Raw genomic sequence first — 230,686 nt, forward strand, 5'->3', positions numbered from 1 at the left:
CGGCTTCTTGATTGTTTATTCAGAGGATATAAAGCTGATTTTCCCTTTCCATTTTTTGTTAGATGAAGGGTCACTTTCTTATTGCCTTTTTTAGGTTTTCTGGGGATCAGTATTTTCAGGATAGACTGAATGTCAATGATCTATGCGACTTTTCAAACTGTTATAACGTCAGACTTCATATAATTTGTTTTTGACTGACCCTAGAAAATAAAACAGCGGTAGGCCAAGGATAAGAAAATAAAATCCTAGGCTGTCGCTGTATCATTGGATTAACGTGTTCCAATAGTTCAATGACAAATATTTATGCTGGTTTTTATCTCGACTTAAAGTGACGAAGTCGCTGGCTGCGATTGCTAATATTCTTTTGAAATAGCTATACCTAGTCCCTTACGAATTGCCTACATTAGAGGGGCGATATGTCCATTTTGATTTTCCGCAAAATAAGAGTGAGCTTATGCTTGAGTAACATCAACACGCTATGCAAAATGAAACTTTTTCCATAATAAATCGTCTATACTTCTAATATGAAGAAGAGGTGAAAATGATGAAAAACCTGTCAAAAATTATGTTGTGTAGTGCTCTCGGAACGATGATTGCTTTAGGAACGGCTTATGCAGGATCTAATTTGAATTTACTTATCAATGGACATGGCGTTGTGACGGAAAAGCTGGATCTTCAAGTCAAAGATGGCAAAGTGCTTGTTCCTATCGATCGTCTTGCGGAAGAATTTAAAGGCAAGGCGGTCTACGATGCTGATAAGAATGAAGTTCAAGTGACGCTGCCGGATTCCGCTCAACAAGCGATTCAGATCCAACGTTTGGAAGCGGCGCTGGTCCCCTCTACAGCAAAAGAAGCCTTAGATACTTGGGTCAAAGGCATTCAGACTCGCAATGGAGCGCTGCAATTCGCTGTTTTCTCGCCTGAACTACGTTCCAAAACCAAGAAAGAATTCGAAGATTACAAGTGGAATACGGGCGGCTCCAGTCCGCATATGTCTGAGATCGATAAGCTCAAAACAAAATCTCTGAATAAAACGACGACTCAGTTCTCATTCGATTATGGCCTTGTTGCTTCCAATTGGGAAGGCAAGGGCTCTGCGGTTGTCACCGTACAAAAACTTACATCCAAAGGTTATGAAGGTTGGTTTATTACGAATATTAAAATGAAAGACCCGAGCGATACAGGTATCACGATCGGTATCGAACCGTTTAAGAAATAATTGATCCCAATATGATATATCGAACTAAAGCCCTGACACCCTGTTGTCAGGGTTTTATTTATAATCAAGCTTATAAGAAAATCAAACCAAGCGATTAGGTTTTTTAATACAATGACTGCTATTGCAGCGGAACACAGGGGATATTCCTTTGCTGGTAAGCTGATATCCTCACGCCGACTTGGTGGATTCTAATACTTAAGAAAACAATAAGGGAGCATAATGAAACTATACAAAAGACAAATTTGCGTTGCGATTTTTTCAATAAGCATGTTTTGTATAAATTTAGATCCAACATACGCTAGCATTCTTACATTATCTGCTTAGTTATCAAAAAATTTTGAATTTGTTTCATATGGTAGGTTTCATGAGATATAAAGAATTCTGTTAAGTATGTTCCAATAGTGAATCCCCGATCTCCCGGGTAAACTACAGAAAATTGATTGTCTTCCAGCTTCATTAAATTATTTATCATTATTTGGCGATTCTTAATTGTTTCTTCGATGATTTCTTTCTTATTTCTTCCCTCTCCATAAATAATGGATTGTTCATTAAATCCTAAATAGTCCGGATGTTCTCTTAATTCAGGAGATTTACTTTTTAATAAATTTGGGAATGTGACGTTATTAAAATAATCATCCCATTTCATGATATGGGTAATAACATCATGAATTCTCCATTTCCCTTCACCAAGGGGTGAAAACCATATTTCATCCTTTACGTTATCTAAAGATCCTACGAACGACACAAATTCATCTAATTCAGAAATTAATTGTAGTCTCATTTTCTTTCCCCTTTGTAAATTCATCTAGGGAAATTATACCACAACACAAGAATGTATGTTCTGTTTTATATTCTAAATCTTCTTTTATGCACTTGCACTGGTATCAGTATGCATGACATCAATCTCCCTTGGATAGCGCTTCTATCTTAGGAAAATCGATTTGTCCAGCTGCTCTCGCTTCTCTGCATCTCAGTTGCCAGTCGGATACTCTTCAGCCGCCAACCGGATCGAGGGGCGAATGCACCAATCATGAGTCACGCTTTCCTCAATGAAAACAGAATATAGATCGATTCAATTTCATGGAATTCTTCCAAAACCCACGAGGTTTTAGTTAAAATTCGCTGCAACCCCTCCAGCCCAAGATAGCGGATTTGCACGCCAATAAACTCTGTAAATCCAAGGTATCCCGGATTTACATGCGCCCGATCAAAAATTAAGGAACCCGTGACCCGGGCATCTGCTGGGGAGGTGGTAAACAAATGGTTTAGATTCTCAATGATATCTGAATCCGAACCGTACTCAAATAGCCCGCCCTCCGATGAACAGAACTGAATCCATCCGGCTCGTTCCAAACTCAACTTCAGCAGTTCCTCTGGTTGGCTCCAATCATAATGAATGATATTGAGGGTAATGTCCAGACCATAGAAGCGTTCCCCCGGCTGCTTCAGAACATCGATGCATCGTTTTGCGAAATTGGGTCCGTAGGTATCGATATCTAATATGTTGATCTCAATCTTCCGTCCCTTGAGTAGATCCGGATCCGATTCCTGAATTAGAATCAGAGTGTTGATACTGTCGGTTGCCGCACCTCCAGCGATATTGAAGAAGCAAAGGTTCCGTTCAGGGAATTGTTTGAGTTGGGGCTGCAAAATTTTCGATTGGTGCCGGCAAAGATCCCTCAGCCTGATCCGAAGTCCCATAAAAGAGGTTTGCTTCACCGCCCATTTGTCCCGGAAGCCTAATTTTATCCCCCGGCTTAACTCGGGACCAAGTTTGTACACCAGGGTACGCATGCCGCTAAGATATGAATTGTCAACACTCGACATTTTCACAAATATGTTCTGAATAAAGCGAGGCATCTTCTTTAATGATTCAATACTCCGGGCTGACTTGAGACAGTTCAAATGATACGCCTGTTCATCAATACTTGCGTTGAAAAGGGGATGAGTAATATCCAGTATAGGTAATTGAGTTTCATTCTCGAAAACTGCATAGGGAATGCGCTGATCTTGATTTGCCTTCATCATTTTCAACCCAAGTTCGCGTTTGCTATACTGATAGCAAATATCGTGGTTTTGGGAGGATAGTATGAACGAATTAGAGCAGATTGAACAGAAGTACAATTTTACGTACCCGAAACTATATAGACAGTTGTATTTAGACGGTATGTTGGATTCGGGCGGAGAATATGGGCAGGATTGGAACGCAAAGTATTATGCCAAATTAGCCCAAAACCCGCCTATGCTGTTTTTCGGCTTTGACTTTGAGTTGCTGAAATGGAACAGTATCGTTGAAGAAATCGAAGCATTCAAAGACCCTAACGATTATCGTCAGACGAAACCAGAGTTTCAGTTTGTTCCATTTGGTCGACAAAAAAACGGAGATTTGTATGTGTTCCAATTTGATAGACAAAACGGTGAGGATGTACCTGTTACGTTGGTTTACCACGATGATATTACCGCTGTTGTTTTGGCGAAAAATTTACAGGATTTTATTTTTCGGGACTTGCTTGAAGATTTAACGAGTATGAAGTATTCCCATACAGCAAGTGGCGATTTGAAAGTCAATTCTGTCAACCTATTAAGAACACACCGAAAGTATTTAAAGCATAGTCAAGTTGAAAAGTTGGAAGAAATATATGGTAGAGATGTTCTTGAATACATAGAAACGACCTCAACAGGGCTTGAGTTGCAACTGGAAGGGTTAATCTCAAACGATGAATTAGAACAGGTGTTAAAACAGGAGATTAATTTCGACGCGCTCGACAACGAGTTTGAGTATTGCAATTCATAGACACGCACAAGACGTCAGACCATCTACGGGCTGACGTCTTCGCTTTGTCTTTCCGATTTGGTTTATAAACATAGAAATGCTGTTTCGAATTGATTAGCGCAGGGGAATCGTGCTTTCTTAAAGTCTTTTCATAATATCTTTCTTCTTCAGACCATTCTTTTTAGCTTTTGCATGCCAAAAAGAGTGTGTCGCTGCAAATCGCCAGGCAAAGCGTGGGAAATTGGGACTGAACAGCAAGGATTCATCACTTCCCTGCGAATGTATATTTTTTGCCAGTCTCTCCATTGCCCTTCCTAGATTTTTTAAAGGGCCCTGGCCAAGTGGTACCTTTTCGATAAAACCCATCATTTCACCAGCGCCTTGTCCGATTCCTTGTCCAAAATGAAGGCCGGATCGTACACACCAATTTTTGATGATTTCAAGAGCAATGCAAGTTTGCTTCCCCTCATAAAATCCATTGTTTACAAGGGCATAAACGTAAATTTCCTTTTTCCGTTCTGCTTTCATATACCCTTCAAGCGTAGTCAGCATCCTTAATAAATGCGAAGGTATTGCATCGAAGTATAGAGGAAATGCAAAAATCAGTGTATCCATGTGGCAAAGCTCGATGTATTGCTCATCGGTAAGCGGTCTTTTATTTATGGTATAGTGTGATATCTCATGCTCGGAGATTATCAGGGGTTCAAGTGCTTTGAGCATCCTGCCCGAATTGCTCTTTCCTAACTTGGGGCTTCCATTTATCATAGCGATTCTCATTATATAACCCCCTTGATTGTTTGCAAGCTGTTATGGAAATACATCTTGTTTCCTATGGAATTTAAGTTCACGCTGTTCGCTGCAACCAGAGCTTTTGCGGTTTCCTTTTCTGCGTTGGTTATGTCATTTCCATAAAAATGTACCGATAGAGTGAATTTGTTATCATACCGGAATCGGTGATGGGTTTCTCCATTTTTGATTACGAAATAAGGAAGAAGATATGGTAAGCTCCTATCCACAATATTGCACACAAAGGGGCTGTAGCTCCCATAAACACATTTACTGATGATAACCAGCTCATTGCATTTTGAAAGAAGTTCGCCCATATTGTCATAACCATCCTTTATAACGCATTCTCCCGGTGTTCTGATCCAGCATCCAAAGCAACCAATGCATTTACGGATTGTGCCATTGTCTGATATAACCGTTACGTCTGTATTTGGGTTATCATACAACGCCATGAATTCTTGTTGATTCAAATCATGGATAATCATTTTCATCATTCTATCTCCTTAATACAATTGTTTATAAAAACATGAATCCAGTCCCCGGAATATCGAATACCCTGATTGGTAAGCAGCGAGGCTATGCCGTGTACCATTGACCAAAGAACAATCAATTTTTCGGAATAAGCTTTCTCTGGCAATCCTATGCTGTGAAACATTTGATACGCCGTTGTCCTGAATAAAGCAAATGGCGGATAATCATTGGCGTTATCATTGTCCAAATCAATGGTTAATCCTGAGTGATAGAAAAGAAACTGAAAATATTGCGGATTTTCAATGAAAAAAGAAATATAAGCCTGCCCTAGCAGCGAGGTCGCTTCGAGACTGTTTTCCTGTCCACGAATTGATGTACGCATCTTATCCATAAATCGCTCCGTTACATGCTCGCCCATAGCATATATCAGCTCGTCTATATCTTTAAAATGACTGTATGGTGCGGCATGACTGACGTTGCATTTCGCTGCGACCTTACGCAGGGAAAAACCTTTTAACCCATCTTCATTAATAAGCCCTATCCCAGCTTCGATAAGTTTATTTCGCAAATCACCGTGGTGATATGGTTTTTCTTTCATTTGATATATACTTCCTTTCACATAACTTGACACTGTAAAGATCATAATAAACAATCTTTACAGTGTCAAGTTGAACTTTCGAATCCCTCTTTCACTTCCTCGCGTATTAATTTCCGATAATGTTCATGTATTCACGGAAAACCCCAGCCTTAGATTGCTCTTCAGGCTGGGGCTTTGATTGATGTTGCGTCTTAATGCTAAATCAAACGTTTTTCGTAAAACACAATTGTCATTTTATCGTTAACTTGCACTAATTCCCCTGTCTTTTGATAACCTAATTTTTCATAGAGATAACAATTCCCCTGCTCTTGTAATATGGTATCCAATTCCCAAATTCGCGCATCGTTATATATATCTTCGATTATAGAAAATACCTTGTGTGCAATTCCTTTCCCTTGATGCTCAGGCAAAATAAATATTGGGCTGACGCGATAGATTTTATTCTCTTTCCTTACAATTCTAATTGCACCTATTGAAATATTTGAACTTTTTATAATGTAATAATCCGTAAACGATTGATTTAATCGATCAATTATTCGTTCCACAGATTCATTAGCAGGGCTGGTTTCATAATCTTGATATTTATGTAACAACGGCATAAATGATTTAATTTGCATTTCATGAATCATCGATGCTTCATTAAGGCCTGATTTGAATAACGTGATGTCCATTTTATTACTCCTTCCGGATGCCTTTGAATGTCTTTAATTCATACCAATATATGATCAAGAATAAGATACTACCTGGTAAAAACGTAATAAAATATATCCATTTAGGTGCAAGTCCTGTCGGAGATAAAATACCTCCACACATTATAATGAAACTAACTAAAGATCGAAGCCGAAAGTCTTCCTCTATATTCATTCTTCAACATTCCCATTATTACCAAGGACTCATAATTTTCTTCTGATTTAATACATTCCCTCAACAAGCCTTCTACCTTAAATCCGGCCCACTCATATACGTGTCTTGCTCTATTATTATGTTCTTTAACATCCAACCAAAGCCTATGCGCTTTAAGATGATTAAACACGTATTCTTGTATCAGCTTCATTGTTTCCTTCCCATAACCTTTACCCTTATCACCTATATTAATTCTAACTATTTCAATACAACCGTTTTGATTTGATATTCCTGATAATATTAAGTATCCAATCTTCTGACTATTTGAGTTCTCAACAATAATATATAAAAAATCATCGCTTCCCAATGCATCCTGGTGTTTATCCCTGGTCCAAGAAATAATATATTTCTTGCTATCTGGATGTTTTTCTAATGAGATAATGAAGTCTAAGTCCTCTATTTTGGCTCTCCTAAATTGAATGTTTTTCGATCTTATTAAGTACTCTAAGGTCAAATCATATCCTCCTATCATATTTAGTAGCTCTTTCACAAGTTTTCACACTGAGCCTTCTTCGATTTGCTCAATCAGACTCATCAATTCCAAGAGATCGGACAGTTCTGCAGTCGGGTTCACCTTCATCTGCTTCAACATTTCTTTATCGGATCGATAAGCTATAAACCTTATCCCTGCACTAATAGATGCCTTTCCATCTATCCATGAATCGCCTATAGAGAGCCATTCATTCGCTGAGTTCTTAAATTCATCCAACACTCGCAAATATCCATCCGGTGAAGGCTTCAATGATTTCATTAACTCCCTACCAATAATGAAATCAAAATATTCATAAATACCATTATCTCTTAATGCGATTTCTGCAGCTTCAACAGAATTATTTGTTACAATTGCAAGGTGATATCTACCTTGAAGTTTATTAAGGATCTCCACTGCACCGGGCTCCAAGTCTGCCCCCTGCATTCCACACACTTCATGTTTCTTAGCAATATCCCACATTTCATTTCGTAACACTTCAGTCATTCGATTCGTTTGTATTGCTTCTTCAACAATAGTTGATGTTGTATGGTAATCAAGATTATATCCAGCGGGTAGGATCTCTTTCGATACGAGAAATTGATAGGTTTCATACTTCATGGCTTGGAAGTCAATTTTTGAGCTTAAAATCGTATTATCCATATCAAATACAATGCCTTTTAATTGATGCCTCATAGGATACCTCATTTACAAGATGTGTTCTTAAAAAATCAATCACATTTTCAAAGGCGCTTTGAACTTGTAGGTCACTAAAGTTCTGATCAAAAACATGATCCGCTCCTTTTATAGTTATTAGCTTTGTAGCTACTCCCTTTTCCTTTAACTTCTTGTGCATTAATACTGATTGTTCGTAGGGAACATCTGTATCTTGATCACCATGTAGCAATAATGTTGGGGGGAAATCTACCGTTATATTATTGATTGGGTTATATTGAATTAATTTAGTATAATCATGTTCATTATTGATTCCCGTTACTTCTTTTAACCAGACACCGTGCTGCCGGCAATATAAATAATAATTAAATCGTTCCCATTGGCCATTCGTAACTTCACGATCCCCGACATGCTGACAGGCTGTATAAAGTGAATCGATCACTTTAGGTCTAATATCAATTGTTCCAATTAATAAGCTGAGATAGCCACCAGCTGAACTCCCCATAACCGCAATATTACTTACATCGAAATCATACCATTCGATTGCTTTCGTTCTTACCCAATTAATTGCGTCTTTTATGTCTTCTATGATTCCTCAAACCCAGTTTCAGGAGCAAGTCGATAATCAATATTGATTATACTAAAGCCAGATCGTCTGAAATATTCAAATTGATCGGAGGATAACCATGATCTTGCCCCAAAAATTAACGCCCCTCCATGAATATACAAGATCACCGGAGAATTCCTACCTTGATAATAAATATCTGCACTTATAGAGCAACTATTTACTTCTTTATAGATCTTCGTATCTTTCATGACTTTTTCCTCCTTTCGATCTTACGCCGCATTCAGCTATCTACCGTTCTTGTATTCACGAAAACACCCCAGCCTTAGATAACTCTTATCTTAGGCTGGAGCGTTTGTCGTCTGAGCACTTCCATGATTATACATCTAACAATCAAGAGACGTCACTGTCTCATATTCTTTGATTAAGAATCTTTCGTTCCAATGATCATCTTTATACGTTCTCGTTCTTCGTTCTTATCCAGGTACTCAAAAAATCCAAGACGATTTCCCCAAGGATCTGTAAAGGATCCCCATTTGACTGGAACCTCTGGTCTTGAGTAAATTTCAAAATCATCTATTTCTAACACACCAACAAGCCTATCTTTTTCAGCTTCAATATTCGTTGTCCCCAAACGTAATGATCCATTTCCTTCAGTAGGTATTCCTTCTGCAATCTGTAACCAACATCCGGGAATCAGTTCCCACTCCGCAAACCCTTCATGTGGAATAAAATCAGGCTTTCTATGTAAGAGTGTTTCATACCACTTCTGTCCTTCTTCCATGTTTGATACCCGAAATTGAGTAGTCATCTCAAAAATCATTGTTAGCTCCCTCCCAAATACCATTAAAATAACTTTTTTACCATATGTACTTCATACTCATTTCTATCAAATTCTTTATACTCGTTTTTCTTATAAAAAGAAATTGCATCGTGCCAGGAATTTGTCGTTTCTAACACAATTCTCTTGAATCCTTTAGCTTGTGCTCTTCTTTCAATCTCTTTTAACATTTTTTGAGCTATTCCATTTCTTCGATATTCTTTTTGTACTGACATTCTAACAATTCTTCCTGTATCAACCTCTTCACGAATTAATGCACCAGTGCTAATAACTTTTGCATTTATTCTGCCAACCAAAAAGTGATTTCCTCTACAAATATAATTAAGGACGATTTCATTGAGATCTTGATTTAATGAATCATCCAATGTTCCAAATCTCTCCTTTAGTCCAGCTAAAACAATATGTTTAGCATGTTCTTGAGTGTCTTTACTTACTTCTTCGATTACAAGAGTTTGATATTCTTCTTTCAATTGAAATCTCCATCCTTGAATTGCTTGAATTGAAATAAATTGAATTTCAGATAACGTTGTAGTATCTACGAACCCGAGAGGCTTAAGAGAGCTCATGCGACCGAGCAGTAGTTGGTGCAGGGTTGTCCTGAGTCTGCTTCTCCGAAAAATGCCTCGGGCAGACCTGTAATGTAAAGTCATTTCCATCTTCGATCAGACCCAAAAAACATCATTTCTATCTATCTCTATTAATTGTTTCTCAAAGTCTTTATTTGGTTTAATATCATCAATAAAATGCCATTTTTTCTTACTGTCTTGCCAATAGACCTTCCAATAAGATTCTTGTAGCCTTAATTGAGCAATTGGATATTCAAAACGTCTTCCCATGTATCCCGGTCTTTCTTGGCTTAATGTTACTGTATCTCCCCTAAACTTATAATGAATTTCAAATTCATTCTTTAAATGTTCGGGGATTTTCTTTTCGATATAGTTTTCAAGTATTTTTTCAATTCTCTTTTTAGTAAAAGCATCCAGCATTTTGATCACTCCGTTATTTAATTATCAAGCTATTGTTTTCTCTTAGGGTTCTTGTTTCTATGAACTCGAGTGTCTTAAAAGAACTCATCGACTGGATCCAACGGCTCGGATGATAATCCCTTCTTAGTCATTCATGATGAAAACCCAACCTTGGCGTACATATGTCGCATCCTTTTTAGATAACGTTATAGTATTCACCATGTTCCTTCACCTTAAGCCGCAATGCGGTTAGGTAGTGGAGAGATAGCTGTCCACTGATTACGCTTCCTTGTTATTGCCAATTACATCACCGAATCCACATCTAACTCCGGGTGAACCAAGGGTCGCATGGCCCAAAGTGTGAATATTGTGTTAGACGAACCCACTCTGACTCCGCTTTCAATTTCATTTGCTATTCATTTAATTGAATTGCTCCCCACATGTTCCCATTGAGATCTACGAATTTAAGAACCCATCCGAATCCTTCATCTTTATAAAAAGTAATTTCAGCTCCAATTTCTTTCAGATAATCATGGAACTGATGAATTTGCTTGGTGTTGTAGAGCAATACAGGCATCTCTTGTCCATTAAATATGAAGTTAGCACTTGTTATCTCATTGGTTTCCCACAACATTAACATTGGCCCTTCTTCCAATGTTAAAAAGGCATGATGATGCTCTTTAGACTTTCCTGATAATTTGAATCCAAGGTGCGATACATACCACTCAATTGATTCATCCAAGTCTTTGACTGGAATTTGCATGTGTTCTAACTTTGTTAGAAAAGCAGCGTTCATCCTCTTCACTCCTAAAATGTGGTTTTATCTAACGTTTTGTATTCACGAAACGCCCCAGCCCTAGAAAGCTTATATCTTAGGGTGGGGCGTTTATTGTCTGATCGACTTCCATGATTATACATCTGATAACCGAAGGGCGAGAGCCCTGCAACGTGAATACAGTGCTATATGATGTGTGTGATATTCTTTCAATAAACAACTTGACTTTTTTTAGTAGAGATATATTACAACTGATAGAAAAATGGGAATAATGATTGCTTTTACTCTACTCATTATAATTCATATTCCTGTATATCCTTTTTAAGTATCCTGAACGCTTTGTTACTTGGAACAATTAGATAGCTTTAAATATTCATGCTTCAAAATACTCATCATTATACGATCTACATATTGGCCATTTTTATAGACTTCGTCTCTTAGTATGCCATCCTTCTTGAAACCAGCCTTTTCATAAGTCCGAATAGCACCAGGATTATCAGCATCTACCGTTAAATACACCTTATGAAGGTTTAAACGCTCGAACGCAAAACCCAGGACAACACCTGTCACTTCTGTAGCGTAACCTTGCCCCCATACCGTTTTGTCCCCAATCCAAATACCAAATTCAGCATGCTTGGACCAAGGATGGATGTTAAACAATTGGGTACTGCCAATCGCGATGCAGTCTTCTTTTATTATGGTAAAATAGACAGCTGATAGATCTGTTTGTGCGAACCTCCGTGTACGTTCTCTGACCACTTCAGGTGTTAGGGGCATACCACTCCCTGATGGTAACGTTCGGTTAACTACAGGATCAGACAGCCATGCATATCGTTGTTCCCAATCCTCTTCAACAACAGGCCTTAATGTTACTCGTTGTCCGTATAGCATATTTCCCCTCCGTGTACCTGGATTGGTACATATTTTAGCCCACAATTATCCGAAGTAAAGCCACGCCCACCTAAGATTCAACTGTAGTTATATTTCACCTTTTTTCACATCTGCGTACAAGCGTTCCTATACTGGAAATAAAAAACAAATCCGACTCTATCATTCCCTCGAATATCGATTTTCGATCTCTTGTTTAAATACTTCTATTGGCTTGGAGTAATTAATCGGTTTATAAAAACTATCATTATTCCATTTATTTAGCTCAATATAATTTGCAAAATCGAAACTTATATTCTGCATTATTAACACTACGTCATTCATTGTGCTTATTACACTTCTGTTATTTGTGGTTGTAAATATAATATCTGCACAATCATTCATATATTGATTTATTCTTGCCTCATCAAGGTTTTCACTAATTAAATAGTCGGTTAATTCTTTCAAAAAGATATTTTTTAGGTTTTTATATTGAGTACTCCTTACTCCTACTATCGTCAAACTAAGTCTTGATAAATCATTCATAAAGATAAGGTGCTTTCTCCTATTTACTACAACTACATTCGCATGCCAGCTAAAAAAAGAATCAGAACTGTCTATTTTTGTTATTGTTCTTTCAATTTTCAAGTCTTGTAATAATTTTTTAGTCCCTCTTGATCACAAGCACAAAAATCACCTCTATTTTTGATTGATTTCAATGCCTATTTAACATATGGGTACCCAATCTCTTCAAGATCATCTACAATATCTGCTATCTCTAGATCTTTATTAAGTTGCTTAAGCACACTATTATCTATTGGTTCTAATTCAAACATCCTTCTAACTAGAGCTAATTCTAAATCAATTTCATAATACTGAGATGCCCAAGAATGATAATATTCGGCCCCACCTAACAAGATCTGTAATAAGCCACAATATTCTTCACTATAATCCTTACTACCCAACCACTGTTCTTTCTCATATTGAGTCCAAATAATAAATGTTGTTTCTTCAAATACAAACGCTGGCTCATTTAAGAAATCACGAAATGTGTCAGGAACCCCGTTAAATATTTTTTCTATATTATTTTCATTATTAATCTCATATTCTTTATCGAATCCTTTAATAATCAAACCGTTTTTATTGAACAATGCAAAGTAATGATCACCTCCTCCATCTCTCATTGACCCCATCTGTTCGTTAGTATCCCACTTCGAGTTGAAGGAATAATATCTATACTCCCACTCCGGCATTAGAATTGCGTCTAGCATTGCAGCTGCTTTGAAGATACTCCTGCACTGTTCTATTCGAGGAAGTCCTTCTATACAATAGTACTTCTGATCTTTCACATTAATCATCTGCCTTATGTTTACGATTTTTCATAACGTTCCATTTATAAGTCATTTCCATATATCTATCTTGCAGTTCTATACCCCCTCTTCTCTTATTGAGCTTTTGGTCTCTTTATCAATCAAATCTATTTCGAAACTTATGTTACTATAGCCATCAATTACTTCTAGTATCGAATTATTAACAAAATAAAATATACTTTACAAAATAATAGGTTTGTACCTCATTGCTTTATCGACTATCTCTTCTGGGCTATATTCGATATCACTCCAAAATATTAAATCTGAGACCTGTGGATCTGGCACATTACTTTCAAGTAAATTCATCATCTCATCTATTTCGTGCTCTGATCCTTCACATTCCATAATTTCCCTTACGAGATTAATCAATTCATCTCTACTTAATTTTTTGGTCATTCTTTACCTCTCAAATAAAAAGTTCTCTATTATGTTATCTGCAGTCTGTGTCATCCCCGAAATGCTCCAGAAACTTCATTTCATTCTCTTTATTAAATTCATTTTTTTTATTTCTTCTTTTTCCACTGGTTTTATGTTTTGAAAATAGTCCGTTCTTATTAAATTATTTATAGTGTTCAGTATTTCTTTTTCATTAACTGTCTGAACCAATATTATGTTTGGTTCGATCTGATAGTATCCATACTGTTTAATTTCTTCTTCAAAATCTTGAATCAATCGTATTTGATCATACACGTTTATATGAAATACATCATCTTGAAGCTCTATATATATACATCACTTCTGTATCCTTTACTTTCAACTTCCCAGATACTGCGTTCACTATCATCTAGATAATACAAATTATATGCTTCCATGAGTTTGTCCCTTTTGTTTTATTTGTCCTTTTACTTATTAACACAGATTTCACCAAGCGTCCTTATTCACGAACCCGAGGGGCTTAAGGGTGCGCATGTTTTTAAGTATAGTAAGGTTATAATTTCGCTATAACCTCGTCAATGTTATCCCATTCATAAATTAATTCATTCAGAACATTTCCCCCAATTATTATCTGAGTTGAATCACATAATTTAGCACCATAATGTTCATAAAAATAGCGGGTCTTGTTATCTTCTAGAACATCAACAAAAATGTTTTGATATCCTAAAAATTTGAAATGTAGAAACAGTTGTCTGAGTAATTCTTTCCCTAAACCTCTTCCGTGATATTCCTTAAGTATGTATATAGATGTTAAGTCACCTGAATTAGGAACTGTATTTGTTTCTCTCTTACCACAAGCTGCAAATCCAATAATTTCTCCTTCTGGGTTCTCTACTAGAACTACAAAATCATCTTCTTTTTCAATGTTTTTGATCCATAAATCAGTTCTTTTTTTATATGATAATTTTGACAAGAAATCATCTGGGATAACACCTTTGTAAGTTGTTCTCCAACTATCCACATGAACTTTTGCAATTCCTTCTGCATCGTTTATCGTTGCTTTTCTTATTCGCATAATATAATCACCTCTTAGGATTAATTAATGCAGATATTACAAACACTTATCCATAACTATATATAATGAGTAGTAACATCTCTTCTGTTGAAATTTATTCACGATGATTTCTTATAACCTTTTGGCATCTATGCCTTCCTGATATACGTAATAATCTTTTTTACAAAATCAGATCTCAAAATATTGATATCTTATCTTAAGACCTTCTTCCATCTCTTCTTTTTCTTGAAATTCGACATTCATATATTCATAAATTTTTCTCCAAAATTGAATTGCGGGAATATTATTAGATAGTTGGCCTATTGCATACCTTCCAGGACATTGTTGAAATAAATCTTGAACAGCCTGTTTCCCTAAGCCTTTCCTACGATATTCCTTTAAAATGAAAAACGAATTAATCAAATAATCATATCGTTCTGGATTCGTATATGGAGAGCTTTGAAGTAAAATGAAACCGATAATATCATCCTCATGCTTAATAAAAAATGGAAATAAACCTTCCTTCTCAAAAAACCATTCAAAAGCATCAAATTCAAATAAACCACTCTCTTGATTAAATTCCTGTTCTTCGTTAAATTCCGATAAGTCATGAAGAAACAATGTCATCAGGTGTTTTAAAATTATTTTCTGATTCAACTCAACTTTGACTACTGACATCTCAGATTCACCTCAATAATAGGACTTCAAGAATTTCCTTCTTCTAAGTATAACTTCGAAACCTCTTATTGGAAATATAATCCTCACAAAACAAAAGGGCACATCCACCTACTTATAATGGATGTACCCCCAATATACATAACTTCCTCGATCAAATCCGGTCATCTAGATGACGGTACTGCAACCGATGCGTCCCTGAACCGAGCGTCGTTTCATATTCTTCAACAGGCTCCCAGATCTGGTTGTCGATTCGCAGTGTCGCAGTCGTATTGGCTGGAATGCTCACCGTCAGTTCGACCATACCATCCTCCAGCTTCCACTCGATCACAATTTCGCCGTACGCCGTCTCCCGCTTCACTCGCAGCCAATCTAGCCCATAACCGAAGTTCGGCTGCAAATAGAAATGCTTATAAGCAGGCTGCGCCTCATCGATTTCCAAGCCGACGACATAGCGGTACACCCACTCGATAATGGAACCGTAGGCGTAATGGTTGTAGGAATTCATACTGTCATTCCATAGCGAGCCATCCTCCTTAATGCCGTCCCAATGCTCCCATATGGTGGTTGCGCCTTTCTTGATCGGATAGAACCATGACGGATAATCCTCTTGGAATAATAGCTTGCACGCAAGCTCGTGATGTCCCCATTGACTCAGGACGAGGTTCAAGTAAGGTGTCCCTAGAAATCCGGTCGTCAAATGATCCTTCTCTTGCTTCAACAATTCCACCAAGCGCTTCACAGCGCGTTCCCTCACGCGCTCACCAGCTAGATTGAACATCAACACCAGCACATGTGCGGTCTGCGTATCAGATGCCAGCCTGCCATTTGGCGTGATGAACTCATCCTGCAGCGCTTGAAGAATATGCCCGTGCAAGCTGCTATAGTACTGAGCATCCTCCACTTCGCCCAGAATAACCGCAATCCGCTGCAGCAAGGAGGTCGAATATGCATAGTAAGCAGTCGCTATAAAGCTCTTATCCGTGCTGCCGTCATAGGTATCGGGCTTCGCATCCAGTGCAAGCCAATCCCCCAAATGATAGCCGGTATCCCATATATACTCGTTGTCACCTTGCTCGCGTATGTAGTCGATATACCTTTTCATACTATGATAGTTCTGCTTCAGTATGGACTTGTCCCCATAGTGCAAATAGTGCACCCATGGAATAATAACTACGGCATCCCCCCAGCCAGCCGAAGTATCCCAATCGAAATCCTCCCACTTGCTGAAAATATCCGGTATCGTAACCGGAACGGCGCCATTCTCATGCTGCTCCAGACGAACATCCTTAAACCACTTCGCGAAGAATAAATTGACATCCATTAGATGTGCGCCTGTACCGATGAAGACTTGAGCATCCCCCGTCCAGCCAAGCCGATCATCCCGCTGCGGGCAGTCTGTTGGCACATCGAAGAAGTTCCCCCGCTGCGACCATTCCACATTATGATGGAGCTGATTCAGCAGCCGATTCGATGTCTCGAAAGCAGAGGCCACAGGCATATCCGAATGCAGCACCACCCCTTCGAAATCCTCAAACTTCGGAGTTTGGAACAAGCCGCTGACCTTCACATAACGAAAGCCTTGATACGTAAAATGCGGCTCATAGGTTTCCTCCTCTACCCCCTTGGCGATATAGACGATCTGCTGTTTCGCCTTGCGCAGATTACCTGTGTAGAATACTCCGTTGCTGTCCAATATCTCAGCATGCTGTAGTACAATGTGAGCGCCAGCATAAGCATGGCGAACTGTAAAACGAACCCAGCCCACCATATTCTGACCCATATCAATTAACCATTCATGGTTCGGCAGCTTCGTGATTGTAACAGGCTTCAGCCGTTTCGTGACGCGAATCGGCTCATTCACTTGGGCCGTTAATATGTATTTGGCATGGTCAATTACTTCTACACACGCAGAGGATCGATGAACCTGCTGTTCTAGTCGCGCATCATATACTTCCCCATCATAGATTTCCGACATCAATATCGGTGATTCCGCAACTGTCCAGCTCTCATCCGTAACAATGATTTCTTCAGTTCCATCCTCGTACCAAATATGAAGCTGTGCGATCAATGCCCGCCGTTCCCCATAATTGTTGCGGCCGCTGCGCACCGTGAGTCGCCCTTTGTACCAGCCATTGCCGATCAGTACGTGCAATCTATTATTGTGCCCCAACTGCTGTGTCACATCATAGGTCTGATATTGCAAATGACGATCGTAGCTCGTCCAGCCTGGCGTGAAGTAGCTGTCTCCGATACGCTCCCCATTTAATGAAGCTTCATATACTCCTAGACTACTTATATAGAGTCGTGCCTGCCGTATCGGCTTATGAACAGCAATATCTTTCTCAAATGACATTACCTGCGTCTGTTCCTGTGGAGACGCAATCCAGTCGGCAACCCAGCCTTCTTCAGCTTCCAATCCTGTCTCCCAATAAGCCAAATCAGACCAAGCTGATGATTCACCATATTGATCCCACACGCTTACCCGGTAATAGTAACGTGTCTCTGGCTCTAGCTGCAGTTCTTCTAATGGAATACACAGACACTGTTCAGACTCTACCCTCCCTGTATCCAGCAACATAACTTCGAAACTATCATCCAACGCGACCTGAATATGATAAGCAGCCTGCAGCACGTTTCTACGATCTGAATCTAACTGCCAGCTTATCGACACCATTCCTAATTCAATGCCAATGGGATTCTCTTTGTTCTCACACCGTACCTTCTTCACTATGAGCATAGTCGTCACCTGATTTCATGGAGTAATAGAAACATAGTACTGCTGCATATTTCCATAAATTATACCTTCAAGTCAATATATTTGGAATAACTATTAAAAAAAATCTATTATTATTGAAGGAATGTGCTAGCTGCCATTCAGCCTTTTCTCATGCTCCGACCTTTCATATGCAGCAAAAAAGACGCGTCATTGCCCCAAACCCAGCTGCGCGTCTTCTCCAACATTTATTTGTATAAGCCATGATCCAGTCGCAGTCCATATCTCACTTCTATTTCCCATTGCTCGATCTCCAACTTAAGCTCGCCGATCAATGCAGCTCATCCGCATGATGATCATCTACTTCACCTGCTTCCGCTGCAGTTAGAACATGCAGTGCATCAGCTGTACGCAAGTCTTCTTCCTCCATGTACCAGGGTGGTTCCACCGCAATTGCAGAGTTCGTCTCGCTTGCGGTTCCATCCCACTCAGACTGAGTACTCTCAGCCTCCTGCTTCGGCATTGAATTCACAGTCCGCTTCGCAAGAAGCTCCTCCTTCACTTCCGATGCCAGCTCTTGATTCCGCACCCACCGTGCAATAATCCCGTTCATCTCACGCGCTTGCTTCGTCGGAATTTGGTGCTTGGCCCCCTTCAGCCAATACAAATGATAATGCGGCAAATATCGCTGCAGCTTAACCGCATAACGATGGAAACCTTTGTCCTTCTCGCCATAAATCAGCAGCATAGGCGCCTGAATGCTCTTCAGCTGCTCTGTGCAGCGATGCTTCAATGACGCTTGATAATATTGCTTCCAATTCGATACATCCCCACGCATCGCCGTACGTTTCAAGTTCCGGTATGTCGTCCGGCTGTCGGCATTTCCGAAAGAGATAGCCCACGCAAGCAATGACTTGGCTCTCATCGCCGTCAGTGCGATCGCAAGCGCAATTCTTCCTCTTAGCCAATAATCGCTTGCTTCCGCCATCGTACTCACAAGAATGCCGCCCTTGAATCGATGCGGATGTGATAATAGCGCCTGAAGCGCTACGGCTCCGCCTGTCGAGTAACCACAAATATAGGCCTGCTTAATGCCAAGCTCGTCAAGCAGCTTCACCATATCTTGGACAATGAGCGGATACGTAATGGTTTCCTTGGAAGCATCACTCTCCCCATGGCCGCGAATATCGAAGGTGATGACTTGATGAGTAGACGATAATTGCGCCGCTTGATATCGAAAGTTGGCCGAGGTCAACAGTGGCGGATGAATGAACAATATGGGCGTACCTGTGCCATACGTATGGTAGTGCAAATGAATTCCATTGATAAGCCTCTTGGGCATCAGTCTCACCTCGTAACGAATATAGAGGTAAAGATACCCTTTCTTTGCTCGATCTATGCACATTTGCACGTATACCCGCTGTTCAAGAGTACGCACAAAGCGAGCCAACATGCACAAACGCACAATTAGTCTCCCACCCATATTTGTGCATTTTTCTCACGAGACAGTACAGGTGTACAGACTCAATTCCAAGTTCCCCAATATAATGTACCATCTTAACAGAAGGAGTTGTTATTCATGACATGTCCTCGTCCGTTCTGCCCGCCAGCAGAACCAATCGTATGTCCGCCAAGACCAGTAATTCGTGATTTCTTCCATCCTCAAATACTGCCTATCATTCATCCGATCGAAGTGATCAACCGTCATCATTGCTGCCCGATTCCAAAGCATGTATTCACGGTTGTCGAAAGAGAAGAAGTTGTAGGCCCTGTAGAAATCAGAAGCGTGAAAAATGGCAAGCGTACTGTTGGCACTCGCGGCGTTCGTCCAAAAACAAAGCGCAAATAACATCACAATCGTCTTCACCTGATTTTCTAACTACGCATCTTCCTATTTGACAGGTTTATTGTCAAAAGAGCCGGTTCACGGCTCTTTTTTTTATTGATTCCCTATTGGACATGCACAATAACATTGCCACATCGGTACATGCTTTTAGCGACAACGTCCTTAGATTGGATTTGGCTGGGATGCTCCAGCAGTTTTGGTAAATGACCTAATCTGGCCGAAATGCATGGCTTCATGACTTAACAAGAAGAAGAACATTTGGCTAGCCTTCGTAAATTGAAGAAAAGGATTGACCAAGTCGAGATCCCAGTTTCCCACAATTCGCTCACAGATCATATGACGCTGTGCCTCCAAATGGGTGATGATCTCCGCCAGAGCAGGAGCATCCCCATTCCATTGCGAAGGACTTGTTCCATTGGCGAAATAGCCCACATAATGTTCAGGCAAGTGCTTTTCCTTAAAGACATTCTGGAAAATTCCTTGATCCCATGCCACAGCAAGGTGACCCGCATGCCAACGGATAGAGTTATTGCACCCTGCTGGGATCGTATCGACAATTTCCACGTCTACCTTATTCAAAACTTCGATTACCCATCCTCTCCAAGTTTGGAAACTATTTAGCACCTCATGCTCCAAATGAACTGCTTCCACAATACTTCACTCCAATCTGAATAAAAGAGTCAACCCTTCTCCTTACATATATCGCATTTGCCGTTATTTCAATGCCTAAAATTATGAATTTCCATCGAATTCTTTCCTAAGCTTTCCTAAAATCGATCGCGTGTTACTCCCTTGTGTCTCACATCAATATATCCAAGCTGTCCTGTGTGAAATTCATTCGCGCGGCACAAAAGCATGGGAGTACAGCGTTATTGAATCCTGCTGATGAAAAAAGAAAGAAGACAGCTGTCATCAGCCGTCTTCCACCTTGGTACGATCATCGGTTGTTTATTCTGCTACTCATGTGAACCTTGTGTTTGACCGACCGCCGTAATGCAGCGGAGCACAGCCGCTGGGAACTCGCGCGGTTCGAAAAGATTCAATATGCTGCACAGCATCTGCCGCTACGCATCTGAATCTTTCTCGACGTGGCCGACAAGGCGATCCAATCTTGCAATTTGGAAGCCGTATTCATACATGGCCGCGGCAACAATGGACAACCTTAGCATCTCACTGCCATCTTGGGAACATAGCTTCATCGTGATCTGCATGAACCGCTCATTATCTTCCTCCATCTTATCCAGTTCCAAGCTGTTCGGCTTTACCTTGTCTTCGAACTTCAACAGTACATGCTCATGACATTTAATCAGCATTTCCAAGTGTTGATCGAACAATTGATTCGTCTCCGGCTCACGAGCTGCTTGGAAGTAATGTTCATCGATAGCTTCCAGCACCTCAATTCCGCTGCGGAGCGTATGCAGCAGCTGCTTATATACTACCAACTCGCGTGAGCGGCTATACTTCGCTCGCTTCAGCTTCTTCGTCTCTTCTTCGAACAGCTTATACTTATCGGCGAGTACCTTCAGTGAATCCACCAGACTTTGCTTCTCTTCCTGGAACACGGATTCCTTCATTTCATCCGAGATGACGGTTCTCAGCAGCAGCGACATTCGACTGAAGCATGATTCAATCAACGTAATGAACTGTGCCTTCGGATTCGGCGGGAAGAACAAAATATTAATAAGACAAGCAGAACCAATACCGATCAATATCTGCGCGAAGCGAAGCAGGGCGAAATCCCATTGACCTGATGCTTCCATAACGGCAATGACGGTCACGAGCGTCAACCCTACTGTCTCTTCCATTTTCATTTTCAGACAAATCATAATGACCAGTACGCATACAATACCGACGGCAATCGGCTCATGCGAGAAATACATCCCTGCCAATAAGGCGATTGCAGCGCCCAATGTATTCGTCTGGAGCTGTTCAAGAAAATATCTCCATGAACGATAAATCGAAGGCTGCATCGCAAATATCGCGGCAACGGCGGCGATGACCGGGGTTTTGAACTGGAATATTTGACTAATGAACAACGCTAGCGTAACCGCAATCCCTGTCTTCAGCACTCTGGCTCCGAATGCCATCCCTCAATCCCTCCATTTCTGCTAGACGGCACTCACACTCCCTTATTGTATACACGAATCCATCCAGCTTCAAGACAAGGTAGGCGGCTAATAAAATGGATCACGCCTAAATATTCTGCTCTGTTGTTGTTTCTTCGCCCAGCACCGCAGCGATAGTCGACGCAGCTGCTTCTGAATGCGATAAGGGAAAATGATGCCCGTACGGCAAGCGAACTAGACGCTCATCTCCCTCGAGTAAGGCAGGCAGCTGATGCAGCCTCTCCTTCTCCCCCCATACGATTCCTACGAGCGTACTTGCCAGCTTTACTTCTTTGGGCGAAGTCATCGTTTTCGGCAATTGATGATAGATGGCTTGCATGATAGAAGCATTCGCATTAGCAATCCGAGGAGAACGAAAACTAGCCTTCATTCTTGACACATACCCATGTGGAATTGACGACGCATGTTCGAACACTTCCTCGCGTAGCATTGCCTTATTCATTAACGAAGCAGGCATGTGCTTCAGCATAAAAGCTGCAAGTGTGCGTCCGCGGCTGATAAACGCCCTTACAGCACCACGCGGCCGCTGCAGCACAGGCTGCAGCATAATCAGCTCCTCCACACTGCCATGTAACCGAATGGCACATTCATTCGCTACCCACGCACCATAAGAATGACCTATCAGGGTTACGGGCTCTTGAAGCTGAATGGCCGCCGCAACGCTGTCCACAATGCCCGTTGCCAGATTTCGGTCAGCCCCACCAATTGAAGGTGAGCGACCGAACCCCGGCAAGTCAGGAACAATTAGTGGACGGCCCGTTCGCTGATACAGTTCAGCTGCCAACGGAAGCAGATCGTCTGCTTGACTAAGCCAGCCATGCAGCAGTACAATCGGCACTCCGCATCCTTCCCTTATCCACGCAGCCATCGAACCGAATCGACCTCTGGCGAAGCTTCTCCCCCCTTTGTCTTCCGGAAATGTGAGACGGTAATCCATATCTGCAATAGCAAACGGTAATATGTCTCTGCAATCCAGTGGTGTACGATTCGAACCCTGACGTATCGAACTCTGATGCAGCAGTTGCTTCGTCGAATCATTATTGAAGCTGCGATCCGTTACGAACGCCAATGATTGCGACGGAATGCCCGTCAGTTTTTCCCCACCATATCTCATAATGGCCGATAGCAACCGGATTGGCATAGACATCACTGGCGCTCCTACGTGGAGCTGCCGAGCAATTTCGCGTAATAGCTCCTTCATATTTGGTTGTTCGGCCTTATCACCAACAAGATTGTATGTTGCTGATTGATGAGTTGAATTCGCCTGATCCCTAGCCAGCAACACAATAGTTTCTGCGACCTCGTCATTCGTTACAAGAGGCAGCCAATAATGCTTCCCTCCTGGAACGACCGGCATCAATCTGCTGCGAACCGCCTTCACTAAGATCCCAAGGCCATCCAGCTGCGGCGTACTTCCAGTTGGCCTAGCACCAATAACGGTGCTAGGATTGACAACAGATAGCGAATAGCCAACGCGAGCAGCCTCTTGACGAATCCACAGATCCGCCATGAACTTCATACGTTCGTAAGGGGCAGCATCGGGCGGCACGAACCGACTCACATCATCAATGGAAAGCCCGCTAACATTCGTGTCTTGTTGAAAGGGGCTCATATAGCCAACTACATGAATGAAGCGTCGAAGTCCCTTGCTACCATGAATCTCTTCCGCTAACCGACTTATTGCCTGAGCACCGTGAAGGAAGGTTCGCTCTGCTGTTGAACTTGATTGAGTAATCTGCATCGCTCCACCGGCATGGATCAATACATCAGATTGCCTCGCTAATTGCCAATCCTCCTTCTTCAATCCCAGACATTCCTGCTCCAAATCCCCCTCGATGAACACAATACGGCTTCTTACCGATTCTGAATACTGCTGGAACAGCTTTTCTGCTCGTGTCGCGGAACGTACGAGAAGAAGCAGCCTCTCATCACCATCCTTCAACTGCCGGATTACCTCTCTCCCAATAAACCCCGTTGCCCCAGTAATCAAGATCGTTTCCTTGTTGTACATCATGTTATTGCCCCCTCTGATAATTAGTACTACTCAGTTCTAATTCACGTCAAAAAAAAGCCTCGCCTCAGCGAAGCAGTTGAAAAAAATGTGCAACCGTATGCCGGACACTCGGCAGGCTTGGTTCTGTATCACCTAGCAGCAGTGCCCCTTCTATCGCGGATAGCAGTACAACTGCCAATCCATACGGATGATGATGGCTTGCAATCTCTCCGCATGCTCTTGCCTGCTCGAACATCCGCTCGAACAAAGGCAGCTGCTGAGCGAAGAATTGTCCGATCTGCTGCCGAACCTGAACCGCATCAAGCGGGCTCTGCATGAATAACGACATGAAGGGACATCCCACTTGAACATCACACTGCTCATGCTGCTGCGCAGCAGCATCCACAAATGCCAGCACCCTCTCTTCTACGGTTAGATCGCTTCGTTCAAGCAGGCTTTCTAGCAACTGTTCATATTGTCCCATCCAATAGACGAGCACTGAACCAAGTAGTTCCTCTTTGCTTTTGAAATGGTAGTAGATGTTCGACTTAGACACATTGCTCGCATGCATAATCTCATCCATGCTCGTATAGGCATACCCTTGGCGCAAAAATAGCGCTGCAGCCGTGCCAATGACTCGATCTCGATTCGATAATGGTGGTATTCGTTTTCTCTCATTCATAATTAGTACTATACAGTACTAAACCAATATTTACAACCACTATTCACGGTTTTTATCTTTCCATACACGAACAGCCCTTGCTTCGACAGCAAGGGCTAAGTGTGATTGTTCACGGATGCATACAGCTGAGGACTTATGTAACCATCAGCGTAATAACTAATAATTCATACAGCACCAGCGGCAAGATAACGTTATTATACATGTAAGCATTGTATAATCCTCGCTGCATAACCGGCTGCTGCGTCTGTACGTACACAATTCCCCGATCCACATTTACAATAACACCATCACAGATAAATCCGTCTATTGTCTGAATACGGACGAATCGATTCATATACGAATGGCATATATGATGCAACTTTTCACGAGTATCTCGCAAGCACTGCAAGTGAGATCCATCCGCTTGATATATAACTTGCGGCTCGGTTTGAGATGGAAGCGACTGATCGGATGATGGCTTCGAAGCATTCATAGCATACGACCTCCATTCTGTTCGAATGTCACACACTTCCACCTTATGTCTCATACCGTCCGATCATGACCGATTTGCATACATTCTCACCGTATGAACCGCCTGCTCCATCGTTACCAGAGCTGATGTGCTGGCATCTGGATGTACAAGTTCTACCTTCCCTTCCGCAATATGCTTGCCGATAACGATACGCATTGGACAGCCAATTAGATCCGCATCGGCCAGTTTCACGCCGAACCGCTCATCGCGATCATCCCACAGCACAGTCGCACCAAAGCTGCTCATATCCTCAGCCAATCTCAATGCTGCTTCAGCTTGTGCTGCATCCTTCATCGATACTGGAATGACATGCACCAAGTATGGCGCGACAGACACCGGCCAGCGCAGCCCTCGTTCATGCTGCATCTGCTCCACGATTGCACTCATCATGCGGGATACGCCAATACCATAGCATCCCATCAGAAGCGTCTGCATTTGACCCGACTTGTTCATCACCTGTGCGCCCAGCTTATCCGTATACTTCGTTCCGAGCTCGAAGACATGCCCTAGTTCAATTCCACGATGGAACGACAGTGCATGACCACAATGTACGCATCGTTCTCCCTCCACGACATTCCGATAATCGCCTACCATAGTAAGTGCATAATCTCTCCCAGCCTTCACATGCATCAGATGGTAATCCTGCTCATTCGCTCCCACAACCGCGTCTTCCACGTGAGCCGCATCCTTATCGACTATGCACTTGATCGTCAATCCAACTGGCCCTGCAAATCCTGTGGGAGCGCCTGTTACTCGCATGACTGTCTCGCCATCAGCGAGTTCCAGCTGATTGGCTGTCAATGCTCGCATGACTTTCGTTTCATTTACTTCATGATCCCCGCGAACGAGCACCGCAACTGGCTCACCATCTGCCACATATAACAATGTCTTTATCGTTTGAGACGATTCCACTTGCAAATAGGCTGTTAACTCTTCAATTGTTTTCACCCCAGGGGTGTGGATACGTACAGGCAAATCCGCTGTCGATGCCTCTCCTGTTGAACGTGCTTCCTCAATTTGGACAGCCTTCGTGTCGACATCCTTCGTATGTCCAGCTTCGACCGAATCGGGAAGCACTTCGATATTCGTCGCAGATGCAGAGTCAGACTGACTTACAGCCTTCTCAAGGTTCGCGGCGTATCCGCAATGCCCACAAGACACAATCGTATCTTCACCAATGCTGGTTAGTGCCATAAATTCATGTGTTCGTCCGCTTCCGCCAATCGCGCCAGCATCTGCCTCCACTGCACAATACGTTAGATTCAGACGCTGCATCACCCGATGGTATGCGTCAACCATTCGATCATATTGAGCTTGCAGCGACTCTGCATCTAGATGGAAGGAGTAAGCATCCTTCATGATGAATTCCCTGCATCGCAATAATCCATGTCTAGGCCGTCGTTCGTCACGATATTTCGTCTGAATTTGATACAGTGTAAGCGGCAGCCTCTTATACGAATTGACTTCATCTCGCACCATTGCCGTAACGACTTCTTCATGTGTCGGGCCGAGCACGAACTCCCGTTCATGGCGATCACACAGCCGCATTAGCTCTTCACCATATACCTCATACCGTTCCGATTGCCGCCACAGGTCTGCAGGCTGCATCGCTGGCATGAGCATCTCCTGAGCACCTGCCCGCTCCATCTCTTCTCGAATCAGCCTCTGTAAATTCCGAAGCACCTTCCAGCCAAGCGGCAAATACGAGTATACGCCCGCCGCAACTTGCCGCATGTAACCGCCTCTCAGCAGCAGCCGATGACTGGCAGTCTCCGCATCTGAAGGCATATCCCGCATCGTAGATAAGAACAATTCACTCTGTTTCATCTCAATCCCCCTCTTCTTCTCTCCATAATAAAACAACGCACCCATCCCATAAGGGACGAATGCGTTGTCGTGGTACCACCCTAATTCAGCAGTCGGCATATACCGACAGCTCTCACATGTTCCATAACGGGCTTGCGCCCGGCAGATCGAATCTGCAGCTGCAAAGTAGGAAGAATGAAGCTGCAAGGGAATCATTGCACCAAGTTGACTCCTCTCTGTACGTGCATCTCGTTCACTCTCATGTCTTTGGTCGTCGCTTTTCGTGGTTATATTTTCTAAATAAATTACATGTTCTGTTACTCGGTGTCAAGTATCTCATCCACCGATACCCGATTACCGCATCACCCAGTAGCCCAACTTCAACAATAAACCCAGTACCAATAACGCGATACCGACTCCCCGCTTCTCTTTGTCGTTGTTGAAGGCATATACGCCTCCCACTAAGATTCCGACAATTGGGTAAATAGCGGTGGCTATGATTACGATCAAGAGTGAAGTGCAGCCTATATTGCGCTCTGACGCTTGCTCTTCGCTAGGTCGATCATCTGACTTCTCACTGGCGATCTGATTCGAAATCATGGGACCACAATTTTTACACTCCGTGGAGCCTTGCTCTACATTTCCATTACACTCAGAGCATGTAAGCTCCACTTGCTTCACAGCCAAGATGCCGTTGTATTGCTTATCTTCCTCTGGCGTTCCCTGTAAGGAGGCGTCCTTCAGGGAGTGACTGCAGACGATGCATACCGATGCGGACTTTTCGTTCGAATACCCACAGTTGCTGCATATTTGGATCGCCATGCGCGATGCACTCCTTCCGTTACCCAGCCAAATCTTGAATACGCACTGATTCCGTTATAAAGCAATTGCAAATTGACACAATCCGTTCCGAATAACCTTTACGCTCCTTTAGCGGCTAGGCTACTGCTACAGCTACAGCTGCATGAACGCTGGGAAATGCTCCTGCAAGCCCTGCTTCAGTACATCAATAGGCTGCATGCCGATATCCGCTAAATTACTCAAGGCAATAAGCACCGAATCCGACTTCGCATCCCGAATCATCGTACAGCTGTAGCCCGATAATCCCCCATTATGATACGAGATATGCGGTCGATCCGGATATACGACCCATCCGTAGCCATAACTGCGTTCCTCATCAATTCGAGCTTGCGGCGTGAAGATCGCATCGATTGACTCCGCATTCGCCACTTGGCCTGAGCGAAGGGCACGATCCCAGCGGAACAGGTCTTCGGTAGTGGAGAAGACAATGCTTCCTGCACTGTTATGGCTTGGTATATCTTCCTTCCAAGCGAGTTCTCCCCCTCTATAGCCGATCCCCATGTTTGGCTCACTGCGAAGTATATCCATACGTCCACCTGTTCTTGTCATACCGAATGGCTCGAAGAATTCCTTCTCGATATACGCTTCATACGGTTGATCCGACAGTCTCTCTACAATCAGTCCAAGCAGCGCATAACCGAAGTTGCTATAACGATACGTCCCTTTTGCACCGGATGGCGTGACAGTATCGAGCGCCAGCGTATGCAATGGCCTTAGATCCTCATGTACATTCCAATCAATTAACGCATCTTCGTCCAATCCAGAGGAGTGAGTGAGCAGCTCATGGAGCGTAACATCTGCAAGCCCTGTACACTCAGGTACATACTTCTCAAGCTTATCTTTTACACGAAGCAGCCCTTGCTCCTGCAGCTTCATAATGGCTGTTGCCGTAAATTGCTTGGCAATTGATGCAATTTTGAATACTGTATCCTTATTAATGGGCTGCCTCTCTTCCACGTTCGCTAGGCCGTACCCTTTACTTATGACAATCTCACCCTGTGACGCCAGCAAGATCGATCCGTTATATCCCTGCTTCTCTAACAATTGATCCACCCAAGCTGCCAACTCCATAACGGTCTTATCCCCTTCCCAATGTTCTTCACAGCTTGCTGCTCTGAAGATGAACTCTACTAGTGAGTACTACGTCATTACTGACTTCGATATCTATGGCCGGGTTTCCTTCATTTTCTAATCAACGTCACAAAAACGCCTCCCATGCTGATAGCGAGAGGCGCTTTACAAGATTAATTAAGGTATGGAGTTGTTCCACATTTGTGACGGATCACGATCTGACTATTCCAATTGCACAAATGCCCCAACGATGCCCTGACAGCTTCAGCATCAAGAAACAAGCTTCAGCCCAATTGCTGCTCCAAGTACCATGGAGATGAATAAGATTCTCTTCCAGTCGCGGGACTCCCCGTAGAAGAGCATCCCGAGGATGGCACCCCCAGATGCTCCGATTCCCGTCCATATCGCATACGCCGTCCCCATCGGGAGCGACTTCATCGCAATAGACAGACAAATGAAGCTAGCACTGAAAGCTGTCGCCATAAAGACGAAGGATTGCCAGTTGCGATCCTTGTTCAGCTTACTAATCATCGCCACACCAAGCATTTCACATAAGCCTGCTGCAATGAGACTTATCCAAGCCATTAGGATTCAGCTCCCTTCGCTTCGCTCTCATTCGTCACCAGCTTTAATCCCATCACACCTGCTAGCATCACAAGGATAAGCAGCACTTTGATCATCTTGAACGGCTCTCCAAAGAAAGCCATCTCTGCGAATACAGTTCCTGCAGTTCCAAGTCCAACGAATACGGCATATACCGTCCCTACAGGGAGCTTCTTGCCTGCCATAATCATCACATAGAAGCTGACAATAATTGAAATGGCCGTACCTCCCCATTCCCATACATTGTTCGCGTGCTTCAATCCGATCACCCAGAAGACCTCAAAGAAGGCGGCAATAAATACGTAGATCCAATGCTTATTCATGTGTTGCTCTCTCCCTTCCTTGCTATCTCTATAACGAGCACTATTCCATGACTGCATCCCACAGATGCAGCTTACTCCACTCTTAAATTTCCTTATCTCTTCTCAATCAAGAGATTCATTGTTCATACCACTTCACGAACTAGTCCCGTGTCAGGCTGCGCCAATATATGCGCCATGAAGCATCGAAGCGACGTCGGAATCTGTCTGGGCCACCAAGCAGCATTTCAACGAGAATGCCATCAACAAGACACATATAAGAAGCGGTCATCATCTCCATATCCAGCTGATCAATCTCCGCTCGCTCCACTCCTAGCTTGAACACGGCCATAAGCTCCCGTTCCATCTGATCCAGATGGGCGTTGACCAGTTCCATAACTCGCTCCTGCATGATAACAGGCGGAAAGAACATCACCCGCAGCAAGAATTTCAATTGATTGCTCGTTTCATAGCGTGCCTCATACTGTTGAATCCATCCGTACAGCACATCCTTAATCGGATGCTCACGGTGAGTCTGAATGTACCGCTGCAAGTGTCCCATTTCCTCTTGTACTGCACGGCGGATTATGCTAACAAACAGATCATCTTTATTTTTGAAATGAGCGTAAATAGATGGCGTCTTGATGCCTACCTGTTCCGCGATATTCGCAAGGGAAGCCCCTTCATAGCCATGTTCTGCAAAATGATTCAACGCGACCTCAATAATTCGGTTAGCTGTCATTCTACTCATCTCCTTCAGACTAACTAATACTCGTTAGGTAATGCACGCAGCGTTCCCTCGTGTAAATACGACGACATATCTATAGCCTAACTAATATTCGTTAGGTAGATCTTTTCACATCTTTTCTCTTTTGTCAACCACGAGTTTCGATACTTAAATATCCTTTTATACATTTAAAATATAATACATCTTCTCTATCCAGAGCTTCACAGGGCATACCTTGAAATGAATAAAGCATCTCTTCCTAGAAATGACGAACAGAAAGTTCAAATGTTTATCCTAATGACATCCAAAAGTGCGAAGCAAAACCTGATCCCATTTTCCGATAAATAGGGATTGAACGCTACATAGGATACAAAAGCAGCCATTGAACAGATGAACCTCCCGCTTATCACTCCGGAATTTTGTAAAATTGCGATAATGACAGTAGCATCAAGAGCCTAATCTGTATGTGACCTGTGCTGAGCCGGGAGACAATCTCCGCGGCTCATCTGTCGTCTACAGATAGACAGGTTCAGATTACGAGTACAAACCAACCCACCACCCCTACGAAATTCATGCCTTACATACGCATAATCAACGAAGTGATGATGATGCGATTCTCTTTTTCACAATTCACATCGATACATCGCCCTACATATGTTCTGGCGCTTCAACGCCAAGTAGGTTCAGCCCCGCTTCAAGCACATGTGCCACCGCTGCGACGATACGCAATTTGTGGCGACGCTCGATCTCATTCTCCACCAGAATCTGCTCCTGATGGTAATAACGGTTGAACTGCTTGGCTGCATCAAGCAAATACCTAGCGAAGATGGACGGCTCATTGCTGTCCACCGCCATCTGAAGAGCACGCTCATACTTGCTGAGAGACTTCAAGCAGATCCATGCTTCTTGACTTACTCCTCCCGCCGCAGTTGATTTCATGCTCGATTGTTCACCTGCGCACTCAGATGCATCCTTGCCAAGCACCCCAGTATCCGCTGGACAATCAGAGTATGACGTCCATCCCCCTTTGATGAGCAAGCTCTTCGCTCTGACGAGTGTGAACTGTACATAAGGGCCGGTTTCGCCTTCATAGCGCAGCGCATCCTCCAGGTTGAAGTCAACAGACAGCATACGGCTGCTCTTCAGGTCACCGAAAATGATCGCACCAATCCCAACCTTCGATGCCACCTTGGCTTTCTCTTGCAGAGATGGATTCTTGTCTTCGATAATTTGCAGCGCGCGATTCTCTGCCTCATTCAATACCTCATCAAGGAAGATAACCTTGCCCTTGCGCGTAGACATCTTCTTCCCTTCAAATGTCATCAACCCGAACGGTACATGCGTACATTCCTGTGCCCATTCATATCCCATCTTGCCAAGCACAGCGAATACCTGTTGAAAGTGCAGCTGCTGCTCCGCGCCAACTACATAAATCAGCTTGTCAGCCTTCATAACTTCCTTACGATAGATAGCCGTTGCCAAATCACGTGTCGGGTAAATTGTTGTTCCGTTTGATTTCAAAATCAGGCATGGCGGCATACCCTCATCATCCAAACGAACGACCATCGCCCCATCACTTTCTTCGAGCAATTGAAGCTGCTGCAAATGAGCGACGACCGCATCCATCTTGTCATTGTAGAAGCTCTCGCCAAGAACGTGGTCAAAGTGAACGCCGAGTCGTTCGTACATGCGATTGAATTCGACCATACTTGCGTTAACGAAATACGTCCACAGCTGTACGGTCTCTGCATCGCCCGCCTCAAGTTTGCGGAACCATTCGCGCGCCTCGTCTTCCAGCTCCGGCTGCTGCTCCGCCACCTCGTGGAATCTGACATACAGCTTCAAGCTCTCACGGATTGGATCTTGGCGCAGCGTACCATCATCCCCCCACAGCTTATAAGCCGTAATCAGCTTGCCGAATTGGGTACCCCAATCCCCAAGGTGATTCACCTTCAACACCTCGTATCCTGCTGCTTCATACAGGTGAGCGAGCGCATTTCCGATCATCGTAGAACGCAGATGACCGACACTGAACGGCTTCGCAATATTCGGGGACGACATATCAATAACGACACGCTGCCCCTCTCCGATCGACAGCTTGCCGAAAAACGGCTCCTGCATGCGAGCAAGACAAGCCTCGCCATAGTAATCCTGATCAAAACTTATATTCACATATCCACCAGAGGCTTCCGCTCGCATCCGAATGTTATCGCTCTCTTGATTAATGCGTTCAGCAAGCTCCACCGCAATCTGTTGTGGAGAACGTCTCCACTGTTTCGCCAGTGGAAAGCAAGGGAACGCCAAGTCGCCGAGCTCGCTCTGCGGAGGTACTTCCAAGGCACGTTCGATGTCTGCCCCGTTCATGTTCATAATAGGTTCTAGCACTTGCGCGGCAATTTCTTTTAGCATAAGTTCGTTCTCCTCCTGTTGTTGGTTACGGTTCGCAACACGTCAAAAAGCCCCCGTCTACAAAGAGACGGAGGCTTGAATCCCCGTGGTACCACTCTACTTGACCCTACCCGGAAGCTTGCTGCTCCGAAAAGAGTCCACTCGATAAATAACGGCTGTCGCCGGGCTCCCCTACGTCCCCATATAAGGCAGTTCACAGAGCCAACTCCCGGGTCCGCTTCCTCTTCATTCCGTATCGGCTTCCACCATCCCGATTCGCTGCAGCACGGATTGTGCAGAGTACTCTCCCGTTCATCGTTGTTGCGTCGATTTTCATTTTACACATTATATCCAGAACAATTAGGAAAAATCAACCTATTACATGTATTATTTCAGAAAAATATTCCTTACTCTGCCGCCATTCGAGTACGTAACGTCATGGCCAGTAGTGATTCACATCGAATACAAGTCTCATTCTACTACTATCCGTCCAGCTTCGATTACCGCATTGTATACTTGCGATCCTCAGTTCCATTCAATTCGACCGAAATATCTAGATAAGATTGCTCAATAAATTGGCATACATCCGGATAGATTAGAGGCTTGCCTGTTATATAGCGGCGATCTGGCGTTCCATGATCACGTATTAACAATTCACTGATCACTCTTGCACTGCCAACACCGGTCTCCACATATTGCTTCACGGCCGCCCGTTCAGCAGCAGTAAGCCCATTCTCAGCATTACTAACTACTTCTTGAACCACAGCAGCAGGCTCGGGCTCCGTCCACGACCATAAGTCGAACTCCTCTAGAATCGGTGCAGGAGCAGGTGCAGGTGCAGGAGCTGCGCTAGGCTCGCTTGTCTTAGGCGAAGGTGAAGAATTCCTCACCACCGGCTTGCGTCGCAGCATATTGATCTGCTTGTCCAACAAGGGCAGTCCAACCGACAATTGCCGTTGTAGCTGTTCAGGCAAATCTGCCACAGAATAGGCATCTGGAGCAGGTCGCCAATCGTTGGCTATTTTCAATAAGATCTCATCAAGCTCATAATCAATGGCCTCGAATCCCTTCTTAATTGTCGCCACGATTGCAGCATCAATCCCTAAGTGCTCCTTCAAGTGCTCAATGCCGAATTTTTTGATCTCACCTGTTTTCCGGTTTTTCACCTCATGCTGATATCGAAGAGAACGGCCGCATTCGCATCGCAGCTCTGGACTTATCGTCCCCGCATCTTTATAACCCGTATAAATCCAATCATCTAACAGCGCCTCGATGTCCTCTGGTGCCGCATGATCTGGAACATGATGCCCCTTCTCCTTCGCCATCGCATTGGCGAACGCCGTGCGGCGAGAGCGAACGAGATAGTGATTCAGGAACTCACGTTGGTTGTCATTGAGCTGAGATAACATCTCATCCCGTTCCTGGATAGTTAATATCATATCTTCTCCTCCTCGCGCTTTGCTCCATTACTGTCTATTGTACAGGAAGTAGAGCATGGAAGTGAAGGCATGCCTCACATGAAGAAGCCGCCCTAGCGCAGGCAGTCAATCACTCCCTCGCTGGGCGGCAACCTATTGTAGGCACATCGATAAGAACGGCGATCCCTAGGAAGAGAAGCTAAAAGAAGAATATTTATTCTTAATCAATGGCATTTTACTATCGGATCTGGACTTGCCATTATGAAGCATCAATTCGTTCCTGCGGTGCTTGAAAGCATTTCTTGCATACCTTAATCTGTACGCCATTCCCTCTTGTCCGATTATACAGCAGCTTAATGCGAGTGCTGGCGCAGACCGGACATGTACCTCGGCCACGTGAAGGTAGATTCCATAATGATTTACCGCGTTTGTTCTTCGCCATTCTATCCCCTCATTTCCTGTCAATTCATTCGTTCTCCTACCCTTATGTATGAAGGAGGGGAAATATGACTGTATGATTCAGCTTCATCATTTCCATTAAATCCCACAAACTCACAACACTTGATAAACACATTCCTTCACCGTTTTCCCTTCAACTCATGGTATGATGGAGATAAGTACTTCGGTATGAACATGAAAGAAGAAAAGGAGAATGATTATGGCAATTCGCATTCTTACCGACAGCGCTGTTGACCTCCCTCAATCCGTCATTGACGAATTGGGAATTACGGTCATGCCGCTAATCGTTACTATAGACAATAAACAATATGAGGACGGAGTAACTATTACGCCGAAAGCCATGCTCGATGGCATGCGCGAAGGGAATGTATATAAGACTTCTCAACTCTCGATGGAAGTATTGCAGACAACCTTCCAATCGATTGCCGAAGCGAACGAGGAAGCTATCTATATTGCGTTCTCGTCGGAACTGTCAGGAACGTATGCCTCTTCCCGCATTATGCATGATATGGTACAAGATGACTTCCCGTCCTTCACTTGCAGTATTATCGATTCCAAATGCGCTTCACTCGGGTTTGGCCTTGTTGTTAGACAGGCTGCGCTCTGGGCGCGTGAGGGATTGCCTAGGCAAGAGATTATTACACGCACACAATCCCTTGCCCGGCAAATGGAGCATGTGTTCACGGTCGATGACCTGCAATATTTGTATCGCGGCGGACGCGTCAGCAAGTCATCAGCCATCATTGGCGGACTGCTCAATATTAAGCCCGTGCTTCATGTTGAGGATGGAAAACTCATTCCCGTCGATAAAGTAAGAGGCAGAAAGAAATCCATTCAGCGCCTTGTCGAACTGATGGAGGAGCGAGCGAATCTCGATGATAAGCAGCAGGTTATCGGCATCGCCCATGGTGATGACGCAGAAGCGATGGAGCAGTTGAAATCGATGATTACTGAACGCTTCGGGATGACGAACTTCCTGATTAGTTCCATTGGCTGCGCAGTTGGCGCTCATTCAGGCCCAGGAACATTAGCGCTCTTCTTCCCGAATAAATCCTATTCCGCATAAAGGTTTCAACATGGCTGCCCTGGAATTGAAGATGCAGGAGACGAATCCACTCGCTCCTTGAACAGTAAGATGCCCGCACAATCGGCGCTAACCGATCGTGCGGGCATCTGCTTCTTATGTCAGCTTCTGGACTATTGTTACATCCATTTCGCCAATTGGCCCTCTATCGTATCTAATGTAACCTTGGATTTCTGGAATAATGTAGATGGCACGCTCGCGTTATATTTCACGATTTTCTGATTCACATCGGACATCGCAGCCGATACGTCGGCTTGGGGCTGATCATTGCTCAGCTTCATAATACGCTGCAGTTCATCTCTAATCTCATGCTGAAGCGCAAGCCAGGAAGGGACAACATTCGCGTTGTGCAGCACCCCATTCAACGGATCTCCGCCTCGCACCTCTAGCGGCTTGCCCTTGCCAGGCAAATCATCCAATCCGCCCTTCTTCTCATATTGGGTAAAGACATCATCCAACCAATTGCTCATCATTCGTTCAGTTGCTATCGTTTGCGGTGCGTCCTCTGCGATTTCCGATTTGATCGGCTTAACTTCTGCTGACTGCTTACTTTCCTTTCGGAACCAACCCATTGCGATCCCCCCAATCACATGAATAACATAATTATCCAATCTTCTTCACAATTTTGTCTAGTATGCACCACCCTTTAAATGTGACAATTTCGTGCGAGTACGGTTTGAGTGGCTTATGTAAAATGCTTGTGATGAACAGCTTAATTGCATGTCTTAATTACATAGCTTTATGAATTTCTTTATTGAATATCATTGTTAATGACCTGCATGAAACCAAAGGCTCGAGCCTTGTGGCGATGATTGAGCACACATACCGCATAGCAAAAAACCCATTGGAATTCATCCAATGGGCCTCCACTATTGGTTATTGTCAGACTAGCTTGTTCAGAGCCTAAGAAGCTACAGAATGTTCAGTTTCTTCCTCGCTCTGCGTTCCATCAGATTGCTGCTTCGTACCGTTGAAGAGCAGGTTCATAACCAGCGCGGTAAAAGTTCCTGCTACGATTCCGTTATCCGTTAAGATTCGAACCGTTGACGGCAGGCTCGCGAACAATTGAGGCACTACCGTTACTCCAAGTCCCATCCCTACCGAGCAGGCAATAATGAGCAGATTCTCATGACGATTCATATCTACTTGAGAGCCGAGCATCCGCAGACCGCTCGACACAACCATACCGAACATGGCAACCATGGCGCCGCCGAGCACTGAACTCGGAATCAACGTCGTTAATGCAGCAATTTTCGGTACAAGTCCAAGCAGCATCAGCAATCCGCCCGCTACTACGATCACATCACGTGTTTTCACACGGCTCATTTGGATAAGCCCGACATTTTGCGAATACGTTGTATATGGAAAAGCATTGAAGATACCGCCAATCGTTATAGCTAGACCCTCTGCCCGGTAACCACGTGCCAGATCCTTCGAATCCACGTCGCGGTCTATAATTTTGCCTAGAGCCATGAACACGCCTGTGGATTCAGCAATGCCGACCATTGCTACAATAATCATAGTCAGGATAGCCGTCATATTAAATTTCGGAACGCCGAAATAAAATGGCTGTACTGCATGGAACCAGGATGCCTCCGTTACGGGAGTGAAATCAACCTGACCCATGAGCGCTGCGATCGTTGTGCCAATGACAAGCCCTAATAAAATCGATACCGCACGGATAAATCCAGCGGACAGCTTGTTCATAATAACGATAAATATGAGTACGCCGAAGCCAAGCAGCAAGTTCGTTGGACTTCCGAAGTCCGGATTGCCCTGGCCTCCACCTAAATCTGTGAACGCAACAGGAATTAGCGTTACACCGATAATCGTTACAACAGAGCCCGTTACGACAGGCGGAAATAGACGAATTAACTTGCCGAATAAGCCCCCGAACAAGATGACGAATATGCCCATTGCAATGATGGCTCCGTAAATATACGAAATGCCAAAATCCTTCCCGATTGCGATCATTGGCGTAACGGCTTGGAACGCACAGCCTAACACGACAGGCATCCCAATGCCGAACCACCGATTCGCAAATACTTGCAGCAGCGTGGCGATCCCGCACATAAATAAATCAATGGCAACCAAGTACGTAATTTGCTCTTGATTGAATCCTAAATTGCCGCCCACGATGAGCGGAACGATAACCGCTCCGGCATACATAGCGAGCACATGCTGCAAGCCGAGCGAGAAGGTTTGCAGCGGATGCCGATTTTTTACAAAAATACGGTTATCGACTCGGCTCATTGCTGCACCGCTTCCGATGTCGTTTCCGCAGTTTCATCCACGAATGTTACGCCCTCATTTGACAGAGAAGCAATGCGAGCCAAGGATTCAACACGGTATCCTGCATCGAGCAGCATTTGGCGTCCTGGTTGGAACGACTTCTCAATAACGATTCCAAAACCAGCTACACTTGCTCCTACCTGCTCCACAATGCGAGCCAGGCCAGAAGCCGCTTCACCATTTGCAAGGAAATCATCAATGATCAGTACACGATCATCAGCGGACAAGAAGCGCTTCGACACCGTTACCTCATTCGTCTCTTGCTTCGTGAAGGAATATACCTTCTCCACAATAATGTCTTCACGCAGTGTCAATGACTTCTGCTTGCGAGCGAAGATGAGAGGTACATTCAACTCCAGTGCTGTCATCAAACCTGGGGCGATTCCGGAAGATTCAATGGTAAGTACCTTCGTAATACGTTCACCTGCATAACGACGCACGAATTCTTGACCAATCGCTTGCATAAGCGCTGGATCCATCTGATGATTAAGGAACGAGTCCACCTTCAATACATTGTTGCCGAGCACTAATCCCTCTTGAGTAATCTTATCCTGAAGCTGTTTCATGTCCAGTTCCCCTTTCGACGTGTGCAGTTGAACGTCTCTCTTCTCTAATACGACAACAACCCGATTCCAATCCCCTCCGCTGCAGGAAGGTGATTGGAATCGGGTTGTACGAAACCTGAATGCTGGTTAGTGCTTGTACGATTCGAATCGTCAGCCTAACAAACATGCAAGCTATCGACTGTGAACCTCGTTTCCCAGCAGAATCACTGAAAGAAACGGCCGCGCTGCAGTATTACGGAATACGGACGTATTCACCCAAATCCACGACATAATGTGCGGCACGCTGGTTCCCCGTAGTCCAATCATTCCGGTGATTGGGTAGAAACATGCAGGCCAATTCCTGCACCTATACGAGAAGACGCTACTTTATGATTGTAGCGGTAAGTATACCTCATTTTTTTACTGAAAGGAAGTAACAATTTCTGAAAATAACTGTTCCTATCTTCTTAATCAAATAATGTCAGCTGCTCAGCTGGGAGCGGCGGATCTTCCAGTCCAAGCATACGCTTGAACTGCTTCCCATTGTGCGCTGCATCGCCTCCCGAATTATTGTTGAAGATCATCCAGCAGCGGTTCGTATTCATCAAGAGAGATTGGATATGTCCCTTCCACTCTGTAAGCTCTTGCTCATCATAACGGTACAAATAACGAACATCTCGCCAATTCGGCTGACCGCTTGCATTCCAGCCAGATTCATTGCGGCCGTGCATCCGAATCATGGTAGCCTCTGCCTGTGTCGGTACAAGCACCGTTGGCACACTTCCTTCACCTGCCTGTGGTTCATCGCAAATACTATGAATCCAGCCTTCCTCGCGCATAAATGCAAGCGTCCGCTCACGCACTGGTTCCACAAACCAGCTCTGATGTCTGAATTCAAGAGCAACAGGCACTCCCTCCATCCATTCCCGCGTACGCCGTAAGATGTCTACATTTCTGCGGTCGCAATGAAACCAGGGAGGATACTGAAACAGCACTGTTCTAAGCTTGCCCGCTGCTTGAAGCGCCTCGACGGATTGACGGAACACGTGAAACATCTCCTTCGTACTCGTATAAGGATGCTTACCGCGAGAATGCCCTGTCATCCCCTGATACGCCTTAACGATAAATCCGAAGTGCTCAGGTGTCTGTTCGCACCAACCCAGCATTCGCTCAGGAGAAGGAATAGCATAGAAAGAGCTGTCCAATTCCACGATGGAAAAATGCCGTGCATATTCACTTAGCTTCTCAGCAGCTCTTGTCCCCGGCCCATACAGCGCATCCTGATCCCCCCAGCCCGCTAGTCCAACTTCAATCTGATGATGCTCCATCCCCGACTCCTTCCACACCTTGTATTTGCTCTTATGTACACGCCATACTCATGTCTTCTTCATAAACGTCGAACCATCGGACAATATTTCCTTACTCATCATGATACATATCAATTTCAGTTCTGCAACTTATGTACATTACGCCCATTCGTGCCAAAACAACCTTTTTCTGAAAAATATACTCATAACAAGATAACAAATGTACACGCTATAAGTGAGTTAAGCGGTCTCCGCATTCAACATCTTGATCGTTGAATCGTTGCTTCAATAACGATAATTATGCTACTATATATTTGTTAGCAAAAGCTAGAAATAGAATATTATACCCTAGATGCGAATATCGCCTTGAAAGGATGACCAAATAAGATGACTACATCAATGAATGCAAGCGAAGCTATGCTGTCGCGCCACTCTGTTCGTAAGTATGTTCCACATACACCAATTGCCTCTTCCGAATTGAACGAGATCTTGGAGCTTGCCGGATCCGCACCATCTGCTTGGAACTTGCAGCATTGGCGCTTCCTCGTCTTCCAACAGGAAGATACGAAGCAGAAGCTTCTGCCCATCGCCTACAATCAGCAGCAGGTTGTTGACTGCTCGGCTGTCATTGCCGTGCTTGGCGACACACAAGCGAACTTGATGGCGTCAGAATTGTATGGCGAGCAGCTGCAAGCAGGCAACATCTCGCAGCAAGTGCATGATACACTGGTAGGCAACATTAACCGCGCCTATGCATCTTCCGAGCAGGTTGGCACCGAAGCAGCGATCCTCAACAGTTCACTTGCTGCCATGCAATTGATGCTTGCTGCCAAAGCTAAAGGCTGGGACACTTGCTCAATGGGCGGCTTTAGCAAGGAGCAGTTCGTTACGGAATTCAACATCCCGTCCCGCTATGTGCCGGTGATGCTTATTACACTTGGCAAAGCAGCTGCACCTGCGCATGCAACAAGCCGCTTGCCATTGGAGCGTACGGTGTTCCATGAATCATTCCCAGCGAATCAATAAGATATGATCCTTATTTTTTGAGCACAATGAAATACAAAAGCGCCCATCCCATGGATGTGGCGCTTTTCTCTGTTGCTTAGGATTAGCTCGGATTCCAGCGCATCTTCACTTCCAGCTCGCAGCATCGTCCCGCCGCAGGATCCGTATTGAAAATGATTTGGATACCATCTGGCGTAAATTTTACATCCAACCTCGACTGTACCCCGATCTCGCGTATAAGCCGTATCACCTCAGTCTTGTCGCCCCGCTGCGCTGCATCCATAACGGCAGTCGCCAGAGAATGCGAGCTCCTCAGTCGATCAAGCACACGTACTGCCTGCTCCGCTAGGGAATAGGTACTAGCTGCTGAGGTTACAAATATGCTCGAATCCATAGGCGGATAGGTTTCTGGAATGCGATCCCGCTTACCCGATACCGATCGGACAGTAGGCACTCGTATGATGGATTGCAATGATCCTACCCGACACGTAATCCCCTGTTCATTAGACGACATCTTCCACATCCCTCGTTTCTAAGTAGTCCGTACGAAGAAGGTACTATGTCAGCCTATGTAAGAGGAGCACATTTCGTGTTCTTCATTGCGGCTTAGTGGCGTGCTAAAAAATGCTCCAATCGTATCTTTCGGACAAAGCGCCAAGCAGATGTACCCCTGCTACACTATTGCCTTTCTTATTCAGGGACGGCCCAACGACACCGATTCCCATCTTGCCAGGAATGACTGCAAGAATACCGCCAGACACACCGCTCTTGGCCGGGATGCCCACGTGAATCGCAAATTCTCCCGAGGCATTGTACATGCCGCACGTCACCATGAACGAATTCGCAATTTGCACATAATGCTTCGGAATGTAGCAGCGTCCTGTCTGTGGATTGCAGCCGCCATTTGCCAATACAAGAGCCATACGCGCAAGATGATCGGTATTTACCTCAATTGCGCATTGGCGGAAATACACCTCCAGCGTATCCTCTACATCCGCTTCAAGTACACCATTATCCTTCAAGAAATAAGCCAATGAACGATTCCGATGTGCCGTATCCTTCTCGGATTGGTATACTTCCTCATTCCACGTGATGGTAGGGTCATCCGCCAATTCTCGAATGAATTCAAGCATGCGGATTGATTTTTCCTCAGGCGTTCCCCCCTCAATTAACGAGGCGATAGTAATCGCGCCTGCATTGATAAAGGGATTGAACGGCTTCCCAGGGTCAACGAGCTCAAGCTTCAAGATCGAGTTGAAATCATCACCAGTGGGCTCCATCCCTACCTTATTAAATACAACTGCCTCGCCGCTATCGAGCAAGGCCAAGAGCAGTGAGAAGACTTTGGATATGCTTTGCATTGTAAACTTGAACTTGCAATCGCCTGCATGCACCTGTTCACCTTGAATACCGAACAAGGATATGCAAAGCCCATCCTTCGGAGCATTTGCAAGCCCCGGTATATATGAAGCGACCTCTCCATCCTGTGATACTGTCCGGCTCTCCTCTACCCAATGAGGGAGCTCTCTTCTAAGTTGCTGCCAATAGGTCGTCATACGTAATGTACACCTGTCCTTCCTTCTCAACCAACATTGCAATGAACATATCATCATCTCGCTGATGGGATATGTACGGTTATATCTATCGTTTCTTGGTTAGCGGGTTCACATGCGTCAGCTGTTATGCTGTCCAGCCTGTACTCTAGTCCTCACGCTGAGGCTCCGTAACACGCGAAACCTTGTTCACAATCTGTGATTCATACTGGGCGAACGCAGGTACAACAGCCCATCCCCGCTCCTCCATCATCATTTGCAGCCGCAGCTTCCGTTCATTCAGCTGCCTGCGTGTGTCACCAATCTTCTGTTCATCTTCGGGAGTGCAGGCAGCGAGAAGCTGTTCCAAGCGAACGACTTCGCGTCCTACATGCAGCTCTTCCGGCAACAGGCCCGCATTCTGCATCATCAAATAAGCTGGTCTCAATTCCTCAGGAACATGCGACAAGTCTTTGAGCACCAGAGGCTTCCCCTTGCCTGGCAGCTCATCGAATCCACCTTCATTCATTGCCTCTTGAATCTTCTGCTCTGCCATCCATCCGATAATATCCATGATTGCACACCTCGCTATTCGACTACATCTAATGTAGACATACCCTGTAATAGGATACCACTAATCACCCCAGAATTTTAACTGGAAAATAATCGAGTAGGAGGGGCGACTAACCCCCGTCCTCTCACACCACCTCGCGATGGACACCCTTGCTCTTAGCTAATGATAGGCGCTTGCCAGCCCCCATTCAGGACTTTCACCCTAAAGATGACGCCCATGCTGGGCGTACAACAAAAAGAGCTTATCCTCCCGCAAACGGAGGCAAGCTCTTGTATTCGCTTCAATTATGCTTCTACTATAACGGCTGCTGTGCGGTATGCCAGTCCTCTTCATGCGTCAGCATAAACTGCTCTGTCGTCAAGTACAACGATATTGGCGGCTTCTCCTTTAAATAGTGGCGCTGCATGAGCAAATCATAGTGCACCTGGCGATTGCGCGTTCCCGAGATCACGGGAAGATCGTCGTGCTCTTCCAAATAATCGTCAACTGCGGCCTGCACCATATCCAGATAAAGTGGAATATGCTTGTCTTTCTCTTCAAAAATTTCGTACGTATATTGGGACATATAAAATTTCTGATCCGATAATCCACCCAAGTAACGGCGCAGCCGCTTCAAATCAATACTTTGATCGCTTAACATGAGGGATGTGCGTTTAATTTCATTCGGCATATCCTTCTCGTATTGAAGCACCGCCCTGCGGACATCTGCCAACGTCACATGCTCCTTGTCCACTGCTGGAAAAGAATCCTTCTTGTTCCGCTTCAGCCATTGTGTCAGCCAACACATATCAGATCCCACCTTTCTGCTTCCTTGAATGTGGAGAGATGGAAGCAGGAAATCATGTATCCGCTTACATGTATATTATAACATAGTATTCCCTATTTCGACACTCGAGCTTTGCCATGTTCCGATTCGTCTTTGTATAGGGATATCAACGTTGCTCCTTTTCGCTCAAAATCGGATGTAATGATGCGATCTTACAAATATTACATATTCATGAATATGGGGGTGTTACTTCTGTCACCTTACACAAGTAAGCTATTCGATTGGCGGAACTGCCATCGTGAAGAGTCGAATTCGGATCCTTCCCGAACTCGACTCTTTTGGTTCATCATTACCCACCATCCTTCGAATCATCAGGGCATATCCTTTGCATTCGTGTCTTATGTTGTGCTTCCAGTTGAAAATGGGGGTATCATACCTTTGAGAATAAATAGCACAATTCGTTTTCAGTCCACCGATTAAATGAACCCTTGAAAAGCTTAATTTTGAATTCCGTACATAACAAGCTATGTTATAATTAAAGTGTATAAGAATGTAAAATATTCAATCTTTTTAAAATGTGTTGTGCAATGATTCGACTATTTTCTTCATTGAACATCGAGTAGTGATCACCTGCTACTGAGATAACCTCTAGTTTTGAAACAATGCTGTTCCAATTATATAGTGAGATTCGTTGATCGCCTACATGCTTAGGAACTGCCTTGAACATCATCAACTCCTGCTCAAGATACTCTGGTTCATAATTTTGATTTGCCAGTACATTTGACTTGTAAACATGGAATAAACTTTCCATGCCTGAATAGGAAAAGGAGTATGGAATAATTCCTTTACTTTTTGCAAGTTCTAATAGAGTTGACAAGGTATAGTTCGAATCATTCACTGAATCAATCCACTCTAAATTATTCTCCTGTCCAAAATTAGATATCGTTTCCATAATAAATTTATGAATCAACTGGCTCTCAGAAAAGGCTTTATGGCAAACATTTTTAAAATAATACGTATCAAATAACGCGAGCAGTTGAATATCCTCACCAATAGCTTTCATTTGCTGTGCAACTTCGAACGCAATCATACCGCCTATAGACCAGCCCGCGAGATAATAAGGGCCTTTAGCTTGACTATCTCTTATCGCAATTACATATTTTCTAGCCATTTCTTTGATGTTATCTATCGGGTTTAGCGCATCCATAACTCCTTGCGCTTGAATACCTATAACTGATATCCCATCTAAGCACTTAGCTAAGTGCTGATACGTGTACACCATTCCGCTCACAGGGTGGATAACAAACAGTTTTGGACTGTTAACCTGTTGATTTAATGGAACTAAAAATGAGTGTTTTACCGTGCCTTTTGACCGTATTACGTCAGCAAGATGTGAAATTGTACATTCTTGAAGTAAAGATGCAGGTGGTATTTCCACATTGAATTCATTTCTAATTTCTGAGATCAATTGTATTAAAAGTAAGGAATGCCCTCCTATACTAAAAAAATTGCTATTCACACTCACATGATCGACTTGAATCAGCTTTTCCCATATCATACTTAATCTTAATTCGATGTTATCTCTAGCAACCTGTGGCAGCAAAGTTTCATCATAGTATGATCCGTATAATGTATCTAACAAAGAAGTGTCTACTATTCCATCCTCTGTATAGGGAAAGGACGGAACTATTGATATGGAATGAGGAATCATGTAAATCGGCAATCGCCCTTTTAGCCAGCTGAATAGATCAGCAATTGACAATGGATAAATGTTCATAGGTAAGATGTACGCACACACTTCGTTTAATTGATCTTCATTGCTAACAATTATTTTAGCATTTATGATATGAGGATGACTTATTAATACATTCTCGATTGCATAAATGTCCAACTGATATCCGTATAAGGAGTATATCTCATTTTTTCTCCCCTTGTATTGGAGCAAGCCATCGCTACTCAAACGCACAAGATCCCCTGTTTTATATAGCTTACTTCCATTTTCTAATGCATACGGATTCGGAACAAAACATTCTGCCGTTAATCTAGGTTGGTTTAAATATCCTCGTCCAACGCCAGAACCACCAATGTACATCTCTCCGATTACCCCTCGGGGCACTGGCTCCATATTTGTACCTAGCACATAAATTTCTACGTTTAGCGGCGGTTTTCCCAAAGGCAACAGAGCAGAATATGCTTCTTCACTTACAGATACATGGTGAAATAACGCCGTAGGCACCTCTGTCTTCCTATATTCGACAACTAATTTTAACCCTGAAATCATATTTTTTATTTTTAAGATGAGTTCCGTGTGTACAAGCTCACCGCTTAAAATGAATCCTTGACGTGGCATTATAAAGCCACCCCTATTTACCTCTTCAGCCAGAAGTGATGGACTCATTTTTAGCCAATCTATATCGGCAGTTCTAAACGAATAAGTATTAGAGAGATGAATTTGGCCACCGCTCATCAGAGCAGGAAACAGCAAGGATTGAATAATGCTTTCTGCACCTGGGTGTTTTACAACATAATGTTCTTCTGGACTTAAACCTACTCCAGTAATCGTGCTCGTGCAATAATTCATTAGCTGACCATGATCCACCTGAATTGCTTTCGTTTGATCCAGCGAGTGAAATGAATAAGCGACACATGCCAAACTTTTGGAATCTATATGCAGTTTAGGATTAGCATCACTGTACAACGTAATCATCGTTTTGTAACTATCAAGCAAAATATGCTCTATAGTTTCGTTAAAAATGGCATGCAAATTCGAGCAGGTAATTATTAATTTCATACCTGTATCATGGGCAATTTCCATGATTCTGCCTGCTGGCCACGATGGATTAACGACTACATAGGCAGCGCCTGCTTTGATAATTCCAATAAGAGTAGATACCAGCTCTATAGATAAATCTAGATGTACTCCTATTATACCTTCCGCTTTAACGCCCTTCATAATTAAGCAATTCGCAATTTGGTTGGCGCTTTTATTCAGCTCATCATAAGTAATGCAGTTGTCGCCATATATAACAGCGATGGATTTCGGTGAAACCTTCACTCGCTCTTCGAAAGATTTAATAAATGTGCAAATTTCCGTTGTAGCTTCGTTACGACTTAACTCAATAAGGCAGTTCTCTTCCTCCCTAGACATTAACGAAAGTTCTGAAATCCTGCTCGTATTGTGCTGTAAAGAACTGCTCAATAGATGTTGAAAATGAGCAATAAATTGTTCAATATAATGGTCATCGAAAATATCGCTGTTGTAACGCATAACCCCAATGAGACCATCTTTATCTAACTGTATCGTAACAGTCAGATCGAACTTGGATCCGAGCACATCAAATTCATAAGGCTCCACTTGCACATTTTCAAGTTTAATATCAGCTGCTGGAGTGTTGTTAAAGCTAAACATAACCTGAAATAACGGAAATCTGCTTACATCATGTATTGGTCTAACTTTCTCAACAATTTTGTCAAATGGCACATCTTGATTCGAGTATGCCTCCAGCGACGTTTGCTTTACCTGCTCTAAAACATCTAAGAAGGTCATATCGTGTGTGATGGTTGTTCTTAATACGAGTGTGTTTACGAAAAAGCCGAGTACTTTCTCTAGGTCTTCGGTTGATCGCCCAGCGATTGGTGTGCCCACAATAATATCGCTCTGTCCTGTATAGCGATGCAGTAAAACTTTAAATGAGGAGAGTACAATCATAAATGGAGTTAATCCAGTCTGCTTCACTGTAGTTTGAATTAAGTCGTATACTTTTGGATCAACTGAAAACTGTTGAACCTTTCCACGCGATGTAAGTGTCGTCGGGCGCTGCTTATCTGTCTCTAGATTGAGTACATGCAGTTCCCCAGATAACTTGTTTGTCCAATAATTGAGTTGCTGCTCATATTTCTGTTCCTTTATCAAATGCTCGTTTTGCCAATAGCAATAATCTAAATAACGGAAAGGCAATTGCTCTAGCTGTGCTTCCCTACTGTGTACATATGCGTTGTACAGCTCAGTTAATTCTTTTAACAAGATGGAAATAGACCATCCATCCGAAATAATATGATGCATATTAATAAGGAAAATCCATTCTTCTAGGCCTAAGTAGATAAGATGAAACCGAATCAGTGGACCTATCGATAGGTCAAACTTATGCTGTAAGAGCTCCTGAATAATGTTCTTGATATTACGCTTGCCTTCACCATTAATGAGAATGAGCTTAAGCTTGTCATTCATCACTGGATGAATGACCTGCTCTGGTTGCCCATCACCTTGGATATGAAATGTTGTTCTCAACAAATCATGACGTTTCACCAAACATTGTATCGATTTTTCTAACTCGTTAGTAAGGAGCGTTCCTTTCATATGTAGAACAAGAGGAATATTGTTCGGTGATGCTGTGAGTTCCATGTGTTCAATGTACCATAATCTTTTTTGAGAAAAAGATAACGGCCCCGTTACCACTCTCTCATCTCCCATACCAATCTGTACTATTGGTCTATGAGAAAAGTCGTTTACATGATTTGAAATATAATGAGACAGTTCTTTAATGGTATGGTGCTCAAATAATATCCTTAAGGGAAGCTCCATATTTAATTGTGAACGTATACGAGAAATAACTTGCGTAGCAAGAAGAGAATGTCCGCCCACATCAAAAAAGGATTGGTTTACTCCTAAACGTACTAATCCCAATACTTCACACCAAATTTGTGCCATAGTTTTTTCAAGCTCTGTTTGCGGTTCGTCATCCGCTTCTACACACTCAAATGAGCGTTCTGGATCAGGAAGTGCTGCACGATTGACTTTTCCATTAGGAAGTAAAGGGATCTCTTGCAATTCAGACCAAAAGCTAGGGATCATATAACGTGGAAGTAGGGTTGCTACGTATCCCTTTAGTTCTTCAATGGTCAAACTGTTCGCTGGTCTAATCGTATAATAAGCTACGAAAAACTTTATATACTTTCTCTCCTGAACTAAGACAAATACATCTTGAATCGCACGATGGGACATAATGACCGATTCGATCTCAGAAAGTTCGATTCGATAACCTCGGATTTTCACTTGCTTGTCCAATCTACCATAGTAATTTAAATTACCATCTTCTCTAAACGAAACCATATCACCCGTTTTATACAATATCGATTGCTCTGGCGCAATTGGCAACTGAACAAAACTATCTCGCGTTAAATCTTCCCGATTCATGTATCCGTTAGAAACTGCTTGACCAGCTACGTAAAGCTCGCCTTTCACACCAATTGGTACCATATGCTGATATTTATCCAGCACGTATAGACCAACATTATTTATGGATGCCCCGATAGGTGGAATATCCTCCCACTCCTGAGTCAGTTGGGGCATCATATATTCGGTAACGACGTGTGTCTCTGATGGGCCGTAGTGATTATGCAATGTGCAATTAGGAATATTGTGAAAAAATTGACGAATTTTTTGATTAATGAGTAATTGCTCTCCTGCAGTAACTACATTTTTCAAGCTAAATCGCTCTTTACGTTCTAATACACAAGTTTCCGCCAGCTGATTCAAAGCGACGAACGGCATAAATATTCGCTCAACACGCTTCGATATGATTATATCAGCAAGCACAGAGAAATCATCTCTGTCTTCGTTGCGAATTAATATTAATGTCCCCCCTAAATATAGGGTGCTAAATATTTCTTGGAAGGCAACATCAAAACTAATCGTCGTAAACTGGAGTGTTCGACACGGCTCACCTAAAGTAGGATGCTCCTTGTGCCATTCTAGCAAGTTCACAAGTACTTGGTGAGGCATTGCAATTCCTTTAGGTTTGCCTGTTGAGCCAGACGTATAAATTACATAGGCTAAATCTTCCGGCAATACATCCGTTTCATACTTGTCCACTCTCAAATGCTGTAGAACATCTAGATGATTAAATGGGACAACTTGATTTTTATATGAAGGAATGATGTTTGGAACATCTAGATTCGTAACAATCAGTTGAATATTAGATTCCGATATCATATATTCTAAGCGCTCTGTAGGGTATCCCGGATCAATTGGTACATAAGCACAGCCTGCTTTTAAAATTCCCAACAAAGCCACAATCATTTCTACAGATCTATCCATTAATATGCCAATTAGCTGGTTTCTTTCACAAATAAACGAACTAATATAATGGGCAAACTGATTCGAATAATTATAAATTTCTTTATAAGTTAGTGCTACCTCGCCGTGAACAATGGCAATCGATTCACTATAATGTATACATGATATTAAATCATGTACACATTTAGTCATCGCTACAACAGGCTGATTCATTCCCCACTGCTTTAATTGGAGCAGCTCTGCTTCTGTAAGCATCGAAAATTGGGCCATAGGTGCCTCTGGAGCTTGGAACAATTGCGTAAGGAGCAACTCATAATGTTGAATCATTCTCTCAATCGTACTTGCTTTGAATATATCTGTGTTGTATTGAATATGAATCTGGTGCTCGTCCATCGCTTTTTGCACGGTAAAAGTGATGTCAAATTTAGAAGTTTGCGTATCTAATTGCATCGGAGCGATTTGAAGGTCCTGCATATGAATGTGTTCATTATCCGACGATTGAAAAATAAACATGACTTGGAATAATGGATTTAAGTTGCTGTTACGGTCTGGATGTATTTCTTCTACAATTTTTTCAAAAGGGACGTCTTGATTTTCATAAGCTTTTAATGAAGTCTCCCTTATTTGATCAAGAAGACTGCGGAATGACAGCTCCCCTGCCAAATGACTTCGAATGACGATTGTATTAGCAAAAAAACCGATGATTCCTTTTGTCTCTGTCTTATTGCGATTAGCAATTGGAGTGCCAATTGTTATATCATCCTGTCCCGAATACCGGCTAAGCAACACTTTAAGCACACTTAAATAAGACATAAACAACGTGTAATTGTGTTCTTCTGCATACAAATTGACCATTTTCGAAATGGCATTCGGCAAGGTATACCTAACCGTATCTCCTCTATAAGAGGGAACCACAGGTCTTGTGTAGTCTGTCGGTAGTGAGAGCGATTCTACTCCCAGTAGTTGCTGCTTCCAATAGTTCAGCCCACTTGTAATCTGCTCACCCGTTAGCCACTCTGTCTGCCATGTTGAAAAATCAGCATACTGAAATGGAAGTTCTCGTTCCAATGAAGAACCTGAGACAGAGCTATTATAAAAATCAGTTAATTCCTTCATAAAAACACCGATCGACCAACCATCAACGGCAATGTGATGGAAACTAGCAAGGAAAATGTGCTCTTGTTCCTTTAACTTTAGGATGCAAAATCGAACAGGCACATCTTCACTTAGGTCGAAAGGAGTTCTCGCTTTCTGCTCTAAAATGGAATCAGCTTGTTGGAGAATGGTTTCGGATTCGCTAGCAGATAAATCGATTAATTCAACCTCAAAAGGGCAATAACGATCTCGGACTTGCATAGGAATTCCATCTTTAGCTACAATTCGAGTTCGTAAACTATCATGGCGCTTCACAATTTCATTTAAAGCCATAACAAAACAAGGATAGTGAAAACTCCCTATTAACCTTAAAACAAAAGGAATATTATAAAATGAATGATCAGGATTTAATTGATTGACAAACCACAATCTCTTTTGTGCAAATGAAAGAGGCAGCTGTTGAGAATCATCATTCATGTTTTTAATTAGTGACGACTTTTGTTCATTATGAATGTGCTCTTTATTGCTCTCTTTCTTAAGTAATCGCTGTAACAATAACGAGCGCTTTTCATAGGACAAATCACCCAATTTTGAAGACATCCGAATTCGTCACCTCCAATCATTGCTACTTAAATGCAACAAAGTCACCCATTACTAAACAATCTATGTTGGATTTTAAGAACGTATTAACTGCATTTTGAGGTGTACAAACAATCGGTTCATTATCATTGAACGATGTGTTAAGTATCATTGGAACTCCTGTTAATAGAGCAAACTCATGAATTAATTGATAGTATCGTTTGTTTATTTCAGGTTTAACGGTTTGCACTCTGCTAGTTCCGTCAATATGAACGATAGCCGGAGTTTTTTCTGGATATTTAGAGCTATAATTGACCAACATAAAGTCAGATGCACTGCATGCATGAGAAACTTCGTACCACTCATGCAATTGATCAGCTAGTATACTTGGGGCAAAAGGTCTGAAGTCTTCCCTATGTTTAACAATAAGATTTATCTTATCTCTCATTTCCGGGCTTCTTGGATCTGCTATCAAACTACGGTTCCCAAGCGCTCTCGGCCCAAACTCCATAGCTCCTTGGAACCAGCCTATAATCTTCTGCTCACATAATAACTGAGCAACATATTTCTCGATCGAATCCTTTCGCTCATAAGTCAAGCCAGCTTGCTGCAGAGCCAGCTCATATTGAGTATCACTAAAACTTGGTCCATAGTAAGGATGTGTAATTTCAAATCTAGGCGTGTGATTTAAATGTTCGTGCCAAACTAATTGGGCAGCACCAACAGCAGTTCCAGCATCATGTGCAGCCATATGAATATATAAATCAGCGTATAAACCTTCTTCAACAATCGATCCATTCGCCACGCAATTAAGGGCAACGCCTCCAGCTAAACATAAGTTGTCCATACCAGTGCTAATTTTAAAATATCGAATCATATGCAGTAATATTTTTTCGGTCACTTTTTGCAATGCATATGCAATATTTTGATGTACAGCCGTTACTTGCTCGTTCGCCCCACGACGTTTTGTGTTAAATGAATTCTCTAGCTCAGAGTAATCTTCTATGCGGAATTTCATGATGTTATTATCAATAGAAAATTTCCCATCCGGCAATATATGAACAATCTTGTTTAAGGCAGCAATAATTTTATCATCAGCACGTCCATACGTTGCCAACCCCATGAGTTTGCATGCATCATACTCTGAAAACCCTAAATATTTGCACATTTTTTCCCATAGAAAACCAATTGAATTCGGATAATTGATTTCTTCTTTAACTAGCAAACGTTCGCCTTTTCCTATTGCAAACATCGTAGAGGCACTTTCTCCGATTCCATCTACTACTAGAATTGCGGCCTCTTCAAATGGTGAACCATAGTAACTCGATGCAGCATGACTTAAATGATGTGAGATCCATTTAAATTCACCATGAAAGCCCATTTGCATGAGCTTATCAGGTATTTGATTTATTTTATCGTAAAAAAATTTTTCACCATCTTCGCTACCCCACCCGCCAGCTTCAACAAAATCCGCATGCTTGGCATTGTCCAATCTATTTTCCGGCAAAAATGAGCAAGCTACCCACTCTACTTCATCGATTTTAATGCCTGCTTGCTCCAAGCAATATTCAATAGCTTGAAGCGGTAATACATCTGGATTATCGATCTCGGCAGGCTTTCCGTGCTTAACTCGGTTGAATCGTTCTTCTTCAACAGCTGCAATCAAACGTCCATCTTTCAAAATAGCAGCTGATGATTCATGATATACACAATTTATACCTAAAATATACATTTTTGTCATACCACCTTTTTAGAGAGATAAGATTAAACAACGTACACTTCCGCCACTCTTTTTGAACTCACTCATGTCGGTTTTAATAACCTCGTAACCATAATGATTCAGCTTTTCTTCCAGCTCCGTCGTACAGTTATCCATAATCAATTTGTTGCCTATCGGAATGTTGTTACATACAAAGAATTCTTTTGCATCCTGTTCGGTGCATTCAATTCTTCTCTCGTACGTTTGGCGCAAATACTCTAAACTCTCATCAGTAAATGCAGAAGGGTAATAGAGCACTGTATTTTCATCAATTAAGGCAATTGCAAGGCCCAAATGGTAAAAACCATCGTCCTTTAAATGCAACACCCCTCGTAAGTTAAGATCAGGATATACTTTAAGCACATAGTCTAGCGCTTCCTTAGAAGAACGTTGACCGTAACCGTATAGCACTTCTTTATTAAACCAAACAACATCTCCCAATCCTTCAAATGCAATATTATCTGGGATTGTGTGACATTCCAATCCATTCTTATACATCCATTCCATATAATGCGGCACTTCAACTGCTCTTTCTGCATGACGGAAATTACTTGCTAAAAATTTGTTGTCGCATACGATACCAGCATCACCAATAAAGGTCATATCAGGACAACCCTCAGCAGGATCTAGCAGCACGATCTCTATTCCAAGGCTCTCTAATACACGATAAGCATAATTCCACTGTTCCTCTGCCTTCTCTTTGTTTACCTTATTGTTTACATCCATATACGGATTGATTGAGTATTCAATATCAAAATACGTTGGCTTGCACATCAAAACTTTTGTAATAATCATGTAAAATCACCCTTCTGTATATTTATTTTCAAATAACTTTCCAAGCCGCCATTTCTTTGATCAGAGTAGACATCTGTTTACGTTCGATTTCGATTCGCACCTCCTTGTTCAAATCTACGAAATTCAAGGACATGAGGCTGTTCGCACCAATCATAAATGCTTTGAATTGTTCTAAAGTTACCCCTTTGCCTAACAAATAAGGGATTATCCAAAAATCAAACGACCATTGCGGCAGCCATTGTGAATCCTCGATTTCTTGCTGCAATCTTTCAAGGTAATCCATCGCCTGCCCACTATTAAGTGTCGCATGCCGCCAAACAAATCCTTCTCCTGAAATATCATATTTCTCGCGTTGGGCATCAATTTTTGTACCTTTTTCGCAATACCACAATTGCGCCCTAAAATAGTCCATTTTGGTTTCTTTAATAAAATTTGTTGTTTCAAGCAGCGTTTCTTCTGATTCTCCGGGAAATCCAGCGATAAATGAGCCAAATGTAAGAATCCCGTGTTTTTTCAAAGTTTTAATTCCTTGGCTGTACTTCTCTATCGTGGCTGCTTTATTCATATTTTTCAGAATCGACGGTGCCCCTGATTCGATACCTAGAAACACACCTTTACAACCACTTTCAGCCATTAACTCAATAGCTTCTTCATCCGCATTTGCGCATCGGAAATAGGAGAACCAATTAAAGTTATATTGCTTTCTTATCATCAGCCGGCATATTTCTTTGAATCTTTCAATCGGCACATTGAAAGTGTCGTCAATAAATACCACATTCGATACGTTGCCTAACTTTTTAATAGAATCCAGTTCTAACTCGACTGTTGTTATATCTGTTAGTGTCAACTTTCCCGCTCTAGTCGGGTAATTACAAAAAGCACAGTTAAAGGCACAACTTCTAGCAGTCCTCGTTTGAATCGTATGTCCGAGACTTTCCTCTTGAAAGTTCATCCAATTAATATAGTTTTCATCTAAGTTGTTGCTCTCGGGTTCGACATGGGTCGTTATCAAGTCCCCATTTTCAAAAAAAGCAAGATTCGGCACACTACTAAGATTGCCCTTTTCTTTTAAGCATCCTATAACTTTTGTCAGTGTTAATTCACCTTGCGATTCCACCACGTAAATATCTGCACCGATATCTTCAAGCGCAATCTCAAAACCTTCCTTATCATAATTTCGAAAATGATTAAGAATGAGGGGCCCACCCACAACAATTTTGACATTCTGATTATGCTCACGAATGAAGTTAACCATCTCAATGACAGGAAAATTGAGTACATAAAATGTAGTCGTAATTCCAATAACTAAGGGATTCATTGACAAATATTGAATCAATTTATCTTTCTCATATTGGAACAAATTAACATAACGTCCTTTTACCCCTTTGTTATATAAATGATTCGACAAATAAACGGCGGCTAAGTTCGGAATCTCCCCCGATACAAACATGTCACGTTTCTGAGCAGAATTCGGAAATGCTTGTTTATAGACATAATTCATCAGATCAATGTAATTCAACTTTTGTCCATCTACCTCTACAAAGCTAAATTTCAGATCACGGTATGCCTCGGAATCTTTCCCATAATTCGATAACATTTGCTCATATGATGAAAATGAGGGCTCATTATATCCAATTAATATGTAGTCCAGTTGATCTCTTTCCAATTCAATCCCTCCACCACTCCGAACTTACGTTTCAATTCCTTCGATTTCATTCATTAACAGGAGTAATTCTTCATCTGAAATATCTGAAAACTTATGATTTACAATCGTTTGAATTAAAAAGTGAATCGTTAAAGATTGGAATACTTCATGCAACGGTATATTCACGTTAAATTTCTCATTTAATCTGGACAACATCATTGTCGCTAATAAAGAATGACCTCCCAGCTTGAAGAAATTATCGTAAATACCGATGCTTTCAGGCGCAATATTTAAAATGGATCCCCATATTTGCGAAACCTGAATTTCTTCTGGAGATAAAGCAACTGTTTTCTTTTTTTCACGTTGATTAAGCTTTGGATAGCTGCTTAATTTTTTTCTATCAACTTTCAAGTTCGGAAGCCGTGGAATCGAAGCGATTTCGATAATAGATGTAGGCACCATATAATCAGGCAACTTTAAACGCAAGAACGATACTATCTCCGCTTCCTCATATGAAGCTCCCTCCTGGAGCACAACATGAGCCAGAATATGCTTCTGATTCTGCTGATTATCTACTATAGATGCCACACACTCTTTTATACTGTCGTGAGAGTGTAAAGCTATTTCAATCTCTTCTAATTCAATGCGGAACCCGCGAATCTTTACTTGAAGATCATTGCGGCCAAGATGCTCGATGTTGCCATCCACAAGATATCTCCCTTTATCCCCTGTCTTGTACATACGTTCTCCATGTAAGCTGAATGGATTAGGAACAAATCGAGCAGCAGTTAAACTTGGATTTAAGTGGTACCCCATGGCTACACCATGTCCCGCAATATAAATTTCTCCTTGAGCTCCTATTGGAACAGGGTTGAACTCATCATCTAAAATATATACATCTGTGTTCGCTATCGGACGGCCTATCGGAACGCTGTTATGGTTGTCCTGTTGCACATTTTTCATACCAAACCAAATGCTTGCAACTGTTGTCTCAGTTGGTCCATACACATTGTAAAATGTACGGTTGTTGCTCCACTTAACAGCAAGTTTATGTTGGCATCTTTCCCCACCTGTTGCTATCGTTCGAAGTGACGGAACATCCTCTGGCTCCAACATTTCCAAAATAATTGGAGGCAAATCACCAAATTCCACTTCATTTTTACAAATCATCTCTTTGAGATCAGAAATCATAATCTGCTCTTCTCTAGATACGATACATAACGTAGCACCAGATAACAAAGCAGAGAAAATTTGATATACGGAGGCATCAAAGCTTATCGTTGCAAATTGACAAACGCGACTGTTATGCTGAATTCCAAATTCTTCGATAGCTGCTAAGGTAACATTAATCACGTTACTATGATTCACTAATACTCCATTTGGAACCCCAGTTGAACCCGAAGTATAGATGATATAAGCAGAATCGATACCTGTAACCAGAGCGTCCAGATTCCCTTCCAATTGAATACCGATCCGATCAATGTCGTCTAAATACATCAATGGAACCTGACTCGGAATATGCAACAATCCAAATGAAGCATGATCGGTCACTAGACAGTCTAAGTTTGCATTTTCAATGATTGTCGTCAGACGATCCGATGGTTGCAATGGATCTAACGGTACGTAAGCTGCACCGCATTTCAGAACAGCTAACATGCCTACTATCATCTCAATCGAGCGATTCACACAAAGACCAACATAACTGCCTCGCTTAATATGATTTTGTTGTAATTGACGAGCAATTCGATTTGCCGTATCGTTTAACTCTTTATAAGTCATTTGTTGCTCTTTAAATGTAAGTGCAATGCTGTCCGGATAATTTTCAGCTTGCTGCTCGAACAACCCATGAATAGTATGTTCCTTGTCTGGCTGCTTAGTGACTCCTGAACGCCATTTATCCAATGTTTGCTGTTCATGTTCTGACAGTATTGATATTTGTGATAGTGGATTTTCTGGGTATTTCACAATGTCCCCGAGTAAAGAAATGTAATTATGTAACATTCTTACGATACTATCTGCTTCATACAAATCTGTACTATATTCAATGACGGCAGACAATTTGCTATCGGAAGATTCAATAATAAGCAAGGTTAAATCAACCTTGGATGTCGACCATTCATACATAAATGGTTGAACCGCAAGCTCTCCAAGCTTAAAGTTCGCCACTTGATCATTCTGATACGTAAACGCAACTTGGTATAACGCATTATGACTTGAGCTCCGCTCTGGACAAATTGCTGCGACAATTTTTTCAAACGGATAATCCTGATTTTGAAATGCATCAAGTGTAGTCGCTCTAATGTCATTTAACAAAGATGTGAACGGGGTATGAGATGCGCATGTTGAACGAATAACAATTGTGTTAACAAAGAAACCAAATATCGAATTCAGTTCTTGATTATCTCGTCCCGAAACAGGAACACCGACTAAAATATCGGATTGCTTAGAGTAGCTGTACAGCAACACATGGAATGCGGATAACAAAGTGATGAAATTGGAGACACCATGAGCTCGACTCATTTCTTTTACACTTTGTGCAAGCTCGACAGGAAAATCTAGTCGCTTTGTTCCTCCTCGGAAGCTTGGAAATGGTTGTCTTTGACGATCTGTGGGTAACTCGAGAACGGAAGGCGCATCCCTCAGTTGTGCCTTCCAATAATCTAGTTGCGATTTCATTTCACCACTATCCATCCACTGTCTCTGCCACAGGCTATAATCAGCATACTGAAGTGGACTATCTAACTCGATATCTTCTTGTTCTATATAAGCCGTATAGTAACGCTCTAACTCTTCTAATAACAAAGAGATTGACCAACCATCTGCAATGATATGATGCATGACTACACACAACACAAACTTGTTTTCGTCTGTTTTTATCAAAGTAATTCTTATTAGAGGACCATCTTCCAAGGAGAATGGAAGTTGAATTTCTTGTTCTACTAGATTTTGAACATCGCCTGTTCGAACAGAATCCGCTGAGCCTTCTAATTGAACGTGCTTGATATCAATAGTGATATCTTTTACGCTTTGCACTGCTTTTTCATTACTAATAGGAAATACTGTACGCAAAGCCTCATGTCTTTCTACAACCTGATTGATACTCCATTGCAATGCATCGATTTGGAGTTCCCCCTCTATTTGAACAACTATCGGGAGGTTATAGAAGCAACTTTTCGGACTTAACTGATGCAGAAACCATACTCGTTCTTGAGCAAAAGACATTTCCATCATATTATGATGTTGAACCTTCTGGATCGCTTGCAAAGAGACTGGTTTAGCAGCCCGATTGATGCGAATAATTTCATCAGCTAACTCGTCTACGACTGGATATTTAAATATGGTTCGTAACCCGACCTTTGTTTTGAGCGTCTTACGAATTCGTGAAACCAATTTAGTAACGAGTAGAGAATGGCCTCCCAACTTAAAAAAGTGATCTTTACCCTTTATATTCTTGAGTCCAATAATCTCTTCATATAAACCGCATAATATTTCGATTATATTTGTTCTCTCGGAATAATTGAATTCCGGTAATTGGTCCACACTGTCTGTTTTCTGATAACTGTGCTGTATGTTTTCTAAAGTGAGGTTCAATACATTTCGATCGATTTTTCCGGATGCCGTAAGGGGAATCGAAGCTAGTACAATAATATGTTTGGGAATCATATAATCTGAAAATGCTCTCGTTAAACAACTACGAACTTGTTCTCTTATCAACTTCTCTGGCAGATCGCAATCTTGCTGTGGAACAATAAAAGCTGTTAGCTCATGCTCATAGTTATCCTTTGATTTAGCAAAAATAACAGCTTCATGAACAAAAGACTGCTTCATTAATTCGTGTTTGATTTCATCTGGCTCTACACGATAACCGCGTATCTTAAGCTGATCGTCGGATCTTCCTATAAACTCTAGATTTCCATCAGGCAAGTATTTAACGATATCGCCGGTGTTATATAGACGTTTTGATGTATTCAAAGCATCAAAGTGAACATGTTTAAATCTTTGTTCTGTAAGATCCTTTGCATTGATATAGCCTCTGGCAACTCCTTTACCTTCTACATACAGTGTGCCTGCAATTCCAATCGGTACTGGTTGCATGTTGTCATCTAACACATACAACTTCGAATTGCCCACTGGTGTCCCTAAAGGAGTATTGCCATAGTTGCGTCCTGCATCTTCCAACGTAACTTTATACATAAGCACTCCAACTGTTGTTTCAGATGGACCATAGTGATTATATATGCTGCATGTTTGAGCCTTCTTATGAATATTGCGCACGTACTCCCAAGAAGAAGCTTCTCCCCCGAATATTAATCCATGCTTTGGAAGCAGCTCAACTATGTCCATATTATGTTCTAATGCGCGCAAATGAGAAGGAGTTATTTTCATCCAGTCAATATGATAACTAGAAATATAGCTAGCCAGCTTCTTCGCATCCAAAGCATCATCTTCCAGGATAAGATGCAGGCAACCACCAGATAGTAAAGAGCCATATAGCGCCGTTTTGCAAAAGTCCGTTGTTAATGCTTGCAGTAAAATGTGATGATGACCGGTATGCATACCAAAAAATTGAACGGCAGATCTTACATAGTTAGTGATATTACCGTGTGTAATTTCCACCCCTTTTGGGGCTCCCGTTGATCCGGACGTAAACACGACGTATGCCGTATGATCGATATTACCCACAGATTCAGGATTTTGTTTAGATAAATGCATAGTCTGAGCATGAATCTCGTTCATTTGCATGACTTTCAGATCATGATTAGCGTTTTCAATGACTGCTTGCTCATTCACGATTACAATACGAATTGTAGCGATATCAATCATCGATTGAATGCGATTCCATGGATTCTTCGTGTCTAAAGGCACATATGCTCCGCCTGCTTTTAGCACAGCCAATATACATACAATATAATCTAACGATTTTCGCATATATAAACCGATTTTCGTATCCACACTGACGCCATTTTCTATTAAATAGTGAGCAATCTGATTCGCTTTTTCATTCAATTGCTTAAAGGTTAAAGAGGCCTCACCTAAGACGATAGCGGTTGCATCCGGACTTTGTACAACCTGTTGCTCAAACCATTCATGCAGTAATCGCTCTTCATTAAAACGTTGAGATGATTGTCCCCAATCTAATAGCAGTTTGTTTTTTTCCTGCGTGCTTAATATTGACAATTCGTCAATTGGATCATGATAACGATGTAATACATTCATCACTAAGGCATTAAAATATTCAACTAACCGCTCAATCTCATCCTCTGCGAATAGAGGTGTTGCAAATTGAACTAATAACCGCATGGACTGATCTGTTATGACAAATGAGAATATTAAATCATACTTGGTCGTTTCATTGTAAATAAGCGTTGCTTCCGTACTCAAGCCATTAAAAAGCACATCCGATGGTTCATGTTGCATCCCATACATTACATTAAACAAGGCTGAATCTCTGGATTGCCCAAACTCTTTTGCTATCACTTCTATAGGAACATCCTGGTTTGACAATGTTTCAAGGAAGCCATCCCGGACTTGATGGATGAGTTCGCAAAATGGAGGATTTCTAGATAAATCGCTTCGGTATAGGGTCGTATTCACAAAACAACCCATCATATGGTCTAAACTTTGATTTGTTCTTGCAGTTATTGGAGATCCCAATACGATGTCTGTCGTGCCTGTATATTTGTAAATTAACAGGTTAACCAAAGTTAATACGGCAACATTTAATGTAACTTGTTCCTTTTGGCTTATTTCCAAGATTGCATTGTATACATCTGACGGTATATCCTTGGATATTTTTTTGCCGTTCCTATTTTCAGTTATTCGATTCTCAGAATGGCCAGCAAATGAAATAGCGTCAGGAATATTCGCCAGCTTATTTTTCCAAAATTGAAGCTGATTTTGGAGTTTTGGTGATGATATGCGCTTGCTCTCCCATACGGAGTAATCTGTGTAGCGTAATTTCAGTTCAGGCAATTCCGGTGTCTGGTTTGAACAAAAATCATTGTATGCAGATGCTAACTCTCGCATAAAGATTCCGGTCGAAGTACCATCTGAAATAATATGATGTACGATATAAAAGAGTACATGTTCCTGGTCACTAATTTTAATTAATTTAATCCGAAATGGTGGATCGTTAACGAGATCAAAAGGTTGGTTAGCTTCCTCAAGGGCGTATTGGTTAATAGTTTCCTGTTGATCCCCGTGCAGATGGGAAAGATCAACGATTGGAAGTTCAAATTTAACTTCATCCAAATATTGCTGATAAGGGATATGATCCACTTCATGGAATCTCAATCTTAAAACTTGCTGACGATCAATCAACAATTGTATAGCCTTTGTTAAAGCTTCAATTTGCAGCTCGCCATTTAACCGTACGCTAATCAAGGCATCATTAAAAATAGGAGTGCCTAAATTTAATTTTTCAACAAACCACATCCCTTGTTGTGCATAAGACAGCGGATATTTCCCGTCATCAGATATAAAAGTATCTAATTTAATTTCATCTTGCTGCACCTGCTCAATTTCCAAGCGCAGCAATTCAATTAACTTCTCCCTCTGCTCTACGGAAAGCTCATCAATCCGATTGTCTGACTCTCTCATATCCTCACCTCGTCAAGACAGTATTCAGAACTTTTGTTAGCCTTCTAATTTATTCAACAGTTTGTTTAATACTTCAACATCGATACCGGACAATTGATATTTGTAGATATACGCTGCCTGTTTCTCGATAGTTGGTGCTTCAAAAATAGTTCTCATAGATACACCAACTTTGAAAACTTCATTGATGCGGTTTACTAATCGGATAGCCAACAAGGAATGGCCGCCAATGATAAAGAAGTTGTCGTATATATCCAACTGCTTTCTATTTAAAATTTCACACCATATTTGTTCCAGTTTTGACTCTGTCGCCGTTCTCGGCCTATTGTTTAGGCAGTCCATTTCTTCTGCAAAATCCCATTTTTTCAATGCAGCCATATCAATCTTTCCACTACTTAATAGTGGTAATTTATCCACATAGACCAGATGAGTTGGAACAAATGCTCCTGGCAGCCTTTCAGACAGAAACTCAATGATTTCTTTTTTGTCCTTGCGTGCATCACCTTGTTGTAAGACGATAAATGCAGATAAAATCGGTTGTTCCTGTTCGTCATATATAATCGTAACTACAGCTTTTTCTATAGCCTCATAACGAAGCAGCACATTCTCAATCTCTCCAGATTCAATACGGTGACCCCGTATTTTCACTTGATTATCACTTCTGCCAAGTAATTCAATACTTCCACAAGCATGAAAACGTGCGAGATCCCCCGTTCTATACACCTTGGTATATCCTTCATTATTCATCTTAAGATTGATAAATTTACTGTTCGTTAATTCAATATTATTTAAATACCCTGTTGCGACTCCCATTCCTCCAATACAAAGCTCTCCAACTACACCAATTGGAAGTAGGTTCAAGTTACTGTCGACAATGTAGAATTGAGTATTAGCAACAGGCTTTCCAACTAGGATTGTACTATCCTTGCTGTCGATTGCTTGTACAGAGGACCATACAGTCGTTTCAGTCGGTCCATACATATTGTAGACGTTAATTGTAGAAAACCTTTCGTATATACGATCCTTGAGATGCACACTCAATCGTTCTCCTCCCAAAAGAACTGTCTTTAAGGAAGACCTACTAACGGATCGATTCATTCCGGACAATACGATTTCCATAAGAGAAGGTGTACATTGCATGATTGTTACGTCATGCTTGTGAATGAGCTCCTCTAGTGAATAAGGTTCTTTTTGAACGATGCATTTCTGCCGCAGCAGATTTAGATGTTCCAAGTGTTCAATAATTTGTTCTTTTTCAATTCCAAAGTCAATCAAACAACAAATCTCATTAACTCCAATTGCTTTAAGCTCGCGAACAATGTTAGTGCAATGCGCAACATCCCCAAGCAATCCATTCTGTTCAAAATAAACATCAGCAGCTCGGTTCCATCTCATTTGCTCCATCTCTTCACCTGACGGATTGGAGTACGCTACATGTTCCATTTTTTTAATCAAATTTGCTGATGATTGCAAATAGCGCTTTACAGGTTCATAAGCTATAGCACGAACTTGCTCATTGGATTCACCAACAAATGTGTGCATCATTAATGAAATCTTATGATCTTTTGGATTATGCCCGTGTTCGATTAAAGCTTTATGATACAACTGAATATGATGTTCGAGCTGTTGGATCGATTGTCCAATAAGATGCGTCAATACGTTGGCTCCGATACGCCCAGCTTGTATATACGTATCCGCTGATCCGCTAGTCGTTACCCATACAGGCAATTCCTTCTGAATCGGTACAGGCTGCACCTTCAAACTGACATTGCGGCCTTCACCATTTATACAATCCCATTCTTCTCCCCTCCATATACTTTTAATACGAGGGATATAATCAATCAACACATCCGCACGATCCTGAAAATGGTCTGGATTAAAGACAAAATCATCAGGATGCCAACCGGATGCAAAAGAAATCCCTACTCTTCCATTTGAAATATTGTCTACAACTGACCATTCTTCAACAACCCTGAACGGATGATGCAAGGGTAATACAACACTGCCTGCTCTAATGCTGATACGATTCGTAATCATTGCCAATGCTGCCCCTACTACCGATGGGTTTGGAAACAATCCCCCGAACTCATCAAAATGACGTTCTGGCATCCACACTGCCGTGAACTTATTCTGATCCGCATATTTTGTTGCTTCAAAAATCAAATTGTATTGTTCTTGTCCCAAATTCGATAAAGAGGAAAAAAAGGATAGACTAAAATCTATTGGACTCTTTTTGTCTGTGTCGTCTATTCGATTTGCCTTCCTGAACATCGCTTCATCTGAAGCAATTATGACTTTTGCCCCTTGAGACAACGGCCATAGCAACTCCAATATGGAGATATCGAAACCAATACTTGTGACCGCTAGCACCGTATCATTTGGACCACACTTTATTTTTTGTTGCATTGCGACAAAAAAGTTTAATATGTTTCCGTGACTGATTTGCACCCCTTTGGGCTGCCCAGTTGAGCCAGACGTATAGATTACATAAGCCTGGTCTTTCAACGACACTTTATTGGAGGGGTCACAGAAATCGTCATCTTCGTTAATATTTTCGAGGCTTAAAATGGTCAGCTCACGAGATACCGCTAATTTCTTAAGCCCAGTTTGTGAAACTACTACTGAAAGACCCGAATCTTCAATCATACCATTCAAACGGTGAACTGGAATTGTTGGATCAAGCGGGAGATACTTTCCTCCCGCCTTTAGCACCCCAAGCATCCCTGCGATCATCTCATCCGAACGTTCTAAATAAATACCAACTATCGTATCTAATGTCACGCCTGAATTTCTCAATACAACAGCAATTTGATTCGCTCGATGGTTTAAGTCTTTGTAAGTAACTTGACGATCCTCAAATACGACTGCAATTGCGTCAGGAGTTAAATTAACTTGTGCTTCGATAAGTTGATGGATACATTTTTCCGGCAATGACATATCGGTTGCATTCCACTCATCTAGCATCAGATCTTTTTCGTCCTGTGTAAGCATGTCAAGTTCAGTAATAGGGATATCAAGATGAGAAATTCCCGAATTTAGCAAGATACAATAATGCTTTAACATTTGAGATACAATCTCGTTCGTAAATAAATCAAAGCTGTATTCACATTCCAAAATTAGCTCATTGCCTCGACGATCAATGGTAAACGATAAATCGTATTTTACGATTCCCGTATCTACTTTACTTACAGTGCAGTTCGTTGCATGAAATAAATCATGTTGTGGTTCATTATTTAAATACGTATATAGCACTTGAAAAATTGGACTATAACTCAAATCTCTGGTCGGGTTAATTGCCTCAACAACTTTTTCAAAAGGGCACTCGCTATGCTCATATGCGGATAACATCGTTTCTTTCACATCATGCAGCAAAGACCTGAAAGTTTGATAATCAGACATGCTTGTGCGCAATGCAATATTATTCATAAATAAGCCAATAATTTGTTCTGTATCTGGATGATTGCGATTGAGCATAGTAGAGCCTATAACGATATCCTTTTGACCTGTATATCTGTACAATAGCGCAATTAAGGCACTTTTCGTCACCATATATGGTGTCGCCATCGCCGCTTTGCAAACGCTTTGAATTTTGGCAACTATGTGCGACGGAATCTTGATCTCTTGCTTCGCACCTTTACTTGTTCTATTTTTAGGCCTCGTTCCGATTGCAGATAGATTCAACAATGGTGGTGCATCTTGTAGTGCATCTACCCAGTAGTTCAATTGCGACTGAAAACCGTCATCTTGCATGTACTCTCTTTGCCAGATGGAATATTGCGAATACGTAGGTCCACCAGTAGATAACGTACAGCGCTTCTGAGCTACTAATAAAAGATATAACTCACTCAATTCCTGGAAAAACATAGACATGGACTGAGCATCACTAATGATATGATGAATAGCAACGATTACAGCAGACTCATGTTCAGCGATTTTTACAAAACCGACCCGAAACAATGGGCCTTCGGATAAATTAAAGGGCTTAAGCGCCATCGCACGAGCCATATCATTCAATTTTTTTTGAAGATCGTCTTTATTGTCCCATGATGGTTCGAACTGTTGAATATCTATTGGCAGTGAATCCAATACACGTTGATAGACTTTGTCCGATTCCGTGTATAATACGGTTCTTAAACTTTCGTGCCTTTCCGCAAGCAACACAATACTTTGTTGTAAATAGCTAAAGTTCAACAAAGTGTTTAAATGCAGGATGAAACCCTCATTATATATCGGCGTTTCTGGGTGTAGCTGCTCCATAAACCAAATTCTTTCCTGTGCAAATGATAGCGGAAGCTTTTCTGCTGACTGTGTAGATGCAGATTCACCTGATTGCTTGTTGACTTTCTCATCTTGTTTTAAACCTTGTATCGTGTCTATAAGATCTGAATCATTCGGCATCAGTATCAAACCTCTTCATGGATAGTATTTGACCCAACCTCTCTTTTGTTCAAGCTACACATTGTCTTTATTACACTCATCTATCTCATTGATGACTTTGATAACAAACTGTTTAAACGTTGGCAACTCAAAAAAAGCACGAACAGAAATAGTTACACTATACCGTTGACGAACTGCAGCAGTAATACGCATCGCTAATACTGAATCCCCACCGAGTTCAAAAAAATTATCATTGAAACTAAAGTTCTCTATTTTTAAAGTATTTTTCCATATTTCCTTGATAAACAATGACTCTTGTCTACTTTCTATTTGTTCGTCAGTAGCCGCAACCTCCACGTACAGTTTGGCCGAACTCCTACTTAACAAAGCAGCTCTGTCCAGTTTCCCATTTGAAGTGTAAGGGAACTCGTTTACTAGGAGGAAGTGTGCGGGAACCATATAGTCAGGAAGTAACTTTTTGGTGTATTCCCTAATGTTTCTAACGATAGGTGCCACTAAATCTGACTCTAAATGAGAATTCACGATACCCTCTAATATTACAAACGCTACTAATTGGCTTTCATTAGTAGACAGGTCTTTTTTCAGTACGACAGCTTGATTTATCCAAGGGCATTTATTTAAGGTTTGTGTAATTTCCTCTAGTTCAATTCTGTATCCCCTGATTTTAACTTGGTTGTCTATTCTGCCTAAAATATCAATATGGTTATCTGGTAAATACCTTCCTAAATCTCCAGTCCGGTATAATCTTTCATTTGTCTCAGGATGAATGATAAAACTTTGACGGGTCCGATCGAAGTCTTTCCAATATTCGACTGCCAATCCGACACCACCAATATATATTTGTCCGACGACTCCATTCGGACATAGTTCCAAACGGTCATTTAATATATACAACATTTGATTATTTAACGGCTTGCCGTAAGGGATATTATTCCAATCACTCTCGACATTATGGATTGGGTAACAGATAGACCAGATGGAAGCTTCAGTGGCCCCGCCTAAGCTAATAACCTTCGCATTCGGTACATACTGCTTGATTCGGTTAGGCAATTGAAGCGGTATCCAATCTCCGCTAAGCAATATTACGCGAATATGCTCGTTTGTTATTGGAGGATGCTGCTCTTCCATATAATCCATATAAATACTCATCATCGAAGGAACTGAATTCCATATTGAGATTTTCTCTCTTTCTACAAACGCTGCAATTAAGATAGAATCTTTAACGGTTATTACTTTCGGAATGATAATGGTTGCTCCAACATCCAAAGCTCCGAACACATCATAAACAGATAAATCAAATCCTAGCGATGAAAATGCGGCGATTCTATCATCACTTGTGACATTAAAACGGCTATTAATATCTGTTACCGTATTCATTGCACCTATATGGTCGATCAAAACTCCCTTAGGCTCTCCAGTCGAACCTGAGGTATATATAATATAAGCCCAGCCTTGTGGATGAACACGGCGTTCATAATCAGAGCGCTTATTTGCAGGCATATCAAGTGCATCGAGTTCAACGACTCTCACTTCAGCACTGCAAGCATGTACAAGCTCTACTATTGAAGTCTGTGTAAGAATCGTTTGCGTACTGGAATTGGCTAGTATCGTTCTGATTCGGGCTTCAGGCAAACTAGCATCTAAAGGCAAGTAAACAAGTCCAGCTCTAAGGACACCCAAGACGGCGACAACTTGCATCCAACCTTTTTCCAACAATACGGCAATGGGGCGATCCATATCCGACACTTGTTCCTGCAATAACTTAGCAACATGACTTGAAAGTATGTCTAATTCGCGATACGTGATCGACACGTGATCATTCTCACTCACAATGGCCACATGTTCGGGTCTCGTAATAACTTGTTCCTCAAATCCATCGTAGAGAAGTCTGCTAAGTCCCTTATTTACAATGTAATCTTGAAATCTTCGCTCTTCCTGCAAATCATGAAGCGGAATCAAACTTGTAGCTTCCCACATTTGCTCATCCGCACACAAGCTATCGATCACCTTCAAAAATGTTTGATACATATGCTCTGGCATGTTTTCAGGGAAAACATCACTCATGAAATCCCAGTTAAATTGCAACGAGCCATCAGACAATTCATCAATTTGAAAGTCCATCCACACTTGAGGGGATTGATTGCTGCGATACACTTCTGTTCCCAGCCACTGACTATCTGTATCCTCACCTTCTACAAACAGCCCTGTAAAAACCACGGGCATGGAAGCTGTAAGTGCATTCGTCGATTTATTGATCTCCCTCATGACTAACGTTCCGTTAAAGTACCGATGATCTAAGTCACGTAATAACTGTTCCTGAATGCAAATAGCCCGCTCCTTAAAAGTTCTGCCTAAAGTAAGATCAACTTCTAATAACAAGGTTGAAGTGAATGAGCCTACTAGTTTATTCACATCCTTGTGAAATGGAATACGACTAAAGATTGGCATATTTAATGTAAATCTTTGGCTCGAACTCCATCTTCCTATAATTTCGGCATATACAGATAAAAGCAATCCAGAAGGCGTCACACCAATACGAGATGCTTGTTTCTTAAGCAACTTCCACAAGTCTGATCGAATCACTCCTGCTTTACCCAACAGATTGTTAGACTCGTTTGACTTCATCTTCAGTATTGGTAATTGCGGTGCTGCTGGTAGGGTCGGGATTTTATCCATCCAGTATTTACGCGCATTTTGATAAAGGTTGCTTTGCTTAAATTCTACTAGGGTAGTTACATAATCGCGATACGATATTTCTAGCTTATCAAGCTGCATATCTAAATTTTCATATAAGGACATCCACTCACTGTTTAAAATCTTATCTGTCATTCCATCCAAGATCAGATAGTCAAATTTAGTATGGATAATCGTCTTATTTTCAAACGTGCTGGCCCGAATTTCAAATAAAGGCCACTGACCGCTTTGAGAATTGTTCTGTTCCATTTCACGTCGAATCTCGAGAAGTTTCTTCTGCTTCTCTACTTCGTTCAGCCCATTCAGCGTCTCCAATTTGATGGTATAAGGTGGCACTTCATTTAGGATTTGTTGCTGGCCATCATCAAACACAACCGCCCTTAACATATCATGTCTCACGATTAGACGAGAGAAAGCTTTATTCAATCTAACGAGATCTATATCTTCGCAATGTACTTCCCTATAGATATAGCTCCCAATTTGACCATATTCATAACCCTCGTTTCGACCAATAAAGTAGCCTTCTGCTAACTCGGTTAATGGAAACGGTTCATAAATAAGTTCTGGAGTTGAAATAATTGTAATAATATCGTTATCTTCCGTTAAATCAGATATGTGTAATTGTTCTTCAATTATTTTCGCTGTTTCTTTTGGAGTTGGGAAATCCATGAATATGTTGGATGATAAATTAATCTTGAATGTCTTATTTAGTTCATCAACTATGTCCAAACTTGCTAATGAATGTCCTCCAAGCTCAAAAAAGTTATCATCTAGGCCTATCGGATAAACGCCTAATTCGACCTCCCACGTTTCAACCACTTTCTTTTCGATCTCACTACGTGGATGAATGATATCTTCCTGAAACTCAGTTCTCATATATATCGTCGGTTCATAATTAGAAATTTGTTGGTTCGTTTCGGATAATTTAGTTTGATTTGTGTTTGAATCAATCGCATCAATCCAATACTTTTGCTTATCAAACGAATAGGTCGGAATTTTTACTTTGGCAACATCACCAACGCTCATATTACGCCATTCAATATCAAGGCCACTGTTCCACAAATAACTTACAGCACTCAAAAATGAGCTGTAGGCACAGCTACTATCTAATTCGAGACCTAATCCAACATCCAAACTAAGTATTTCAGAATCGTCTCTCAATCGAGCATGCGAATTGGTTTGCTTTTTCTTCAATAAGGTTGTCCAATATGCGAAGTCAGTCGCTTGCTCCTCAGTAATCCAATCCCCCGTTATGTTTGATATAAAAGGAATTTTAGGTGTAAACAGTGTTCGCTTCGGTTTATAATGTTCTAGTAATTGATCCAATTCGTTGGTTGATACTTCGACTTGCTTATTTTGTGAAAGCCGATCACGGAACACAGCTAATCGCAGCGAATCTTCTAAGCTGAAAACATCCGCCAAACAAGCCGCTACATACTCGCCAAGATCAGCCCCTGCAATTTTTTCAGGAATGACGCCAATCTCCATCCATAACTTCGATAACGCATACTCAATTGTAAATAGGATAGAGTGATTGTTCTCAGACAATGTTATTGCGAATTGACTATCATCATGATTTGATTGGTTAGTAAACACTTTCTTAATGTCCACTTGTGCAATCTGAAGCAATAACTGGGAACATTTCTCCACTTCTTTGCGGTAAATGGAGTCTTGTTTGTATATCTCACGCCCTAATGTCATATAGTGCGAGCCTGATCCTGCGAGCTTAAAACAGACTCCTTTACTTTCTTTCTTCTTAAATGGTTGTTGCTCATTTAGGAATTTCAATAATAGTTCGCGCGCTTCTTTGTTGCTTTTAGCAACGATTGATTGTCTATAAGGAAACGCATGCCGCCCAACTCGAGATGTGTAAGCAACATCTCCAAATCGAGGTGCCTCCTCTTCCCCAAGGAAATCGCTCATCTGTATCAAAGCATCTTTTAATGATGTAGAGGTATTAGCCGACAATGTAAGGATGTGGCTGTTTTCTTCAGGCTCATTTCTGTCTAGTGTAAAAGCTTCTTGCAATATGATATGAGCATTAGTACCTCCGATACCAAACGAACTTACTGCCGCTCTTCTTGGCGTTCCAGTCAGAGTTAGGCTTTCCCAAGCTTTTAATTCGGTATTTACATAAAACGGTGACTCTTCAAGCTTCATTTGCTTATTCGGTTCGTGATAATTAATGCTAGGAGGAATTTGCTTATTTTCTAGTGCGCATACTGCCTTTATCAGACTCGCCACCCCAGCTGCTGCATCCAGATGTCCAATATTTGGCTTAACAGAGCTAATAGCACAGTGACCATTCTTGTTTACATTATAGACTTGACTTAAGGCTAACAATTCGATCGGATCTCCAAGCGGAGTTCCTGTACCATGGGTTTCAATTAACGTAATACTTTCTGATGCGACTCCTGCATTGTGAATGGCTTCCGCTAATACTTTTGCTTGCCCTTCAATACTAGGTGCTGTGTATCCCATTTTAAGAGAGCCATCGTTGTTAATTGCCGAACCTTTAATGATCGCTCTAATCCTGTCCTTATCAGTAATCGCATCACTTAATCGTTTAACAATTACAATACCTCCACCATTTCCTGGTACAGTACCATTTGCTGCTTCATCAAAAGCCCGACATTTTCCATCAGGTGAATATATTCCACCCGGTACAGCCGGGTAACCTTCATGTTGTGGAAGCTGTACAGATACCCCGCCAGCGAGTGCGAGATCACATTCGCCCGTTAATAAACTTTGACAAGCTAAATGAATCGCGACCAAGGAGCTGGAGCATGCTGTTTGCACTACCAAGCTCGGACCTTTTAAATTCAATTTATAAGAAATAAGCGTAGAGATAAAATCGTTTGCACTAGTTACAAATGTAGAAGTTTGACTTTCTAGTTTGCGCCGCCCAATCCTAGGCAATAAATGATGTAAATAATAAGAATTCTGCCCTGCTCCAGTAAAGACGCCTACTTTGCCTGACACATGCAGGGGATCATATGCTGAATCTTCTAACGCACTCCAAGCACATTCCAGCAGTAGCCTTTGCTGTGGGTCGAGCATTTCCGCTTCACGAGGATTAAATCCAAAAAATGCTGCATCAAAGTATTCGATATCAGGTAATATTCCTCTTGAACCGATATATGGAACATCAGTATCAAAATTTTTATCTAATTGATGATTAATACTCTCGACTCCATGAGAGATATTTTCCCAAAAGTCATCTATATTCGCAGCACCTGGGAATCTTCCTGCCATCCCAATTATTGCAATATCCAGATCAGACACATATTGATTAGAAATCAGAATCTACTCCTCTCTGATATTTTAAGCTTATTTATCTGCCCTAAAGTTGTTTCTTCTATTTCTTAAATTTAGCAATCTCTCGTTTCTACTATGTTTTTCTGAATCCGGAGTTGTCGGTATTTTATTATTACTTTCCCCTTTGTTACGGCTATTAATAAAGGCTATTAACGTATGAATTGTAGGGTACCTGAACAAGTCCATCATCGACATACAATCACCAAAATGTGAAGTCAACCTATTGTGCAGATCAGTTAAAAGCAAAGAGTGACCACCTATTTCGAAAAAGCTCACATCATAGTTGGTTACTTGCGTCCCCAACACTTCTTGCCAGATATTGCGTATTATTTCCTTATCCGTACTCTTATTTAGCTTGGGTTCAATATTTGTTTCTTCTTGTGATGATTCCATCTCTAGTAATTTCTTTTTATCAATTTTGCCGCTAATATTTAAAGGAATTTGATCTATAAATACAAACTTACTCGGAATCATATAAAATGGAAGCTTCTCCATTAGATGTGTTTTTATTAAATCAACCGTTACTGTTTCTGAATCTGAAACAATGTACGCTGTTATATAATCTTGCAGATTGTTTTTGATGTTCGGTATAATTGCAGCTTCTTGAATGTAAGCGAGCTGTTTAATCGTTAGTTCAATTTCTTCTGTTTCAATTCGATACCCTCTTATTTTAAGTTGGTTATCTACCCGCCCCACATACACAATATCTCCATTTTCATCGTAAGTTGCAAGATCACCCGTTCGGTATAGTCTTGCCCCAAGCGTGTTTGAATATGGATGTGGTATGAACTTTTCAGCGGTCAGGCCAGGACGATTTGCATATCCTCTGGCAAGACCCTTGCCACCAATAAACAATTCGCCAACGATTCCGATTGGTACAGGATCTAAATTACGATCCAAAATGTACGCTTGAACATTGTCTATCGTTTTTCCCAAAGTTACCCGATTGCTTAAATGATTAAATTCCAAAACTGTCGTACACACGGTGCCTTCAGTTGGACCATATGCATTATAAAAACGAGTGCATTGGCTCCATTTGTTTGCTAATTTGAGACTGCAAGGTTCCCCTGCAGAGGTCACACTTTTGATATTCATCGCCTCCTCAGGCAAAACCGAGAGAACGGATGGAGGTAAAGTAACCCTTGTGATCTGATTGTTTTGTATAAAAGTGACCAAATTTTCTCCAGGCAATAACTCTTCACTTGTTCCAACACACAATGTTGCTCCAGCAGCCAAACAAGGGAATATATCCGTCACAGAAGCATCGAAGCTTAAGGAAGAGAATTGCAATATCTTGTCTTCAGGCGTAATATTGAATATTTTTATATGGCTGCTGATCAAATTAATTACAGAACCATGTTCAATATAAACACCTTTAGGCTGGCCCGTGGATCCTGAAGTATATATGACATATGCCAAGTTGCGCTTGCTAATGCCTACATCCAAATTATTTCTGTCACATGGAATTACGCTTTCCGGTATTTTTGATAAATTTACAATTTTCACATTCGGATGTTGACTTTTTATTTCGGCCTCACTCTCGGATATGACAAGGAAAGCTCCTGAGTCTTCTATCATGAACTTAATTCGCTCAGAAGGATAATCAGGATCAATTGGCAAGAATGCTCCGCCTGCTTTCAAAATAGCCAACATCAAAACGATCGAGCGCATTGATTTTGCAAGATGTAGACCCACTAAAGACTCTGGTCCAACACCTTGGCTTATTAAATACCGAGCCAGTTGGTTAGCTTGTTCATTTACTTCACCATATGTTAAAGACTTGTCCGTTGATCTTATCGCAATCGCATCATAGTTAAGGTCAACTTGTCTTTCAAACAGACGATGTACAAGTTCTTCATCTTCAAAACATTTATATCTATTAGAGGAATAAGCCATCTCAATGGGCTCTTTCTGCTGCACATGCGATCGATTCCATGTATAAAGCAACATTTCTTTTTCTACATCGCTAATATAAGTTACTTGTTGTATCGGTACTAATACATTTTCGAGAACCTTGTTAAGCACTTGCAAAAAATGAGAAGACATCCTGGCAATTACCGTATCCTCAAATTTCCCAGCATCATATTCCATTTTGCCGCGCAATCTTCCATCCATTTCTTCAAAACCGATATACAAGTCATATTTAGCAAAACCAAAATGATGTTCAACAAACTGAATATCCAAGTCTGAAAGAGTGAAATTGAGCTTCTGCTCAACTTGAAATACGACATTAAAAAATGGAGATTCTCCATTCATCCGTTCAGGCTGTAATTCTTTTACGACCATTTCAAATGGGATATCTTGATTATCAAAACCTTCTATTACCGTCATTCTCACCCGTTCAATCAATTGCTTTATGGATATGTCATCTCTTATTTCTGTATTTAAAGCTAGCATATTGACAAAGAAACCGATTACATTATCGTATTCTTTTAAATTACGGTTTGCGACAGGTGTACCCACAACGACATTTTGACTGCCTGAATATTTAAACATTAAAATTTTTAGTACTGCCAGTAAGCACATGTAAACTGTAATTTTCTCTATTTGACAGAAATCAATTATTTTATTCCATATTTCATGTGGAATATCAAAAGAATAATGCCCAGCCTTTTTATTACTCGTATCCATGATTCTATATTTAAAAGGTACAGATGACGGTCTATCAATTCCATTTAATTTATTTTTCCAATAAGCCAACTGATGCTGAAATAAAGGTTCAGTTAGCATGCTATTTTGCCAATGAGCAAAATCTTCATATTCCTTTTTCAATTCAGACAATACTATTTTTTGATCATGAATAAAAGCATAATATTGAGCGGATATTTCCTCTAGCATGATATTTAATGACCAAGTATCTACAGCTATATGATGAGTCACCAGTAAAATAATATGTTCTTCTTGATCCAGCTTAAATACGTAACTCCGAAGCAATAGATCTTTCTCTAAGTCAAACGGAATCGCGGACTTAGACTCTATTTTTCGGCTTAAGACCGTTTGCAACACGTCGGAATTAATTCTTGTCAAATCAACAACGTCCATTACACTTCTATCTACTTGCATTGCATACGGTACCATTTCTTGATCAGCACGTCTAAATGCTGTTCTTAACGCTTTATGACGCTGAATAACGATATCGATACTGGATTGCAGAGCATGTAGATTGAGTTCACCTTTTATATAAAAGGTAATTGGCACATTGTAAATCGGACTATCAGGAAGAAGCTGATTAATAAACAACATACGTTTCTGTCCTGAAGATGCATTCTTTTGAACTTTTTGAACGGCCCTATTCCTATGATGTTCATATGAATCTTGAACTAAGTTTTCTTTTAACTGTTTAATATAGGCAGCTAAATCTGCTATTTTTGAGTATTTGAATATAGCACTTGGTTGAACCCCTACATTCAGCACTTTTCTTATATTCGTAAGAAGTCTTGCTGCTATCAGAGAGTCTCCTCCCAGATAAAAAAAGTCGTCTTCAATTCCAACTCTTGCATAATTCAAATATGTAGCATATTGATCGCATAAAAGTTCTTCATATTGATTTGTAGGTGGAACGAATACCTTTTCTGATTGATGTACGCGTTGTAGTTTTGATAGCGCAGAGAAATCCGTCTTACCATTTACAGTAATCGGGATTTGGGTGATGGAAACAAAAGATGACGGTATCATATGAGATGGTAATTTGGTGTTAAGAAACTGCCTTAATTGTTTAGACATTTCTTGTGAATATCTTAGGACAGAGGGTTCGTTATAAAACGAATGCAACGATTCCGTATTTCGGTACTCTAAAAGTTTATGCTGGAATACATCCTTTGGATCAAGTGTATTACCTATCTTGGTGAGAATGAGATCGTAGTTGCCGTTAGCATAAACATTACCCCAACTAATATACGAACGATAACCGATTCTTTCAAATACTTGTTCCCATTCATCTAGATCATATGCCCCCTCGGCATCTAATAATGGGTCTAATGATGGCCACCTATGATCTTTGATATTCGGTATCAACGTATTGTTATCGATCGTTTCTTTGTACTTTATGACTCCGGCTAACCTATTATTTTTAATGTTAGTAATTGCAATAGCATCAGGATTCTCTAGTTGCAACTTCTGTATAATATCAAAAGTAGACAGGCTCTCCTTTTCCTTGTCTATATAACTGATTTCCGGAAGAACATTCGTGATAGGTTTACCCACATGCAAAATGACATCATATCTATACTTTGTTAACTCATTATGATGTTTGCCTCGCTTTGGCAAAATCTCCACGTGTGTAATACCTTCTATTTCTTTAGAAAGTGCATAGAAGAAGTTGGGATGAACCAGCAATTCTTTTTCATTCATTCTTCTTTTTAGAATATTACTATTCAATTTAGAAAGCTGTACATTGGAGTCCTGATTGCTCCATTCACAATCAAAATAGAACAATTCCATTAAATGTTTGCTTCTAACATCTCCGATGAATACAACCCCACCTGGTTGAACTCTTGCTACTGATTTTTTAATTACATCGATGAAGTATTCACCATCAGGGAAATACTGAATGACAGAATTGATAATAATGGTATCAACGCTATTAAATTCAATATTGCTGAAATCAGAAGCTTGCTGGTTTAGAATGCGCAACCGACCTGATGCCACATAGCTAACTAGATCACTGCTATGTTGCTTGGTAACAAGTTCTGAAAGATCTGTAGCGATGTAAGATCTTACCTTCGGTAAAATTTTTGTTAACAACAATCCTGTGCCACAACCTATTTCCAAAACATTAATAGGTTTTAACGATTGAATTCGCTCAACTGTGTTGTTTACCCATTCTAACATTTCATTTTGTGGAATCGATTTATTATCAATACTGCTTCTCCAACCGGCTAGATTAAGTTCTTCACCATCATTGTTGTCCGTTTTTTGGGAATACACATCTTCAAATATATCCTTCCATTCGTCGATCTGCTCTGAATATGATATGCGTGCTTTATTAGTCCGGTTTGCAACGATATAGCTAACCAATTTATCGATATCCAGAGCATCTTTTTCAGACACTGTAACAACATCTTTTACCATTGGGTGGTTCAGTAACACCTGATTTATTTCGTCCAGTTCAATTCTAAATCCTCTGATTTTAACTTGACCATCATTTCGACCTAAATATTTATACTCTCCGTTTGGCATAAGACAGGCCAAATCTCCAGTCTTGTATAGCCTGCCGGCACCAAATGGATTAGGAATAAACCGTTCAGCAGTTAACTCTGGTCTATTCAAATACTCTTTGGCAAGCCCATTTCCTGAGATGTACATTTCTCCAACTTGTCCATCACCAACTAGTTGAAGTGTCTCATCAAGTAAATATATGTTTAAATCAGCTAAAGGCTTTCCAATCCCAATTACTCCACTTTCTAATACAACAGATCGTACAATTTCGTGATAAGTTACATGTACTGTCGTTTCTGTAATACCGTACATATTGATTAATGAGGGCTGACTATCTTGGAAATGATGCAACCATACTTTCAAATGTTGAAGACTTAATTTTTCTCCACCAAAGATGATTTTTCTTAATTTAAGCTGCGCGGAGCTTTCTTGGATTTTCACGATATTCGTCATTTGCCAAAAAGCAGACGGTGTTTGATTCAAAATTGTAACTTGTTCCCTAATAATAAGGTACCAAAACTCTTCAGGTGAACGACTGACTTCAAATGGTACAATAATAAGCGTTCCCCCATATAAAAGACAGCCAAATATTTCCCACACTGAAAAATCAAACGAAAAAGAATGAAATAACGTCCAAACATCCATATGATCAAAATTGAACAATTGTTCTGTTTGAGTAAACAGTCGAACCATATTTCCGTTCGTTATACAAACACCCTTCGGCTGGCCTGTCGTTCCAGAGGTGAAAATGATGTAGGCAGTATGTTCAGCCAGCCTAGTAATGTTAGGATTTGTTCTAGATTTTTTAGTATCCAATGAATCTAAAAGAATTGTTTTTGTTTGCCATGCTTCTGGTATGTGATACTGCAAAGAAGCTGTACATATCACATACTCGGCTTGTGTTTCTTCGAGAATGAACTTCACACGTTCCATAGGGTATTGCGGATCAAGTGGCACATATGCAGCTCCTGCTTTTAGAACCCCCAATATGGCTACAACCATATTAATCGACCTATCCATGCATATTGCAACCATTGAACCAGGTCCAACATCTGATTCAATTAAGTAATGAGCCAATTGATTGGAGCTTTCATTCAATTGTGTATATGTTAGTGTTTCATCATTACATTTAACAGCAACTTTTTCCGAATAAACCTCTGAACATAGTTCAAATTTCTGAATTACGCTAGAGCAACCTAAGCTTTTGTTCACTATTTGTTCCTCCCAAGGTGAACTCAGTTTTTTCGAAATAGAGTTATTAAAGATATTGATTATTTTTCATCCATTCTAATACTTGTTCGGATTTCCCCTGTTCAATAATCTCTCCATTTTCAAGAACGATAATATGATCGGCATGCTGTAGGACATACGGTCGATGTGAGGAAACAAGTATAGTCTTTGTACCGCGCATCTCCACAATATTATTCCAGACGCGTAATTCTGTATTTAAATCTAAACCGGCTGTCGGATCGTCCATGACTAGCAGCTCCATATCTCTCAATAACATTCTGGCTAATGATGTTCTTTTCTTCTGGCCACCTGAAATACTAGCTCCTCTTGGACCTACAACTGTATCTATTCCATCTTTGAAATTTTGAATATCTCCATTTAGTTCAGTGATATCTATTACACGATGCAATTGTTCGTTAGTAGCCTGACATCCAAGTAATATATTTTCCTTTAGACTTTCACTAAACAGAACAGGTAATTGTGGAGCATAAGAGAAATAGCTTGATTCAAACTTGTTGTCATTATTAGTGATTTCACATTCATTCCACTTTATTGATCCAGAGGTTAGAGGGAGATGACCTACTACTGTTTTTAATAATGTAGATTTCCCTGACCCTACTTTGCCTGTTAACACGGTTACGGATCCTCTTTCAAGTTCAAAGCTGATATTTTTCAGGCCTTTATTCGACTGAGGATAAGTAAATGTAACATCGTTCACTGTAAACTTCTTCAATCTATCACGGTTCGTAGCTGACGACTTATATTCTGGTAATTGGTCATCCATAATACTTTCATTATGACTAACCAATTTATCAGCCATTTTTTCTTGGATTAGACTTTGCAACCGTTCTACAGATACATTCACTTGACGATATTGGGCCGATAGGGATCCAAAGCGTTTTATAAGCTGTGATATCCAAGTCAAGTAGTAAGTAAATACAGCAAAATCTCCAATAGTGAAATTTCCATTTCGAATTGAATTAGCTGCCAAAAGGAGAATAACACCAGCACCAATATCAACAATGTTAGTAAATATAGAGTTTAAAAACGACGTATATACGGCTTCCTTGACCATGAATTTATGCCTAACCTTGCTTAACTTCGCAAAGCGAGCGAGAACATGTTTCTCAGAACCGGTTAACTGAATTGTTTGTACAGAGCTGAACATATCCCCGATAAATCCAGTGATAGCATCTGTAGAATGTCTTGAATTGACGCGGTATTTTACGATTCGTTTTCCAGTAATATGCAATATTGTCATAATAATAATTAAGGGTATAACCACTATCAGTGTAATCATGACATCTATTCTAAGCATAATAACGAATGCCGCAAGAGAAAAAACAGCTGCACCAATCACGTCCAGCAACGAACTGTAACCCGGAAAAGTAACAGTGTCATCCACATCTTCCCTAAAGGAAGTAATGGCCTCTCCGGCAGATTTGTTTAGTGCCTGCGCTGCGGGCATCGCAAAAATTTGCTTTAACATGTTCGTTCTCAGCAACGCACCAACCTTATTTTTAAATGTTACATCTACTGGAATATTGACTGTTATTAATAGAATTCGTACGAATTGACCTGTAAACAAAATAATAATAATTTGAATAATCGTTGTATATTCTGGACTCCCACTGTTTAATACATCAAAGAATGCACCGCTAACATAGGCAGGAACCAAAAATAATGTCCAACCAAATACCGCCAAAATCAAGTTCAAACTATACAAACCTGGAGTATATTTAATCAAACTCCATATGAGGCCTTTCGTGTTCATACTGAGCCTCCTCCACTTTCAGCTGCTACAAGCCTCTTTAAATAAGAGTCAGAAGATTGAATTAACTGATCTCTTTCACCTCGCTCAACAATTACACCTTGCTCTAGCACCATGATTTCATCGGTATACTCTATTGTTTTCAAACGATGCGCAATAATAATTCCTGTTCTACCTAAAAATAGTTTCTTTGTAGCTCGAAGTAATAACTGCTCAGTAATTGTATCCAAATGAGAAGAAATCTCGTCTAAAATAATGACTTGCGGACTCATCATGTAAATGCGTAAAAAAGCTATTATTTGCGCTTCTCCCGCGGAAAAGTTTGATCCGTCCGATTTGATCTCGGTATCTAAACCTAATTCAAGCTGCTCGTACCAACTCCACAAATCCAACTCCTTGAAAGCTTTCAAGATAGCTTCATCTTTCATTTCATCATTAAACATCGTAATATTATCTCTCAAAGTTCCAGTCATTAATTGCACATGTTGCGAAATCATAGCCACTTTTGATCTTAGAAATGCGACACCAATGTCTCTAATGTCCACTCCGTTTAGACGTATTGAGCCCTTTACTGGGTCATACAATCTAACTAGTAATTTAGTTAGAGTTGATTTACCGCTACCTGTTTTCCCTAAAATAGTCATAGCTTTACCCGCATCTAAAGTGAACGACACATTATCAAGTACAGTAGTGCCCTCTTGGTAACCAAATGTTACATTATCAAACTGAACACTAACTAAATCCCCTAAATCCTTTGTAACTTGATTATCATGAATCGAACTTTGTACATCTAACAACTCTTGAGTTCGACGAATACTCGCACCCGCACGCTGAAAGTCTTGCACTTGCGAGGTGATTTGTTCAATAGGAACCCTGAGCATATTCACATAAGCGAATACCAAATAAGCAGTACCGATCGTTATTTTCCCATTCATAAATAAGAAAGCGATAATAGCTAGCGCCAAGACATTTCCCAATGTAAAAAAAGCAATGGAACATGCCCAAATTACACCGCCATACAAAAATGCAGTTCTTTCAGTTTGTAAGCGTTTTATCAAAATCTGATACATCCTCTTAAATACATGAGTTTCAGCTCCAACAGCTTTAACATCTTCAATTCCATTCAACCGTTCTTCCAAAAAACCGTACAATTCCGCACTCGTTTGTCTAGCTTCTCCCCAGTACTTTATAGCTAACCCTCTAATTTTATTTAGAATAAAAAAAGAAATCGCACTAAAAATCGCGAATATGATCCCTGCCTCAATATTAACCCGGAAAAGCAAAATCAAAATTCCTATCAACAACAATAAATTACTTATCATTTTTGCCCAAAAATTCGAAAAGAAATTACCTAACGTTAAGACATCACCGTCAATACGTTCAATAAATTCTCCTGTTGTCTTCTTGTTATGAAAGTCCAAATTCAAACGAAGACAATGTTCTGTAACATCTAATCTAACCTGGTTTGTAACTTTCCAAGCGATATTTGTACTAATATATGTTGAAATAATATTGAAGATCTGTGTCAGAATAGCAATCCCAATATAACCTAGGGCTAGTATAAACAACATTTGAAGAGGTTGTTGATTAACTGCGGCGTCTATGAAGTAAGCTAACACCTGAGGATTTAAAAGCATAACAATTGTACTAATTAGCATAATCATACATAATACAATTAAACTAACCATTTCATGCTTCATATATTTCGTAAGGAAACTATTATTTTGGGTTCGCAACATGCTAAATTTCCCCCTAAAATGCACTTTAGTTTACAGCATGTCTCTTAAACTTTTTGGACGCATGTCGACCCATACTTCTTTGATATAGTTTAAGCATTTTTCTCTTTCCCCTGAGTATCCTACTTTTGTCCATCCTTGCGGCACATCTTTGTGAATTGGCCAAATCGAATATTGCTCTTCATGATTTATTACAACTTCAAAAATAGCAGTCAAATCCTTCGACATTTCCCGATCCCCCAAAAAGAATTTTATTAATCGAATACTTCGTTTTTTTTCAACCAAAATTAGACCTTTGTGTAACAGTAATTAATTCTGTCGATCTCTTTAGAAATCTGTTCTGATTCAACCTCCTTATCTATCTTTTCAATTGTTGCAGCCATAGCATTTCTAGTGTCTGTTTGAAGTTCGAGCCACGGCGGCAAATAGCTAGCATTTTTGAATACAGAATTTAAAAACACTACCTTCTGAAACCGTTTAGAGGCTTACCTTTCTCCCTTAAATCTTTTAGCCACCCTTCTTTATTTATTTGTAAAATACACCATTTAAATGATTATTAAAGCTCCGTATATTGCTAATGAGTTTTCTTTGATGATTAAGATAATTTTATTTGTTTTTTATCGGATGAAAGACACTTTGTTTCGATTCTTTATGTAACTGTCATTACAGCCAAGTAAGCAGAGAATTGAACGAAATAGTATAGTTATATTAAGTAGAAGTAGTTTAGTTTTTAGAAAGCTTATACAGGCCTCGACATTGAATCTAAGGAGAATGGGGTATTTTGGTTAGATGATCTGAAGAAAACATGTCTTTTGCATAATATTACTTGAACGTATAAAATTTAGTTGTCCGATCTTAACTGTAATTCGTATGACACGAATGACGGAAAACTTCAGTCAGCAAAAGCGGTTCAAAAATTAAGTGGATGACTTTTAACCGTTATCTTTAATTTGAAGTTTTTCAAGATATGTTGATTCGAAAAAAAGGGACGCTTTAGATAAAGGAGGACTTATCGAGATGTATATGACAGCTATTAAAACTGATACCCCATCTCATATAAAAAAATGGTAGAGTGATCTTTCATTAATGCTTTTTTTTATGAGATTCTTCTACAAGAAGGAAGGAAGGAATTATAACGTTATTTGACAAATGGTTACCCATCCAATATATTGAAAAAACTCAAATTAATTCTTGAGTAATTATCAATGAGTGTAATACATAAAACTTTAGATGTCAAATCACCTTTCCTATATGTTATAGGTATATGATAAATGTCACAATAGAATAAAAGACATTGATGAGAGCAGAATTGAAGAAAGTTATTATATTGAAAAACCATTGAGGGGCAATGACCAATAAGGAGGGGCGGCAGCATTAGGTCTAGAGGAAAGGCAAGGGGACATCCACAAAAATCGAGAAAGAAAAATCTGTATGCGTTGATGGATTCAAAACTATATCAGTCGCTTAGCCTGTATAAGAGTCTGCAAAATAGATTGTGTAACCTCCCAAATCTATTAAAATGGTAAGTAATAGAAAAAGAGGAGGGACACATGGGACTTTGGACAAAAGAGCAACTGCGAGCCTTCATTAAGGAGAAAAGCTGGTAACGGCACAAGACGCGCAAAATGCTTAAAAGAGTTGTTCGCAGAAACCATTCTGGAGATGCTCTAAGCGGCTTCTCTGAAGCGATTGCCGCCTGCTATCCGAAGACCGAGATTCAGAAATGTATGATTCACCACATCCGCAATTCCACTCCCTACGTGTCATTCAAGGATCTCAAGAAAGTCACGGCTGACCTGAAGCCGATTCACAAAGCAGCCACCGAGGGAGGAGCGCTGCTTGAACTGGACCGCTTCGAAGAGGTCTGGGGCGCCAAATATCCGCTCATTGTCCGCTCCTGGCGGAATAACTGGGAGGAACTCTCAACATTACTTTACCCGAGATCCGCAAACTCATCTACACCACCAACATTGAAAGCTACTACCGGCAGCTTCTCAAAGTGACCAAAGGAAAGAGTGTTTTCCCTACCGATGAAGCCCTACTCAAAATGCTCTATCTAGCCACGATGGATGTTACCCGTAAATGGACGGGCCGTGTTCAGAATTGGGGTCAAATGCTGCTTCAGCTTTCAGTTTCTATCCGGATCGAGTCAGTAACTACTTACGTTAGAAACGCGAATCCCCTTTGGGGGATTGCTTAACATGAGTTTACACAAAAGCCCTCCTTCCTGTATAACAATCGGCATAAGCTCTTTACTAATTGATCGTGGAACAGAAGCTCACTGGTGAGGCGAAGCCTCTGTCCAATTTCGATGACCTCAGAGCATCCTATTAAGGATCGAAAACTTTTTCAACTCATAAAGTTGCTAATTTAGAAAATAGGACACTGCATGGGCCTTGTCAAAGGTCAAGCACCATAATTAATCGACGAGGGGCAGTGTCCTTAACAACATGTACCACAAGCAAAATGCCAAGTAGATTTTCATTTATCACAGCTACTACCAAACTATGATTGATTGGACTCTCCTAGCAGTTCACTTGTACAAAATCGATTCACTATAAACTGTTATAACATAGATTATGCCTCCGTAGGCAGCACAGAAGCTTGACGACGGGCGCGAGCAAGCTTCGTTGCTTCTACCATGTTGCGCAGTGCAGCTACCGTCTCCGGCTCGCGGCGCGTCTTCAGACCACAATCTGGGTTAATCCAGAACGTCTCAACCGGCAGCACACGAAGCGCCTGCTCGATGATCCGATCAATCTCTTCTACAGCAGGCACACGTGGACTGTGAATATCATATACACCCAGACCAATGCCAAGCTCATAGCTCTGCTCCTCCAGCGTAGCAATCATATCGCCGCCGCTGCGTGCCGTTTCGAGCGAGATCACGTCCGCATCCATCTTGCGGATCGTATCGACCATGTCGGAGAAGTCGCAATAGCACATATGCGTGTGTACTTGCGTCTCAGGCGCTGCTCCGCATGTTGCAAGCCGGAAAGCAAGCACTGCCCAATCCGTATAATAGACAGCGTCCTCCGCCTTAAGCGGCATACCTTCCTTCACCGCAGGCTCATCGACCTGGATCATGCCAATACCTGCAGTCTCCAGTGCTGCAATCTCTTGACGAAGCGCGTACGCCAGCTGGAATGCCGCCTGCTCACGAGGAATGTCGTCACGTACGAACGACCAGTTCAAGATCGTAACCGGGCCCGTAAGCATCCCCTTAACCGGCTGAGACGTCAAGGACTGCGCAAATGCCGTTTCCTTCACCGTCATCGGCTCTGTGAACGCCACATCTCCGTACAGAACCGGTGGTTTTACACAGCGCGAGCCATAGGATTGTACCCAGCCGAACTTCGTGAACGCGAACCCGTCCAGCTTCTCGCCAAAGTATTCGACCATGTCCGTGCGTTCGAATTCACCATGTACCAGCACGTCAATGCCGATCTCTTCCTGAATGCGAATCCAGCGTGTCATTTCTTCTTCCAAATAGGTTTCATACGTCTTCGCATCCCATTCTCCCTTGCGGAAGCGAAGGCGTGCGCGCCGGATATCCGCAGTTTGCGGCATACTGCCAATCGTTGTGGTCGGCAGGAGCGGCAGCGATGGCCAGCGCTTGCGCTGAAGCTCCTTGCGTTCCTCGAATGGAAGACGTTCAATTCCTTTTTCCTTTTCTGCACGAAGCAGTTCTTCCAACGCCTGAACGACTTGTGGACGCTGTCTTAATGGTTCTGTCCGCCATGCTTGAACACGAGCACCGCTCTCTGCTAATGCTGCACGCGTCTCTTCACTCGGGCTTGCGAAGTGACGAGCAAGTAGGGCAGTCTCCTCCAGCTTCTCATCCGCGAACGCCAATGCCTCGCGCACTGGTGCTGACAGCTCAGTTTCCCGCGCCGCCGTGAGTGGTACATGAAGCAGGCTGCATGATGGCTGAATAATCCAGCGTTCCTTCGGTACAATCCCTTCCACAGACTCCAGCCATACTGCAGCAGCCGCTAAGTCCGTACGCCAAATATTGCGGCCATCAATAATGCCGACAGCAAGCTGCTTCTGCGCAGGGAATCCGAATTGACGAAGCGCTGCTTCATTTCTCCCTCTATCATGAACAAAGTCTAATCCGAGCGTATCCACCGGAAGCGACACGAACGCTTCGTAGTCGGACACCGCATCGAAGTAGGTCTGAACCCATAATGATAAGCTTGGTGCTGCCTTGCGCAATTCGGCATAGACTTCCTTCACAGCAGCCCAATGCTCGCTTGGCATTTCCAGCACGAATGCAGGTTCATCCAATTGCACAGCCTGCACACCTTCACCCTCCAACTCGCTAAGCAACTGTCCGTATACCCCTACGAATTGGCGAAGAACGTTCAGGCGCTCTTCCGGTTTAATCCCTTTAATAAAGCGGACATAAGTATATGGCCCGATGATGACTGGCTTACCTTCAATGCCATGAATCTGCTTCGCTTGGCGATAGGCTTGCAACGGGCGATTGACCGTCAATTGCGGCGCCTTGCCTTCCCATTCCGGCACAATGTAGTGATAGTTCGTATTAAACCACTTCGTCATCTCGCAAGCTACCGCATCCTGTGTACCGCGAGCCAAGGCGAACAGCAAATCTGCGTTCACTTCTCCACCGTCATATGCAAACCGTGACGGTATCAATCCGAATGTGGCTGTCATATCAAGCACATGATCATACCAGGAGTAATCATTTACTGGAATCAGGTCAATGCCAGCGTCCTGCATCGTCTTCAGCCGAACATCATTGATGCGCGCCAATTCTTCTTCCAGCTGCTGAACAGAACTGTTCCCAGCCCAATATTGCTCCAATACCTTCTTCCATTCCCGGTCGTATCCGATCCGAGGGTAACCTGCTGTGCTTGTCTTGATTGAATGAACGGTCATCATACTGCCCCTCTCCATGAGTCAATTTGCCGTACGGGATATAGTTGTACAATTTCTATCGCTTAACACGGAATTAAGATTGCAGTTGAACGCTCTACCCCACCATATGTGACTTTATCACTCAGACTTCAGAAATTTTCATTGCATCCCAATATGCAAAAAAGACATTCCTGTCCAACAACAGAAATGTCTCGTAAACGTCCATGAAGTCATAGTGGAATAAATCGATCCTTCCGTCTCATTAGCATACTACCCTCATGCTAAGAGGAATCGAAAACCGATATCCATGCTTACGAACACTTCCCTATCTCCCGTAGGTACGAACAGTGTTGTCAAAACAGGCAGGTCTCCTGGCTTCAGCTTCATTGGCCTTTGCAGCCTTCCCGATCGATTACGACCAGTGGCTCTCTCGCAATACCTCAACTGTCACAGTGGCGGGACCGCGCCGGATTTCCAACCGGCTTCCCTATTAAGCTTCGACGTTACCCAAAGCACCTGTTTCCTCATATTCAATTGCATTGAAAGTCGCAGTCACGCTTCCCCCAATTGAGAACGATTATATATCTAACCAGAACGAATGACAAGGATTTTTTCTCATCTCTAACCAAAATAAACAAATACCGGAGCTGTGACCTTATCTTCATTAAACTCCGATTCACTAGGCGTCTATCCATGCACAATAGGCGAGCCTCTCGGCTCGCCTATTGATGATTACGGGTTGATGCGCTAGATGACCATTCCTTCATGCAGAAAGACAATATCTTCGCCTTTCTCATCTAGCGTCAATTCACGATTATCCAAGAACCATACATCATTTTGCTCCATAAAGAACGTAATGCCGTTCACAACTTCCGTCACTGCTGGATATTGCGGACTGTCTTTCATGATGCCGAATGAATAAGGTCCTGAAGCACTGAATCCGCTGTAGCGGACGAATATGCGTACTGAGTCTCCTGCTGTGAATCCCCAATCAGCCAAAAAACGCTCGACTGCCTTCGCTGTAACGCGTAATTGCATGTTCAGACCTCCTTAATCATACCTTTCATCCGATTTGATCATACCATGTGGCCGCCACTTTTGTTAACACCAAAGTTGACAGTTCGTCAATGATCCGCATAATCATTACCGCATAATACGTTCGGCGATATGATTATATGCTTCCTTCTGTTTAGGAACATCACGATCTCTACCGTGAAATTCTGTCAGGCTACAGCTTGATGCGTTGAAGCCGCAGTGCATTCAGTACAACGGATACCGAGCTGAAGGCCATAGCCGCTCCTGCAAGCCATGGGGCAAGCAATCCGATTGCTGCAATCGGGATACCAATCGTATTGTATACAAGTGCCCAGAACAAGTTCTGCTTAATGTTGCGCATGGTACGGCGGCTCATCTCCATCGCATCCGCAATGCCGTTCAAGTCGCCACGCATTAAGGTTACGCCTGCCGTCTCCATTGCTACATCCGTACCTGTACCGATCGCGAACCCAATGTCCGCTGCTGCCAGAGCTGGCGCATCATTAATTCCATCGCCTACCATGGCGACGACACTGCCTCTCTGCTGCAGCTCGCGCACATGCTGTGCCTTCTGTTCAGGCAGCACCTCTGCAAATACATCATCAATCCCTACTTGTGACGCGATTGCTCTGGCCGTACGGGTGTTGTCTCCTGTCATCATAACAACGCGTATCCCCATTTGATGCAGCCGCTCGATGGCCTTCTTCGAAGAAGCCTTCACTTGATCGGCAACGGCAACTATGCCTTTCCAGCTGCCATCAACCGCGATAAGCATTGCCGTCTTGCCTGCCTGCTCCATGTCTTGCAATGCTTCCTCCGCATCTGCGCTTGCTACCCCGTTCTTCTCCATCCATCTGCGTGTGCCGACAATGATCTGATGCCCATTCACCTCAGCCGCTATTCCATATCCAGGTTCAGCTCGAAATGAATCCGGTTCGACCGTACTGATCCCTTGCTCCGACAATCCCTTCACAATCGCCTGTGCCAATGGATGCTCGGATTGCTTCTCAGCAGATGCCAGTAAGGTCAAGAGTTCTGTCTTCTCGACTTCATTCCCATCATGCAATACAACATCTGTAAGCGAAGGAGCCCCTTCTGTTACGGTTCCTGTCTTGTCGAGCACAACCGTCTGCACCCGATAGGCGCCTTCCAGATGCTCGCCGCCACGGAATAGTACACCATATTCTGCAGCACGTCCGGTTCCCGCCATAATCGACGTTGGCGTTGCCAAGCCGAGCGCACACGGGCAAGCAATTACGAGTACGGCAATGGTTCGAGACAAGGCTACACCGAAGTTGCCTGGTTCAACAGCGAAATACCAAATTAAGAATACAAGCACCGCAATCCCAACGACTATCGGCACGAAGATGCCTGATATTTTATCAGCGATCCGCTGAATCGGAGCCTTGGAGCCCTGCGCCTCCTCAACGATTTTAATAATTTGCGAGAGCGCCGTCTCGGAGCCGACCTGAGTCGCTCTCATCGTAAATGCCCCCTGCGCATTCACGGTAGCCCCGTATACATTATCGCCGGCTTGCTTCTCAACAGGGACGCTTTCACCAGTAAGCATGGATTCATCCACGGTTGATATCCCGCTAACTACAATGCCGTCTACCGGTACTTTCTCACCTGGCCGAACAAGTACGAGATCCCCACTTGCCACATCTTCCACAGGCACTTCCACCTGTTCACCGTCGCGCACAACGGTTGCCGTTTTGGCACGCAGCCCCATCAGAGCTCGGATCGCTTGAGAAGACCGCCCTTTAGCTGAAGCCTCCAGCCATTTACCCAGAAGAATGAGCGTAATGAGAACAGCACTCGTCTCAAAATACATCTCAGGATGATGAAGCTCGCCAATCTGCCATTGCCACGCCAAGTACACACTGTACACATAGGCTGAGGTCGTACCGAGCGCGACAAGCACATCCATATTGGCGCTTCCACTACGGAGTGCCTTAAATGCGCCAACATAGAAGCGTGCCCCTATAATAAATTGAACCGGCGCTGCCAGTACCATTTGTACCCAAGGGTGCATGAACCATTCAGGCACCCAAATCCATGAGGTGAACGAAAAATGACCCACCATGGACCACAGAAGTGGAATGGACAATAGGGCAGAGACGAGGAACGTATTGCGCAATCGACGCATATTCCGCTGTGTTGGCGATTCCTGTACACTCTCGCCTTCTTCCTTCTTCAGCCGCCCCGTATAACCCAGCTGAGAGATCTTAGTCAATATATCTTCTTGCTTCAATCCAATATAGGTGACCTTCGCCGTCTCTGTTGCTAAATTGACTGCTGCCGTCTGCACTCCCTGCATACGGCTCAGCCCCTTCTCAATGCGAGTGGAGCAAGCGGCACAAGTCATTCCTTCAATTTGTAAATCCAACGTTTCTACCGGAACCTTGTATCCGAGATGCTCGATCTTATCAACGACTTGCTGCAAGGTTACTGCATCACCGTCATATTGCACGGCCGCTCGTTCTGAAGCAAGATTGACAGATGCTTCTGCGATGCCGTCCATACGATTTAAGCCTTTTTCAATTCGTGTTGCACATGCGGCACAGGTCATTCCTTCAATCGGCAACGTTGCTTGCTTTTCTGCCATTGTCATGTCCTTCTTATCCTCCTCAAACATACCCCTATACCCTATATATGATTCCAAAAGAAAACTCCTCTGAAGGAGTGTTCTTTGCAGTAATCAATCATCGTATTCAGCATAATATGAGAATCGGCGCTTAATCATTAAACGACGTCGTAGCCCTGATCCTCAATTGCCTCACGGATTTGTTCCGGCTTTACTTTGGACTCATCATAAGATACGGTTACTTGCTTCGCAGCCAGATCAACCTGTGCGGTTGCACCTGTACCTTCTACTGCACGTTCTACTGCTTGCTTGCAGTGCCCGCATGTCATACCTTCTACTGTCCATGTTTCGTTAACCATCTTACTTCCTCCTCTGTCGTCCATTCCTTAAGTGAACAGGCCATGTTCTTATTTTAGTAATTTATGAATCGTTGTTAGCAGCTCGTCGATGACTTCCGGCTCCCCGTCTTGCAATCGCTCAACGACACAACTCTTCATATGCCCCTCGAGCAGCAATTTGCCAACTGAATGAAGTGCAGACTGGATGGATGCGATCTGATTCAGCACATCGTCACAGTAGGTATCTTTTTCAATCATGGATTTCACGCCTCGCACCTGACCTTCAATGCGATTCAAGCGGTGAACCAGCTTCTTCTTCATCTCATCCGAGTGATGACTCTTCCGCTTCCCGTCTGGAGTGTGGTGCTCGCACCCTTCCTCACTTGCATGGCAAGCATCTTCTGTACCAAAAGCAGCGGTCATCACGTCATCTACTTGTTCATCGATACGTTCGTTTGACATTTGTGTATCACCACCTCATGCATTAACTATACTATACCCCCCTACCCTATGCAAGCCCTTTTTTTGAAAGCTTGCTTTTGCAGCTAACGCAAATTTCTCGCTGTGGTAAATTAGGGTTGGTTATTTCTTCGGAAAATGGTTAAAATTTAAGTGTTAGTCTGGCTTCAGGCCCATTGTCTAACAGACGAACTTATTGTTATTACTTTCGAGGAGGCACACTTATTATGACCCAAATGACAAAAGTGTCCCGCGTCGCGTTGATCGGATCGGGCTTTGTTGGCTCCAGCTACGCGTTTGCGTTGTTCAATCAAGGGTTGGCCGCTGAGCTAGTCATTATCGACGCTAACCGCAAAAAAGCAGAAGGAGATGCGATGGACTTGAATCACGGTCTTCCGTTCGCATCCAATATGCGCATATGGGCTGGAGACTATAGCGATTGCAAGGACGCTGACCTCGTTGTCATTACAGCAGGTGCGAACCAAGCACCAGGAGAAACACGTCTTGATCTAATCGGCAAAAATGCGAACATCTTCAAATCAATCGTTACTTCCATCATGGAGAGCGGCTTTGATGGATTGTTCCTGGTCGCAACAAATCCAGTCGATGTTCTTACATATGCAACCTGGAAATACTCAGGTCTGCCTGCTCATCGCGTCATCGGCTCTGGTACAATTTTGGATACCGCACGTCTGCGTTATTTGCTCGGCGAAAAAATCGGCGTCGATCCGCGCAACGTCCATGCCTACATTATGGGCGAACATGGAGACACTGAGCTCCCTGCGTGGAGCAATGTCAGCATTGGCGGCCAGCCGCTCGAGCACTATCGCAAGACACATGGAGAGCCGACACAGGAAGAATTGGATGATATCTTCCTGAATGTACGCGATGCTGCTTATCACATCATCGAGCGTAAAGGGGCTACCTACTACGGAATCGCAATGGGCTTGGCTCGCTTGACAAAGGCTATTCTGAAGAATGAGAACTCTGTGCTGTCCGTTTCTGCCTTACTGACTGGACAATATGGTCTGGATGATGTGTACATCGGCGTTCCTGCCGTCGTAAATCGCCAAGGCATCCGCGATATATACGAGCTTCACCTGTCTGAAGACGAGATGCAGAAGCTTCATCATTCCGCAGGCGTGCTTAAGCAAGCAATATCATCGGTATTCCCGAAATAGGGTTGGTTGTTGATTGTGAATAAACGAAAGGCGCACTGTCCGTAGACGGTGCGCCTTCCTAATTACGCATTCACAATCATTGTACGTACTTGCTCTGGAAGCTCCGCAGCCTCCTCCTTCGACAGGCCAGCTGTCGATACTGGAGGAAGAACGGTTACCTCCACATGAGCTGGACTGATCCAATTCCCATTCGCCTCCATCAGCTTGTAAGAACCAGATATGCGAACGGGCACAATCGGGAACCCTGTCTTCGTAGCGACACGGAAGCCGCCATTTTTGAACTCACCGATGTGTTCACTCTTGCTTCGTGTTCCTTCAGGGAAGATGACGATCGGATGACCGCTCTCTACGAGCTTGCCCGCCTCATTCAGACTGTTCATGGCTTGGCGTACGTTGCTGCGGTCAACGAAGATGCAGCGCAAGTACTTCATCCACACACGAATGAAAGGCAGCTTCGCCAGCTCTGCCTTGGCCATCAGCGCCTTCGGCTTGCCAACATGACCAAGCATGATCGGCACATCGAAATTCCCTTGATGATTCGAGATAAAGACGGCTCCGCCTTCTGGGATATGCTCCAATCCACGAACTGTTACCTTCGCACCGGCTACACGCAGCAATGAACGCGCCCATCTTCCGACCTGCTGGGCCGTGTACGCATCCAGTTCTTCATACCGTCCTTGCTTGTATAGTCGATTGGCCTTCCACATCCCAGGGATAATGAAAAGTAAATAGAGCCAAAAATAAATAAACCAAATCAATGTACGTATGAATTTCATGATGTGATGTAATTCCCTTCTACAACATTTCGATTGCATGATGCCATTATTAAATCATTCCTGTTATGCACTTCAAGCTTGACCATCAAGCTATTCTATCAAACCAGTCAATCAAGCCACTCTTGTGAGCAAGGCACGCCCTCAACGGAATTCGCCGCAATGATGGCATTATGGACGGCATAAGCAAGCACCTCAGCTGCCCACATGCCCGCCAGATCAACAGAGGCGGCAATTCCACCTGTTGTCATCGCGAACACTGTATCTCCGTCATACATCGTATGGACAGGATAAATGGTACGAGCCAAGCCATTATGCGCCATTTGTGCAATTTTCGTCATTTCGGTCTTTGTGAATGTTCCATTGCAGGCGATTGCGGCAATTGTCGTATTTGTCCCCGGCTTCATCGTCGCTTGGAAGGGATTAGCCAATTGCGTTAGGAAAGACAACGGATCAATGAACTGTCCTTTCTCATCCGCTCTTGCCCCAGCTAATGTCGTACCATGCTTCGGATGTCTCACTTCGCCAACCGCATTGACAGCAACAGCAGCACCAATGACAAGACCATTTGGCAATTGTACAGAAGCCGTACCAAACCCACCCTTCATTGCTCGTTCCACTCCCGCGAACTTGCCAAGCGTTGCACCTGCGCCAGCACCTACATTGCCTTCGGTAACCGCTTCAGATGTCGCATTCTCAACAGCCGCATATCCCATCTCTGCAGTTGGTACGACCGACGGATTACCTATCGCCAAGTCAAATAAAATAGCTGATGGAACAATTGGCACCTTGGCAACGCCGACATCAAGTCCAATCTCCTGCTCCTGCAATCGCTGCATAACCCCTTGTGCAGCAGCGAGTCCAAATGCACTTCCGCCGCTGAGACACAATGCATGAATATGCTGAACGAGAGCGGTTGGCTGCAGTAACTCCGTTTCACGGGTGCCAGGCGCTGAACCCCTGACATCAACGCCGCATACAGCCCCTTGTTCTGCTACAATGACTGTACAGCCTGTATGTGCCTCATTATCATGCGCATGCCCGACAACAATACCTGGTACATCCGTGATTGCGCCAGGATAGCGAGCAGACTTGCCCCCGGGTTTGATATTCCAATGGGAAGATTGCATATTCGCACCCTTTTCTGTCATCGTTGTTAGATGTCTATTTCCGATTCTCATGATTCGATGATGCATGAAGCGACCAGCTGCGGGAATCATACGACATACATGATGCCCGTACCTCGCTGGTGACTCGTCGAACTTTGTACATTCATGCCGATTCATGCCTAATTCTGCGCTTTCCCGAGAAATAATAGGCTGTACTCTTCGAGTTCTGTCCAAGCCGCAACTATCATCTACAAGTTATAACCCAAGCCCCATTCCGTTCATCAAGAAGAGAGAGGAGCCCGCTGCTAGGGCTCCTCTTATTATTAATTATACGAGTCCGAATAGACGTCGGCAGCGGCCAGGACGATTCGCTCGGAATCGCTCGACATTACCTTGATCCATAATCGTGACGTATACTGTACAGCCGTCTTCGCCGCCGAATGTTACATTCGTGCAGTTGCTTCCATGGAGGCGGATCTCTTCTGTCACGGTTCCGTCTGGAGCAAGAACCGCGACTGTTCCTTTGCCGAAGCGTGCGACATACAGGTTGCCGTCAACATCACATCGCATGCCATCCAATCCAAAATCAGGGAACTGATGGAACAGACGCTTATTCGAGATGCTGCCATCCTCCTGAAGATCATATACCCAGATCCGTCGTTGAACCGATTCATTGACATAGAGCAAGCGTTCATCTGGGCTAACCTCGATGCCATTGGTCGTACCCATCCCTGTTTCCAGGAGCGTCATTTCTCCATCTGGACGAATACGCCAGATTTGCCCTGTATCATCGGCCCACTTCGGATCGCTGGCAAATACAATATCATTTGCCATGATCGCAATATCGTTCGGTTGATTCATCGTTGGATCATGTGCCAGAACGTGCAGTTCCTTCGTCACGAAGGAATAGCGGAATACGTGATGCCCCGCATAATCCGCAATGCACATGTCCCCATTGCGAGTAAAACGTATACCATTGCCAATGCATCCCTCAGGCAGCTCCAAGAATACGGAGCATTCGCCTTCTGGCGTTACCTTGCCAATCGTGCCCTGCCGTTCATAATTGACAGCATACAAGTTGCCTTCCTTATCGCAAGCAGGTCCCTCTATGCCCTGTGTAAATCCATGCTGTGGTGTAAATACCTCACTGCTTCGCATCTGAATCCCGGATCCATCAAACGTCTGATTCATGCAATCTCACTCTCCCTATTCGCATGTACATCATTTACAACGTTAACGATCTTGCAAGTGATAGGACTGAACAGAAGCAAATCCCTATCACAGTTGCTCTTCAGCATGACAGCGATTCTATCCCCGCTTCCTAGCCTGAATCTACATTACTCTCAACACGAACTTCTGGAAGCTTGTATACATAAATCAATGAATGATACTTGTCCAACAATTGTTCGCGCTAATTAATCATGATCTTCCATATCACCGGCATCCATTTGGAATGTACGCCATTTTTCCTTCTCTTGAACATGTGATTCAATCATGTCGCGCTTCAGCTCCCAAGCTTTCGTGCTTACGTCAACATGATATTGCTCCGGATTCGACTTGCGCAAATATTCCGGCCAGAACAGCTGAAGCTGCTCCTTATGGTAATTACGGATTTCTTCCAGATTCGGACGCTCATAGACTAGTTTGCCGTCCCGATATACAGGTTGAAGCAGCAGTTCTGCTTCATAGTGCTCTACATACTTATGCAAATATGGATGAATCGGATCGAACAACTTAATCTTTGCCCGACGTTTTACCTCATCTTCTTCCGAGAGGCAAATGTAATCCGCAATTGCTTTTTTCTTCTTCTTATGAATAATGCGGTATACGTCTTTCTTGCCTGGTGTCGTTACCTTCTCAGGATTAGCCGAAATCTTGATTGTCGGCTTCATCTCGCCGTTCACTTCACGCGATACGAGCTTGTACACTCCGCCAAGAGATGGCTGATCCGCTGCAGTAATAAGCTGCGTACCAACTCCCCACATATCCACGCGGGCACCCTGTGATTTCAAGTCCGAGATGGTATATTCATCCAGATCATTGGACGCACATATTTGTACATCCTTCAAACCAGCATCATCCAACAACTTGCGGGCTTGAATCGACAAATAGGCAATATCGCCGCTATCGAGTCGGATGGCTTGCAGCTTCTTCCCTTTCTTCTCCAACTCCATACCAATCTGAATGGCATTCGGTATTCCACTGTGCAGCGTATCATACGTATCAACGAGCAGCGTCACCTGATCAGGCAATGCTTCAGCGAACACTTGGAATGCCTCTTCCTCGCTCTCGAAGCTCTGCACCCATGCGTGTGCATGCGTACCTTTTGTCGGAATGCCGAATCTGCGGCCTGCCAGCATGTTAGACGTTGCATGGAAGCCAGCCAAGTAAGCCGCGCGTGCCCCCCATAGAGCTGCGTCGGCTTCCTGTGCACGACGTGTGCCGAATTCCATCAGAATATCAGTGGAAGCAACATGCTTAATGCGCGATGCCTTCGTTGCAATGAGTGTCTGGAAGTTCATGAAGTTCAGCAGTGCCGTCTCAATCAGCTGAGTCTCGAACACGCGTCCTTCAACACGAATAAGCGGTTCATTCGCAAATACAAGCGTACCTTCCCGAACCGCATCGATCTGTCCCGTAAAGCGGAAGTTGCGCAGTTCCTCCAGAAATGCTTCCTCGTACTGCTCCTCCTGCATGCCGAGATACTCAATATCTTCTGTTGTAAAATGCAAGCGTTCAATATATTCAACGATGCGCTCAAGGCCAGCGAACACAGCATACCCGTTATGGAAGGGCAGCTTGCGGAAAAAAGCTTCGAACACAGTCTGCTGATTGTGCGTGCCATTTTTCCAGTGTGCATACATCATATTAATTTGATATTTATCTGTGTGTAGGGCCATTGATGTATTCATCAGGTCATCTCTCTTTCTACCACTTACCAGTCATACAGTATGCGGCATTAACTATTCTGTGCGGTACCCACTTATAATCTGAGCACCGAGTGAATTGCGGAAGTGCTGTAGCGCCCATTCATGCGCATGCTCATTGAAGGTGGCGACAGCATCCTCATGGACAATAATCTTATATCCCATATTATAAGCATCTACAGCTGTATGAAGCACGCAGATGTCCGTACATACTCCAACTAAATGGACTTCTTCAATCTGTCTTGCTCGCAGTCTCATATCAAGATCCGTGCCGCAGAATGAGCTGTATCTGGTCTTATCCATCCAGTATACTTCGGATTGATGGCGTTCGTATACTTCAGCTACTTGACCGTATAGATTGCGCCCATCCGTGCCCCTAATATTATGCGGCGGGAACAGAGCCGTTTCAGGATGGTAGGGATCTTGTTCTTCGTGCAGATCAACCGCCATCGTCACGAAATCTCCAGCATTCACGAAGGAATCTACCAACTCCGCAACACGATTCTCAATATGTACGGCCGGTTCCCCGCATGGAAGTCGACCCACTACAAAATCATACGTATAATCTATGACAATCAATGCCTTCAATTCCGAATCCATCTCCTCTCCGAGACCTGATATCCGATAGTTAGCTTAACGTCATTATGACAAATCGGTGCTAAATGTCAACCTCCCGCGCGTTGACCTCTCACGTGGAAAGTCCCCGTTGCCATCGTGCCAAGCTCCCCGTGCTCATTCACTACCGTGCCTTGAAGCGTGAGCACACGCTTCGTTGCATGAACGACATGCGCCCTTACTTCCAATATGCCTGCCTTCATTGGTCGCAGAAAGTTCACATTCAGGCTTCCGGTAACAATATTCGGATCTTGCTTGTATTCGGAAGCGGCGATTCCCATCGCATTATCAAGCAGGGAGGACAACACACCCCCATGTACAATACCTATCATATTCAAATGGTGAGCCTTCGCATCCAGCCGGAGGATCACTTCCTTCTCATCCGCATGAACGAGCTCACAACCCAAGTATCCCCAGAACGAAGACTGCGCACGTGCCTCTAATTCATCCCACTGCAGATTCTGCTCATTGCTCATGTTAGCCACCTCTCGATTCTTCCGCCATTATTTACCTAATAGTATACTAACATTATGCCCTTACTTCACTAACAAAATGTTGAAAGTAGAGAAGGCCGATCTCTATCAACGACCGGCCTTCCCCTTCTATCTTATCACAATGCATGCATAATGCGCAGCATCTACTCTTTGTCCTTGTCTGTATCATCTGATGCGATCCCATCCCGATGGCCATCGCGCTGCAGCCGGCGCTGGGCCTCTTCCTCCACTAGCTTGCGCCTTAGCACCTTGCCAACCATTGTTTTAGGCAGCTCCGATCGGAATTCAATTTGCCGCGGAATCTTGAATGCAGCGAGCTTAGCCCGGCACCATCCTTCCAGTTCCTTCTCTGTAATCGCAGCTCCTTCCACTGGCACGATGAAGGCCTTGACTGTCTCCCCCCGATAAGGATCCGGCACACCGATGACAGCTGCCTCTTTTACCTGCGGGTGCTCGAACAGCACTTCTTCCACATCGCGCGGGAACACTTTAAATCCGCTTGCATTGATCATTTCCTTCATCCGATCGACGATTGAGAAGAACCCGTCGGCATCCATCTTGGCCATGTCGCCAGTATGCAGCCACCCCTCTTTCAACACATCTGCCGTCTCCTCAGGTCGATTCCAGTATCCCTTCATGATCTGCGGCCCTCGTACAGCCAGTTCGCCAATGGCGCCGACTGGCATCGTCTCTCCAGTGTCTGGATTGACGATCTTAGCATCTGTATCGGGAAATGGAATGCCAATGGTTCCGATCTTCCGATATCCCCAGAGCGGATTCGCATGTGTAACCGGTGAAGCTTCCGTTAAGCCATAACCTTCAATTAACCGGCCTCCTGTAATGGCTTCGAACCGCTCTTGCACCTCCAATGGGAGTGGTGCAGAGCCAGACACGCACGCCTGCACAGACGATAGGTCGTACTGTGCTACCTCCTTATGGTGGTTAATTGCAATGTACATCGTCGGAGCTCCTGGGAAGATCGTTGCTCTTTCCTTATGAATGCACTCGAGCACCTGCATCGTATCGAACCGAGGCAGCAGAATAAGCTTGCTTGCCAGATGAATTCCTAAATTGAGCAGTACCGTCAAGCCGAAAACATGGAAGCATGGGAGTGCCGCAAGGAACGTTTCCTTGCCGCGCTGCGCGCGATAGAACCAATTTGACGTCTGCACCGTATTGGCAATCAAATTATAATGCGTCAGCATCACTCCCTTCGCTCTTCCGGTTGTGCCTCCTGTATATTGAATCATGGCGACATCCTGTTCGGCATCCACAGAATGCGCGCTCGTTAGGGGCGCACTTGATGCGAGCCATCGCTTATAGCGAACAACACCCGGAACATCAGGAATTGCGAGCGATTGGCCATCCTTCTTCATCTTCAATGGATACAACCAATTTTTGGGGAACGGCAAATAATCCCGAATAGAAGTAACAATCATGTGGTTGAGCTTCGTCTTCTGCCTCACATGAAGTACACGAGCAAACAGCAAATCCAATGTAATGATCGCGGTTGCTCCGGAATCCTCCAGTTGGTGGGCCAATTCTCCCTCCATGTACAGCGGACTCGTCATCACCGCAATTCCACCCATCATCAATGTGCCGTAATAGGCTATGATCATTTGCGGGCAATTCGGCAGCATGATGGCAACCCGCTCTCCTGCGCTCACACCAAGTGAGCGCAGGCCTCCAGCAAATTGATAGACAGAAGCGAGTAGTTCACGATACGTAAACGTCTTCCCCATAAACTCAATAGCTGCGCGCTCGGGGAATTCTGCCGCAGCCTTCTCTAGCAGGTGGGCCACATTATGCTTCGGATAGTCGAACGACGGTGCTACTTCTTCGGGATAATGGCGCAGCCATGGCCTTTCATCAGAATAGGCATTCATGATGCTACTCCCCTTCCTCGTTCTAGTTGCGCTTCACCATGCATCAGCGCATATTGATTGCTGCTCATTGTTAATCTAGACAACGGTGTAACGCTCGTTCGCAATAATGCGTGCAGCGATAGCCCGCTTCCGCGAGGTCAAGGATAATGGAGTGGCGCGGCTGAATTTCTTGAGCAGCGATAACTGCGTGCGAAGGGCATCTCCTGATGCTGCTTCTTGAAGCGTTTCTTTGGCTCTCTGTTCAATTACCTGAAGCGCATCACGAACGAACACCTGTGTCATTTGCAGAGCAAGCGCAGCCTTCTCTTCACCTAAGCGGCTAACCAGCTTATCCGTTCGTAGAATCGCGCTTTCTGCTGCGTAAATATAAATCATCATGTCTGCGAGAGCGGAAAGAACCTCCTGCTCTTGCTCGATGCGCGTACCATACTTCTGAACCGCCGTACCGCCCACAACGAGAAATGCAGTTTTCATTTGGTTCAACAACTTATAAAGTTCAGCCATTGGGCCATCTTCTTCGTCGCCAAGTGAAGGGCTGAATGCTAGTACCTCTTCCTGCAGCCGCTCTAGGCGCTCCATTAACGGAAGCTCGCCCTTTAATGCTTTTTTCAGCAAGGTGCCAGGAATAAGCAGTCGATTAATCTCATTCGTGCCCTCGAATATCCGATTAATGCGTGCATCACGATAGATCCGCTCGACCTTGTATTCTTGGATGTAGCCATAACCGCCATGGATTTGCACGCCCTCATCCGCAATCGTGTTCAGTGCTTCACTGCCAAATACCTTAATAATGGAGCATTCAAGCGCGAACTCCGCGATTGCTTTGGCCGGAGATACGCCTGCATGGGCTGAATCTTGCGCTCCCGTACTAGAAGAGCCATCATTGACGCCTTGCAGCATCGCATCAATATATCCTGATGTTCGATATACCATGCTCTCTAACACATAGGTCAGCGTATTCATCTCCGCGAGCTTCTTCCCAATAAGCGGGAAACTGCTGATTGGCTTGCCGAACTGTGTGCGAGCATTCGCATATGCGGAAGCCAACTGGATCGTCTCCTTCGCCGCACCCAAACAGCCTGCTCCCAGCTTGAATCTGCCTATGTTCAAAATATTAAATGCGATCAGATGCCCCTTGCCGATTTCGCCAAGCACATTTTCAATCGGAACACGGACATTATCGAAGTAAATCGGGCAGGTGGATGAGCCCTTGATCCCCATCTTTTTCTCTTCCGGCCCAACCGTAAATCCTTCCATGCTTCGCTCCACAATAAATGCTGTAAATTTCACACCATCTACCTTGGCATACACAATGAAAATATCTGCAAAACCTGCATTCGTAATATACAACTTCGATCCGCTCAGAATGTAATGAGTACCATCATCAGACAGCTTAGCCGTTGTTCGTGCGCCGAGCGCATCAGAACCGGATGCTGGTTCTGTTAGACAATAGGCAGCGATCTTAGCGCCTGTCGCCAATTCAGGCAAATACGTGCGCTTCTGCTGATCCGTTCCAAAGTACACAATCGGCAGAGTGCCGATGCCAACATGAGCGCCAATGGACAATGCGAAGGAAGATGCACGGGCCAAGTTCTCATTGACAATCGTAGAACTTACCTTATCGAGACCAAGCCCCCCATAGGCTTCTGGGATATCTGTCGCTAACAGTCCAAGCTCTCCTGCCTTGCGCATCAATTGAACAGTCAGCTCATAATTAAGATGTTCAATATCCTCATCATGCGGCAGCACATCTCCCTCAACAAATGCCTGGGTCGTGTCCGCGAACAATCGCTGCTCCGAAGTGAAATCCTCTGGTGTTACTACCCACTCCAGATTCGGCTCGTCAATGACGAAGCCACCGCCTCTTACACGCGTCGTAGACGCAGCTTCCATGCTTCATTCCTCCGATCCATCCTCATTCTTGTACCCGCCATCTTCCCGTCTGGTACGATTCATGCAGACAAGTCTATGTGCCGTTAATCCTCATCTGAATCTTTCGATGCGATTGCAAGATCCTCACCGTTCTCTTCACGCGGCGGCAGAACCTCAAATACGCCTGCAGCCCCCATCCCGCCGCCGATGCACATGGACACAACACCAAGACCACCACCTCTGCGGCGCAGCTCATAAATGAGACTTGTGGTCAGCTTCGCGCCCGTGCAGCCAAGCGGATGACCAAGCGCAATTGCTCCACCATTTACATTCACAATGCTGTCATCAAGTCCCAGCTCCTGAATGACCGCAAGGCACTGTGCGGCAAATGCCTCATTTACCTCATAGAGCGCTACCTCTTCCTTCGTGATTCCTGCAAGGCGAAGCGCCTTCGGGATAGCTTCAACTGGTCCGATGCCCATCACTTCAGGCGGGACGCCCGCAACGGCAAACGAACGGTATACCGCGAGCGGTTCCAACCCTAGTTCTTCTGCCCGCTCCCGGCTCATTACCATGACCGCGGCCGCTCCATCGCTATACGGTGAGGAATTGCCAGCTGTTACAGAGCCCTGTGCGGCAAAAGACGGCTTCAGCTTGCGCAACGTATCCTCATTTGTCTCTGGGCGAATGCATTCATCCATTCGGAAATCGATGGTCGTACTCTTCAGTTTGCCGCCTGCTTCCTCCCAAGTCCGCTTGGCCTGAACGGTCACCACTTCATCGTTGAATTTCCCGTTCGTGCAGGCTTGAACAGCACGTTGATGGCTCCTTACCGCATATGCATCCTGCATCTCGCGGGTTATGCCAAATTGCTTGGCGACCCGTTCCGCTGTGTGACCCATACTGATATAGATCTCAGGACGTTCTTCAGAGATAACCGGATGAGGAGACAGCTTGAAGCCTGTCATTGGAACATGTGACATGCTCTCCACGCCTCCGGCAATGATGACATCCGCAGCTCCCGTCATAATCCGCTCCGCTGCATAGGCAATTGCCTGCAATCCGGAAGAGCAGAATCGATTGATGGTGACCCCAGGAACCGTATGGGGCAGCCCTGCATAAAGCGCGATTGTCCTCGCTACATTCAGCCCCTGCTCCCCCTCCGGCATCGCACAACCGAGAATGACATCATCTATGTCATGCTTCTCTTGTCCTGGGGTTCGCTCCAGCACCGCCTCAATGACGGTCCGTCCCAAATCCTCCGCTCTCGTGTCAGCCAGTGCTCCACGCTTTCCCTTGCCTACTGCTGTTCTTGCTGCCGCAACGATGACCACTTCTCTTAATGCTTTTGCAGGCGTATCCGCTACCATGCATATCCCCCTCTCACCCAATTGCCTTCCAGCAACAGAAACCAATGCCAGCTATCACCGCCCAGTTGCTCTGTTGCTGTTCTGTTGTTCTGTTGTTCTGTTGTTCTGTTGTTCTGTTGTTCCGTTACTGGTTGCTTCTTTGTTTCTTTGCTGCTATCCAAACCACTGCTCCGGCCCTGCTTGCCAGACTAACTCGATATGCCCTAATTGCGCAGCGGCTTCCCCTTGCTCAGCATGTGCTGCATCCGCTGCTGTGTTTTCCGTTCTCCGCAAAGAGATAAGAAAGCTTCCCGCTCCAAATCGAGCAGATGCGATTCAGATACGAGGCGATTGGCAGGCACGTCTCCACCTGTAAGTACACGTGCGAGCTTGCGAGCAATTAACGCATCGTGCTCACTTATGTAGCCGCCCTCCAGCATATTGGATACGGCTAACTGCAGGACGCCAAAGCCCTCCCGTCCAGCTACGCGTATAGATGGTCGACCAGCCTCTTGCACTTGCCCTACATACCCTGCCGAATCCATAGCAAGAACGGCCTGCTTCGCTTCATAGATACGGCGCTGCTCTGCGAATAGCACACGATCTTGGGATCGTACATAGGCGAGTCGCAGTGCATCATGACCGCTGTTCGACACTTTGGCCATGGCGATCGTCTCGAATGCGCGCACAAGTGATGCGTTCAGATCATCATCGGGATGCGGCAGCCGATGTGAGAGCGCAATCGCCGTTTCCTTGCAGCCTCCCCCACCAGGAATCAGTCCAACTCCGGTCTCCACTAGTCCGAAGTATGTCTCTGGACTGAACACAATCATATCGGCCGGCAGGCACGCCTCCACACCTCCGCCAAGTGTCATTCGGTGCGGTGCAGCAACGACGGGTCGCTGCAAGCCCTTCAGCTTCATCATCGCTCGCTGGAATTGGCGGATAATGAAGTCGATTTCGTCCCATTCCTCGGCCTGAGCCTCGCCGAGCAGAAGCATCACATTTGCCCCAACGCAGAAGTTGCGTCCTTCATTCGCAACAATAAGACCTCGGTAGTCACGCGCTACGATATCTACGCTCTTCTCGATCATGGATAAAATATCTTCCCCGATGGCATTGTTCGGAGAATGGAATTCCAGACAGGCCACATCATCGCCGACATCAATAAGACTTGCACCGCTATTGCGTGCGATTGTCCTTCCCTGTTCCTTCAAAGAGCGAAGCAATATCGATTGTTCACTCTCTACGGATTGCTGCCATTCTCCTGCCGCGGCGAAGAACAATCCGCTGCTTCGCTGCTCATAGAACCGCTCGTGACCTTGTTCCAGCCATGCCTCCACCCAGGCCGGAATTTCTGTGTCCTCCGCCCTCATGCGTGCGACACTATCCCGAAGACCAATCGCATCCCAGCATTCAAATGGGCCCAGCTCCCAATTGAAGCCCCATCGCATTGCTTTATCAATATCCTCGATATGATCTGCAATTTCCCCTACCTTGGAAGCTGCATAGCACAATACCTGCTTCATCATGCTCCAGATGAACTGTGAACCTTGGTCACGGCCGCTGATTGCAGCTCTCAGCTTGGATGCCGTTCCCTTCTCCCGCTTCGCCTGCTGCAGCGTCACCGAAGCAACCTGCTGCCTCGGCCCATACGTCCAATCCTGCCAACGCAGTGCATGGATCGGATCTTCTCCAGGTGAACCGCTGCGTACCTTGCGATAGAATCCTTGGCCGCTCTTCTCTCCTAGCCAGCCTCGTCCTACCATTTCTTTGAACCAAGGCGGGAGAGCAAACGCATTCCGCTCCGCTTCTGTCTCAGCATGCTCAGCCACATTGTTCGCTACATGGAGGAATGTATCTAGTCCGACGATATCCAGCGTTCGGAATGTAGCACTCTTCGGCCGCCCGATAATCGGCCCTGTTAAGGCATCGACCTCCTCGATGGTAAGACCGTACCGTTCCATTTCTTGAAGCGTGATCACCAAGCCGTACGTCCCAATTCGATTGGCAATGAAGTTAGGCGTATCTTTGGCAATGACTACTCCCTTGCCCAGTCTGCGCTCACACCATTCCTTGGCCCCTTCTAATACCGACTGATCCGTCAATGCATTCGGTATAAGCTCCACCAGATGCATGTATCGTGGCGGATTAAAGAAATGAGTGCCGACAAATGAACGCCTAAATGCTTCTGATCGCCCTTCCAACATGGAGTCAAGGGAAATGCCTGACGTATTCGAGCTGATCAGCGTCCCTTCTTGCCAGTGGCGCTCTATTTGCGCCAGCACCGTGCGCTTCACGTCCACTCGTTCCGTGACCGCCTCAATAATCCAATCTACCTGCGCAAGTTCCTGCAAATGATCCGCTGTATTACCCGGTATGATACGCTCTGCGAACGCTTCCATATAGAGCGGTGCTGGGCTCGACTTCTTCAATCGCGCAATCGCTTGATTAGCATGGCGGCTCCGGACATCCGGATGCTCCAGAGTCTTGCCTGCCTCCACTTCGTCCTCCGTCAGCTCTTCTGGCACGATATCTAATAACAGACATCGTATGCCTGCATTCGCCAAATGAGCTGCGATGGCGGCTCCCATTACCCCTGAGCCAATAACAGCTGCCCGTTGAACCTCATTCCATCGTTTCACCTCGGTATCCCTCCTTTTGCATGTGCATGGTATAGCCTAGCTGCCTTTTTTTGCACGGACACACTTCCCCGCAATTTGTCCTTCTATATGCCTCACTCCTTCTCAGACGCTGCCCAGGCCACCATAGCAAGCCTCGTATGGTAACCAGCTAACGCAGCGTAGCAGAACGGCTATACAAGCATGCCGTGCTTCACTCCACCTCCCTGAACCCATTAGATTCCACATACAGACTTGACGAGCAGCTCAGCAATATCGGCACTGCGCACATCGCTTCGCTCTTTCGCCTTGACACCATCCTCCATCATCGTGAGGCAATATGGACATGCAGACCCAATCACAGAAGGCTGAACCTGAAGCGCCTGCTCTACCCGCGCCACATTGACGCGCGTCCCAGACGTTTCCTCCATCCACATCTGACCACCGCCTGCCCCGCAGCACATCGCATTAGCCCCACTTCGTTCCAATTCAAGCACCGTTAATTCTGGCACTGCACGCAGCAGTTCTCTAGGGACGTCAATAATCCCGTTGTAACGTGCCAAATAGCAGGAGTCATGCCAAGCGACGCTCTCGTGAACCGGATGAACGAAGCGAATACGCCCCGCCTGCCACATCTGATACAGCCATTCTGTGTGATGATATACCTGCACTTCTGAATCCAACCCAAAATCCGGATACTCTTTCTTCAATGTGTGATACGTATGCGGACAAGCGGTTACGATCCTTCGGACACCATATTTGTGGAACGTTGCAATATTCTCCGCGCACATCTGCTGAAACAAAAATTCATTGCCCATACGCCGCGCGGTATCTCCTGAGCTCCGCTCTTCATTGCCAAGAACAGCAAATGCCACATCAGCTGCATGGAAAAGACGAATTAGTGCCTTCGTTACGTGCTGTGTACGCATATCATAGGAACCCATAGCTCCCACGAACAGCAGCACCTCGAAATCTGGACGCTCCTTAACCGTCGGCACAGTTATGCCTGTTTCCTTCGTCCACTCTGCGGCCCATTTGAATCTGTCATTGCGGCTGATCCCCCATGGGTTGCCCTGACGCTCAATATTTTGCAGCGCTCGTTGTCCGTCCACAGGCATTTGCCCTTGTGTCAGCACCAGATAGCGCCTCATGTTTACAATTTTATCGACATGCTCATTTACGACTGGACACTGATCCTCGCAGTTGCGGCATGTTGTACATGCCCATAGTTCTTCCTCGGTAATAACATTACCGATCAAATCGATTGACTGAGCAGACGGATGCTGCTCATCAGGTATGTTTCTCAGCCATCTCTCCTGCTGCTTAGCCATCGTCCCCTGCATCCCTTGCGGAAATCGCTGCAGCGCCGCTGGCTCATCAAATGCACCTTCGGCCTGCTGCACACCTTCCTCCGCCATGCGATGGAACGGCAGCGACCCAGGTGCTGCCAAGCTTGGTACCCACGGGTTGGTCGAAGTTATGGCTGCCCCTTTCTCGGTTAAGTGATCACGCAGCTTCGAGATGAGATGCATAGGAGAGAGAAGCTTGCCCGTATGCGATGCAGGACACACATTCGTACAGCGCCCGCACTCCACGCAGGCATACAGATCAAGCAGCTGCTTCCGCTCGAATTGCTCGATTGCTCCAACCCCGAATGATTCTGCCTCCTCGTCTTCCAAATTGATCATTTTCAACTTCCCTGTCTCTTCCTCTGAACGCTTCAGCCAGAGATTAATCGGTGCAGTTATCAGGTGGAAGTGCTTCGATTGCGGCACATATATGAGAAATGCAAACAGAATCAGCAAATGTAACCACCAAAATAATTCATATCCGACGGTGAGCCACAGTTCTGCATGTGCGCCAATTGACAAGGGCATTACGATAGCCGATGCAATTCCTGCCGTAATCGAGCCATTAGGCCCTCCAACTCCATTCAAGGCCTCTAACGCATAATCGAATGTCATGGTGCCAAGGACAGTCACCATCAATCCGCCGATGAAGAACAGTACAATTGAGGGCTTCCACCCTCGCTTCAAGCGTGGCAGCCTCTCCACGTAGCGTCGATAGACTGCAAACAATACTGCTGTGAGCACCATGAGCACTGTCCATTCCTGAGCCACGATGAAGACATGATGGGCTGGCAGCGGCAGTGAGTGGCCGGTCAACCCCTTCCAAATCAAATCTAGTGCTCCGACCTGCAAATGGAGGAATCCGTAGAACATTACTGCATGCATAAACCCACTTCGCGGATCCTTCCACAGCTTGCCTTGACCGAACGTCTGTCCTATGGCACGCATGGTTCGCCTCGCCTGCTCGGTTGGCTTCGTGCCTGCCAGCCCCAAGCCTATGTAGCTGACTCGTCGTCGAATTGCAGCAGCGGCCAAGCCGATGCCTATCGCAACAACGAAGAGAAAGACAAGCCATTTTACATAAATCAGCACCATATCTCCCCTCCCTTTTGGGTGATACATGCATGATCTCGTTTTGCTCAACATAGCTGTTCGTAATGAACTATGTTTGATGGATATGAGTTGGGACATGAAAAAATACGTTCTTGCCTTTTATGACCACTGGTTAATGAAATCCGAATAAAAGTAGTAGAGATAAGTCCGAAGATTTCTCCATACAATGATCGTAATGAAGCCGGAACTTGGGGTGATGACCTTGCATTTAGTTGTGCTTATGAAGCAAACGTTCGACACAGAAGAAAAAGTCATAATTACAGATGGTCTGCTCTCTGAAGACGGAGTAAAATGGATAATAAATCCCTATGATGAATATGCCATCGAAGAAGCCGTACGATGGAAAGAAAATCATGGCGGCGTAGTCACCGTAGTGACTGCCGGTCCTGATCGTTCCGAGGAAGCGCTTCGCATAGCGCTCGCAATGGGAGCAGACGAAGCCGTACATCTTGTTCTGTCGCCAAGTGACACAGGGGGGATGGATGAATTCACAATCTCTCACTTGCTCGCAAAGACATTGCGGGAGAAACAGCCGGATCTAATCTTCTCTGGTCACTTCTCTGTTGATCAAGGCAGTGCCCAGGTTGCTGTCCGTGTCGCCAGCCTGCTCGACCTGCCACATGTCGCTGCGATCACCTCGATCGAGCGTATCGATGACTCGCAGGTAACGGTCAGTCGTGACGCAGAAGGTGATAACGAGAATCTCAAAGTGACCTTGCCTGCATTATTTACGGCACAGCAAGGATTGAACGAGCCCAGATATCCGACTCTACCAGGCATTATGAAGGCGAAGCGGAAGCCTATCGAAAAGCGGTCGGCTGCCGAACAGCTTCAGAATGAATCTTATGCTCCTGCCACAGAGCGAGTAGCCCTCGAGCTTCCTCCCCCAAGACAGGAGGGGCAGATATTGAAGGGCACTGTATCGGAGCAAGTAGAGCAATTGGTTCAATCGCTACGCGATACTTCCTCTCTCTTCTAACTCTTTCTAACTAGGTTGCAAATTGAACATGCACTTACTTGTAACGATTGAGCCTTAACATGAAGCCGCAAGCGTGCTATCGACTGGAAAGGAGTGCTGCTATGAGCCGCACATATGCTGTTATTGCTGAAATACGCGGAGATCGATTGCGCCAGGTTACATTCGAAGCGCTTGGTGCTGCCGCGCAAATGGCGAAGCCTGATGATCGAATTATTGTGCTTGTCATTGGGTTTCAACTTGCAGAGGACACAATCCAGTCCTTGATGATTCCAGGAATTGCGCAAGTTAGCTGCGCAGATGATGAGAGGTATAAATATTACGAGGCGGAGACGTATTTCGCGGCACTGCATGCCTTTACAGAGCAGCAATCGCCGGACGTCGTGCTGCTTGGGCATACAGCGATGGGACGTGATCTCGCGCCGATGCTAGCAGCTCAGCTCCATACAGGTCAAATATCCGATGTCGTATCGATTCGTGCGGATGACTCCGACACGACCTTCCTAAGGCCTGTCTATGCAGGCAAAGCATTAGAAACTAGACGCTTCGCCAATCAAGCACGACCTTGGATCATCACGGTTAGACCTAACAACTTCACTCCTGTTACTCAACAAGCGGGGTTACTTCCGACTCACGAGAGCATTCAGCAGCCGCAAGTTGATTCCTTGCTTGCCCCCGCCCCATCCCTACGGACGGTTGTCCACGAAGTCGTCACGAAGATGAGCGGCTCCGTTGATTTGTCAGAGGCCAAAATTATTATTTCTGGCGGTCGAGGTGTGAAAAGTGCCGAAGGGTTCAAGCCCCTGGAACAGCTGGCACGTGTGCTGAATGGAGCAGTCGGCGCTTCGCGCGGAGCTTGTGATGCGGGCTATTGCGACTACTCGTTGCAGATCGGACAGACGGGTAAGGTTGTTACACCTGAGATTTATTTTGCCTGCGGGATTAGTGGAGCCATCCAGCATATCGCAGGAATGAGTCAAGCTCGAATCATTGTTGCCATTAATATCGATCCGGAAGCCCCTATCTTTAAAGTAGCGAATTACGGGATCGTCGGTGATTTATTCGAGGTGGTGCCGCTGCTTACCGAACAATTCCGCAAGCTGCTCTCCTGATTGTTTCGCAGGCTGCCAACGGCTCAATCTCGCTGACGACTATACTGCTCCTATGCCGCATACGTCGTCTGTGTACCTTGGAGCAATGCTGCCTACTATGAAAGATAATCGATGATCCCCTCTCCGTGCATAAGAAAAAGAAGGTTTCCCACATCATCTGTAGGAAACCTTCTTCTATTCATCCGTGCTTAGTCGCATGATTCTGGCGCTTCAGGGGTTGCTGCTTCTACTTCAATCTTATCAGATACCGTATCACGAATAACCGACATAACCAGTTGCAGCATGTAATTCACATCGCTCTGACTCTGCTGGAATTCCACAACGAGTGGAATATTGTCCAGTTCATCCTGGAGCTCACTAATCTCATTCTCGATTTTATCTACCATCTTCGCGTTTTGGAACGATTGGAACGCAACCAGTTCCTTCTGCTTCTTCTTAATCGTTGAGATCAGCTCTTGTACCCTAGTATGCGTTTGAATTTGCTTCTCAGCTTGCTGATATTGCCGAACCTCATCCGTTGTAATGATGAGTTCAGACAACTGCTTCGCCTTCGCCATAATATCTTCTCGTACTAGCAAATCCCGCGTATTGAACTTCGGTATACCGCATCCCGATCGATGGACGTGCTCCTCATGCTCCGAGTGTTCTGCGTGTTCCGAATTCACCTTCGAAGATTGTGATTGTTGCGTCAATGAGAACCTCTCCCATCTATTCGGCCTGAATTATATTGGTAAAATCTATCTCTTCTCGTTTATTGTATCCGAAAATAAAGAAAAGGTTAAGAAGTCATTTGCATCGGTTGTGTGACAAGCACACCCTTGATGTAATAGGACATCACATCTGTAATCTTAACATGAACAATTTGACCGATCAACGACGCCGATCCTGCAAAATGGACAAGCTTATTCGTGCGCGTCCGAGCGGATAAAATGTCTGGGTTATTCTTGCTCTCCCCTTCCACTAGCACCTCCACCACTTGATCTTGCAGCCTTTCATTGCTTCGACGGCTCTGATCCTGCAGCAGGGCGTTCAGGCGCTGCAGGCGCTCCTTCTTCACTTCCATCGGAACATTGTCTTCCATCCCTGCCGCCGGTGTGCCTTCGCGCGGGGAATAGATGAATGTATAGGCAAAGTCGAACTCTACCTCCCGTACAAGTGACATCGTTTCTTCGAACTGTTCGTCCGTCTCGCCAGGGAACCCTACAATAATATCCGTTGTAAAGACAACATCCGGTATCGCCTGTTTGATTTTAAATGCCAGCTCCAGGAAGCGCTCCCGATCATACTTGCGGCTCATCTTCTTCAATATTTCCGTGCTTCCCGATTGTACAGGAAGATGAATATGCTCAACCAGGTTGCCGCGCTTCGCAAGTACTTCAATTAATCGATCGTCAAAGTCTCTTGGATGTGAAGTAGTGAAGCGGATACGCGGTACATCAATAGTTCGAATTTCGTCCATCAGATCGCCGAACGAGTAGTCGATGTCCGTAAAGTCTTTGCCGTAAGCGTTGACGTTTTGACCAAGCAGTGTAATTTCCTTGAATCCTTGACGAGCCAAGTCTCTTACTTCGGCAATTACGTCTTCCGGACGGCGGCTGCGTTCTTTGCCACGGGTATAAGGAACGATGCAATATGTACAGAACTTATCACAGCCATACATAATGTTGACCCAAGCTCGCATCCCTTCCCGCTTCTTCGGCAGATTCTCGATGATGTCGCCTTCCTTAGACCACACTTCCACGACCATTTCCTTGTTAAACAAGGCATCGCGCACCAAGATCGGCAAGCGGTGAATATTATGCGTACCGAATACGATATCAACAAATTGATGCTTCTGCATAATGCGATTCACGACATTTTCTTCTTGGGACATACAACCGCACACGCCAAGAATAAGCCCCGGTCTTTGCAGCTTCAATGTCTTCAAATGTCCAAGCTCACCAAATACTTTATCTTCTGCATTTTCACGAATCGCGCATGTATTTAATAAGATAATATCTGCTTGTTTTCGGTCTTCCGTTTTTTCATAGCCCATCTGTTCAAGCAAGCCGCTCATCGTCTCGGAATCATGCTCGTTCATTTGGCAGCCAAATGTATAAATAATATATTTCTTCCCAACGCCTAGTCCCTGCAGCTCCTCAGGCACGGCCTGATCATAGTGTACCTGAATATCCTGCTTGCCCCGCTGCTTCTCCTGACGTTGGTTAGGCTCCGAAATAATGTTGATTTCACGACCATTTATACGAATCCGTTTACCTTGTTCATCCTCGGAAATGACTTTGGCATTCGAGAAATCAAAATATTTGGAGTAATCTTTCGACTCTTTGTTCATTGGTCGGCACTCCTTCTTCTCAATCGATTCTGTAGTCTGTAGGTTATCTATGTACATGAACATCACTTCAAATTATACCATCATCCGAAGTGGAGAGCCAAGAATGAACTTCCAGATTTAGTTATTACGAAGTGGGCAATATTGCCCTTTGTTGTCCAAAAAACTGAAATGGTGCGGTTTTCTGAGCTTTCACTTTAGACAAGGTTGGACAACGTGATCCGATGTTTGACACCGTTTTTGTGGGTAGAGTGTGGGTAACGTAGACAAAGAAAAAAGCCTCGGAACACAGAATACAGGAAGGGGCAGATGAGATGAGGAAAATCGATGTAGCGATTGGGCTTATGGTGCTGTCTCTTATCGTAAACATCGTAGATCTAATTATCAAATGAACAGCAGGCGCATATGGGGGCAGCAGCCCCCTTTCTCCAAACTCGAAAGTGTACAAGACTTCGTTTATCTTTTCCAGGATACCCGACTTGATTACGCAGGCTGGGGTGCGGACATCGTCAACGTCCTGACGTCTCCTGGGTGAGCTGCATCCTGGATGATAGGTATATCGACAATAATCAGAAGGTTAGACGCTTGAAGAACCTTCTGGCAGCATCAGCGAAAGTTCATGAATGAAAATACTGGAGGGGGCTTCTGCCCCTCTGTATTTATGTGGGAATTTTGAGAAGATTTATGACGTCTCTTGTTTGTTATTTCGCGATTAGTTGTCAAAAAAAATCCATAAAACACGATTTACGACTAATCTTTTTATATATTTTCCATTTTTCTACATACAAAATATTACCTATGTGTTAATATAGGGTTAACATTTAGATTTATCTAAATGAACCATATAATAGGAGGTTAATCAAATGAAAAAAGTATCTCTTGCATCTTTGATTCTGCTCCTCTGCTTTAGTGTTTTTGTAACGGCTGTTTCAGCAGCGGCTGGTGCTGATTCAGGATTTCAATCTGTGAATAACGGCCACACTGCAAGAGTTTATACCGATTCAACCTACTATGGAGTAAGTGATAACTGGATTAATGTTACAATCGAGAAATCAACATCTGCTGCATTCAGCTATGAGATTTGTTTCATGAATAGTAATCAAATGACATGTCCTGTAACAGGAGACATGACATCTTCCTCAAAGACCCACAAGATTGATAAATCAAGTTTATATAAAATCCTCCCTTCACATTCTCAAGGTTCCTTTACGGTAATGTTAAAAGTCTTTAAAAAGGGAGATTATTGGACTTGGTATGGTGACATCATAACGAAAAATACTTTTACTGCAGTCAGACCAGTTTAATTTCATTTGGAAAATGTCCCAAAAGTCTAAACGATTTGGGGCAGAGGTTGGAATAGTGATTCAGGCTTAAGAAGAAATAAAGGAACAAATAAGAGTCGTAGGGATGCCTTCCCATACGACTCTTATTTGTTTGCCGGCGTACCGGCTCAACACCAGTATATCAAACATGTCCGCAGTGTAAAAGGAGTGGGGCTATGGAGATTATCGATTAATAGTTACCAAACCCATGCACGAGATATGATAACCAACAAAATGAACAAGACCAAGATTACACCAATAGATGTGAAACCCCCGAATCCACATGAGCCACATGAGCCACCAAATCCTCCAAGAACTTCTCCCATATGAGACACCCTCCTTTCGATTAGGTACATCCATATAGTATTAAAATTGCTTAGTGTGCGGCTCGGCTATGACCTACACAAAAATAATTAGGCATTGTCCGCTATAAAGAGCTTACCTATGTGATCCCTGTTGTGTATCACACTGATATGATTGAGTACACGGTTCGGCCATCTCCCTGAAGGCTTACAGATCCGTAGCGCAATTGCGAAGAACTGGAGCCATCCAAGAAGATTCCATCCACAAGGGTGCCGCTAACCTTTCCTTTCAAAACCTCAACTGCCTGCTTAATCACACCAGGAATCGGCACTCCTATACGGCCACCGTTCTCGATAATTGACAGCAGTTCGTTCGCCATGTAAAAGAAAATCGTCGCATCCCAGAGCATGTGTTGATCGCCGAGAACCGTGTCGACTTGGTGGGCAATAGAGATGATGACAAAGATAAATACCTTACGGGCAATACCAACAAGCCCACGGCTGCTGCGCAGCTTGCCCTCGGTTCCAGCAGCCATAATACCAGTAACGAAATCAGCCACCGCCATAATCAGAAGCACCTGCAGCAGTAGCGGCCATCCACCGAACAGGTATGCCCCAACAACACCAAAACCACCAGCTGCAGCTACTTGCTTCGTGCCGTAGTCTCCTACTAGCTGCCCAGCAAATTCAATAAAGCGATCCATACTTATCCCCCTTTAGGTGAAATATAAATAGCCCCCGTCACTAGCCGAGGGCATAATAAAAGCGCCACCTATGCGGTAGCGCCCCTTAAGCTTCAAGCATATTTTGTACAGCATCCCGCCATGTGAGCGGTACTTGCTCAATACTTCGCAATCCAAGCTTGATCAGATCGCAATAAATCTTAGCCATTTGCCTTAACACCTCCAGCGACCAACTCAGCCAGCACGCCAATTTGCCGGATAGTAAACGTGATTCATAACCCATGTTGCATTGGATGTGATCCGGGCAGTCTTGTTCTTACTCTGATGGAACCAGCTCACATCTGTTCGATTGCTCTTTAGATCTTCTTCCAAAATGAGCTTCACACTACGTGCAAATGATCGGCCACCACTGTTGGATTCAATTCTTTCTTTATTGACCTGAAACGCAAAAAGAGCCTTTGCGACTGCAGGCTCTGTAATCTCCATTGGTTCCTTGGTATATATGACATCCATGACGTATGCCTCTTTTTGATTTGCACCCCAGATGATGTTACAAAGGTAATCTGATCCCTGATCGGCGCTGTCACAATAGGAGTAAATGCCAGTGAATAATGATTCTTCATTGCTATCCACCGGCAACTTCTCGTATGTCTTAAACGTGCTGTACAAACGACCTTTAATATCAATCGGCTCTTGCTGGTAGTTGGCGCTGGAAATGTCGGCACCCATGGCGCGAACCTTCATGTCATACGACTCTCGGCTCAACACTTCTTCACAGAGCATCGTGCCGTCATCCTGCAGCACCTTCAAGTGGCGGACTTTCTTACGTTCCTCTTTGAAGTGCTCCAGCGCACGTCCAGCCAGGTCACCGGTCGCCCAACGGGTCATGATGATAATGATTTTGCCGCCTTCCTCCAAGCGGGAAAGCATGGTGTTCGTGAACCAATCCCAGTGCTTCTCAAGTGTGGCCTCGTTATTGGCTTCCTCGGCGTTCTTGATAAGGTCGTCAATGATCAGGATGCTCGCCCCGAAGCCTGTTGCCGTACCTGTAGGAGATGTAGCTAGGTAGTTGTTATAGCCACCTTCAAGGCTCCACAGGTTCATGGCAGCATCGCCCTTGGCAATCCGAGTATGCGGAAAAATATCGCTATATACGATTACTGTAGGGTCGGCCTTGGCTGTGCTTATGCCATTTCGGACAGCTTTCTAGAACGTCGTCGAAAGCGTCTCGTTATACGAGCCTGTCATAATCTTAGCTGACGGATCCTGCCCGAATACCCACTGGCGAACATGGAAGCAGTCCTGGATTTACCGTGGCGTGGCGGCTCATTGACGATCAATATATCGTCATCTGACTGATAGAAGTCCTGCATCTCATTGCACAAGTCAATGAGGTACTGTCGATCACCTTTGTAGAAGTCAGGAGCCATTGCCTGGCAGAAGCCGAAAAACTCACGACATGCTAGTTCGATCTTGGCATTGTGCCTGATTGTCTCAAGGTCAACCATCGCGGATCAGCTTCCGTAATTCGTCGGTCGTAAGGCCCTGGAGCGGGTTATCGACTTGAACAACGCCGGATAGCTTCACATCTGATTTTTCAGCGTAGATACCGGCCATTTCGAGAACTACCTTACCATGCTGAAAACTACCTCGCGGGGCCTCTCTGACGAATGTATTCAGGACAGAAGATACCTACTGCTTGACCAAGTCCATTGAACGCTTATTGTATATCTCCACAAACTCAGGCTTTGCAAAGGCCCGATAATACGTAGCCCGATCCACTTTAGCAATCTTGCATATATCCGGTAAATCCTTACCAGGCTCATTCCAATCAAGTCCATATGTCTCCAAAATGTCCTTGAAATCCTCTATGTCATGGGGCCTTATTTTCAACCCCTTTTCTCCTAAAGTGATATGCCGCAGTTCATGCAGCATGAGGATCTTCTGTTGATTCTCGCTTAGTAATCCAGTATTTCGCTCATAAAACGTGATAATAGAATCAAAAGGCAGGTAAGCCTTGAAGACCTCCTGCACCTTTCTGCAATCAGCATATGTAATCTTCTCGCCGCGCTTCCGTTCCTGGCTGACTACTTACCCAATCTTTATATTAAATTCCCGAATGATGCTGAACTCAGGAAGTCGCTTGATTATCTTTTCGGCGAGTCTTTTTAATGATTTGCTAGGCTCAGCATCCTGGATCCCTAATTGCTTTTTCAGGTTGCGGATGCGAGTCACTTTGTCCTTTTCACTCTGTTGGTCATAGATTTGGAAGAGCGTTTCGATGGCAGCGCAAGGCGTCTCACACTCCTCATTTTTGGGGCATTGATTGCATATCGTGTTATTCATGACGCCTCGGCGCTCCTTTCTGCAAAAGAAAAAGTACCACAATGGGTGCTAAAAATAAAATTATCTATGCCACCAAGATTCCACAATCTGATGCGCGATAGTAGGGTGATACCCTCTCCCTATCAAATAAGATACTGCCGCAGCTTCTCTTATGGCATGCTCAACTGATATTGTCTGTGCCTCTTTCAATCCATTCTGAACCCACGGTTCCACCATTTGCAATGTTTCTTTCTTTAACATATTTGGATCATGCCAAGGTTGTGAGTGCGGGTACATACCGGCAGGTTGTGAGTGCGGGTACATACCGGCAGGTTGTGAGTATGGGTACATACCGGCAGGTTGTGGTTGATAATAGTAACTCAAAGCGAACATCCCCTTTCAAAATTACAACATACCCCACTATATGCCTATGCCCATGATTTTGACTCACTTTTATTTATCAATGAAAAACCGCCTCATAAGGAGACGGCTTGCTCCCAAGGCAAGCGTGCTACCACTGCACCACATCCGTTTATGGCACCAGCGCCAGGAATCGAACCTGGGTTTCCAGAGTCTTGTTCTTGCGGCCGCCTCTGGAGTCTACCAAGCTTACGCCGGTGTAAAATTTATACCCTTGGTGGCCAGTTGGATTAAGTACGCATAGGTGCACGATTTCCTCATCGACCACACCCGTAATAATTGCTGCTCGCGGTTCGCTTTTATACTCACCGTTTGGTGTACCATAGCTGTGATAATGGACAATTCGACCGATAGTTGGCTGCATGAATCTCAAGTAGATCCTGATATTCAGCAAGCTGCGTCAGAATCGCTTCGTATCCTTCAGGTGTTCCTGTCCGTGCCTCGATGACCTTCACGATCTTTCGCTGCAGTTCCTCAAGCATTGCTCCATCCTCATCTCCCACCGGCACGCAGTCCTGGACAGCTCTCAGTTGCGCCTTAGTGCCAGTCGGATACCGTTCAAGATAAGCATGAGCTGCCGCATCGATGCGTACAATTGCATGGATACTCTTGCCGCCGCTGTATACCATTACGGCAATTGGTAGATCCAGCTCGCGCATAATGGCGTTCTGCTTCTCAATATCCATTGTGTCAGACTCGACGAGTGCGTAACGGAAATCGCTAACGTTCTCATTTTTGACGCCCTTGCCATCAAGAGGATTAAATCGGATCCATGCACCTGCTGCCGAAATGTAGTCACCTAGGACAGCTCCAATATCGCCATTACATTCATTCAGAGCCTGGATTAGCTCGCCAGCTGTACGATCCCATGCCCCCTTGGTGGGCAGATATTTTCCTTCATCGTTCTGCCAGGTGTCAACTACATATCCAACATTCTCTGATGCCTCGAACAATGTTACCAAATAGGTGGTCAGCTGCTGCACCGGATTCCAGTCGGTCGGTTCGTGAATCTCTTTACCTTCTATCCAGTTTTTATCGATAACCACGTACTCCCCGCCAGAAATCTCATCGTTCCAATCCAGTTCATGATCGTCTCTAGTACTACGAGGCATCCAACCGTTATCCTTGGCCATCTGCGTTATCGTAGCGCCTGTTACTGGCACGCCGGATCCCTCGAACGTCGTCCACTTCTTGAAGCATTCACCAGGATGATATCGGGATCCGTCCCGTTTACTCCAGTCTTCCCAATCGGCGGCTGTATAGCCTTCATATTTTAGCGCCATGCCGACATTTACCCACTCCTGATAACTTAGGAAGGCCGGATCGATGTAGCCAGCAGGGCAATCAGATCCAATTTATGTTCCATTGTCGCGTCTCTCCCAGCTCATGTTCTTCCGTATTTAGACCTAATTCTATTGATATAAATGTAGAAATAATGTAAAATACTAGTGAAATATATTAGAAATTTTTAGGAGATTACAATGAAGAACTTAAAAATTATTGGCCTTACATTGTTCATCTTAATGATGACAACAACTGCTGTATTTGCTGCTAACTCTTCAGTTTCTGTTTATGTGCCAGGAAATGCTCCGTTCTCAGATGCAACTGATTCTATTATCGGTCAAAATCAATATGGTAAAGCAACAATCAATTCAAGTGGTGCATTTTCTGGTTTTATTCATGAATATTGCAACGGCAAAGACACTGTTTACCATTATGACATGCCTAACGGAGGAACTAAGACAATAACCTACTACATGAGTTCTGGTTGTTCGTATAAACTCTTTGTTAAGAGTGATGGAGTTTTCCCCGTAGTAGGTAACCTACAAAACTATCAATAATCAATATAAAGTGTCAGCCTACTAGGGTTGGCACTTTTTTCTATTCACTTTGTTAGCTTACGAGATAACGATTCCTTAGCTTCCCCCTAGACTTTTTTGTCCGATGATTTACGCTTGATTCCTGGTATTAGATTAGTGTATCCAGCAAGCCCAAGCTGGCGCTGTGCCTTGCGGAAAACATAATCAATGTTCTCGCTTGATCTAATGGTTCCGTCAGTTTCAAGATGCTTGCAAGGAATCCAAACGTTTTGGTTTGTAGCGCCAAGCGTAAAACGTCTGGCGGCATATCCTTTATAATTGCGATTGATCAGTCCGAGTCGTATCCCTTTATAAAACTGAAGATTTAGTATGAACCCCTGCACGAACGAAGAAGAAACTCCATGCAAAAAAGGCGCAGCCCTATAAGGACTGCACCTTTCATTTCGAAAGTATGATTCAATAATTAATCAATGATCTCAGCAGTGTCGCCGTTTTTCACGCCAGCAGCATTCGCTTCGTCAGTGTCGATATGCATGTCCAATGCAAACTTCTCAGATACGCGTGCAACCACGTGTTCAAATACAACACCGCGCTCTCCACCTACACGTACGCGAAGCTTTTGCTTGTCTTGAATCCCCCATTTTTCTGCATCAGAAGTATGGAAGTGAATGTGACGAGCAGCTACGATAACGCCGTCTTGCAATTCAACTTCACCAGCAGGTCCTTTTACAAGAACGCCTGGTGTACCTTCGATATCTCCAGATTCGCGAACAGGTGCTTTTACACCGATTGCGAAGGAGTCAGTGCGGGAAATTTCCAATTGGGATGCAGGACGTGCTGGTCCCAAAATACGAACTTTATTGAAGGAGCCTTTGGAGCCTACAACTTCAACTGTTTCGTTCGCAGCAAACTGTCCTGGTTGGGACAATGGCTTGAACTCCGTCAATTGATAACCTTTACCGAACAAAATCTCGATATGTTCTTGAGTCAAATGAATATGGCGAGCGGATACGCCGACAGGTACGTTTTTCATTTCTCTTCCACCTCACGTATGTGTTCTCTCTAGCTAGTACCAAATCATATTATACTACGAAATGCAACAAGGCATGCGCCTAAAGACGCATGCCTTTTCAACAATTATTTGAATTCTGCCACCAATTTGTCAAATTCTTCAGAAGAAAGGCGAATATTTTGCTTCGCTAACGGTTCATCGCGGAATCCAGATACAAGATTCTCGTAGCTCTTCTTCGATTTATCTTGATAGATAAGACCTGTTATCATTCCATCTGTTTCCATTAACTTCGTCATTGCTGCGATCCGGTTGGACGGATCATAGCCTTCTACAGATTCCAGATTGATGATGTTTTCCTTGAACCAGTCATACGTATTGATCTTGTTGAATGTTACGCAAGGGCTGAATACGTTGATTAAAGAGAAGCCTTCGTGCTTAATTCCTTCCTCAATCAGAGAAGTCAACTGCTTCAAATCACTAGAGAACGATTGTGCTACGAAGGTAGCTCCAGCAGATAGTGCAATCTCAAGCGGACTTAATGTGTTCTCGATTGCGCCATCTGGCGTACTCTTCGTCTTGAACCCAACCGCACTACGTGGCGAAGTCTGACCTTTCGTCAATCCATAGATTTGGTTATCCATGACGATATACGTAACGTTGATGTTCCGGCGAATCGCATGTACGGTATGTCCCATCCCGATTGCGAAGCCGTCTCCATCCCCACCAGATGCAATAACAGTCAGGTCACGGTTAGCTAGCTTCAACCCTTGTGCAATTGGCAGCGCACGGCCGTGAATGCTGTGGAAGCCATATGCATTGATATAACCGGAAATCCGACCAGAACATCCAATCCCGGATACAACAGCCAAATTCTCAGGTTCCAGTCCGACGTTGGCTGCCGCGCGTTGAATGGCTGCCTGAATTGAGAAGTCGCCGCAGCCAGGGCACCAGTTCGGCTTCACATTGTTGCGAAACTCTTTGAACGTTGCCATACTAGACCAACTCCTTGCTTTGTTTGTACAATTCCAAAGGCAGGAACGGAGTTCCATCATATTTATTAATTCGGCGAAGCTTCTCTCCGAATCCAACGTTCAATTTTACTTGATCAGCCAGTTGGCCGGTAGCATTGTTCTCAACAACGACGATTTGCTTCGCCTTCTGCGCATGCGGTGTGAACAGCTCTGTTGGGAATGGATAAATTTGACGAACCGTAATATGGTTGGTCTTTACTCCATCCGCTTCCAAGTGTCTGCGTGCTTCATCAATCGTACCGCCAGTGGAGCCCATGCCTACGATAAGTAGATCTGGTTCTTCATGCGGCACATCTGCGTGAATCGCATTCGTCACCTGCAGTCCATTCAGTTTGTTCAACCGTTTGTCCATCATCTTCTTGCGGTTCACAGCACTCTCAGACGGTCTGCCGATCTCGTCGTGCTCAACGCCAGTTACGTGGTGAAGTCCGCCTTTCTCCCCCGGAACAACACGTGGAGAAATTCCGTCTTCCGTAAGTTCATAGCGCTTAAACTGTTGATTCGCCTCTAGTGGAGGAACATCGCTCATCAGCTTACCGCGATCGATTGTAATTTGCTCATAATCAAGCATCTCACAAGTTTGCTTACCGAGAGACAACTGCAAATCCGTCAAGACGATAACCGGACATTGGTACTGCTCAGCCAGGTTGAATGCCTCTACTGTATCGAAGAAGCACTCTTCTATTGAACTTGGCGCAATTACAATCTTCGGAATCTCACCATGCGTTCCGTAGATCATCGCGTTCATATCACTTTGTTCCTGCTTCGTCGGAAGTCCAGTACTTGGACCGCCGCGCTGTGTATTCACGATAACAATCGGAGTCTCCGTCATGCCAGCAAGACCGATTGCTTCCGTCTTCAGGGAAAGACCAGGACCTGCGGATGCAGTCAGTGCACGTACGCCGCCATAGTTGGCGCCAATCGCCATCGTAACTGCCGCAATCTCATCCTCTGTCTGAATAACCGTGCCGCCGAACTTCGGCAGACGCTTAATCAAATATTCCATAATCTCGGATGCAGGCGTAATCGGATATGCTGCCATCAGACGGCATCCTGCCGCTACCGCACCCAAGCCAATTGCATCGTTACCAATCATGAACAGCTTCTGCTTGCCGTCAGCCGGCTCCAGCTTGAAATCGTCAAGCGGACCGCCTGCTTGCTCCAGTACGAACTCCGCACCTCTACGTGCAGCTTCAACGTTCTTCTCCACAACTGCTGGACCCTTGCGGTTGAATTCCTCTTCAAGAGCTTTGTTGAAGACTTCCAGCGGCAATCCAAGCAATGCCCAAGATGCGCCCGAAGCAACCATGTTCTTCATGAGGGAAGCACCGAGTTCCTCAGCAATCGATGTGAAAGGAACCGCGAAGAGACGTGCATCCACACCTTCTGGAACGGATGGATTGAACTTGGCATCTGCGACGATAACGCCGCCTGGACGAAGTTCACCAACGTTCAAATCAATGGATTCCTGATCGAATGCAACCAAAATGTCCAAGTCGTCCGAAATTGCGCGAATTGGCTTCGTGCTGATTCGAATCTTGTTGTTCGTATGACCACCCTTAATACGAGAAGAAAAATGACGGTACCCATATAAATAGTATCCAAGACGATTCAATGCCGTCGAGAAAATACGGTCCGTACTTTCTACGCCTTCCCCTTGCTGACCCCCGATTTTCCAAGACAATTGACTAATCAAGCTCGCCCACTCCTTTTGAAAGGTGACTCGCATATGCACCACGACGGATGCCACCAAAATTCGCTAAATTGTAACAAGTAAAATATTGTAATGGTTGAGTCACTCTCATTCTATGTGCAGAGGTTGGAAAAAGCAAGCGTTTTCGCCGATGTCCACGATAGCAAGATTCGATGGATATGATACCTTCATGAGATGAATGGACAATTATCCTTCTCGGGCAGGAAGGTTCGTCTTCAGAAATTGCAGAGCATTGCTATGAGCAATTCGATTGACAAATTCCGACGAATATCTACGCTCTATTGCTTCCAGCAAATTTCCGTATTGTCCAGCATGCTCCAGACCTTGTACTTTGTCATCAATGCCATCGAAGTCCGAGCCGAACATAATATGCTGTTCACCGCCGAGCTCGCAGATCCGATCAATATGGCGAAGCAGATGCTCAATAGTCACTTGCTGGCTATCTGCAATAAAGGCAGGTACAAAGGTGATTCCGATTCTACCATTCCGATCGATAATGGCTTTGATCTGTTCATCAGTTAGATTTCTAGGGTGCTTACGCACGTATGCCGAATTGGAATGGGAGGCGAACACTGGACGCTCAGTGAGCTCTAGCAGTTCCCAGAATGCTCTTTCATTCAAATGGGATACATCAACGAGTATCCCCAGCTTGTCGCATTCGCGAATAAGCTGCCGCCCTTTGTTCGTAAACCCAGCCTGCCTTGGCTCCATTGTTCCGTCCACAGCCCAGTTCGAATGATTCCATGACAAGCCTAGAAAGCGAACCCCAAGCTCATATGCAGTCCGCACATACACCATGTCGCCTTCCAGCCCATCAGCGCCTTCTATAGACAGCAGAGCACCCGTTAACTGTGGCGAACGCTCCCAATGCTCTACATCTTCACGCCATCGAATGAGGGACACATCAGGCAGCGAGCATATCCGTTCACGCAGCAGGTCAATACAGCGCAAGATTTGAGAAAATTGCGGCTGACCGCTACTCAATGCTTCTTCCAGAAATACCGCAAATACTTGCATCCCTACCTGACCATCCTGCATGCGCGGCAGCGTAATATCTAATGCATCCTTGCTCATAAAATCCAACTTGCCTGCATACAGCATCTTGTACAGAACATCACAATGAAAATCAATAATCCGTTGGCTCATAATTCTACGTCCCCTTCTCAGCTTCTTTATTCGCAATCCGGTGAAGGCAGCTGTTTTTACCAAGCTGCGCTTGTCCCTTTGCATCCCATCTCTAACCCATCTGCTCCCGAGGCAGAACAAAGCAAAAAACCTGCTTACGTTGTAAACAGGCTGAATAAATTCGTTACTTACGCACCACTGTCGACGTATATTATCTGGGTTCAACTATCAGTTTGATTGCAGTCCGATCTTCTCCATCGATGACAATATCCGTGAAAGCGGGAACACAAATCAGATCCACACCGCTTGGCGCAACGAATCCCCGTGCAATGGCAACGGCTTTAATCGCCTGATTCAAGGCACCTGCGCCAATTGCTTGCAGTTCGGCTGCTCCCCGTTCACGCAAAACCCCTGCTAATGCTCCAGCTACCGAATTAGGATTGGACTTTGCTGAAACTTTTAATACTTCCATGGAAAGTACCTCCTCGGGATTGTTAAGGTTAGACTCCATTATTAAAACATATTCGTGAAAATCCTAAAAATTCCTTCACAATGCAGATTCCTTCAATTCCTAGCGATGAATCAGCAGCATCCCCCATCTACGTATTCGGCAAATCAACAAGTCAGTGACATAGCAGTTCGTTCAGATAACGAAACAGGTTCTGTATATAAAAAAAAGCGAGGCCCAGTGCCAACGCACTCACCTCGCTACGCTTTCGTATTCCTAATCCATGATCCAGTCGTCTTCGCGAACGCGGATCTTCTCAAGCTTAACTGCCTTGCCGGTTGTCTCATCGATCTCGACGACAAGTCCATGGAACTGCCATTTCCCTTCGTCAACAACGAAGCGGACAGGCAGCTGTGTCTTGAACTTGCGCAGTACAGCTTCCCGTTCCATGCCTAGTACGCCTTCCTTGGATCCAACCATGCCGACATCTGTTAAGTATGCCGTTCCACCTGGCAGGATTGTATCATCATTCGTCTGAACATGCGTGTGCGTTCCTACAACGAGTGATGCACGGCCATCCAGATGCCATCCCATCGCTATTTTCTCCGATGTAGCTTCAGCGTGGAAGTCAACAAGAATGGCTCGATGCTTCTTGCCGAGTGACTCAAGGATCTCGTCAGTCTTGCGGAAGGGGCAATCAATCGCTGGCAGGAATGTGCGCCCTTGCACGTTGACAATCACCAGTTCCTTGCCGTTGGCCTTAATGACCGCATGGCCTTGACCTGGTGTTCCTGGCGGGAAGTTCGCAGGGCGAACCATGCGCTTCTCGTCGTCAATCCATTCGAATATATCCTTGTTGTCCCACGTATGGTTACCCATCGTAAAACCATGCACGCCTAAATCAGCGAATTCCTTGACAATGGCCGCCGTAACGCCTCTGCCTCCAGCTGCATTTTCAGCATTCGCAATAATAATATGCGGGTTATGCTTTTGCTTGAGCGACGGAAGAAGCTGCTTCAAAGCCTTGCGTCCTGTATTTCCGACGATATCACCGATAAACATTACTTTCATCTAGCCTGAGTCCTCCTTGCAGCAACCTCTATTCGATGTGCCTGATCGGTACGATCGATCGCAGAGACTGCTTTATATCTCCTAAAAGGGAGAAGTGGCCTAATAAGGCCACTTCTCCAAATCCTATATGTGCATCATCTTACTTCGCATATTCAACCGCTCGGGTTTCGCGAATGACCGTAACTTTAATATGCCCCGGATAATCCAATTCGCCCTCAATTGTCTTCGTAATCTCGCGAGCGAGGCGATACGCTTCCGCATCATCAATCTTATCCGGCTGTACCATTACGCGAACCTCACGTCCCGCCTGAATCGCGTATGATTTCTCAACGCCCTCGAACGACTCCGAAATCTCTTCCAGTTTTTCAAGTCGTTTGATGTATGTTTCAAGCGTTTCCCTACGGGCTCCCGGTCTAGCTGCTGACAAGGCATCAGCCGCAGCGACCAGCATAGCGATAACGGATGTTGCTTCACAATCGCCATGATGGGATGCGATACTGTTAATGACTACAGGATGTTCTTTATACTTCTTCGCCAACTCTACGCCGATTTCGACGTGAGATCCTTCAACTTCATGATCCAACGCTTTTCCGATGTCATGCAACAGCCCGGCACGTTTGGCTAACGTTACATCCACTCCGAGCTCTCCTGCCATCAATCCAGCAAGATAAGCCACTTCCATAGAATGCTTCAGTACGTTTTGTCCGTAGCTTGTACGGAACTTCAAACGTCCCAATATTTTGATCAAATCAGGATGCAATCCGTGCACACCGACTTCGAACGTAGCTTGTTCTCCGTATTCGCGAATACGCTCGTCCACTTCCTTGCGCGATTTCTCCACCATTTCCTCGATGCGTGCTGGATGAATACGTCCATCCGCAACGAGTTTCTCAAGAGATGTTCTTGCAATTTCACGGCGAATTGGGTCGAATCCGGACAGAATAACCGCTTCAGGCGTATCGTCAATAATGAGATCGATTCCTGTCAATGTCTCGAGCGCGCGGATATTGCGTCCTTCGCGTCCGATGATGCGGCCCTTCATCTCTTCGTTCGGCAATGCAACAACGGATACCGTCGTTTCTGCGACATGATCTGCAGCGCAACGTTGGATAGCCATCGTAATAATCTCACGAGAGCGCTTGTCCGATTCCTCACGAGCCTGCTGCTCGATTTCTTTAATCATTTGTGCCGTTTCATGACGCACTTCTTGCTCTACATTCGTCAAAATAATTGTACGCGCATCTTCCATCGTCAGATTCGAAATGCGTTCCAATTCTGTAACTTGCTGCTGACAAATTTGATCGACCTGTTCTTGTGTTTCTTCGATTCGTCTCTCTTTAGCAGCTACTTGTTCTTCTTTACGTTCCAGCGCTTCTAACTTTTTATCCAACGACTCTTCTTTTTGCAATAAGCGTCTTTCGAGTCGTTGAACTTCGTTCCGTCGTTCGCGGATGTCCTTCTCCGCTTCATTACGAAGCTTATGGATTTCGTCTTTTGCTTCCAACACCGTTTCTTTCTTCAGTGCTTCAGCTTCCTTGCGTGCGCCATCCATAATTTGTTCCGCGGCGTGTTCAGCACTCGTTATCTTCGCTTCGGCAAGCGATTTGCGAATCAGGTATCCGATTCCAAACCCCAAGAACAATGCGGCCACAACGAGAACGATCGCGAGCCAAAGTTGAACGTTCATTGCCTCACCTCCCCGTTGGTTCCTCCAAGCACTGCTTGGGACAGGTTACATTTGTGGTTTTCAAGTTTCCCTATTCATTAATTAACTCAATGGACTGGCGCGAATACGCCAGCTTATGTGTATGCATTGCGCATACACGGGCGTCGCCTTGAGGCGACAATCGGAAATCAGTAAATTGGCGAAATGAATCATTAGAAATCAATCTCTGGAAGAGGAGATTGATCTCGTGAAAATAAAGATACATGTTCATTTTATTATTCAAGAAAAGATATTGTCAAGCAAATGACGTGAGTGGTCATTTTATTATTCCTCGATGTCGTGGGAAACTTCCTCTTCTTCACTGCGCTCATCTGCTGCAGTGTAAGCTGCGCGCCTAGCCATATCCATTGGATAGCCTCTACGTGCAAGGAATGCGGCGACCTTCTGCTTGCGCAGATGCAGGTCTCCCTTTGTCTGCCGCCATTTTTTGCGAGCTGCGGACAATGCACTGTTCCACTCTTCATCTGGGTCTATCGAATGAAGAGCTGTCTCAATATGCCGCTCTTGTACTCCCTTCTGCTTCAGCTCATGCTGAATCCATCGGCGCCCCTTCATATGTCGATTCAAGCGCTGATGCGCCCACTGCATCGCATATGATTTATCATCGACAAGCCACTCACGTTCCAGACGATCAAGCACCTCTTGCACAATCCCATCCTCATAGCCCTTCTGAGCTAGGTTACGGGCGAGTTCAATGCGAGTACGTGGTTTGCGTTGCAAATACTTGATCGCCTGCACGTAGGCCTTATTCCCTTCGTCTGCGCGCAATATCTCCGTGAGCGAGTCCAGAGACAACTCAGTACCTTTCAATAACCGAAACTTTACCATCACATCTTCATGCACTTCTAGCGGTTCCGCTCCATCGAAATGAATCTTATAACGGCCTGCCTGCCTCTCGATTCGCTCTACACGAGTAATCGTTACGATGCGTTCGCTATCCTTCAAACGACTCTCCTCCATACAAATACATAGAAGCACCTTCGCTTAACGCGAAGGTGCTTGAGCTAACAACAAATTATTCGTCGTCACCTAATTCCAATTCAAATGCATCATCGTCATCTTCACTGACACCCTTATCAGGGATTGTTGTAGTCAGATTGCTTGCTGCACGAATTTGATTTTCGATTGTAAGGGCAATCTCCGAATGTTCCTTCAAGAATTGCTTGGCATTCTCGCGGCCTTGACCCAGACGCTCACCTTCGAAGGAGTACCATGCACCGCTCTTCTGCACGATATCCATCTCTGTACCAATATCGACGATGCTTCCCTCACGAGAAATACCTTCACCATACATAATATCGATGTCCGCCTGTTTGAATGGAGGCGCAACCTTATTCTTAACGACCTTAATCCGAGTGCGGTTACCAATCATGTCCGTACCTTGCTTAATGGTCTCAACACGACGCACATCAAGACGAACGCTGGAATAGAACTTCAAGGCACGGCCACCAGGAGTCGTCTCTGGGTTACCGAACATAACGCCAACCTTCTCGCGAAGCTGGTTGATGAAGATCGCAATCGTCTTCGACTTGCTGATTGCACCAGACAATTTACGCAAAGCCTGCGACATTAGACGTGCTTGCAGGCCGACATGGGAATCACCCATCTCGCCTTCAATCTCCGCTTTCGGCACAAGTGCAGCAACAGAGTCAATAACGATAATGTCTACTGCACCACTTCGTACCAATGCTTCCGCGATTTCAAGCGCCTGCTCCCCTGTGTCCGGTTGGGATAACAGGAGCTCATCGATATTAACGCCAAGCTTGTTCGCATATGCTGGATCCAATGCGTGCTCCGCATCAATAAATGCAGCTTGTCCACCTGTCTTCTGTACTTCTGCGATCGCATGAAGTGCAACCGTTGTCTTACCGGAAGATTCCGGTCCATATACTTCAATAATACGACCTCTCGGCAAACCACCGATTCCTAGAGCTATATCTAATGCAAGCGATCCACTTGGCACAATCTCCACTTGCATGTGATTGGATTCGCCAAGTTTCATGATCGAACCTTTACCGAATTGTTTCTCAATTTGACGCAAAGCCATTTCTAACGCAGCGCGACGATCTGACACAAACTCACTTCCTTCACTGATTCGTTTGATATATACATCATAACGTGTTTTATTCAGTTTGCCAAGCATTTTTTCGAACATACATTCGTTTTTTACGAACGTTTATTACTTTTATTTACATACTATCCACATACCAACATCTGGTGCACCAACAAAAAAAACCGCAACAAAGCGTGTATACACTTCGTTACGGTTCTTCCGTATCTTATGATTCGATTGTATCCTCCACTACTTCATTTGTCAACATTTGTTAATGAATATGTACTGTTCGATCCTGCAGCCTTCTCCACAATCGATACATAATAGCATATACAGTACGGCGGCGGATTCCTTCTCGATCTCCGTTCAAACGAAGCTCCTCCACTACGATTTCCCGGCCCTTCTCCGCAATCGCAATATAAACGAGGCCTACAGGCTTCCGCTCGGAGTGAGCTGGTCCTGCTACGCCTGTTATGGCAACTGTGAAATCCGTATCTGCAATATCACGCATCCCTTCAGCCATTGCCTTGGCTGTTGGCTCGCTGACCGCACCAGGCGCATTTTCACCCTCGAGCAGTTCATGAGGCACGCCTAGAATGCGCTCTTTCATCTCATTCGAATAGGTTACCGCCCCGCCCGCAAATACTTGCGAGCTTCCCGGAACAGCTGTGATCATATCCGCAAACATCCCGCCCGTACAGCTCTCTGCTGCGGACAAGGTCAGGCCAAGCTGCGATAACTGCTCCACCAACACATCTGGCAAAGATACATCCTTGGCAGCATACAAATGCATCCCCAATCGGTTGTGAATTTCCCGTTCAACCTGATCAAGCTTCACATCTGCCTCGTGCTGATCTGTCCCTTTGACGGCTAATCGAACGAGAACCTCGCCTTCCTTAGCATAGGTGGCAATCGTTGTGTCCGTCTGCTGTTCAATGAGATCTAGAAGAGCATTCTCAAGCCCAGATTCGCCGATGCCTGCGAATTTCAGCATCCGTGTATATAATGAAGATTGATCAATGAGCTGCTGGCTCTTCAACCACGGAATCGCCTCATCATCGAGCATCGGCTTCATTTCACGAGGTGGTCCAGGAAGCAGTACATATGTAGTACCATCATGCCGCAGGGCATTTCCTACAGCAAGCCCAGTCGAGTTCTTCAGCACATCAGCGCCGTCTATCACATTCGCCTGACGCTTATTGCTTTCGACCATTTGTATGCCGCGCCCCGCAAACATCTCGGTCATCTTGGCCATTGCGGGCTCATCATAGGTCATCTTGCGGCCCAACATCTCCGCTAGCACATCCTTCGTCAGATCATCCATCGTCGGTCCTAGACCACCCGTGAAGATAAGCAGATCGGAACGCTTGCATGCCGTTTCAATGCATTGTCGAATCCGCACAGCATTATCCCCAACAACCGTATGATAGAACACATCTACACCAACCACTGCCAGTCGCTGCGAAATATATTGCGCATTCGTATTGACGATTTGTCCCAGCAGCAGTTCTGTCCCAACTGCAATGATCTCTGCTTTCATGCCAACCACCATCCCTATAAGTCGTTATCAAGCATTTTACTAGTCTATACATGCGAATAGGTGCCCCTTCCTGCCCGGAGAGCCGGAACTATGGAAAAAGCACCTATTGACCTATCAGCTTCCGTTATCAATCCGAAAGGTGAAGCACATTTTTATTTTTTACAAAGTAGTCAATTCCCGAGTATACGGTAATTAACGCAGCGACCCAAGTCGCCAAGATGTCAAACCGGAAATGAACGAACGCAAATGGGAAATTGTTCAGCAGCATCGCTGCAATCGCCGTAATTTGGGTTGCTGTTTTCCATTTCCCCCACTTGCTTGCAGCAACAACAGTTCCTTCGAGCAAGGCAACTTGCCTTAGGCCAGTAACCGCAAATTCACGGCTAATAATAACAACCGCAATCCACGCATCACATTTTTGCATCTCAACAAGTGAGATAAGAACCGCCGCTACGAGCAGCTTGTCTGCAAGTGGATCAAGAAGCTTTCCTAAATTTGTAACCATTTTGCGTTTACGGGCGATATAACCATCCAATCCATCGGTACTTGCAGCAATAATGAAGATCAAGGCCGCAATAATCTGGTTGTAAGTAATCGAGAAACCCTCTAGTTCAATCGCAGGCAAATAATCAAAGTTCACCAATAGGAAGAACATCATTATTGGCACAAGAAAAATACGGACTAACGTTATCTTGTTCGCCAGATTCACGCGAGACCCTCCCCGGCTAAGTCAAATTCAAGCGCATGAGTAATCCTTACCTTGGCAATTTCCCCAATACTCAATGGCTGGCCGGAAATAAATACTTCCCCGTCAATTTCAGGGGCGTCGAATTGCGAGCGGCCAATGAACACATCATTGCGGCCATCGTAACGCTCAACAAGGACTTCCAATATATCACCAATACGCTTTTCACTTACTTCTTTAGATACTTGGCGCTGAATTTCCATAAGGGTATTCGCACGCCACTCCTTAACATCATCAGGCACATGGTCTGGCAGCCTCGTTGCAGGCGTGTCCTCTTCGGAAGAATAGGTAAATACGCCAAGCCGATCGAACTTCATCTCCCTGATGAAGTCGCATAATCTGTCAAAGTCTTCGTCCGTTTCTCCAGGGAACCCTACGATAATAGACGTACGCAGCGCTACACCAGGAATTCGTTCACGAATTTTATTCACCAGCTCTCGGGAATCACGCTGGCGACCAGGACGTCTCATGCGCTTCAAAATGCTATCTTCACTATGCTGCAATGGCATGTCGATATACTTGCAAATCTTCGGATTGCTCGCAATCGCATCCATAAGCTCCTCAGTAAAAAATCCAGGGTACGCATAGTGCAGACGAACCCATTCCACACCCGGAATTTCGCTTACTTTATTCATTAACTCCGGCAGCTTGAAACCGTCGTATAAATCTACACCATAATTCGTGGAATCTTGGGCAATTAGGCTAATCTCCTTGACCCCTTGTCCTGCAAGCTGAGCTACCTCAGCAAGAATGGATTCCATTGTACGGCTGCGGAACTTGCCTCTCATGATTGGTATACTGCAAAATGTGCAGTTATTGTCGCAGCCTTCGGCTATTTTGACATATGCCGTATAGCGTGGAGTCGCCACTTTGCGTGGAAGGATGCGATCATAATCGAATACGGGATTGCCTACACGAATCGGCCTGCTTCCTTGCAGGGCTTCATCAACAATATCATTGATTTTGTCAAAATCACCGGTACCAACGATACCGTCAATCTCCGGCATTTCATCAAGCAGCTGCTCCTTGTATCGCTGCGTTAAGCATCCGGATACAATAAGTGCCTTCAAGTCAGCAGTTTCCTTCAAATCTGCTAGTCTTAAGATCGTATTCACCGATTCTTCCTTAGCAGCATCAATGAATCCACATGTGTTGACGATGATTACCGTTGCTTCTTCTTCGTTTTCCACCAGTTCATATCCACGCTCATAAATTAAGCCGGACATAATCTCGGAATCAACCAAGTTTTTGTCGCAGCCCAACGTTACGATTTTAATCTTTTCTGTCATTTTACATCCCCCATAAGGCAGACTCCCATTGGAGTATTTTCACATCCGTATGTCTATGTACCTCATCAAGTATAATACAGGCATGACTTTGGAGTCAAAAAAGCAAAAAGAGCCCAGCATCCTTCCCTCTTGCAGCTTAGTGATGATGGGCTATCGTTTAGCGATAATTCGTAAACTGTAGATCTAGCGGCAGATTTGCACCTCGTAACAGCGTCATAACAGCTTGCAAATCATCTTTACTTTTCCCAGTAACCCGAATCTGATCACCTTGGATTTGACTCTTTACTTTTAACTTCGAATCACGGATCATAATGTTAATTTTCTTTGCTACATCCTGATCGATTCCTTGTTTGCATTTCGCTCGCTGCCGTACCGCAGCAGAAGCTGCAGGTTCAATTTTGCCGAACTCCATATTTTTAATGGCTACGCCGCGCTTGGCCATTTTGGACTGTAAAATATCAATGACATTTTTCAGTTTGTACTCGTCATCCGAGACAATTATCACTTCATCCTTCTCAAGTGTAATTTTACTTTTGCTCCCTTTGAAATCGTATCGAGATTCGATCTCCTTCATTGCTTGTGTAATCGCGTTATTCATTTCCTGTAGATCCAACTTGGATACAATATCAAATGAACTGTCCGCCATCATTAGCTCCCCCTTTACAAATACTGCTTTCAAATCAAACCCTTTGTATGATCATAGTTATGTATATACACAAAGGCATTCTTACGCAGACCTAAGCCTGCAAAAGAATGCCCCAGTAGCATGCGATTGTCTAAAAACGGACACGTGCTGGCGCTCGGAACATATCAATAATACCCAGCAAAATATGAGCCAGTCCGAAGCCTAACACACCGTACCCCCAAACACTTGGCGTCAAGTAATACCCTAACAAGCTGACCACAATACCTGCTCCGGTAACGATCCAACTGGTTGCCATCGCTCGACACCTCACTTTATTTTATTGGAGAATAACAATGATCGCCGCAGCTATTATTGTCTCCTCTCGCAAAGTGAATATGTCATGTATCATGATGAAATTCACACCAAGTACCTAAGGAAAGACCGCTTACTTAACGTGAGCCTTGGTTCGCATTGTTCGTTGAGGCTTGACCTTGCTTCTCCGTTTGCAGCTTCTGAGCTTCCTCATAAGATACCCACTGCAGACGAATATTTTTGGAGCCTTCGTTATCGGATTTCGTCAATGCTTCGCCAGCAACTGTCACTTCAATTGCTTTGGCATAGCCTGCACGAATGAACATACCTTGTTCGGTCATATCGAACGTAACGGTCTGATCTTTCTCCAATGTTGCATAATGAAGCTTCTTCCCGCTGCTGCTCTTCTCATGAACAGCCAGCCAGCTTCTGTCGCCTGCCGCTTTAATCTCTACCTTCACTGGCGTGTTTGCTGGAGCCGATACGGTGTATACATCCTCAGAGCGCTTGGAGGATTCCAACATGACGATTGGCTTCTCCACCTGTTTCGGAGGTTCCGGCGTAGTAGGCTTAACCGGCTGCTGAACCGCTCCACCTGCATTGTTTTGTCCTGCTTTGTCGCCATTCGCCGCTCCATTTGAGCCTATTGATGGATTTTGTGTCTCTGTAATATTCGTATCATCAGAAGTGTTATCCGTTGTGCTCGGATTCACTTTCATCACGACGAAGAAATATACTATGACACCAATAAGAATGATGAATGCCCATAGAAGCAGCGTCGATGCCCAGCGTCCGAATCGATCAGACGGAGCTTGTACACTACGTTTCTTCGTACGCATTAGCGGTTCAATTGTTGGCTCTGGTTCCGGCGTTGGGATGTCGTTGCGGTAATACTGCAATACTTCATCAGGATTCAAGCCTACCGTCTCTGCATACGTCTTCACGAAAGCACGTACATAGAACGAACCCGGCAGAACCTTATAGTCCCCTTCTTCAATCGCTTCCAAGTAACGTTTACGTATCTTCGTTGCTTCTTGCACATCATCCAGAGAGAGATTCTTCTCCACTCTTGCTTTTTTCAATAATTGCCCTAATTCTGACACAACTTCACCTCCTGTCCTTAATCCAAGCTGCACTTGCGTACTGCTTTATGTTAAATTTCGTTATAATTTATCGTAAACGATTCATACGTAATTTCCTCATCCGGGTTACTGCGCAATTCAATAATATAATCGAAGAAATCATAACTATAGCCGGTTTCTTGAACAAATATGTCTGGATGCTCTATGACCTTCGTGGATGGCATGTTGATAATTTCATCTAGCAATCCAGCATGCTTCTCATTTGAACGAATTGTACTGACAATACCATCGATAATAAAGATATTGTTTGGATTCAATTCTTCATCCGACATTTGGCTGCGTACGGTCTGCCTGAGCAGCGTCGAAGATACAAACGTCCAGCGCTTCATCGCACACACACTTCCAGCAATGATGGACTCTGTCTTGCCAACCCGGGGCATTCCTCGAAGTCCGATCACCTGATGGCCATCCCGCTTGAATATTTCCCCCAGAAAATCAACCAGCAAGCCAAGCTCATCCCTTGTAAAGCGGAACGTCTTCCGATCATCAGAATCGCGTTCAATATATCTGCCATGGCGTACAGCCAGAATATCAACCAACTTCGGCTGCCGTAGTGCGGACACTGTAATATTGTCAACCTTTTTCAGCATCTGTCCCATGATTTCGATCTTCTCATCATCATCGGTTTGCAGAAGCATTCCTCTTGTCTTGTCTTCCACACCATTAATCGTCAAGATATTCACTTCAAGCATACCAAGCAGCGAAGCAATGTCTCCAAGAAGACCAGGTCGGTTCTTATGTATCTTATATTCCATATACCACTGTTTGTACTCCATGACACACCTCATCCACGGTTATCCGCCGTTTTCCATTCTACAATACATGGGACACAAATTCCACCGGAGTATGGCTAAAAAACGAGAAAAAACGCAATACTTTCTTATTTTCTCCGATTAAGTACCATTATAGCAGGTTCTGAGCATGTATTCATGTCGTTTGCGCCTGGTTATGGGTATGAAAAGAAAGAAAGTTCGTACCAGAACTTCCTTTCTTTAGATATATGGACAAAATGACGAATTACCCGTTTTTATCAGCCAATTTTACCATCAAACGAGCAATCGTTTGCCGCTCTTCATCAGAGCCTACATTCCATAACTCCCTCAATGCACTTTCTTCTGCATTTTTAGGATCAACCTTTTCTTCCAGAAATGATCCGATCTCAAAAGCAAGCTTGGAAATTGTTTCTTCAGACATGCCTAGCCCTTTTGCTTGCTTGACACGCTCACCAAGAAACTTTTTCCACGAGTCGAAGTTTTCAAGTACTGATGACATGAGAACGCCCTCCTTGTGGCCTAGTGTGAATTCATCAGTCGTAATATGTGCCTCTGCCACCGGAATTATACGTTCTGTCTGCAAACAGATCGCTTACATCTGCCATCCACCGTTGGGACTAATAATCTGTCCTGTAATATAACCGGATTCCGGCAATGCCAAATAGTAAATAAGGGAGGCTATTTCTTCAGGGGTTCCAAGCCGTCCTAACGGAATATCTTCTTGCAATGCCATTCGCTCTTGTTTATCCAGATGCTTCACCATATCGGTATCCACTACCCCTGGAGCTACTGCATTTACGGTTACACCAGAAGGAGCCAGCTCTTTGGCCAATGCTTTCGTAAACGCATTAACCCCGCCTTTGGCCATCGAATACATGACTTCACAAGATGCTCCAGTGATTCCCCAAATTGAAGATACGTTGATGATTCGACCGTACTTCTGCGTAATCATGTGAGGAGCGAACCGCTGGGTGCACATAAACATCCCCTTCAGATTGATATCCATGCAGTCCGTCCATTCTTGTTCTGTCACATCCGTGAACAATCCGTAATAGGCAACCCCAGCATTGTTAACCAAGATGTCGGGTGTAAACCCCAGTTCATCAAGCTTGTCCTTCATTCGATCTAGCTGTTCCATATCTCTTAGATCAGCTGAAATCGTCATTACTTGCGCCCCGTGATTGATGCATTTACGGGCTACCTCATTTGCTGCTTCATGTGAATGCAAATAATGAATAACAATTTTCATGCCGACTTGGGCGAAGCGCTCCGCAATCGCAGCTCCAATTCCTCGGCTTGCTCCGGTAATAAGAACAGAAGTATCTGACAATGCTTTCATACATGTTCTCCCCCTATGGACAAGTATTCTCTTTAGATAAAAAAGAAGACGCACCTATTGATAGGCACGCCTTCGTATGTTACGGTTGTTCGACAATAGATACTGCCAGCCGATTCCAATCAAAATGATCTTTCAACCGTTGATGAACTTGTTCTAACGTTAGCGTCTCGTATACCGAAAGTATATCAAATAAATCGGTATCACGGAACTTATACTTCGTAAATTCATTGGCAATTGCTTCAGGTGAATTAAGCATGCGCAAGTATGAGCCAATCGATTTGTTGCGAATACGCTCAAATGCTGCCTGCTCAAAGCCCGACGCCTTGCGTTCATCAATTAGCTCCTGCACCCGCTTCACTAGGCCATCAGGGTCTTTTGATTCACCGCCGATAATGGAGAATGCATAGTCCGGACTGCAGGTATATTCGCTGCCAAATGAATCTGTCGTCAAACCCTCCTCATACAGGGTCTGATACAACGGCGAACTGCTGCCCATCATCAAGTCCAGCATGAGGCGGGTTGTCACTTCGTATTCCAAAAGCGCTCTGCCCTCTAAGCCCGGACGCGGTTCCTTGCAGCCAAATAGACAACGCGGCAGAGAAACGGGCAGCTTCGCCACACGTCTTGCTTCCTTAACCTCAACAGGCTCCTCTTCAAAGATCCGGCGAATGTCGCCCTGTGGCTCGAATGATTTGGCCGCTTGATTGCTTCGCACAAGTTCGAAGATGCCCTTCGGATCAACACCGCCTACAACGAACAGCAGCATATTGGAAGGATGATAGAAGGTGTGGTAGCACGTATAGAGCGTCTCCTTCGTAATGGTTCCAATCGATTCGATTGTGCCTGCAATGTCGATATGAACAGGATGGATGTGGTACATTGCCTCAATAAGGCCGAAGTACACTCGCCACGCTGCATTGTCGCGATACATGTTAATCTCTTGGCCGATAATGCCTTTTTCTTTTTCTACATTTTCATCTGTAAAATAAGGTCTTTGCACGAAATCAATCAATGTCTGCAGGCTCTCTTCAATATGTGAAGTGGAAGAGAACAAATAGACCGTACGATCAAATGAAGTGAAGGCATTCGCAGATGCCCCCAGTTCTGCGAACTTCGCGAATATATCCCCTTCTGGCTCTTCGAACATTTTATGCTCTAAGAAATGGGCAATCCCATCCGGAACTTGAACCTCTTCTTGTCCTTCTACTTGAAAGTGATTGTCGATGGAGCCATATTTTGTAGAGAAGGTTGCGTATGTTTTCTGGAATCCCGCTTTTGGCAGAACATACACATCCAGACCATTGTCCATCCGCTCATAATATATGGTTTCTTGCAAATTGGAGTATTGACGTTGTTCCATCGATTAGGCCTCCTCCTTATTGCGCAAGAAATAAATGGTATCCAAGTGGAAGGTCTGTGCGACTTCTTGAATATGTGCAGCTTCAATATGCTCTACCTCATCAATGAGCTGGGACGTTGTGCGCTCTCTTCCGGATAACACTCGATTGAAATCAAAGCCAATCATCTCAAACGAAGAATCATCAATCTCCCGCAATTGATTCGCAATCATGGCCTTCGTCTGGCTGATTTCAAGCGATTGCAGCTGCCCAGCCTTCATCGCATCCAACTGCTCAATAATAATTTGCCGGGCTTTATCGAAATTCTCGAACTCAATACCTGACTGAATGGTACAAATACCCTTGTGGCCTTCAAAGCGAGAAGCTGCATAATATGCAAGGCTGTTTTTCTCCCGCACATTTATAAACAGCTTTGAATGCGGGTAACCGCCTAATATGCCATTGTACATAAGCGCGGCAGGATAAGCATCGTCCGCATACGTAATCGTAGATCGAAGCCCCATATTCAACTTGCCCTGGCTAACCTCCAAACGTTCAATGACGGTGTTCGGTTCACCAATACGTGGTACTGGAATAGAACGTGCATATGGTGTCTCCACGTTTCGATCGATACGGAATGAAGCCTCGACACAGCGTTCTACCTCTTCATAGGACGTATCTCCAACAACATATACGTCAATCGCCGCATGCTCAAGCAGCCAGCGATACTTATCGGTTAAGGTCGCTGCATCAATTCCATCCAGATCGTCCCGATTACCAAGCGCATGCAGTCGATACGGTTCATTCTTGCACATTTCTTCCACACAGCGTTCTGCTGCGTAGCGAATTTTATCGTTGACAATAGATTCAATCCGCTGACGCACTGTCTGCTTCTCTTCTTCTACATACTTATTGCGCAATGTTCCATTGTCCATAACTGGTGCTGTAATGGCTTCACCCAAAAACTGAAATGCTTGGGCAAGCAAAGACTCAGATGAACTTACAAATGCATCATTAATAACGTCCATGCGGAACTGGATAATTTGATAATCTGCTCGCTTGAACACATCGAAGCCGAAGCCCGCTCCATACAGCTCATCAAGTCGCTCGCGGAACCGAATCGTCTCTGGATAAGAAGCCGTCCCTCTCCGTAATACAAAAGGCGTAAGTGCCGTACTCGTTACGGTATCCTCTTGAAGAGGAATGCCCACATACACAGAGATGGCGAACGTTTTGAAGCGCTTTGTCGGCATAACATGAACACGCATGCCTTTAACCTTTCCCCGTTCAAATGTCGGTTTGCTCACCATATCTAACCCCATTTCTTCCGTGATTGTCACGGTGAATTGCAACCATGTTGCATGTTATATTCAGTGATAATCCAATGTATACCTTCTCGCTTCCGTACACATATGATCAATCGTTCAACATCCTTAACATACCGAAATGGAAACAAAGAAGCAAATGGACTGAACGCCATTGCTTCTTCATCCCGCTTCTGTATGTAGCATCCCGTACCGTCTCATCTCAACTGCCGCTTCGGTCACTTGATTACATACAGAAGATATGTTTGCCGATTGTTTTGACTTGAGGTCGAGTCCAAATCCACTTCGAAGTTGCCGTCTCAGGGTTGAAATAGTACAGACAGCCACCAGAAGGATCCCAGCCATTAATGGCGTCCTTCACCGCTCGTTTGGCATTCTCGTTCGGTTCAAGCCAAATCTGTCCATCCGCTACTGCAGTAAATGCCCCTGGTTGAAAAATTACGCCATACGCTGTCTTCGGAAAGCTTGGCGACTTCACACGGTTCAATATTACCGCGGCTACAGCTACTTGTCCCTCATAAGGCTCACCGCGCGCTTCGCCATACACGGCATTGGCCATAAATTTTAAATCATTCTCCGACAACCCTAAATTGTTGGAGCCGCTAACATTATTATTTGTTGAGCCAGATGGCTTGTTAGGTGCCGTTCCGCCCGAAGTTTCAGGCTTCCAATTTTTCGTAGCTTTTACTAGCATTTCTTTGGTTTTCGATCCAACGATTCCGTCTGACTTCATGCCGAACTTCCATTGGAACCATGTCACTGCATTCTTCGTCGCGGGACCAAAGATTCCATCTGTCTTACCATCATAGTAACCAAGGAATTTCAATCGACCCTGTAACTCCTTCACATCTTGGCCTTGGGAGCCTTGCTGCAGTGTTGCATTGCTAAATGTGGCTTCCGTCTTGCCCATATGCTTGTACTGGAACGCTCCAATTAGCATGAATACAATACATATCGTGATCCAAATCATCCGTTTTCTCATGCCTAACGTCTACCTCTCTCTTGTGAATTTAACAGGATTGGCAACTTTATTATGAGATAACGGATAGAGATCTATGCACTTACAGCCAACACCTACTGCATAAGCAAAAGAGAGCGCAGGGCGCTCTCTTTCTGTATCCTATTTAGGATGAAATTTTGCTTTGTTGATATTGTTCCAATGTGATCAGCACTTCACGCGGCTTACTGCCCTCATGCGCGCCAATCAAGCCCTGCATATGCATATGATCAATCAGACGACTGGCGCGGTTATATCCGATGCGCATCCGGCGCTGCAGTAGCGATGCCGAGGCTTGCTGCGCTTCGAGCACGATTTGAATCGCTTGATCATACAACTCATCGACCGGTTCATCAGAAGCGTGTCCGCTCTCATCGATTTCCGGCACCAGCTCTTCGTTGTATTCCGCTTGCGCTTGACCGCTTACGAATCCAACGACTGCCTCGACCTCTTGGTCGGACAGGAATGCGCCCTGCACACGAATCGGCTTGGATGAGCCCATCGGCAGGAATAGCATGTCCCCACGTCCGAGCAGCTTCTCGGCGCCTGCCATATCCAGAATCGTTCGTGAATCCACCTGGGACGATACACCGAACGCGATACGAGACGGAATATTAGCTTTAATAACCCCGGTAATAACGTCAACCGATGGGCGCTGGGTCGCGATAATCAGATGGATACCAGCTGCACGCGCCATTTGAGCTAATCGGCATATTGAATCCTCTACATCATTGGCAGCGACCATCATCAAGTCCGCGAGCTCATCGACAATAATGACGATATAAGGAAGTACCTTGTCCGGCTCATCTGCAACCAGCTTGTTATACCCTTCAATATTCCGAGTCGCCGATTTGGAGAACAACTCATAACGCTTTTCCATTTCAACAACGATTTTCTTCAAAGCAAGCGAAGCGCGTCTTGGATCAGTAACGACTGGCGCAAGAAGATGCGGGATGCCATTGTATACATTCAGTTCCACCATTTTCGGGTCGACCATGAGGAACTTCACTTCATCCGGCTTCGCCTTATACAAGATACTCGTAATAATCCCGTTGATACATACCGATTTCCCCGAACCTGTAGCACCTGCAACGAGCAAGTGAGGCATTCGAGCAAGGTTGCCTACAATCGGCGTCCCGGCAATATCACGGCCTAATGTAATGGACAACCGTGACGGAGCATCAATGAAAGTTGGTGTCTCCATGACCTCTCGCATCGTAACGATTGATACTTCATTGTTCGGAACCTCGATCCCAATCGCGGATTTCCCTGGTATGGGCGCTTCCATCCGAATGTCCTTCGCTGCTAAGGCAAGTGCGATATCATCAGACAGGCTGACAATGCGGCTAACCTTAACCCCGATGTCAGGTTGGATTTCATAACGGGTAACTGCCGGCCCTCGAACGACCTCCAGTACCTTCGCTCGAACGCCGAAGCTCTCCAACGTAGCTTCCAGCTTGCGAGCTGTCTGCATGAAGTCGGCTTGATCGCCGCCCTTCCCATTTCCCTGCTGCTTCGCAAGCAGGTTGAATGGAGGCATCTTGTACGGTTTCGGAGGCGGCTTTTGGACAACGACTGCCTGCCCTGAGCCTTCACCGTCACTGAGCAATCCATCTGTCTCCAGATGGATATCACCCTCATCACCTGTAAGCTCATCCGCATGGTTATGCTCAATCTGCCCGTGCTTCATGTCTTCCGACTTAGCTTGATTCTCATTGTTCCAATCATCTTCAATGTCGTCTGCTGCCTCATCAATAGGAGAAGTGTGCGGCTTGGTAAATCCACTGATTGCTACATCCTCTTGGGAATCCGAATTATCAATATGATCGACGTCCGCAGTTGCTGTAAAATCACGGAACAATGGAGCATGGGATTGTTCGTCATCCTGTTCAATACGAGCAAGGAGTGCGTTCAGCTTCGAAGCTTTGCTTACCGTATTCATTGCAGCGGCTCCAGCCTCTGGCTGTATAGTGTGCTCTTCATTCAATCTAGCCGCGTGCGGCTTGCTTGTATATACAGCAGAACCTTCGTTGTATTCTTCATCATCTTCTTTGGTGGAGAGGAATCGCTTCTTGCTTGCCTCACTGATTTTGCCGAATATCTGCATAAATACAGGTGTGCGGCCTTGTAAATTCCCATCATCTTCTTCATCATCAAGCGCATCATCGAGCATGTAATCGTCGTCTGCGTCCTTCTTCGCCGATTTACGCTGCTTGCTTTCCATTCGTTTGCGCTCATTGATACGCGCTTTGCGCTTCTTCTTCATGACAGCCGCGAATTTCTTCACTTGGGTGCGAATCAGCCTCACAAGCTCAACATAGGAAAGCTGTGTAGCCAGCATGAAACCAATGAAGAGCATGACGATGGTGAGCAGTTTTGTTCCTAATGCACCAAATAATACAAATAAGGTACAATAAAGAATTGCACCTATATATCCGCCGCTAATGTCTTTCTGCAGCATCGTTCCAGCCGTGCCTGTATCGGTTGCTTGCACGAGTTCTAAGTTCAAAGCATTATGTATGTCTTTCAATATGTACCCAGCACTTACTTCATCCGTTGCAGTTGGCAAAATACGTTGTTCTACCGCGTGCACGGTACTTATCATCGTCAAAGCAAGAATAATGACCATGATGCCGCTCTTGCGGGAGTTCCAGCCTGAAGGCCACTGGCGTTTAATCATTACCGACAATCCAATATATATGAACACGAGCGGTATGAAAAAGTACCATTTACCAAGCAGCAAGCCTGATATTTTTGATAAGGAGCGCCCGAACGCCGCCCCGCCAGCCAGCGCAATGACGGAACAGGTAATCAGCAATATGCCATAGATTTCGTATTTCAGGCTCTTGCTGAAGGATTGCTTTTTCTTCTTCTTACGGGCCAAAATGCCGTCACCTCCATCCCTCATTATAACACAGAACAACCGTTCTTCCTATGACCATTCCATAACAAGGGAATTGAGAAAAATAAAAAAGACAGAGTCCGGGTAGGATCTGTCTAAATGAGAAATATGGATCAGTGTGGATCACGTGACCTCACATCACACAAGATAACACTTAGCGTAGAGGAATAATCGTACCGGGCGAAAACCCCGGATCCAGAAAATCATGCATACTTGTGTCTTTCAGCAATCGTTCGATACGAACCGTCGTATTGTCGACCTGCTGTACAAGCAAGGTGCGTCCCTGCCACTGCATTTCGAAAAAAGACGGCTCCTTGTCTATCCCTTGCAGCACTTGCTCCATCGGAATAATTGTATGCAGCATTATCCTCGCTCCTTTGCTGGCACATACATTGCCTGTGTACCAGTATGCTGCGGATTACCCCCACACTGTCCACCTAATAGCATTGGCTGCTCAGACGTGTTGGCCTGATGTTCACAATGATTCGAATCTGCTCCATGCTGGGCATGCTCATGATGGCCTTGATCATGTTGTGTTTGTTCATGCTGGGCATGCTCATGATGACCTTGATTATGTTGTGCTTGTTCATGCTGGACGTGCTCATGATGACCTTGATTATGATGGCCATGATCATGGTGCCCCTCCTTCGAACATCTCTCTGCACGCTTCTCTTCAATCAAGCGATTCAAATGCTCCAATGCAGTACCAATTCCGCCGACTTCATCAATTAGGCCATGCTTGACAGCATCCTGTCCGATTACCGTCGTCCCAATGTCGCGCGTCAGCTCGCCAGTTGTAAACATTAAGTCCTTGAATTTGTGTTCCGAAATATTCGAATGAGCTTTAACGAAGCGAACGACACGTTCCTGCATTTTCTCTAAGTACTCAAAGGTTTGCGGCACGCCAATGACAAGACCCGTTAATCGAATCGGATGAATCGTCATCGTCGCTGTCTCCGCGATTACACTCACATTGGCAGACACAGCAATCGGCACTCCTATACTATGCCCTCCTCCAAGTACCAAGGTCACCGACGGCTTGGACAGGGAGGATATCATCTCTGCGATAGCCAGACCTGCCTCTACATCGCCACCAACCGTGTTCAATACGATAAGTACACCCTCAATTTTATGATTTTGCTCCACTGCGATAAGCTGAGGAATGACATGTTCGTATTTCGTTGTCTTGTTCTGTGGAGGCAATACGATATGCCCCTCAATCTGACCGATGATATTCAAGCAATAAATATTTGACTCACCAGTTGACGGAATCGATGCCGTCCCCAGCTGTTGGATCGTTTCTACCGTTGGCGGACCCTTGGGTAGCTGCTGCGGCTGTCCCTGTGGATCTAAAGGCTGTTCGTTCATCATGTTCCATTACCTCCAATTGACCGGTACAATGCCGTCATAGCATGCTTCACCCTGCGATGTTTTATACAGCAGCGGGAACGCAAAAAGCCGCCGACCCTACCTTACGGCAGGAACGGCGGCTGATAACGTTCGTGAGCGAGAATGACTGGTGACTGGGATTCTCGCTCACTTCGTTCTATACTTCCATAATGATTGGCAAAATCATTGGACGACGGCGCGTTTGTTCGTACAAGAAACGTCCAAGCGCATCCTTCACATTCGTCTTCAGTGATGCCCATTCGTTCACATTTTCATTCATTAGCTTATGCAGTGTTGAAGTGACGATGCGGTTCGCTTCATCAAGCAGTCCTTCCGATTCCCGAACATAGACAAATCCACGAGAGATGATGTCTGGTCCTGACAAAATCGTACCTTCCTGCTTGCTGAGTGTAACAACAACAACCAAAATCCCGTCTTGGGAAAGTAGCTTCCGATCGCGCAATACGATATTGCCGACATCGCCGACACCAAGACCATCGATAAGTACATAACCGGATTGAACCTTAGAGCCACGACGTGCAACACCATTTGTAATTTCAACAGTATCACCGATATCTGTAATGAAGATATTCTCGCGCTCAATTCCGACTGCTTCCGCCAAATCAGCGTGGTTGCGCAACATACGGTATTCACCGTGAATCGGAATAAAGTACTTCGGTCTCATCAGATTCAACATCAGTTTCAATTCTTCTTGACTGCCGTGACCAGATACATGGACGCCAGTCTTCGATCCGCCATAGATAACATGTGCGCCTAGTCGGCACAATTCATCGACAGTTCTACCTACGTATTTTTCGTTGCCTGGAATTGGTGTAGCTGCGATAACTACGGTGTCACCTGGCAGAATATCAACCTTGCGGTGCGTAGAACGCGCCATGCGCGTCAAGGCTGACATCGGCTCGCCTTGGGAGCCTGTGGACAGGATTACTACCCGGTCAGCAGCCATCTTGTTCACTTCTTCAGGTTCGATCAGCATTCCATCAGGTATGTTCAAGTAGCCAAGTTCGGAAGCGATCGTGACGACGTTCACCATGCTCCGACCAATGACTGTTAATTTACGGTTTGTTGCATATGCTGCATCAATGACTTGTTGAATACGGTGAATATTTGAAGCGAATGTCGCAACAACTACACGCTGCTCTGCCTTCCGGAAGATATCTTCCAGAACGACACCCACACTACTTTCTGATGGTGTAAAGCCTGGGCGTTCTGCATTCGTACTGTCGGACAGCAGTGCAAGAACTCCTCTCTGGCCAATTTCCGCCATACGCTGCAGGTCAGCATACTGACCGTTGACCGGCGTATGGTCAAACTTAAAGTCTCCTGTATGAACGACGCATCCTTCGGGTGTATCAAGACATACACCAACCGAATCCGGGATGGAGTGGTTCGTCTTGAAAAAGCTTGCACGAATAGCTCCGAGCTGAATTTCCGAGTCAGCTGTAATTAGAATTCGCTTTGTTTCACCTAGCAAATTCGCTTCCCGCAATTTGCTCTCAATCAATCCGAGCGTTAATCTTGTTCCGTATACTGGAACGTTCAAATGCTTCAGTACATATGGCAACCCGCCAATATGATCTTCATGTCCGTGCGTAATCAAGATTGCTCTTACTTTATCTCGATTCTCCGTGAGGTATGAAATATCCGGGATGACAATATCTATTCCGAGCATGTCTTCTTCCGGGAACTTCAACCCTGCGTCTACGACGACGATATCGTTACCGTATTGGACGACGTACATATTTTTTCCGATTTCACCTACGCCGCCCAATGCGAAGATGGACAATTTATCAACGTTGTTTTTCTTCGACAATTGGATCTTAACCTCCTATATTCAGTTGGCCGTCGTACCAATGAACATCCTTCTTTTGAAAAATATACCGCACCCAGTCACTTGATATCCATTATACATGAACAAAAGTAAAAAACACAAGTCGGCGATTTGTCCTCCTATTGTTGCCGAAAAACACAAAACCGATGCTGGATCCCAGCATCGGTTTCGTAAGTGCGCTATTGTGCACTTTGTAAAAGTTCTATTTTCCTATTTTTGCTTAATGGATTGAACAAGCTCACGGATCGCTGCAGCCTCATCCGAAGTTGCCTCAACAAGCGGCAAACGGACGCTCCCTACCTCGAAACCAGCTAACTGGAGAGCTTGCTTCACTCCAACTGGATTAGGGCATAAGAACAGTCCCTTAAATACAGGGAACAGTTCATGATGCAGTCTAGCTGCTCCTTCATGCTGACCAGCTAGATAATGTTCAATCATCGCTTTCATCTGTGCACCTACGAGATGGCTAGCAACACTGACAACTCCATACGCACCAACGGACAAAGTAGGCAATGTCAAAAAATCCTCGCCGCTGTACACTCTAAATGAAGCGGGCGCACCAGCAACGATTTGCGATGTTTGCTCAAGACCAGCACACTCCTTCGTAGCAACTACATTCGGCAGTTCAGCCAAACGTAGCGTCGTCTCGACAGAAATGCTCGATGCAGTCCGTCCTGGAACATTGTACAGCATGATTGGCAAAGAGGTAGAGTTCGCAATGGCCTCAAAATGTCGATACATACCTTCTTGTGTCGGACGATTATAGTAAGGAGCGACAAGGAGGATGCCATCAACGCCCGCTTCCTCTGCTGCCTTCGTCAAATGAATGGAATGAGCTGTATTATTGCTACCTGTACCAGCAATAATGCGTGCACGTCCATTTGCCTTCTGAGCTGCAAAACGGAATAGCGCAATCTTCTCGTCGTCTGTCAATGTAGGAGATTCCCCTGTCGTCCCACACACAACGATACTGTCGCTCTTCTGTTCTTCAATCAAAGCATTCAGCAAACGCTCGAACTCAGACCAGTTTACCTCATTATGTTCATTGAACGGCGTCACCATCGCCGTAATTAATCTACCAAAATCCACTAAAGACTCCTCCTCCTGCGACATTATGCGCAAGGCCCGGACATCCCTAGCGCTGCGTGCTATCGATTCAGATGGAACTTCGCATGCAGCGCTCGCAAAGCCCGAACCATATCTTCCTTGCGTACAAGAACCCAAATCGTTGTATTGGAGTCGGCGGATTGAAGAATCTGAATTTCTTGCTCTGTCAAGGCTTCTACGATGTGTGCCATAATACCTGGCACCCCATTGATGCCTCCACCGATTACAGATACTTTCGCACAACCCGATAACGATTTTGGCTCGAATCCCATCTCTTTGAGCACATGCAGTGCCCGCGGCGCATCGCTATCAAATACCGTATAAACCGCGCCAGAAGGGGTTACATTAATAAAATCAACACTAATTTGATTTTGTGCCATTGCCTTGAACACTTTTAATTGCAAATCATATACGCCTTCGCGCGATTCCACCGTGATTTGCGTTACATTGCCGACATAGGCAATTCCCGTTACGAAGCGATCAACGATGTCAGGCTGCATATCTCGGAACCCTTCCGGATTCGTAACAAGCGTTCCCTCTTCATCGCTGAATGTAGAACGAACGCGAACAGGCACCTGCGCTTGCATCGCAATTTCCACCGCGCGCGGATGAATAACTTTGGCGCCGTGATGTGCCATGTTGCATATTTCTGCATAACTAACGATCGTAAGCGGCTTCGCGTCCTCTACCAGTCGAGGATCTGCCGTTAGGATGCCGTTAACATCCGTATAAATATCGACAATTTCTGCGTGCAGCGCCGCACCCAATGCTGTTGCAGATGTATCACTGCCACCACGGCCAAGAGTCGTAAAGTCACCTGTTTCTGTTTGGCCTTGGAATCCTGTTACAATTACAACCTGTACATCTTTCCACGCATCAACGACCCGATCCGGAGTAACATCCAGAATACGGGCATTATTGAAGTGGCTATCTGTCTTGAAACCAGCTTGAGCACCTGTTAGCACAGTAGATGTAATCCCCTCACTGTTCAACAAGCTGCACAGGGTTGTAGCCGAGATAATCTCGCCGCAGCACAATAGCATATCCTTCTCACGTGCTGGCAAACTGTCCCCGTTCTGACCGGCCCAATCAAGTAATGTATCGGTTGCATATGGTTCTCCTCGTCTTCCCATTGCTGATACAACCACAGCTAATTGGTAACCCTGCGCCAGTTCCCGACGGATATGGTGTATGACTCTTTCTCTGGCTTCGGGTGTAGACAAGGAAGTTCCACCAAATTTTTGTACTAATATTCGCATGTGTTATTTCCCCCAACTAATGAAGACTGACTGCCAGAACGAAATAAAAGGCTATTCAACGAATCACGCAGTGACCAAGCTGAACACACCTTGTCAAGTAAGACAAAAAGGCAGGAGCGGCCTGCCAATTACTGCCGCTCCGAAGCGATGTACTCTGCGATTTGTACCGCGTTCCATGCAGCGCCTTTCATTAAATTGTCGGATACGACCCACATATTCAATGCGCGTGGCTGAGACAGATCACGACGCAAACGGCCAACGAAAACATCTGGCTTGCCTGCAGATTCGGTAGCAAGCGGGTACTTCTGTTCAGAAGGCTCATCGACGAGCGTCAATCCTGGCGCGTTTGCCAACAGCTCGCGCACATCCTCCATTTGGAAGTCGTCCTTCAACTCAACATATACAGATTCAGAGTGGCCATATACGACCGGAATTCGGACGCATGTTGCCGTCACTTGAAGGCTATCATCATTCATGATCTTCTTGGTTTCACGGATCATTTTCATTTCCTCGAGCGTGAATCCATTATCTTGGAACTTATCGATTTGAGGAATAGCATTGAATGCGATTTGATGCTTCACGGGCAAAGAACCAACTGGAAGAATGTCCGGCTCAACTTCATTGCCTGCAAGCACTTCTGTAGATTGACGCAACAGCTCGCTAATCGCTTTGCTGCCAGCGCCTGACACTGCTTGATACGTAGACACGATGATGCGGGAAATACCGTAGCGATCATAGAGCGGCTTCAAAGCTGCTACCATTTGAATCGTGGAACAGTTCGGATTGGCAATAATGCCTTGGTGTTCCTTCACTTTCTCGATGTTCACTTCTGGAACTACGAGTGGTGTGTTGGGATCCATACGGAATGCATTGGTATTGTCAATACATACCGCTCCACGTTCTACAGCTGCTGGAGCCAACTCTTTACTAACGTCGCCGCCTGCGCTGAACAGGGCAATATCAACGCCTTCGAAGCTCTCCGGTTTCGCTTCCTCAACCGTAATTTCTTGACCGTCAAATACGATCTTCTTACCGGCTGAACGTGCCGAAGACAACAACTTCAAAGATTGAATGGGGAATTGACGTTGTTCCAATAATGCAATGATTTGTTCCCCTACTGCACCCGTAGCACCGACTACAGCAACATTATACCGCTTCTGATTCGTCATCTGTCGTTTCTCCCCTCTATACCCACAATCTTTCAAACATCTATATTATGATAATTTGCGTGGTATGCTATGTTCAGTATAAGAACCGTTCAATTAATACCGGTTGAAGCTGCTTGCCTTCTAATGCTGCATAGCATGCCTCTGGTACCAAGTCCATGCGCGCCACCAATGAATTCGGCTTCTGCTGTGGATTATCTTGGCCGAACGGAACGAAGTATATGTTCTTGGCTACAAGGAGTTTGGCTATATTGGCTGCGTTTAAACCGAGTCCATCATTAGTCGAAATCGCAAGCACAAGAGGGCGCTGGTTGCGCATTTGTGCTTTGGCTGCCATAAGGACAGGGCTTTCTGTCAATGCATTTGCCAGCTTACTCGTCGTATTGCCTGTGCAAGGCGCGATCACCATCACATCCAGCAATTTGGATGGCCCGAGCGGTTCTGCGTCCACAATTGTAGAAATGATATCATTACCAGTAATCTCTTTCAACTGTCTCTGCCAATGATCGGATTCCCCAAAGCGTGTATCGGTCGTCATGACCGAATGTGATGCAATCGGGATAACGCGCGCTCCAGCATCTACGAAGCGTTTCACCTGAGGCATTACTTCTTCTAATGTGCAGTGTGAGCCTGTTAGTGCATAGCCAACTGTCTTCCCCGTGAAGTTCATTGTCCATTCCCCCGATTCCGCATGTCCTCAAGCAACAGCTGCGTGATACTCTGTGCCAATATTCGTCCAGCAGACTTCGGTGCGACAATGCCTGGCAATCCTGGTGCCAGCATAGCCTTGATCCCCCGCTTCTCCGCGAATCGGAAATCCACGCCACCCGGCAGGGAAGCAAGGTCGATAATCACGGCACGGTTAGGGATTTGCGCTATGACCTGCGCTGTGACTATCATAGTCGGTATCGTATTAAAAAGCAAGTCGATATTTGCCGCCTGACGCGCGAGATCTGCTATGAAAAAAGGCTTGAAACCCATTTCTGTCGCTCTGGCAAAATGTTCATCTCTGCGCACCCCAATCCGCACATTAGCCCCTAAGCCAAGAAGGGTGCGTGCCAATGTGAACCCTGTTCTCCCCATCCCAAGAACGACCGATTCAGAACCATGAAGGGTGATATCGGTGTTCTGAATCGCCATCATAATCGCGCCTTCGGCCGTCGGAATGGAATTGTATATTGCAACATCATCCCGATCGAACAATTCAACAAGCGAGAGGCGGTATTTCGCACACAGCTTGCTTAAATATGGTTTGGCCATCCCCGTAAAGACAACACAATGCTCCGGCAGTACCGCAATATGCTCTTCCGTCAGCACCAATTCATCCGATGTAAAGATGGCATGAACCTTCCCACTGTCATCAGTTCCTACAGCAGGAAGCACAAGAGCATCCGCCTGCTTCAACAGCTCGATAGAGAGGGATTGGCGCTGTACGCCATGATATGGGTTTTGCAGTTGATCGTACCCAACGATCGTGACACTGGCATCTAATTCAGTCAGCTTATGGATGATCTCAAGCTGGCGAGCATCTCCGCCAATAAACACGACCTGAACTCCAGTTAACATCCTCGCTGATCACTCCTTTCACAAACGTGCACACAACGTATAAAACATCTTATGCGCACGCCTAAAAAGGGTGCAGCCATGTGCAAGCCCATCTCAAGACGCAAAAAAAACGCAGCTGATTTACCAAAACGGTAATTCAACTGCGTCCTATTTGATCATTATTTTACTTCGTTCCGGTATGACCGAAGCCGCCTTCTCCGCGTTCCGTATCAGTCAACTCGTTTACCTCGACAAGTTGAATAGATGGAACGAATTGAATCACCATTTGCGCAATACGCTCATTGCGCTCAATCGTGAAGTGAGTCTGTCCAAGGTTGGCTAGCAAGACCTTCACCTCTCCGCGGTAATCGGCATCAATCGTTCCTGGTGAATTCAAGCAAGTAATGCCATGCTTATAGGCAAGTCCGCTGCGTGGACGAATCTGTGCCTCTAAGTACTCAGGCATTGCCATGCAAAATCCAGTAGGCACGAGGGCGCGATGGCCGGGTGCTAATGTAAGCGGCTCTTCTACCGCTGCATATAGATCGAAGCCTGCTGCGAGTTCGGACATTTTTTGAGGGAGCGGTACATCCTCATTGCCTGGCAGGCGTTTAATTTGAACTTGGTGTGATTGTTGTAACAAGTTGATCCCTCCTGAATGCCGATATTGCTTTATCATTTGCTCCGACCATTGAACCTGCGAATGGATGGGAAAGCATACGGTTCAATACAAAGGTAACGTCTTCTAGCTTAATCGATTCAATTCGAGCGATGATCTCATCCAGCGTGAAATGCTTGCCTAGCATCAGCTCATTTTTCCCTAATCGATTCATTCGGCTGCCTGTGCTCTCAAGGCCGAGGATAAGACTTCCCTTCAACTGCTCCTTGCCTTTGTGAAGTTCTTCCTCAGACAAGCCCTTCACTGCCAGTTCACCTAGCATATCCAAGGTTAAATCAAGCACTTCCTTCGTCTGCTTCGGTGCGGTTCCTGCATAGAGCGTGAATAGACCGCTATCTGCATGTGACGAATGATAGGAGTAAACAGAATAGGCAAGTCCACGCTTCTCGCGAATTTCCTGGAACAGGCGAGAGCTCATGCCGCCACCGATCAAGTTGTTGAGCAATATCATAGCGTAAAGGCGCGGATCTGTCATCGAACAGCCTGGCAGGCTGAGACAAATATGATTCTGTTCTGTCTTCTTCTTATGATATATGAATTCACTATGGAAGCTTGGTTCCGTTAATATGGCCGCAGGCTCATCATTCGTGAATTGTCCGAAGTGCTTCTCCAGCAATTCGATGATCGAGTCATCAAAGTTACCTGCTACTGCAATGACCGTATTCGAGACCGTATAATGATTCTTCATATATGCGCGGAGATGATCAGGCCCCATTGGTGTCAGGCGTTCCTTCGTTCCTAATATCGGATATGCGAGCGGGTGTGTGCCAAAGGCAGCACGAGTAACCAGATCATGCACCGTATCATCCGGTGTATCCTCATACATCGCAATTTCTTCAAGGATTACATTTTTCTCTTTCTGCAATTCCTCGTCCAGCATGGATGACCGGAAAAACATATCGGACAGCACATCAACCGCTATCGGCAAATGCTCATCCAATACTTTTGCATAATAACAGGTATATTCTTTGGAAGTGAACGCATTAACACTTCCTCCGATCGCATCGAAGGAGTCTGCGATTGCTTTCGCATCAAACCGTTCTGTTCCTTTGAACATCATATGTTCGATAAAATGGGAAATCCCGTTGGTCGTTTCATCCTCATTGCGTGAACCTGTCTTAACCCATATCCCAAATGAAACGGAACGGCAGGTTGATATTTTCTCCATCACGACACGAAGGCCGTTAGACAGCTGCACTTTTTCCACCGGCAATTCCTCCTCGTCCAAGTACATTTCCAAGTATGCCTTTCTAATCCTACCAGAAATCTGATCACCTCTCAACTTCAATCGGAGGCACCCGCTTCTCAGAAAGTGTTTCTCCTACCGTACCTGGTACAATGCCCTTTTGCTTCAATATCCGAATCATTTCCTTCAAGGCTGTACTGGATGGCTCCGTTGGATGCATGAGGATCAGTGATCCCGGTTCTGTCTTCTCTTGAAATCTACGCAGTATCGTAGCCACAGAGGGCTTCATCCAGTCTCTCGTATCAAAGGTCCACAGCACTGTCTTCAATCCGAGTGCATGTGCTGTACGTACCGTCAACATATTGAAGTCTCCTGATGGTGGAGCGAACCATTTATTCTCTACGCCAAGCGTTTGCTTCAGCAATTGCTTCGTCTTCTCAATTTGCTGCGTCTGGTGCCCCTCGCTTAGCTCGCTCATATTCGGATGAGAGTATGCATGATTCTCCATCTCATGTCCCGCCGCCTGAATCCGCTTCGCAATGTCAGGATTTTTCTTCAACCAGCTGCCGTCTAAGAAAAATGTCGCATGCACCTTCTCATCTGCTAGCACTTTCAGCATTGGATCGATGTACTCGTTCCCCCAAGCGACATTGATCATAAGCGCTGCCATCGGCTTATTCGGATTCCCTCGATAGATCGGCTGTGGATCTAGACTCGTCAAGGAGACCTCCGGCTTCACCTCGCGCATGACCATTTTCAATTCAGCCGAACGATCTTTCCCCGAATTGGCAGTGTACGTTCGCTCAATATCTACTTCCTGCCCATTGTATCCGGGTATTGCCTTCCACACCCGATCAATGCGGGCATTAATTGGAGCAATATATCGTTTGGCTGCTTCCTCCTTGATTCGAGCCATTAATGGATCATTCGCAGCCTTATCCTCTACCCCCGATTGGTAAGCATAGCTCACGGCGAGCTCTGCCTTCTTCTCCTGCAAATAGCTTCTCACATCGGGCTGCGCTACTGCTGCCAGCACGATGACAACTCCTGCTGTTACGGCGAACCATTTCTTTAACTTTGGCTGCATCCAGTCCATTCCCTTCCAAGATAGTCCTTTTGATTCTATGCGATTTCGGGACGAGTTATTCGGTCTGGAAGCAATCAATGCCTATCATGCAATCAATACCTATTTTTTGCATCAAAAAAAGAGCCAGAAACCAGTCTGCCTCTTTCCTTGCTACGTATGTTGCCTTCTCAGGCTTGTCTTGCTCGCTGTATCCGACTTAGCTTTGCGGCTTAGACGGACGCGGTCCGCGAGGTGGACGATTGCCGCCCCCTTGTGGTGGTCTGCTGCTGCGTGGACGTTCTGTAGCTGCAGCTTCGGAGCTTGCAGTTCCTTCTGTCTGTGCAGGCTGAAGCAGCACTTTGTGGGACAAATTGATGCGTCCCTGTTGGTCGATCTCGACAACCTTAACCTCAAGCTTATCGCCAATTTTCACGACATCTTCGACTTTCTCTACACGCTCAGTTGACAATTGAGAAATATGCACAAGCCCTTCCTTACCTGGAAGCACTTCAACAAATGCACCGAACTTCTCAACGCGTTTCACTGTTCCTGTGTATACTTCACCAACGATAACTTCCTTCACGATACCCTCGATAATTTCACGGGCACGCTCATTGGACTCTGCATTTGTAGATGCGATGAAGATGCGGCCATCCTGCTCGATGTCAATTTTGACGCCTGTTTCCTCGATGATTTTGTTGACGACTTTACCGCCGGCACCAATAACATCACGGATCTTATCTGGATTAATATGCATCGTCAAGATCTTAGGCGCATACTGTGACAAGGATTCACGTGGAGTTTGGATAACTTCATTCATTTTATCCAAGATGTGCATACGTCCTGCACGTGCTTGATCCAACGCTTGTGTCAAGATGCTGCGGTCGATACCATCAATTTTGATATCCATTTGAATGGCTGTAACACCTTCAGCTGTACCAGCAACCTTGAAGTCCATGTCGCCGAGGTGGTCTTCCATACCTTGAATATCGGATAAGATGGAGAATTGTTCCCCGTCTTTGATCAGACCCATTGCAATACCTGCAACCGGTGCCTTGATCGGAACCCCTGCATCCATCATCGCAAGTGTGCTTGCACAAATACTTGCTTGGGAAGTAGAACCGTTAGATTCTATGACCTCGGATACAAGTCGGATTGTATACGGGAATTCGCTCTCTGGCGGAATCACCTTGGACAAGGCACGTTCACCGAGTGCACCGTGACCAATCTCGCGGCGTCCAGGAGCACGAAGCGGACGAGCTTCCCCTACGGAGAATGGAGGGAAGTTGTAGTGATGCATGAAGCGTTTCGACTCTTCCAAGCCAAGACCGTCCAAAATTTGCACGTCTCCAAGTGCACCAAGTGTACAAATGCTGAGTGCTTGCGTTTGTCCACGTGTGAACAAGCCAGATCCGTGAGTACGAGGCAATAATCCTGTATCACAATCGATTGGGCGAATCTCTTCAAGCTGTCTGCCGTCTGGACGAACTTTATCATGTGTGATCAAGCGGCGAACTTCTTCCTTCACGATATCGTACAAGGTTTCGCTCACATCGCTCATATTCTCAGGCGTTTCCACATACAATTGTTCGAAGTGTGCAGCTGCTTCCTGATTGATTGCATCAATCGCATCTTGACGCGCATGCTTCTCAGGAATACGAATCGCTTCAACGAGACGTTCCTGCGCGAACGCACGAACAGCAGTATTCACATCTGTATCAACTGCATGCAGCTTCACTTCCATCTTCGGTTTTGCTGCGATCGCAGCAAATTCTTCAATCTTGGCTACAATTTTCTTAATTTCTTCGTGACCGAACATGATTGCTTCAAGCATAACCGATTCCGGTACTTCGTTCGCTTCTGCTTCAACCATCATGATCGCGTCTTTTGTACCCGCTACAACAAGGTGAATATCGCTCTTTTCCTCTTGCTCAACGGTTGGGTTGATAATAAATTGACCGTCGATACGACCTACAATCACGCCGCCGATTGGGCCATTAAATGGCACATCAGATACCGTCAATGCAGCGGATGTTCCGATCATTGCCGCGATTTCTGGTGGGCAGTCTTGATCCACGCTCATAACCAAATCCACGATCTGCACATCATTACGGAAGCCTTCTGGGAACAACGGGCGAATCGGGCGGTCAATAAGGCGGCTTGCAAGAATCGCTTTCTCACTTGGGCGACCTTCGCGCTTAATGAATCCACCAGGGATTTTACCTACTGCATATAATCGTTCTTCGTAATTGACAGTCAATGGGAAGAAATCTAGATCTTTAGGTTCCTTCGATGCGGTAACGGTACACAACACGACTGTATCACCGTACTCGACTTTGACTGCGGCATTTGCTTGCTTAGCCAAACGCCCCGTTTCCAGGACAAGCGTTCTGCCGCCAAGTTCCATCTCGATGCGGTTCATCGGATCCCTCCTTAAGTGGTTCAGTTTATATTCTTCGTTACTACTCCCATTATTTCCTGCATTTCATTTGAAATACCGTCCTGATGGAAGCTTGTCTACTATCACAATATGTAGCATCATATGCAATCACTAAAAAGCAACCCGGTTGCATGCCGCGATAAGAAGCGGCAATGAACAACCAGGCTGCTTTGGTTCGTGCTATTAACGGCGAAGACCGAGTTTTGCGATCAATGCGCTGTAGCGTTTAACATCTTTGTTCTTCACATAAGCCAACAACTTACGGCGTTGACCTACCATTTTCATCAAACCACGACGGGAATGATGATCCTTCTTGTGTGTACGAAGATGGTCCGTCAAGTTTACGATGTTTTCAGTAAGGATAGCGACTTGCACCTCCGGAGAACCTGTATCCGTAGCGTGCGTCTTATGTTCTTCAATAAGCTGTTGTTTACGCTCTTGAGTCATAGCCATCCTATTCACCTCCTAAAATATGTGTTAGTTTACGCCATTAGCCTCGTCATCGACGGTGAGATCGAATAACCAAGCTATGGACGGGTCGTTTTTCACGACAACGTTATTAGTATAGCATCTCCATCTACAAAAGTAAAACAAGTCTTAGCAATCAATTCGAACGAAGATAGAACGCTTAGAATATGGTGAACAATATTAGACGCCAATTGTTACTGCAGGCGCCTTCTCCATCGTGCTTAGACGTTGGCGCGCTTCCTCTGAATCCGCAGTAATCTGTGCGATCAGCTCTTGTATGGAGCTGAACTTGCGCTCTGGACGAATATAGCTCATTAGGGCAACCGTTACGGTCTCCCCGTATATATCTTGATCAAAATCAAATAGATGGGCTTCAACCGATTGAACGGTTTCTCCCGTCTTGAATGTCGGCTTCAAGCCAATATTCAGCACCCCATCATGCCACGTTCCGTGAACCAGCACCTTCACAGCATATACGCCATTCGCTGGGATGACATATGCTTCTTCTGCCCGGACATTCGCAGTTGGGAAGCCCATCGTACGACCACGGGCGTCACCATGAACAACCTCGCCGCGAATGATATACGTTCGGCCTAGCAGTCGATTCGCATTGACAACATCACCTTGCAGCAGACTTTCGCGAATCCGTGTGCTGCTCACCTTCACTGCAGTCTCAACGTCATTATGTGCCGGTATGATATCAACAGTAAAGCAGCCCTTGCCCCATTCCTGCAGCAATTGTGCGGTACCTTCTCCACCATGACCGAAGCGATAGTCGAAGCCGACAACGACGTGTTTCACCTTCATACGGCAGATCGCTTCTGCGAACTGCTGCGCGGTAACTTTAGCGAATGACAAATCAAAATGTACAACATACAAACGGTCAAGCCCAAGCTGACTCAAAATCCGTTTTTTCTCCGACAATGGCGTAATGAATCGTTCATACTCCGGCTTGCCGAATACTCCCTTGGGATGTGGATGGAAAGTCATCAGACCTACGGGCATTTGATGCTGCTTCCCGTAGTCCAACGCATGCCGAATGACCCGTACATGTCCCTCATGAATACCGTCAAAATGTCCTAATATTAATACTTGCGGCTGCTCCTGCAGTCGCCAGCTCGAATCATCGAGCGCTGCATGTAATGCTATCGTTTCCATTGTAATCAGAGCCCCTGCGTATTATCGATTTGTGGTTAAACTCCCAATCCAGTTACTCGGACAGTAAACCGTAGTTTCTACCTACTAGTATGTTCTCCCTTTCACAAGAGTAGACAAAAGCTAGCGCAAGCCGAGTCAACTGCCTGCTCGAATCGCGCACAGCATTATATACATTACTCGTTCGGAAGAAATACCTTCACAGGACGCAATACCGATTGCCCCTGTGGAACTTGGAATATCCCATAGAACGTTCCATGTTCATCATACAATCGAATCGTACCATTCGTCAAAGGTTTCGGCTGCAGAGCGTGCAAAGGAATCGATCGACCGGTCAATGCATAATGGGCAAACTTCTCAGATACTTGAATTCTAGGCATATCTGAGATTGCATCCTCCACAGATAGAAGCATCGTTTCAAATGTTCCATCCGCGACAGCCTGCTCAATCTGATCGAAGGTTACACATTGTGAAGGAACAAACCCGGCAGATACCGTTCGCATCAGCTTCGCCATTGTAGATGGAACGCCAAGCTTACGACCGATATCAACACATAGTGTTCGGATATAAGTTCCTTTGGAACACTCAACTAGGAATCGTACTTCCGGTTCAGAGGTGCCTAACTGTACATCTAGAAGATCAATGTTATGGATCGTAACTTGGCGCGCTTTACGCTCCACCGTCTTCCCTTCTCGCGCTAGATCATAGAGTCGCTTTCCGTCTACCTTAACAGCGGAGTACATCGGAGGCACTTGTTCGATATCCCCGATAAAGGATAGAATCGTCTCACGAATCATCTCTTCCGTCAAATGCGAAGCGTCCGAGCGCTCCAGTACCTCTCCACTTAGATCCTCGGTATCTGTTGATACACCGAATCGGAGGGTTGCCTCATACTGCTTAGGCATCTCCTGCAAATACTCAACGATCCGTGTCGCCTTGCCTATACATAGCGGCAGCACTCCAACAACCTTCGGATCCAATGTTCCCGTATGCCCGATACGCTTCTCCCAAATAAGGCGGCGTACTTTGGCAACTACGTCATGGGACGTCCAGTCCTCAGGCTTCCATACGGGTAATACACCATGATAGTTACTCATAAAGCTTGCTTCACCCGTTCTATTACAATGGTAATGACTTCTTCTAAAGTACCAGTAAGCTTGCAGCCTGCTGCACGGACATGACCACCTCCACTAAAGGATTGAGCAATCTCAGCCACATTAGCAAGCCCTGCGGAACGCATACTCACTTTTACTCCTGTGTCATCTACTTGCTTAAATAAAAGACCAACTTCTACACCATCGATATTGCGTGGATAATTGACCAAGCCTTCCAGATCTTCATTAAGCGCCCCGGTCTCTTGCATATCCTGAGGAGTCACGTACAACCAGGCAATTCGATGATCCTCGCTAAATGCCAATCTCGACAGGCCGCGTTGTATAAGCTGCATCTGTGCCATCGACATCTTCTCAAGCAATCGATCCGCAATGTCATTGCCGTTAACACCCTGCTTAAGCAGCTCAGATGCGATCGTCATCACATGTGGTGTCGTGTTGCTGTACCGGAATCCCCCCGTGTCAGTTAGCAAGCCAGTATACAGTACTGTCGCTACCTCTAAATCGAGTGTAAGCCCGTAGGAAGCAATCATATCGAATAATATCTCAACGGTCGCCGCAGCATCCTCGCGGATGACTGCAACTTCCCCATAGTGGTCATTCGTTGGATGATGATCAATATTTAAAATACGAGCATCCTTATCGATCCATTCTGCTATTTTTCCGATGCGCGCATAGTCCGCACAATCCACACAAATTACGGTATCAAATGGCTTGGCAGCAATGTTTTCAAGTTCTGCATGTACGTTGATTTGATCAGAGCCCGGCAAATAATTTAACTTATTAGGAACTCCATTCTCATTCACCATGACATAGGATTTGTTCCATTGACGAAGCAGCCAGCCTACCGCCAACGTTGAGCTTATCGCATCTCCGTCAGGCTGAACATGTGCAACCACAAGAAAATGATTGCCCTCTTGAATAAAGTTTCTAGCTCTCTCGATCTGCTGTGCATAAGATTGCGTCGTTAGTCCAGTCATTAATAACCTCCATACAGACAAGTGAATCGAGCCTTGGCCCGATTCACTTGTGCGTTCTTATGCTGCTGACTTAGTTATTGTCGCGATCGCGAATTTCACCAAGCAGCTTTTCAATATGGCTACCGTATTCGATTGAAGAATCGATCTTGAACAGCAGCTCTGGAGTATGACGAAGACGAATTCGCTTGCCAATCTCGGAACGAAGGAATCCGCTCGCCTTCTCCAATGCTTTCATGGATTGTTCCTTTTGTTCTTCATTGCCCATGACACTCAAGTACACTTTGGCTTGTGACAAATCGTTCGTTACATCAACGCCTGTCACCGTAATGAAGCCGATTCGAGGATCCTTAATCTCGGTTTGGATCAACTGGCTAAGTTCCTTCTTCATCTGCTCGCCAACACGTCCGGAGCGAAAGTTCGCCATGGGAAACACCTCATTTCATATATAGCTTACAACATCATCTGAGTTGAAACCATTCTATTTGCGTTCGATGGTTTCCATGACAAAGGCTTCGATGATGTCGCCTTCCTTCATGTCATTGTACTTCTCAAGCATAATACCGCACTCGTAGCCTTGCGCAACTTCCTTCGCATCATCCTTGAAGCGCTTGAGCGAGTCGATTTTACCTTCGTGAACAACTATGCCGTCACGAACAAGGCGTACTTCTGCAGAGCGGGAAATCTTACCTTCTGTAACCATACATCCTGCGATTGTACCGACTTTGCTGATTTTGAACGTATTGCGTACTTCAGCATGACCGATCACAACTTCTTTATATTCTGGATCAAGCATACCCTTCATCGCCTGCTCGATTTCTTCAACAATCGAGTAGATGACACGATGCAAGCGAACATCAACCTTCTCTTGATCAGCAGTAATCTTCGCTTGTGCGTCTGGACGAACGTTAAAGCCGATAACGATAGCGTTGGACGCTGTTGCCAAGATGATGTCCGACTCTGTAATTGCACCAGCGCCGGAGTGAATAATCTTAACGCGAACTCCTTCAACTTCAATCTTCTCGAGCGAGCCGCGAAGTGCTTCAACAGAACCTTGAACGTCACCCTTGATGATTACGTTCAATTCTTTCATCTCGCCGTCTTTAATGTGCTTGAACAAGTCATCCAACGTTACACGAGTGTTCGCACCCAATTGGCTCTCTCTATATGTTGTCGAACGCTTCTCAGCAATGGAGCGAGCCTTACGCTCATCATCGAACGCGACGAACATATCGCCAGCTTGTGGAACATCTGTAAGACCTGTAATTTCGATCGGTGTAGATGGACCGGCTTCTTTCAAGCGACGACCACGGTCATTCACCATTGCACGCACACGGCCGAAGCATGTGCCTGCTACGAATGCATCTCCTACTTTCAGCGTACCTTGTTGAACGAGGACGCGAGCAACTGGTCCACGGCCTTTGTCCAGCTCTGCCTCAAGCACCGTACCGCGAGCATCCTTATTCGGGTTCGCCTTGAACTCGTTCACTTCGGATACGAGCAGGATCATTTCGAGCAATTCTTCTAAGCCCGTACGCTGCTTCGCAGAAACGTTAACGAAGATAGTGTCTCCGCCCCACTCTTCTGGAACCAATTCATATTCAGTCAATTCTTGCTTTACACGATCGACATTGGCTTCTGGCTTATCGACCTTGTTAACAGCTACGATGATTGGGCAGTTCGCTGCCTTTGCGTGGCTGATTGCCTCTACCGTTTGCGGCATAACACCATCGTCAGCAGCAACAACGATAATCGTAATGTCGGTTACTTGTGCACCGCGGGCACGCATCAACGTAAACGCTTCGTGGCCCGGTGTATCCAGGAACGTAATCTTCTTCGAGTTGAACTCAACTTGGTATGCACCAATATGCTGCGTAATACCGCCTGCTTCTCCACCCGTAACGTTCGTCTTGCGGATCGAATCAAGCAATGTCGTTTTACCATGGTCAACGTGACCCATAATCGTAACAACTGCTGGACGTTCAACCAAGTCTGCTGCATCTTCTTCTTTTTCTTCTGTTTCCTCGAACGGATCTTCGGATACAGGCAGCTTCAAATCAACTTCAACCTTGAATTCGTCTGCAATCAACTGGATTGTATCCAAGTCAACTTCTTGGTTGATTGTTGCCATAACGCCCATGAGCAAGAACTTCTTAATAACCTCGGAAGCGTCTTTATGAAGCAATTTTGCCAATTCACCTACTGTCATTGCACCGCGTACAATAATCTTTTTCGGCGTATTGTCAATTTTCTCACGCTGTACCTGCTGTTGATTATTTCTGCCTCTGTTCTTGCCGCCGCGGCCGCGCATGCCTCCGCCATTACGGTTGTCATCGAAGCGTCTCTTATTATTATTATTGTTGTTTCTTGATTGATTTCTTCCACCGGAGAAATCCTCACTGCGTTCACCGAAGTTTCTGTTCGGACGCTGCTGAGTGCCTTGACCGGTACGAGCTTGATCACCTTGACGCTGCTGGCCGCCTTGTGCAAAGCGCGCTTGACCACTGCTTTGTTGGCTGCCTTGACCTGGACGCGAGCCGCCGCCTTGACCTGGACGTTGTTGTCCGCCTTGGCCTGGACGCGAGCCGCCGCCTTGACCTGGACGTTGTTGTCCGCCTTGGCCTGGACGCGAGCCGCCACCTTGACCCGGACGTTGTTGTCCGCCTTGGCCTGGACGCGAGCCGCCACCTTGACCTGGACGGGATCCGCCCTGACCTTGACGCGGGCCGCCGCCTTGACGCGGTGCGCCTTGGCCTGATCTTTGCTGGCCGTTAGATCTGTTACCTTGGTTTTGCTGTTGTTCACCTGATCGACGTTGTTCTTGTCCGTTCATATTCCCCTGTTGGTTTCCTTGTCTATTATCCATATTAATGTTTATCTCGCCCTGTCTATTATGGTCTTTTTGACCGTCACGACCTTCACCGCGATTACTGCGATCCTGACGTTCATCACGCCCGCCTCGGTTATCTTCGCGCTGATGGTCGCGACCGTCACGTTGCATTTGCTGCTGTCCAGCACGTGAGTCGCGCTGATCCGACTGGCCTTGACTTGTATTTCCTACCGATTGGCCAGCTGTTCTATCTGGTACTTCTGTTGTTTTTGACTGGCTGATGTTCACTTTCGGGTGTGGGGTGCTATTGCTTTCCCGCTTCGCCTGCGCATTCTCCTTAATCGTGCGCATGTACGATTCGACTTTCCCCACGACATCATTCTCCATTACGCTCATATGATTGTTAACTGGTATGTTAAGACGTTTGAGTATCGTAATAATTTCTTTGCTGCTCATATTAAGCGATTTGGCATATTCGTAAACTCTTGTTTTGTCCTTAGTGTTCTCTTGTTTGCTCAATATACTCCACCTCCGACATCGTTTTCAGCCCGTTCGTCATCATGGTCGCAAATCCATCATCCGTTACCGCCAATACTACCCGTTGCAATTTCCCGATGCTCTCACCGAGTTCGGTTCGCGTAAATCCGATAGTAAGTGGCACCCCGTACGACTTACATTTATCTCGAAACTTCTTCTTCGTGTTGTCAGAAGCGTCCGCCGCAACAATCACCAAGCGTGCTTGCTTATTGCGAATCGCCTTGAGGACTATCTCATCACCAGTCGCAAGCTTCCCTGCCCGCTGGGCAAGACCTAGCTGCGACTTGACCTTACTCATGATCGTCCTCCTGCTCCTTCAAGGCGTGGAATTCATCCTCCACCTTGATGAAGTCTTGAGCAAGCTGTTCATAGATGGCAGAGTTCACCTGATGCTTCAAAGCCCGATCAAGCGCACGAGACTTATGTGCAAGTCTGAAGCAGGACAACTTCCCACATAGGTATGCGCCGCGTCCAGACTTCTTCCCTGTCAAATCGATTAGAACCTCGTCCTGTGGTGTCTTCACAACACGGATTAGCTCTTTCTTCGGCATCATTTCTTGACATGCGACACACTTGCGAAGTGGAACTTTCCTTGTTCTCATGACTCAATCCCCCCCTTACGATTCGGTCATACATCCCTGATTGAAGGAGACGACCGCTTCATATGGCGTTGGTCGCGCCTTCAGTGTTTATTCGCTTACTTCCATGCTGTCATCTGGTGTGTGCTCATCAGAAGACATTGGAAGCCCTTCTTCATCAGCTTGAGTCTCGCTTTTAATATCAATTTTCCAGCCAGTCAATTTTGCAGCAAGTCGAGCGTTCTGACCCTTAATCCCAATTGCCAGTGACAACTGATAATCAGGCACGATGACACGAGCCATTTTCTCAGCTTCACGAACTTCCACATCAACAACTTTGGATGGGCTCAGTGCATTCGCTACATACTCACTTACATCTTCTGACCAGCGCACGATATCAATTTTCTCGCCGCGCAGCTCATTAACAATTGTCTGGACACGCATACCTTTAGGGCCAACGCATGAACCAACTGGATCAACTTCCTCGTTGCGGGAGTATACCGCAATTTTAGAACGTTGACCCGCTTCACGAGCTACCGATTTGATTTCAACGACGCCGTCGAAGATTTCAGGTACTTCCAGCTCGAACAAGCGCTTTAGCAGTCCAGGATGCGTGCGGGACAAAATAATTTGCGGCCCCTTGGTCGTGTTCTCCACTTTCGTAATGTATGCTTTGGTGCGATCGCCGTGCTTGAACTTTTCATTCGGCATCAACTCATTCAATGGAAGAACTGCTTCCACTTTACCCAAATCTACATACACATTACGCATGTCCTGACGTTGTACAATACCTGTTACGATATCATCTGACTTGTCGATGAACGCGTTATAGATAAGACCACGCTCAGCTTCCCGAATACGCTGTGTCACAACTTGTTTCGCTGTTTGCGCAGCGATGCGGCCAAAATCACGTGGTGTAACCTCAATCTCACAAATATCATCCATTTGGTAGTTCGGATTATGTTCGCGAGCGGCATGAAGTGAAATTTCAAGACGTGGGTCCAACACCTCGTCCACTACGTTCTTGCGTGCATATACTTTAATTACTCCAGTTGCCCGATTGATGTCTACACGTACATTTTGTGCAGTATTGAAGTTGCGCTTATAGCTCGAGATCAGAGCCGCTTCAATCGCATCAATGAGTACTTCCTTGCTAATTCCTTTTTCTCTTTCGATTTCCGACAACGCGTCAATAAAATCCATACTCATTTGGTGAGTTCCCCCTTTCAGCCGAATCCGGCTTCATTCCAATAATGTTACATTCAGCAGAACGATATCCAATCGTTGATTACAATCGTCCTAAAAAACGATAGCAAGACGTGCGCTCGCTACCTTCTCATACGGAATTGCATGTTCCTTCTTGCCGACTTGAACGACAACCGTCTGTTCATCGAAGGAAGTGAGAACCCCTTCGAACTCCTTCAATGCGCCAATGGGTTCGTATGTAGTCACATACACATGCTTGCCTACCGCCTTAACGAAGTCCTTCGTCTTCTTCAGCGGGCGTTCCGCGCCTGGAGACGATACTTCCAAGAAGTACGCGTCTGTAATCGGATCGTTTTCGTCCAGCTTCTGGCTTAATACTTCACTAATACGGCCGCAATCCTCAATGTCAATGCCGCCTTCCTTGTCCACAAATACGCGAAGAAACCAACTGCTGCCTTCCTTCACATATTCCACATCGACAAGTTCGAAGTTGTTCTCTTCCAAATAGGGTGTGATCATATTCTCAACTGTCGATTTGATATTGGCTGAGCTCAAATTCAAGAACCTCCTGAATGTTAGGAATAATGATGTTCCTCTATGTTAGAACCCGATACTAAACATGAAAGAGTGGGTTTCCCCACTCTTTACGTAACGGATTTATCCACATGATTACCAAAAAAATTATATCATAGCCATCTACAATATGGCAAGGGTGTCTCCGATCATGCACTAAAACAGAGACAATTGGTTCGTCTCCGGCAGTCCCCGGAAGCACCCCATCTGATTCAGGAGCTCGACAATCGTCTTCGTTGCCTTGGAACGCATCTGGAAATCCTCGATGGACAAGTACTCCACCCCATCGCGAGAAGCCGCAATATTGCGTGCCGCATTATCCCCGATCCCTTGTACTGCAGAGAATGGCGGGATGAGCGAGTTGCCATCGACAAGGAATTTCGTTGCATCTGATCGATATAGATCGATTGGCTTGAATGAGAATCCACGGGCTGTCATTTCAACCGCCATCTCCAAGATCGAGATCATGGCCTTCTCTTTCGTTGTTGCTTGGAAGCCCTTCGCCTCGATCTCATCAATCTTCTTATTGATCGCATCATAACCTTGGCAGCATAATTCGATATCGAAGTCCTCCGCACGAACAGTAAAGTAAGTCGCATAGAACTCGATTGGATGGTACAGCTTGAAGTAAGCTGTACGTACCGCGGAAATAACATAAGCAGCAGCATGGGCTTTCGGGAACATGTATTGAATCTTCAAGCAGGAATCAATGTACCATTGCGGCACATTGCAGTTTTTCATCTCTTGAATCCATTCATCACTAAGACCTCGGCCCTTACGAACGCTCTCCGTAATTTTAAATGCAAGCCCAGCGTCCATACCGGCTTTGTAGATTAAGTACAACATGATCTCGTCACGACAACCGATTACGGTCTTAATCGTACAGATCCCATTCTTAATCAGTTCCTGTGCATTACCGAGCCATACGCCCGTGCCATGGGACAATCCAGAGATCTGCAGCAAATCGGCGAACGTGCTTGGCTGTGCTTCCACAAGCATCTGGCGCACGAAACGTGTTCCCATCTCAGGTACGCCAAAGGTCGCAACCGGTGTCCGGATCTGCTGCGGCGTTACGCCGAGTGCGTCAACGGAGTTGAACATACTCATGACCTTCGGATCATTCATCGGAATCGTCGTCGGATCAACGCCTGTCAAATCCTGCAGCATCCGCATCATCGTCGGATCATCGTGACCCAGAATATCAAGCTTCAACAGGTTATCTTCGAAGGCATGATAATCGAAGTGCGTCGTCTTCCATTCAGCCGTTGTATCATCCGCCGGATATTGAACGGGTGTTACGTCTTCCACTTCAATATAGTCTGGCACAACGACGATACCGCCCGGATGCTGACCTGTGCTGCGTTTTACGCCGGTACATCCTGCTGCTAGACGGTTAAGCTCTGCTCCGCGCCATCGCTTGCCGTGATCTTCTTCATATTTCTTCGCGAATCCATAAGCCGTCTTCTCCGCTACCGTACCAATCGTTCCCGCACGAAATACACTCTTTTCACCGAACAGTACCTTCGTGTAGTTGTGTGCGACAGGCTGATAGTCCCCCGAGAAGTTCAAGTCGATATCGGGAACCTTATCCCCCTTAAATCCAAGGAACGTCTCGAACGGAATATCTTGTCCATCGCCCTTCATTGGCTGGCCACACTCCGGACAATCCTTGTTCGGCAGGTCAAATCCACTCGGCACACTGCCGTCCGTGAACCATTCGCTGTGCTTGCATTCCGAATTGCGACACGAATAATGCGGTGGCAGCGGATTAACTTCTGAGATACCAAGGAACATCGCAACGACGGAAGAGCCTACGGATCCCCGTGAACCAACCAGGTAACCATCTTCATTGGACTTCTTCACAAGACGCTCTGAGATCAGATAGTTCGCGGAGAATCCGAATTTAATGATTGGTACCAGTTCCTTCTCCAGACGCTGCACAATAATATCGTTCAACGGTTCCCCGTAAATGCTCATTGCCTTATTGTAGCACTTATCACGAATTTCCTGATCTGCACCCTCGATGTTCGGTGTGAATAATTCCTTCGGGAACAGGTCGAAATCTTCAAATCGTTCCAACAGCGTGTTCGTATTCTCTACAACAAACTTGTAAGCTTGTTCCTTACCCAAAAATTCAAATTCTTGAAGCATTTCATTCGTCGTGCGGAAATGCGCATCCGGTTTGCGAATATCCTTCAGTGGACTGAAGCCCGTAATTCCATGAATGGTAATATCACGGAACATCTTGTCTCGTGGATGCAGGTAATGCACATTGCCTGTTGCGACGACGAGCTTATTCTGCTTTTCGCCAATCTGAACAATTTTGCGAATAGCGTCTTCGATCTCGGCCGTCGATCCAACCAAACCCTTCTCTACCAAATGCATATACATCGTCAAAGGCTGAATTTCAAGGACGTCATAAAACTCTGCTACTTGCTCGGCTTCCTCCACCGACTTGTTAAGTACGGTCTCGAAGAATTCGCCTTTCTCACAGCCGGACATAATGAGCAAGCCTTCGCGCATCCCCACCAGTTTACTCTTCGGAATGCAGGCTACCCGCTTGAAATATTCTGTATGAGACATTGACACAAGCTTATACAGATTTTTCTTGCCTACTGCATTAAGCGCATAAATGCCGCAGTGAAATGGACGGGCATTTTGTAGGTTCTGACCTACATAATCATTCATGCGTTCCAGCGTCTCGATTCCGATAAGCTGCTGAGCGTCCTGAAGTAGTCCCGTAAGAATGCCGCCTAGTGCAATCGTATCGTCAATCGCACGGTGATGGTTCTCAAGTGATACTTTATATTTAGCTGCCAACGTATTGAGTCGGTGATTTTTGAGTGTCGGATGCAGCAAACGCGCTAGCTCCAAGGTATCGAGTACCGGATTCATCATATCTGGCAGATTCATTAGCTTCAAGTTATGCTGGATAAAGCCAATATCGAACCTCGCGTTATGCGCAACAAGAATGGTATCTTGGGCAAATTCCACAAACTTCGGAAGCACTTCTTCGATATCTGGTGCATCAGCTACCATTTCATCCGTAATATTAGTAAGCTGTTGAATGTTATAAGGAATTCGTACATGCGGATTGACGAAAGTGCTGTACCGATCAATTTCTTTGCCTTCTTGCATTTTGACAGCTGCAATCTCGATGATTTTATTGTTTGTTACAGACAAACCGGTTGTCTCGATATCGAATACGGTATAGATGGCATCTTTCACCGGACGATTGTCCGCATTTAGAACAACTTCCATATTGTCATTCACGACATTCGCTTCTAAGCCATAAAGCATTTTAATGCCATTTTTCTTGGCTGCCTTCGCTGCCTCTGGATAACACTGAACGTTGCCGTGATCCGTTACCGCGATCGCCTTATGGCCCCACTTCGCCGCCTGCTTCACATAATCGCTGATAGACGTAACGGCATCCATTGCACTCATCGTAGAATGAAGATGGAATTCCACGCGCTTCTCCTCAGCAGTATCCTTGCGTTCTGCCGGTGCCTTTACTTCATTCAAATCATTTGGCATCATGACAAGCTCAGGGACTTGCATGAAGCGATCGTACTCAACACGTCCACGAGCTTTGAGCCATTGACCATTCGAGATGAGGCTCAGCATTTTAACGTCTTCCTTCGTCTTCGCGAACATTTTCATCGCCATAGAGTCAGAAAAATCAGTTAGGTTGAATGTGAATAAGGTACTGCCATTGCGAAGTTCCTTCATCTCAACGCCAAATACTGCACCTTGAATCGTGACACGTTTCTCTTCATCCTGTACATTCATGATTGGAGTAGGCTCATCCTTAATGTCGTATCCGACATGCAGACGCTCTGGCGCTTCTCCTTCTTCTTCCTCGACTTCGCGTGCTGATTCTTCCATCATTTGCTGAATAACTTGGCGCTCTTCTTCCATCAGCTTCTGCTGGAATGCTTCATAGGCTTCCGTATCATGGCCGCCCTGCTGCATCGTTACACGAAGTGTGCGTGTGAAATACGTCTCAAAGAACGTCGTGCAATATTTATCAATCTGCTTCTTCTTCGCCAGCTCTAATGATGTCGCATCCGGTAAAAAGAGCTTGATCAAATCTTTCTCAACTTCATACTTCCCTTTGTGCAGCCAACCGTTAACTGAAGCAACCTCTCGCTTGACCCATTCCATGAACAAACTCCAATAGGCATCCACGATCTCCTTATTTGGAAGCTGCTCTTCATAGTGGAATATGATCTTAATCTTGGCAATGTGGGACAACTTGTCCTGTACACGCAGGCAAAACGTACGGTAAGCTTCTGCCGGAACGACAGTTGACTTGCCTATATAAATCGTCCACTCCTTATTGGAGCGGCTGCACTCCACTCTATCAATCCATCCATCATGGAAAAAGCTATCTAACAGTTCAACAGGAACCTCCGCCTGTCTCATCAACAATTCAAATCGCTTCCGTTTATCTGTCATATAGACTGAAGCACCTCCCAACCCCATACTGCTGCCGTACCTAATGGCAAAGTGGCAGTGTGTGAACAAAGAGAAGCCCCCCTCAATCGAGCCATCGTCCGGTGTTCCGTTGGATGTTCCAATGATGGAAGCTTCCCTTCATTGCGCCCCTGCTTCGAGGAGCATGTATCTAATTAATACGCTCGTGCAAATACGACCGTATGCTTGGCATCTTCTCCGCAGACAAGGCACTTCGTCTTTGTCGTTTGCGGTTCGAATGGAATGTTGCGGCTTGTTGCACCAGTCTCATCCTTAACATGCTTCTCGCACGCTTCCGATCCACACCAGCCAGCAAGTGTAAATCCACGTTTTTCTTCCATTTGTGCCTTCATCTCGTCAATTGTCTCTACCGAGTAGAAGTGCTCATCACGGAAGGAACGTGCACGCTCGAACATTTCTTGATGGACGTCAGCAAGCATGCGGTTCACTTCTTCAACCAAATCCGCCTGCTGTACAATGCGCTTCTCGCCTGTTACGCGGGATACCAATACGCAAACACCATTCTCCATATCACGCGGGCCAATTTCAAGGCGAACAGGCACGCCGCGCATTTCATACTCATTGAATTTCCAACCTGGGCTAATATCAGAGCGATCATCCATACGAACACGTACGCCAGCTTGCTTCAATTCGCTAAACAACTCATTAGCTCGTCCCACAACTTGCTCGCGCATCTTCGCTGGCCCAATTGGAATCATAATAACCTGTGTAGGAGCTACCTTCGGAGGCAATACAAGACCTCTGTCATCACCGTGCACCATAATCATGGAACCGATTAGGCGGGTGCTGACCCCCCAAGAAGTAGTATGAACAAATTCCTGTTCATTTTCACGCCCCAAGAATTTAATATCAAAAGCAACCGCAAAATTCGTTCCCAAGTAATGCGATGTTCCGGCTTGAACGGCTCTGCCGTCTTTCATCATCGCTTCAATGGAGAATGTATCTACTGCACCGGCAAATTTCTCAGAAGGAGTTTTCTGGCCTTCAATGACCGGAATTGCAAGATAATCTTCTACGAATTCACGATATGTTTTCAACATGAGCATCGTTTCTTCGCGTGCTTCCTGCTCAGTCTCGTGCGCAGTATGGCCTTCCTGCCACAAGAACTCACTTGTACGCAAGAACGGCAATGTGCGCTTCTCCCAACGAACAACGTTCGCCCATTGGTTAATCAACACAGGCAAGTCACGGTACGATTGAATCCATTTGGAGTACATATGGCCAATCATTGTCTCGGATGTCGGACGAATCGCCAGCTTCTCCTCTAATTGTTCGCCGCCTGCTTCGGTTACCCAAGGCAGCTCAGGATTGAAGCCTTCAACGTGTTCTTTTTCCTTCTGGAAAAAGCTCTCTGGTATGAACATTGGGAAGTAAGCATTACGATGGCCAGTAGCCTTGAAGCGGCGATCCAGCTCGTCACGAATATGTTCCCAGATTTCGTAGCCATCTGGGCGGAATACGATACATCCCCGGACTGGTGAATAATCCATCAAATCCGCCTTCTTAATCACATCAATATACCAACGGGAGAAGTCCTCCTGCTGTGGGGTAATCTCCGTAACAAACTGCTTCTCTTTCGACATAACGGTATACGTTCCTCCCGATAAACACGGTTATTCGTATTCTAGTATAAATGAAATGAACCGTGATATAAATGTTAACCTTTAACCAATCGTAATATATCATTGTAGGTTACAGCAAGCATCAATAGCATGAGCATTGCAAAACCTACAAAATGAACCATGCTCTCCCTGCTCGGATCAACAGGCTTACCTCTGACAGCCTCCAGCCCAAGGAATACGAGACGGCTTCCATCCAACGCCGGGATTGGAAGCAAATTGAAGATTCCCAAATACAAGCTCAAAATCGCCGTCCATAATGTAAGCTGTTCGATCCCTTTCTTCGCAATCTGTCCTGTTACTTCGAACGTCCGAACAGGACCGCCCAAGTCGTCCAGTTTAAATTGACCAAAAATAAGCATGCGGAACCCTTCAAAAATTTTCTCCGTCGTATTCACCATTGATGTTGAGGCGAACGACAGCGTCTCACCGAATGAAGCCGTTCGTGTTGGCAGTACCGGTACGATACCAACCTTGCCGCCTTCTTGACCTTCCACCTTCTGCGGAGTCAGTGTTGCAGTGAAGCGTTCTTCACCACGCACAATAAGGAATGTCATTGGCTTGCCTTCGGAGTCAGCAATCAGCTTAATTAACATGTCACGATTGCCGCCAATTTGCTTGCCGTTCACTTCCTCGATAATATCTCCTTTTTGCAGTTGTGCCTGCGCAGCAGGAAGTCCTGGTGATACGTCTCCAATCTTCACAGACGTCGGGTTCTCGACCGGAACGCCCGAAATGGATACCGATACGCCGAACAAAATAAAAGCGAGCACAAAGTTCATAAAAGGCCCTGCAAAAATAGCTAGCGCCCGTTGGCCCACTGTCTTGCTGCCAAACTGACGATCATGAGGCGCGATCTGAATTTCGTCGCCCTTCACAATCATTTTAGCTTGCGGATGAATATCGTACGTAACTTCTTCATCCTCAACATCCAGCGTCAGCTTCAACGTATGCTCCAGATCAATCGTCTTCACTTCGCCACGCACAACCTCCTTGCGCATGTCTAATTGATCCAGATACAGCTTCGTCACCTTGTTATCACTGGACACACGTATCGCTATCGTCTGCCCTGGACTGACCTCTACAATTTCAGGATCTTCGCCTGCCATCCGTACAAAGCCGCCCACTGGCAATAACCGGAGTGTATATTTGGTTTCCCCACGAGTATAGGAGAATACTTTCGGACCGAATCCGATAGCGAACTCTCTAACGAGAATCCCCGCCCGTTTAGCGAAAATAAAATGTCCCCATTCATGAATCGTTACGATAACGAAAAAGACGAGCACGGTTAGAAATACGATTTGCACCATCTGCACTGCGTAGAATCCTCCTTTGTGTGCGTGTTCAATCGTCCTAGCACAACCCTAGGCTTCAAGAACGGCCCAATAACAATCGGACAGCGGTTTGTCTATATAGATTATCATTATTCTCCAATCCCGCACAAGAGAATCCATATCTAGTGAATGGCGATTATAAAATGGAGAGAGCCTCCGAACGCGTTCGCATATCTGTCTCCTGAATAGCATCCAAGGACGGATGCGGAATCGCAGTATGTTTCGATATTAAGGTACTCACGATACGTTCAATATCCAAGAAGGAAATTTCACCGCGCAGGAATCTCGCTACAGCCACTTCGTTCGCCGCATTAAACACAGTAGTAGCTGTACCTCCTGTTCTGCCGCACTCATAAGCATAACGAACCATAGGGAATCTCTCTGTATCCATCTCACGGAAATGAAGCTTCGCCACCTCAGCTAAATTAAGCGAAGCCGATGTATTCGGAAGTCTTTCCGGATACGCCAATGCATACTGGATAGGTACGCGCATATCAGGAACCCCCAATTGCGCAATAATGCTTCCATCCAAATATTCGACAAAAGAATGAATAATACTTTCAGGATGGATAAGTACATGAATTTGATCATAAGGCAAATCGAACAGCCAGCGAGCTTCAATCACTTCAAGTCCTTTATTAGCCATTGTTGCTGAATCGATCGTCACCTTCGCGCCCATAGACCAATTCGGATGCTTAAGTGCATCCTCAACGGTAACATTCGCCAGCTCGTCCCTCGTACGATCGCGGAAGCTGCCGCCTGATGCTGTCAATGTAATGGCACGAACTCCGCGCATCGGCTCTCCGTTCAAGCATTGGAAGATAGCGGAGTGCTCACTGTCAACTGGCATCAGCTTGACGCCTTTCGCTTGTGCACGTTCTGTTACCAAATGACCAGCTGTTACCAGCGTTTCTTTGTTCGCAATGGCAATCGTCTTGCCTTCATCGATAGCCGCGAGCGTTGACTTCAGACCGACACTTCCTACAACAGCTGTAACGACCGTATCGGCGTCAGTACCCGCTGCCACTTCGACCAATCCATCTTCACCATAATACAGTTCAACACCCTGGGGCAGTTGTTCCCGCAGGCGATCTGCTGCAGCCTTATCGTGAACCGATACAATGCTGGGCTTGAACTCTCGTATCTGCTCAAGCAGCAATGTTGTATTGTTCCCAGCTGCTAACGCTTCTACCTTAAACTGCTCAGGATGCTGTCTGACGATGTCGAGTGTCTGTGTCCCGATGGAGCCGGTCGATCCAAGTATGGATATCCGCTTCATGACCTCACCTCTTCATCCTATTCATAGCTATATCTATTACATGATAACATCATCGCTGTTCTCTCGATGACGTTCAATTTACAACGTTAATAATCCGATCAAATGCACAAATGGAAATACGACAAGCCAGCTGTCGCATCGATCCAGAACACCGCCATGCCCAGGCAGCAATGTACCTGAGTCCTTCACACCACGGACTCGCTTATATGCCGATTGAATCAAATCACCGAACTGACCGACAACAGCAGCAGATACCCCAATGCCAAATGCAAGCGGCAAGCTGACAATATCCGGTCGTCCAACAGCAAATAATAGCGCCACAATAATTGATGTCAGTACACCGCCAATTGCTCCTTCAATCGTCTTATTAGGACTAATCGACGGCCAGAGCTTGTGCTTGCCGATCGCACGTCCGATGAAGTAAGCACCAATGTCTGATGACCAAATGGCTGCAAACAGCATAAGCGTCCAGAATAAGCCGTCATCTCCCATTGAAGTACGCGTCAGCATCATATATTTGAAGCCAATGCCAATATAGAATGCTCCCAGCCACAACTGCGATACTGCTTCAATGGACACTTTGTTTTTGGATAATACGGTCACACCCAGCATCAGCAGCAGGCTGATCCATACAATAGCCTCCAATGACAGATTCCATCCAATTGATAAGCTTGTCCACGGAATCACAATCAAGGACATCGTTGCGTAGCCAATCAACGATGCCAGATCGAACGGTGATACATGATGCATTCGAGCAAATTCATAATAGCCTACAAAGGCAAGTGCGAGGAGCAGCAGTTCATATGGCAGACCGCCAATTATGCATAATGCGCCGAACAATAGTCCTGCTATAAGCCCTGTAACGATGCGCTGTTTCATATAGACTGTTCCTCCAACTTATTGTAATCCACCGTATCTTCGCGTTCTGCGCTGATACTCTATAACGGCCTCCATTAGATGTCGCTCAGTGAACTCTGGCCAGTAATCATTGGTGAACCACAATTCGCTGTACGCGATTTGCCAGAGCATGAAGTTACTTAATCTCATTTCTCCGCTTGTACGAATGAGCAGATCAGGATCAGGCAAGCTGCTGGATAAGAGATGATCGTGGATCATGCTCTCATCAATCGAACCAACTTCAATCTCACCTGTTTTCACTTTACGTACAATATCACGAACACCTTCTACGATTTCACGCTGACTACCATAATTCAAAGCAAAATTCAAAATAAGTCCTGTATTGTGCTTCGTCTTTTCAATGGCTTCCTCAAGTGCCAGAATCGTATGTTTAGGCAATCGGTCACGATAGCCCATCATACGCACTTGAACATTTTTCTCAATCAATTCTTCGAGTTCGATCGCCAAAAATTCCTGTGGCAATTTCATGAGAAAATCGACTTCGTCCTTTGGGCGTTTCCAGTTTTCGGTCGAAAAAGCGTACATCGTAAGCACTTTTACGCCCATATCATTCGCTGCGATGGTTACGCGCTTAACGGCTTTCATTCCTGAATGGTGGCCGGCAACGCGCGGCAAGCCCCTTTTTTTAGCCCAGCGACCGTTACCGTCCATAATGATCGCCACATGTTGTGGGATATTATCCGGCATCAGTTCCAGCTGCTTGTGGCCTCCACGCTGCTGTAACCATGTTTGGAATCGCTTAATCATTCGGTCTCCTCCAACCCGGTGATGAAAAAAAGACAATAAACCCCACCGTTCGGAGGGGCATGAAGAACAAAAAGAATAGGTTCTATCGTGTCTAACTTTTATACTTCCATAATTTCTTTTTCTTTAGCAGCTAATACTTTATCAACTTCAGCGATGTATTTGTCAGTCGTCTTCTGGATATCTTCTTGATGACGACGTGACTCATCTTCTGAAATGTCCGTTTTCTCAAGCTTCTTGATGTCATCATTCGCATCACGACGAATGTTGCGGACAGCAACTTTCGCTTCTTCACCGAACTTCTTCGTGTGCTTCACGAGCTCTGCACGACGTTCTTCTGTCAACGCTGGAATCGCAAGACGAATCATTGATCCATCGTTAGCTGGAGTCAGTCCAAGATCCGACTTCATAATTGCGCGCTCAATATCAGACAATGAGGATTTGTCCCAAGGCTGGATCATAAGCGTGCGCGGATCTGGCGTGCTGATGTTCGCCAATTGGTTAACCGGCGTCATCGCGCCATAGTATTCTACTTGAACACGATCAAGCAATGCAGGTGTTGCGCGTCCAGCGCGCAATGTTGCCAGTTCCCGTTTTAGAGCGGCAATCGCCTTTTCCATGCGTTCTTCTGCGTTTTTCTTCACTGCTTGTGGCACTATTCTACACTCCCTTTTACAATCGTTCCAATCTTCTCGCCGAGCACGACGCGCTTGATATTGCCAGACTCCGTAATTGCAAATACAATAAGCGGAATGTTATTGTCCATGCACAGCGAGGATGCCGTTGAATCCATTACACCCAAGTTGCGGTTCAATACTTCCATATATGTCAATTGCTCAAACTTCTCAGCTGTCTCATCCTTGAATGGGTCAGCCGAGTATACACCATCGACTTTATTCTTCGCCATCAAGATCACATCAGCTTCGATTTCAGCGGCACGAAGCGCAGCTGTCGTATCCGTCGAGAAGAATGGATTCCCGGTTCCTGCTGCAAAAATAACAACACGTCCCTTTTCCAAATGACGTATTGCACGACGGCGAATATATGGTTCTGCGATTTGTTGCATTGCAATCGAAGTTTGTACACGAGTCGGCACGCCAATTTGTTCGAGGGCATCCTGTAAGGCAAGCGAGTTCATAACCGTTGCAAGCATCCCCATGTAGTCTGCTGTTCCGCGGTCGATTCCTTTTTCACTTCCCGCAATACCGCGCCAAATGTTGCCGCCTCCGCAGACGATTGCGACCTCTACGCCAAGCTCTACAACTTCTTTCACTTGCTCGGCAATGGAGTTGATCATTTCGGATTCGATGCCGTATCCAGCTTGCCCGGACAACGACTCTCCGCTTACTTTAAGTACGATACGTTTATAAACCGGTTGTTTCAATGTATACCCTCCACTTTTCCATAACGGCCGCTAAAAAAGAAGGAACACGATGTGTTCCAACTTTTAAGCGCGTCTGTTGATTACGTAGTAGCCGCGTTCGAATGCTCTCTTTTCAAAAAGAAAAGATTACTTCAGGTTCGCTTGAGCCATAACTTCTTCAACAAAATTATCTTCTTTTTTCTCCAAGCCTTCACCAAGCTCGAAGCGAGCGAAGCGACGGATAGAAATGTTTTCACCGATTGTTGCGATTTTTTCTTTCAGCAACGTTTCGATTGTTTTGTCTGGGTCTTTAATGAAGGATTGCTCCATCAAGCAGTACTCTTCATAGTATTTACCGATGCGGCCTTCAACCATTTTTTCAACGATTTTTTCAGGCTTGCCTTCGTTCAACGCTTGTGCTTTTAAGATTTCTTTTTCTTTCTCGATTTCCTCTTGAGAAACTTCTTCGCGGCGAACATATTTTGGAGCAGTCGCTGCGATTTGCATAGCTACATCACGAGCGAAATCCTTGAAGTTGTCCGTTTTTGCTACGAAGTCTGTTTCGCAGTTGATTTCAACCAATACGCCGATACGTCCGCCAGCGTGGATGTAAGACTCAACCACACCTTCCGTTGCGATACGATCGGATTTCTTAGCTGCTGCTGCAAGGCCTTTCTCACGAAGCAATTCAGCTGCTTTCGTCAAATCGCCGTTAGCCTCTTCCAATGCTTTTTTGCAATCCAGCATACCTGCGCCTGTTTTTTCGCGCAATTCTTTTACTGCACTCGCATTTACTGCCATGTCGTATTTCCCTCCATCAATAAATTGGCACCCACGTATATGTACGATTAACGGCACCGAACGTTATACAGCTTAAAAAAAGGGCGGCGAGAGGTGAACCACCTGCCAACCACCCTTTTGTTCATCCAATTAGTATTCCAAAATTACGCTGTTGTTTCTTCGCCTTGATGAGCTTCAACAATTGCGTCAGCCATCTTAGCAGTCAACAATTTAACTGCACGGATTGCATCGTCGTTACCAGGGATAACGTAGTCGATTTCGTCCGGATCACAGTTTGTATCAACGATACCTACGATTGGGATACCCAGTTTACGAGCTTCCGCAACTGCGATACGCTCTTTGCGTGGATCGATTACGAACAACGCGCTAGGCAAACCTTTCATATTTTTGATACCGCCCAAGAACTTCTCAAGACGATCTTTTTCTTTGCGAAGAATGATAACTTCTTTCTTAGGAAGAACTTCGAATGTTCCATCTTCTTCCATCGTTTCGAGTAGCTTCAAGCGATCGATACGTTTTTGGATTGTTTCGAAGTTAGTCAAAGTACCACCCAACCAACGTTGGTTGATGTAGTACATGCCGCAACGCTCAGCTTCTTCCTTAACGGAATCTTGAGCTTGCTTTTTCGTACCTACGAACAAGATTGTTCCATTTTCTTCGCCGACGGATTTTACAAAATTGTAAGCTTCCTCGACCTTTTTCACTGTCTTTTGCAAGTCAATGATGTAAATACCGTTACGTTCTGTGAAGATATATCTGTCCATCTTCGGATTCCAACGACGTGTTTGGTGACCGAAGTGTACCCCAGCTTCCAAAAGCTGTTTCATGGAGATAACTGCCATCTTCACTACACCTCCTAATATGGTTATTTATCCTCCGCCAGTATCCTCTTTCGTTGAGACTTCCCGCAGTCAACCCGACAGAAAGCACCCTCACTGAAATACACTGACGTGTGTTCTTAACACCGTCATTTAATATACCATAACGCCTACCCAGTTGCAACCACTTTATCCACTGTTCGGGTCAAGCTATACTACTTGTTATTCGAACTTGCAGGCTGCTGCGGTACAAGCTTATATCCAGCCTGCTCGGCAGCTCGATGAAGCTCCGTATCCGACATCGGTTCTATCGAACGCTGACCGATAAGACATAGCTGAAGAAGGAGACCCCCTAGCACAATTCCGGTGCCTAACCCGATAAGAAAGCGGCGATCCTTAATCATGTGATCCCTCCTGCTGCCCCAACCGGATGATTAACTGGAGCTCACCAATTGGCATTCCCAGATGGTCTGCAATAGCCTGCTCTGTCCATCCGTTCTGAAAGAGTCTGAAGATCTCCGCGTATCGTGTTTGAATGGGAGCGCTAGACTGTTCTTCATGAAGTTCTTCATGAGAATCAGCTTCATCTGCAGCATGAAGTTCTTCCTTACGAGACGAGGCAGATCTATGTCCGCTCGGAACGGATAACGATGCCATCTGCGAGGGAACCGTCTCTTGTAATTCTGAGTCTTGCGTATTGGCTGTGCGCTGCAGAAGCTCCTGCTCGCGTTCAGACAGTGCGGAGGGATGACCTGCTTCTAATTCCGTATATACAGGTTGTGCAGTTGCCTGTTCTAAGCTGCTCCATTTGCTCTCCCATGCTTGTTCAAGCTTGTCCATTCGCTTGCGCAGCGCCTCATCCCGGTACTCTCCCTCTTGCTTCATCCGCTCAATGACTTTTAAGAGCTTCTCATTTTCTTCTTCAAGCTCTGTCATATAATGCTCAAGTGTCTCTTCCATATTACGTCGTATTTCTGTGGTGTCCATTGTTGCCTGAGTGCGAGGACGAAGCCATCCAATGACAACGATGACACCACCTAACAGCACAATGTAGATCCAAGGTTCCATGTATGCACCTCCTTATGTTGTCACGCTTCCTAAATGCAAGCGCCGCGATCCTCACGTTATGCGGGAACCCGGCGCCACCATTTAACACATGAAATCGATATGCTTTCCTTTGAAAGGATGTTGAGCCGGAACCATGACTTGCTCAGTTTCATCTTGTTTTTGCTCCGAATGGCTGTTATCGCTTCCATCCCGTTCTGCATGGTTCCCACCTTCATGATGTTGATTGCGAATGCGAGCATCCTGTGATGACTCCACCTGTGCATTTCGTTCCCGCGACTTTTCCATCAACCTTTGGGCTTGGTCGTTCAGTATCGCTTGTTCTGTTACAGGACGCTGTTGCTGTTGATGCTGCAATGTCGATGACTCTTGCGTTCGTGGTATCGCGATTTGCATTTCTACAGGCTTCCAATTCATCGAATCACCCCGGTTAGGCTATTGTCCTTCACCTTAACGGTAAGTTGTCATCATGATATCGCCGTCAACGATCCGGAAGGAAATACGCTGAGCCATGTCTTTGATGAAACGAACATTGCGGCCAATAACCAGCTTAGCTCCACCGTATATCGTATGAGACACATCTATGGAAGACACAGCTGTGTCCTCAAGCAACTTCTCAATCTCCAGCATACGCTCTCTCATTTCAGTCTGCTCTCCAACAAGCTGCTTTTTCGTAGAATTCAGCTTAATGCGCATGCCTAGCTTCTCCCCTGTCAACTGCCCAGTAGCGGCAAGCTGATCGAGTATGCGAAGTGCCTTTTCGGTTTTTTCTACGTTCTCAATATTATATTTAAGCTTAGTCCGTAAATCCGTCAATTCATTGCGCAAATCCGGCAGCACCCCTACTTCAATTACGGTGGCCGTGGACATCGTATTGCCAATTGTACGTGCAATCACTCGCTCACCTGCTTGTACAATCCCGCCCACAATAAGTCCCTTGGTGCCTTGGCATACAACCCGCTTGCCTGCTCGAATATTGGAGTGCATAATACTCTGCGATACATTGACTTCAGTGCCCGCAACGACGGTGGCCTCCTGAATGAACGAACATTTCACATGGGTTCCGGCCTTGACCATTCCTTTATTGCCGGCAATAATGCCTCCGCTTACCTCAATGCAGCCTTCCGCAGTAAGCGTTGCACCTTCCACGCCGCCATATACGCGAATATCTCCCGAAGCTTTCACAGTAAAGCCTGTCAGCACATTGCCGCGAATGACAATCGTACCGACAAAATCAATATTACCAGTGCGGTAGTCCACATCTCCGTTTACTTCATATACAGGGAACACACTGATTCGTTCCGGCTCAATACGGGATATGAGTCCGTCAATCGCCGAATAAAGCGCATTTTCCGCCTCATCTAGTACGACATTCTTCCCTTGCTTGAATCGTGCCTCGCGCCCAGTGATGGCCTTCATCTCCTCACCAAGAACGGACATGCCGGATATCCCTTCTTGGCTCGGAATACGCTTGGCTATCATTTGACCCTTCTTCACATTGTCCAACTGCTTCACTTCACGGAAATTAACCGTTCCGTCTTCCCGTTCAGCCGGCTTGGACTCCTTCCCGTTCTGCGGAAGCAGAAGCTCTATTCGACCATCTACACCGTGTACGGGTGCTTTTCCATGAGCGACCATCGTCGCACCTCGAGCAAAATTGTTCGGATTCGCAGCGATATCCTTCAATACCTGAGACTGTACTCCATATCGAATGCCGTAGGAACGCAGCAATTCGTCCAGCTCTTCAATCGTGCACGTGAGCCCTTCAACAGCCTTCTTAAAATGGAGATGCGCCTGCAATTTATCTTCAGATACGGTTACTTCCAAATACTCTTCCAATGCCAATGTCATACTCACGAAAAACCCCCCTTTCTTTTTCTCTTTATTCAGCGTAGTTTCTTCTCAACTATTCCGTATCCCATCAATTTTCCATCAGCATTGGCTTCTGCTTCTCCAATACGGTTCGAAGTCTCAGTATCGCCTTAGAGTGCAGCTGCGAAATTCGAGATGGTGATAGTGACATCACTTCCGCTATCTCACTCAGTGACAAATCCTCATAATAGAACAAGGAGATCACTGTTCTCTCTTTATCGGTTAATTTATCAATTCCCTGAACAAGTGCTTCCTTTAAATAGTACTCATTTACCTTATACTCCGGATTCTTCGCCGTCTCATCGATAAGAAGCGATATTCGCGTCTCAGAGTCGTCCTCACGAATCGGATCTTCCAATGAACAAATCGACATGATCGATACGTCTTGAAGCATCCCTTGGAAGTCCTTCTCACTGACTTGCAAATAGGAGCTCATCTCTTCATCCGTAACTGTACGCAAGTATTGCTGCTCCAATTGCTGATAAGCCTCTTCAATTTTCTTCGCCTTCTCTCTTACCGAGCGAGGTACCCAATCTCCAGAACGCAGTCCGTCTAGGATGGCTCCACGAACCCGCCATGAGGCATAGGTTTCAAATTGCAGCCCTCTGTGGTAATCGAATTTCTCAACAGCATCTATCAGGCCAATCACACCATGGCTTGCCAGATCGTCCTTACTTACATTGCGAGGCAGACCTGCAGCAAGTCGATTCGATACGAAGTCGACGATCGATAGATGATTTTCTATCAATTGCCGCTTCGCATCCTGATCACCATGATCCTTCCAGCGTTCCCACAGTCCCTCTTGCGAGCCAGGTTGTAATTTCTGTACGCTCACCGACAGTCAACCTCCTTACTTTTGTACGAAGTGACGAACAGCCTGTGCCAATTCCTCCGCATCTGGTTGCGCTTTGGTCACGAGCTTGGGTGGTTGCAGCGGTTGGAACGAGCCGCCTTCATCTTCTACCGGATTTGACTTCGAATCTGCACCGTTCGGCCGCAGTAAATCTCGAAGAACATCCTCTTCATCCGGAGTTGTCATGTCCAACATCGTCCCTGCGTTTGGATTCTTAGATGCGCCGGCCTCAGGCTGCTTGCCTTCATCATCAGATAGCAGCACGCCCAAGGCAAATCTGACCCCATATGCGAGTCCGAACCATATTACAAACGCAATAATTGCTCGGAGCAGACTCGTCGTCCATACATTATTGCTCCATGACACCATTAAGGCAAAGATAGATCCAACAGCACCGAATATGTAATTCCAACGTATTGTTCCTCTCATGCTATATATCCTTTTCACCCATCTGCACGCTGCGAATGTGAAGTCTCCCGTCATCACAGAACAGTTCTATCGTTCTCCCATAATTGGCGCCTGTGTCTTCGGCATGAAGCGGGATACTGTATTGCTCCAACATCGATTTGCAGGAATCTACATTCCGTGGTCCGATACGCATCATATCGTTATTCGAAGCAAAAGCAAACATCTGGGCTCCTCCAGCCATCTTCGCATGAACCCGGGACAGAGAAGCACCCGCTTCTGTCATACGGCGTATCAATTCTGGAATGGCAGTATCCGCATACTTGGCGATGTTGCGATTCCCCTCTCTAGCAATATCCGAAGACGGCAGCATAACATGCGCCATTCCGGCAATTTTGGCAACCGGGTCATATAACGTCAATCCAACGCACGATCCGAGACCGGTCGTTCGTAAGGAACCGAAACGGCATACCTGCAAATCAGCCATTCCGACTTTTACAACCGTCGACTCTTCTATCATTCGAATGGCACTCCCAATGCAGCAAATATTTTGTCAAAAGAGTCCGGGTCAGGTATTAAGAAAAAGGTTCCTTGCACTTCATCGCAGTCTTGCAAAAACTTCGTATCGATTAGCAACGCGCTGTCTCCCATTTCCCCGTATTGCAGTATTCCGTAGTTGAGCACTGCGCCCGCCATATCGATAGCAAGCTGAGGAACCGTTGGCGACATCGCCATATGAGTGAAATCTGCCAAGGAAGACAAGTAAGAACCTGCTAAAATGTTGCCGATCTCCGACAAGGCGGACAATTCCATGTCATTGAAACATTGACTCGTATCTGAAGGCAATGCTTCCAAGTGCGACAAAAGACGCTTAGCGGCATCCGTATCGAACATAAAGAACAAATGACTTGGCGCATCTCCTTCGACACGAAAATATATTGCAATCACAACATGTTCTGCGCCACCAACCTCGTCCGCAATTTCCTCGAACGGCAGAAGCCGCACCTTCGGTACAGCCATGTCAATCGGTCGGTTGAGCAGCCGGGATAGTGCCGTTGCGGCGTTGCCAGCACCAATATTCCCGACTTCCTTCAGAACATCCAGCTTGAACTCTCCGAGTCGTTCGAATAAGTGCACGCTGTTATGCCTCAAGCTGTTCTAATCGAATAATTTCACTCTTATTCAGCACCTCGGCCAAATGGAGCATAATAAGTAAACGCTCATCCCCAATCTTAGCTACGCCGCGCAAGTATTTGGCTTGAATGCCGCCCACAACCTCTGGGGCCGGTTCGATATCTTCGTCCATAATATCAATAACATCATTGGCACTATCCACGATAAAGCCAACTTCCAAATCTTCATAAGCTACGATAATAATACGAGATTGTTCCGTCACTTCCGCAGACGGCAATCCGAATCGACCACGAAGCTCGATGACCGGAACAACAACCCCGCGCAAGTTAATAACACCTTTAATGAAGTCGTATGTTTTCGGAACCCGTGTGATAGGGAGCATACGCTCTATCGTTTTTACCTTTTCAACTTCGATTCCGTATTCTTCTTCCCCTAACGTAAAGACAACGACCTTTAACTCTTCTGCCATGTCACGTCCTCCTTCATTTGAATATGACTATTTTGCAATCATAAATAGACATTGAGGATTACTTCAGCAACGCATTCGGATCAATGATCAATGCAACTTGTCCATCACCGAGAATCGTTGCTCCTGAGAAGCCTGGCGCATTTTTTAAATAGCTTCCTAATGGCTTCAGAACAATTTCGCTTTGACCGATAAAGTCATCGATAGCCAATGCCGCTATACGGTCACCTTTGCGTACGATGATGATCTCAACCTCTTCTTCCTCCATGTCCGAATAATTCGGGCAATCGAAAAGTGTGCTGAGTGATAGAAGAGGGATTACACTGTCTCGGTAATCAACCATCCGGATACCACCATGAACCCGGCGTATTTTTTCTTTCTTGACCATGCTTGTCTCCACAATAGAGCTAAGCGGAATCGCATACTTCTCACTTCCCAAACGGAAGAGCATTGCCGATAATATGGACAATGTAAGCGGGAGCTGCACGATAAACTTCGTTCCTTGTCCCAGCTTAGACTCAACAATGACGTGTCCACCTAAAGATGTAATCTTGGATCTTACTACATCCAGTCCAACACCCCTGCCAGATATATCCGAGACCTTCTCTGCCGTACTGAATCCAGATGCGAATAGCAGCATATATACCTGCTCATCACTCATTTGAGCTGCTCTCTCCGCAGTGACAACACCATTCTTGATGGCTTTCTTCAATACCATCGCACGGTCGATTCCGTGACCATCTTCTTCAATTTCGATGAAGACATGATTGCCGCTGTGGAAAGCCCGCAAATGAACAGTCCCTGTTTCTGGCTTGCCGGCTGCGATACGATCCTCAATAGATTCAATACCGTGGTCAACTGCATTGCGCAGCAAGTGAACAAGTGGATCTCCGATCTCATCAATTACAGTGCGGTCAAGCTCTGTCTCAGCACCGGTTATAATAAAGTCTATCTTCTTATCAAGTGATTTGGCTAAGTCACGCATCATCCGCGGGAATCTGCTGAATACCGTATCAACAGGAACCATGCGCAGCTTAAGCACAATATTTTGCAAATCAGAGCTTACTCGTGACAAATGCTCCACGGTATCTGTCAAATCATGATGCTTGAGATCACCTGACAATTGCTCGAGCCGTACGCGATCAATGAGCATTTCGCTTAGTAGATTCATCAGTACATCGAGCCGTTCAATATCTACGCGAATCGTCCGGTTTGCAACTGCTTTTCCAGTTGCTGGCGTGCTGCTTGGTTTGCGTGCAGGCGCAGACGAAGCTTCGGATGCCGCTGGCTGCTCTGTCTTCACTTCTGGCTTGGCTGGCGCTGCAGTTGCTGCTGCTTCTTGTCTGCCTGCTTGTACTTCTTCGATTTGACTATTCCAATTGCGGATGTCTTCAAGCGTGAATGGCTGTACTTGTACGCTGTCCAGCTCTGAGACTTGTCCGATCTCTTGCTGCAATCGCTCGGCATCTTCACCGCTGACAAAGAATACGGTAAAGCCATTGTCGAACTTATCCTGCTCTATGTCCTGTGCAGGAGGATTCGACTTCACTACTTCACCGTACTGCCCAAGCACCTGAAATACCATATAGGCTCTAGCTGCCTTTAGTACGCAATCTTCACGCAATTGGATGTGGATGTAGTACACATGCATGCCTGCTTCCACCGATTGTTCCAAGATACTTCTCTGGAATTCATCAAGCCGCTCATTTTGCTCTTCAGCATCATCTGCGGAGCTTCCGTCTGCGGAAGAAGCTTCCTTCTTGTAATCGCCTTTGACAATCGATTGGAGAGCTGCAACAATTGCCGTCACATCTGCCTTGCCTTCTCCACCGTTAGTAATATCGGAGACCATAGCTTCCAAAGCATCCAAGCTTCGGAATAACGTATCAAAAATAAAGGAGTCCATCGCGAGCTGTTGGTTTCTTACAAGATCCAATACATTTTCCATCTGGTGTGTTAATGAGGCCAAATCCTCAAACCCCATTGTCGCCGACATCCCTTTTAGGGTGTGGGCCGACCTGAAAATGACTTGCACGATCCCAACATCGTCTGGCTGGTTCTCCAACTCTAGCATGTGCTCGTTCAACGCTTGCAAATGGTCGTTCGCTTCGTCAATAAACATGGACAAATATTGATTCAAATCCATGCTCGAACACCTCCTTTAACGATTTGCACAACAGTATCTGATCATTTCATTGCATGTGTAATGGACTTTGCCATCTGATGTAGTGGAATGACTTGCGATACGCATCCCAACTCGATTGCCGCGCGCGGCATGCCGAAGACGACGCAGCTTTCTTCACTTTCGACAAAGGTTGAAGTTACGCCCTCGTCGGCCAACCGTTTCATCATTTTCGCACCGTCACTACCCATTCCCGTCAACAGCACGATATGCCGTTTCAGTCCCTTCAACGGCAGTAGTGATTCGAACAGGGAATCTACTGATGGACGATGTCCGTTGCGGGGCTCACCTTTGGATAAAGCAATCGAATAATTCCCCTCTGCATTGCGCACGGCCATCATATGCATGCCACCTGGTGCAATGTAAGCTACCCCAGTCTGCAGCACATCGCCATGCTGCGCTTCCCTTACTTCAATATCACTGTAATTGTTCAAACGTTCAGCTAATGATTTTGTGAAATTAGGCGGCATATGCTGAACCACCAATATCGGTGCGGGAATATGTTTAGGTAATGCTGACAACAGCTCTTTCAATGCACGCGGACCGCCCGTCGATGTTCCAATGGCAACAATTTGCTCAAATCTCGTTGAGTTGGCTGCATTCGCTGTTCCAACGAATTCTAAGGCACTCAGATGCGTGACATCTAGGCGCTCTTCGTGATTACATATAGGATGTAATTCCTCGTTCGCATTCGGAGCAACTGGCTTCCCCGCACGAGTACGGCCAATAATCGGCGTATCTTCCATGCTGCGCTGTGTCTGCATTTCCTTCGCTGCCAATTTTGCAGCCGCTCTAGAAGTAATCGGGCTCTTCGCTCTCTGCTTATTTCCATCATCTGTACGAGACTTTAAACCGGATTGATGCGGAGGCCTTGGGACGAGCTCTTCTGTCGATAAAGCAGCTGCGTACTCCCGCTTTAGCCGCTCCCCTTGTTCCCGCAGTCGTTCCAGCTGACGCTTTCTTTCTTGAGAAGCAATTGCAGTATGCAGCTTCTCCCGCAGCATTTCTCCAACCTTATGTATATCTTTCGTCCCACCCGCAGGGCTTGGTTTACATACGAAGTCAAAAGCTCCATATTCAAGTGCGGATAATGTCTCCGAGCGCCCTTCTTCTGTTAAACTTGACAGCATAATGACCGGGGTAGGGCAATCTGTCATTATGCTCTGAAGTGCTACGAGGCCATTCTGAATCGGCATCTCAACATCCAGCGTCACTGCATCTGGCTTCAGTTCCATCACTTTGTGTACAGCATCTACACCATTAGAGGCAGTACCGATAATCTCAAAGGAATGATCCTGGATAATTAAATCAGATATAATCGTTCGCATGAAGGCCGAGTCGTCCACGACAAGCACTTTCTTGGTTGTCAATTTCTCATCACGCTCCCTAAGCAGCCATTTGTGAATGCTGCGTCCTCCATTTCTTCATGCCTTACATTTAGGAGGACCATCTGCCCAGCCATTTCCGCAAAAATTGCTTAACCCCTCCAGCTTGTCCAGTCTGCCCGATTCCGTGAATGTAAGCATTGGCTAGTTCACGAAGCTGCTTGGCAACTATACATTGTGGATACAAAATAGCGAATGGAATTTGCCTCTTTACGGCCTGCATCACATGGGGATCATCATATAAAATCCCCAGCGTCGGAATCGGACGATTCAAGAATCGCTCCGCTACCGTTGATAATCGCTCAGCCGTCTGGCTTCCCTCTTTCCAATCTGAAGCTCGGTTGATGACAAGACGGAACGAATGATCAGGTCTCGCAGCGGAAACGACCTTAATCAGTGCATAGGCATCCGCAATGGATGTTGGCTCAGGTGTGGTTACAACAAGCGTCTCATCCGCTGCTGAGAGAAATTGCATCGTCTCCTTACTCAGCCCCGCTCCCGTATCAAACAAGATGACATCATACTGTGATGACCATTTCTCCATTTCTTGGATGAAGTGTTCAATATGAACGGAAGGCATATCCAATAATTCTTGGAATCCGGAGCCTCCTGGAATGTAGTGCATTCCTCGAGGACCTACCTGAATAATATCCTGCAGGGAGTGCCCGTCTCGCAAGACGTGCATGAGGCTCACACCTGATGTCGCACCGAGCAGAACATCAATGTTCCCCATGCCGATATCCGCATCGAATACAAGTGTTCGATACCCCGCATCTTGTAGGGAGAGCGCGAAGTTCAACGTAAAATTGGATTTTCCCACGCCGCCCTTACCGCTCGTAACGGCAATAATACGTGCAGATCGAACTTCAGAGCTTCCCTGCGCCATCCGAGATGACACCGTGGAACCAACTCTTTCATGACGGGATTCTACCAACTGTCTTAGTCCTTCTGCTTGATCGTAGCTCATTTCGTCATGCACCTACTATTCGTCTTACCGCTTCATCCACCTGGAACGGCTCGATATCGTCCGGGACATTCTGTCCTGTAGTTATATAACTGAACGGAATCGTCGTTCGATCTGCAAGTTCAAGCACTGAACCGAATGTATCTGTCTCATCCGCCTTCGTGAATATGATCCGATCGATGCGCTGTCTTGAGAATCGCTCCAGTATAGCGATCATATCTTCCGTCTTGGAAGTTAAGCTCAAGACGAGGAATGTCTCACTGTCTGGGAACGGCTTAAGCATCGTATTCAACTCATTCACATACATATCGTTGCGGAAATTGCGCCCTGCTGTATCCATAATGATCAGATCACAGCCTTGAAGCGCCCGCAATGCCCGTTCCGTGTCATTGGGCGAGGTCACAACCTCCATCGGAACGTTCAATATCGATGCATATGTTCTGAGTTGTTCAACAGCTGCAATTCGATAGGTGTCAGAAGCAATTAGACCTACCTTGCGTTGATGATGGAACATTTGATCTGCAGCCAGCTTCGCAATCGTCGTCGTCTTACCTACACCAGTCGGCCCAACGACATACAAAATGCGGGTAGCAGGTGTCAATCCATGGACAACATGCGACTGAAGCTTCTCTTCTACGATATCTTTCACATAGCCCCTCAGCACATCAGAATCAGGCTCTTCCTCACGGTTCAACTTGCATTGCTCCCAAGCCTGCTGCACGTATCCATATGCAGCCTCTTGCGACAGTCCTTGAAGCCTGAGATGACGCTCTACCTCCTGTGCACTCTCTGACCATGAATCATAGTTGACGCGCTCCATTACTTTACGCATCATCCGTTTCATTTCAGCCAATTCTTTCTGTAAATGCGGGTCAGTCGGATCTTGTTCAATCGATGTCATCGGCATAACGGCCCGTTCAGACCGTGCAAATGGAAGCTGCGTCCAAGGCACAGCAGTACTCTCTTCTTCTAAATCAGCCGACATCGTCTGCATGGTATTTGGAGGCTGAACCGCCCTATTAGAGCTCATTGACTGCGGCATGCGACCAGCTGCATCTGCCTGCGGTTGGGCGGTTCCACGTTCCACATTTTTTGCAGACTGACCATTGCTGCCGCCTCCCCCATACATGGAGCGAGCAACCGATGAAGGAACATACGATTGCATCGTCCCATTGACAGGAGGAGTATTGGGTTCTGTGGAAGACTTGGCTGTAGGCTTAGCTTGTTCGTCGACCGCCGCCACTACTTCAATAGCTCGCTTACGGAACATGCCAAGAATACCGCCTGTCTTAACTTCTTTGGTACTGACAATGACCGCATCTTTTCCAAGTTCTTGCCTGATTTGACTCATGGCCTCCGGCATCGTTTCGACGAGGTATTTTTTCACCCTCATACATTCACCACTCCGACGCTTTGAATTTCAACATTTGGTTCAAGCTCATTGTAGGACAGAACCGGAACATCCTGCATCGCACGCTCCATAAGCTGCCGCAAGTACATGCGAATGTTCGGAGATGCCAGCATGATCGGCGAATGTCCGGTCTGTAGCAGCTTCTGAATCTGTTCACTCATGCGCTGATATACCTGCTGTGTCGTATTCGGATCTAGAACAAGGTAAGAACCATGCTCGTTCTGCTGCACATTGTCCGAAATTTTCTTTTCCAAGCTTGGTCCAATTGTGATCACACGCAGCGTCTCGCCTGGAGTTGAATATTGCTGTGTAATCTGGCGAGCAAGCGCTTGACGCACATATTCCGTTAATACATCCGGATCCTTCGTATATGTACCGTAATCTGCCAGTGTTTCGAATATGGTTACCAGATCGCGAATCGAGATCTTCTCTCGCAGAAGCTTCGCCAGAACTTTCTGAACATCCCCGATCGTCAATACATTTGGAATCAGTTCATCCACAAGAGCAGAATATTGTTCCTTAACCGTTTCAACAAGCGATTTCGTCTCCTGACGTCCAATAAGCTCGTGTGCATGCTTTTTAACGATTTCAGTCAGATGCGTAGCCACAACAGAAGGCGGATCTACTACCGTATATCCTGCCAATTCGGCACGCTCCTTCATCGCATCATCCACCCATAATGCTGGTAGTCCGAATGCCGGCTCTACCGTTTCAATTCCTGATACCGATTCATCATCATAACCGGGATTCATCGCCAGATAATGATTGAGCAGAAGCTCCCCTCGGGCTACCGCATTGCCCTTAATCTTGATGACATATTCATTCGGCTTCAATTGGATATTGTCTCGAATGCGGATGACAGGAACGACCAAGCCGAGCTCTAACGCGCATTGGCGTCGAATCATAATAATACGGTCGAGCAAATCCCCTCCTTGCTGTGTATCCGCAAGCGGAATGAGTCCATAACCGAACTCAAATTCAATCGGATCAACCTGCAGCAAATTGATTACACTCTCTGGACTGCGCACTTCTTCAATCTGCAGTTCTTCCTCAAGCTGCTCTTCTTCGATTTGCCGCTCATCGATGTTCTTCTGCATCCGATATCCGGCAATCCCAAGAATGACAGCAAATGGAATCGTAGATCCTATTCCAATTGGCGTAAGTAATCCAAGTAACGCGATCGTGCCTGATACGATATAGAGCAGCTTCGGATAAGCAAACATCTGCGCTCGCAAATCTTCTGCCAAGTTTCCATCAGATGCCGCCCTTGTTACGATAAGACCTGCTGCGGTCGAAATAAGAAGCGCTGGAATCTGGCTGACAAGTCCATCACCAATCGACAATATCGAATAAGTAGATGCTGCATCGCCAAATGATTTTCCATGCATCGCCATTCCGATAATGAAGCCACCGATCAAGTTAATAAGCAGGATGATGATACTTGCAATCGCATCCCCTTTTACGAATTTACTGGCACCGTCCATGGCGCCATAGAAATCCGCTTCTCGGCTAATCTTATCGCGGCGATCACGGGCCTGCTGTTCGTTGATAAGTCCTGCATTCAAGTCTGCGTCAATTGCCATTTGCTTACCCGGCATCGCATCGAGCGTAAAGCGTGCTGATACTTCAGCGACCCGCTCAGAGCCTTTCGTAATAACAATAAACTGTACAATGACAAGAATGAGGAAGACGACAAGACCAACCGCAATATTTCCCTGGGTTATCCACTCACCGAATGTGGCAACAACGTCACCAGCTTCGCCATTCGTAAGGATTTGCTTCGTAGTGGATATGTTCAATGCGAGTCGGAACAATGTCGTAATGAGCAGCATAGCCGGGAAAATCGAGAAGTTCAACGCTTCCCTCGTATTCATGGCAATGAGCAAAATCATGAGCGCGATCGATATATTGATTACGAGTAAAATGTCAAGCAACCAGGTCGGTATAGGTAAAACCATCATGAGTACGATACCGATAATACCGACCAAGACGAATAAATCTCTCGTTTTCACGGAATGCACCCTCCATCCTTGATCAAGATTAATCAATTGCCTTTGCCTTTTACTTTGTATACGTATGCCAGTACCTCAGCCACGGCTTGGAACAAATCGGCCGGAACGGTATCGCCAATATCGGCCCTCTGATACAAAGCACGGGCGAGCGGCTTGTTTTCCATCGTTATGACGCCGTGTTCCTTGGCAATCTGTTTAATACGGAGCGCGACGTAATCCTGTCCCTTGGCTACAATCTCCGGTGCTTCCATCGCACCACCATCATATTTCAGTGCAATTGCGAAGTGCGTCGGGTTTGTAATGACGACGTCTGCTTTCGGAACCTCCTGCATCATACGCATGAGTGCCATACGTCGCTGTCGTTCACGAATTTTACCCTTAATGAGAGGGTCACCTTCGGTCTTCTTGAATTCGTCCTTAATGTCCTGTTTTGACATCCGTAAGCTTTTCTCGTATTCATATCGTTGGTACATGTAATCCAGAGCGGCAAGCACACATAACGCCACTCCAATCTTCATGCCAAGCATAAGTGTCAAATGCCCTGTAAATGACATGATGTCATTCAGAGGAACATGGGACAGCATGACGATCGTATCTCGCTCCCCCCACAATGAGGTGTAGACGATTACACCGATCGTTGTGAGCTTCATAATCGATTTCAGAAATTCAACTACAGAACGCATGGAAAAAATATTTTTGAAACCTTTTACCGGATCAATCTTCTCCAGCTTCATCTTCAGCGGCTCACCAGTAAATAAGAAGCCCACCTGCATGTAGTTGACGACGAGCGCAATAACGATTGCTGAAATAAACAACGGTGCCAGTATAACCATCAGTTTAAGAAATATGGAACTGAAGTAGTCCAGCACATTGTTCGCCGTCACATCCATTGTAAGCCGATTCTGCAGCACATCTTGGAACAGCTCGACGATCCGATCCTTCATAAAACCGCCGAGCACGAACAAGCAAGAGAACCCAGCCAAGAGAATGAACGCTCCTGAGAGATCCATACTTTTGGCAACTTGCCCTTTCTTGCGGGTTTCTTGCCTCTTTTTCGGCGTTGCTTTCTCTGTCTTCTCTTGCGAGAACAGCTGCAAATCAAGAGGATAACGCAGTACATATGCGTGGCGATTCGACTCATCTCTGTGTACATCGTGAAGCTGCTTCATCATCTCGCCCCCTGCATCATGCGTAGCAGCTGATCGAGCGCTTCGAACAGCGTAGAGAACAATTGCTGCAGTACGTAAACAAGACCTGGTACGACTAGCAGCAGCATAAGAAGACCAACAATTAGCTTAAGCGGAATCCCAACGACGAAAATATTGAATTGCGGCGCCGTTCGCGCTAGAAATCCAAGTGCTACGTCCGTTAAAAATAGAGCGACGATAAGCGGTGCAGACACTTGGAAAGCAATGGTGAATGCTTCAGTGAATGACTTAACAATGAAATCTGTAATATTCCCATTTGCGATTTGAGCAAAAAAAGCATTCTCATCTAGCGGCAGCCACTTAAAACTTTGCATAATTCCGTCGATAAAGTAATGGTGGCCATTCATTCCAAGAAACAATAGAACAACAAATATGTATTTAAAGTTGCCCATCACAGGCGAACTTGCCCCGGTCAACGGGTCAATGACATTGGCCATGCCGAACCCAATCTGCATATCGATGAACGAACCTGCTGTCTGCACGATAGAGAAGAACAGCTGTGCTAAATATCCGATGAGCAGGCCTATCATTATTTCCCGGACAATATAAATGATATAAGTTACATCTGTCGGTACACTCTTACCAAGCCCAAACAATAAATAAGCGATTAAGCTGACAAAGAATGCAAGTCCGATCTTGAACCTAATCGGCACGCCTCGGGAAGAAAAGACAGGAACAGCGACAAAGAACGCCGTGATTCGACACATCGAGAGCAAAAAAACAGGGAAAGCTTGTACGAGCATTTCCATGGCTTCACTGCCTAACCGATATAATGATGCAAATTATTTAAAATATTGTGCGTAAAATCCACGAGTGTCGTTAAAATCCAGGGTCCGAACAACAGTACAACGATCATAACTGCCACAATTTTCGGTACGAACGCAAGCGTCTGCTCCTGAATTTGTGTCGTCGCTTGAAAAACGCTTATTAACAATCCGACGACCAAGGCAACTACCAACATCGGTGCGCTCACTTTAAGAACAGTGAACACAGCCTGTCCTGCCAGACCCATAATAAATTCTGCACTCATGTTCATTCCTCCCGTTCGCCATGTCTGACTCGCGTCATGTATTGAAGCTCATGAGCAGCGATTTCACTACAAGATACCAGCCATCTACGAGCACGAACAATAAAATCTTGAACGGCAGCGATATCATAACCGGAGGCAGCATCATCATCCCCATGGCCATAAGCGTACTGGCCACAACCATATCAATGACCAAGAATGGAATAAAGATCATAAATCCCATTTGGAACGCCGTCTTCAACTCACTGATCGCGAAAGCAGGCACGAGTACGGTTAACGGAATATCTTCGTATGTTTTCGGTTTATCCGTTTTGGTGTATTTCATAAATAAGAGCAAATCTTTCTCACGTGTATGTGAGAACATAAACTTCTTCATCGGAACAGATGCCTTCTCGAGCGCTTGGGTCTGGTTCAACTCACCCTTTAAATACGGCTGTAGGGCTGATTGATTCACTTCGCCAATTGTCGGGGACATCACAAACAAAGTTAGAAAGAGCGCCAGACCAATCAACACCTGATTGGGCGGCATCTGCTGCGTCCCTAGGGACGTCCGCACGAACCCAAGGACAACCACAATTCGTGTGAAGGAGGTCATCAGCACCAGAATTGCTGGAGCTATGCTCAATATCGTAATAAGCAGCAAAATCGAAATTGATGATGCTCCCGGTTGTCCTCCGCCCCCGACCTTAATGTCGATGTCCGGAATAATGGGAGATGCCATAGCCCAATGAGCTGACATGCTGGATACAAACAGTGCGACGGTTACAGATAGTAACAATTTTTTGTTCATGAATCCATCTACCGATCTTCTTTATTATCTTCCTTCAATAACTGCTCCACTTGCTCGCTGCGCTTTGGCATGCGCTCAAGCTTCTCATGAAACATTTCATGGAATGAGACTGACTCCGTCTCTTCTGGCTTCGTGTTACTGTCAATAGTTCGTCCATTGCGTCCAACTCGCAGACGTTGTTTCCACTCCGACCAGGATGTTGGCCATGCCGCTGTCGGCTGCTCGCGTTCAAGCGCCGCGGTAAAGCGTGCCGCTTGGGCCGGATCGGATATTTTATCGATAAGCGTAATATCTTCCCCAATGCCCAATACATAGACGACATCGCCAACTTCTACGATTTGCATCGACTTGTTTGGTCCGAGGCCGGTGCCGCCCAACGTTCGGATACTTTGGTTCATTTGCCACATTCGGTTTTTGCGGCTTAACAGCTTGATGAACAGCACGATAAGTACGATGATGACGGCAAGTGACAACAACACGGTCAATAAGCTCGATAAATATCCATCGACACCAGATGATTGCATCAGTTGACCGCTGTCAGTTTTCATACAATTAACCTAATGTCTTCTTGATTGCTTCGATTACGCGATCCGCTTGGAACGGCTTCACGATGAAGTCCTTCGCTCCTGCTTGAATCGCATCAATAACCATTGCCTGCTGTCCCATCGCGGAACACATAATGACTTTGGCATTCGGATCGGATTTGCGAATTTCTTTAAGCGCTGTAATTCCATCCATTTCCGGCATTGTAATATCCATTGTAATCAGGTCTGGTTTATGTTCTTTGTACTTTTCGATCGCCTGTGCACCGTCCGATGCTTCCGCGACAACATCATAACCATTTTTAGTTAAAATGTCGCGAATCATCATTCGCATAAACGCTGCGTCATCTACGATCAAAATACGGTTTGCCATCGTTGAGAATCCTCCCCAAATCTTATTGTAGTTTTTGAATTCGATCCCACTGATTGATAATATCTGTGACACGCACGCCGAAGTTCTCGTCGATTACAACAACCTCGCCCTTCGCGATAAGCTTGTTGTTGACAAGAATATCGACAGGCTCGCCTGCCAGCTTGTCCAGCTCGATAATGGAGCCCTGGGAAAGCTCCAAGATGTCCTTGATCTGTTTGTGTGTCCTACCTAATTCTACTGTGACTTTGAGTGGGATGTCCAACAATAAATTTAGATTAGATTCATCCGTTTGTTGGTATGGAGCCGATTGGAAACTTGCGAATTGCACAGGCTGCACGTTCACATTCCGATTCGGTGCAGTCCCAAATGCTGCAGCATGATCTCCACGTATATCCATACCAGGTGTATGCATTGGAGCTGTTGTATAAGGTTGCTGCATAGCATGCCCTCCTCCCATTGGATCATGATAGCCCTGCATCGGCGGCATATGGGATTCCATTGCCGGTTGAACTGGTGCTGTCATAGACGGTTCATAAGCTGATTTGGCTTCAGGCTGCATTTCTGCAACCGGAGTTTCTGCAGCAGCCGCAGGTTCATCTGAAGCTGAGCCAAGCAGCAGTGAAACCATATTCCGCGCAAACGGAACTGTTAATATTTGCATGATCGTTGAATCGATCAGATCACTAATCGTCAATCGGAACGATACCTTAACGAGTACATTATCTTCAGGCAATGTATCTACGCCTGTTCCATTAGACATATCCAAGATGCCAATTCCAGGAGGAGAGATATTCACTAAGCGATTGAAGATGGTAGACATCGAAGTTGCTGAAGATCCCATCATTTGGTTCATAGCTTCTTGAACGGCACTAATATGAATTTCAGTCAAATCATGACTCGTGTTCGTGCCATCTCCACCAAGCATCAAGTCTGCAATTACCTGAGCATCCGATGTTTTGATAACGAGTGAGTTTACACCCTCAAAGCCTTCTACATAGCGAACGTGTACGGCCACGTGCGGCTTCGGAAACTCATTCTCCAAGTTCTCACGCTGAAGCAGCGAAATGCGAGGCGTTGTAATCTCTACTTTCTTGCCAAGCAGCGTGGACAATGCTGTTGCTGCACTGCCGAATGTGATGTTGCCAATTTCACCCAATGCATCAATTTGAATCGGGTCCAAAAACTTTTCAATGGAAGGAGTACCGGCTTCTTCGGCAGACGGTTCATCTGATGATCTCTTCAACAACGCGTCAATTTCCTCCTGTGACAAGTAGTCCTTACTCGTCATGCTCTTCCACTCCTTCATCTACAACGTGATCGATTTGTACTGAGACTCGATCCTTATACACACCAGGTGTTCCTATATATTTCTCGCGTTCGCCGACCCGAATTGACAATCCACTGTCAACCGGCTTATTCAACGCGATCACATCGCCAACCGCGAGCTGCATTAGCTCATGCACCGTAATATTGGATGTCCCCAGTTCCACCGATATCGGCAGCTTCGCCTTTGTTACGCGCTGGCGTAATTTTTCAACTTCAATCGGCTCTCTTGTCTTCTTCTCTGATACGAACCAATGGTGCACAGAGAGCTTCGGCATGATCGGCTCAATGACGACATGCGGGATACACAAGTTGATCATCCCCGTCGTATCCCCGATTTTCGTGCTCAAGGAGATGAGCGCTATCGTTTCATTCGGCGATACGATCTGCATGAACTGTGGATTCGTCTCCAATGCTTCAAGTCTTGGTTCAATATCAAGGACATTTTTCCAAGCTTCTTGCAAACTGTCGAACGCACGGCTGAATATTCGCTCCATAACCGTCGTCTCAATCTCTGTTAACGCATTGATTTTCGATGGAGCCATACCCGTACCGCCCAACATGCGATCCAGCATCGCAAAGGCTACGTTAGGATTTACTTCGAGTACCATTCGCCCCTTGAACGGCTCAGCCTCGAAAATATTCAGAATCGTCATCTTCGGAATAGACCGAATAAATTCGTCATACGGCAGCTGTTCTACCTGTACGACATTGATTTGTACAAATGTCCTGAGTTGCGCAGAAAAATATGTCGTTAAATATCTGGCAAAATTCTCATGGATGCGTGTTAAGCTGCGGATATGATCCTTAGAAAATCGAACAGCCCGCTTAAAATCATAGGAGCGGATTTTACGCTGCGTCTCCTCTTTCTTCAGCTCTTCTGCATCCATCTCACCTGAGGACAACGCCGCCAGCAAGGCGTCAATCTCGTTCTGTGACAGCACGTCAACCAATCGTTTCACCCCCTTACAGGAATCAACTACAACAGATGTAACCGCCCTTGTTAGAGGCGTTGCATAATGAAATCGGTCAAGTCGATTTGAATGACCTTGCCCTCTGGCAACTGCTTGTTAATCAATTCGAGCAGCTTGGAACATAACTGATCTTGTCCCTTCATGCCTTGCAGTTCCTCCGGCTTCATGTCTGCGAGCGTACGTAAGATCAATGGTTTAATACGCATGTCTTTGATCTTGTCAAACTGCTCCTTGGTCTTCTTGCTGTCCAATTGAAATGCGAATCCTGTCAGTACGATATAGTCGTGATCTGCCAGGTTCGTCTTGATTTCATTCATACTGGACGTCATTTCTACAATTTCATCGGCAGACAGTCTAGGCACAGCAATGTTCCCAGTCGGGTTAGCTTGTTTCCCTGGTGTTGAGTTCAACATCATAATAACTACCAGTGCAATTAACGTGAGCGCTAGCAGCACCGTAATCATCCACGGCAGCATTCGTTTCATGGTTGTCCCTCCGATAATTCTGTCTTCTTCGTTCCGGCAATAATGCCTACAGAACGTATGTATTGTTCAATGCAACTAATGACTTCCTGCCCTTTCTCCAGCACAATAAACTTCTTGCCTGTCGTCAGGGTAATATACGTGTCGGGTGTCTCCTCTACAGACTCGATAAGAAGGGCGTTCACCCATACAGGCGATCCATTCAATCTCGTAACAGATATCATTCTATTCCTCCTTTCGAGCGCCGTCCGTCATCCCGCAGACTGGGGATTATGCCCCCACAGCCTGCGGGATTAAGGAAGCAGGATTACCTACCGCTTATCGCTTCAAGTTAACAACCTCTTGCAGCACTTCATCGGAAGTTGTGATGATGCGAGAGTTCGCTTGGAAGCCGCGTTGCGCAACGATCATTTCGGTAAATTCAGAAGTCAAATCAACGTTCGACATTTCCAGCTGTCCGGAAATGATCGCGCCTGTACCAGCTTCTGGACTGTTTGCTTCCGACAATTCATCAAGAGCGCCGCCCTCAATCGCATTCGGAGTCAATCGGTACAAGTTGCCTCCCACCTTCTCCAAGCCTTCTGGATTCGGGATCTTCGCAACACCAATTTTGATGCCTGTTGCTTCAGTCGTACCATCATCTCTCTTCGCGATAATTTCGCCATTTTGTGCAATAGTGAAGGCAACGATCTCTTCATCCAATTGAATTCCGCCACCGCCAGCGTCCAGCACTCGCAAACCATCGGAAGTTACCAATTGACGCATTGCATCGAGATGGAAATCACCAGCGCGAGTATAGAAGGTCGCACCATCATCACCCATTTTTACTGCAAAGAATCCATCTCCATCAATGCGCAAATCGAGCGGACGGTTCGTCGTCATCGCACTGCCGCCTGTATGCACATTGTCTATGGAAGCAACAACAGCACCAAGTCCGATCTGCTTAGCATTGACGCCCCCCATACCACCATCGCCTGGTGCAGTCGTTCCTGATACCGTTTGGCTCATAATATCCTTAAAGGTTACGCGTCCAGCCTTGAAGCCTGCTGTATTTACGTTCGCAATGTTATTGCCGATTACATCTAGCTTCGTCTGAAAGCCGCGCATTCCGGATACACCAGAGTACATGGATCGAATCATTCTTTTTACCTCCGACTATTCGTTATTCCGCTCACTTCTGTCGTTCCATGAGCGATGGCCTCCTTAACGGTCCAGCCATTTCATACCGTGCCCTGCCATTTACACATTTCTCAACCTCATCAATGTAACTGCCAATGAACATTAATTCATAAGGACGGCACTGTCTATTTGCGTAAAGATGTGATCCTGCTGAGAAGCTTCATCCAGAGCCGTGATTACCGTTCGAGAGTGAACATTCACAATGAACGCCTGCTTGTTAACAACAACCAGTGATTGCTTAGCTCCTTTGGATTCCGCTTGTGAAATAGCCTGCTTCATCTTTTGCATCAAATCCGGTGTCATGGACATCCCGCGCTCTTTCATCCGAAGTTGCGCATGGTGACTGAACCGTACGTCTTCCTGCTTATGCAGCTCTTGATTCAGCAGCTGCTGAAACTGGAGGGCAGCGCTTGTCTTTCCGCTTGATGTCGCCCTCGATAAAGAACTTGTCTGTACAGGACGAATTGGCGGCAAATGCCCTAGTGAGCCTTGGATATTCATGAATTGCCGTCCACGGCTTGTTCCGGCTTGCTTGTCGCATTCCCATCCTCTTGTCCGCTTGAAGGCATGCGAATTTCAGAAATGTACTTCATTTCGACTTCGTCCTTGCCTACTTTGGCGTACATCTGATTGTCACGAACTAGAATGGAATCCACGATTCCCGTCTTGATTTGGGTTGTGCTTTCCTTACCGTCCGTACTTGCCGCATCTTTCTGCTGAATCCATGTAATCTCCTTGCCGATCATATTGGAGGACATTCCGAGTGTCTGCTGCATCGTGTTCATCTGCGTCGAAATGTTCATTAATTGTTCGACAGAGCTAAATTGCGCCATTTGTGCGATAAAATCACGATCTTGCATGGGCTGCATTGGATCCTGATTTTGCAATTGCGTGATCAGAATTTTAAGAAATTCATCCTTCCCGAGCTTCTTCTCTTCCACACGACCGGCCAACGCCATATTGTCCTTGTGATAGTTCGGGAAAGTCACGACCTTCTGGAAGTTATTGCTCTTTACATTATTAACTTCTCCTGGCACTTCCGCCCCTCCCTTCTCCTTGCTTGCTACTACCAAATACGCATCAATTATACAGATGCTGAGAAGGTGGATTGACCATGAGCACGCAGTGCTTCCTTCACCTGCTCTTCGTCCTGCTTCAGTGCTGCTGTATCTTCAATAGCTGCTGAACGCTGCTTCGATTGACGCTCCGATGATTGTTGACGATTGGCATTGGATTGCCGCTGTTCCTGGAACATCGATGAAGCCATTGACGAAGATGGCTGCTGGGCAACTTCAATCTTCTCAACTTGAATGCCCTGCGTCTGTAATGCTCCTCGAAGCATTGACATCTGCTGTTCCAGCATCTCTTTCGCTATTCCATGCTCCGTCATAAAGCGAGCTGTCAATTGTCCGTTATGTATTGTCAAGCGAATATCGACCTGCCCCAAATGCTCAGGGTACAACGATATTTTCGCTTCTGATACTGGACCCAGCTTGCTAAAGCGAAGCTGCTTCACGATGAAGCCGGACATTTCATCCGCAAATCGATCCGCATGAACAACAGGTGTAGATTTCGTTGTATTCAATCCTTCCTGTCTCATCACCCATTGACCTGCCAGCATGACCTGCTGCGTTGGCTGAGCTTCTGTGCTATCAATCGTAGTCGATTCTACAACCGCTCCTGCCGCAGCTGAAGTAGCTGCCGGACGAAGCAGTGTGTTTAATTCAGTAAGCTTCTTCATAGCACCAAGCACTTGTCCCGCTTCTTGATCATTACCACTTGTCAATGCCGCCTGATTCGATCCACTGCCGTTAAGAAGACGCATCAGTTCTTGAGATCCAGCTGCATCAGTTTCAAGCCCATCCCCCTTCGATTGAAGGGCAGCACGCAGCATATGTGCGAAGTTATTCGATTCCCCCGTGCCTTTTGGAGCATCCAAGTACGACGCTAACTGAGCCATAATATCGCGCACTGCAATGGTGATTGTCTCAGGCTGTGCAATCAGATTTTGAAATTGTACGGAATCGCCTTGCTGCCCTGGCTGCTGTTCTTGCAGCCACTGATGAGCTTGCATTAGCCATTGCTGCAGCGCAGCCATAAGAGCAGGGTCCGGATCTGCTGCAAGCTGCTCATCCAGCTGCTTTAGCGGGTCATCGAACCATTGCCCAATCGCCTCAGTCAATGATTCCTCTCCTTCCGAACCCAGTGATGCCAATATTTCATTTGCTGACATCATTGAACCGAGTGATGAGGACATCAATGCGTCTCCTTCTGCTCCAGCACCGCTCATGCACTGAGCAAGTGTAGCCCAGAAACCAGAAGCTCCTGTATCGCCTTTCGATTGAACTCCACCGAAAAACGATGCCGCATTACCAGCAGATACGTTCGTAATCGTTCCTGACATGTTTTCACCTCCTTCCGTTACATACGGTTATTGGTTCGGCAATAATTTGGCAACTAACTTAGCTGTCTTCGTCTTGTCTATGTCTGTCATGGCATTAATCAATTTCGAGCGTGTCGCATCGTCAACCGAACTCAGTACTGTCAGTGCTTTGTCCGGATTTATTTTCGCAGTTTCAAGCAGGAAGCTTGCTCCGCTCTTCGGTGTCATGCTCGAGAACGTTTTACTGAGCTGAGAACGATCCAGCCCTGTTTGCGCCTCTTTGCTGTTCTCGTTTTTCTTGAGTCTCGCTTGCAGCGCGCGAATTTCCAAATTGTCGGACGGCTTAATATCCTTCAACATCATGGATGCTTCAGCTGCCACCTTGGGATTCATCTTCTCGAGAACTTTGACCCGGTTGTCTTGTTTCATTGCATTCAGTACGAGCACAATCTCTTCCGTTGCCATATTCTCTAAGATCGGAGCTGCTTTACTCGGCATCATCTTGGCATACACGTTCGCCAAATCCTTAATTTGACGATCATATTGCTCTTGATTCGCTTGCTGCTCCTGATGATTGCTTTTCAGACTTTGAAGCTGGTGCTTCAACTCAGAAACTTCCCCCTCAAGACTTTTCCGTTTGTCGGCCAAGACTCGCAAATCCTGATCTTTAGAAGCAAGCAGCGCCTTTAATTCTGTAATTTGTTCAGATTGCGCCTTGGTTTCTTCCTTCTGTGCCTTCTTTTCTTCCTTCGCTTTATCCTTCGGAGCTTCCTCTGGAGTCACCCACTTGTTCACGATAGGAATCTCACTGGCAATCGACACGAGCTGGCTGCGCCAATTCGCATTAAAGAGTGTCAACAACACACCGATTAAAATAATCGCAAAAATGATTGGTGTCACAAAGAACAAAAAACGCTCAAAACCTGAATAATTGCTTTCTTTTTCTTCTGTCATCATCTCTGACACTGCTATCCCTCCTGCTTGTGCGGCGGGTTCGAACCGGTATCCATGTTAGCGGGCGGCCATGTGATAGCGGACCGTTGCGAGCTCGTCCATCTCACTTTGCTCCCACAATGCCATCTGCCGCTTGAACTCCTCTTCTGCTTTTTCACGGGCTTTGGTCCATACCTTTTCATCCGTCATTCGTTCTGCAAGCTCACCCTGCTTGTCCTGAACATGGATTTCTGCTGACCGTACCCGTGTCCTCGCATGTTGGATTTGCTGTTCCACATGGGAGATGTACTGCTGCCAAGCTTGAACTTCAGCTGCTGGCGCACAGCTGTCCACACTATGCTGCAGCTGCTGCCTTGCTGTCTCGAATTCTCGAAGACATTCTTGCAGGCTGTTCTCTTCCGCATGCAGATGTCCAACAGCCTCTGACAGCATCCATTCCGCTTGTTTCTTCTCATTCGTCCTCAGATCCAGAACCTTCTGGAATGAATAATGAAAAGCTCGCACTGCTCATTCAACTCCCTGGAAATTGCATCATTAATTGTTCCACCGTATCCTCATAGGAAGCTTCCTCTTCAATACGCTGCTTTGTAAAGGTTTCGATCTGCTCGATATAGGCAATCGCTTCATCGATAGCAGGATTGCTGCCTTGCTGATAAGCGCCGATGTTAATCAAATCTTCCGATTCACGGTAGACTGCCAGCAGCCGCTTCAACTGCTCTGCTGACAATTGGTGATCCTTCGGCACAATATCCTTCATAACCCGACTGACGCTGGCCAATATATCAATTGCAGGAAAATGTCCCTTATTGGCGATGTTCCGGTTCAATACAATGTGTCCATCCAGTATCCCCCGAACCGCATCGGCAATTGGTTCGTTCATATCGTCACCATCTACTAAAACCGTATAGAACGCAGTAATTGAACCGCTTGTTCCCGTTCCTGAACGCTCCAGCAGCTTCGGTAAGCTTGCAAACACGGACGGTGTATAACCGCGTGTCGCCGGAGGCTCCCCAACGGCAAGTCCAACCTCACGCATTGCCATTGCATAACGAGTTACTGAATCCATCATCAGCATCACATTCATCCCACGATCTCGGAAATACTCTGCTATCGTTGTCGCAATAAGCGCGCCCTTAATCCGAACGAGCGCAGGCTGATCCGAGGTTGCAACAATAACAACCGAACGAGCAAGCCCTTCAGGCCCTAAATCCCGTTCGATAAATTCGAGCACCTCGCGTCCGCGTTCCCCAATCAGGGCGATGACGTTTACATCCGCATCTGTATTACGTGCAATCATGCCAAGAAGTGTACTCTTCCCGACACCAGATCCGGCAAAAATACCAACCCGCTGCCCGTTTCCAATCGTTAGCAAACCATCAATTGCCCTTACTCCTACTCCAATCGGTTCGCTTACACGCTGACGCTTAAGCGGGTTGGACGGAATATTATTTGTCGAATACTGCGACATTCGTGTCGGCAAGAAAGATCCGTCGAGCGGTCTTCCTAGCCCGTCTAACACCTTGCCAAGCAGTTCTGAGCCAACCGATACACTCAATGGCTTTCCTGTGCCTACAACATCACAGCCAGGGCCAATGGATTGCAGCTCGCCAAGCGGCATAAGAAGCACCTTATTGTCACGGAAGCCTACCACTTCCGCCATCAACGGCTCGCAGCCCTTCGTCGGGTAGATATAACATACTTCCCCAACACTTGCATCCGGCCCCTCAGATTCAACCATCAGCCCGATTACTTGCGTTACCTTACCATTAACACGAACTGGATCTATTTGCCGTAAATGATCCATATATTTATTCGCATTCCATTTGTAATTAAGCGCCATCGTCTATACGCTCCTCTTGCTGAATCGCCACCTGCAGAAGTGCCTTCTTGATTTCAGACAACTGTGTGTCTATGCGGGCGTCGATGCTTCCAAGGGATGACCGTACAACACAACCTCCATCGTTCACGCTTGTATCTGGAATAATCTCCAGTTCTGCTTGAGAGTCTATTGCAAATCCAAGCTCCTCACGTGCTGCATGGACGAAGGAGAACTGCTCAGGCGACACACACAGTGTAATTGTGCCGCTCTCACGCTTGCGGGCAAGTGTTCTTCGAGCGATTTCGAGTATAATGTCCGGATCAACCGTGAGCTGCTGCTGAATGACCTTCTCAGCAACGGCACAGCTAAGCGTAACGACGAAAGGCTCCGCCTCCTGGAGGATTTGCTCTTTGGCCTGATACGCTTGCTGCAAAACGGCTTGAGCTTCAGCAATCTTGCGCTCATATGCCTGCTGTATTTCCTGCTCCGCTTGTGCCATCCCTTGCTGATAGCCTTCGTCATATCCTTGCTGCTTCAATGACTCGACAAGCTGCTCATCTTGTTCTCTTCGCTCTGTCCACCAGGCATCGATCTGTTCACGAGTTTCGCTTAACATCGTCTCAGCCTCGTCTGCTGCATTGCGTACATGCTCTTCAGCGAACGATTCTGCATCATCGAGAATGGACTGCCGCAAACTTGCAAGCTGCTCATCCTTATTCAAGACATGTTCCGCAGTCAACGGCTCAGCTTGTTCTTCTACCGGTGCCGCGTCCTGTCTGAGATGGCGGCGCACCGCCTCCAGCATTCTCAGCTGCTCGACAGGAACATACTCGGTTGATTTGATGACATTAGACAACGATATCATCTCCTCCGCCGCGAGCGATGATCACTTCACCCGCTTCTTCTAAGCGACGGATAGTCGACACGATTCGAGTCTGTGCTTCTTCCACATCACGAAGCCGTACAGGCCCCATAAATTCCATTTCTTCCTTGAATGTATCCGCCATACGCTTGGACATATTCCGGAATATCGACTCGCGTACTTCTTCGCTTGCAACTTTGAGTGCGAGCTGCAAATCGCTGTTGTCGATGTCGCGGATAATGCGTTGAATCGAACGGTTGTCGATATTGACGATATCCTCGAATACGAACATTCTCTTTTTGATTTCTTCGGCCAATTCCGGATCCTGAATTTCGAGAGAGTCCAGAATCGTCCGCTCTGTTCCTCGATCGACACCATTCAAGATATTGACGATCGATTCGATGCCGCCTGCGCTTGTGTAATCTTGGGTAACCGTCGACGAAAGCTTCTGTTCAAGCACCTGCTCCACCTGACTAATAACTTCCGGCGAAGTGCTGTCCATCAACGCAACTCTTCTCGCCACCTCTGCCTGCTTCTCAGGAGGAAGCGAGGATAGGATGACCGAAGCTTGTTCGGTCTGCAAGTAAGAGAGAACCAGCGCAATCGTTTGAACATTCTCGTTCTGTATAAAGTTGAAGATCTGCTGTGCGTCTGCCTTGCGTGCGAAGTCAAACGGTCTCACCTGCAGCGTTGCTGTCAGGCGATTAATAATATCCAGCGCCTTCTGCTGTCCGAGTGCCTTCTCCAAAATTTCTTTTGCGTATGTAATACCGCCTTGCGATATATATTCCTGTGCTAGGCAAATTTGGTGAAATTCGCTCATTACCGCTTCTTTTTCCGCTGCATCTACTTTGCGGACATTTGCAATTTCGAGCGTAAGCTGCTCAATTTCTTCATCCCTAAGATGCTTGAATATTTGAGCTGACACTTCCGGCCCGAGCGTTATGAGCAAAATCGCCGCCTTCTGTCTGCCTGTTAATCCGCCTTTGACCATTCCGCTCACCTCGATTCCTCTACTAGCCATGTGCGCAGCAATTTAACAAATTCATCCGGTTTCTTCTTCGCTAGCGATTCCAGCTGTTTGCGTACCTGATGCTCGCCAGTCAAATTCTCTAAGTCAATAGAAGGAAGTTCGAGTTGAGACGGACCAGACATTTCGGTCTCGTAATATTCTTCTTCCTCTTCTTGTCTTCGTTTGCGGACGACCGCGTAGGTAATTCCTCCTGCCACAGCTAGTAATCCAAGCGCACCCGCGCCATACCATACCCAGTTCGGAATCGACTGATTGTCCGACACGACTCCATCTTTAGAACCATTTTGAGTCATAACAGAAACTTTTTGCGTCAGATCAACGTCTGTATATGTAACACCTGAATCTCTCAATTGAGTAGCAACAATACTGCGCAGCACCTTTTCGACTTGCTGCACTCGATCTTGTTGCATTTGATCTGAGTCGATTGCTGCATGAATGGTTAAATCTTTAACAGCATATGGACTTGCTTCAATCGTGTTCGATATCCGATTCACATCGTAATTGGTCGTGCGTTGGGATTTCTCGGAGTTCGTCTCTCCGCCGTTAGATGCAGAAGGATAATTCGTTACTTCTCCATCGCCAACGCCAGCAACACCACTTTCAGGTGAACCTTTACCTGTATGGGATTCCTGCATTTCCTGTACGCTAATTTCAATTCCTTTCATCTCTTCCTTATTTACAGGCTCGACAAGATCTTCTTTCTTGTGGATTTTGTCGAAATTCAATTTGGCAGAGACAAGGATATGAACCTTGTCAGCCGGAAATTGGCCATTAAGGAACTGCTGAACGGTCATGCGAATATCGTTTTCATACTTACGCTGAATTTTGAGTTGCTCATCGACTTCACCGAGCGCGTTTTTGCCATTACCGCCGACTGAACCCGAAGCGAAGAACATACTTTCATTGCTAGAAATCGTAATATTTTCAATCGGCAAATGCGGCACAGCTGTCTTCACCAAATTGAAATATCCATCAACTTCTGCCTGGTTCGGCTGATAGCCGCCTTTAAAGCTAAGCACGATGGATGCCGATGCTTGTTCTTGATCCGGTGTAGCAAATACTGTCTCTTTAGGCAAATTGACGATTACTTTTGCATCCTGAACGCCTTGCATTTGACGCAGTAACCGTTCGACTTCTCCGTTCAATGCGTTCTTATAACGCACGTCAAATACATTGTCGGTCATTCCGCTCATTAGCCCGTCAGCGCCGAATGATTCGAAGCCGATCGAGCCATTCTTCACAATCCCTTGCGCACCAACATCCACCTTAACTTTTGCAGCTGAGGTGCTTGGGACGGATATTTGGCTTCCATTGGAACTTAATTGATACGGAATGTTGTTTGAATTTAGATACTCAATGATGCCAGCCGCATCATTTGCGTTCAAATCGCGAAATGCGAGTTCATACTCGGTTTTCGAAAATAAATACGTCATGATAACTGCAGCTACGAGTACAAGGCCAATTGTCGACAACAGCAATGCCTTTTGTTTCTTGCTGAATTGATTCCAATATCGAGACGCTTTATCACGATATTGGGTCACTTTTTCATTCACTTCACGTCACCCCACCCAAACTATGTAAGACATCACGCTGTTATAACTGCATGCGCATAATATCCTGATACGCTTCAACGACCTTATTGCGCACTTGAGTAGTCAGCTGCATGCCGAGTAGCGCACGCTCTGAGGCGATCATGAGTTGATCGACATCAACTTCACCCAGTATAAACTTGTCATTCATCGTCTGGACTTGCTGCTCTTGTCCTTCAAGTTGCTGGAGTGCATCTGCAAAGAAAGTGCCGAAAGACTTTGTCACTTCTGCTGGTGAATTCTGCTTCAGCCCTGCTGCGGCCGTAGAAGACGTGGCCGGCTGAGCCATATGTATTGGGAGCATTGTATTCTGAATCACTCTTTCCCCTCCTTATCCGAATGGTTCGGCAGATTTTTGTCGAAAAATAGCGAAATTATCCCTTGCCGATCTCGAGCGCCTTCATAACCATCGATTTGGAAGCATTTAGTGCTGTTACATTCGCCTCATATGATCGAGTTGCTGAGATCATATCGACCATTTCCTTCGCTATGTCGACGTTAGGCATCGTTACATAACCATTCTCATCTGCATCCGGATGTGTCGGATTGTATGCGATCTTGAAGGCCGAATTATCCGCTTTAATTTGGGATACCTTAACCCCTCTTGATGTCGGCTCACCCTTCATCGCAGCTTCAAAGGATTGTTGAAAAGTCGGCTCTGTCGGTGACATGACGACAACCTTGCGAGTGTACGGTACGAACTTCCCGTTCACATACTGTGCACGCGTCGTCTCCGCATTCGCGATATTGGAGGAGATGACATCCATGCGCAATCTTTGAGCGGTTAAACCGGACGAGCTAATTTGAAAACTGTTGCTAATCTTCATAACTATCGATTACCTCCTAACATCCATTGATGTTCGCATCATATTAATATGATGGTTAAGCTGCTGTATAAAGGTGTTGTAGCGCAACTGGTTTTCCGCCTGCATCGTCATTTCCCGATCCATGTCGACGTTGTTGCGATTATTGCCCATCACGGTAGCTTGGTCGCGAATCACCTGCATGGACGGCGTTGATTGAGAAGGCCCAATATAAAAGTGCTTTTCATTCGTTCGGCGACCTACCAGAGACCCGCCCTCCATCTGATCTCTCAGGAGAGATTCAAATTGCACTTCCGAACGCTTAAAATATGGCGTATCGACATTCGCAATATTATTTGAAATCGCATTCTGCCTCGCTACAGAAGTTTGAATGGCACCTTCCAGGCGCGACATATGAACGCCATTCAATAGATCCACAATAACCCCTCCTTTTCGTTGTTTAAAATTTTGACTATATTACTATACCATTTACTTTGACGTTTCTCCTTCTTTTTTTCGACAAAATATTTGTTTTTGTGCATAAGTCGAAGGACGCATGTGCATGATTCGCGATTATTCATTCAATTTGTTAATTTTATGACAGAAGAAGATAATTAACGCCATACCTATCATCTTAAACTTTGGGTTATAACACAATAAGAAAAAAGCCCTATCTTTCGTCCGAAAGTCAGGGCTTTTTCTAAATAGTTTGTCGAACATTTTGACTGGTCTATATCTCAATAACAATTGTCACACTTTGTCGGATTATACTACAATATATATTGGCTCAAGTCCCGGTTCTGAGAAATATCTGCTAGTTTTTCACGTACATATTCCGGTGTAATCTGAAATGTCTCCAATGTCAGCTCTGGCGCCTCGAAAGACAAGTCTTCGAGCAGCTTCTCCATGATCGTATGAAGGCGTCTTGCCCCGATATTCTCCATGTTCTGATTCACCGTTGCAGCAATATTGGCAATCTCCCGGATTGCTTCATCCGAAAATTGTATTTCAATATTCTCTGTCTTCAATAATTCGACATATTGCTTCGTCAATGCGTTTTTCGGCTCCGTCAAGATGGACACGAAGTCATCCAGCGACAGATTGTTCAATTCGACACGAATCGGGAATCGTCCCTGCAATTCGGGAATAAGATCAGACGGCTTGGCGATATGGAAGGCACCTGCTGAAATAAACAACACATAGTCTGTTTTTACAGGCCCATACTTGGTCATAATGGTTGAGCCTTCTACGATCGGCAGAATGTCTCGCTGTACCCCTTCTCTGGATACATCCGGGCCAGAACCTCCCCGTCCGCTGGAAGCAATCTTGTCGATCTCATCAATGAAGATGATGCCGGATTGCTCTGCACGTCGAATGGACTCCTGAGTAACATCGTCCATATCAATTAACTTACCCGCTTCTTCTTGTGTTAAAACTTTGCGTGCTTCCTTAATCGTCAGCTTGCGCTTCTTCATGCGCTTAGGCAGCAGATTACCGAACATCTCCTGCATGTTCATGCCCATCTGCTCATTACCTTGGCCAGACAGGAAATCAAGCATGCTCGGTGTATTCTCTTCCACGTCGATTTCAATCATATCGTTCTCGAGCTGCCCAGACAACAATTCGAAACGTACTTTGCGGCGCTTCTCTTGGATGCCCGGGTCTGGCTCTTTCTCAGGAGATGACTGTTCCTGGTTGTTGTTCTGGCCGAAAAACATCTCAAACGGGTTACGGCCATTCTTATTCGATTGAGGTGTAGGCACTAGCAATTCAACAATACGCTCGTTTGCCATTTCCTCTGCTTTGTCCTTCACCTTCTCTGTACGCTCCAGCTTCACCATTCGAATCGAGGTTTCTACAAGATCTCGAACCATGGATTCGACATCTCTACCGACATAACCTACTTCGGTGAATTTCGTCGCCTCCACTTTAACAAATGGCGCATGAACAAGCTTCGCCAGGCGACGGGCAATTTCCGTCTTACCCACACCTGTAGGCCCGATCATTAAGATATTTTTCGGAACGATCTCATCTTGGATGCTCTCATCAAGCAGTCCACGGCGATATCGGTTGCGCAGTGCAATCGCAACGGCACGTTTCGCATTCTTCTGACCAACAATATACTTATCCAATTCAGTAACGATTTGTCGCGGTGTCCACGCTTGCTGATTCATTACTATCCCTCCGCTCCGGCTGCCATACGGCTACTAAATTTGTTCAACCACAATATTGTCATTCGTATATACACAGATTTCACTTGCAATCTGAAGTGAAGCTTCCGCCATTTCTTTGGCTGTCATATTCGGAGAATGTCGTTTCAAAGCGCGTCCAGCAGCGAGTGCAAATGATCCACCAGATCCGATTGCGATGACATCGTCATCAGGCTCAATAATCTCTCCTCCGCCCGAAATAAGCAGCATATGGGTCGCATCCATTACAATCATCAATGCTTCTAATTTGCGAAGCACACGATCTTGACGCCAGTCCTTCGCAAGTTCGACTGCTGCGCGCTGCAAATTGCCGTGATGCTCCTCCAGCTTGCCTTCGAACTTCTCGAACAATGTAATCGCATCCGCTACCGAACCTGCAAATCCAGCGACTACCTGACCGCGATATAAGCGTCGAACCTTGCGTGCGTGCTGCTTCATCACCATGTTGTTGCCGAAGGTCACCTGACCGTCGCCTGCAATCGCAGCTGCACCATTATGTCTTACCGCACAAATCGTTGTTGCATGAAATAAATATTCCACTCTACCAAGCCTCCTGCCTCATGAACGCGCAAAGGAACCAGACATGCACAAAACGGCCGCTGCTTCCTTACGCTTCACCAATTATTTGATGTGGATGCCATGCTCTTCCTGAAATGCACGCAGCGTATCAAGCGCACGATGTGCGATGGCTTCGTTCTTTTCTTTTTTGTTGCGAATACGAGTCTCCAGCGGCGGGAACAAGCCAAAGTTCGCATTCATAGGTTGGAAATGTTTAAAATCCGCGGTTGTAATGTAATTCGCCATACTTCCTAATGTCGTTTGCTGCGGCAATACAAGACATGAATTGCCCGCTGCATACCGTGCTGCATTCAGTCCTGCAATCAATCCCGATGCTGCAGATTCTACATAACCTTCTACCCCTGTCATCTGACCAGCAAAGAACAAGGATGGTCGGCCCTTGAATTGATAAGTTGGCTCAAGCAGCTTCGGTGAGTTAACGAACGTATTGCGGTGCATAACGCCATAACGTACAAATTCGGCTTGTTCCAAACCAGGGATCATGCGGAACACCCGCTTCTGTTCTCCCCATTTCAAGTGAGTCTGGAAACCGACCATGTTGTATAGTGTGCCTGCTGCATTATCCTGACGAAGCTGAATAACAGCATACGGCGTCTTGCCTGTATTCGGATCAACCAAACCTACTGGCTTCATTGGCCCGAACAGAGCTGTCTGCTTGCCGCGGCTCATCATTACCTCAATCGGCATGCAGCCCTCAAAGTAAACTTCCTTCTCGAATGTTTTCAGTTCAGCTTTCTCTGCTGTAATAATCGCCTCGTAGAACGCATTGAACTCTTCTTCATTCATTGGGCAATTCAAATATGCTGCTTCACCCTTATCATAACGAGAAGCCAAATATACCTTGTTCATATCGATTGTATCTTTATCAATGATAGGCGCCGCCGCATCGTAGAAGTAGAAGTACTCCTCACCCATCAATTCTTTAATACGTGCGGATAACGATTCGGATGTCAAAGGACCTGTCGCAATGACGGTAATACCATCTTCAGGAATATCCGCAACTTCCTCGTTGCGTACCTCAACTAGCGGATGCTCCTTCAGCGTGTTCGTAATCTCATCCGAGAAGCCTTCACGGTCAACCGCCAATGCTCCACCTGCTGGTACAGCATGTTTATCAGCTGCGCTCATGATCAATGAGTTCATGTAGCGCATTTCTTCCTTCAATACACCTACTGCATTGCTCAATCCATTTGCTCGCAGCGAGTTGCTGCACACCAGTTCAGCAAACCGTCCGCTATGGTGAGCTGGAGTCTGTTTGACAGGTCTCATTTCATATAGTGTGACAGGCACGCCTTGCTGTGCAATTTGCCATGCCGCCTCACTCCCCGCCAATCCTGCACCAATGACGGTTACTCTAGGCTGATTCATTTGTTGATATCCCCCTCAGTTGTATGCAAAAGCACTGATCGCGGCTCCTTGAATAAGCAGCCGCGATGCAGAGCTAACCTTTTATTATCGTAATTCAGACTGTAAACTTGTGAAGATAGCACGAGAATTACAGCAGCGAAGCCTGACATCCCACAGCATGGTCACGTTCATTTATGTGTATGCCAGCAGCTCCTTATTCATCATCTGAATCTTCTTGCACCTGCTCATTATGATCACAGCTTGTGCAGATTAGCTTCGTTCCTTGCTTGCTCCGTTTCTCAATCATCAAGCTTCCGCACGAAGGACAAGGCTTAGCAGAAGGGCGATCCCACATCACATTATCGCATTCTGGGTAGCGGTCGCATCCATAGAAGACACGTCCCTTCTTACTGCGGCGCTCAACGAGCTTGCCTTCGTGGCACTTCGGACAAGTAACACCGGTATCTTTTACAATCGGGCGTGTATTGCGGCAATCCGGGAAGCCTGAGCATGCCAGGAATTTACCGAACCGACCCATCTTGTATACAAAATGACGTCCGCATTTCTCACAAATCTCATCGGACACTTCATCCTCGATTTCGATTTCCTTCATTTCCTCTTCCGCTACAAGCAGTCGTTTCTCGAAGGATTCATAGAAATCCGCAAGTACCTTGACCCAATCCTGCTGCCCTTCACCGACATGGTCTAAATCCTCTTCCATGTGAGCGGTAAATTCGACATCCAAAATTTCTGGGAAGAACTCTTCCATGAGTTGAATGATCAGCTCGCCCAATTCTGTTGGGACAAACTTCTTCTCTTCAATCGCTACATATCCGCGCTTCTGAATTGTTTCCAGTGTTGGCGCGTATGTACTCGGCCGTCCGATTCCAAGCTCCTCTAGCGTCTTGACCAGTCGAGCTTCTGTATAACGCGGTGGCGGCTGTGTAAAATGCTGCTTCGGCTCAATCTGTTCGGTCTGCATGCTGTCTCCAACAGTGAGCGGTGGCAGAAACTTGTCATCCTCAACCGTGCCATCGTCGTTGCCCTCCACATACACCTTCATAAAGCCAGGGAAGCGGATTTTAGATCCGTTCGCACGGAACATCGTTTCTCCAACCTTAATATCTACGGTCATCGTATCCATAATGGCAGATGTCATCTGGCTTGCCACGAACCGTTCCCATACCAGCTTGTATAGGCGGAACTGATCCCGACTCAAGAAGGACTTCATCTCGTCAGGAGTTCGCATTATGGATGTAGGTCTGATCGCTTCATGCGCATCCTGCGCATTCGCATTTTTCTTCACATATTGACGCGGAGTCTCAGGCATATACTCATCGCCGTAATGACCCTTAATGAACTCTCCCGCTTCTTCCTGTGCTGTCTGGGAAATACGCGTAGAGTCCGTACGCATATACGTAATGAGACCTACCGTTCCCTCTTTGCCAAGGTCGACCCCTTCATATAATTGCTGTGCAACAGACATCGTCTTCGCCGCACGGAAATTCAATTTGCGGGCAGCCTCCTGCTGTAAGGAGCTTGTCGTAAACGGAGGCGAAGGATGACGTAGGCGCTCTCTCTCTTTCACTTCGCTGACGACAAATGAATTGCCCTTAATTGCTTGAAGAATTTCATTTACTTCAGCTTCGCTCGTAAGCTCTCTCTTCTCCCCATTGATACTGTAGAACTTCGCATCGAATGAAGACTTGCCCATGTTCAAGCGTGCTGTAATCGTCCAATACTCTTCCGGAATGAACGCGCTGATTTCATTTTCCCGGTCGATGATCAGTTTGACGGACACGGACTGTACGCGTCCGGCCGACAATCCTTTCTTCACCTTCTTCCACAAAAGCGGACTTATCTTATAACCGACCAAACGGTCAAGGATACGTCTCGCTTGCTGTGCATGAACGAGGTCCATATTGATTTGACGCGGGGTTTTGAACGCATCCTTCACCGCTTGCTTCGTAATTTCATTAAATACGACTCGGCAAGCTTCTGACTGATCCAATTCGAGAGCGTGTGCTAAATGCCAAGCAATCGCTTCTCCTTCACGATCGGGGTCAGCTGCGAGATACACTTTTTTTACTTTTTTCCGAGCATCCTTCAATTCTTTCAGGACGCTGCCTTTACCGCGAATCGTTATATACTTGGGTGCAAAATTGTCCTCGATCTCAACGCCAATTTGACTCTTCGGCAAATCGCGAACATGCCCCATTGATGCTTTCACTATATACTTGCTTCCTAAATACTTTCCAATTGTCTTGGCCTTCGCAGGTGACTCGACAATTACTAGTGAATCCGCCACAGGCGCATCCTCCTCTCCAGCATACTGCACTATCATTCCGAGCTATATACGGCCCCCGGGCCTTCTCGGATTCGTTTTTTTAATTGTAAGGATAACAAAACTTCATGGAGTTGCTCAAATGTCGAACTGCTGCGCTGCATTAAGTCATCGATTGTACTGTCTTGATCACAAATGAGCTTATAAATGCGCTTCTCTTCATCAGTTAGGGGTTGTTCCCCAATAGCGTCGACCGTTTCATTATTGTACGGCGAAGGGATTGTTGTCAACCAACCTTTGAATTCTTCCACAATATCACTAGCCGAACGAACTAATTTAGCCGAGCCTTCGTACAGCAATTTCAACGTCCCTGCCGACTTCGGAGATGTAATCGGACCAGGAACGGCAAATACTTCGCGATTCGACTCTAACGCCATGTCCGCCGTAATTAAGGCGCCACTGCGCAAATTGGCCTCTACAACAACTGTTCCCAGGGACAACCCCGCAATAATTCGATTCCGAAGTGGGAACATTCCCGGGTGCGTCTTCATGCCGAGCGGATACTCGGTAATGACAATTCCGTTCTCTACAATTCTTCCTGCCAAGCTTCGATTCTCGGGTGGATACACTCGGTCAAATGACGTCCCCATGACTGCAACCGTTCTGCCATACTTGAGAGCGCCTTCATGACTGGATGCATCTATCCCTCTCGCTAGCCCGCTAACCACATGCAGCCCTATATGTCCTAGCTGCTCCCCTAGTGTAGCTGCGACCTTCTTGCCATATGACGTAGGCGTTCGTGTACCTACGATACTAACGGAAGCTTCCCCGAGGCATTTCCAATCTCCTCTACCATATAACACCCAAGGATATTGAGGGATTTCCTTCAATAATAATGGGTAATGTTCATCAAGCGCCGTTATCCATTCAATGCCGCTGCGCTTCGTGAACTCAAGTCGCTGCTCGAGACGGTCGGAACGAAACTGTGCAGCTAGCTTGGCAGCCACATTCGGCTTCAATCCAGAATCCTGCCACTGTGAGGAAGGTCGATCCAACCAGCATGGCAGCCCCAATAGCCCTATTCTATCCATTAAATCACGAATAGTGTGCCATCCAATTCCTTCTGCTTCATGTAGTGCAAATAAAATTTGACGTTCAGTCCATCTGCTCATCGCATTCTTTCCCTTCATTAGAAAGCGCGAATCCGCTTCCCTTATTTTGCTTGAGATATTAACAGATTGCAAGTGTCAACCCATTGTTTTTGAAATTCATAGAACTTTAATTTGCTAACAAAATAAAAAAAAGCAACCTTTATACACGTTTCCGTGCAATAAAGGTTGCTTACCTTTTGAATATTAGGAATTCACAACATGCGTCGTGCAGGACTCAAGAATCCCACGCTCTTCAAGTACAGCAACAAGCGTGCTGCCCATTTCCGAAGGAGTAGGCGCAACTCTTACACCACAAGCCTCCAGCGTAGCAATCTTCTCAGCAGCAGTTCCCTTGCCTCCTGAAATAATGGCGCCTGCGTGACCCATACGTTTGCCTGCAGGTGCTGTCGCTCCGCCTATGAAACCTACTACCGGCTTCTTCATGTTATCACGAATCCACTCTGCTGCTTCTTCTTCAGCTGTACCACCGATCTCACCGATCATGATAACAGCATGTGTATCTGGATCTTCATTGAACAGGTGCAAGATATCAATGAATTCAGAGCCTTTAACCGGGTCACCGCCAATGCCAACTGCAGTAGATTGGCCGATGCCGCGCGTTGTTAATTGATGAACAGCCTCATATGTGAGTGTTCCACTTCGGGATACGACGCCTACATGACCTGGTGCATGAATATATCCCGGCATAATACCGATCTTGCATTGTCCTGGTGTGATGACACCTGGGCAGTTCGGACCGATAAGACGTGTGCGCTTGCCTTCCATGTAGCGCTTAACCTTGACCATATCCAATACAGGAATACCCTCTGTAATACAGATAACCAGATCTAGATCGGCATCTACTGCTTCCATAATCGCATCTGCTGCAAATGCTGGCGGCACATAAATAACACTCGCTGTTGCGTCTGTTGCATTCTTAGCTTCCACTACCGTATTGTAAACAGGAAGTGTAACCACTTCACCGTTATCAAGCGTAATGTCAACCGTAGTTCCGCCTTTGCCAGGGACAGCGCCTGCCACCATCTGTGAGCCATACTCAAGCCCGCCCTTTGTATGGAACATGCCTGTAGCACCCGTCATATTTTGTGTAATAATCTTGGTATGTTTATCAATTAAGATACTCATTGACTCTCATCCTCTCGTCCGTGAATTATTGAACCAAAGCGACAATTTTCTGCGCACCGTCTGCCATCGAATCGGCTGCAACAATGTTCAATCCGGATTCATTCAGAATGCGCTTGCCGATCTCCACGTTCGTACCTTCCAGACGGACGACGAGCGGCCGATCAAGACCAATTTGCTTCGCAGCTTCGACAACACCGTTTGCAATGACATCACAACGCATAATACCGCCGAAGATATTTACAAATATGCCTTTTACATTTTCATCTGACAAAATGATCTTGAATGCTTCTGTTACTTTCTCCGTTGTAGCGCCGCCCCCTACATCTAGGAAGTTAGCCGGCTCTCCACCGTAATATTTAATGATATCCATCGTGGACATCGCAAGACCTGCACCGTTAACCATACAGCCGATGTTGCCGTCGAGGGCGATATAGCTCAAATCGAACTTGGAAGCTTCGATTTCCTTCTCGTCTTCTTCATCCAAATCGCGCAGCGCTTGAATGTCCTTATGGCGATACAGTGCATTGGAGTCAAAGTTCAGCTTCGCATCCAAAGCCATTACTTCACCTTCACCTGTTATAACCAGTGGGTTGATTTCTGCAATCGAGCAATCCTTCTCAACGAATGCTTGGTACAGGGCAACCATAAATTTAACAGCCTTGCTGACCAGCTCAGCAGGAATATTGATTGCATATGCGAGCTTGCGCGCTTGGAAGACTTGCAGACCGACCGCAGGATCGATAACTTCCTTCACGATCTTCTCCGGTGTTGCTGCAGCAACCTCTTCAATTTCCGTGCCGCCTTCTTCAGACGCCATCATCACGACGCGACCTGTACCACGATCAACAACTACACCAATGTAATATTCCTTCTTAATGTCGCAGCCCTGTTCAATCAACAGACGCTTTACTTCCTTGCCTTCCGGACCTGTTTGATGCGTCACGAGCACTTTGCCAAGCAATTCCGTCGCATATGTACGCACGTCATCTAAGCTCTTCGCTATCTTCACTCCGCCCGCTTTACCACGGCCGCCTGCATGAATTTGCGCCTTGACGACAACAATGGGAGTGCCCAATTCTTCAGCTGCCTGGACGGCTTCATCCACCGTAAAAGCAACCTTCCCTTCTGGAACAGCAACGCCATATTGCTTCAATACACTTTTGCCTTGATACTCATGAATATTCATCGTGCATCCCCCTATCCGATCGTTAGCCTCATGGGCTTATTCCGATTCGAAGCCGAGGTTGTAGGGCAGAAGCATAATGAGTTAGCTCCTGTTACTACACCTCGCGGCGCGTCCGTGAAATTGGGGAACCGCTTCCGCCGCTTCGCCACCGCTACTCACAATAACGGAAAATATATACAATCCGAACACATTGTATCATGATTTTAAAACGCTTTCCTCTCATTTTCGTCAAGAACGTACATTTTTTTGATATTGATATCATCTCATTTTGAGATTAATAGGGAACAACTCTTCGATATCGCCGCCAAAATTGACGTAAGTACTGCCTACAGCTATAATAATTATTACCTGCACCTAATCTGCTTGCAAGAAGCCTATTCCAATATATTAGGTAGATTAAGGGGATTAGTAGATTGAGGAGATTGCAATTACGAATTTTTTGATAAATGCTATCGTAGACGCTATAGTTATATAACGAGTGTAGATAAGGAAGCACCTTTCCCTCGTATTCCAGTTTTCGGCTGAGAATAACGATTGAGAGGTGTTTTTTGTGTACGGAAATTTATGGGGTGCTTCTGTGTACGGCGTAGAAGGAAGACTCATTCATGTGGAAATTGATATTTCGCCCGGTCTGCCTCAGGTGACGATTGTTGGCCTCCCCGATGCCGCCATTCGCGAATCCATTGAACGAGTGCGAGCCGCTGTTCGGAACTGCGGCTGGAAGTTCCCACTAGAGCGGATCACGATTAATTTGGCACCTGCTGATCTGCGCAAGGAAGGGACATCATTCGACATCGCCATGGCGATAGGACTGTTATGTACGAGCGGACAGATTCCAAACCAGCCATTTGAGGAGATGCTCCTCATTGGAGAGCTGGCACTCGATGGTTCTACCCGTGCGGTTCCAGGCGTGCTGTCTCTTGTTGACGAAGCGCGCCGAAGAAAGTTCACCCGTGTTATGGTTCCTGCAGACAATGTTGCTGAAGCATTGCTAGTAGAAGGAATCCAAGTATTCCCGCTCCGCCATCTAAGTGAGCTGCGGGATATCCACAATGTAGATGATATGCCGATTGCTTCACGAGAAGCGAGAAATAGTGATAGTAGTGAAATGAAAAAGGAAGAAACAGTAGCAAGGAATTTAGAGGATTACACTGACGTAAACGGTCAACTGCATGTCAAACGTGCGTTAATCGTTGCAGCAGCAGGGATGCATAATGTACTGCTGAGCGGCCCTCCGGGCACCGGCAAGACAATGCTTATCAAGAGACTTCCTACAATCTTACCGCCTATGAATGAAGCTGAAGCTCTCGAGGTATCCAAGATCTATAGTGTATCGGGGAAATGGAGCCACTATGGTACAGGTCTTATGATGACGCGCCCCTTCCGCTCCCCCCATCATTCCATCACTGCTGCTGGACTTATTGGTGGAGGTGCGATCCCGAAACCAGGTGAAATCAGCTTGGCTCACCGCGGTGTCCTCTTTTTGGATGAGCTGCCCGAGTTCCCGCGCCAAGTGCTTGAAGTGCTCCGCCAACCACTTGAAGAACGAAGCGTTACCATCGGTAGAGCACGCGCCGTCTTCCGTTTCCCTGCTCACGTCATGCTGGCCGCCTCCATGAATCCATGTCCTTGTGGATATGCCGGTTCCCGTACAGAAGAATGTCGTTGTTCACATGGACGACTTGAGCAATATCGAAGCAAGCTGTCAGGCCCCCTGCTCGATCGGATTGATGTTCAGGTTGAAGTACCTCGTTCCCCTATTTCCGATTGGTCCAGCAACAATCTAAGCTCCGAGGAAATGCGCAAACAGGTCATGCGAGCACAACGGGTACAAGCTAAGCGCTATGAAGGACTGAATATCCAATTCAACAGCGAGCTCTCAGGCTCTTATTTGAAGACATATTGCTGCTTGTCGGACAGCGCGAAGAATATGCTGCAGCAGGCTTATGATCAGCTAGGCATGAGTGCACGAGCACATGATCGCCTCTTGAAGCTATCCCGAACGATCGCGGATATCGAAGGAAGTGAAGTTATCGAGGTTGCACACGTAGCGGAAGCGATCCAGTACCGTACATTGGACAAGCGGAATCATGCCTGAATGAACGGATTAGAATGCTCCCTGAAATAGTTCAATGTCGGGTGGAGTTCCAAGATCAGTCGAGTAGGTAATCGCAACTGCATCGAAGCGTATAGGAACCTCATCTAAGCGATGTCGATGCATATATGCCGTTGCCACTGCTCGCACCTTGCGCTGCTTGCGCCAATCGATTGCCTCTGCCGCACCGCCATAACGCAATCCCGCGGTGCGGCTTCTAACCTCGACAAACACCCACACATCGCCATCGTTCGCAACAATGTCAATCTCACCTAACTTACAACGCCAATTCATATCAATAATGCGGTAGCCTCTACGTTCTAAATAAACAATCGCAAGCTGCTCTGCCTCTGTTCCCCGCGCACGACGATTAAGCTTCATCGGCACACTCCTCTTCCGGCTACCTGACTTAAGAGGCGGAGTACCTGCATCAGTTGATGACATCTGTTGATTGTTCCTATGTGATGCCTTCCCATAATGTTTACGTTCCACGATTGATCCACCCCTTATCCGCTCGCTGATCCGCTTTATATACAAAGGAGAGCACCTCTGCAACCAATTGATAGAGTGCAGGTGGGATTTGCTGATCGATATCTAGTTTAGACAATACTTCAACTAAGGAAGCGTCCTCTTGAATAGGGACTCCGCTCTCCTTCGCCTTTTCGAGAATGCGATCAGCTATTTGACCATGTCCCTTTGCTACGACAACTGGGGCTTCCCCTTGTTCGGGATTATAAGTAAGTGCAACTGCCTTTTTGCGTGGTGTGGCGCCACCTGCCTTCGCAGACGATTGCATCTCCTCTCTTACACCGTGACGTGCCTCTTGCTGATTCCAATAACTCGTTCCCGAGTTAGGTGGTGGCTGTACAGGTTCAACGGAAGCTGGTCGAGGGATAGACGGTTTGTTATTCATATCTTCATGTCCACCCCCTTGTAAGGCTTCGCGGCATAATCGTCCATGCTGATTTCTGGAGATGGCACTGACGCCGCATCAGAACGCTTCTCAGGGAGCGGTAATGTTCGGAAAGCGGACAGCTGGTAACCGATTTGCTCCAGTGCTTCTTCCGCTTCATCACGCAACCCATCCATCCATTCACCAAGCTGTTCATCAGCATGATGGATATGCAACGCAACCGCATTATCTACAACTTGAACATCTACGAGCGTACGCCCGAGCACCTTCATATTCAAATCGAACCAGAGTCGGCAATTGCCCGCATCAAGCTCTCCTCGCTTGCTCTGACGGGATTGAATGTGAACAGCCGCAGTTTGCTTGCCTTCCGGCGTTACAAGCGGGACAAACAATGTAATATGGGAGAATGGAGCTTGGCGATCAGACGCGAGCAGCAGCTGTTGGCCGGTGACATGCTGTACAAGCTGTTGGGCTGCCTCACGGAGTGCATGCGGGACTCCATCAGCTTGCAGCAATTGAAGGAGGGCACTCTTCAGCGACTCTCCAACTGCCGCTCCCTGCTGTGTTGCACTGGCTGTCAGGTGGTTCATATCCAGCTGTGCCATCCCTGATACAACTGGTGCCACTGCCGTCCCTGCCTTCGCTGCTGCCCCGTTAGACATTACTTCTTGAGAAGGAGAAGGTGCACTACGCCCCGTTCCTCCATTCATAACAGATGCTTTGTCCGCTGCTGCATCATCCGCAGCCAATGCTGAAGCATGCACAGTTGCCGCTGCAGACTGTGCGGGAGTCCCGAATTGCGGTGCTGTGTTTCCGCTGCCGCTTCCCATTAGTCCACTACTTCCTGATGCGCTTGAGTTGCCTGATGCTGCAGCAGTGCTACCACCGCCGCCAACAGCAGGCTGTCCATTTTCACCCACTGTCTGCTGCGGCTGCTGAGACGTCAGCTCCATGACTGCAGCTCGATGAGCCTGCTGTTCATGCGACACGCCGAGCAATTGAAGGACTTTACCAATCCATGCACCACTCTGAACCATCGGTTGAGGAGAAGATGATGTTCCAGAAGCTCCAGCAGTCCCTGAAGCACCGTTTCCGCCAAAATTGCCGTTCTGAAGGGAGATAGATCGTACTTGTTCTCCATTTTGGACACCTCTGCCCGCAGCTGATGTCGAATCCATACTCGTGCCGCTAGTACTCCTATTAAGTGTCTCAGGCATAGGAGAGGCAGAAGACTGACCACTAGAAGCACTTGTGGCGCCACCATTCGCACTTGCAGCCGCCCCCGCTCCTCCGTTAGCCTGCTGACCTGATGTTTGCAGTCCCTCTGCAAGCAGTGCACGTATGAGTGTTTGTGCCTCACGCAGCGGTTGTGTCCACAGTGTACCTGCATTGCCAGTATTGGCCCCGCTGCTGCCAAGCGAGCCGCTGCCCAAGACCAGAGACTCATCCCCAGCGCGCATAAATCCTGCAAGCATATCCGTCAGCGGCTTGCCGAACAGTGCTTGCCGCAGACCACTTAATGTATCTGCTGTGAGCGGCAATTGCCGACGAAGCGCAAGACCTGCTGCTTGCATCCATTCCGATGCTGCCACTCCAGGAGGTTTCGAGGCCATCGCTTGGCTTAGCTTGGCTGCAAGCTCCTTCGTTAGCGGCAAACCAGCCCGCTGTAAATCTTGCAGTAAGCGGCGTGCCCATGCTTCATCCGGCAATCCGGATTGCTTAAGCGCTTCTTCCATTGATGGCAATGTGCCGACAGAAGGGCCCTCTGTCTGCTTCAATATAACCAATCCATCCGACTGCTGTCCCTGTACCTGCATCCACGTCGTTTGCCCTGGCTGCATCGGCGCATCCAGCACTGCACGTACAGGAACACCATTTACTGATACGACGGCCTCGCGCCCGTTTTCAGACAGTTCCGTTACAGTCGCACGAACGACCTGGCCCGTTTTTAGTTCCAATGAACGCTGCTCGCCGGGTCTCGCCTCCCCAGCCAAACTTCGTACCAATTGTGATATATTCATGTCCATCCCACGTCCTCTGCAAATAGCTATCTTATATATCGGCATAGAGCAGACGAATAATGAGTATTTATCCGCACCTATCGTTCACTAGAACAGAAAACAGAATAATAGATAATTACTTACCGTTTATCAGATGGTGCTAGAACAGCGTCAACTGCTCCTCTTCAGGAAATAAGGAGGACAAGAAGCTCTTGCGATGCATCGGCGTTGGCCCATGAAGGAGCAGCTGTTCCCGATGCAGCTTCGTTCCATACCCTTTATGAACGGCTATGCCATACTCTGGATATCGGTCATTCCATTCGCCAATGCATAGACGGTCACGCGTTACCTTAGCGACGATCGAAGCAGCTGCGATCGATTGACTATTGGCATCACCTTTAATAATCGCCTCTTGTGCATATGGCAAATCTATCTTCTCCGCATCGACCAACAGCACTTCAGGCTGAGTCACCAACCCTTCAACTGCTTCTTTCATAGCACGACGAGCCGCCTGCTTAATATTAATCTGATCGATAGTAGCGGCATCTACATGTGCAACTGACCATGCTATCGCTTCTGCTATAATAATGTCATACAGCTCATTCCGCTTCTTCTCCGACAGCTTCTTCGAATCATTGATCCCATCAATAATAAGACCTTGCGGCAATATGACAGCTGCTGCAACAACATCACCAAATAGACAGCCGCGGCCGACCTCATCAATACCTGCGATATGCTGAACGCTGCGTTCCCAATATTCTCGTTCCCAAATTAATAAGTCAACGGGCTCTGCTGTTGCCTCCTGCTTCTTTCTCCCCATGCGAACATGATCCTCCCCAACCTGTCTTTACTTCACTGCCATATTAGTAACGGCTGTACCTAAAGAAATAGCGCCGTACACCACTCCGGCGTTTACGGCGCTATCCTCATACTCCAAACATCCTACCTATATCTACCGAACAGCTATTTCACCATAAATGAATAAGGCTCTTCGAACGTAAGACGCCCCAACTTGCCAGAGCGCAGCTCTCGCAAAATAATGCCAGATGCCTTCTCTAAGTCGACTCTTCCGCCACCCATTAAGCACCCGCGCTTGCGTCCAATGTCCTCCATCAAACGCACAACTTCATCTGGATTGTCCACATCTATGACTTCGTCCGTCATGCCGAACCGCTCAGACAGTCGATCCCAGTAATGGGATGCAACATATTTCAGCGCGTAAAACGCGATATCTTCCACATTCAATATTTCTTCGCGAATTGCTCCGGTTGTCGCCAATCGGTAACCTACTTCCTGATCCTCGAACTTAGGCCACAAAATCCCTGGTGTATCGAGCAGTTCCATTTCGGAGCCTACACGAATCCATTGCTGACCCTTAGTGACGCCAGGACGATCGCCAGTTGCAGCTACCGATCTACCAGCCAGCTTGTTGATAAGTGTAGACTTCCCTACGTTTGGAATTCCAACAATCAATGCACGTACTGGACGCGGCTTCATTCCCTTTGCAATTTGTTTCTGGAACTTCTCTTCGAGCAACTTGCGCGCTGCCTCCGGAATCTGCGATACATTGCTTCCTGTTGACGCATCGACAGCAATTACAGCGTGACCTTCATTGCGGAAATATTTCATCCACTTCGCCGTTACGTCTGGATCTGCAAGATCGCTTTTGTTCAGAATAATAAGGCGCGGCTTATTGCTGAGTATATCGTTAATCATTGGATTGCGGCTCGACACAGGCAGGCGCGCGTCCAACAGTTCGATCGCTACATCTATCAGTTTTAACTTCTCCTGGATCTGACGTCGCGCTCGCGTCATATGACCCGGAAACCATTGGATTGACATCGCTATCCACCTCCTTGGCAGCCGTAACTCAACTAATGATGTTGAATCAACTTAACATGCGAGATTGGCCAGAAGATGACGTCTGCGCGTCCAATGACATCTCTCAACGGAATAAATCCGAGCATGCGGCTATCGGTACTGTTGCTCCGATGGTCACCCATGACGAAGATATGTCCTTCTGGAACTTTGTTCGGCTGAGTCGAATCACTTGGGAAATTACGGTCATTATATAACATATCATTTTTATGAGCTTGATCTATTGCTTCTTGTATGTACGTCTCTTCTACCTTCTTGCCGTTAACGTACAAATCATCACCGCGATATTCGATCGTATCACCGGCAACACCAATTACACGCTTAATTAAATCGCGGTTCTCTTGTGGAACGTGAAATACAACAACTTCTCCTGTCTTAGGCTGTCTGAACTCATACAAGATCTTATTCACGATGAGCCTCTCACCCGTCCAGAAGTTAGGTTCCATCGAAGGACCATCAACTATAAACGGAGCGAACAGCAACCATCTTACGACAACGACAAGGACAACAGCTATCGCAATCGCTTTAATCCATTCCAACAATTCGTTTTTCTTCGGGCTGGCCGGCTTTTCAGCCGTTTCTTCCGGCGTATTCGGTTCCATCAATTGGTCGTTTTGATCCATTCGCTGTGCCCCGCTTTCTCCTAGGATGCGTATTTGAAGTTCACGTCATGCGCATTGCGCACTCCAATCCATACAAATAGCAAAAGGGAGCTTGCAGTCAAGCAAGCCCCCCGGTTGTTCCTTAACGGATTTCTTTGATTCTCGCTGCTTTACCGCGAAGATTGCGAAGATAGTACAGCTTCGCACGACGCACTTTACCACGGCGAGCCACTTCGATTTTATCGATTTTCGGAGTATGAAGCGGGAACGTACGCTCAACACCTACACCGTAGGAAATTTTACGAACAGTAAACGTTTCACTGATTCCGCCACCACGACGCTTAATAACAACACCTTCGAACAACTGGATACGCTCGCGAGATCCCTCGATAACTTTAACATAAACCTTCAAAGTATCGCCGGGACGAAAGCTTGGAATATCCTTGCGAAGCTGTTCTTGCGTAATCGCTTGTAC

The 230,686-nt window shown here is 45.5% G+C and carries 195 protein-coding genes, 1 tRNA gene, 4 pseudogenes, 2 riboswitches and 1 other annotated feature (1 of these 203 cut by a window edge); of the genes and pseudogenes, 13 read left to right on the forward strand and 187 right to left on the reverse strand.

Annotation, left to right across the window (positions count from 1 at the left end; all coding sequences use genetic code 11):
• Positions 1–544 precede the first annotated feature (544 nt).
• Entirely contained in the window at positions 545–1,219 is a 675-nt protein-coding gene (locus tag M3661_RS15575; protein WP_251486578.1) for a hypothetical protein, read from the forward strand.
• Positions 1,220–1,526: 307 nt separating this feature from the next.
• Here the strand turns inward: M3661_RS15575 and M3661_RS15580 are convergent, their stop codons facing one another.
• Both M3661_RS15580 and M3661_RS15585 read right to left on the reverse strand, forming a co-directional pair.
• Positions 1,527–2,000 carry a DinB family protein gene (locus M3661_RS15580; protein WP_065294173.1) on the reverse strand — a complete coding sequence of 158 codons (474 nt, stop codon included), beginning with the start codon at positions 1,998–2,000 and terminating at the stop codon, positions 1,527–1,529.
• Positions 2,001–2,254: 254 nt separating this feature from the next.
• The gene (locus tag M3661_RS15585; RefSeq protein ID WP_311279585.1) at positions 2,255–3,244 is read right to left on the reverse strand and encodes a hypothetical protein; all 990 of its coding nucleotides are present in this window, start codon (positions 3,242–3,244) and stop codon (positions 2,255–2,257) included.
• 64 nt (positions 3,245–3,308) lie between these two features.
• Here M3661_RS15585 and M3661_RS15590 point away from each other — a divergent pair, with 64 nt between their 5' ends.
• Complete coding sequence (locus M3661_RS15590; protein ID WP_251486580.1) at positions 3,309–4,013, forward strand: SMI1/KNR4 family protein; 705 nt, start codon at positions 3,309–3,311, stop codon at positions 4,011–4,013.
• Between the two features lie 117 nt (positions 4,014–4,130).
• On the opposite strand, the gene M3661_RS15595 is transcribed toward M3661_RS15590, so the two are convergent.
• The 20 genes and pseudogenes from M3661_RS15595 to M3661_RS15685 form a co-directional block, all read right to left on the reverse strand.
• A complete protein-coding gene (locus tag M3661_RS15595; RefSeq protein ID WP_251486582.1) occupies positions 4,131–4,769 on the reverse strand; it encodes a flavodoxin family protein in 639 nt (212 codons plus the stop codon).
• A complete protein-coding gene (locus tag M3661_RS15600) occupies positions 4,769–5,272 on the reverse strand; it encodes a flavoprotein (RefSeq protein WP_083189621.1) in 504 nt (167 codons plus the stop codon). The genes M3661_RS15595 and M3661_RS15600 overlap by 1 nt, the downstream gene beginning before the upstream one ends.
• A complete protein-coding gene (locus tag M3661_RS15605) occupies positions 5,269–5,847 on the reverse strand; it encodes a TetR/AcrR family transcriptional regulator (RefSeq protein WP_065294177.1) in 579 nt (192 codons plus the stop codon). The genes M3661_RS15600 and M3661_RS15605 overlap by 4 nt, the downstream gene beginning before the upstream one ends.
• Before the next feature lie 197 nt (positions 5,848–6,044).
• Positions 6,045–6,518: a GNAT family N-acetyltransferase gene (locus tag M3661_RS15610; protein WP_065294178.1), complete on the reverse strand. Its 474-nt coding sequence runs from the start codon at positions 6,516–6,518 to the stop codon at positions 6,045–6,047.
• 152 nt (positions 6,519–6,670) lie between these two features.
• Entirely contained in the window at positions 6,671–7,204 is a 534-nt protein-coding gene (locus M3661_RS15615; RefSeq protein ID WP_251486584.1) for a GNAT family N-acetyltransferase, read from the reverse strand.
• A 42-nt stretch (positions 7,205–7,246) separates the two neighbouring features.
• The gene (locus tag M3661_RS15620; protein ID WP_251486586.1) at positions 7,247–7,915 is read right to left on the reverse strand and encodes an HAD family hydrolase; all 669 of its coding nucleotides are present in this window, start codon (positions 7,913–7,915) and stop codon (positions 7,247–7,249) included.
• Positions 7,884–8,486 carry an alpha/beta hydrolase family protein gene (locus M3661_RS15625; RefSeq protein WP_311279586.1) on the reverse strand — a complete coding sequence of 201 codons (603 nt, stop codon included), beginning with the start codon at positions 8,484–8,486 and terminating at the stop codon, positions 7,884–7,886. The genes M3661_RS15620 and M3661_RS15625 overlap by 32 nt, the downstream gene beginning before the upstream one ends.
• On the reverse strand, positions 8,480–8,710 hold the full coding sequence (locus M3661_RS15630) for an alpha/beta hydrolase (protein WP_251486588.1): 231 nt from the start codon (positions 8,708–8,710) through the stop codon (positions 8,480–8,482). The genes M3661_RS15625 and M3661_RS15630 overlap by 7 nt, the downstream gene beginning before the upstream one ends.
• 173 nt (positions 8,711–8,883) lie before the next feature.
• The gene (locus tag M3661_RS15635; RefSeq protein ID WP_251486590.1) at positions 8,884–9,282 is read right to left on the reverse strand and encodes a VOC family protein; all 399 of its coding nucleotides are present in this window, start codon (positions 9,280–9,282) and stop codon (positions 8,884–8,886) included.
• Positions 9,283–9,305: 23 nt separating this feature from the next.
• The gene (locus M3661_RS15640) at positions 9,306–9,770 is read right to left on the reverse strand and encodes a GNAT family N-acetyltransferase (RefSeq protein ID WP_065293224.1); all 465 of its coding nucleotides are present in this window, start codon (positions 9,768–9,770) and stop codon (positions 9,306–9,308) included.
• Between the two features lie 192 nt (positions 9,771–9,962).
• The gene (locus M3661_RS15645) at positions 9,963–10,286 is read right to left on the reverse strand and encodes a DUF3024 domain-containing protein (RefSeq protein ID WP_065293225.1); all 324 of its coding nucleotides are present in this window, start codon (positions 10,284–10,286) and stop codon (positions 9,963–9,965) included.
• A gap of 391 nt (positions 10,287–10,677) precedes the next feature.
• Positions 10,678–11,061 carry a VOC family protein gene (locus M3661_RS15650; RefSeq protein ID WP_251486592.1) on the reverse strand — a complete coding sequence of 128 codons (384 nt, stop codon included), beginning with the start codon at positions 11,059–11,061 and terminating at the stop codon, positions 10,678–10,680.
• A gap of 321 nt (positions 11,062–11,382) precedes the next feature.
• Positions 11,383–11,931 (reverse strand): GNAT family N-acetyltransferase, encoded by a 549-nt coding sequence (locus M3661_RS15655; protein WP_251486595.1) that lies wholly within the window; start codon positions 11,929–11,931, stop codon positions 11,383–11,385.
• 159 nt (positions 11,932–12,090) lie between these two features.
• Positions 12,091–12,567 (reverse strand): annotated as a pseudogene (locus tag M3661_RS30795) (DUF6933 domain-containing protein); the annotation flags it as partial.
• Between the two features lie 62 nt (positions 12,568–12,629).
• Positions 12,630–13,256, reverse strand: coding sequence for a hypothetical protein (locus M3661_RS15660; protein WP_251486598.1), 627 nt, complete (start codon positions 13,254–13,256; stop codon positions 12,630–12,632).
• 201 nt (positions 13,257–13,457) lie between these two features.
• Positions 13,458–13,673: a hypothetical protein gene (locus tag M3661_RS15665; RefSeq protein WP_251486600.1), complete on the reverse strand. Its 216-nt coding sequence runs from the start codon at positions 13,671–13,673 to the stop codon at positions 13,458–13,460.
• 532 nt (positions 13,674–14,205) lie between these two features.
• Entirely contained in the window at positions 14,206–14,727 is a 522-nt protein-coding gene (locus M3661_RS15670) for a GNAT family N-acetyltransferase (RefSeq protein ID WP_251486603.1), read from the reverse strand.
• A gap of 168 nt (positions 14,728–14,895) precedes the next feature.
• The gene (locus tag M3661_RS15675) at positions 14,896–15,384 is read right to left on the reverse strand and encodes a GNAT family N-acetyltransferase (RefSeq protein WP_251486606.1); all 489 of its coding nucleotides are present in this window, start codon (positions 15,382–15,384) and stop codon (positions 14,896–14,898) included.
• Positions 15,385–15,535: 151 nt separating this feature from the next.
• Entirely contained in the window at positions 15,536–18,121 is a 2,586-nt protein-coding gene (locus tag M3661_RS15680) for an alpha-L-rhamnosidase (RefSeq protein ID WP_251486609.1), read from the reverse strand.
• Between the two features lie 307 nt (positions 18,122–18,428).
• Positions 18,429–19,439, reverse strand: a complete 1,011-nt coding sequence (locus tag M3661_RS15685) for an alpha/beta fold hydrolase (protein ID WP_251486612.1) — start codon at positions 19,437–19,439, stop codon at positions 18,429–18,431.
• A 237-nt stretch (positions 19,440–19,676) separates the two neighbouring features.
• Here M3661_RS15685 and M3661_RS15690 point away from each other — a divergent pair, with 237 nt between their 5' ends.
• Positions 19,677–19,946, forward strand: coding sequence for a hypothetical protein (locus tag M3661_RS15690; RefSeq protein WP_021254928.1), 270 nt, complete (start codon positions 19,677–19,679; stop codon positions 19,944–19,946).
• A gap of 159 nt (positions 19,947–20,105) precedes the next feature.
• Here the strand turns inward: M3661_RS15690 and M3661_RS15695 are convergent, their stop codons facing one another.
• From M3661_RS15695 to M3661_RS15745, 11 genes are all read right to left on the reverse strand, one after another.
• Complete coding sequence (locus M3661_RS15695; RefSeq protein ID WP_251486614.1) at positions 20,106–20,594, reverse strand: DinB family protein; 489 nt, start codon at positions 20,592–20,594, stop codon at positions 20,106–20,108.
• Between the two features lie 413 nt (positions 20,595–21,007).
• Complete coding sequence (locus M3661_RS15700; RefSeq protein WP_065293236.1) at positions 21,008–22,030, reverse strand: FUSC family protein; 1,023 nt, start codon at positions 22,028–22,030, stop codon at positions 21,008–21,010.
• Between the two features lie 106 nt (positions 22,031–22,136).
• Positions 22,137–24,083 (reverse strand): alpha/beta fold hydrolase, encoded by a 1,947-nt coding sequence (locus M3661_RS15705; protein ID WP_251486617.1) that lies wholly within the window; start codon positions 24,081–24,083, stop codon positions 22,137–22,139.
• Between the two features lie 64 nt (positions 24,084–24,147).
• Positions 24,148–24,744, reverse strand: coding sequence for a TetR/AcrR family transcriptional regulator (locus tag M3661_RS15710; RefSeq protein WP_251486620.1), 597 nt, complete (start codon positions 24,742–24,744; stop codon positions 24,148–24,150).
• A gap of 133 nt (positions 24,745–24,877) precedes the next feature.
• The gene (locus tag M3661_RS15715) at positions 24,878–25,216 is read right to left on the reverse strand and encodes an acetyl-CoA acetyltransferase (protein ID WP_251486623.1); all 339 of its coding nucleotides are present in this window, start codon (positions 25,214–25,216) and stop codon (positions 24,878–24,880) included.
• A 63-nt stretch (positions 25,217–25,279) separates the two neighbouring features.
• The gene (locus M3661_RS15720; RefSeq protein WP_251486953.1) at positions 25,280–27,082 is read right to left on the reverse strand and encodes a proline--tRNA ligase; all 1,803 of its coding nucleotides are present in this window, start codon (positions 27,080–27,082) and stop codon (positions 25,280–25,282) included.
• Positions 27,083–27,415: 333 nt separating this feature from the next.
• On the reverse strand, positions 27,416–27,883 hold the full coding sequence (locus tag M3661_RS15725; RefSeq protein WP_065293240.1) for a hypothetical protein: 468 nt from the start codon (positions 27,881–27,883) through the stop codon (positions 27,416–27,418).
• A gap of 132 nt (positions 27,884–28,015) precedes the next feature.
• Positions 28,016–28,993 (reverse strand): serine hydrolase domain-containing protein, encoded by a 978-nt coding sequence (locus tag M3661_RS15730; protein WP_065293241.1) that lies wholly within the window; start codon positions 28,991–28,993, stop codon positions 28,016–28,018.
• Positions 28,994–29,263: 270 nt separating this feature from the next.
• Entirely contained in the window at positions 29,264–29,578 is a 315-nt protein-coding gene (locus tag M3661_RS15735; protein ID WP_065293242.1) for a DMT family transporter, read from the reverse strand.
• Positions 29,578–29,919: a DMT family transporter gene (locus M3661_RS15740; RefSeq protein ID WP_065293243.1), complete on the reverse strand. Its 342-nt coding sequence runs from the start codon at positions 29,917–29,919 to the stop codon at positions 29,578–29,580. Before M3661_RS15740 ends, M3661_RS15735 begins: the two co-directional genes overlap by 1 nt.
• Positions 29,920–30,058: 139 nt before the next feature.
• Positions 30,059–30,637, reverse strand: coding sequence for a TetR/AcrR family transcriptional regulator (locus M3661_RS15745; RefSeq protein ID WP_065293244.1), 579 nt, complete (start codon positions 30,635–30,637; stop codon positions 30,059–30,061).
• A gap of 183 nt (positions 30,638–30,820) precedes the next feature.
• Here M3661_RS15745 and M3661_RS30800 point away from each other — a divergent pair, with 183 nt between their 5' ends.
• On the forward strand, positions 30,821–30,970 hold the full coding sequence (locus M3661_RS30800; RefSeq protein ID WP_368072455.1) for a M60 family metallopeptidase: 150 nt from the start codon (positions 30,821–30,823) through the stop codon (positions 30,968–30,970).
• A 300-nt stretch (positions 30,971–31,270) separates the two neighbouring features.
• Here M3661_RS30800 and argS read toward each other — a convergent pair whose 3' ends face one another.
• From argS to M3661_RS15760, 3 genes are all read right to left on the reverse strand, one after another.
• Positions 31,271–33,031 (reverse strand): arginine--tRNA ligase, encoded by a 1,761-nt coding sequence (argS, locus tag M3661_RS15750; RefSeq protein ID WP_251486626.1) that lies wholly within the window; start codon positions 33,029–33,031, stop codon positions 31,271–31,273.
• Positions 33,032–33,091: 60 nt separating this feature from the next.
• Positions 33,092–33,335, reverse strand: a binding site (T-box leader).
• A 175-nt stretch (positions 33,336–33,510) separates the two neighbouring features.
• On the reverse strand, positions 33,511–34,449 hold the full coding sequence (locus tag M3661_RS15755) for a DUF3895 domain-containing protein (protein ID WP_065293246.1): 939 nt from the start codon (positions 34,447–34,449) through the stop codon (positions 33,511–33,513).
• A 238-nt stretch (positions 34,450–34,687) separates the two neighbouring features.
• Positions 34,688–34,870 (reverse strand): hypothetical protein, encoded by a 183-nt coding sequence (locus M3661_RS15760; protein ID WP_021256440.1) that lies wholly within the window; start codon positions 34,868–34,870, stop codon positions 34,688–34,690.
• A gap of 216 nt (positions 34,871–35,086) precedes the next feature.
• Here M3661_RS15760 and M3661_RS15765 point away from each other — a divergent pair, with 216 nt between their 5' ends.
• On the forward strand, positions 35,087–35,953 hold the full coding sequence (locus M3661_RS15765) for a DegV family protein (RefSeq protein ID WP_065293247.1): 867 nt from the start codon (positions 35,087–35,089) through the stop codon (positions 35,951–35,953).
• A 137-nt stretch (positions 35,954–36,090) separates the two neighbouring features.
• On the opposite strand, the gene M3661_RS15770 is transcribed toward M3661_RS15765, so the two are convergent.
• The 4 genes from M3661_RS15770 to M3661_RS15785 all read right to left on the reverse strand — a co-directional run bounded on the left by M3661_RS15770 (position 36,091) and on the right by M3661_RS15785 (position 40,136).
• Positions 36,091–36,543, reverse strand: coding sequence for a DnaJ family domain-containing protein (locus tag M3661_RS15770; RefSeq protein ID WP_251486628.1), 453 nt, complete (start codon positions 36,541–36,543; stop codon positions 36,091–36,093).
• Positions 36,544–36,874: 331 nt separating this feature from the next.
• Positions 36,875–38,224 (reverse strand): nucleobase:cation symporter-2 family protein, encoded by a 1,350-nt coding sequence (locus tag M3661_RS15775; protein WP_065293249.1) that lies wholly within the window; start codon positions 38,222–38,224, stop codon positions 36,875–36,877.
• Positions 38,221–38,829 (reverse strand): xanthine phosphoribosyltransferase, encoded by a 609-nt coding sequence (locus M3661_RS15780; RefSeq protein WP_021256444.1) that lies wholly within the window; start codon positions 38,827–38,829, stop codon positions 38,221–38,223. The genes M3661_RS15775 and M3661_RS15780 overlap by 4 nt, the downstream gene beginning before the upstream one ends.
• Before the next feature lie 274 nt (positions 38,830–39,103).
• Positions 39,104–39,203, reverse strand: a riboswitch (purine riboswitch).
• A gap of 72 nt (positions 39,204–39,275) precedes the next feature.
• Positions 39,276–40,136: a DUF72 domain-containing protein gene (locus tag M3661_RS15785; protein ID WP_065293251.1), complete on the reverse strand. Its 861-nt coding sequence runs from the start codon at positions 40,134–40,136 to the stop codon at positions 39,276–39,278.
• A gap of 366 nt (positions 40,137–40,502) precedes the next feature.
• Between M3661_RS15785 and M3661_RS15790 the strand changes: the two genes are divergently transcribed.
• Complete coding sequence (locus tag M3661_RS15790; protein ID WP_065293252.1) at positions 40,503–41,141, forward strand: nitroreductase family protein; 639 nt, start codon at positions 40,503–40,505, stop codon at positions 41,139–41,141.
• Positions 41,142–41,223: 82 nt separating this feature from the next.
• On the opposite strand, the gene M3661_RS15795 is transcribed toward M3661_RS15790, so the two are convergent.
• The 15 genes from M3661_RS15795 to M3661_RS15865 all read right to left on the reverse strand — a co-directional run bounded on the left by M3661_RS15795 (position 41,224) and on the right by M3661_RS15865 (position 83,070).
• The gene (locus M3661_RS15795) at positions 41,224–41,634 is read right to left on the reverse strand and encodes a YuzC family spore coat inner layer protein (protein ID WP_083189491.1); all 411 of its coding nucleotides are present in this window, start codon (positions 41,632–41,634) and stop codon (positions 41,224–41,226) included.
• A gap of 103 nt (positions 41,635–41,737) precedes the next feature.
• Positions 41,738–42,676: a glutaminase A gene (glsA, locus tag M3661_RS15800; RefSeq protein WP_251486631.1), complete on the reverse strand. Its 939-nt coding sequence runs from the start codon at positions 42,674–42,676 to the stop codon at positions 41,738–41,740.
• 145 nt (positions 42,677–42,821) lie between these two features.
• On the reverse strand, positions 42,822–43,226 hold the full coding sequence (locus M3661_RS15805; protein WP_021256449.1) for a DnaJ family domain-containing protein: 405 nt from the start codon (positions 43,224–43,226) through the stop codon (positions 42,822–42,824).
• Between the two features lie 295 nt (positions 43,227–43,521).
• The gene (locus M3661_RS15810) at positions 43,522–44,013 is read right to left on the reverse strand and encodes a DUF3939 domain-containing protein (RefSeq protein WP_065292272.1); all 492 of its coding nucleotides are present in this window, start codon (positions 44,011–44,013) and stop codon (positions 43,522–43,524) included.
• Positions 44,014–44,527: 514 nt separating this feature from the next.
• Positions 44,528–51,763 (reverse strand): amino acid adenylation domain-containing protein, encoded by a 7,236-nt coding sequence (locus tag M3661_RS15815; RefSeq protein ID WP_251486634.1) that lies wholly within the window; start codon positions 51,761–51,763, stop codon positions 44,528–44,530.
• A gap of 25 nt (positions 51,764–51,788) precedes the next feature.
• Positions 51,789–53,474 (reverse strand): carbamoyltransferase family protein, encoded by a 1,686-nt coding sequence (locus M3661_RS15820; protein WP_251486637.1) that lies wholly within the window; start codon positions 53,472–53,474, stop codon positions 51,789–51,791.
• An 18-nt stretch (positions 53,475–53,492) separates the two neighbouring features.
• Positions 53,493–54,296, reverse strand: coding sequence for a dimethylarginine dimethylaminohydrolase family protein (locus M3661_RS15825; RefSeq protein ID WP_083189305.1), 804 nt, complete (start codon positions 54,294–54,296; stop codon positions 53,493–53,495).
• 28 nt (positions 54,297–54,324) lie between these two features.
• Positions 54,325–55,962: a PhpK family radical SAM P-methyltransferase gene (locus M3661_RS15830; RefSeq protein ID WP_251486640.1), complete on the reverse strand. Its 1,638-nt coding sequence runs from the start codon at positions 55,960–55,962 to the stop codon at positions 54,325–54,327.
• Between the two features lie 24 nt (positions 55,963–55,986).
• Positions 55,987–62,541: a non-ribosomal peptide synthetase gene (locus M3661_RS15835; RefSeq protein WP_251486643.1), complete on the reverse strand. Its 6,555-nt coding sequence runs from the start codon at positions 62,539–62,541 to the stop codon at positions 55,987–55,989.
• Positions 62,542–62,577: 36 nt separating this feature from the next.
• Positions 62,578–66,936, reverse strand: coding sequence for a MupA/Atu3671 family FMN-dependent luciferase-like monooxygenase (locus tag M3661_RS15840; RefSeq protein WP_251486646.1), 4,359 nt, complete (start codon positions 66,934–66,936; stop codon positions 62,578–62,580).
• A gap of 54 nt (positions 66,937–66,990) precedes the next feature.
• Positions 66,991–72,915: a polyketide synthase gene (locus tag M3661_RS15845; protein ID WP_311279584.1), complete on the reverse strand. Its 5,925-nt coding sequence runs from the start codon at positions 72,913–72,915 to the stop codon at positions 66,991–66,993.
• A 45-nt stretch (positions 72,916–72,960) separates the two neighbouring features.
• A complete protein-coding gene (locus M3661_RS15850; protein ID WP_251486652.1) occupies positions 72,961–79,317 on the reverse strand; it encodes a non-ribosomal peptide synthetase in 6,357 nt (2,118 codons plus the stop codon).
• Positions 79,318–79,363: 46 nt separating this feature from the next.
• Positions 79,364–81,109 (reverse strand): ABC transporter ATP-binding protein, encoded by a 1,746-nt coding sequence (locus tag M3661_RS15855; protein ID WP_065292264.1) that lies wholly within the window; start codon positions 81,107–81,109, stop codon positions 79,364–79,366.
• Entirely contained in the window at positions 81,106–82,845 is a 1,740-nt protein-coding gene (locus M3661_RS15860) for an ABC transporter ATP-binding protein (RefSeq protein WP_251486655.1), read from the reverse strand. Before M3661_RS15860 ends, M3661_RS15855 begins: the two co-directional genes overlap by 4 nt.
• Positions 82,846–82,875: 30 nt before the next feature.
• The gene (locus M3661_RS15865) at positions 82,876–83,070 is read right to left on the reverse strand and encodes an MbtH family protein (RefSeq protein WP_065292262.1); all 195 of its coding nucleotides are present in this window, start codon (positions 83,068–83,070) and stop codon (positions 82,876–82,878) included.
• A gap of 1,433 nt (positions 83,071–84,503) precedes the next feature.
• Here M3661_RS15865 and M3661_RS15870 point away from each other — a divergent pair.
• Positions 84,504–85,011, forward strand: a pseudogene (locus M3661_RS15870) (transposase); the annotation flags it as partial.
• Between the two features lie 408 nt (positions 85,012–85,419).
• On the opposite strand, the gene metE reads toward M3661_RS15870, so the two are convergent.
• From metE to M3661_RS15895, 5 genes are all read right to left on the reverse strand, one after another.
• Positions 85,420–87,747, reverse strand: a complete 2,328-nt coding sequence (metE, locus tag M3661_RS15875; RefSeq protein ID WP_251486956.1) for a 5-methyltetrahydropteroyltriglutamate--homocysteine S-methyltransferase — start codon at positions 87,745–87,747, stop codon at positions 85,420–85,422.
• Between the two features lie 323 nt (positions 87,748–88,070).
• Positions 88,071–88,261, reverse strand: a riboswitch (cobalamin riboswitch).
• A gap of 212 nt (positions 88,262–88,473) precedes the next feature.
• Positions 88,474–88,764, reverse strand: a complete 291-nt coding sequence (locus M3661_RS15880) for a HesB/YadR/YfhF family protein (RefSeq protein ID WP_021256452.1) — start codon at positions 88,762–88,764, stop codon at positions 88,474–88,476.
• 190 nt (positions 88,765–88,954) lie between these two features.
• Complete coding sequence (locus M3661_RS15885) at positions 88,955–91,369, reverse strand: heavy metal translocating P-type ATPase (protein ID WP_251486959.1); 2,415 nt, start codon at positions 91,367–91,369, stop codon at positions 88,955–88,957.
• A gap of 137 nt (positions 91,370–91,506) precedes the next feature.
• The gene (locus M3661_RS15890) at positions 91,507–91,707 is read right to left on the reverse strand and encodes a cation transporter (RefSeq protein ID WP_021262381.1); all 201 of its coding nucleotides are present in this window, start codon (positions 91,705–91,707) and stop codon (positions 91,507–91,509) included.
• Between the two features lie 48 nt (positions 91,708–91,755).
• A complete protein-coding gene (locus M3661_RS15895; protein ID WP_083189303.1) occupies positions 91,756–92,148 on the reverse strand; it encodes a metal-sensitive transcriptional regulator in 393 nt (130 codons plus the stop codon).
• A 224-nt stretch (positions 92,149–92,372) separates the two neighbouring features.
• On the opposite strand from M3661_RS15895, the gene M3661_RS15900 reads away from it, so the two are divergent.
• The gene (locus tag M3661_RS15900; RefSeq protein WP_251486660.1) at positions 92,373–93,326 is read left to right on the forward strand and encodes an L-lactate dehydrogenase; all 954 of its coding nucleotides are present in this window, start codon (positions 92,373–92,375) and stop codon (positions 93,324–93,326) included.
• Between the two features lie 62 nt (positions 93,327–93,388).
• Here M3661_RS15900 and M3661_RS15905 read toward each other — a convergent pair whose 3' ends face one another.
• The 12 genes from M3661_RS15905 to M3661_RS15960 all read right to left on the reverse strand — a co-directional run bounded on the left by M3661_RS15905 (position 93,389) and on the right by M3661_RS15960 (position 109,416).
• The gene (locus M3661_RS15905) at positions 93,389–94,102 is read right to left on the reverse strand and encodes a lysophospholipid acyltransferase family protein (RefSeq protein WP_251486662.1); all 714 of its coding nucleotides are present in this window, start codon (positions 94,100–94,102) and stop codon (positions 93,389–93,391) included.
• A 107-nt stretch (positions 94,103–94,209) separates the two neighbouring features.
• A complete protein-coding gene (locus M3661_RS15910; RefSeq protein ID WP_251486962.1) occupies positions 94,210–95,229 on the reverse strand; it encodes a P1 family peptidase in 1,020 nt (339 codons plus the stop codon).
• Positions 95,230–95,535: 306 nt separating this feature from the next.
• Complete coding sequence (locus M3661_RS15915; RefSeq protein WP_251486664.1) at positions 95,536–96,399, reverse strand: SMP-30/gluconolactonase/LRE family protein; 864 nt, start codon at positions 96,397–96,399, stop codon at positions 95,536–95,538.
• A gap of 224 nt (positions 96,400–96,623) precedes the next feature.
• Positions 96,624–98,120, reverse strand: a complete 1,497-nt coding sequence (locus tag M3661_RS15920) for a nicotinate phosphoribosyltransferase (RefSeq protein ID WP_021256460.1) — start codon at positions 98,118–98,120, stop codon at positions 96,624–96,626.
• Positions 98,121–98,171: 51 nt separating this feature from the next.
• Complete coding sequence (locus M3661_RS15925; RefSeq protein ID WP_065292273.1) at positions 98,172–98,723, reverse strand: cysteine hydrolase family protein; 552 nt, start codon at positions 98,721–98,723, stop codon at positions 98,172–98,174.
• 77 nt (positions 98,724–98,800) lie between these two features.
• Positions 98,801–99,226 (reverse strand): PaaI family thioesterase, encoded by a 426-nt coding sequence (locus M3661_RS15930; protein ID WP_065292256.1) that lies wholly within the window; start codon positions 99,224–99,226, stop codon positions 98,801–98,803.
• 161 nt (positions 99,227–99,387) lie between these two features.
• On the reverse strand, positions 99,388–101,130 hold the full coding sequence (locus M3661_RS15935; protein ID WP_065292255.1) for a long-chain-fatty-acid--CoA ligase: 1,743 nt from the start codon (positions 101,128–101,130) through the stop codon (positions 99,388–99,390).
• A gap of 75 nt (positions 101,131–101,205) precedes the next feature.
• The gene (locus M3661_RS15940; protein ID WP_065292254.1) at positions 101,206–103,023 is read right to left on the reverse strand and encodes an acyl-CoA dehydrogenase family protein; all 1,818 of its coding nucleotides are present in this window, start codon (positions 103,021–103,023) and stop codon (positions 101,206–101,208) included.
• 83 nt (positions 103,024–103,106) lie between these two features.
• On the reverse strand, positions 103,107–104,372 hold the full coding sequence (locus tag M3661_RS15945) for an acetyl-CoA C-acyltransferase (protein WP_065292253.1): 1,266 nt from the start codon (positions 104,370–104,372) through the stop codon (positions 103,107–103,109).
• Positions 104,366–104,533, reverse strand: coding sequence for a hypothetical protein (locus M3661_RS15950; RefSeq protein ID WP_251486666.1), 168 nt, complete (start codon positions 104,531–104,533; stop codon positions 104,366–104,368). The genes M3661_RS15945 and M3661_RS15950 overlap by 7 nt, the downstream gene beginning before the upstream one ends.
• Positions 104,534–104,575: 42 nt before the next feature.
• Positions 104,576–106,996 (reverse strand): 3-hydroxyacyl-CoA dehydrogenase/enoyl-CoA hydratase family protein, encoded by a 2,421-nt coding sequence (locus tag M3661_RS15955; protein WP_083189617.1) that lies wholly within the window; start codon positions 106,994–106,996, stop codon positions 104,576–104,578.
• Between the two features lie 212 nt (positions 106,997–107,208).
• Entirely contained in the window at positions 107,209–109,416 is a 2,208-nt protein-coding gene (locus M3661_RS15960) for a (Fe-S)-binding protein (protein WP_251486667.1), read from the reverse strand.
• A gap of 220 nt (positions 109,417–109,636) precedes the next feature.
• On the opposite strand from M3661_RS15960, the gene M3661_RS15965 reads away from it, so the two are divergent.
• Positions 109,637–110,413, forward strand: coding sequence for an electron transfer flavoprotein subunit beta/FixA family protein (locus tag M3661_RS15965; RefSeq protein WP_251486965.1), 777 nt, complete (start codon positions 109,637–109,639; stop codon positions 110,411–110,413).
• 101 nt (positions 110,414–110,514) lie between these two features.
• Positions 110,515–111,522, forward strand: a complete 1,008-nt coding sequence (locus tag M3661_RS15970; RefSeq protein ID WP_090511235.1) for an electron transfer flavoprotein subunit alpha/FixB family protein — start codon at positions 110,515–110,517, stop codon at positions 111,520–111,522.
• A gap of 188 nt (positions 111,523–111,710) precedes the next feature.
• On the opposite strand, the gene M3661_RS15975 is transcribed toward M3661_RS15970, so the two are convergent.
• Both M3661_RS15975 and miaB read right to left on the reverse strand, forming a co-directional pair.
• Positions 111,711–112,214 (reverse strand): YlbF/YmcA family competence regulator, encoded by a 504-nt coding sequence (locus M3661_RS15975; protein WP_065294129.1) that lies wholly within the window; start codon positions 112,212–112,214, stop codon positions 111,711–111,713.
• A gap of 86 nt (positions 112,215–112,300) precedes the next feature.
• Positions 112,301–113,854 carry a tRNA (N6-isopentenyl adenosine(37)-C2)-methylthiotransferase MiaB gene (miaB, locus tag M3661_RS15980; protein ID WP_227774546.1) on the reverse strand — a complete coding sequence of 518 codons (1,554 nt, stop codon included), beginning with the start codon at positions 113,852–113,854 and terminating at the stop codon, positions 112,301–112,303.
• Positions 113,855–114,714: 860 nt separating this feature from the next.
• Here miaB and M3661_RS15985 point away from each other — a divergent pair.
• Positions 114,715–115,155: a hypothetical protein gene (locus M3661_RS15985; protein WP_251486670.1), complete on the forward strand. Its 441-nt coding sequence runs from the start codon at positions 114,715–114,717 to the stop codon at positions 115,153–115,155.
• Between the two features lie 481 nt (positions 115,156–115,636).
• Here M3661_RS15985 and M3661_RS15995 read toward each other — a convergent pair whose 3' ends face one another.
• From M3661_RS15995 to M3661_RS16030, 8 genes and pseudogenes are all read right to left on the reverse strand, one after another.
• Positions 115,637–116,179 carry a phage holin family protein gene (locus M3661_RS15995; RefSeq protein WP_251486675.1) on the reverse strand — a complete coding sequence of 181 codons (543 nt, stop codon included), beginning with the start codon at positions 116,177–116,179 and terminating at the stop codon, positions 115,637–115,639.
• Positions 116,180–116,264: 85 nt separating this feature from the next.
• The gene (locus M3661_RS16000; RefSeq protein ID WP_251486678.1) at positions 116,265–116,366 is read right to left on the reverse strand and encodes a CD1375 family protein; all 102 of its coding nucleotides are present in this window, start codon (positions 116,364–116,366) and stop codon (positions 116,265–116,267) included.
• A 26-nt stretch (positions 116,367–116,392) separates the two neighbouring features.
• Complete coding sequence (terL, locus tag M3661_RS16005; protein WP_251486681.1) at positions 116,393–117,262, reverse strand: phage terminase large subunit; 870 nt, start codon at positions 117,260–117,262, stop codon at positions 116,393–116,395.
• A 588-nt stretch (positions 117,263–117,850) separates the two neighbouring features.
• Positions 117,851–118,222: pseudogene (locus M3661_RS16010) on the reverse strand (putative metallopeptidase); the annotation flags it as partial.
• Between the two features lie 27 nt (positions 118,223–118,249).
• Entirely contained in the window at positions 118,250–118,504 is a 255-nt protein-coding gene (locus M3661_RS16015; RefSeq protein ID WP_065294388.1) for a hypothetical protein, read from the reverse strand.
• A 60-nt stretch (positions 118,505–118,564) separates the two neighbouring features.
• A complete protein-coding gene (locus M3661_RS16020; protein ID WP_251486687.1) occupies positions 118,565–118,867 on the reverse strand; it encodes a hypothetical protein in 303 nt (100 codons plus the stop codon).
• A gap of 151 nt (positions 118,868–119,018) precedes the next feature.
• Positions 119,019–119,102 (reverse strand) — tRNA-OTHER (locus M3661_RS16025).
• A gap of 106 nt (positions 119,103–119,208) precedes the next feature.
• Positions 119,209–120,186, reverse strand: a complete 978-nt coding sequence (locus M3661_RS16030; RefSeq protein ID WP_251486690.1) for a PriCT-2 domain-containing protein — start codon at positions 120,184–120,186, stop codon at positions 119,209–119,211.
• Between the two features lie 198 nt (positions 120,187–120,384).
• Between M3661_RS16030 and M3661_RS16035 the strand changes: the two genes are divergently transcribed.
• Positions 120,385–120,744: a hypothetical protein gene (locus M3661_RS16035; RefSeq protein WP_065292574.1), complete on the forward strand. Its 360-nt coding sequence runs from the start codon at positions 120,385–120,387 to the stop codon at positions 120,742–120,744.
• 442 nt (positions 120,745–121,186) lie between these two features.
• On the opposite strand, the gene pduL is transcribed toward M3661_RS16035, so the two are convergent.
• The 98 genes and pseudogenes from pduL to sucC all read right to left on the reverse strand — a co-directional run bounded on the left by pduL (position 121,187) and on the right by sucC (position 222,723).
• Positions 121,187–121,756 carry a phosphate propanoyltransferase gene (pduL, locus tag M3661_RS16040; protein ID WP_251486693.1) on the reverse strand — a complete coding sequence of 190 codons (570 nt, stop codon included), beginning with the start codon at positions 121,754–121,756 and terminating at the stop codon, positions 121,187–121,189.
• A 104-nt stretch (positions 121,757–121,860) separates the two neighbouring features.
• The gene (locus M3661_RS16045) at positions 121,861–122,727 is read right to left on the reverse strand and encodes a 2-oxoacid:ferredoxin oxidoreductase subunit beta (RefSeq protein ID WP_021256474.1); all 867 of its coding nucleotides are present in this window, start codon (positions 122,725–122,727) and stop codon (positions 121,861–121,863) included.
• 1 nt (position 122,728) lies between these two features.
• Positions 122,729–124,462 carry a 2-oxoacid:acceptor oxidoreductase subunit alpha gene (locus M3661_RS16050; RefSeq protein WP_251486696.1) on the reverse strand — a complete coding sequence of 578 codons (1,734 nt, stop codon included), beginning with the start codon at positions 124,460–124,462 and terminating at the stop codon, positions 122,729–122,731.
• 204 nt (positions 124,463–124,666) lie between these two features.
• Positions 124,667–125,626 carry a dipeptidase gene (locus M3661_RS16055; RefSeq protein ID WP_251486699.1) on the reverse strand — a complete coding sequence of 320 codons (960 nt, stop codon included), beginning with the start codon at positions 125,624–125,626 and terminating at the stop codon, positions 124,667–124,669.
• 190 nt (positions 125,627–125,816) lie between these two features.
• On the reverse strand, positions 125,817–126,077 hold the full coding sequence (locus M3661_RS16060; protein WP_005550495.1) for a stage V sporulation protein S: 261 nt from the start codon (positions 126,075–126,077) through the stop codon (positions 125,817–125,819).
• Positions 126,078–126,329: 252 nt separating this feature from the next.
• Positions 126,330–127,124 carry a TIGR00282 family metallophosphoesterase gene (locus M3661_RS16065; RefSeq protein ID WP_251486703.1) on the reverse strand — a complete coding sequence of 265 codons (795 nt, stop codon included), beginning with the start codon at positions 127,122–127,124 and terminating at the stop codon, positions 126,330–126,332.
• A gap of 139 nt (positions 127,125–127,263) precedes the next feature.
• Complete coding sequence (rny, locus tag M3661_RS16070; RefSeq protein ID WP_021256478.1) at positions 127,264–128,811, reverse strand: ribonuclease Y; 1,548 nt, start codon at positions 128,809–128,811, stop codon at positions 127,264–127,266.
• Between the two features lie 303 nt (positions 128,812–129,114).
• A complete protein-coding gene (locus M3661_RS16075; RefSeq protein ID WP_251486706.1) occupies positions 129,115–129,795 on the reverse strand; it encodes a regulatory protein RecX in 681 nt (226 codons plus the stop codon).
• Between the two features lie 70 nt (positions 129,796–129,865).
• Positions 129,866–130,924 (reverse strand): recombinase RecA, encoded by a 1,059-nt coding sequence (gene recA, locus M3661_RS16080; RefSeq protein WP_036592478.1) that lies wholly within the window; start codon positions 130,922–130,924, stop codon positions 129,866–129,868.
• A 250-nt stretch (positions 130,925–131,174) separates the two neighbouring features.
• Positions 131,175–132,443: a competence/damage-inducible protein A gene (locus M3661_RS16085; RefSeq protein ID WP_251486709.1), complete on the reverse strand. Its 1,269-nt coding sequence runs from the start codon at positions 132,441–132,443 to the stop codon at positions 131,175–131,177.
• A gap of 127 nt (positions 132,444–132,570) precedes the next feature.
• Positions 132,571–133,152: a CDP-diacylglycerol--glycerol-3-phosphate 3-phosphatidyltransferase gene (gene pgsA, locus M3661_RS16090; RefSeq protein WP_021256482.1), complete on the reverse strand. Its 582-nt coding sequence runs from the start codon at positions 133,150–133,152 to the stop codon at positions 132,571–132,573.
• On the reverse strand, positions 133,149–134,477 hold the full coding sequence (gene rimO, locus M3661_RS16095; protein ID WP_021262408.1) for a 30S ribosomal protein S12 methylthiotransferase RimO: 1,329 nt from the start codon (positions 134,475–134,477) through the stop codon (positions 133,149–133,151). The genes pgsA and rimO overlap by 4 nt, the downstream gene beginning before the upstream one ends.
• A gap of 157 nt (positions 134,478–134,634) precedes the next feature.
• Positions 134,635–135,126, reverse strand: a complete 492-nt coding sequence (locus M3661_RS16100; protein ID WP_036592415.1) for a YajQ family cyclic di-GMP-binding protein — start codon at positions 135,124–135,126, stop codon at positions 134,635–134,637.
• Positions 135,127–135,253: 127 nt separating this feature from the next.
• Positions 135,254–135,418: a hypothetical protein gene (locus M3661_RS16105; RefSeq protein ID WP_021256485.1), complete on the reverse strand. Its 165-nt coding sequence runs from the start codon at positions 135,416–135,418 to the stop codon at positions 135,254–135,256.
• A 133-nt stretch (positions 135,419–135,551) separates the two neighbouring features.
• The gene (locus M3661_RS16110; protein WP_251486712.1) at positions 135,552–136,517 is read right to left on the reverse strand and encodes a helix-turn-helix domain-containing protein; all 966 of its coding nucleotides are present in this window, start codon (positions 136,515–136,517) and stop codon (positions 135,552–135,554) included.
• Between the two features lie 50 nt (positions 136,518–136,567).
• Positions 136,568–137,332 carry a DUF3388 domain-containing protein gene (locus M3661_RS16115; RefSeq protein ID WP_021256487.1) on the reverse strand — a complete coding sequence of 255 codons (765 nt, stop codon included), beginning with the start codon at positions 137,330–137,332 and terminating at the stop codon, positions 136,568–136,570.
• A gap of 241 nt (positions 137,333–137,573) precedes the next feature.
• Positions 137,574–137,828 carry a DUF3243 domain-containing protein gene (locus tag M3661_RS16120; protein ID WP_065292584.1) on the reverse strand — a complete coding sequence of 85 codons (255 nt, stop codon included), beginning with the start codon at positions 137,826–137,828 and terminating at the stop codon, positions 137,574–137,576.
• 93 nt (positions 137,829–137,921) lie between these two features.
• Positions 137,922–138,668: an elongation factor P 5-aminopentanone reductase gene (ymfI, locus tag M3661_RS16125; protein WP_065292585.1), complete on the reverse strand. Its 747-nt coding sequence runs from the start codon at positions 138,666–138,668 to the stop codon at positions 137,922–137,924.
• Positions 138,669–138,747: 79 nt separating this feature from the next.
• Positions 138,748–140,028, reverse strand: coding sequence for an EF-P 5-aminopentanol modification-associated protein YfmH (gene yfmH, locus M3661_RS16130; RefSeq protein ID WP_065292586.1), 1,281 nt, complete (start codon positions 140,026–140,028; stop codon positions 138,748–138,750).
• Between the two features lie 3 nt (positions 140,029–140,031).
• The gene (yfmF, locus tag M3661_RS16135; protein ID WP_251486968.1) at positions 140,032–141,312 is read right to left on the reverse strand and encodes an EF-P 5-aminopentanol modification-associated protein YfmF; all 1,281 of its coding nucleotides are present in this window, start codon (positions 141,310–141,312) and stop codon (positions 140,032–140,034) included.
• 244 nt (positions 141,313–141,556) lie between these two features.
• Entirely contained in the window at positions 141,557–142,312 is a 756-nt protein-coding gene (sleB, locus tag M3661_RS16140) for a spore cortex-lytic enzyme (RefSeq protein WP_021256492.1), read from the reverse strand.
• A gap of 142 nt (positions 142,313–142,454) precedes the next feature.
• On the reverse strand, positions 142,455–145,211 hold the full coding sequence (locus M3661_RS16145) for an FtsK/SpoIIIE family DNA translocase (RefSeq protein WP_251486715.1): 2,757 nt from the start codon (positions 145,209–145,211) through the stop codon (positions 142,455–142,457).
• Between the two features lie 172 nt (positions 145,212–145,383).
• Positions 145,384–145,593, reverse strand: coding sequence for a YlzJ-like family protein (locus M3661_RS16150; RefSeq protein WP_021256494.1), 210 nt, complete (start codon positions 145,591–145,593; stop codon positions 145,384–145,386).
• A 296-nt stretch (positions 145,594–145,889) separates the two neighbouring features.
• A pseudogene (locus M3661_RS16155) lies at positions 145,890–146,600 on the reverse strand (ClpP family protease); the annotation flags it as partial.
• Positions 146,601–146,775: 175 nt separating this feature from the next.
• Entirely contained in the window at positions 146,776–148,452 is a 1,677-nt protein-coding gene (locus tag M3661_RS16160; RefSeq protein ID WP_021256496.1) for a ribonuclease J, read from the reverse strand.
• Positions 148,453–148,680: 228 nt separating this feature from the next.
• Positions 148,681–149,559 (reverse strand): 4-hydroxy-tetrahydrodipicolinate synthase, encoded by an 879-nt coding sequence (gene dapA, locus M3661_RS16165; RefSeq protein WP_251486718.1) that lies wholly within the window; start codon positions 149,557–149,559, stop codon positions 148,681–148,683.
• Positions 149,560–149,618: 59 nt separating this feature from the next.
• A complete protein-coding gene (dapG, locus tag M3661_RS16170; RefSeq protein ID WP_021256498.1) occupies positions 149,619–150,836 on the reverse strand; it encodes an aspartate kinase in 1,218 nt (405 codons plus the stop codon).
• A 128-nt stretch (positions 150,837–150,964) separates the two neighbouring features.
• Positions 150,965–152,005 carry an aspartate-semialdehyde dehydrogenase gene (locus M3661_RS16175; RefSeq protein WP_021256499.1) on the reverse strand — a complete coding sequence of 347 codons (1,041 nt, stop codon included), beginning with the start codon at positions 152,003–152,005 and terminating at the stop codon, positions 150,965–150,967.
• A gap of 73 nt (positions 152,006–152,078) precedes the next feature.
• Entirely contained in the window at positions 152,079–152,672 is a 594-nt protein-coding gene (locus M3661_RS16180) for a dipicolinate synthase subunit B (RefSeq protein WP_251486720.1), read from the reverse strand.
• Positions 152,669–153,568 (reverse strand): dipicolinate synthase subunit DpsA, encoded by a 900-nt coding sequence (gene dpsA, locus M3661_RS16185; protein ID WP_021256501.1) that lies wholly within the window; start codon positions 153,566–153,568, stop codon positions 152,669–152,671. The genes M3661_RS16180 and dpsA overlap by 4 nt, the downstream gene beginning before the upstream one ends.
• A 163-nt stretch (positions 153,569–153,731) precedes the next feature.
• Complete coding sequence (gene dut, locus M3661_RS16190) at positions 153,732–154,190, reverse strand: dUTP diphosphatase (RefSeq protein ID WP_065292593.1); 459 nt, start codon at positions 154,188–154,190, stop codon at positions 153,732–153,734.
• Positions 154,159–155,433 carry a M16 family metallopeptidase gene (locus M3661_RS16195; protein ID WP_251486722.1) on the reverse strand — a complete coding sequence of 425 codons (1,275 nt, stop codon included), beginning with the start codon at positions 155,431–155,433 and terminating at the stop codon, positions 154,159–154,161. The genes dut and M3661_RS16195 overlap by 32 nt, the downstream gene beginning before the upstream one ends.
• Before the next feature lie 64 nt (positions 155,434–155,497).
• Complete coding sequence (locus M3661_RS16200) at positions 155,498–156,508, reverse strand: polysaccharide deacetylase family protein (protein WP_251486724.1); 1,011 nt, start codon at positions 156,506–156,508, stop codon at positions 155,498–155,500.
• A gap of 187 nt (positions 156,509–156,695) precedes the next feature.
• The gene (gene pnp / locus M3661_RS16205) at positions 156,696–158,900 is read right to left on the reverse strand and encodes a polyribonucleotide nucleotidyltransferase (protein WP_251486726.1); all 2,205 of its coding nucleotides are present in this window, start codon (positions 158,898–158,900) and stop codon (positions 156,696–156,698) included.
• A 201-nt stretch (positions 158,901–159,101) separates the two neighbouring features.
• On the reverse strand, positions 159,102–159,371 hold the full coding sequence (rpsO, locus tag M3661_RS16210) for a 30S ribosomal protein S15 (RefSeq protein WP_065292596.1): 270 nt from the start codon (positions 159,369–159,371) through the stop codon (positions 159,102–159,104).
• A gap of 195 nt (positions 159,372–159,566) precedes the next feature.
• Complete coding sequence (locus tag M3661_RS16215; protein WP_065292597.1) at positions 159,567–160,544, reverse strand: bifunctional riboflavin kinase/FAD synthetase; 978 nt, start codon at positions 160,542–160,544, stop codon at positions 159,567–159,569.
• Between the two features lie 173 nt (positions 160,545–160,717).
• Entirely contained in the window at positions 160,718–161,638 is a 921-nt protein-coding gene (gene truB / locus M3661_RS16220) for a tRNA pseudouridine(55) synthase TruB (RefSeq protein WP_065292598.1), read from the reverse strand.
• Positions 161,635–162,633 carry a DHH family phosphoesterase gene (locus M3661_RS16225; RefSeq protein WP_072728753.1) on the reverse strand — a complete coding sequence of 333 codons (999 nt, stop codon included), beginning with the start codon at positions 162,631–162,633 and terminating at the stop codon, positions 161,635–161,637. Before M3661_RS16225 ends, truB begins: the two co-directional genes overlap by 4 nt.
• A 70-nt stretch (positions 162,634–162,703) precedes the next feature.
• A complete protein-coding gene (rbfA, locus tag M3661_RS16230) occupies positions 162,704–163,057 on the reverse strand; it encodes a 30S ribosome-binding factor RbfA (protein ID WP_005550538.1) in 354 nt (117 codons plus the stop codon).
• A 54-nt stretch (positions 163,058–163,111) separates the two neighbouring features.
• A complete protein-coding gene (infB, locus tag M3661_RS16235; protein ID WP_251486728.1) occupies positions 163,112–165,979 on the reverse strand; it encodes a translation initiation factor IF-2 in 2,868 nt (955 codons plus the stop codon).
• Entirely contained in the window at positions 165,957–166,295 is a 339-nt protein-coding gene (locus M3661_RS16240; RefSeq protein ID WP_251486730.1) for a L7Ae/L30e/S12e/Gadd45 family ribosomal protein, read from the reverse strand. The genes infB and M3661_RS16240 overlap by 23 nt, the downstream gene beginning before the upstream one ends.
• The gene (gene rnpM, locus M3661_RS16245; RefSeq protein ID WP_021256513.1) at positions 166,288–166,599 is read right to left on the reverse strand and encodes an RNase P modulator RnpM; all 312 of its coding nucleotides are present in this window, start codon (positions 166,597–166,599) and stop codon (positions 166,288–166,290) included. The genes M3661_RS16240 and rnpM overlap by 8 nt, the downstream gene beginning before the upstream one ends.
• Before the next feature lie 87 nt (positions 166,600–166,686).
• On the reverse strand, positions 166,687–167,784 hold the full coding sequence (gene nusA / locus M3661_RS16250) for a transcription termination factor NusA (protein WP_021256514.1): 1,098 nt from the start codon (positions 167,782–167,784) through the stop codon (positions 166,687–166,689).
• A 90-nt stretch (positions 167,785–167,874) separates the two neighbouring features.
• Positions 167,875–168,336: a ribosome maturation factor RimP gene (rimP, locus tag M3661_RS16255; protein ID WP_021256515.1), complete on the reverse strand. Its 462-nt coding sequence runs from the start codon at positions 168,334–168,336 to the stop codon at positions 167,875–167,877.
• 174 nt (positions 168,337–168,510) lie between these two features.
• Positions 168,511–172,836: a PolC-type DNA polymerase III gene (locus M3661_RS16260; RefSeq protein WP_065291907.1), complete on the reverse strand. Its 4,326-nt coding sequence runs from the start codon at positions 172,834–172,836 to the stop codon at positions 168,511–168,513.
• 152 nt (positions 172,837–172,988) lie between these two features.
• On the reverse strand, positions 172,989–174,437 hold the full coding sequence (proS, locus tag M3661_RS16265; protein WP_028531191.1) for a proline--tRNA ligase: 1,449 nt from the start codon (positions 174,435–174,437) through the stop codon (positions 172,989–172,991).
• Between the two features lie 74 nt (positions 174,438–174,511).
• Positions 174,512–175,789, reverse strand: a complete 1,278-nt coding sequence (gene rseP, locus M3661_RS16270) for an RIP metalloprotease RseP (RefSeq protein WP_251486732.1) — start codon at positions 175,787–175,789, stop codon at positions 174,512–174,514.
• Between the two features lie 154 nt (positions 175,790–175,943).
• Complete coding sequence (locus M3661_RS16275; protein ID WP_251486733.1) at positions 175,944–177,086, reverse strand: 1-deoxy-D-xylulose-5-phosphate reductoisomerase; 1,143 nt, start codon at positions 177,084–177,086, stop codon at positions 175,944–175,946.
• A 78-nt stretch (positions 177,087–177,164) separates the two neighbouring features.
• Positions 177,165–177,965, reverse strand: coding sequence for a phosphatidate cytidylyltransferase (locus M3661_RS16280; RefSeq protein WP_251486735.1), 801 nt, complete (start codon positions 177,963–177,965; stop codon positions 177,165–177,167).
• Between the two features lie 18 nt (positions 177,966–177,983).
• Positions 177,984–178,751 (reverse strand): undecaprenyl pyrophosphate synthase, encoded by a 768-nt coding sequence (locus M3661_RS16285; protein ID WP_142543627.1) that lies wholly within the window; start codon positions 178,749–178,751, stop codon positions 177,984–177,986.
• A gap of 98 nt (positions 178,752–178,849) precedes the next feature.
• The gene (gene frr, locus M3661_RS16290; protein WP_251486737.1) at positions 178,850–179,404 is read right to left on the reverse strand and encodes a ribosome recycling factor; all 555 of its coding nucleotides are present in this window, start codon (positions 179,402–179,404) and stop codon (positions 178,850–178,852) included.
• Entirely contained in the window at positions 179,404–180,132 is a 729-nt protein-coding gene (gene pyrH, locus M3661_RS16295) for a UMP kinase (protein WP_021256523.1), read from the reverse strand. The genes frr and pyrH overlap by 1 nt, the downstream gene beginning before the upstream one ends.
• Before the next feature lie 126 nt (positions 180,133–180,258).
• Positions 180,259–180,912: a translation elongation factor Ts gene (tsf, locus tag M3661_RS16300; protein WP_021256524.1), complete on the reverse strand. Its 654-nt coding sequence runs from the start codon at positions 180,910–180,912 to the stop codon at positions 180,259–180,261.
• Between the two features lie 143 nt (positions 180,913–181,055).
• Positions 181,056–181,754 carry a 30S ribosomal protein S2 gene (gene rpsB / locus M3661_RS16305; protein ID WP_065291886.1) on the reverse strand — a complete coding sequence of 233 codons (699 nt, stop codon included), beginning with the start codon at positions 181,752–181,754 and terminating at the stop codon, positions 181,056–181,058.
• Positions 181,755–181,945: 191 nt separating this feature from the next.
• Positions 181,946–182,134: a hypothetical protein gene (locus tag M3661_RS16310; RefSeq protein ID WP_251486740.1), complete on the reverse strand. Its 189-nt coding sequence runs from the start codon at positions 182,132–182,134 to the stop codon at positions 181,946–181,948.
• A complete protein-coding gene (locus M3661_RS16315) occupies positions 182,127–182,798 on the reverse strand; it encodes a DUF6115 domain-containing protein (RefSeq protein ID WP_065291888.1) in 672 nt (223 codons plus the stop codon). The genes M3661_RS16310 and M3661_RS16315 overlap by 8 nt, the downstream gene beginning before the upstream one ends.
• Positions 182,799–182,879: 81 nt before the next feature.
• Positions 182,880–183,212, reverse strand: coding sequence for a hypothetical protein (locus tag M3661_RS16320; RefSeq protein WP_065291889.1), 333 nt, complete (start codon positions 183,210–183,212; stop codon positions 182,880–182,882).
• Between the two features lie 33 nt (positions 183,213–183,245).
• Positions 183,246–184,652: a flagellar assembly protein A gene (locus tag M3661_RS16325; protein ID WP_251486741.1), complete on the reverse strand. Its 1,407-nt coding sequence runs from the start codon at positions 184,650–184,652 to the stop codon at positions 183,246–183,248.
• Between the two features lie 64 nt (positions 184,653–184,716).
• The gene (locus M3661_RS16330; protein ID WP_021256530.1) at positions 184,717–185,502 is read right to left on the reverse strand and encodes a FliA/WhiG family RNA polymerase sigma factor; all 786 of its coding nucleotides are present in this window, start codon (positions 185,500–185,502) and stop codon (positions 184,717–184,719) included.
• 15 nt (positions 185,503–185,517) lie between these two features.
• On the reverse strand, positions 185,518–185,949 hold the full coding sequence (locus M3661_RS16335; protein WP_021256531.1) for a hypothetical protein: 432 nt from the start codon (positions 185,947–185,949) through the stop codon (positions 185,518–185,520).
• 1 nt (position 185,950) lies between these two features.
• Entirely contained in the window at positions 185,951–186,445 is a 495-nt protein-coding gene (locus M3661_RS16340) for a chemotaxis protein CheD (protein ID WP_021256532.1), read from the reverse strand.
• Positions 186,442–187,062 carry a chemotaxis protein CheC gene (locus M3661_RS16345; RefSeq protein WP_021256533.1) on the reverse strand — a complete coding sequence of 207 codons (621 nt, stop codon included), beginning with the start codon at positions 187,060–187,062 and terminating at the stop codon, positions 186,442–186,444. Before M3661_RS16345 ends, M3661_RS16340 begins: the two co-directional genes overlap by 4 nt.
• Before the next feature lie 4 nt (positions 187,063–187,066).
• A complete protein-coding gene (locus M3661_RS16350; protein ID WP_021256534.1) occupies positions 187,067–187,528 on the reverse strand; it encodes a chemotaxis protein CheW in 462 nt (153 codons plus the stop codon).
• A gap of 58 nt (positions 187,529–187,586) precedes the next feature.
• Positions 187,587–189,671: a chemotaxis protein CheA gene (locus M3661_RS16355; protein WP_065291890.1), complete on the reverse strand. Its 2,085-nt coding sequence runs from the start codon at positions 189,669–189,671 to the stop codon at positions 187,587–187,589.
• A 41-nt stretch (positions 189,672–189,712) separates the two neighbouring features.
• On the reverse strand, positions 189,713–191,077 hold the full coding sequence (locus M3661_RS16360; RefSeq protein WP_251486743.1) for a protein-glutamate methylesterase/protein-glutamine glutaminase: 1,365 nt from the start codon (positions 191,075–191,077) through the stop codon (positions 189,713–189,715).
• A gap of 67 nt (positions 191,078–191,144) precedes the next feature.
• Positions 191,145–192,059, reverse strand: coding sequence for a MinD/ParA family protein (locus M3661_RS16365; protein WP_142543621.1), 915 nt, complete (start codon positions 192,057–192,059; stop codon positions 191,145–191,147).
• Between the two features lie 4 nt (positions 192,060–192,063).
• Complete coding sequence (flhF, locus tag M3661_RS16370) at positions 192,064–193,449, reverse strand: flagellar biosynthesis GTPase FlhF (RefSeq protein ID WP_251486745.1); 1,386 nt, start codon at positions 193,447–193,449, stop codon at positions 192,064–192,066.
• The gene (gene flhA, locus M3661_RS16375; RefSeq protein ID WP_021256538.1) at positions 193,446–195,479 is read right to left on the reverse strand and encodes a flagellar biosynthesis protein FlhA; all 2,034 of its coding nucleotides are present in this window, start codon (positions 195,477–195,479) and stop codon (positions 193,446–193,448) included. Before flhA ends, flhF begins: the two co-directional genes overlap by 4 nt.
• A gap of 32 nt (positions 195,480–195,511) precedes the next feature.
• Positions 195,512–196,648, reverse strand: coding sequence for a flagellar biosynthesis protein FlhB (flhB, locus tag M3661_RS16380; protein WP_021256539.1), 1,137 nt, complete (start codon positions 196,646–196,648; stop codon positions 195,512–195,514).
• Positions 196,648–197,436: a flagellar biosynthetic protein FliR gene (gene fliR / locus M3661_RS16385; RefSeq protein WP_251486747.1), complete on the reverse strand. Its 789-nt coding sequence runs from the start codon at positions 197,434–197,436 to the stop codon at positions 196,648–196,650. The genes flhB and fliR overlap by 1 nt, the downstream gene beginning before the upstream one ends.
• Before the next feature lie 11 nt (positions 197,437–197,447).
• Positions 197,448–197,717, reverse strand: coding sequence for a flagellar biosynthesis protein FliQ (fliQ, locus tag M3661_RS16390; protein ID WP_021256541.1), 270 nt, complete (start codon positions 197,715–197,717; stop codon positions 197,448–197,450).
• Positions 197,718–197,751: 34 nt separating this feature from the next.
• On the reverse strand, positions 197,752–198,504 hold the full coding sequence (gene fliP, locus M3661_RS16395; RefSeq protein WP_021256542.1) for a flagellar type III secretion system pore protein FliP: 753 nt from the start codon (positions 198,502–198,504) through the stop codon (positions 197,752–197,754).
• A gap of 8 nt (positions 198,505–198,512) precedes the next feature.
• Positions 198,513–199,052, reverse strand: a complete 540-nt coding sequence (locus tag M3661_RS16400; RefSeq protein WP_021256543.1) for a flagellar biosynthetic protein FliO — start codon at positions 199,050–199,052, stop codon at positions 198,513–198,515.
• 4 nt (positions 199,053–199,056) lie between these two features.
• Complete coding sequence (locus tag M3661_RS16405; RefSeq protein ID WP_005550576.1) at positions 199,057–199,419, reverse strand: response regulator; 363 nt, start codon at positions 199,417–199,419, stop codon at positions 199,057–199,059.
• 22 nt (positions 199,420–199,441) lie between these two features.
• Positions 199,442–200,707: a flagellar motor switch phosphatase FliY gene (gene fliY / locus M3661_RS16410; protein ID WP_065291894.1), complete on the reverse strand. Its 1,266-nt coding sequence runs from the start codon at positions 200,705–200,707 to the stop codon at positions 199,442–199,444.
• The gene (fliM, locus tag M3661_RS16415) at positions 200,697–201,695 is read right to left on the reverse strand and encodes a flagellar motor switch protein FliM (RefSeq protein WP_021256545.1); all 999 of its coding nucleotides are present in this window, start codon (positions 201,693–201,695) and stop codon (positions 200,697–200,699) included. Before fliM ends, fliY begins: the two co-directional genes overlap by 11 nt.
• A 50-nt stretch (positions 201,696–201,745) precedes the next feature.
• A complete protein-coding gene (locus tag M3661_RS16420; RefSeq protein WP_021262458.1) occupies positions 201,746–202,201 on the reverse strand; it encodes a flagellar basal body-associated FliL family protein in 456 nt (151 codons plus the stop codon).
• The gene (locus tag M3661_RS16425; RefSeq protein ID WP_021256547.1) at positions 202,198–202,422 is read right to left on the reverse strand and encodes a flagellar FlbD family protein; all 225 of its coding nucleotides are present in this window, start codon (positions 202,420–202,422) and stop codon (positions 202,198–202,200) included. The genes M3661_RS16420 and M3661_RS16425 overlap by 4 nt, the downstream gene beginning before the upstream one ends.
• Before the next feature lie 94 nt (positions 202,423–202,516).
• Positions 202,517–203,338, reverse strand: a complete 822-nt coding sequence (gene flgG / locus M3661_RS16430) for a flagellar basal body rod protein FlgG (protein ID WP_021262460.1) — start codon at positions 203,336–203,338, stop codon at positions 202,517–202,519.
• Between the two features lie 141 nt (positions 203,339–203,479).
• The gene (locus tag M3661_RS16435) at positions 203,480–203,878 is read right to left on the reverse strand and encodes a TIGR02530 family flagellar biosynthesis protein (protein WP_065291895.1); all 399 of its coding nucleotides are present in this window, start codon (positions 203,876–203,878) and stop codon (positions 203,480–203,482) included.
• On the reverse strand, positions 203,875–204,414 hold the full coding sequence (locus M3661_RS16440) for a flagellar hook capping FlgD N-terminal domain-containing protein (RefSeq protein ID WP_251486749.1): 540 nt from the start codon (positions 204,412–204,414) through the stop codon (positions 203,875–203,877). The genes M3661_RS16435 and M3661_RS16440 overlap by 4 nt, the downstream gene beginning before the upstream one ends.
• A gap of 47 nt (positions 204,415–204,461) precedes the next feature.
• Positions 204,462–205,781 (reverse strand): flagellar hook-length control protein FliK, encoded by a 1,320-nt coding sequence (locus M3661_RS16445; protein WP_251486751.1) that lies wholly within the window; start codon positions 205,779–205,781, stop codon positions 204,462–204,464.
• 27 nt (positions 205,782–205,808) lie between these two features.
• Positions 205,809–206,717, reverse strand: coding sequence for a MotE family protein (locus M3661_RS16450; RefSeq protein ID WP_065291910.1), 909 nt, complete (start codon positions 206,715–206,717; stop codon positions 205,809–205,811).
• A 54-nt stretch (positions 206,718–206,771) separates the two neighbouring features.
• Positions 206,772–207,218, reverse strand: coding sequence for a flagellar export protein FliJ (gene fliJ, locus M3661_RS16455; RefSeq protein ID WP_065291897.1), 447 nt, complete (start codon positions 207,216–207,218; stop codon positions 206,772–206,774).
• Between the two features lie 7 nt (positions 207,219–207,225).
• Positions 207,226–208,554 (reverse strand): flagellar protein export ATPase FliI, encoded by a 1,329-nt coding sequence (fliI, locus tag M3661_RS16460; RefSeq protein WP_021256554.1) that lies wholly within the window; start codon positions 208,552–208,554, stop codon positions 207,226–207,228.
• On the reverse strand, positions 208,544–209,389 hold the full coding sequence (locus tag M3661_RS16465; protein ID WP_065291898.1) for a FliH/SctL family protein: 846 nt from the start codon (positions 209,387–209,389) through the stop codon (positions 208,544–208,546). The genes fliI and M3661_RS16465 overlap by 11 nt, the downstream gene beginning before the upstream one ends.
• Entirely contained in the window at positions 209,382–210,389 is a 1,008-nt protein-coding gene (gene fliG, locus M3661_RS16470; protein WP_005550597.1) for a flagellar motor switch protein FliG, read from the reverse strand. Before fliG ends, M3661_RS16465 begins: the two co-directional genes overlap by 8 nt.
• 5 nt (positions 210,390–210,394) lie before the next feature.
• On the reverse strand, positions 210,395–211,981 hold the full coding sequence (gene fliF / locus M3661_RS16475) for a flagellar basal-body MS-ring/collar protein FliF (protein ID WP_021256556.1): 1,587 nt from the start codon (positions 211,979–211,981) through the stop codon (positions 210,395–210,397).
• 40 nt (positions 211,982–212,021) lie between these two features.
• Positions 212,022–212,336, reverse strand: coding sequence for a flagellar hook-basal body complex protein FliE (fliE, locus tag M3661_RS16480; protein WP_021256557.1), 315 nt, complete (start codon positions 212,334–212,336; stop codon positions 212,022–212,024).
• A 55-nt stretch (positions 212,337–212,391) separates the two neighbouring features.
• On the reverse strand, positions 212,392–212,844 hold the full coding sequence (gene flgC, locus M3661_RS16485; protein ID WP_021256558.1) for a flagellar basal body rod protein FlgC: 453 nt from the start codon (positions 212,842–212,844) through the stop codon (positions 212,392–212,394).
• A 9-nt stretch (positions 212,845–212,853) separates the two neighbouring features.
• Positions 212,854–213,258, reverse strand: coding sequence for a flagellar basal body rod protein FlgB (flgB, locus tag M3661_RS16490; RefSeq protein ID WP_021256559.1), 405 nt, complete (start codon positions 213,256–213,258; stop codon positions 212,854–212,856).
• A 332-nt stretch (positions 213,259–213,590) separates the two neighbouring features.
• Positions 213,591–214,994 carry an ATP-dependent protease ATPase subunit HslU gene (hslU, locus tag M3661_RS16495; RefSeq protein ID WP_065291899.1) on the reverse strand — a complete coding sequence of 468 codons (1,404 nt, stop codon included), beginning with the start codon at positions 214,992–214,994 and terminating at the stop codon, positions 213,591–213,593.
• Positions 214,995–215,027: 33 nt separating this feature from the next.
• Positions 215,028–215,570 carry an ATP-dependent protease subunit HslV gene (gene hslV, locus M3661_RS16500; protein ID WP_251486753.1) on the reverse strand — a complete coding sequence of 181 codons (543 nt, stop codon included), beginning with the start codon at positions 215,568–215,570 and terminating at the stop codon, positions 215,028–215,030.
• Between the two features lie 81 nt (positions 215,571–215,651).
• Complete coding sequence (gene trmFO / locus M3661_RS16505; RefSeq protein ID WP_021262471.1) at positions 215,652–216,977, reverse strand: FADH(2)-oxidizing methylenetetrahydrofolate--tRNA-(uracil(54)-C(5))-methyltransferase TrmFO; 1,326 nt, start codon at positions 216,975–216,977, stop codon at positions 215,652–215,654.
• A 193-nt stretch (positions 216,978–217,170) separates the two neighbouring features.
• Positions 217,171–219,264 carry a type I DNA topoisomerase gene (gene topA / locus M3661_RS16510; RefSeq protein WP_028531204.1) on the reverse strand — a complete coding sequence of 698 codons (2,094 nt, stop codon included), beginning with the start codon at positions 219,262–219,264 and terminating at the stop codon, positions 217,171–217,173.
• 32 nt (positions 219,265–219,296) lie between these two features.
• A complete protein-coding gene (gene dprA / locus M3661_RS16515) occupies positions 219,297–220,412 on the reverse strand; it encodes a DNA-processing protein DprA (protein WP_251486754.1) in 1,116 nt (371 codons plus the stop codon).
• A 183-nt stretch (positions 220,413–220,595) separates the two neighbouring features.
• The gene (sucD, locus tag M3661_RS16520; RefSeq protein ID WP_044358057.1) at positions 220,596–221,537 is read right to left on the reverse strand and encodes a succinate--CoA ligase subunit alpha; all 942 of its coding nucleotides are present in this window, start codon (positions 221,535–221,537) and stop codon (positions 220,596–220,598) included.
• Positions 221,538–221,562: 25 nt separating this feature from the next.
• The gene (gene sucC, locus M3661_RS16525; RefSeq protein ID WP_065291900.1) at positions 221,563–222,723 is read right to left on the reverse strand and encodes an ADP-forming succinate--CoA ligase subunit beta; all 1,161 of its coding nucleotides are present in this window, start codon (positions 222,721–222,723) and stop codon (positions 221,563–221,565) included.
• A gap of 550 nt (positions 222,724–223,273) precedes the next feature.
• Here sucC and M3661_RS16530 point away from each other — a divergent pair.
• Complete coding sequence (locus M3661_RS16530) at positions 223,274–224,821, forward strand: YifB family Mg chelatase-like AAA ATPase (RefSeq protein ID WP_065291901.1); 1,548 nt, start codon at positions 223,274–223,276, stop codon at positions 224,819–224,821.
• Between the two features lie 9 nt (positions 224,822–224,830).
• On the opposite strand, the gene M3661_RS16535 is transcribed toward M3661_RS16530, so the two are convergent.
• From M3661_RS16535 to rplS, 7 genes are all read right to left on the reverse strand, one after another.
• On the reverse strand, positions 224,831–225,199 hold the full coding sequence (locus tag M3661_RS16535; RefSeq protein WP_251486757.1) for a YraN family protein: 369 nt from the start codon (positions 225,197–225,199) through the stop codon (positions 224,831–224,833).
• Positions 225,200–225,299: 100 nt separating this feature from the next.
• Complete coding sequence (locus M3661_RS16540) at positions 225,300–225,614, reverse strand: EscU/YscU/HrcU family type III secretion system export apparatus switch protein (RefSeq protein ID WP_251486974.1); 315 nt, start codon at positions 225,612–225,614, stop codon at positions 225,300–225,302.
• Positions 225,615–225,727: 113 nt separating this feature from the next.
• Positions 225,728–227,752: a DNA ligase gene (locus tag M3661_RS16545; RefSeq protein WP_251486760.1), complete on the reverse strand. Its 2,025-nt coding sequence runs from the start codon at positions 227,750–227,752 to the stop codon at positions 225,728–225,730.
• 139 nt (positions 227,753–227,891) lie between these two features.
• Positions 227,892–228,551 carry a ribonuclease HII gene (locus tag M3661_RS16550; RefSeq protein WP_065291904.1) on the reverse strand — a complete coding sequence of 220 codons (660 nt, stop codon included), beginning with the start codon at positions 228,549–228,551 and terminating at the stop codon, positions 227,892–227,894.
• A gap of 143 nt (positions 228,552–228,694) precedes the next feature.
• Positions 228,695–229,573 carry a ribosome biogenesis GTPase YlqF gene (gene ylqF, locus M3661_RS16555; RefSeq protein ID WP_028531209.1) on the reverse strand — a complete coding sequence of 293 codons (879 nt, stop codon included), beginning with the start codon at positions 229,571–229,573 and terminating at the stop codon, positions 228,695–228,697.
• Positions 229,574–229,605: 32 nt separating this feature from the next.
• Positions 229,606–230,232, reverse strand: a complete 627-nt coding sequence (lepB, locus tag M3661_RS16560; RefSeq protein WP_065291906.1) for a signal peptidase I — start codon at positions 230,230–230,232, stop codon at positions 229,606–229,608.
• A 121-nt stretch (positions 230,233–230,353) separates the two neighbouring features.
• On the reverse strand, positions 230,354–230,686 hold the 3' portion of the coding sequence (gene rplS / locus M3661_RS16565) for a 50S ribosomal protein L19 (RefSeq protein ID WP_005551919.1). Its footprint extends 9 nt past the window's final position; only the last 333 of its 342 coding nucleotides appear in the window; its start codon lies beyond the right edge, outside the window — the gene reads right to left on this strand; the stop codon is at positions 230,354–230,356.

It is taken from the genome of Paenibacillus sp. MER 180, from assembly GCF_023713665.1.
Classification (GTDB): Bacteria; Bacillota; Bacilli; order Paenibacillales; family Paenibacillaceae; genus Paenibacillus_B; species Paenibacillus_B suaedae.

What these genes read in the sequence shown, in the direction of transcription:
- M3661_RS16200 (WP_251486724.1), bottom strand. Translation starts at nt 156,508, where the DNA reads ATGGACTGGATGCAGCCAAAGTTAAAGAAATGGTTCGCCGTAACAGCA.
- M3661_RS15860 (WP_251486655.1), bottom strand. Translation starts at nt 82,845, where the DNA reads ATGTTGCGAACCCAAAATAATAGTTTCCTTACGAAATATATGAAGCAT.
- argS (WP_251486626.1), bottom strand. Translation starts at nt 33,031, where the DNA reads ATGCTAAAAGAAATTGCCGCGCAAGTGCTAGAACCTATTATGAACATG.
- M3661_RS15680 (WP_251486609.1), bottom strand. Translation starts at nt 18,121, where the DNA reads ATGCTCATAGTGAAGAAGGTACGGTGTGAGAACAAAGAGAATCCCATT.
- M3661_RS15645 (WP_065293225.1), bottom strand. Translation starts at nt 10,286, where the DNA reads ATGCTGGATGCTTTTACTAAAAAGAGAATTGAAAAAATACTTGAAAAC.
- M3661_RS15920 (WP_021256460.1), bottom strand. Translation starts at nt 98,120, where the DNA reads ATGAATACATCAATGGCCCTACACACAGATAAATATCAAATTAATATG.
- M3661_RS15865 (WP_065292262.1), bottom strand. Translation starts at nt 83,070, where the DNA reads ATGTCGAAGGATTTGACTGCTATTTTTGAAGTTGTAATAAATCATGAA.
- M3661_RS16085 (WP_251486709.1), bottom strand. Translation starts at nt 132,443, where the DNA reads ATGAAAGCAGAGATCATTGCAGTTGGGACAGAACTGCTGCTGGGACAA.
- dapG (WP_021256498.1), bottom strand. Translation starts at nt 150,836, where the DNA reads ATGCGAATATTAGTACAAAAATTTGGTGGAACTTCCTTGTCTACACCC.
- M3661_RS15805 (WP_021256449.1), bottom strand. Translation starts at nt 43,226, where the DNA reads ATGGATATTATCGGATGGATGGCAGAGCAGAAGATTCAAGAGGCAATG.
- M3661_RS15720 (WP_251486953.1), bottom strand. Translation starts at nt 27,082, where the DNA reads ATGAAACAGAGTGAATTGTTCTTATCTACGATGCGGGATATGCCTTCA.
- glsA (WP_251486631.1), bottom strand. Translation starts at nt 42,676, where the DNA reads ATGACGACCTATTGGCAGCAACTTAGAAGAGAGCTCCCTCATTGGGTA.
- M3661_RS15725 (WP_065293240.1), bottom strand. Translation starts at nt 27,883, where the DNA reads ATGGCGATCCAAATATGCAGCAACTGTGGGTATTCGAACGAAAAGTCC.
- M3661_RS15715 (WP_251486623.1), bottom strand. Translation starts at nt 25,216, where the DNA reads ATGAATGCTTCGAAGCCATCATCCGATCAGTCGCTTCCATCTCAAACC.
- M3661_RS15960 (WP_251486667.1), bottom strand. Translation starts at nt 109,416, where the DNA reads ATGGTGCTGATTTATGTAAAATGGCTTGTCTTTCTCTTCGTTGTTGCG.
- M3661_RS16150 (WP_021256494.1), bottom strand. Translation starts at nt 145,593, where the DNA reads ATGCTGCATACAATTATTCCGATGGAGCAAGTGCTGCAAGGGATAGAC.
- M3661_RS15730 (WP_065293241.1), bottom strand. Translation starts at nt 28,993, where the DNA reads ATGGAGTTGGCAGCTTGGGTGGATCAATTGTTAGAGAAGCAGGGATAT.
- M3661_RS15885 (WP_251486959.1), bottom strand. Translation starts at nt 91,369, where the DNA reads ATGGCAGAAAAGCAAGCAACGTTGCCGATTGAAGGAATGACCTGTGCC.
- M3661_RS15740 (WP_065293243.1), bottom strand. Translation starts at nt 29,919, where the DNA reads ATGAATAAGCATTGGATCTACGTATTTATTGCCGCCTTCTTTGAGGTC.
- M3661_RS16280 (WP_251486735.1), bottom strand. Translation starts at nt 177,965, where the DNA reads ATGAAACAGCGCATCGTTACAGGGCTTATAGCAGGACTATTGTTCGGC.
- M3661_RS15655 (WP_251486595.1), bottom strand. Translation starts at nt 11,931, where the DNA reads ATGCTATACGGACAACGAGTAACATTAAGGCCTGTTGTTGAAGAGGAT.
- fliI (WP_021256554.1), bottom strand. Translation starts at nt 208,554, where the DNA reads ATGGCGCTTAATTACAAATGGAATGCGAATAAATATATGGATCATTTA.
- M3661_RS15890 (WP_021262381.1), bottom strand. Translation starts at nt 91,707, where the DNA reads ATGGTTAACGAAACATGGACAGTAGAAGGTATGACATGCGGGCACTGC.
- M3661_RS16435 (WP_065291895.1), bottom strand. Translation starts at nt 203,878, where the DNA reads ATGAATATCCAAGGCTCACTAGGGCATTTGCCGCCAATTCGTCCTGTA.
- M3661_RS15735 (WP_065293242.1), bottom strand. Translation starts at nt 29,578, where the DNA reads ATGGCTTGGATAAGTCTCATTGCAGCAGGCTTATGTGAAATGCTTGGT.
- M3661_RS15995 (WP_251486675.1), bottom strand. Translation starts at nt 116,179, where the DNA reads ATGGATCGCTTTATTGAATTTGCTGGGCAGCTAGTAGGAGACTACGGC.
- M3661_RS16060 (WP_005550495.1), bottom strand. Translation starts at nt 126,077, where the DNA reads ATGGAAGTATTAAAAGTTTCAGCAAAGTCCAATCCTAATTCGGTAGCT.
- M3661_RS15595 (WP_251486582.1), bottom strand. Translation starts at nt 4,769, where the DNA reads ATGAGAATCGCTATGATAAATGGAAGCCCCAAGTTAGGAAAGAGCAAT.
- M3661_RS15780 (WP_021256444.1), bottom strand. Translation starts at nt 38,829, where the DNA reads ATGAAACAGCTTCAGGATAAGATTACTCAAGAGGGATTAGTGCTCGGC.
- M3661_RS15895 (WP_083189303.1), bottom strand. Translation starts at nt 92,148, where the DNA reads ATGTCAAACGAACGTATCGATGAACAAGTAGATGACGTGATGACCGCT.
- trmFO (WP_021262471.1), bottom strand. Translation starts at nt 216,977, where the DNA reads ATGAATCAGCCTAGAGTAACCGTCATTGGTGCAGGATTGGCGGGGAGT.
- M3661_RS15930 (WP_065292256.1), bottom strand. Translation starts at nt 99,226, where the DNA reads ATGAGCAATGAGCAGAATCTGCAGTGGGATGAATTAGAGGCACGTGCG.
- flhF (WP_251486745.1), bottom strand. Translation starts at nt 193,449, where the DNA reads ATGAGGGTGAAAAAATACCTCGTCGAAACGATGCCGGAGGCCATGAGT.
- dprA (WP_251486754.1), bottom strand. Translation starts at nt 220,412, where the DNA reads ATGAGCAGATGGACTGAACGTCAAATTTTATTTGCACTACATGAAGCA.
- M3661_RS16030 (WP_251486690.1), bottom strand. Translation starts at nt 120,186, where the DNA reads ATGGCGCTAAAATATGAAGGCTATACAGCCGCCGATTGGGAAGACTGG.
- M3661_RS16335 (WP_021256531.1), bottom strand. Translation starts at nt 185,949, where the DNA reads ATGAGAGGAACAATACGTTGGAATTACATATTCGGTGCTGTTGGATCT.
- M3661_RS16120 (WP_065292584.1), bottom strand. Translation starts at nt 137,828, where the DNA reads ATGTCATCAGTACTTGAAAACTTCGACTCGTGGAAAAAGTTTCTTGGT.
- M3661_RS16405 (WP_005550576.1), bottom strand. Translation starts at nt 199,419, where the DNA reads ATGGCAAACCGTATTTTGATCGTAGATGACGCAGCGTTTATGCGAATG.
- M3661_RS15900 (WP_251486660.1), top strand. Translation starts at nt 92,373, where the DNA reads ATGACCCAAATGACAAAAGTGTCCCGCGTCGCGTTGATCGGATCGGGC.
- M3661_RS15635 (WP_251486590.1), bottom strand. Translation starts at nt 9,282, where the DNA reads ATGATTTTTGAGATGACTACTCAATTTCGGGTATCAAACATGGAAGAA.
- truB (WP_065292598.1), bottom strand. Translation starts at nt 161,638, where the DNA reads ATGAGTAACTATCATGGTGTATTACCCGTATGGAAGCCTGAGGACTGG.
- M3661_RS15690 (WP_021254928.1), top strand. Translation starts at nt 19,677, where the DNA reads ATGACATGTCCTCGTCCGTTCTGCCCGCCAGCAGAACCAATCGTATGT.
- M3661_RS16015 (WP_065294388.1), bottom strand. Translation starts at nt 118,504, where the DNA reads ATGAATAACACGATATGCAATCAATGCCCCAAAAATGAGGAGTGTGAG.
- M3661_RS15820 (WP_251486637.1), bottom strand. Translation starts at nt 53,474, where the DNA reads ATGTATATTTTAGGTATAAATTGTGTATATCATGAATCATCAGCTGCT.
- sleB (WP_021256492.1), bottom strand. Translation starts at nt 142,312, where the DNA reads ATGAGAAAACGGATGATTTGGATCACGATATGTATTGTATTCATGCTA.
- M3661_RS15580 (WP_065294173.1), bottom strand. Translation starts at nt 2,000, where the DNA reads ATGAGACTACAATTAATTTCTGAATTAGATGAATTTGTGTCGTTCGTA.
- M3661_RS15840 (WP_251486646.1), bottom strand. Translation starts at nt 66,936, where the DNA reads ATGCCGAATGATTCAGATCTTATAGACACGATACAAGGTTTAAAACAA.
- M3661_RS15685 (WP_251486612.1), bottom strand. Translation starts at nt 19,439, where the DNA reads ATGCCCAAGAGGCTTATCAATGGAATTCATTTGCACTACCATACGTAT.
- fliR (WP_251486747.1), bottom strand. Translation starts at nt 197,436, where the DNA reads ATGGAAATGCTCGTACAAGCTTTCCCTGTTTTTTTGCTCTCGATGTGT.
- proS (WP_028531191.1), bottom strand. Translation starts at nt 174,437, where the DNA reads ATGTCGAAAGAGAAGCAGTTTGTTACGGAGATTACCCCACAGCAGGAG.
- M3661_RS16105 (WP_021256485.1), bottom strand. Translation starts at nt 135,418, where the DNA reads ATGGCAACCAGTTGGATCGTTACCGGAGCAGGTATTGTGGTCAGCTTG.
- M3661_RS15770 (WP_251486628.1), bottom strand. Translation starts at nt 36,543, where the DNA reads ATGGGTTGGTTCCGAAAGGAAAGTAAGCAGTCAGCAGAAGTTAAGCCG.
- M3661_RS15755 (WP_065293246.1), bottom strand. Translation starts at nt 34,449, where the DNA reads ATGATATTAACTATCCAGGAACGGGATGAGATGTTATCTCAGCTCAAT.
- flhB (WP_021256539.1), bottom strand. Translation starts at nt 196,648, where the DNA reads ATGAAGCAGCTTCACGATGTACACAGAGATGAGTCGAATCGCCACGCA.
- M3661_RS15745 (WP_065293244.1), bottom strand. Translation starts at nt 30,637, where the DNA reads ATGACAGCTAACCGAATTATTGAGGTCGCGTTGAATCATTTTGCAGAA.
- M3661_RS16100 (WP_036592415.1), bottom strand. Translation starts at nt 135,126, where the DNA reads ATGATGGCGGACAGTTCATTTGATATTGTATCCAAGTTGGATCTACAG.
- M3661_RS16340 (WP_021256532.1), bottom strand. Translation starts at nt 186,445, where the DNA reads ATGATAGAAGAGTCGACGGTTGTAAAAGTCGGAATGGCTGATTTGCAG.
- M3661_RS15855 (WP_065292264.1), bottom strand. Translation starts at nt 81,109, where the DNA reads ATGAACACGAAAGGCCTCATATGGAGTTTGATTAAATATACTCCAGGT.
- M3661_RS15705 (WP_251486617.1), bottom strand. Translation starts at nt 24,083, where the DNA reads ATGATGTACAACAAGGAAACGATCTTGATTACTGGGGCAACGGGGTTT.
- M3661_RS15585 (WP_311279585.1), bottom strand. Translation starts at nt 3,244, where the DNA reads ATGAAGGCAAATCAAGATCAGCGCATTCCCTATGCAGTTTTCGAGAAT.
- M3661_RS15915 (WP_251486664.1), bottom strand. Translation starts at nt 96,399, where the DNA reads ATGAATCAGACGTTTGATGGATCCGGGATTCAGATGCGAAGCAGTGAG.
- fliY (WP_065291894.1), bottom strand. Translation starts at nt 200,707, where the DNA reads ATGACGAGTAAGGACTACTTGTCACAGGAGGAAATTGACGCGTTGTTG.
- pnp (WP_251486726.1), bottom strand. Translation starts at nt 158,900, where the DNA reads ATGAACCGCATCGAGATGGAACTTGGCGGCAGAACGCTTGTCCTGGAA.
- M3661_RS15605 (WP_065294177.1), bottom strand. Translation starts at nt 5,847, where the DNA reads ATGAAAGAAAAACCATATCACCACGGTGATTTGCGAAATAAACTTATC.
- fliQ (WP_021256541.1), bottom strand. Translation starts at nt 197,717, where the DNA reads ATGAGTGCAGAATTTATTATGGGTCTGGCAGGACAGGCTGTGTTCACT.
- M3661_RS16065 (WP_251486703.1), bottom strand. Translation starts at nt 127,124, where the DNA reads ATGAAAGTAATGTTTATCGGTGATATCGTCGGAAATACAGGACGCAAG.
- M3661_RS15710 (WP_251486620.1), bottom strand. Translation starts at nt 24,744, where the DNA reads ATGAATGAGAGAAAACGAATACCACCATTATCGAATCGAGATCGAGTC.
- M3661_RS16045 (WP_021256474.1), bottom strand. Translation starts at nt 122,727, where the DNA reads ATGGCAACGTTCAAAGAGTTTCGCAACAATGTGAAGCCGAACTGGTGC.
- rbfA (WP_005550538.1), bottom strand. Translation starts at nt 163,057, where the DNA reads ATGGCGAACTTTCGCTCCGGACGTGTTGGCGAGCAGATGAAGAAGGAA.
- M3661_RS16355 (WP_065291890.1), bottom strand. Translation starts at nt 189,671, where the DNA reads ATGGATTTGAATCAATATTTGTCCATGTTTATTGACGAAGCGAACGAC.
- M3661_RS16350 (WP_021256534.1), bottom strand. Translation starts at nt 187,528, where the DNA reads ATGGCAGAAGAGTTAAAGGTCGTTGTCTTTACGTTAGGGGAAGAAGAA.
- M3661_RS16420 (WP_021262458.1), bottom strand. Translation starts at nt 202,201, where the DNA reads ATGAAACGAATGCTGCCGTGGATGATTACGGTGCTGCTAGCGCTCACG.
- flgC (WP_021256558.1), bottom strand. Translation starts at nt 212,844, where the DNA reads ATGAAGATTAGCAACAGTTTTCAAATTAGCTCGTCCGGTTTAACCGCT.
- M3661_RS15610 (WP_065294178.1), bottom strand. Translation starts at nt 6,518, where the DNA reads ATGGACATCACGTTATTCAAATCAGGCCTTAATGAAGCATCGATGATT.
- rny (WP_021256478.1), bottom strand. Translation starts at nt 128,811, where the DNA reads ATGAACGTTCAACTTTGGCTCGCGATCGTTCTCGTTGTGGCCGCATTG.
- M3661_RS15940 (WP_065292254.1), bottom strand. Translation starts at nt 103,023, where the DNA reads ATGGAAGCTGCGTCTACGACGCGTGTAAGAGGCGGTGGCTTCGTCATT.
- hslU (WP_065291899.1), bottom strand. Translation starts at nt 214,994, where the DNA reads ATGAATCAGCAAGCGTGGACACCGCGACAAATCGTTACTGAATTGGAT.
- M3661_RS15815 (WP_251486634.1), bottom strand. Translation starts at nt 51,763, where the DNA reads ATGTCTTCAAAATTGGGTGATTTGTCCTATGAAAAGCGCTCGTTATTG.
- lepB (WP_065291906.1), bottom strand. Translation starts at nt 230,232, where the DNA reads ATGGATCAAAACGACCAATTGATGGAACCGAATACGCCGGAAGAAACG.
- M3661_RS16425 (WP_021256547.1), bottom strand. Translation starts at nt 202,422, where the DNA reads ATGATATCTGTTACGAGATTGAATGGATCGCCTGTATGGGTGAACGCC.
- M3661_RS15670 (WP_251486603.1), bottom strand. Translation starts at nt 14,727, where the DNA reads ATGCGAATAAGAAAAGCAACGATAAACGATGCAGAAGGAATTGCAAAA.
- M3661_RS16365 (WP_142543621.1), bottom strand. Translation starts at nt 192,059, where the DNA reads ATGAGCTACGATCAAGCAGAAGGACTAAGACAGTTGGTAGAATCCCGT.
- M3661_RS15795 (WP_083189491.1), bottom strand. Translation starts at nt 41,634, where the DNA reads ATGTCGTCTAATGAACAGGGGATTACGTGTCGGGTAGGATCATTGCAA.
- M3661_RS15785 (WP_065293251.1), bottom strand. Translation starts at nt 40,136, where the DNA reads ATGGAGCATCATCAGATTGAAGTTGGACTAGCGGGCTGGGGGGATCAG.
- M3661_RS15810 (WP_065292272.1), bottom strand. Translation starts at nt 44,013, where the DNA reads ATGTGTTGGCTGACACAATGGCTGAAGCGGAACAAGAAGGATTCTTTT.
- M3661_RS15675 (WP_251486606.1), bottom strand. Translation starts at nt 15,384, where the DNA reads ATGTCAGTAGTCAAAGTTGAGTTGAATCAGAAAATAATTTTAAAACAC.
- M3661_RS15575 (WP_251486578.1), top strand. Translation starts at nt 545, where the DNA reads ATGAAAAACCTGTCAAAAATTATGTTGTGTAGTGCTCTCGGAACGATG.
- M3661_RS15825 (WP_083189305.1), bottom strand. Translation starts at nt 54,296, where the DNA reads ATGATTATTACAAAAGTTTTGATGTGCAAGCCAACGTATTTTGATATT.
- rpsO (WP_065292596.1), bottom strand. Translation starts at nt 159,371, where the DNA reads ATGGCTATGACTCAAGAGCGTAAACAACAGCTTATTGAAGAACATAAG.
- dpsA (WP_021256501.1), bottom strand. Translation starts at nt 153,568, where the DNA reads ATGTTAACTGGAGTTCAGGTCGTGTTTATTGGCGGAGATGCTCGCCAG.
- M3661_RS15775 (WP_065293249.1), bottom strand. Translation starts at nt 38,224, where the DNA reads ATGAGCCGAGTCGATAACCGTATTTTTGTAAAAAATCGGCATCCGCTG.
- rpsB (WP_065291886.1), bottom strand. Translation starts at nt 181,754, where the DNA reads ATGGCAGTTATCTCCATGAAACAGCTTTTGGAAGCTGGGGTACACTTC.
- rnpM (WP_021256513.1), bottom strand. Translation starts at nt 166,599, where the DNA reads ATGAGAACAAGGAAAGTTCCACTTCGCAAGTGTGTCGCATGTCAAGAA.
- M3661_RS16445 (WP_251486751.1), bottom strand. Translation starts at nt 205,781, where the DNA reads ATGTCAGGAACGATTACGAACGTATCTGCTGGTAATGCGGCATCGTTT.
- ylqF (WP_028531209.1), bottom strand. Translation starts at nt 229,573, where the DNA reads ATGTCAATCCAATGGTTTCCGGGTCATATGACGCGAGCGCGACGTCAG.
- yfmH (WP_065292586.1), bottom strand. Translation starts at nt 140,028, where the DNA reads ATGGAACAACGTCAATACTCCAATTTGCAAGAAACCATATATTATGAG.
- M3661_RS16035 (WP_065292574.1), top strand. Translation starts at nt 120,385, where the DNA reads ATGAAGAACTTAAAAATTATTGGCCTTACATTGTTCATCTTAATGATG.
- M3661_RS16450 (WP_065291910.1), bottom strand. Translation starts at nt 206,717, where the DNA reads ATGATGACAGAAGAAAAAGAAAGCAATTATTCAGGTTTTGAGCGTTTT.
- M3661_RS16545 (WP_251486760.1), bottom strand. Translation starts at nt 227,752, where the DNA reads ATGAATATATCACAATTGGTACGAAGTTTGGCTGGGGAGGCGAGACCC.
- M3661_RS15630 (WP_251486588.1), bottom strand. Translation starts at nt 8,710, where the DNA reads ATGAAAGATACGAAGATCTATAAAGAAGTAAATAGTTGCTCTATAAGT.
- M3661_RS16275 (WP_251486733.1), bottom strand. Translation starts at nt 177,086, where the DNA reads ATGAAGCGGATATCCATACTTGGATCGACCGGCTCCATCGGGACACAG.
- M3661_RS16540 (WP_251486974.1), bottom strand. Translation starts at nt 225,614, where the DNA reads ATGCAATCGTCTGCGAAGGCAGGTGGCGCCACACCACGCAAAAAGGCA.
- M3661_RS15835 (WP_251486643.1), bottom strand. Translation starts at nt 62,541, where the DNA reads ATGAGAGAGTCAGACAATCGGATTGATGAGCTTTCCGTAGAGCAGAGG.
- M3661_RS16550 (WP_065291904.1), bottom strand. Translation starts at nt 228,551, where the DNA reads ATGGGGAGAAAGAAGCAGGAGGCAACAGCAGAGCCCGTTGACTTATTA.
- M3661_RS15790 (WP_065293252.1), top strand. Translation starts at nt 40,503, where the DNA reads ATGACTACATCAATGAATGCAAGCGAAGCTATGCTGTCGCGCCACTCT.
- M3661_RS16225 (WP_072728753.1), bottom strand. Translation starts at nt 162,633, where the DNA reads ATGACTGGACTAACGACGCAATCTTATGCACAGCAGATCGAGAGAGCT.
- nusA (WP_021256514.1), bottom strand. Translation starts at nt 167,784, where the DNA reads ATGAGTATGGATTTTATTGACGCGTTGTCGGAAATCGAAAGAGAAAAA.
- M3661_RS16400 (WP_021256543.1), bottom strand. Translation starts at nt 199,052, where the DNA reads ATGAAAACTGACAGCGGTCAACTGATGCAATCATCTGGTGTCGATGGA.
- terL (WP_251486681.1), bottom strand. Translation starts at nt 117,262, where the DNA reads ATGAACCTGTGGAGCCTTGAAGGTGGCTATAACAACTACCTAGCTACA.
- M3661_RS16535 (WP_251486757.1), bottom strand. Translation starts at nt 225,199, where the DNA reads ATGAAGCTTAATCGTCGTGCGCGGGGAACAGAGGCAGAGCAGCTTGCG.
- M3661_RS16000 (WP_251486678.1), bottom strand. Translation starts at nt 116,366, where the DNA reads ATGGCTAAGATTTATTGCGATCTGATCAAGCTTGGATTGCGAAGTATT.
- pduL (WP_251486693.1), bottom strand. Translation starts at nt 121,756, where the DNA reads ATGAAAAACGTACCTGTCGGCGTATCCGCTCGCCATATTCATTTGACT.
- sucD (WP_044358057.1), bottom strand. Translation starts at nt 221,537, where the DNA reads ATGAGTATCTTAATTGATAAACATACCAAGATTATTACACAAAATATG.
- M3661_RS15665 (WP_251486600.1), bottom strand. Translation starts at nt 13,673, where the DNA reads ATGACCAAAAAATTAAGTAGAGATGAATTGATTAATCTCGTAAGGGAA.
- M3661_RS16315 (WP_065291888.1), bottom strand. Translation starts at nt 182,798, where the DNA reads ATGGAACCTTGGATCTACATTGTGCTGTTAGGTGGTGTCATCGTTGTC.
- M3661_RS16055 (WP_251486699.1), bottom strand. Translation starts at nt 125,626, where the DNA reads ATGAGCCAACGGATTATTGATTTTCATTGTGATGTTCTGTACAAGATG.
- rimO (WP_021262408.1), bottom strand. Translation starts at nt 134,477, where the DNA reads ATGACAGAAAAGATTAAAATCGTAACGTTGGGCTGCGACAAAAACTTG.
- M3661_RS16310 (WP_251486740.1), bottom strand. Translation starts at nt 182,134, where the DNA reads ATGATTAAGGATCGCCGCTTTCTTATCGGGTTAGGCACCGGAATTGTG.
- M3661_RS15760 (WP_021256440.1), bottom strand. Translation starts at nt 34,870, where the DNA reads ATGGCGAAGAACAAACGCGGTAAATCATTATGGAATCTACCTTCACGT.
- M3661_RS15935 (WP_065292255.1), bottom strand. Translation starts at nt 101,130, where the DNA reads ATGAATGCCTATTCTGATGAAAGGCCATGGCTGCGCCATTATCCCGAA.
- flgG (WP_021262460.1), bottom strand. Translation starts at nt 203,338, where the DNA reads ATGATTCGATCCATGTACTCTGGTGTATCCGGAATGCGCGGCTTTCAG.
- M3661_RS15600 (WP_083189621.1), bottom strand. Translation starts at nt 5,272, where the DNA reads ATGATGAAAATGATTATCCATGATTTGAATCAACAAGAATTCATGGCG.
- M3661_RS16240 (WP_251486730.1), bottom strand. Translation starts at nt 166,295, where the DNA reads ATGAGTAAGGTCAAGTCGCAGCTAGGTCTTGCCCAGCGGGCAGGGAAG.
- M3661_RS15945 (WP_065292253.1), bottom strand. Translation starts at nt 104,372, where the DNA reads ATGGTAGCGGATACGCCTGCAAAAGCATTAAGAGAAGTGGTCATCGTT.
- M3661_RS15905 (WP_251486662.1), bottom strand. Translation starts at nt 94,102, where the DNA reads ATGAAATTCATACGTACATTGATTTGGTTTATTTATTTTTGGCTCTAT.
- M3661_RS16180 (WP_251486720.1), bottom strand. Translation starts at nt 152,672, where the DNA reads ATGAACTTCACGGGGAAGACAGTTGGCTATGCACTAACAGGCTCACAC.
- M3661_RS15650 (WP_251486592.1), bottom strand. Translation starts at nt 11,061, where the DNA reads ATGAACGCTGCTTTTCTAACAAAGTTAGAACACATGCAAATTCCAGTC.
- M3661_RS15765 (WP_065293247.1), top strand. Translation starts at nt 35,087, where the DNA reads ATGGCAATTCGCATTCTTACCGACAGCGCTGTTGACCTCCCTCAATCC.
- M3661_RS15590 (WP_251486580.1), top strand. Translation starts at nt 3,309, where the DNA reads ATGAACGAATTAGAGCAGATTGAACAGAAGTACAATTTTACGTACCCG.
- M3661_RS16215 (WP_065292597.1), bottom strand. Translation starts at nt 160,544, where the DNA reads ATGGAAACGATAGCATTACATGCAGCGCTCGATGATTCGAGCTGGCGA.
- miaB (WP_227774546.1), bottom strand. Translation starts at nt 113,854, where the DNA reads ATGAACAAAGAGTCGAAAGATTACTCCAAATATTTTGATTTCTCGAAT.
- sucC (WP_065291900.1), bottom strand. Translation starts at nt 222,723, where the DNA reads ATGAATATTCATGAGTATCAAGGCAAAAGTGTATTGAAGCAATATGGC.
- M3661_RS15880 (WP_021256452.1), bottom strand. Translation starts at nt 88,764, where the DNA reads ATGCAATTACGCGTTACAGCGAAGGCAGTCGAGCGTTTTTTGGCTGAT.
- M3661_RS15620 (WP_251486586.1), bottom strand. Translation starts at nt 7,915, where the DNA reads ATGAGGCATCAATTAAAAGGCATTGTATTTGATATGGATAATACGATT.
- metE (WP_251486956.1), bottom strand. Translation starts at nt 87,747, where the DNA reads ATGACCGTTCATTCAATCAAGACAAGCACAGCAGGTTACCCTCGGATC.
- fliG (WP_005550597.1), bottom strand. Translation starts at nt 210,389, where the DNA reads ATGGTCAAAGGCGGATTAACAGGCAGACAGAAGGCGGCGATTTTGCTC.
- ymfI (WP_065292585.1), bottom strand. Translation starts at nt 138,668, where the DNA reads ATGAAAGCATTGTCAGATACTTCTGTTCTTATTACCGGAGCAAGCCGA.
- tsf (WP_021256524.1), bottom strand. Translation starts at nt 180,912, where the DNA reads ATGGCAGTAAATGCGAGTGCAGTAAAAGAATTGCGCGAAAAAACAGGC.
- M3661_RS15910 (WP_251486962.1), bottom strand. Translation starts at nt 95,229, where the DNA reads ATGCAATCTTCCCATTGGAATATCAAACCCGGGGGCAAGTCTGCTCGC.
- M3661_RS15700 (WP_065293236.1), bottom strand. Translation starts at nt 22,030, where the DNA reads ATGGCATTCGGAGCCAGAGTGCTGAAGACAGGGATTGCGGTTACGCTA.
- M3661_RS15985 (WP_251486670.1), top strand. Translation starts at nt 114,715, where the DNA reads ATGAAAAAAGTATCTCTTGCATCTTTGATTCTGCTCCTCTGCTTTAGT.
- M3661_RS16115 (WP_021256487.1), bottom strand. Translation starts at nt 137,332, where the DNA reads ATGGAGTACAAACAGTGGTATATGGAATATAAGATACATAAGAACCGA.
- fliP (WP_021256542.1), bottom strand. Translation starts at nt 198,504, where the DNA reads ATGAACAAAAAATTGTTACTATCTGTAACCGTCGCACTGTTTGTATCC.
- M3661_RS16175 (WP_021256499.1), bottom strand. Translation starts at nt 152,005, where the DNA reads ATGACGAATCAGAAGCGGTATAATGTTGCTGTAGTCGGTGCTACGGGT.
- M3661_RS16285 (WP_142543627.1), bottom strand. Translation starts at nt 178,751, where the DNA reads ATGATTAAGCGATTCCAAACATGGTTACAGCAGCGTGGAGGCCACAAG.
- M3661_RS16320 (WP_065291889.1), bottom strand. Translation starts at nt 183,212, where the DNA reads ATGAATTGGAAGCCTGTAGAAATGCAAATCGCGATACCACGAACGCAA.
- M3661_RS15970 (WP_090511235.1), top strand. Translation starts at nt 110,515, where the DNA reads ATGAGCCGCACATATGCTGTTATTGCTGAAATACGCGGAGATCGATTG.